Genomic DNA, 230686 nt, shown 5'->3' with positions numbered 1-230686 from the left:
GGGAGACAAACCCAGGGCAACGCCGGAGAGGAAGATAAACAGCGGGAAGATAAGATCGTAGAAGGTAAAACCATGCCAACTGCTGTGGTGCATCTGGCCATCGAACCAACGCCAGCCACTCCAAGTAGTCAGCAGCAAGAGGGCGGCAAACAGCGCTTCACCGCCTAGGATCCAGAACATGTCAAAGCCCCGTAGCGCATCGAGCGACATCAGCCTGGGCTTGTTGGCGGTCTCAGTTGCCGCCGCTATCTTTTCAGTCATAGGGCTTCCCTGTTGTTATTATCTTTATCCGGGTAAAAGCTGCACAGCTTATGTGAAGAGGGTTAATCGCGTTCTTGGCGCAACGGCTTATTTCAGCGCACTCTTTCCTCGGCGGCGTAAACCAATTGACCGCCGATATAGGTGCTTTGCACCTTGAGTTCATTATCGAGCACCAGAAAATCGGCACGTTTGCCCGCAGCCAAGTGGCCTTGCTGCTCGAGTCCAAGAAATGCCGCCGGATACTCGCTCGCCATCCGCATGGATTCTTCAACACTGAGCCCCAGCAGAGAGACAGCGTTTCGCACCGCGGTATTCATATCCAGCACACATCCGGCCAGCTCTCCTGTGATGGCGTTGAGTCTGTCGCCCTGGCGCAGCACCTGCTGGCCAAAGAGCTCAAAACTGGCATCTTGATCCAACCCCACGGGTGGCATGGCGTCCGTCACCAAGAGCATCTTGCCTTTGGCCTTGGCGCGGATGGCCACCTTGGCTGCAGCCGGATGCACATGGTGACCATCGACGATAAGGCCACACCAACTGGCCTCGTCCTCTATGGCGGCGCCCACCATACCCGGTGCTCTGGAGCCCAAGGGCGACATGGCGTTATAGAGGTGAGTAAAACCACTGGCACCGGCCGCCAGGGCCAAACGCACGGTATCATAATCGGCATTGGAGTGACCAAGACAAACACGGACACCGGCCTCGACCAAGGCACTGATAACCTCTGGCGCCACATTTTCCGGTGCCAGCGTCACCAAGCGAACTCCCAAGTCCTGACGGCTGAACAGTGCCAGCTCGGCATCGGAAATTCGGCGGATATACTGCTGTGGATGCACGCCTTTCTTCGGCACAGACAAGTGCGGCCCCTCAAAATGTATCCCCAACACCCCTGTGCTTTGCCTGGCTATCGCCTCGGCCACCGCATCGGCCGCGCGGTTCATCACCTCGATTCTGTCGCTGATCAGGGTCGGCAAAAAGCCTGTGGTGCCGAACCTAGCGTGGGCCCGGCCTATGGTTGCGATACACTCGAGTGTAGGCTCGCCGTTAAACAGCGCGCCGCCACCGCCATTGACCTGCACATCGATAAACCCGGGTACAACCAAGCCTTGCAGGCGGATAGCATCTGAACCTGCCGCAGAGCCCAAGGCCTGCAGATGGCCGTTCTCCACGGCAAAGCTCAGATTGTGATGATATTGCCTGCCATCGAACAAGCGCTCGGCGATAAAGGTTTGCGTCATTCTCTGCTCTCCACTGCGTTGTCCCGTTTAGGCACGTCGGCCACTTTAATCAAAGGGTTTGGGTGACTTTCTTAAGCCCGGCCGGTTGATCCGGATCTATGCCTCTGGCTATGGCCACAGCGGCCACATCGATATAAAAACGCTGCAGCAATGCCAGAGGCGCGACTCTGGGATGAACCTCATTGGCGGTTTGCTTGAGGTGAACCAACTCAGCGCCGCGGCGCCCGACTTCGGCTATCTGCTCAAGATGGCTGGCATAGGATTCATCGGCCACACAGACATCGACTATTTTGAGGTGGTTCTCCACCAGGGTCACAGGGCCATGGAGAAATTCGGCGCTGGAGAAGGCCTCGGCATGGATAGAACAGACTTCCTTGAGTTTGAGCGCTATCTCTTTACTAATGGCATAACCCAATCCTCGTCCCAGCACTACCAGATTGTTGCTGTGCTGCAAAGATTCGGCAGTCAGTTGAGGCTCTGCATCCACAGCCGCCTGCAGCGCCTGGGGCAATTCATCTATGGCGCGGGCCAACTCAGGGCTCTGGGTCCAGGCAGCGGCCAGTTGCAGCAGCGCCGACAGGGTAGCCAAATAGCTCTTGGTGGCGGCCACCGCCTGCTCCTCTCCGGCGCGAAGTGGCAATACAAGATCGACTATGTCCTTAATGGGGGCGGTTTCATCATTGACCAGCGCCACGCAAAAGGCACCGGCTTCGCGGGCCATCTTGGCCTGGGCCAGAATATCCGGGCTGCGTCCCGACTGAGAGATGACTATCACCAGACCACCGGCCAACTGCAAGCGCTTGCCATAAACACTGGCCACCGAAGGCGCGGCGGCAAAAGTAGGCACACCGGCCTCTATTTCAAACAGATACTTGGCAAATACCCCGGCGTGATCAGAAGAACCGCGCCCCACAATCATCACAAACTTGGGAGCAAACTCGCGCAGCCGCTGCCCCAGTTCTCGGGCTAACTGGTCATTGGCCTGCAACTGGTTGGCAATCTTCTCGGGAGCACTGCGAGCCTCGCGCTCCATTATGGTATGGGTCATGGTTTCACCTTTGCTAAGTCGTATGCGCCGGCATCGGCCGGACGGGCTGAAAATTGCGAGTGTTGGTGTTGGTGCATGGCAAAGTGCACGGCACCGATTTCCGGTGGCGCCAACACGGGGGCGATTCGTTCAACCACATCGTCGGCCAGCCAGGGCCTGAGCGGCTCGGCCAGGCCGCCTATCATGGCAAATCGCGGCGGATTGAGTTCAAACAGGCGCCGTGCCAACCGGCTGATATAGTCGGCACCTTCGCTGACTATAGCGGTAGCGGTATCATCGCCCTCGGCCGCACAGGACAGCACTATTCTCGCCAGAGCGGCATAACAACTGGAGGAGCATCCGGCGAGGTTTTCCACTATCCCCAGGGCACCTGTCACCCCGAAATGGGCCAGCAGTTTGGCGCCAAGGGCTGTTTGCGGCGCAAAACCATCGAGCGACAACAACACCTGCTCCGCGGCTTTCAAGCCCATCCAGGCACCGCTGCCCTTATCGCCCAGAGCAAAACCATGTCCACCGAGAGACAATTGCCGTTCACCCACATGGGCATAACCACAGGATCCTGTGCCTGTGATGATGACGGCACCATCTTCCCCCTGGTGGGCGCCAATGCAGGCAGTATGCAGATCTGTGGTCAGGTACATGGCGGCAAAGGGATGCCTCCAATCGAGGATCTCCTGATAAAGCCTGGGAATATTGACACCGGCAAGCCCGAGACCGGCCACCATATTGGCGCAATCGGCTTGCCGCAGACCGGCATCGGCCAGGGCCAAACCTGTAGCACTTATGATGGAGTCGAAAGTTTGGCTCAGACCGTGTAAAGGATTGGCCCGACCGGCAACTCCGGTTCCCAGCACACCCTTTTGCCGGCAGTAGACGGTTGCCCGGCACTTACTGCCGCCGCCGTCTATCCCTATATACACTTGTGCATCCGGTGTCGGGTTTTCCCCCATGGCAGACCTCTTTCTGTTTCTTTTATGGTCACGGCGCAATCTGGCGCGGCGGAACACTGACAAATCGCTGCAGTAAGGCGCCTTTCAGGATTAACCCGGTGACATTCCACTGAGCGGACTCAAGTTAAAGCTATCGTTAACCATGTGGTTAAACTAATGTTACACCACAGATGACAGCGTTGTCATTTATTTTTAATCAGCAGAAATAAATCGACTCATGGCTGGGACTGTTCCTTGGTTAATATATTGAAAATTAACCAATAAATACTCAGCAAGCCACTATCTTTGAGCGACTCAGACTTCCTTAACCACTCTCAAACCTCACTCTTCTAAACGCCACTCAAGCATTAAAAACCAGGCATTAAAAACCAGGGATTAAAAATAAGTCAGGCAATAAGCTAAGACGTGGCTGGCGTTATCTGTTAACGCCAGCCCACATCCGTACCTGCTTAAAGACTAATTCAGTGGCTGAACCCGGCTATAGCGGCGGCCATCGGGCGAGACACTGCGAAGCTCAAGCGGCGCTGCAATTGCCACAGGGCCGCGATACTCCTGCCATTCAGCCCCTGGTCGGCGATATTGGATCTTGAGCCCGGGAAAGATGATATTGGCCTCAAGCTTGCCATCCTTGATTCTACCGCCCGGCAGCGGCAAACGGTAATGCACCCCGGCCTTATCCAGTTTGGCCAGCTCCTTATGCCCCAGGATGTTGGCCAGTCGATGCCAATCCTCTGCCTGCGCCTTTCGCTGCTCGGCACCGAAATAACCGGAATCCTGGCTGTAACTTGCCCCCTGATGCCGGTAAGCCAGCTCCCAGTCCGGCTTATGCCAGGCCTTTTCCGCCAAAACCAAGAGGCGAGGGAAAATCATATAGGCTGCGGTAGTGTCGCTGCGAATCGTCTCGCTCCAGAGTTGTCCCTGCAGGCCAATAAAGCCCCTGCCCGGCGCCATTGGGCCGCTGAGACGCTTTCCTTGTGGGCTGAGTTGCTCTGTGTCATCGGCGACAAAAGGCCTGGCCTCAATATCGCCCCACTGCTCGGCATTGGCCGGCAGGTTATCCGGCATAAAGCTGTGTAACTTGCGACTGTTGCTGCTGCGGCTGGCCCAGTAATAGCCTGGCTCTTTCGGATCGGCCGCCGGCGGCATATCGAAATAGAGTACTTCCGGGTTGGACAGCACAGTATCCCAGCCGAGATTGGCCTGGGCATGCGCCCGTTTGAAGCCGCCGTGGGCGACTATGTCCCAGATATTGCTTTGCACCGGGCTCGGCATATTGGCCGGGTTGACGTGACTCATGCCATCGCTCCAACCTGCCGCCTCTATGCCGCGCTCGGCCAGCATCTGCGATACCCGCTCAATAAAGTAGGCGCCGAGGGCCGATTTGTCGGCCACCCGCTGCGAATTGGCCGCAATAAAGCGTTCACAGGCCGGCGAGTCGAGCCAGGCACCGGCGGTCTCATCGGCACCTATGTGGTAGCGCTTAAGCGGTACTCCGGCGGCCTGATGCAGCTGGGCAATTTCATCTATCACCTTAGCGACAAAGGTGTAACTGGACTCCATACAGACATTGAGCGTGTTGTCGTTGTAATACTGAATAGAGCTGTAGACAGTGGCATCCTCGGGATCCGCCAGCAGATATTGGCTGGCGGCCTGACTGTCGCCCTGAGCCAATAGCTTGCGGCTACGGGCCTGCATCGATTTGATAGCGGCGCGGGAGTGCCCCGGCATATCCATCGACGGGATCACCTGGATCTGTCTTGCGGCGGCAAACTTGAGAATATCTATATAGTCCTGGGTCGTGTAGTACCCGTTGACCTGAGTCTCAGGATTGGGGCCACTGCCCAGTTGCGGCAGCAAACAGCGGTTTTCATCGAGATCGTGGCAGCGTTTGCTGCCAATCTCGGTCAGCTCCGGCAGACTGGGGATCTGCAGGCGCCAGCCTTCGTCGTCGGCCATGTGCAGATGCAATACGTTGAGTTTATAGGCCGCCATCTGCTCCAGCAGGTTCAGCACAAACGCCTTGGAATGGAAGTTGCGGCCAACATCCAGATGCATACCGCGAAACGGGTATCTGGGGCCATCTTGAATGCGCAGCTGTGGCAGTGCTATTGATTGGGTATCATCGGCAGGCAACTGCAGCAAGGCGGCAAGACTCGCCAAGCCATAGGAATAACCCGCGGCGTCTGCGGCGGCCAGGTTAATTCCGCCGGCCTCAATCTCGAGTCGATAGTGCTCGCTTTGCCCGCCCTTGAGCGGCAGCAAGTTCAGCGCCAATCCTTGCTCACTCTGGCTGACACCCAGCCTTTGTAGGCGCAAGAGCGCCGCCTCAAGTGATTGCAACTCGACTCCGTTAGCTATGTGGCTCGGGTTAAGCTTAATCCCGGCATTGAGGGTGACAGGTGTTTGTTCAAGCCAAGTCACTGAATCCGGCTTAGGAATAAGGCTTGCCACCGCAAGGCCGGCATCATTGGGAGTATCGGCATTTTGGCCGAAGACGACACTGGCGGTATCCCAGGGCAGCTTATCCAGTGAGCTGCGGCGATATTGTTTCTCGGCATCCGTGTAAGGCTGCACATAGGGAAGCAACTCAAGCCCGGTATCCGGGTCTTGCTTAACTTCAGTGCTGGCGATGACCTCCGGCTTGAAACCCTCAACCACCATGTAATAGTTGGGCATGGCATCAATTTCCGACAGCTGCCACAGCTCACCGCGAAAATTGATGATTTCGCTGACACCCTTTTTGAAACCGCCGAAAGCGGCGGTTGGCGTCAGACGATGCAGATCGCCCTGAATATGCTCTATATGAAACTCAGGCGAGGCAACCGAGAGTACCGGACGCATCTGGCTAAAATAGATGGCCCAGTCAGAAGCGCTGAGATCTTCGCTCGGAGTCAGGCGGATTTGCGCCTGGAAACAGCGGCCTTCGGCACGGCTCGGGTCGCAGTTGTCATCCGGCACATTGGACAGCACGGCATATTTCAACTGCAAACTCTGGGCAAAGCTATGCAGCTTATTCTGAGTCAGATCTTCGTTCGAGGCTTTTGACGAAGAACCGGCTTGGCTCTGCCCTGGTTCAGTCCCGGTTGCCGGCGGCTTGTCAGAACAAGCCGTCAGCCCCAAGCTCAAGGCAATGGCTAACGCCGCGATAGTTAACTTCATTCCGTTACTCTCCTGTCCTTATTATTGTTTTCACCATGATGCCATATTCCCTGTCGACTCAAGCAGTGGCTGTCACCTCAACAAGCTATGTTGAGTGACAACCGGGATAAAAAAATGGCCAGGTACTGAAATCAGCACCCAGCCCACTCTAGTTTCCGGGGAGAGACTACAGTATTGAAAACACAGTTGCGCAGCCGCCCGACAGATACTCAACTGTGGAAGGCATGTAAAGGAGACCTCATCCTCGACATGCAGACCTTACAAGACAACATGGCCATAGACACAATAGTCACACAAGCAATGACAACGCTGTCATTTATAAACATACACAAGTACAAACCTTATTTCTACATTTTTTTGACAATTTTTATTTTCCCAAGCCCTCTTGAAAACAGCGCTTGCAAACATATTTTTAACAATGACATCCAGTTTGACCACTGTTAACATCCGCAGCATGCTTGGGGTCACAAGCCAATAAGTCTCAAGCTGAACTTTTTACTGGTTTGCGGTACTAATACAACCGAAGAAGCGGTTCTGGCGCCGATATTTCAGTGACGATTTATTTTCCGGTGCGTCAGTTGATTGGCTGACGGAACCTCAAATAACAACAAGGATAAAAAGACAATGACAGCACAATACGTCCCGCTCAACAACGGCGCACACAAGGCTCTGAAAGTCACTCCAGGCATAGATTTCAGCGAATTTGAGAAGCACCATATGTTGCCTTTGCTGGTGCAGGAATTTTTGCCTGCCGCCACCAGTTTCCCGATCATTTTCGCCAAGAACAGCCAAAGTGGAGAATTCCAGCCGGTTGCCATCACCTCTCTGAAACCTGAGAGCAACTGCTTTATCAAGGATAACACCTGGACCCGACGTTACCTGCCTATGCAGTGCCGGATGCAACCTTTTGCCGCCGGTGACTCCAGCCAGGAAAATGTACTTATCGGTATCGATGTCAACAGCAAGCATGTCAGCGAAGACAAGGGCGAAGCCCTGTTTACCGAAACCGGTGAGCAGACCGAATTCCTGAAAAACCGCATCGAATTTATCGGCAACCTGATTGAGTACCGTGAAATCACCAAGCAGTTCGTCAAGACCCTGACCAGCCATGAATTACTGCAACCCAAGACTCTGACAGTAACCAACAAACAAGGTGAAAAGAGCAATATAGATGGCCTCTATATCGTCGATGAACAAAAGCTCAACGCCCTGAGCGATGAGGTTAAACTGGAATTTGCCAAGCGCGGCGTCTACTCACCGGTTTATGCTCACCTGTGTTCACTGAACCAAATCGACTTGCTGCTGGATTAATCCCAATACAGAGATCAGAAGGCTGCCTTGGCAGCCTTTTTATTGGCTCACTGTCTTACCTGTGCAAGGGGCCGCACTAGAAAGGGGAGTAGGTACAATTCTTCCCAAACAGAGTCATTGGAAGCTACAGATATACACATATATTTCTGGCACAGACGGAACTGTGACAGTCGAAAACAGGGACGTATTCACGCCGAGTCACAGGATCGCCTGTGCGAGAGCACACCGCAGGTGATGGGCTACATCATGGTAGGAAGTCCGGCAAGCGCTAATGGGCGATTTTAAGTTGAAAGCCAAGCCGCTGTGCCAGCGGCCTAACGTCGTGGAGTTTCACCCCACACCCGAGGAAAGGGGGCTGTATCGACTCGCCCCCTTTCCAAACCCCCAGCGACCCGCGACGCAGCGGAAAACCCCTTGTGCTTATGATGCCAATTCGCTATCGCGCCAGACGCTCATCCCTGATTCGACTGGCGCTGCTTCGGCATCCATGCCTCGCTACGCGATTGTCATCAACGCCCTGCGGCCGCTTCGAGCGGGAATCGGTGCATTCTGTGAGAATGGAGTAGCTTGAAATATCTGGAGAGTTTACAGACATACGCCTATTTTCCAGGCACAGGCGGAGCTGTGACCGTCGAAAACAGGGATGTTTTCGTCGAGGCTACAGGGACGTATTCACGCCGTGTCACAGTATCGCCTGTGCATAAGCCTGCGGCAGGCAATGAGAAACATCCATCGCCGGAGACCCAACCAATGCTATTTGGCTATTTTGAGCTGAAAGCTATGCTAGCCGCTGTACCAGCGGCCTAACATCGTGGAGCTGGTGCAATTCTGCAAGAATCACGTTACTTGAAGTTTCTGAAATGTCAGCGAACATACACTTAATTCCCTGGCACTGGCGAAACTGTGACTTGCCGAGGAAGATTTTTATAAAGATACAGGAAAGCGCTCAGGGAGCTGATGCAAAAAGCCGACCCTGGGGCCGGCTTTGGTATCGAAGATAAAGACCTGTACTTAGAAGCGCAGGGCTACACCTACTTTATATCTGGCTTCGCCTTCAAAGCTCCACACTGGGTAATCGGCCTTGAACTCGCTGATCACATCCTCTGCACTAATTGGGGAAACACCCGTCTGTATGCTGTCTTCTTCGGTGATGTTGACCGCTTCAAAAGTGATATCCAAATAGTCGGTTACCGAGTAGCTGGCACTGAGGTCCAAGGTCCCGTAAGACTCGTGCTGACGGTTACCGTAGAAACCAGGCAGCTCGCGCATCATATACTCGGAGCGCCAGTTATAGGCCAGACGAGCGCTAAAGTCGTCCATCTCATAGTAACCTACCAGGTTGACGGTATGCTTGGATGAGTCAGAGAACACGCCCACACGGTCCGGATAGTTTTCTGCCGGAGAGGATGCATCGGCAAAAGTATAGTTCACCGAGTAACCTAAACCATTGTCGAAGGAGTCCTGCAGCTGCAGCTCGATACCATCTATGCTGCCGCCGTCGGCATTGTACTTCTCGCTCACAGTCCAGCAGTCATAGATACCTACGCCACAAGAACTTTCACCTTCGGTTACCAGGTTGGGATCTTCAATCCCTATCTGCTGATTCAGCTTCTGTTTGGTGGTGATAAAGGAGCTGACATCCTTGATAAAGTAAGTGGCGGCAAACAGGCCAGAATCACTGAAGTACCACTCCAGACTCAAGTCGGCCTGGGTCGCCTTGAATGGTTCCAGCGCCACACTGCCACGCACCAGTTTTTCATTAAAAGGTGTACCGTCGTTGTAACCCGGCAGGGTCGAGGTAGCAAACAGCTCGGCGTAGTTGGGGCGAGAGATCACCTGAGCGGCTGATGCGCGCAGTATCACATCCTCGCTCAAGTCGAAGGCGATGTTAACGCTCGGCAGTACATCGTTATAGCTGGACTTGTCTGTGCTCAGATCATCGGCGAACTGGCCCTGATCGTTCAGCGCGTAATAGTCAGACTCAATGTCGGTAGAGATGTAACGGAAACCGAAGTTACCGCGGAATCCTTCCCCGGCAAAAGTAGCCATGGCGTACAGAGCCAGGTTCTCTTCCTGGATAGTGCCGTAACCAGACTTGTCAACGGTAAAGCCATCGATGGCGGCATAGGCGTCGGCAATCATGGCATCAAATATCGGCTCAGGCAGAGTGAAACCGGCGCCGGATGACATGGTGCCATTGTAGTAGGCAGAAGCGTCCTTGGTCAGTACCTTGGCGTCATTGACTATCGCCGCATCTGTCATCTGGGTGACTTCATGATCGGCATAGCTCACACCTGTCTTGATGGCACTGATAGCGCCCCAGGCTACCGGGAAGTTGAAGTCCAACTGAGCGAAGGTTTCTTCATCCGTGTTGGGCTGCTTCTTCAGCGCCCAGCCGGCAGTGGCCAATGGGTCGTTAAAGTCACTGGCCTCAAAATACTTGTTGTCGATGTCGATGTTGATCTTGTCGCCGGTGGCATCATAAATACCGGCAAAGTCAGCCGGGACACCGATTGAGTTGCCATAGTTGGCAGTCAAGTCGGTACCGCCCTCTGCTTCGGTGCGGCCTATACGGCCTTCAACGGTGAAGTTATCCGCTTCATAGTTAAAGTTGAAATCCACTGTATCCGAGCTCATGCTCGCCTTACGGGCCCAGGTTTGTGCCCAGGCAAAACCGCCCTGATCGCTGTGATTTATCTTGGTACAAACGCCGGCGGCATTGACCTGTTCACAGGTGTAGTCGCCTCGCTGAGTGGGAAACAGGAAGATGGAGGTGTTGGCGTTGTTGGCGTCCAGCTCCAGATTCATGTAGTTGAGCCCCAATTCCAGTCTGTCGGTGGGACGATACTGCAACACCAGATTGATTGCAGTGCGCTCACGATCCTGTTGGAAGGTGGTTGGCACTATCTCACCCCAGCCAAGCAGGGTTTCGATGCCATTGCGTTGGTAGTCCGTCTGGCTCCAGGAACCTGCCAGCAATACACCGAAGTTTTCATCTTCGTTTTTCCAGCTGTAGAGACCGGAGGCTTCAGGATCTATCTCTTCCGAGACGCTACCATAGTCCCCTTTGGCGCTCAGGAAAACCGAGTTGGCATCCAAATCCAGCGGTTTGCGGGTGTTGATGATGACAGTGCCGCCTATGCCCCCTTCGGCAATATCGGCCTGGGAAGATTTGTAGACTTCAATCGAGCCCACCATCTCTGGCGGCAGCAAGGTGTAGTTGAAACTGCGGTCGATGGCCTGCTGATCGAACCAACCGGTAGAAGCTACCGAGTGGCCATTAAGCTGGGTACTGGTCAGCTGCGCCGAGGCGCCGCGGATAGAGACCTGTTGCCCCTGACCGAACTGGCGGTTAACGGCAACCCCTGGAATACGTCCCAGAGACTCCCCCACATCACTGTCGGGGAATTTACCTATATCTTCTGAAGTTACCGCATCGACCACGGCATCTGAAAAACGCTTGGTATTGACCGAAGCCTTCATCGAGGCACGCATACCGCGGACTTCAATTTTTTCAATATTGGCAGTTTCGTTGCTGTTGTTATCTGCTGCCTCGGCAGCCAGCGCGCCAACAGATACCGCTCCCCCAAGGAGGATAGCGATATTTGCAGCGAGGGCAGTTTTCTTAAAGGTAGATGTTCGCATCTCGTTTCCCTTCCATCACTTTATTATCTTTTTTGTTGCCATAACCATTCCCTTCAAGAGAATGACAACGCTGTCATGTCTGAGGATAAACATTACACAATAATTAACAGTCTTGCCACAACAAAATAACGCCAGAGTGAATAAAAACTGTCATATTGCTGTGTTAATGGGAGAAAACAGATTTTTATTCTGGTTAAAAACTGTCCAAGCAGAAGTTTGTGTAACCAAGGGCGTTAACAATAGCGGGAAACGAATTTATATAATGGCCTAATCACTAAGGAAGTCGGATAACGCCGAAAGCTAATTGCTGTGTAAGCCACTCTCTGCAAAAGAGAAGGCCATGAGGACTTATTCGCACCTTCCCTAAATTCTGCGTTGCCAAACTGGCTAAAAGTCAGCAGTATAAGATGCTCGACAAGCGGCTATGCCGCTTCCGGCCCCCGCTGGCTGTGAGTATTCGCCTGACATCTCGGACTAAGTTGAATGAAAGTAACCATCAATGACGTGGCTAAATATGCCGGCGTTTCCATCAAGACAGTATCCCGGGTCACCAATAATGAGCCTTCGGTTAAACAGGCCACTATCGACAAGGTCAATGCTGCAATCAAAGCTTTGAATTACCAGCCGAATTTAGCTGCCCGCAACCTGGCTGCCACCAGTTCTTATGTCATAGGCTTCGTCTATGACAACCCCAATGCCTACTACATTATCGATATGCAGAACGGTATTCTCTCCGCTTGTCGGGACAAGGGCTATGAGCTGCTGATCCACCCCTGTGATGCCAAGGCCGAGGGTATTTGTGAACAACTGACCACTATGGTGAAACATGCCCGCCTGGCCGGACTGGTACTAACGCCGCCGCTGTCGGAAGATCCCAAGGTACTCTCCGCCCTGGATGCCATAGGCGCCAACTATGTTCGCATCATGGCAGGTGACAGAGTAAAGGCCGATACCGGGCTGGCGGTATTGGTTAACGACAGATCCGGCGCCGTGGCCATTACCCAACATCTTATCGATCTCGGGCATCGGCAGATCGCTTTTCTCAGCGGCGACTATCATCACCAATCCACCAAGGAGCGTCTCGAAGGTTATCGTCAGGCCTTGAGGGATAACGGCCTGGACGAGTCTCCCGAACTGATTGTCGAAGGTGAATACTCGTTTGAATCCGGAGTTGAAGGTGCCAAGAAGCTGCTCAAAGGGGCTAACCGGCCCAGCGCCATAGTGGCCTGTAACGACGAAATCGCCGCCGGAGCCCTGTTTGCCGCCAGGCTGGAAGGGGTGGATATTCCCACCGAGCTCTCGATTGTCGGCTTTGAGGACAGCCCCTTCTCACGCCAAACCTGGCCCAAGTTGACCACAGTGCATCAGCCCAACGGCAAGATTGCCCAGATAGCTACCGAGCTGTTGATCGCCAATCGCCGTGAGCAGAGCGCTCGCAGCGAGATCTTCACCCCAGAGCCGGTTATCAGAGACTCGAGCGCCAGGGTGCAAGCAAGCTGAAATTCCAGCCACTAAAAAGGCGCTCTACTGAGCGCCTTTGCGATAAGATTCAAAATCACTTTATCAATGCAGCTTGAGTTTGGGCCTGTGCCACTTCAGCAGCCGCTGCGCCAGACGATACACCAACGCCGAAAACCAACCGTACAAACTAGCCAGATGGCGTTGATACAAGGACATGTACATCATCCGCGCCACGTAACCCTCAATAAACAGGGAGCCGGATCTCAGGTTGCCCATCAGATTACCCACCGCCGAGAAACGGCTCAGTGACACCAATGAACCATAGTCGCGGTAGACAAAAGGATTTTCTGCCTTGCCCTTCAAGCGGTTGAGAATATTCTTATACAGGGTTTCCGCCATCTGCGATGCGGCTTGTGCCCGGGGAGGCACAGGCTTGCCGTTGTCCTGCACCAAAAAGGCGCAGTCGCCCAAGGCGTAGATATCCTTATGGCCCTTGACCCGCATACAGGCATCGACCTCGATAAGGTTACGGTTATTGACCGGCAACTTATCAAACTGCTGCAGTACATCCGGCCCCTTGACGCCAGCGGCCCAAACCTTAAGCCCGGCAGGGATCAGCACATCTTCCTGGGTAATAAAGCCCTGCTTGGTCACCTCTTTGACCTGCACTCCTATGTGCAAGCGTACCCCGATATGATCCAGTACAGACTGGGCTCTGGAGCTCACCTTGTCCGGCAGAGCCGGCAATATCTTGGGCGCCGCCTCAATCAGGTGGATTTCCAGATGATGCTTGTCGACATTGAGGTAACCGTATTCTTTGACCGAGTCCAGCACATGATGCAACTCGGCGGCCAGCTCAACCCCGGTCGCGCCGGCGCCCACTATGCCGATACTGAGCTTTTCGCTGGTTTCATCCAGCAGTAACAGGTTGTCCAGCAACTTGTGGTGAAATTGATTGGCGCTGTCGAGGCTGTCGAGGAAGATACAGTGCTCTTTGGCACCCGGAGTGTTAAAGCTGTTGGCCACCCCGCCGATGGCGACCACCAGATAGTCGTAGGGCAACTCACGCTCGGCGATAATCTGCTCGCCGTCATCATTGCTGACCCCGGCCAGGGTGATGGTCTTGGCCTCGGGATCGCATTGCAGCATTTCACCGCGCAGGAAGCGATAGCCATTTTTCAGGCCATGGTCGCGATACAGCAAGCCTTCTACCGATTGATCTATCACCCCAACGGCCACTTCGTGCAGTTTGGGCTTCCAGATATGTACCGGACTCTTGTCTATCAGGGTTATTTCAGCCTCTTCCTTCAGGCCCAATTTGCGTCCCAGCTTGGAAGCCAGCGCCAATCCTCCGGCGCCGCCGCCCACAATTAAAATCCGCTTACCGGTCACAAATTCCCCCAAGAGTATGAACTAATGCAAGATAGCCTTTTATAACATGATCCTGCTCAAAAATAACCTGAGTTCTAAATTAATATTTCTTTATATATCACTGATGCAGGTGAATATTTGCCATCATTTCCTGTCGCTCAAGGCTGGTGTAATGCCACCTTGGTGCGCTTCAAACTGTAGAACATCCACAGACACAATAGGCTGCTGCAGGATGCCAAGGAGATCCACACGCCCGGCACCCCAAAGGCCCAGGCAAACACCCAGAGGAACAGGCCTATCAGCAACAACTTGCTGCCCGTGAGTATCGAGGCCTCGGCCGGACGATTGATGGCCTGGAAGAAACTGGCTCCCACCAAAATCAAGCCTTCCATCGGCAAGCCCCAGAAATAGAGATACATGCCCTCAATGGCAACCGGGGCCAGGGTCGGGTTGTCACCGGCAAACAGATACACCATCCATTCCGGGCGGCTGTAGATAAGCACCAAGCCCAGCAAGGCGCAGATTAAGGTGACGGAAAACGCCATTTTGGCGGTCTGCTTGACCCTGTCATATCGACCGGCACCGGCATTGAAGCTGAGAATGGGTTGGGTGCCGAGGGCGATGCCTTCAAACACAAAGTAAAACAGGGCTTCGGTATAACTCACCACGCCATAGGCGGCCACATGCAGCGAAGTGCCGGTCCAGAGCAGAGCCATGTTATGCATGGTCAATACAATCGACAGGTAGAGATTCATCAGGAAACTGGGCATCCCCAGCTTGACGATTTCCCAAACCAGCTCCAGGCTCAGCTTCATCTGCTGCCAGTCGATATTGAGCCGGGTGCGCTTGCCAATGAAATGTTGCAGACACAGGCCGCCGGTGACCGCCTGGGACAACATGGTAGCAATGGCGGCGCCGGCAAGACCGAATGGAAAGACCACAATAAACAGCCAATCCAGCAGGGTGTTAAGCACGCCCCCAAATACCAGGATCCAGGTGACGAAACTGGGGCGACCGTCGTTACGTAAAAGCGCCGAGAAGGCCATGGAAATGATGGGGAAAATGCCCAAGGCAAAGTACCAGAACAGGTATTGGTAGGCGCCTTCATAGACCTCACCTTCGGCTTTCAGCCAGCGCAGAATGTCGTCGGTCAGCATGGTACCGGCAAGCGACACCACCAACGCACTCAACAGACAAAGACTGAAGGTATTGCCGAGAATTTTTCTGGCCCTGGCGACATCACCGCGGCCAAGATTGATGGAGATAAGCGCGGCGCCGCCCATGCCCAAAAGCGCACCGAGCGCATAGAGAATGGCGCCCACAGGGTAAGCCAGCATAATACCCGCAAGACCCGTTTCCCCCAGGTAGTGGCCGATAAACATCCCGTCTATGGTGACGTAAATTCCGGTCACCAACATGGACATCACAGTGGGGACAGTGTAACGCCAAAAGAGTTTACTGACAGGTTGCTGCAGTAAGGCGAGATCCTGCTCAGTCTGTGGGCTGTTTGGGGTCATGACGCTTTCTCAACATCAAAGGTGTTAAACCATAAGTTCGATATCAGAGGCCATATTAGGAGACGACAGCTCGGCCTCCATTCAAATTGGCACTCCGAAATCAATCACCTCGGAAAAAGTGGATGGCGGATTGTACCCGAGTTATCAGCCTGGATGCCACAGCCTTGAATAGGCCGTTATTCGGCGACTTTCATGGCGAGCAGTTGCTGCTCCAAAGATTCAGGCTGCAAAGGGGCGCGACTGATGATTTCCAGCCTGGAGTCCATGGCATCATCGAGCTCTTCAACGCTCAATTCACCGTCGAGCATATTGAGCGCCGCTATGCCGTCTTTGGTGATCATCACAGCTTTTAGCCGCACCACATCGAGTGCCTTGGCCCAGCGATAGAGGCGCTCGAGATCGAACAGCCAATCCGGAGCAAAAATCCAGCCATAGCTGTAACAGCCCTCGCCTTTATTACTCTTGAACACTATGCCGCGAGCGTCCCACTCGGGTGCTTCCGAGCTCTGCGGCTCGACGCCGAGTGGCTTGATGGCAAACACACCGGCATTTTGCCGCAGCAGCCCGGCGCCTAAGGAAGTGGCTTTAGTGTTCAGATTGGCCTTTGCCGGCCGAGCCAGCGCCCGCAACAATTCATCATTGAGCTTCTGCTCTTTGGACCAGTAAAACAGCTCCCCTTCCAGTTGCTGAGCGGCAATAAAGGCGGCTATTTGTTCCCTCAAGTGTGCAGCTAGCTGCACACTCTCCTGATCACTTTCCGGCTCATTCCCTTGCTCACTTTGCGGCTCCCCCTCAGACAGAACCATTGGCTCTTGCTGTTGCCAAAGGTCCTGCTTGCCGGCCAGCAGGATATCGGCTATCTGCAGCTGGGAGAGAAAGTTCTCATGTTCGGTATAGCGCTTGTCACTGAGTTTGCGCGGGTCAAACAGACAGATACAGGCCTTGAGGCTGAGCACTTCGGCAAACTGTTTCGAGCTTAGGGTTTTCAAAATCTCTTTGGGATGACCAAGGCCGGTGGGCTCTATCAGCAATCTGTCGGGTTTGGCCCGGGCCAGCAGCTGAGTCACCGCCACTTGAGTCGGCACCCCGGCAGCGCAGCACAAACAGCCGCCGGGCACTTCTCGTATGACAACGCCAGAGTCGCTCTGGCCCATCAGGCCGGCATCTATTCCAATTTCACCGAACTCATTGACCAATACCGCCCAGGTCTCGCCCGCGGGCTTATTGGCCAGCAGCGCTTTAATAAAGGTGGTTTTGCCTGAGCCGAGAAAGCCGGTTATCAGATTGGTGGCGACGGGTTTGAGGATCATCTGTGACTCCATTCCTTACAGCATTGAGGCAGCAGAGTGTAACCCAAGCAGGGAAAGAGTTAGCTCGAAATTGTAAACAGATGCAAAATGGGCGCGGATAGCGCCCATTTCTGTATACCTTCCCTAAGGCTTGAGTTCGTGATCCACTATCGGTGTCAGCCCCTTGGCACGATTTTTCATGGCATCCTCCAAGTCAAAGCCGCTGGCACGCCAGCCTTTGGCCTCAGCCGCAGAGAAGCTCTGCAAGTGCCACTCTTTGGCATCTTGGAGTTTAAAGCCTGCATCCTGCCAGGCGCCTGCGCTTGAGGCATCGAAACCGGCAACATGCCACTGCTGGGCGCTTCGGGAGTCAAAACCTGCCTCTTTCCAGGAGGCTATCTCGGTTGAACTCATACCGGACCAGTCTTTGGGAATGGAACTGCAAGCCACAAGCATACTCAACCACAGCAAGATCACTAATTTTCGCAACATACTCATCTCCTGATACCTTTACTATTCCTTAAGCTAAGGGGGCTGCGCTGCCGACGGCTTATTGAGGCAACGCATTGAGTATAGCAGGGCAGATTGCATTATCTGCGTCTTGGGCCTTTGGGAGCCTGGCCCTTGCGACCGGGTTTATGGCCCCTGTGAGTCTTGGCATGTCGGGGTTTCTCTATTGGCTGTAAATAGCGCTCCGGCAGCGGCGCGCCCTTCTCGTAACCCGGCAGTACTTCTCTTGGCAGCTTGTAACCGAGCAGGGCTTCTATTTCAGCCAGTTTTTGCTCTTCGGCCGGGCTCACCAAAGAGATGGCTTCACCGCTGCGCCCGGCTCTGCCGGTACGGCCGATGCGATGAATATAGTCATCAGCCTGGGATGGCAGCTCGAGATTGATAACCCTTGGCAAGGCCGGAATATCCAGGCCTCGAGCCGCGACATCGGTTGCCACCAATACCCTAACTTCTCCATCGATGAACTGCGCCAGAGCGCGGCTGCGGGCGCCTTGAGTCTTGTCACCGTGAAAACAGGCACTCTTGATGCCGTCGAGTTTCAGCTCTTGCTGCAACTGCTCGGCACTCTCCTTGGTACTGACAAAGGCCAACACCTGTTGCCAGTTGTTGCGACCAATAAGCTCGGCAAGCAACTCGGCTTTACGACGATAATCCACCGGATACACCTTTTGCTGGATCTGCGCCTGAGTGCGGCTCTCTTTATCCACTTCAAACCATTCTGGCTTATCGAGCAGCTTGTGCCCGAGGCGCTTGACCGTCTCGGGGAAGGTCGCCGAAAACAGCATGGTCTGATGCCCATCTGGCAGATAGCGCCCCAGACGCTCAATATCCGGCAAGAATCCCAGGTCCAACATGCGGTCGGCCTCATCCAGCACCAGGGCCTTAACCTTATCCAGCCTGAGATGATCTTGGCTCAGGTGATCGAACAGCCGCCCCGGCGTCGCCACCAGCACCTCAATACCGGCCGCTATCGCCTTGCGTTGAGGGTTGAAGTTGGCGCCGCCGAAAATGGCCAAAATGCGAAATGGAGTATGGGCGGCGTATTTGCCCAGTTGAGTCGCCACTTGTTGCGCCAGCTCGCGGGTTGGTGTCAGGATAAGCACTCTGGGCGCGGCGCCATATTCTGGCTCAGCGAGCCCCTGTTGCTGCCACTCGTCAATCAAGGCGGCCAACAGCGGCAAGCCAAAGGCCGCGGTTTTACCTGTGCCTGTCTGGGCCGAAGCCATAATATCCCGTCCGGCCAATGCCGCCGGCAATACCTGCTGCTGCACCGCCGTCAACTCACGATAGCCGCACAGGGCAACGGCTTCGAGCAGCGCTCCCGGCAGCTGGGTTTCAGAAAACTGCATCTTCAACACCTGAAACATAAAAAGGTCGGCGAGTATACCGCAAACACAAGTTATCAGTTGGCATTTCCACCACCTATGACCTAATGCTTGCCAAGATACTTTTGCTCAAAGCCTTCGATATCCAACGCCTGGGAGTAGAGGTAACCCTGGGCATAGTCGCAGCCTATGCGGGTCAAGATCTCGGCCTGACCGGCTGTCTCCACCCCTTCGGCTATCACCTTCATCCCCAACTTGTGTGCCATGACTATGATGGCTTCACAGAGGGTCAAGTCACTCTCATCCGTTTCCAAATTACGGGTAAAGGATTGATCTATCTTGAGATAGTCGATATCAAACCGCTTCAGATAAGCCAGGGAGGAATAGCCGGTGCCAAAGTCATCCAGAGACACCTGAATGCCGGCATCCCTATAGGCCAACAGCTTTTCGGTCACTCCCATATTGGCATCCAGCAACAGGCCTTCAGTTATCTCTATACAGATCCCCGAGCCAGAGACACCCAGACTTGTCAGCAGCTCAAGCCACTCGGCAAAGCGGTTGCCTTCGTCGCGAAACTGGATTGGCGACTTGTTGATACTGATCTGCACCTCGCTCCCATAAGCCTCGCGCCAGGCGGCACTCTGACGCGCCGCCTGCTCAAACACCCAGTTACCGATTTCAAAGATAAGCCCAGTGTCTTCTGCCACCGGAATAAACTCAGCCGGCGAGACACTGCCGCGCTCACTGTGATTCCAGCGCAGCAAGGCTTCGGCCTTGAACACCTTACCGCTGCCCAGCTCGACTATGGGTTGGAACCTGAGTTCGAATTCGTGCCGCTCCAATGCCTGACGCAAATCCTGAATAAGCCGCATCCTGTATCTGGCGTATTCCTGCATAGAGGCGGTGAAATAGTTGAAACGGTTGCGGCCCTGATCTTTGGCGGCATACATGGCCTGATCCGCATGTTTAAGCAACAACTCCACTGTCTGGCCATCATCGGGATACAGGGTAATGCCGATACTGGCGCTGATAAAGGCAGTTTCATCGCCCAACTTGAAGGGCTCGGCCAGACTGCTGAGAATATGGTTGGCAACCCGCTCGACCCCGTTATGATCCTGCACATCCGAGAGCAGCAAGGTGAACTCATCGCCGCCGAGTCTGGCCACCACGTCGGACTCACGCACACAGGCCTGCAGCCGCTCCGAAGTTTCCACCAGCAGTAAGTCACCCATGTCATGGCCGAGGGTATCATTGACCTCTTTGAAGAAATCCAGATCCAGAAACAGCAGCGCAAAACCATGGCCATGGCGCTTGGCCTTACGGATTTCATTGCCAAGATGCTCGGTGAACATGCGCCGGTTCGGCAAACCTGTCAGGGCATCATAGTTGGCCTGACGCCAGATAAGACGTTCATTCTGCTTCTTGTCGGTGATATCGGAAAACAACGCCACCCTTCTCAGTGGGGTATCATCCGTGCTGTGAATGGTATTGATGCTGAGCCAAATCATTATCTTGCGGCCATCACTGCAGCGCAGCCACATCTCTCCCTGCCAGCGCCCCTTGTGGCTGAGATCATGATTCAGCTCACGGTAAAACCTCTCATCGTGGTCGTCGCACTTGAGCATATCTATGTTACTGCCCAGCACATCTTGTGGCTGATACCCTGTGATGGCGCTGAACGCCGAATTGACCGTCATTATGGTGCCGACATCATCCAGCACGCTCATCGCCTCGCTGGAGTTTTCATAGACGGAAGCCGCCATCTTGAGTGAGGCTTCCAGCTGTTTTTGCTCGGTAATATCCACATGCACGCCGCAAACCCTGAGCGGCCTGCCCTTCTCGTCACGACTGACCACCTTGCCGGTATCCTGCACCCAGCGCAGTTCGCCGTCCGGACGGATCAGCCGGTACTGCACCTTGTGTTGCTCGGTTTTGCCCGCCAGATGCTCATCCAAAGAGCGCAGTACCCAGGCCCTGTCCTTGGGATGAATACCATCTAACCACAGGCGTTTGTTGTCGTTGAGATTGTTAAGGGAACAGCCAAGAATTTCGGCGCTGCGTTTGTTGCGCACTACGGTATCCTTGACTGGGTCCCAGTCCCAGAAGCCGAGTTGACCGCTTTGCAGCACCAGCTCCAACTGATCGCGACTGGCGGCAATCGCCTGCTCGGCCAACTTGGCCGAGGTAATATCGATATAGCCGGCTATCACCAACTGTACCTGCTGATGATGGCGCTGACAGGCCACTGTCATATGGGTATAGACATACTGCCCCTGCTTGGAGACGAAGCGTTTTTCCATCTCATATTCGTCGATTTCACCATCCAGCATCCGCCTGAATTGCGCCATATCGGCGGGCAGATCATCCGGGTGGGTCAGCTCAGACCAGGTCAGTTGCGACAACTCCTGCTCTGTATAACCCAACATTTGGCACATGTGGGGGTTTATCTTGAGCCAGCGTTGATCCGGCGAGGTGATGGAAATCCCTATGTTGCCCACATGGAACTGGGAGCGAAACAGAAAGTCATCCTGCAGCCGAATGCGGTTGTCGCGCTCAAATTCCAGCCGCCTCGACAGCAAGCGCCCCAGCAACACATTGGTGAGTGGGAACAAGGTCAGCACAGGCAAACTGATACTGGCAAGCACCCCTTTGGCGGTTTCCCAGGGCAGCAGTAACATCCAGACCAGCATCACCAGATGTACCAACAGGGAAAAGCCGGCCAGCTCCGGGTAGCCTATATCGGCGAGGGATTGCTTGCGCCGTTTGCGCCACAACAGGCCTATCAAGCCGCTGGAGAAGATCACTCCGACACCGACCCAAACAGCACCGCCACCGAGATAGATGCGAAAAGCGGCGGTAATCACGCAGGCGATTATGGTCGGCAGTCCGCCGAAAAACAGGCCTGAGATACTTAAAAGTACGGAGCGACTATCGAAGAAGATCCCCGGCTCATAGCTCCAGGGGGTAAGCATCACCGCAATACAGATGCCACCGATAATGACGCCAATCAACAAACGCCACAGCAGAAAGTACTCCCGCTGCTGCTGTCTGGGAATAGCATCATAAATAAACACCAATGCCAGCAAAAATGCGGCATTTTGTGCCAAAGGAAGGAAAATGCTCTGCTCCATCTGCCCCCAAGCCTGTGAATAACAAAGAAGAAATCTACAGGTCTAGTGTAGCAGAGCACCTTCGGAAACCTGACTAATTTATGGCGCTTTCCACTGGGCGCCGCTCATCCTTGCTGTAACTTTCCACCTGGTAGAGTTGCGTCAGATAAAGCCTTGCGCTGTCTTGCCAAGAAAAGCGGCTGGCGGAGGCTCTTTTTCTAAGGGCATTCCAGTTGGCTGTGGAATAGAGCTCCAAGGCCCGGGACAGAGCGTCGAGCAGCGCCTTGGCCTGTTCATCCAGCCCGCCCCCCGAGAATACCAAGCCATTGTCACCGTCGCTGATGGTATCGGCCAGTCCGCCTGTGGCATGCACCAAGCAGGGTTGGCCTGCTCTCAAAGCCAGCATCTGGCTGATACCGCAAGGCTCGAAGGAGCTTGGCATCACAAACAGATCGCCGCATTGATAGAGGGCATCGGCCTGCTCCTGATGATAACCATTGATAAAGCGAAAATTGCTGTTGCTCGCGGCGATGCGGCCAAAGAGTGCCGCTATCTGCTCATCGCCGCTGCCGAGCAGCCAAAAACAGGCGCTGTCGCTGAACTGCGCCAGCCTTAGCAACAGCTCTTCCAGCACTGTCTTGCCCTGCCAGGGATGACACAGCAAGAGTAACTTCTGCTCAGTGAGCCTGCCAACCGAGGTCAGCAGCATTCCCGGTGACTCCGATATCTGGCCCAAGCGGATTTGGGCAATCATATCTGCCGGCGTCACTGCATCGCTGCGCCCGAGTTTACTCAATAATGCCTCTGTGGCTATCTTGGGCAGTTGCAACTTGAGTTGCCGCCGCTTGCAGGCAGTGAGCGGTAGTCCTTTTTGATAGTCACAGCCGTTGAGAATGCCGAACACCTGGCCAAGCTTGGCTTTGACCTGCAGGTCAGCCTCCAATCCCTCGCCGCCAAAGAAACCCAGCTCTGGCTGTGACGGACGCAGCACTTCCTTGGCATAAGTCGCCGAGACCAGATGGATAACATCACTGAATTGAATCGCCGCCCGCAGCGGATTGATGCACCCGGGGTAGCGGGTATCCAGCGCCAGTTGCAGTTTGGAGTTTACCCCTTCGGCCAACAGCCAGGGATACCAGGCCGCCAGGGAAGATGCCTCGCCGGCAAGCGGCCGCACACCCTGCATCGCCAGATTGTGGATACTGAGAACACAGGGCACTTTTGATAGGCCACGATAGGCGGGATCCAGTGCTCTTAACATGGCAAAACCGCCGCAGTGCCAGTCGTGCAGGTGAAACCTGTCCGGCAGCGGCAGTAATCCCTGTTTCAGCGCCGCCGCCACTGCAGCGCCGAAGAGGGCAAACTTGCCTGCATCTGTGGCAAAGGGGCGCTCAGGGCCATCAAGGCTGTAGACTTCACGCTTAACGCCGCAAAAACCTTCATGAGCCAGAAGATAGATCCACACCCCCTGGGAGCCTGGCTGAACCGCCGGATTGGCGATACGATACAGCCGCGCCCGGGTGGTGCCTGCGCCGAAAGCAAATTCAAACTCGCACAGAAAATCAGCCCCCTGCTCCTTGGCCAAAAAGCCATAGTCCGGCATTATGATATGCGCCGCCACGCCTTGGCTTTGCAGCGCCGGAGGCAACTCTGCCAGCACATCTGCCATACCGCCGACTTTGGCACCGGCCAGGGCAGCGTTTTCCGCTGCCAACATCAACACCTGCAGTTTTGCTTTCGCCGCCATTATTCGTACCCCACAGGCAGTCCCAACATGTCGCGGGTTACCAGCACTACGCCGTTTTCCGAGACCCGAAAACCCTTGGCCCTGTCGTGGTCATGGTTAAAGCCTATCTCCATCCCCTCGGGGATAATGCAGCCCCGATCTATGATAGCCTTGCGAATGCGGCAATGACGCAACACCACCACATCGGGCAGGATCACCGAGTCTTCCACCTCTGAGTAAGAACAAACCCTGACCTCATTGAAGAGGACACAGTGGCGCACAGTGGCACCTGAGATAATGCAACCGCTGGAAACCACAGAGTCCAGCGCCATACCGCGCCTGTCATCATCGTCAAATACAAACTTGGCCGGCGGCAGTTGTTCCTGATAGGTCCAGATGGGCCATTTGGCATCATAGAGATTGAGCGCCGGCGTCGGCGACAGCAGTTCCATATTGGCTTGCCAGAAAGAATCCAGAGTTCCCACATCGCGCCAGTAGGCCTGCTCGTTGGGAAAGGCGCTGCGAAACGGATAGGCATAGACCCGGTGCTTTTCTATGATGGCCGGGATAATGTCCTTACCGAAATCCCGGTTGGAATCGGCATTCTGGGCATCTTTTTTCAGCTGTTCAAACAGAAACTCTGTGTTGAACACATAGTTGCCCATGGATGCCAGGCAGGATTCTGGGTTATCCGGCAAGGGCTTGGGTTCGACCGGTTTCTCTTCAAACCCCAGAATACGGTTGCTGCTGTCCACCTCCATCACCCCAAAGGCGTTGGCCGCTTCGGCCACCGGCACCTCCATACAGGAAACCGTCATATCGGCGCCGGACTCGGCATGAGCGGCCAGCAGACCGGCGTAATCCATGCGGTAGATATGATCGCCCGAAAGCACCATCACATAGCGCGGCAGCTCGTGACGTATGATGTCTATGTTCTGAAACACAGCATCGGCCGTGCCCTGATACCAGTTGTCCGAATAACGTTGGGACGCCGGCAATATCTCCACCGACTCCCCCAACTCCTTTTTGAAATGCCCCCAGCCGCGGGTCACGTGGCGGATAAGCGAATGGGACTTGTACTGGGTCACCACCCCTACCCGGCGGATCCCCGAGTTGATGCAGTTGGACAGCGGAAAGTCGATGATCCTGAACTTGCCGCCAAAATAGAGCGCCGGCTTGGCCCGCCAATCGGTCAGCTCATGGAGGCGGGAACCCCGGCCTCCGGCCAGGATCAGGGCATAGGTTTCACGGGTAAGGTTACTGATATAACGCGGACTCGGATTCGGCATAAAAGCGTGCTCCCAATTAACAGAAAAAGGCGCTCACTGCGCGCCCCAGATATGGTCGCGATAACCGGCTATGGTGACATCGCTGGAGAAGCGGCCACTGACCGCGGTGTTGCGAATACTCATGGCGGTCCAGCGCTGAGGGTCCTGATAAGCCTTGGCGGCTTGCAGCTGGGCCAGACGGTAGGTTTCAAAGTCGGCCGCCAGCATCCAGGGATCTTGGGGCGACTCAATGGCGGCTATGATGGGGTCGAAGATCCCCGGTTCCTGCAGATTAAAGTGACCACTTTTGAGCAGCGTCATTACGCCGCCGAGCGCCGCTGAGGACGCTATATATTGCGCCGGGCAGTAGTGCGCCTTGAGTTCCTCCACCGCCAGGGCATTGAGGCCAAACAGAAAGAAGTTGTCTTCACCTACCTCTTCGAGCATCTCGATATTGGCACCATCCAGAGTGCCTATGGTCAGGGCGCCATTCATCATGAACTTCATATTGCCTGTGCCCGAGGCTTCCTTGCCGGCGGTGGATATCTGCTCTGACAAATCCGTACCCGGACAGATCACCTCCATGGCGCTGACATTATAGTCGGGCAAAAAGGCAAACCTTAACCAGGGACTGACTCTGGGATCCTCATTGACCATATGAGCCACATTGTTGGCCAGTTTGATCACCAGTTTCGCCATGGCATAACCGGGCGCCGCCTTGCCGCCAATCAAGACGCAGCGTGGCTGCATCCCCTGGGTATCGCCACTGACAATCCGCTGATAGAGATGGATCACATGCATGATATTCAGCAGTTGCCGCTTATATTCGTGGATCCTCTTAACCTGCACATCAAACATCATGGAGGGGTCGAAGTTCACCTGGCAGCGCTGCGCCACCAGCTCGGCCAATGCCTGTTTATTGGCCTGCTTCACCTCGCGCCAGGCGGCAATAAATGGCTTGTCCGAGGTAAAGGCGTTGAGGGCAGTCAGGCATCTTAGGTCGCTCAGCCAATCCTGCCCCAGGCGGCTGCTGATGAGCGCAGCCAAACGGGGGTTACAGTGAGCCAGCCAGCGCCTGGGAGTCACGCCATTGGTACGGTTGTTGAACTTATGCGGCCAGAGCTCGTAAAAGTCCCGAAACAGCCCTGTGGTCAACAGCCTTGAGTGCAGCGCCGCCACGCCATTGACCGAAAAGCTGGCCACTATTGCCAGATAAGCCATACGGATATGGGGCTCATCCCCCTCTTCTATGATAGACATCTGCCGCAGACGTGACACATCGCCGGGCCAGTGATGCGCCACCAACTCCAGGTATCTGGCGTTGATTTCATAGATGATCTCCAGAATACGTGGCAGCATCTGGGCGAACATGCGCACCGGCCAGCGCTCCAGCGCCTCCGGCAACAAGGTATGGTTGGTGTAGGCCATGCAGTGGCTGACTATGTCCCAGGCGGCTTGCCACTCCAGCTGATATTCATCGATAAGCAGGCGCATCAACTCGGGAACCGCAATCGCCGGATGGGTATCATTGAGCTGCAGCACATGAAACTTGGCAAACTCACTGAAGTCCCGGCCTTTGTTGGCAACCCAGGTCGTCAACAGATCCTGCAAACTGGCAGAGGACAGGAAATACTGCTGCCGCAGCCGCAACTCTTTGCCGTTTTCACTGCTGTCATTGGGGTACAACACCATGGTTATCTGCTCGGCCAGATTCTTCGCCGCCACGGCTTCGGTGTAATCACCCTGGTTGAACTCGGCAAGGTCAAACTCATCCGTGGCCTCGGCCTTCCAAAGCCTCAGGGTGTTGACCCGGCCGTTGCGATAACCCGGCACCGGCATATCATAGGCAACCGCCAGTACATCCTGGGTATCCATCCAGGCCCTGTGCCGGCGGCCATCGCGGTCGACATGGCTCTGCACATGACCGAAGAAAGGCACGGTCACATTGTGCTGTGAGGCCCGCACTTCCCAGGGATTGCCATCCCTGAGCCAGCGGTCCGGCTGCTCCTGCTGGTAACCATCGACTATCTGCTGGGCAAACATGCCGTACTCATAACGAATGCCATAGCCAGTGACCGCCAGTCCGAGACTGGCGCAGCTGTCCATAAAGCAAGCCGCCAGCCGCCCGAGACCGCCATTTCCCAGACCGGCGTCATGCTCTTGCTGTTGCAGGGTTTCAAGCGCTACCGCATAGCCTTGCAGCATCTCCCGGCATTCGTCGGTCAGGTCCAGATTGAGCAAGGCGTTGCCCAGGCTTCGGCCCATCAAAAACTCCAGCGACAGATAAGCCACCTGTTTGCGCTGGTACAAAGCGTCCTGGCTGCGACTGGCGCACCAATCGTCCAACAGCTGCTCTTTGACGCTCAGGGCCAACGCCTGATAGAGCTCCTGTGGCCTGCGCTCATTGCGGTTAAGATCGTATCTCAGCTGTCTGGCAAAGGCCGCCGGCAGTGAATCACAGGGCTCGCAGTATTGGTGCGCCAGATGGCCTGGGGCTTGTTGAGTAGCGGGCGCTATTGGCGATGCGGCTTTTGATGCTGTTGTCGATTGGCTCTTACTGCGGCTCTTGACTCTATTCCTTGAAGTATCAGTCATGGCTGGCTCCTTTGGCTGAGGACGACAGATAACGGCCACCTGCAGCCAGCAGCTGAAAGCTGAAGGCGGCAACGGCGAAAGATGAAGCTGTGGGATAGCAGGATTGCAGTTCATCCCGTCCGGCTTCGCTGGAAAGCAGCAGCTGCCACTGCTCACCGGCTCCGGGCGGCGGAGCTGGCAGACAAAAATGGCTGTTGCTGTCACCGGCATGCAGCAGGATCAGCAGGGCTTCGGTCTGAAGTTTGTTTTCTCCTTGAGGGCTAATATCTAACTGACGGCTCTTATTGAGCTGATGGCTCTCGCTCAGCTGAAGGCTCTCTGCCCGCTGAAGGCTCCTATTGAGCTGACGGCTCTGCATCAACTGCAAGCTGCGGCACTGGACTTCGCCCCAATGGCCGGGGGTCATGGCCTCGCCGGAGGCGGCAAACCAAGCCAGGGCTCTGGGAGCCTGGAGGACATCGGTGTGAACATAGTCATCGCTGTCATAAAAACCGCAATCCCGGCGGATATGGATAAGCCGGCGAACAAAGGCGCCAAGCGCAGTATCGTCCCTGTGCCAATCGAGCCAGCCCAATGGGTTGTCCTGACAATAGGCGTTGTTGTTGCCGCTCTGGGAGTTGCCGAACTCATCGCCGGCCAGCAACATAGGCGTGCCCTGGGAGAGCAGTAAACTCGCCAGCAGATTGCGGCTCTGGCGCGCCCTCAAGGCCTTTATGGCGGCATCTTTGCTCTCGCCTTCCACGCCATGGTTGGCACTGAAGTTTTCATGGTGACCGTCGCGGTTATTTTCGCCGTTGGCCTGATTGTGCCGCTCGCGATAACTCACCAGGTCCCTCAGGGTGAAACCATCATGGCTGCAGATAAAGTTGATTGAACTTTGTGGGCCGCGCCCCGAGTGTTCAAACAGATCGCCGGAGCCGGAAAGGCGCCTGGCAAGCTCGGGCAAGAGCCCGGCATCACCGCGCCAGAAACGCCGCAGGGTATCGCGATATCTGTCGTTCCATTCGGCAAAGCGATTGGGGAACTGCCCCAACTGATAACCGCCCGGGCCTATGTCCCAGGGCTCGGCTATCAGCACACATTGCTGCAGTTCAGGGTCTTGCAGCAAGGCATCAAACAATCCGGCGCGATTGCTGAACCCCTGCATCTCACGGCCAAGGCTGGTGGCCAGATCGAAACGAAAGCCATCCACCCCCATGATATCGACCCAGTAACGCAGCGAGTCCATCAGCAGCTGTACGACTCTTGGATGACTGATATCCAGGCAGTTGCCACAGCCAGAGTCATTGATATAAAAACGCTTATCTGCCGGATGCAAACGGTAGTAGCTGAGATTGTCCAAGCCGCGAAAACTGACGGTCGGCCCCTGGCGGTTACCCTCGGCGCTGTGGTTGAAGACCACATCCAGCACGAGTTTGATACCGGCATCATGCAGGGCAGAGACCATCTGCTTGAATTCGCCAATGGCATCGTCAGAGGCCGAATATGCACCATGAGGAGCAAAGAAACCTATGCTGTTATAACCCCAGTAGTTACTGCGACCGCTCTCCAGCAGGAAAGGCTCGGACAGAAAGGCGTGCACCGGCAGCAGTTCGACACAGGTGATCCCGAGCGACTTGAGATAAGCTATCGCCACCGGGTGCGCCAAACCGGCAAAGGTGCCGCGAAGCTCAGGGGGGATCCCTGCCATGGCGGCGGTGAAGCCCTTGAGGTGCATCTCGTAGATCACTTCATTACGCCATTGGCCGCCCGGTAAGCGCTTGCCGGTAAAGCGGGTATCGGCTACCACTAGGCATTTGGGCATGGCCCAGGCGTTGTCACAGGGATTGGCCCATAAGTCATCACCTATTCCGGCACTGCCGGACTCCCGCTCCGGGGACCCTGGTACTGGGGATTCAGCATCCCCCGGATGGCAAACAGCGGCCAATGGCCGGCCCTGCTCATCGACTCTGGCATAGCCAAGTTGCCAGGGCCCATACTGCCAGCGACCACAAAAGGCTCTGGCGTAAGGGTCCAGCAGCAGCTTGGCCGGATTGAATCTGTGCCCTTCCTGAGGCTGATAAGGGCCATGCACCCGATAGCCATAGCAGAGTCCTTCACCGGCCCCCTGCAGCAAACCATGGAACACCTGTTGCGAGGACGGCATAAGCTCGAAACGGCCCGACTCCTGCCATTGGCCATTTTTGAATTCAAACAGGCACAGCTCTACCCGGGTTGCATGAGCCGAAAACAGCGCAAAATTCACCCCTTCCGGATCGCCATTGGCTGCATGCACCAGAGTCGAGCCCAGAGGCCAGGGTTTGCCTGCAAGCATCTGCATCAGCCACGCTCCAAGGCGAAATAGACGCTCGCCAGTGGCGGCACCCGGATCAGCGCGCTATATGGCATGCCCTGCCAGGGGATCTCCTCGGCTTCCATGCCTCCGGCGTTGCCTTGATTACTGCCGCCGTAGAATGCGCTGTCGCTGTTGAGCAGCTCGCGGTAACGTCCGGGCTCTGGCAATCCCAGTCGATAGCCTTCCCTGACACAAGGGGTAAAGTTACAGATAACCAGCACCATGTTGCCGTCGGAATCGATACGCGTAAACGCCAGCAGGCTGTGCTGACAGTCGTTGCAGTCGAGCCAGCGAAACCCTTGCGGCTCGCCGTCACACTGCCACAATGACGGCTGCCGGCGGTAACAGAGGTTAAGGTCCCGCACCCAATCGCTGAGCCCCTGATGAGACGGATACTGCAGCAGGTGCCAGTCGAGGCTGAAGTCATGTTGCCATTCGCGCCGCTGGCCAAACTCGCCGCCCATAAACAGCAGCTTTTTCCCCGGATGAGCCCACATAAAACCGTAAAATGCCCGCAGCGTGGCAAACTTCTGCCAGTCATCGCCGGGGATCTTCTCCAACAAGGCGCGCTTGCCATGCACCACTTCGTCGTGACTCAGCGACAAAATAAACTGCTCGGTATAGGCATAGATGAGGGAAAAAGTCAGTTGCCCGTGGTGATAGCTGCGATGTACCGGCTCCTTGGTGAGATAATCCAAGGTGTCGTGCATCCAGCCCATATTCCATTTGAAGCCGAATCCCAGGCCGCCGGCAGCGACATCCCGGCTGACGCCATCCCAGGCAGTGGACTCTTCGGCTATCATGATGATCCCCGGGTACTCATGGTAGAGACGCGTATTGAGCTGCTGCAAAAAGGCTATCGCTTCCAAATTCTCACGGCCGCCATATTCGTTGGCCTGCCACTGGCCCTCTTCGCGGCTGTAATCCAGATAGAGCATGGAGGACACGGCATCGAGGCGCAGGCCATCGAAGTGAAACTCCTCCAGCCAATAGCAGGCATTGCTGAGCAGAAAACTCTGCACCTCTTTGCGGCCATAGTTGTAGATCAAGGTGTCCCAGTCGGGATGACGGCCACGGCGGGGATCTTCATGTTCATACAGGCAAGTGCCATCAAAATACGCCAGGCCGTGGGGGTCGGAAGGAAAGTGTGCCGCCACCCAGTCGAGCAGCACACCGATACCCGCCCTGTGGCAGGCATCCACCAGCAGTTTAAGCCCCTCGGGATCGCCAAACCTATGACTGGGAGCATACAGCCCCACGGGTTGATAGCCCCAGGAACCGTCGAAGGGGTATTCACTCAGCGGCATAAATTCCACATGGGTAAAACCGTGAGATTGCAGGTAAGGCACCAAGAGTTCGGCCACCTCTGCGTAGCTGAGAAAACCGCCTTCGCCGTTACGCCGCCAGGATCCCAGATGCAGCTCATAGATACTGACCGCCTGTCGGTGCCAGGCGCTTTGCGCCCTGGCGGCCATCCAATCACTGTCCTGCCATTGCCAATCACTGTCTGCCATCGGCACTATCGAGGCGTTGTGGGGCGCACCTTGCATCTGTCTGGCGCAGGGGTCGGCCTTTTCCAGCCAGCTGCCATCCTGGGTTTGCAGCAAAAATTTATAGTGCTCACCGCCCTGGACTTGCGGCAAAAACAGCTCCCAAAGACCTGAGGCCGGGTGGCGGCGCATACTGTGGCGACGTCTGTCCCAATGATTAAAATCCCCCAGCAAAGACACACTTTTGGCATTGGGAGCCCAAACACAAAAACGTACACCTTTTACGCCCTGGCACTCGAGCCAATTGGCACCAAGCAACTGCCAGCCTTTCAGCAGACTGCCTTCATTGAAGAGAAAGCATGCCTGTTCATCGAGCGAAGCATCAAAGCGGTAAGGGTCGTCCAGCACCAGCTCCGCCTGGGGATAGCTGATGCGGAGCCTATATTCGAAGGGTTTGACCCTGCGCCCCATAAAGCCACAGAACAGGGGCTCGGCGCCAACGACAGGGGTAAGCTCGGCCACCTTACGGCCGGTTTTCGCATCCAGCACCTCGACGGCGGCGGCGCCGGGCAGCACGGCGCGCAGTAGCAAGCGGCTGCGGCCATTTTGCTCGACCAGATGCATTCCGAGCCAGGCGAAGGGATCGCCATGGCGCCCTTCGGCCAAAGCGCAGGCAGCGGCAAAGTCCAGTTCAGGGACCAGGCTTTCCTGCATTGGCTCACTAAAGTGCGGCGCGGGTTCATTGGCGACGATTTGCTGTTTCATCTGCATCTCCTGTTGATTGAGCTCGAAGCCGCTCCGGCTCAGCGCTGCATCTTTGCTCGCGCACCCGGCGGATATCCCTGAGCAGGTTTTGCAGCAGCTCGGAATCATTGAGCCTTTCCACGGCCAACGAATAACGTCGGCGCCAGTTGGGATACTCAGTGCTGGTGCCCGGGATATTGACCGCCACCTTATCGCCGAGCAGATCTGTCAGCGGCAGGCTGAAAAGCGCACTGCACCCCGAGGCGACTGTGACGGCGAGGTTATGGATCAAGTTTTGGGTATAGGTGACAGAGTCCGGCGCAAGTGCAGCTTTTATCTTGTTATCAAAGGGATAAAATTGCGACAGCCAAACTTCAAGAGCCTGAATATCCCTGCGGCGGTCATCGCTTTCCCTTGCGTATTGTTCAGCATCCAGCAGGCCAAGTTCCCGCCTGAGCCTGAGATCTTCATCTTCCAGCCAGGCTTTTAGTGGCGGTACATCATGGTTGCTCAGCATCATGATGGCGTTTGGCTTGTAGTCATTTGGCGGCCGAAATCCACCAAAGTCAGGGAAATCCTGCTGCTCACGGCAAAAATAGAACAGCTCATTGGAGTACAGCCCGCCAAGCTTAAGCGGCGCTACGATTTGCGGCGGCACCAGCCCAAGGTCTTCGCCAATCACCAGGCAGCGGGCACGCTGGCTCTCCAGCAATAAAATCGCCAGCAGGGTATCGAAGGGGTAATAGACATAGGCGCCTTCAGGCTCGCCAGACTCAGTTTCGACTGCAGTTTCAATCTGGTTTTCGGCCTCGGCCGGCCACCACCAGAGACGAAACAGCGACATCACGTGATCTATCCGAATGGCACCACAGTGACGCATGTTGGTGCGCAGCAACTCAATAAAGTGGCTAAAATCCGCCTGCTTGAGACCGACGGGGTCCAGAGGCGTCAGCCCCCAGTTCTGCCCCTGGGGCGCAAAGGCATCCGGCGGCGCCCCTATGCTGGCACCTTGGCAAAACTGACTCTGATGCTGACTCACCTCAGTGCCGCAGCCAACTGTGCCGACAGCCAGATCCCGGATAAGGCCGATACTCATGCCGGCTTCTATGGCGCGGGATTGACACAAGGCCAACTGCTCTTCGGCAACATACTGCAGATAGAGATAAAAGCCGGCATCTGCGGGCCAGTCTCCGGTGGCGAAACTTGCCTGCTCCCGGGCATAGTGCTGCAGCGCCAGTCCCTCCCGGCGCACAAAGCCTTGGTAGCCCTGGCGCCTGGGAGCATCCTTGGGCAAAGCGTTGAAACGCTGCCACATTGCTTTGAGGCGGGCACACTTATCACGGCTGACAGCGGCATAGTCCAGCCAGGGGCTGAAGGCCGTTTGCTCGGCAAAAGATTCAGCATCACAGTTTTTTGCCATCCCTTCGGCGCAGAGCGGCGGCGAGATATACAATGGGTGCAGACGGCGTCTGTCTATTGGGCTGTAGGGACTTGGGGAGGCATCCTCAGTGAGCGCCAGCGCATGCAGGGGGTTGAGCAGGATAAAGTCCAGCCCCTTGGGGGCCAGTTGGGTTATCAGCTTCAGCAGGGCTCCAAAGTCGCCCATTGCCTCAGGGCCGGGAGTATCCTCCTGCCAGAGCGAAAACAGCTGCACGCTGACGCCCCAGGGCCTGCGATGAGGCTCGTTTTGCCGCGCCGTATTTTTTTGCAGTACGCCTTGGAAGGCCTGCCTTGGCGCCACCATCAAGGTGCCCATAGCAAGCAGCCTCTCATCGCCCTCACGCTCAATGATAGATAAAGACACCCTGTGGTAGCCAAGTCCGGGGGCGATGCCACAGTTGCCGGAAACCTCGTCCAGTTTAAGCTCGTGCTCAAGATAGCAGCGCTCACCGATACGATAATCGCCGCGCACCGGGCAGTCTGCCGCTGAAAAGCTGACAACAAACTCCTCACCCAGTTCACTCGTCAGCGTCAGCTGCAGCGCCTTGGATGGCAAAGACTGCGCCTCGAGTCTGAACCTCAGACCGAGACTGTCGAGATAGCACCACTGAAATGAAGGCAACAGCTGCTGCCAGGGTTCGGCATCGAGCTGATAGACCCGCCGCTCAATCCAGAGCTCGCTCGCCTCTTCGGGTATAGGGCCACACATGGCGCTGAGGATCTGTTTGCGTGTGCCGGCAGATGTAGGACAAAAACGCCCATAGCTGTCGCTGAAGCCGTCCCCTATCCCTTGCAGATACAGCAACTTCTCCAGTCCCATCTCAGCACTCCACGCCAATCACCTTAAGTTCCCTGTGAGCAGATAGCATGCCAGGGCAAAATAACAGCAATAAGACAGAGGTGTGTCAGCCAAGTGACAAGTATTTAATATTTTAATTCAGTAGCTTGTGAAAATTCGCCCTGATGTTGGGCGAGCGTCTCGCAAAAGGCACCAAAAGTAAATGAGTTGCCCCAATGACTCAAGACTGTGCAATCTTTCACCAATTGAGTGCAAGACATCGCCGACAAAAGCCGGGATTGGCAACCAGGGGTTGAAAACGGGGTTCAGACAGAAATCAATCTTGGGGTCGCTGACGGCGACCCGCTTGTAAAGAGGAAAACTCAGCTCTTGGTTTGCTTTGGAGTCACAGCTTCCGGCTCATCGCTCGGCTGAATTTGTCCCACCAACAGCATGGGGGCGGCATCCAGTTCTTCGGCATCCATCATGGTGGCAATCCGCTCCACGGCCGACAAGAGCTGGCTCTGCTCCCAGGCCTCCAGCGCCTGATAGCGCTTAATAAAGTGCTCCTGCAAGGGTTTGGGCGCCTGTGCCAGCAAGGCAGCACCGGACTCGCTCAGCAACAGGTGTACCTTGCGCTTATCGGTTTGGCTGCGCTGGCGTATAACCAAGCCCTTGGCTTCCAGACGGTCGATGATGGTGGTTACTGTGGCAGGACTCAGATTGATCTCGGTCGCCACCTGTTTGGCGAGCGGCGATCCCATGGAAGCGATTTTCTGCATCACCATAAGCTGCGGTCCGGTGAGGCCCGAGTGCTTACTGAGCTGCCTGGAATGCAGGTCGATGGCGCGGATCACTTTGCGCAGCGAGATTAATAACTGCTCATACTTTTCCATGAATACTTCCCACTCACACTGGTTCGAAAAGGGCTACTGAAATCACCAATAGCCGAAAGGCGCCAGCTTATCAGAAAAGCTCTGCAAACTCATAGCCCATCGACTCAATAGCGGAATTTTCAAAAATACCACCGCCGACAAATGCAACTTCAGATCAACAAATTGCTCATCTTTTGTTGATACAAAAACCTCATAGTGCAATCATTAGATAACTAACGATTAGAGCTCAAATTAATTATTGAGTGTTAATTATCAGAAAAGGACTATCCCCATGTCGGCCACCAGCCTGAAGTACAAGAGCGAAGAAAATCCTATTCCACTGAAAGTCATCACAGAGAAGCGGCCATTTTCCAGCCATCAGGCGCTGATGCAGTTTGATGTTGCCAATCACTCCTGGCGGGAAACCTTGTCACTGAGCTTTAAGAATGACAAGCAACTATCCCAGGTATTCAACAATATTCGCGCGGTCGATGATCAAGTTTATGAAGTGATTGCCGCCAGGATCACCCCCTATATAGCCCAGCTGATGGACAAAGATGATCCCAACTGCCCGATTCGGTTGCAGTATGTTCCTGAGCAGGATGAGTTGGAGGTCGCCCCCCATGAAATGGGCGATCAATTGGCGGAAGATGACATGATGCCAGAAGGCACCTCGATAGTGCACAGGTATCCCAACCGGGTGTTGTTCCTGGTGCATAACATCTGTGGCTCCTATTGCCGTCACTGCACCCGCAAACGCATGGTGTCCGATCCGCTCAACGTGATCTCCATGGACAGGATCCGTCGCTCGGTGGAGTATCTGCGCCAACATACAGAGGTGCAGGACGTGCTCCTGTCGGGCGGCGATCCTTTGCTGCTCACTGATGACAAGCTGGATGAAATTCTGTCGATGATCCGAGAGGCCAGACCGGATCTGAAAATACTGCGTATCGGCAGCCGTTTATTGGCGCAGCTTCCCACCCGGGTCACGCCCGAGTTGTGCCGGGTATTGAAGCGTAACCGAGTCACACTGATCAACACTCAAGTGAACCACCCCAAAGAAATCACCCCCTTATTCAGCAAACATATCGCCATGCTCAGGGAAACCGGCATCATGCTCGGCAACCAGAGCGTACTGATCAAAGGCGTCAACGACAGCATAGACACTATGCAGGAGCTGGTGATGGAGTTGGTATCCATAGGCATACGTCCCTATTACGTCTATGCCATGGATCCGGCGCCGGGCAACAGCAAGTTTCAGGTCAGTTATCAGCGAATGCTGAAAATCTATCATGGCATCCGCGGCTGGGTATCCGGCCCGGCAATTCCCACCTTTATCGTCGATGGCGTCGGCGGTCTGGGTAAAATGCCGGTGCAGCCGGAATATGTCAGCAGGCAAACAGGCCCGGAAGGCGAGCGTCTGATAGCCACCAACTTTGAGGGGCGCAGCGCCGACGTATCATTCCTGCTACAGGAGTGATCCATGCACCCTTTGGATTATGGGATTTTCCTGGCGTACCTCGTAGGTTTACTGGGGTTTGGTTACTTCCACTTCAAACGCCACAGTGACGGCGATGACTACTATCTCGGTGGCCGCAATATCAAAGCCAGGCACGTAGGCTTTTCCATTGCCGCCACGGATGTGGGCGGCGGATTTTCCATAGGTCTTGCCGGTCTCGGCTTCAGTATGGGGCTGGCGGGCAGTTGGCTGCTGTTTACCGGTTTGCTGGGGGCCTGGTTATCTGCTGTGTTTGTTATTCCCAGGGTCAAACGTCTGGAGCAGGGCGAGCGCTTTTATACCTATCCGGATCTGCTCAAGCACAGATTCGGGGCCAGAGTCGCCATGTTGGCCGCCTTGATCTCCTGTATCGGGTATCTGGGGTTTACCGGCGCGCAGATCCTCGCCGGTGCCAAACTGGCGGCCGCGACCCTGCTGCCCAAGGGCTTCGATGCCTTGCCGCCGCTGCAGTTGGCACTCTGGGTGATAGGCGGAACCACCATACTTTACACTGTATTTGGGGGGCTCAAAGCGGTTATCTATACCGACAGCGTCCAGTGGCTCATTTTATTGCTGGGCTTGATTGGCTTTACCCTGCCCTACGCCCTGGTCGAGGTCGGTGGCTGGCAGGGGTTGAGCCGCAATCTGCCGCCGTCCCATATGTCACTGACCTCTATAGATCCCATCACGGCCATCAATTGGCTACTCACCATCACACCCGTGTGGCTGATTGCCATGACTCTCTATCAGCGAATGTTTGCCTGTAAAGATAGCGCCACCGCCAAGCGCGCCTGGTATCTGGCCGGGGTGCTTGAATATCCCCTGATGGCGATATCCGGCGTTTTATTGGGGATGTGCGCCAGAGTCATGTTGCCACATATGGACAGTGAAATGGCGGTGCCGGCGATGATCCGCGATCTCTTGCCAATGGGCTTTACCGGGCTGATTATCGCGGCATACTTTTCCGCCATCATGTCCACCGCCGACAGTTGCCTGATGGCGGCATCCGGCAACCTGACCCAAGATCTGCTCGGGCTGGATCCCAGAGGGAACAACACCCTGAGACTGTCGATGATTGCCACTCTATTGCTGGGGCTGGTAGCCATCTATCTCGCCAGTCAGGCCAGGCAGGTATTGGATGCCATTCTCTATGCTTATGCCTTTATGGTTTCCGGACTGTTTGTCCCGACTCTGGCGGCGCTGTTTTGGCCCAGAGTCAGCTCCACAGCGGCACTTTGCGCCATGCTGGGAGGTGGCCTCACTGCGCTGGCGCTACTGACAGAGTTGCTCAAGCTGCCGGATGGCTTGGCTAAACTCGGTCTGGATCCCAGTATCTATGGCATTTTGGTCTCCGCCGGTCTATTGGTGCTGGTCAACATCATTCACCAACCAGCTCCCAAGCCCCGGCTCACCTCGCATCAGGACAGTTCAGACTCATGACCCAAGCTCAATTTGATCAGCAACTCAACTTACTCGGCGCCCACATTCAGCATGGCCCGGCCAATGATCGCATCTATCTGATCTCCCTTGGTAATGCCGAACCCGGGCCTTTACTGGATGCACTGAGAGCCCTGGCGCTGCAACATGGCTACGGCAAAATCATCGCCAAGCTACCTGAGCACAAGGCCGGTCTGTTTTTGGCATATGGTTTCAGCGAAGAAGCCAGGATCCCCAATTTTTATCAAGGCCAGGACGCCGTATTTCTCGCCCGCTACCAGGACAAAACCAGGCAGTTTCGCACCATGCCGGAGTTGGATACCCTGCTGGAGCGCGCCAGGGCGGATATCAAGCCTGAATTCCATTCAGCGGCCGAGGTCAGTCGCTGCCGCGAAGAGGATCTGCCGCAGATGGCCAGGCTCTATAGCGAGGTGTTTCCCAGCTACCCCTTCCCCATTGAAGATCCGGAATTTTTACGGCAGAACATGGCCAGTGATGTCGACTACTTTGGGATCCGCCAACAAGGGCGACTGATAGCCCTGGCTTCTGCCGAAAAGGATCCCAAGAGTCTCAGTGCAGAGATGACAGACTTCGCCACTCTGCCACAGGCCCGCGGACAAGGCTGCGCCAGAACCTTGCTGGCACATATGGAACAAGCAATATTCCACCAGGGCTACCGAACCGCCTATACCATAGCCAGAGCCGTTTCTGTTGGTATGAACCGCACCTTTGCCGCGGCAGATTACCGCTATGGCGGCCGTCTGCATCTCAATACCCAAATAGGCGGTCAGATAGAGAGCATGAACCTCTGGCATAAATCAATCGCTTAAATTTTGTTCAACCCAAAATGTAAACCTGACTTCCCAATATCCCGATATTACTGGCAAGCATAAGGTGCAATTCCCCGCCCCATCCGCGAGAATTCCATGCTTTCGGCTAATGGCCCTACAAGTATTAAGGGGTAATATGGTGGCCGTGGGAGCCGCTGCCATCATGGAAAGAAAGGCGTTATCTGCATCTGTGTCATAAAAACAGCTTTTATGTCACTTAGTTTCAACTTTCTCTTAATTTTCCTTCTTTTCGGCGCAGTTCTTGGCGCTGCCTCACACTTTTTGGTCGGATGAGTTGGTAATTTGACACCAAGAGAGAGATACAGATTTCATTTTCAACAGCATATATAGGTGAACTTATGGCTGCTAAATTCTTTATCCCTTCAGTAAACGTCCTGGGTCAGGGCGCTGTAGACGATGCTATCGGTGATATCCAAACTCTGGGATTCAAACGGGCATTGATAGTGACAGACAAACCTCTGGTCAGCATAGGTCTGGTGGGACAGATCGCCGAAAAGCTGGGTCAGGCAGGCATTACCGCCACTGTATTCGATGGCGTTCAACCGAACCCAACCGTTGGTAACGTGGAAGCAGGCCTTGAGTTGTTGCGCGCCAACGACTGTGACTTCGTGATCTCCCTGGGCGGCGGTTCACCACACGATTGCGCCAAGGGTATTGCCCTGGTTGCAGCCAATGGTGGCTCCATCAAAGATTACGAAGGCCTGGATCAGTCCACCAAGCCGCAGTTGCCGCTGGTGGCTATCAACACAACCGCCGGTACCGCCAGTGAAATGACACGCTTCTGCATCATCACAGATGAAAGCCGTCATATAAAGATGGCCATTGTCGACAAGCACACAACCCCCATCATCTCGGTCAACGACCCTGAGCTGATGCTGAAAAAACCTGCCAGCCTGACAGCGGCAACCGGTATGGATGCCCTGACTCACGCGGTAGAAGCCTATGTTTCCATCGCCGCCAATCCAATCACTGATGCCTGCGCCATCAAGGCTATTGAGCTTATTCATGCCAACCTGATCAATGCGGTAGAGCATGGTGACAATATCCAGGCCCGTGAACAGATGGCATACGCCCAGTTCCTCGCCGGTATGGCATTCAACAACGCCAGCCTGGGTTACGTACATGCCATGGCGCACCAGTTGGGTGGTTTCTACGATCTGCCCCATGGCGTTTGTAACGCACTCTTGCTGCCTTATGTGCAGGAATACAATGCTCAGGTCGCGGCTCCAAGACTGAAAGATGTTGCCAAAGCCATGGGTGTTGATGTCAGTGCCATGAGCGATGAACAGGGTGCTGCGGCAGCTATCAAGGCGATTAAAGAATTGGCTACGGCAGTAAAAATCCCTGAAAACCTGACAAAAATTGGAGTAAAAGCCGAAGATATTCCTGTGCTTGCAGAGAATGCTCTGAAAGACGCCTGCGGCTTTACCAACCCCAAACAGGCGACTCACGAGGAAATTTGCCAAATTTTCACTAACGCACTTTGATACATGTGTAATATAATTTCACAGTCTGCTTTTTCCCTGCAATGAGAAAGCTGTACAAGAGGCCCGCTCACCGAGCGGGCCTCTTCTCTTTCAGTTACCACTCGCTTCAAGCTTCCAAGCCCATCAGCTCAGCATTTCAACGGTTATTCGGCAACAGCTAAATTTTGAGATCTGTCCCCGGTTTATTTCTGTCGAATACAGGCTAAATGAGATTAAGAGCAACAAGCAATAAGGAGTACACCCCGCGTTTGTAACCCTTGTCACAGTGGCCGATTGTTAGTTCAGCCCCTATGATAAATTCAGGAATCAACCAGGCAGGATACCTTATGACAGCCATTACCCAGATAATCAATTACACAGTTCGTTGCCCCCATTATCAGGATCAGAGCGCCGAAGCGACATGGCGCAATCACATCGAAATCAATCACTCGGCAGAAATCGCCCTCGACCGACTCAGTAAGTGGCATGCTCACTCTGGTAACAGGGTATTTTGTTTTCAGAACATAGTGGTGCGTAAGGCTGAAAAGGAGGAGGCTTACTTCGCCATGATCAGCGAGAGATTAAAACCCAGCGGCCATGCCCTGGTCACGCTCAAAGTTTTTATGGACAAGTGCACCAAAGACACCTCTGTCGAAGAGATAGTGGAGCACATATATCAAGACTGTCAGGCTCGCCTGGAAAGCCTTGGTTGAACCGCCCTGGAGCCGATTACACCTGAGTCAATCAAGCTTCCATAGGCAATGCTCTCAACTGGCCGTATCCTTGTCATCTACTGGTAAAGATACGGCCAAACAAGCGCCAGTTCACAGATTTACTACAGACAACGGCGATAGATCACAGTTATTCAATTCATTCCGGCACAAATCCGATAGATAATATCATTTCTGAGAAAATTATTTCCTTATTTTTCAAAAGCTAATAAAAGAAAACTCAAACTTACCCCAAATATAATCCATTTTTAGGCCAATTGTTGGCAAACCCTGCCACTGCTAGACTTTCCACCGCGGGCCAAAGTCTAAAGATCTCAATCATTCAGGCCTTGCGGGGTTGATGCAAATCAGGGCGACCGAGTTCGCCCGCCGGAATAACAGAATTTGTTTTTAAATCTGCAACAGGAAAGCCATTAAATGCACGAGTTAGCCAATATCGTCATCGTCGGCGGCGGCGCCGGTGGTATGGAGATCGCCACCAAACTGGGCCATAAACTGGGCCGCAAAGCCAAGGCCAGAGTCACGCTTATCGATGTCGCCGACAGCCATGTCTGGAAACCCCTACTCCATGAGGTCGCCACAGGCGCATTGGATGTCGGGGTTGATGCCATCAGTTACCGCAGTCACGCAGCCGCTCACGGCTATCACTTTCAGCAAGGCGCCATGACGGACATAGACCGCAAAGCCAAGCAAGTGATACTGGCGCCCATTTGTGATGACAGAGGTGAAGAACTGTTGCCATCAAGGCGCATCGACTATGACTATCTGGTGGTTGCCATCGGCAGTATCGCCAACGACTTCAATATTCCCGGGGTGCGGGAACACTGCGTCTTCCTCGACAACACAGAACAGGCCATGGCCATCCGCCAGCGCTTGTTGAACAAGTTTATGCGTTATGCCAGCCATCAACAGTTGGATGAGAAGATCAAAATCGCCGTCGTCGGCGCCGGTGCCACCGGGGTGGAGATGTCGGCCGAAATGCATCACGCAGTGGATCAGCTCAAGGGCTTTGGCTACAAGATAGATACCAGCCTGTTGGAAGTCACCCTGATTGAGGCCGACAAACGAATACTGCCCAAGGTGGAAAAGGAAGAGATCTCAGCGGCAGTCGCCAGAGAACTGAGCACTCTGGGAGTCCGGGTGATGACCAATACCCGTATCACCCAGGTGACGGCCAAGGCGTTGACTACCAGTGAAGGCGAAGAGATCCCGAGCGATATGGTGATCTGGTCCACCGGGGTCAAGGCGCCTGAGTTTCTCCACGGCATTGGCGGCCTGGAAAGCAATCATATCCATCAACTGCTGGTCAAACCCAATGCCCAAACCACGCTGGATGAGCATATCTTTGCCATTGGGGACTGTGCCGCTTGTCCGCAGCCGGACGGCAGCTGGGTGCCGCCAAGGGGCCAAGCCGCCAGGCAGATGGCCTTGATGACAGCGGATAACATCATAGCCATGCTCGGCGGCAAGACTCCCTCGAAAGAGTACCTTTACAAGGATCTCGGTTCACTGGTGAACCTGTCACGCTTCCACACGGTCGGCAACCTGATGTCTTTCATTGGCGGAGGCGTCATGGTCGAAGGCAAGATAGCCAGATTTGTTTATACCTCTCTCTATCGCCGCCATTTGATAGAGCTGCACGGCGTGGTCAAGGGCACCCTGCTGATGTTTGCCAAGGGGATAACCCGGATAATCCATCCCCACCTCAAGCTGCATTGATAAAGGGGGCGCCAGGCGCCCCTCTTTTATTTGCCACGCCGGCAAGGCTATAATCGCTGCAGACTTATTTACCCGTAACAGACGAATTCAGATACTGCCTATGACAGCTCAATCCGCCGACTTTTCCAATATCAACCAAAGCAGCGCCCAGTCCTTCAAGGCGCAGAAGAATCTGATCAAACAACTGCTGGCCGGTAAAAAAGTGCCCTGCCCTAAATGCCAACAAGCCTTGAGTGCCACCCTGCCACCGGCAAAATCCACCTCAGAGCTTGCCAGCATCCGCTGCCCCAAGGGCTGCACTGATATTGAGCTGGAAACCGAACTGCCGGGCAAGTGAGTAAGCCCAATAAAAAAGGACCGCAACAGACGGTGGAAATCATCTGCTGCGGCTGCAAGGCAAAACTGTTCAAATATCGAAAGGGCGGCAAAGGCGCCTTGGTTAAATGTTTTGTCGAACGGATCCTGACAGATCATACGCAAACGCCCTGTACCTGCCCCGGCTGTGGCCAGGTCTTCGCCCGTCAGGCACTGATCCGCGGCGTGCCTGCATTCAAGATTATCGGTGGCAAGGCGCGCATGAATTAGCCCCCTTGTACGGGCGCCGAGCCTTTGCGGCGCAGATAGAAACGGTAGTATCCCAACAGATTGCTGCCGATAAACACAGACTCCATCAATACCGCCATCGGCGAACCCAACAGGATGTTATTCAGCAGCCAGCAACCGCTGCCGAAAAACATCAGCTCCCTTAATCGTTTGTCATCACGGCAAAAGGCCGCCCTGGTCTGCAACAAACTGCCGGCCAGACTCAAAAGATCGAGCCATTGATTGAAACTCAGGGCCACGGCCGTGACCGAAGCGGCCATAAACAGCCACATCAGACGTCTGTCGACGGTGAAGATACTGACAAAGAATCTGACACTGGCAACCAACATTAAAATGGCCGGGCTCCAGTGGTTGAGCAAGATAAAATGCGCCGCGATCAGCAGGCCCGACACCACCAGACAAGCGAGCACGGCGCGCCTGTGCCTGAACTGGAATGACAAAAGATCGCTAAACAGCGCCAGAGTGACCAACAGCTGTGAAATAACAAAAATGGACAACACAGTATCCCGGAAGATTGAAACCGGCCGCTATTGTGCTGTGCCATTGAGGCGATGGCATTAACTTAGGTTAAGACGCCGGCGAATGCGGCTGAGGCTCTCTGGGGTGATACCGATATAGTTGGCCAACTGCACCTGGCTCAGGGCGCTTATCCAGTGTGGCCAATGATTTTTTAACCACAGGTAGCGCTGCTCTGGCGACTTGAGTAATAGAAAAGCTTCTTTCTGCTCCTTGTAGCGCAGCTGGGCACGCAGCAATGAAAGCTCGGCGCGCTGAAACCCGCCAAGCTCAAACAGGCTCAGGGGCACGACCACCAGAGTGCTGTTTTCCAGTGCCTCAAGTTGATAACGGGCAGGCTCAGCACTGAGAAAACTGCTGTAAAGCAGACAAAATTCGCCAGGGAAATAGAACTCTTTGCAGCGCTGCTGACCATCACTCAGATAGTGGCAGGCCCGCAGCAGACCATTGAGCAATAAAAAGCCAGACTGCTGTTTGCCACCTTGTGCCAGCAGCACCTCACCTGCCTGACAACTTTTCAGCTGAGACTTATCCAAGAGTGGCGCCAAAGCACTGGGTTCAAGCCCCAACTCAAGGAAAAAGTCTGTCAGCACCCGGAAAGCGGCCTGATGAGACATAGATTCATGGCTCATTCAGTCGGGCGCCTATTGGGAAGAAGACGGCAGAATCGAGGTAAGCGTCACAAAGAAAGTGCGTTCCACATACTCGCCCGGCGCTTCGGCCATGGATTGCTCCTGGGTGCGTGTCTTCAGCGCCAAAGTCACGCTGTAAGGCGGGTCGAACGGCTCTTTGGGGGTAATGGCTTCAATCTCAATTCGGTCGCCGAGAAACTGGCTGGCCAGATGCGCAATGGCGCCGGTTTGATAGTCAAATCTAAACATGCCCAAATACCAGAACACACCTGAGCCCTGGGTTGTCACCGCGAAGGGAACAACAAACTGCATGGATTCGGCATTGCCGGGCAAGTTTAAAGGGGTCAGCTTACGGTAATCGAGCAACACCTCCCCACGAACCACTTCATCCTGATATTCGCCAAACGCCAGATGCTGCTCTTCCTTAAAGCCGGTAAGAGTGACTGACTTATTGCTGTCCGGCAAACGGATCCTGAACTGTTCACGGGTATCCAGACTGAACAGCCGCTTCATCACCCCCTTGGCCCCGCCATCGAATTCAGCCAGTGGACGCACCATATCGTTTTCCCTGACATAGAGGTCATCCTCGGTGAAGTTGAACCTGTAGATCCCAAGAGCGATCACCGCCAGAAACACCAGCCCCAACACTACAGCCACACGAATAAACAGCTTCATAATCCATCCCGTTAACACACAAACCCGGCCATATCGGCACACAGACTTACCTTAACCCCAAAGCCTAATGGCCGCAGCCGGGATCTGAATTCCTGTCAGCCCGGGTTCAGTCAAAACCGCCTTTTTTCAAAAAATTTTTGAAACTAAAGCCAACGGCTGCCTGCTTATCCCAGGAAAGCTTTTCTCTATGATAACGCCAATCAACCAAATTCACGTTAATTTAAAGGATATTACACCATGAAATACGGTATCGGATACCTTTTGGGGCTTGGTGCTCTGGCATTACAACCCTTGGCCCATGGCGCAGATTTACAACTGAAAAGCTCATTAACGGCCAATCGAGTCATACCGGCAGACTACTACTGGAACCAATTCGGTTGCAGCGGTGCCAACCTGGCGCCCAGGCTGGACTGGCAAAATGCGCCGGCAGGAACCAAGAGTTTTGCCATCACCTTTTACGATCAGGATGCTCCCACAGGTTCAGGCTTCTGGCACAGAGTGGTATATGACATTCCCGCCAATGTCCACAGCCTGCCGGGCGGCAAAGATGGCGGCCCCTTACCGGAAGGCGCCATTGAGTCAAACACAGATCTGGGAAAACCCGGTTTCTTCGGCCCTTGCCCACCCGAGGGGCGTCAGCACAGATACAAGTGGACAGTCCATGCACTGGATGTGGCCAAACTGCCGGTAAAACCCGACTATTCAGCGGCGCTGACCGGCTTCTTCCTCTGGCAACACACCCTGGCCAAGAGTGAACTCGTGCTGCTGGCCGGCCCAAGAAAGGAGTCAACCCGATGAAACTCCTGACTCTGTCTACCCTGCTGGCCGGCACAATGGTCTCCTTTGGTATCTCAGCCGCCGAGGCATCCGCTTCGCAATTCTCTGAAAGCCAAGTTCAGGTCTACCGCACTACAGAGCAGGCTGTCGGTGGTATCAGCTTCACGCCTAGCGGGCGTATGTTGGTGAGTTTTCACCCCTTTTACGAGCCTGAAACCAAGGTGGCGGAAATCCTCGCCGATGGCAGCAGCAAACCATTTCCAAACCGCGACTGGCAAGGCTGTGTTCGCGCCGACGGCAGCCAGAAAGATCCCGATACCTGCCTCAACTGGGTTCTTGGTCTGCGTACCGATGCCAACGGCATTGTCTGGTTGCTGGACTCGGGCCAGGCCAGCCCCAGAGTCACCCCTAAACTGGTGGCCTGGAACAGCAATACCGACAAGCTGGAGCGGATTATCCACTTGCCTTCGCCGGTATCCTTGCCGGAGTCGCAGCACAATGACTTACTGATATCCCCCAAGCATCAGTTGATTGTTATCGCCGATGAAGGCATTGCCACCGGGCCTTTGGGCGACAAGGCTGCTCTGGTGGTGGTAGATCTCAAAACAGGCCAGAGCCGCCGGGTACTGCAGGGCCACCCGAGCGTGATGCCCGACACCAAGCGCCCGATAGTGATAGATGCCGGCACAGCCGGGCAGAAATCGATTCCCGTTTATGTGGGCGTCGATGGTATTGCCATGGATAAAGATGAAGAGTGGCTCTACTTTGCCCCGCTCAACAAGGGGGAGCTGTACCGGATCCCCATGTTGGCGTTGGCCAATCCTTCCCTGCCGGCAAGCGTGCTGGCCAATCAGGTGCAGTTTTGGGCCCGCAAACCCAATAACGGCGGCCTGAGCATAGATGTCGACGGCAATCTCTATCTCACCGAAGTCGGCGAGCGCCGTATCGGCATTATTCCGGCAAGCAGTCGTGAGTATCGCCCCTTTGCCGCAGATCCGAGAATGATCTGGCCAGACGGTGTCAGCCTGGGTGCCGATGGCTTCCTCTACAGCGCCGCCGCACAGCTGCCGCTGTCTGCGCCGCTGAACGATGGCAAGGCCGAAAACCAACCCCCTTACTACATCTTCCGCTTCAAACCTTTGAGCGCCGGTGTAGCAGGAAACTGAAACCAAGGAGTCCATCATGAATATTCAGGGATTGGATCACTACACGCTGCGCAGCAGTAAGCTGCAGCAGACCCGTGATTTCTACTGCCGGGTTGTCGGCTTGAGCGAGGGCTACCGCCCGGCGTTCGCCTTTCCGGGCCATTGGTTGTATGCCGCAGACAAACCTGTGCTGCATCTGGTGGTCGCCGAGCAAAACCCGGCACTCGAGGCCTACCTGGGACAAAGGCGCAGCACCAATGGCTCCGGCGTCGTGGATCATCTGGCCTTTCGCGGCGCAGACCTAAGTGCCATGCAGCACAAACTGCTTGAACTTAAGCTGCATTTTCGCGAGCGGCAGGTCCCTGAAATTCTTGAACATCAACTGTTTCTGGAAGACCCCAACGGCATTACCGTCGAGATGATTTTTCCCTTCTCACCGGACAATAAGGTCCTGGGAGAAGCCATGCCCAAGCTGAGATTTCGCTGATCCTAACGGCCATACCATTGACAGGAGAAACCCCATGCCAAACCCGATACCAAACCAAGCAGTCACTTCAGCATCACGGGAAACGCCGCTGCGGCTGGGAGTCACCAATCTCAGCTTTCACCGGGCCACTGCCGCCATTGTTGTCCATGTGCTGGATATCATGGGTAAATCGGTGCAATTGAGTTTTGCCGATCATCAGGCCAACTTCGACGCACTTGGCCGGGGCGAGCTTGATCTGCTCTGCTCCGCCTGGTTACCCCACAGCCACGGCATCTATCTGGATAAGGTCAGGCAAAATCTAGAGGTGCGGGAACTGGGGCTGCATTATGAACCCTATGCCCTCTGGGGCGTGCCAGAATATGTGCCGCAAGAGCAAGTGGATTCGGTGACGGATCTACTGCGCCCAGACGTGTTGGAGAAAATGCGCCGCCACATTCAAGGCATTGGCCCGGGTGCCGGCATCAGCCGTTTCTCAAAACAGATGATGCAGGATTATGGTCTGCAACAGGCCGGCTATGAGTTCCATACCGGCACTGAGCAGCAATGTTTCGACGCCTTTGAGGATGCACTGCAACACAAGGCCTGGGCCGTGGTGCCCCTGTGGCAACCCCAGTTTTTGCATCATAAATACAAGATACGGGAACTCAAGGATCCCAAAGGCCTGCTGGGTGGCAAAGATCGCGCCGTACTCTTGCTGGCAGAAAATGCCGCCGGTCACTTTACTCAGGCTCAGCTGCGGGTGCTGGATAATATTCGGATGCTCAATAGGGACATTGCCGAGCTGGACTATGCCATCAACCGCGAAGGCCTTAGCGCAGAAGAAGCTGCCGGACGTTGGCTGAGTGCTCATCCGGTTATCCTGTCCCAATGGCTGTCTCCCCTTTGGCGTCGTCAAACCTGTGAGGAATCGAATCATGATGCATGACACACCTGAGCAGCGGCTCAACGCCCTGGGAATGAGTCTGCCCCGGGTCGCTTCGGCGCTCGGCAACTACGAGCCTGTAGTGATCAGCGGCCATCAACTACTGACCTCAGGCCAGTTTCCCTTTGAAGAGGGCAAGATAAAGTATCAGGGTCGGCTAGGGGTAGATCTGGAATTGTCGGATGGCTATGCCGCCTGTCAGTTGGCGGCGCTCAACGCCATAGCCCAATTGCAACAGGCGTTGGGAAACCTCTCACGGATAAAACAGATTATCCGCCTCGAGGGAGTGCTCAATGTCGCCGACGGCTTTTTCGACCACCCCAGAGCCTTGGATGGCGCTTCAGATCTGCTGCTGGCGGTATTCGGTGAAGCCGGACGCCACACCCGGATGATCTGGAGTAACCCTGTAATGCCACTGAACAGCTTGTGTTTGGTCTATCTGGTGGCGGATCTGCACCCTCTGGAGGATTGAAGTCACTTAAAGGCCAGCTTGCTTTTAATCCCCGGCTTGCCGGGGCGGATCATCGCGGTCGTCTGCACCGGAAGCTCATCAGGCTCAGGACTCAAGTTCAGCCAGCCAGCCCTTGAGCAGCGCAGCCAGTTTTTGCCTGTCTTTGACCGAGATCCCTTTAAGCAACTGCTGCTGAGCCGCCATATGGGCCGGCAGTGCGGCCTCCACCTTGGCCTTGCCTTCGGCAGTAAGCTGTACATTCACCGCCCGACGGTCTTCGGTACAGTGACTGCGGCAGATGAGCCCTTTCTGCTCCAGCTTATCCAAACGGCTAGTCATGGCGCCTGAGGTCAGCATCATGCTCTGGTGCAATTGCCCCGGGGTCAGAGTGTAAGGCTCACCGCTGCGACGCAAGGTTGCCAGCACATCAAACTCCCCCTGACGCAGACCGAACTCGCCATGGCAGCGAAGGATTTCGGTTTCTATATGCTTATGTATTCTGGCCAGGCGACCAAAGACTTCCATAGGTTGCAGATCATCAGTAACACCGGCGGCCAGCCACTGACTGACTATGGTGTCTACGCCATCCTTGATATCTTTGGCTTGTGGCTTGTGGGTTTGTGTTTTCAGCTCTTCCTGCGACATAATTATCTCGATAACAAGATTCTTAACAAGGAATCATATTCCAGCGTGCGACAAATCCCAAGCCCTGAAATGAAAAACGCCGCGGAAATCGATTTCTGCGGCGTTTTTTAACTGCATTAATCAGCGAAGAGGCGAACAGCTCCGCTTAAGATTTCTTCACATAGCAGCTCAGGATAACGATGCGGGTACCATTGACCCGGCCTTCGATATGCTCAGGGTTGTTGGTCAGAGCTATGTTACGCACGGCGGTGCCGCGCTTGGCCACAAAGCTGGTGCCCTTCACGTTGAGATCTTTAATAATCACTACGGTATCACCGGCGGCCAACTGAGTGCCATTGCTGTCCAGTGTCGGCGCCGAATCATCGCTGTCGGCCGCCAGAGACTCGGCATCGCCCCAGGCTTTGAGATCCTCTTCCAGATAAAGCATATCCAGCAGATCCTGAGCCCAACCTTCGCCACTGAGGCGCTTGAGCATGCGGTAAGCCATTACCTGTACGGCAGGAACCTGACTCCACATACTGTCGTTCAGGCAACGCCAGTGGTTAACATCCATGGTGTCCGGAGCGGCAATCTGACCTTCACAGGTAGCGCAGATCATGATGTCACCGTCGGTGCGATCACCCGAGTGAGGCAGATCGTAGACAGACAGAGCGCCTTCGGCTCCACAGAGTTCACATTTCCCGCCACAGCGGCTTTGCAGTTCAGTTTCTGAAGTCATTACTAATATTCTTCGGTCAGGCAAAACGCACATTATGCCGCAAAATCAGAGCTTGATCAGGTTTGCAGCTCACAAAAGCACAAAATAACTGGGGTTTTATCAGAACTGGTACGCCAGACTGAGGCGAATATCCCGTCCCTGAGCCGCAATGCCATCGGCCAGATGCGGACTGTAATACTGGTTGGTCAGGTTACGCAGTGCCAGCCTCAGCTCAAGCCCCTGCAACATATCTTCCGGCTGGAAGGCAAGATACAAGTCTTGCAGAAAATAGGCCTGGCTCGGTCTGTCGCTGACAAACAGGCCCTCATCCGGCACCTTCTGCTGCGCATCATACCAACTACCACGCCAGGAGAGCGACAGCTCGGGAGTCAGGTAGTACCCCAGGTGCAGACGCATATTGAGCGGAGGAATGTCTGCCAGGTTTTCATCCCTGCCACTGCTGTCACGCAGGCTGCCGCTGTGCTTGCCTCGGGTATAGGAAGCCGTATAGTCGGCAAACCAATCGTGCCAACGGTATTGAGCCTCGAAGTCGCCACCGTAGATATGGTAGCCGTCGAGATTCACATAGCCGCTCTCAAATGGTTGACTCTTGTCGACCCAGAGCCCTTTGCGCTGGGCGATATCCTGTTTTCCCTGATTCCAATACAGAGTCAGTTGGGTCGAGAGCCTGTCATCGCCGGCGAAGACCCCATCAAAGGCGCTGCTCAGCCCAAGCTTGTAGGCGTGCAGTCGCTCGACATCTATCCCGCGACTGGTCGCCTGATCACTACTGGCCTTGGCATATTGCACCGCATAAATCTCATCCACCACAGGTGCCTGCAGGCTGTAGGCATAGTCCAGGGTCAGGAAGCTGACATCACCGAGACGGTATTCCAGCCCTAGTCTTGGCGACCAACCGCTGTGGCGGGTAGAGGAAAAATCATGGCCGACACTGGGGTCGTTGTAATCCGGCGCCAGATTGCCATGGCCTATGCTGTAAATACTGTCGAACCGCAGCGATGGTTTTAGAATGAGGTTATCCGTCAGGGCAATGCTGTCGCTGATATAAAAGGCGTAGGTATCCTGGCGACCTCCAGGCTGGTAGTAAGGCGTGTACAGGCCGAAGTTTTTCTCCGCCTTGTTCTGATAACTCTTGTTGAATACCAGTGAGCGGCGATCGAGCGAGCGGTACTGCAGCCCCACAATCAACAAGTGGTCACCCAACTGGCTGGTGTTGTTGATATCGATAAAGTCCCTGTCGTATTCGAGCCAGGACTCGTGGCCAAAGTTACCCACAGAAACAAACATCTTATCGAAGGCTATCTGGGGCCTTACCCAGTGTCTGTCGTTACTGCTGCTGGACAGCGCCAATTGCAGATCCCACAGCGGACTGGCCGGTGTATAACGGTAGTTGAGTGAAACTGTGCGGTCTTTGTAACTGTTGAGGGCGGTATTGGCGTATTCTGCCGCCTCAAAAGAGCCGTACTTTTTGATATTGAACTCAGATACAGTGGGCATTTCGCCGCGGCGGTTGGCCCAGGGTTTACGGCCTTCATCATCGTAGGAGGTATAGCTCAAAGACAACTTGTGCGCCCCCAGCTCATAATCCAGCTTGGCCAGGAGGTTGTTTTGCCGATAGCCAGAGAAACGAAACACCTGGCCGTTGCCCAGCTCAAGATCGCCGGCATCTTTATAGCTGTAGTTAACAAGTGCCGACAGCCCTGAGTTCAAGCGGCCATAAAGCGTACCTGTGTAAGTCTCCAAGCCGTTGTTATCGGCATAGCTGGCCTTGACTCTGGCGCCCAAGGTTTTGCCGTAATCCAGAAAATCATCGGCACTCTTGGTCACCACATACATGGAGCCACCGAAACCACCATTGCCGGAGCGGGGATCGTGGGCGCCCTTGATCACCTCAATTCGCTTGACCATATCCGGGTCGATAAAGAAAGAGCCGTAGCGATACTGTTCAAACCCGACCGGGGCGTTGTCGACATAGACATTGAGATCTTCTGTCTCACCAAAGCCCCAAACATTGATTTTCTCACCGCCGCTACGGGGGCCGCCATCAAGAGTGATGCCGGGCACAGTGTCCAGCACTTCGGCAAAGTTTCCCGCCTGTTGCTCCTCTATGTCCTCCAATGTCACCAAGGCTTCGCCCGGACGGGTCAGCGTCAGTTCCCGACGAAAAGGCTGGCCACGCACCTCTATGATCTCTATCGCTTCCACCTTAGGTTCACCCAGCACGCTGGTACCACTCTTGGGCGGCTGAGAGGTGGCGGCCAGCAAGGGCCAGGGCGCCAAGGCACACAGCAGTAATGGCAGCTTGCCGCTCGGCGCCATTCGCCGGGATTGTTCGCTTGTCATCTATCATCTCCCCTTAAAAATAAGGCGGCATTATAAGAATCAAGCCGACAAATGAGAATTATTCTCACAGATATTTACACAGGATCCAATTTGGTTATCTTTGTTTTAAAAATGTAAAACCACTTGACTCACAACAGGCTTTCACCTGAGATATCGCCGTGAAGAAAATGGAGAACAAAAATGAGCTTCAGCGAACAAGGTTTTGCCTTTCTGACCCGGCTGGAAAACAACAACGACAGGGCCTGGTTCAAGCAACATCAGGATGAGTATGAAACCCTGCTCAGAGGGCCGGCACTGACATTTATTGAACAGATGCAGCAGCCTATTCAGGCCTTGTCTCCCAGATTGACGGCGGTCGCCAAGAAGGTCGGAGGCAGTTTGATGCGGCCACAACGGGACACTCGCTTTGGTCACGACAAGTCGCCCTACAAGCTCAATGTCGGGATCCAGTTTCGCCATTTTCAGGGTAAGGATGTCCACGCTCCCGGGTTGTATCTGCATCTGGCCAACGATGGCTGCTTTATCGCTGCCGGGATCTGGCGCCCCGAATCCAAGGTGCTCGGCGCCATCAGGCAATGTATCGACGACAACCCACGCGCCTACAGTAAGGCGTTGGAGGAATTACTGCGCCATGGGTTTACGATGGACGGTGACAGCCTGGTGCGGCCACCCAAGGGATTCGATAAAAGCCACCCATTGATAAACGAGTTGAAACGCAAAGACTATGTGGCGCTTAAGATGCTGACAAAAGAGCAGGTTTGTCGCAGCGATTTTGTCGACTTCTGTGCCAGTGAGTTCCAACACACCCAGGCGTTGATGCGCTATCTGTGCTTTGCCCTGGACTTGGATTATTGATGTCTGTTCCTGGATTATTGATTGCCGCACCCGGGCTTAAACCGCCCAGGTACAATCTGGCTCAACGTCCAAGCTGAGCGCGCATCACACTCAGCGCCTGCTGCAACTCCTGATGCAAACCGGCCTTGCCGAGCACCCGAATTCCCTGCAGTTGCAGCAGTAACCAGGCCGCGAGCGCCTCGGTATTGTCGCTGTTAAGCTCGCCGCGCTCTCTGGCGTGGGTCAACGCCTTGGCAAACGCCTCCTTGATGGAGTCAAACAAGTGCCGACTCTCTTGCTGTACGACAGTATCCTCCAGGCTCATCTCCAGCAGCGCATTTTGCAGGAAACAGCCGTATTTTTGCTCTCGCTGCAGGGCCACAAACTGCTCAAGATAATCAATTACCTGTTGTAACCCTGCGCCTTCGGCGCGCAGGCTGTCGAGCGCTGGCAACGAATTTTGCTGCAGATACAGACGCAGCGCCTCCCGGTACAGATTCAGCTTGTCGCCATAGGTGTTATAGAGACTGAATCTGTTGATCCCCAGATGCTCGACCAGATCCGCCACTGAGGTGGCGGCATAACCCTTTTGCCAAAAGAGCTCCATTGCCAATTTCAGCTTATCTTCCCGGTCAAAATTGCAACTTCTTGCCATACTGCTCCCAAGCGTTTCCAGCGAATGACGTGCTGTATATTTAGCCAAATTAATTCTTGACTGATCGTTCTGATATCCCCTAAAGTCTAACCTAAACGATCGTTCCGAAAAAGATTTGAATAGATTTTCCTGACAGCCAAGCCAGGGAAAATAACTAAACAGCCCAAGACAGGGAAAATAACTAAACAGCCCAAGACAGATGGAGAAAGATAGATGAAGCTGTATGAACTCGGACCTACCCCAAGTGCCCGCAGAGTCAGTATTTTCATGGCGGAAAAAAGCATAGATATCGAGCGGGTAAACGTCGATCTTCGCGGCGGAGAAAATCTCTCGGCCGAATTCAAGGCCAAGAGTCTCAATGGCCGCATTCCGCTGCTGGAGCTGGATGATGGCAGTTATCTGTGCGAGTCTGTGGCCATCTGCCGTTATCTCGACGAGTTGTTCCCTACCGAGCTTAAGCTCTTTGGTAGCACGCCGCTGGAGCGAGCAAAGGTGGAGATGTGGCAGCGCATCGTTGAACTGCAGGGGGTGTTACCTGCCTTTCAGGCATTTCGCAATATCAGCGGCATCTACAGCGACCGGGAAACCTGCATTCAAGCCTGGGGCGAAGAATCCCGCAAGCGCCTGGAATCTTTCCTGCCTCTGCTGGAGCAGCGCCTGAGTGAATCCCCTTATCTGGCCGGTGACAACTACTCCATTGCCGATATTACCGCCTATATCTTATTGGGATTCATCAAAAATCTGCAGATTTCACTGCAACCTTTCCCTGTGCTGCAGAGCTGGTATGAGCAAACCGGACAACGCCCGGCAATGAGCCAGCCAAAACAAGGATAAAAGCAAGGTTAAAATCAAGGAGACACACATGATTGAACTCTATACCGCCGCCACCCCCAACGGCTTTAAAATCAGTATAGCCCTGGAAGAGATGGGCTTGCCCTACCGGGTACACCATCTGGATCTCAGTGCCAATGAACAGAAACAACCCGAGTTTTTAGCCATCAATCCCAACGGCCGGATCCCGGCCATCATAGACAGGGACAACGATGATTTCGTGGTGTTTGAATCCGGTGCCATCCTGCTTTACTTGGCTGAAAAAACGGGGAAATTCTTACCTGTTGATGCCAAGAAGCGCTCCAAGGTCATCCAATGGCTGATGTTCCAGATGGGCGGCGTAGGCCCCATGATGGGACAAGCCAATGTGTTCTATCGCTATTTTCCGGAGAAGATCCCGGCCGCGATAGAACGTTATCAAAAAGAGGGCCGGCGCCTGTTTGAGGTGATGGATAATCAGTTGGCCAAACATGCCTATCTGGCCGGTGATGAGTACAGCATAGCCGATATGGCCACCTGGCCCTGGGTGCGGATTTACGACTGGAGCGGCATAGATATTCAAGGTCTGCCTCATCTGCAACGTTGGCTCGATACGCTGGCTCTGCGCCCGGCCTGTCAAAAAGGCATAGTCACCCCAGAGTCCAGGGAGCAGTTAAGCGATGAAGACAGGGCCAAACAGATAGCGCAAATGGTTACCCGCTAAGTCTGAGCAGTGTGGTAAGCATTAGTAAACAGTAGCAACCATTAGCAAACACGGTGCCGGAGCAAACACGGTGCCGGAGCAAACAAGGTGCCGGGGACAGGCCGCGGCACTTCTGTTAATATTGGCGCCATTGCTATCCCCACTTGATGCAGAGAAACCTTTGACCGCGCCAAGCCCTTCACTGACTCAGGCCCAAAAACGTGCCGCCAGTTATGCCAACACCATCAACACACTGTTTACTGAAATACTCGACAGTCGCCAGAGTGCCGATCGGGTGCTGGCGAACTATTTCCGCAGCAACAAGAAACACGGCTCCAAAGACAGAAAGGTCATTCGGGAAACCCTGTTTGCCCTGTTTCGTTGGTGGGGTTGGTTGCAACAACTTGAAGCTACCGATGAGCAAAGCCTGTGGTTTTTGCGCCTGACATTGGCGGCGGCGATAGAAGCCCACCCTTGGACGGACATTGTTTGTGCCTGGCAGCAACAAGCGGGCAAGTCATTCGCCCTGCCTGAGCAGGCTCTGGCCCCCAAAGCCGCCGCCGAATTGGTATCCAAGGTCTCTGGCCGACATGTCTTGGCAAAAGACCTGGCACCGGACTGGTTCTGGCAGGCCGTGGCGCCGCTGCCAGAGGCCCGGGAAGAGCTGCTGATAGACGCGCTTTGCAGCCGCCCACCTATCTGGGCCAGGGTGCAAAATATGTCGCAGTCCAAGGCCCTGGCCGAACTCAGAAGCGCCGGAGTCGATGCCAGCGCCGCTCCCGTCTTCAATGACGCCATCAGCCTTGGCAGCAAGAGTATCAATCTCAATGAAATCAGACTCTATAAAGAAGGTTTTATTGAAGTGCAGGATCTGGCCTCCCAGGTCATAGGCCAGGTTTGCGCGCCAAGGGCCGACGAAAACTGGTGGGACGCCTGCTCCGGCGCCGGTGGCAAGAGCCTGCAACTCAGCTCGCTGATGCAGCAAGATAGCGCCGCCAAAGGTGTTTTGGGCACTATTACCGCCTCAGATATCCGCCCGGCTGCGCTCAATGAACTGGAAAAACGCGCCAAACGCGCCGGTTTCGACATCAAGGTTGCGCCTTGGCGCAGCGATGCCCTGCCGGTTGCCAGAGAAGCCTTTGACGGCGTGCTGGTCGATGCCCCCTGCAGCTGCACCGGCACCTGGCGCCGAAATCCGGACATGCGCTGGCTGGATGACAGCCAGGCCATCAGCGATAAACCCGCGCTGCAGCTCGACATACTCAGCCGTGCCTGCGATGCGGTCAAGCCTGGTGGCACTTTGGTTTACGCCACCTGCTCACTGGCGGACAGCGAAAACCGCCAGGTGGTCGATGCCTTCCTGACCAAGCGGCCCGAGTTTACTCTGGAAACGCTCAGTCACCCATTCAGCGGTGAACAGACACAGTATTTGACGATTTGGCCCTTTGAAGCCAATGCCGATGGGATGTTTGTTGTTCGTTTTCGTAAACAAGGCTAGCAAGAGTCAGGTTAATGCCTGAAGGAAACCGGGGACAGACATGCAATAATTTTTACCTTGAGACGCTAAATTTCTCACTTTAGCTTGACCGGCGCTTTAGGTAAAAAGGAGCGGTGCAACCTATATGCACTGTGTTATTGGAAATGGATCATGTCAAACCACTATGATTTCGACGACAACGATGCTCCATGGGGAGATCATGTCAGGGGTAAGCAAAAGAACAAACGGGTAAAACAGCGTCGCCGGGACAGCAAGAGACGTTATCCGGACGAATATATGGAGCCTGAGTTCCTCAGAGATAAATGGAAATAATCTTGGCTTAATCTCAAGAAAACCAATCAAAAACAAAGGGGCTGAAGGTGCGAATAAGGAAGCTGCGAATAAGCCCCATTTGTGCACTGCGTCAACTCACCTGTCTAGGCTACGCCACTTTGCAACAACGCCAGCGGCGGCTCCGAAGGGGGTATTGGTGCAATTCTGTTAGCACTGGGTAACTTGAAACATCTGAAGTGTCCGCAGACATACACCTCATTTCCAGGCACAGGCGGAACTGTGACCTTCCGAGGCATAGATGCCGAGGCAGAGCTTACAGGGACGTACTCACAGCGAGTCACAGGAGCGCCTGTGCGAAAGGCGCACCGCAGGTGATTGGCTACACCGTGGCCGGAAGCTCGGCCAGTACTAGTTTAGGAACTTTTAGCTGGAAGCTATGATAGCCGCTGTGCCAGCGGCCTAAAGTCGTGGTGTTCCACACCACACCGGGCAAGGGGCTTTGCTTGTCCAAAGCCCCTTGCATCCCCAAGGACACCCCGACGTAGCCGAAATCCCCGCTGGCTTATGAAACAAATTGGCTACACTCAGGACTCGCATCCGTGCTCGACCTTCGAGCCTCGACATCCCTGTCTCGGCTACGCCAATTTGCAACAACGCCAGCGGCGGCTCCGAAGGGGGAATTGGTGCAATTCTGTTAGTACCGAGTAGCTTGAAACCTCTGAAGTGTCCGCAGACATACACCTCATTTCCAGGCACAGGCGGAACTGTGACCTTCCGAGGCATGGATGCCGAGGCAGAGCTTACAAGGATGTACTCGCAGCGAGTCACAGGATCGCCTGTGCAAAAGGCGCACCGCAGGTGATTGGCTACACCGTGGCCGGAAGCTCGGCCAGTACTAGGTGGGACTGTGACCGTCGAAAACAGGGAAGAATGCAAACACTCAGTCAATTCTGCTTCAAAAACAAACTAAATCAGGGTTTTGTTGCCTTTGTCAAAAACTTGACCTTTGGCTAATTGTTTTCAAATTCAGTACTGGGTATTGTATAACTAATTAAAACACTTAGATTTAGCACTTCCTTAAGCTTAAGGCCGAAAGCAGCAGCGCTTTTCCGTATTAAGCGGAATTCAGGGACAAACGGAGTTTGGATCCGTGCGGTAGCCATGGCTTTATTAAACGTTTTTTGTTGAGCCTGGGTTGTACGACTTGAAGCGCTTATGACAAGCACCTCAGAACTGATTTCTATACAGCATTATTGACGTTCCATACAAAATGCCGGAAATTTATAGGTAAGTTTGCGCGTTATTTCCGTAACACTCCAAGAAATGCTATTAAATTCAAAATGTTAAAAAATACAGCGGGTAGATAATAGGTTTGGAAAACGCGCATGCGCGCTATACAGCAGTTATGAGTCAAGGAGCTAGACCATGGATTCCAATGAGAGTATTGAAGTCATCGCCCAGGCAATAACCATGCTTAATGATGAACTTCGCGCCACACAGTTGGCGCAGCAACTGATAGCTATTCAATTGCATCAGCTCACCCCAGAGCATGCCGAAGCACTGGCGGGCACAATGGAGAATATTGCCGAGGCAGATGAATTTGAAGCATCAGATATTGTACGAGAGCACCTAGCTCATTTAAGTCGATCTCTTAAAGGCGATCTCGACACTCCGCTCATCGGTCTACAAAAGCCTGAGCCAAAAGAAGATGATCCTTTGCATTGGCTACGGGGCGTTATTGACGGTGGTAAAAAGTAAAACTCATAACCAGTCATTCCAGTTCGCTACGGCCCTGACGGGCCTCCACCGGACGGCCTTTTCTCCGCTTCGCTACGCAAAGGCCGCCGCTGAATATTGGCGTTAAGTGCCACTACTGCAGGAGTGTAGATGTCGGATGGTAGTTAAAAATGCAATTTAGAATATTTTCAGCCTTTTTGATTTTTATTGGCTCGTATCTACCTCTGGCTTTAATACTGGCCGTGCAAGACATACCAATGTCGTGGTGGGAACGGCCATTTTGTGATTTTTCAAACATGAGCGAATGTTACTTTAATCCATTCGCCAACCCCTACCTGTCTGTAGTATTTCTTCTTCTAACTATTCTTTCGGTTGTTTTGTCAAATATATCTCTTAAAAAAATATCTTTTCCGTTCAAAGCCAAGGTCAAAAAGGCAAAGCCAATACCAAACGATATTATCAATTATGTGTTTCCGTATGTTGTATCGTTTATGGGAATTAGCTATGAGAATCCCGAAAAGCTCTTGGGTTTTGCCGTTTTCCTATTTTGGATGTTCGCAATAACCTATAAGTCAGGCCAAATAATAATGAACCCGCTTTTGCTCATGTTTGGCTGGAAACTATACGAAGCAGAGGCGGAAATAAATGGCAACGAGCGAAGTGTAAGGGTTTTATTTAAAGGAAATCTGACCCCAGGCGAATATGACGCACAAACAATACAAGATTTCTATATTGCAAGAGGTGGCTAATGTCTGTTGACTTTCAATCTTTGAAAAATTTTGACTTTGATAACTCAAATCCGCTTCTTTGGATTTTTAAAGATAGTACTACGACTTCAAGGTTTCGCACATTTTACGTTCAAACTGAAAGCGAATTAAATACAAAGCTGAAAGAGTTTGTCAAAAATGAGATTGATAGGATAACGGAGCACAGCCCATACACTTACATATCGCAAAATAACGAAAATAGCTGCCTTACGTTAGACCCATCTTCAACAGATTTTAATAATCTAAAAGTTCTAGTGGATCGCCTTGAAAGCGAACATAGGATATCAGACTCAAAGGACTTAAAAGGAGCTAAAGGATATGTGGTTAAATTTACATTAAACGGACAAACGGTTTATGCCGTAAAGCGTTCTACGTCATCATGGAAAACCTCGTACCCTAAGAAGTATATAAACATGATATTTTCTAATGGCGAGCTTTCAGCCGTTGAGAATAATAGTTTTTCTATTGAGAAAAGCTTTGACTTTTATGTTTTTGGCAATACAGCGTTTATTGCGAATAAACGAGGTTTTGAGTCTGCAATGAAATATCGTGAGGAGTATGTTAGTGCTTTTTCACAGCTTCAGCAGTCGCCCTCATTTAGCGGACTATTTTCTGATTTATCGCCAATAGTAAAATATGTTGGTAGCAATTCTATACAGTTGAGGAGAATGGCTGTCATTGAAGAGAAAGGGATTTATAACCGACCAAATTTTATCCAAAATTTACAAAGAGTTAATAACAGTAGAGGGTGGGGCATAAATTTTGATAATTCCAACAACACAATAGTTCCGTGCTCCCAGACTGTGAAGGTTATTATGCAGGTGTTACTAGATCATCGGCTGATGAGCGAAATTACAGATAATATCTATGATGTTCCAGATGCTACGGAGATATAAGCTCACACTTAACGGGAGAATATGCGAACAAAAATGAACAAAAATGGACACCCAGCGTGGAAGAAAATATGGACACCCAACGTTAATGGCGCGGTAGTTAGCCTCCGACTATGCTTTGTTTACACAGACAACAAAGACACCCATTATTAGCTGAGTGAAGACTCTAATTGCCTGGTTCACAGAAAAACTGATGTTTTCACTGGGAGAAAATCATCTTTCAAGCCTTTTGAGGGCCATTCGGTTATTGAAATGAGCGAAAAGTCGAATTTAAGACACGATGGAGGTCGAACAAAGTTCGATTGGAGAGAAATATCTTGGAGCTTCGGGGATTCAGCTAAACAGCTTCTGACAATTAGCGGCTCCTTGTCTTCGTCGTCGTAGGTGAATACAGTAGTCGGTAAGAGATTCCAGTGTACCAACCGGCCCTTTGAACAAGCGACAACAACGACACCCATTATTAGCTGAGTGAAGACTCTAGTTGCCTGGATTACAGAGACAACAAAGACACCCATTATTAGCTGAGTGAAGACTCTAGTTGCCTGGATCACAGAAACACTGATGTTTTCACTGGGAGAAAATCATCTTTCAAGCCTTTTGAGGGCCATTCAGTTATTGAAATGAGCGCAAAAGTCGAATTTCAGACACGGTGGAGGTCGGACAAAGTTCGATTGGAGAGAAATATCTTGGAGCCTCGGGAATTCAGCTAAACAACTTCTGACAATTAGCGGCCCCTTGCCTTCGTCGTCGTTGTAGGTGAGTACAGTAGTCTGTAAGAGATTCCAGTGTCCCAACCGGCCCCTTGAATAGACGGCTAAAATCAGTCGTTAACTTGAGCCAGTTGTCGATGGGGATGTTTAAACGATTCAAAATGGTTGTTGTGCCGGCAGTAATCTGGCCGCGCTTGTCGTGGCGGATAATGCGCCCGGTATCATCGACCAGTTGCAGATAATCTTTGGCTTCAAAGTGCAATCCTTGTGGCATGTTCAGCCGTTCATTGCCGACAAAGGGGAACAGCTCAGGTGTGTTTTCGCCCTGCATCGCGGCCCGTATCCGCCGTTGAATGCTGGTATAGTCTGAGTTCTCCGGGGTTTTGGCTATTCCCGCGCGGATTGGGTTCAAGTCAACATAAGCCATGCAGGCCAATACGGCTGCATCATCCAATAGCGCCTGGGATTTGAAGCGGCCTTCCCAGAAGCGACCGCTGCATCCGTCTTCCCGATTGGCTTGTCTGGCAATAGGTTCATTGAGCGCCCGCATAAACCAACTGATATCCATCAAACGTTGGCGATAGACTTCAGCGGTTTGTTGCAGGGTGAGATATTCAATATCAGAAAGTGTTTCACCGCGCAGAAAACGCTGGGATAACAGGGTTCCACTGTAAAGCAGGTGCCAACGCTGTAAAACCTGCTCCAATGTCCATTCAGTGGCGGTTTTCAAGTCGACTCTGAGTACCAAATGCAGATGATTGGACATGACTGCATAGGCACACAAGTCAATGGCGAACACTGCCGCCAGTTCCAATAAGCGCGACTCAACCCAATCACGACGATGTTCATAACTCTTGCCGGAATAATCATCAACGCCACATAGAAAGGCGCGACGTACACAGCGGGAGATGCAGTGATAGAAGGGGGTGTCCTCAAGACTGACTTGAGCATATCTTGGCCTCGGCATGGCATCCTTTCCTTTTCAAAGGCTCCATTCAAGCCTAGACAAGGAGCCAACAATCTGCCAAGAATTATGGGTGTCTTCATTTTGATGGTGTCTTCATTTTGATGAGAGAAACCTGCCAAGAATTATGGGTGTCTTCATTTTGTCTCCGGGTGCTCAAATCCACTACTGGTGCTTGAACGCAGACAGAAAGAAGATTAAGTTATTGTTTTACAGTGGGTGGCTTGATTTTTATATGTGGATTTGAATCTGCCAACAAGTTAAGGAGATGTAGTGTAAATGAGTGATGATTTATATGAGGTTATATATTTCGACCAACATTTGATTCTTAAAAAAAGCTTATATGAACAAGTGCCTCATAGTGGATTAAATGTGGCTTTTAGTTCTAATGAAGGTGTTATTCTTACACCTCATATATATTTTCGCCCTATCAATATGACTGATACTTTTACTCTGAATTAATATTTGAATGTTACGAAGGAATGGCCAATGTTGTTTCTCAATTAGTTGAAGAGAACGATGAGGAAGTCCACGTAATTACGCGTTATTTTATGAGGCACGACGATGAGAATGGTCGTTTATTGGGGGATAAATTCATATACAAAACGGAATATTACACTTTTGAATATCAAATTGAAAACTCTCTAGTACCTATCAAAAGTGCCTGTACTCCTTTGAATCCATTAGGTTTATCCTGTGAAGGTACGCTGGAGTGTTGGGTAGCAGAGATCACCTTGGATAAATATTTTTCTTTACTACGATAATCGTGGTTTTACACATAAAAAACTGCTAAAACGGACGCAGGAACATTCGGTGGTTTTGGTTCTGAGTGTGATTGGCTTGTAGTGGCCAATTAACTTGACCACTACACTGTCAGTACAAGTCTGAGCTAGTGCAGGTAATATTCGACAACGACAACGGTTGGAGTGGGTCATTGTTTTTATTTGGCAACTAAACAATAACTCTCCAACCGTTTTCATTTCCAGTCCACGCTAACCTGCAATGAACCTCATTTTTTACGTTCGTTTTTATACCGCCTCTTCGTTTTCTTCACCGGTACGGATACGAATAATACGTTCGATATCGGTCACAAAGATCTTGCCATCGCCGATTTTACCGGTACGGGCGGTTTCAACAATCACATCCAGTGCCTGTTCCAGCAGATCATCCTGAATAACCAGCTCTATCTTCACCTTGGGCAGAAAGTCGACCATATACTCGGCACCACGGTACAACTCTGTATGTCCCTTCTGGCGGCCAAAACCTTTGACTTCCAGAACCGTCATACCGGTTATTCCTATCTCAGCCAACGCCTCACGGACATCGTCCAGTTTAAACGGCTTGATTATGGCTTCCACTTTCTTCATCAGGCACTCCTTTAGGGCTTGGAATTCTTTTGCGACTCATGACCATTCCCTCGGCAATTTGACCGGAGAAATAGCTCGCTACCAGCTTGTTCAAATACAATTCCGATAGCTTATCACGACATCCAGCAGGCAAGAAGTGATTGTCCGCTCAGATGAAAAAACCAGGCCTATTCCTTCGCAGTAGCCATGATCAACTCGGTGTACTTATTCATCCCTTAGGTAAGCAAGTGCAATATTTAGTGCAAACTCATCTAAAAGGAAACCAGAACCAAGCCACTGCCTGGACTAAACTAACACTCAGGTTCGCCGGATGCGGGCCGCCCACCACTCAAGGATGAGATTATGCGTCATTTACGGCTTGGTTTTTCGCTGCTGGAGGTCATGGTCGCCATGGCTCTGCTGGCGGTACTGGCCTCAGTCGGAGCCCCCTCACTCAAGTCACTCTACGAAGGTTATCGCGCTCAAACCGGCATCAAACAAGTACAACAACTGCTGCAATTTGCCCGCAATCAGGCCATTAGTTATGGTGTCAGAGTCAGTGTCTGCGCTCTCAAGGATGGCCGCTGTGAAGCCGATGCCTGGCAACAAGGAGTAACGGTTTTCAGCGATCGCAACGGTAATCTGGCCCTGGATGATGACGACAAGCTGCTGTTTCAAAGCGGCGCTTTTGATAGCCAAGACATACTCAAGTACAACCGGGATGCAATACGCTTTCTGCCGGACGGATTGGCAACAGGCACCAATGGCACCTTCAAATATTGCCCGGGTCAGGCCAACAGTCCCCATTCCGAGGCCTTGGTCATCAATCAGGCGGGGCGAATCCGTCACTCTCAGGATGAAAACATCAATTGCCAGGATGGCGATGGCGGCTGAATTGACGACCACTGCACAGGATTTGCAAAGACAGCTGTAATTAACAACTCATTCACTTATACTTAAGCCTATCTATTCGTGTGAAGAGTTGACTATGGCTGTACCACATTTTTCCAGTTCCATAATCCGCGGCTTTACTCTGGTCGAACTCATGGTCACCATTGCTGTAGCCGCCATACTGCTGTCTGTGGGGGTTCCCTCTCTCACCTCCTTGTATGAAGGCTACCGTAGTCAGTCGGAAATAAGCCGGATTGAGCAAGCCCTGTCCTTCGCCCGCAACCAAGCCATCAGCTATGGCATGACAGTAGAAGTTTGTGGCTATCAGAGTGCTGTCGGCTGCGCCGCCAATTTCAACAATGGCCTCAAGGTCTATACCACTGCCAGTGGCAGTGAAAAAGTGCTGCGGGTAGTGGAAGGCATCGACAGTAAAGACGCCATCAAAGGCAGCAATGTGGGCTTTCGTCCCGATGGGCTCAGCAACACCACAGGTGAAGTGACCTTTATCTATTGCCCGGCCAAACAGGCCAGCGGCTCAAGAAGTGTGACGGTTTCCAGCTCAGGGATGATCAAATACGGCGCCGACGGGCTTGCCTGTAGCTAGCAGGCAGTATCGGCCAGGTCATCGAGGATGCCTTAGCCATTATCCTCAAAGTATGCCCCAGGAGTGCAAGACTCTGCGCTCACAACAAAGACCCCAGCCTAGGCTGGGGTCTTTGTTTAAGTCGATTAAGCTTACTCTAACGGGGGATAGTTTCCGCCACCAGCCATAAGGGTCTAAGGGCCTAAGGGTTAAATGGCCCAGCCGCCCATATAGAACACCACCAGGCCTATGGTGATAACCAACACACCTGGCTTGAGCTTACGCCACTCACCGCTGCAGATACGGCCGATAACCAGAGTTGCAAACCCCAGCATAATGCCTGTGACTATGTTGCAGGAGAGTATGATGAAGACGGCGCAGGTCAGTCCCGCCATGGCATCCACCTTGTCATCGAAGTCCAACTTGGTGACATTGGACAACATCAGAAGTCCCACATACATGAGCGCAGGCGCCGTGGCGTAGGCAGGTACCAAATAAGACAGGGGTGCCAGGAAGATCATCAGCAGGAACAACACACCCACCACAGTGGCGGTCAGGCCTGTTTTTCCGCCTGCGGCAGTACCGGCCGCCGATTCAATGTAAACAGCGGCAGGCGCGCCGCCCACCAGACCGGCGAAGATAGAGCTGACAGAATCCGAGGTCAGCGCCTTGCCGCCCCCTATGATGTTGTCATTCTTGTCCAGCAAATTGGCTTGTCCGGCTACGGCTCTTATGGTGCCAGTGGCATCGAAGATGGCGGTCATCACCAGCGCCAGCACTATCGGCAGCACCACAGGGTTAAGGGCACCCATGATATCCAACTGGCCAATCAAAGAGCCTTCTGCGCCCAAGTCGGGTACCGCAAACACGCCTTTGAACTCCACATTGGGGTCAAACAGCAAACCAAACACTGACAGAGCGATGATCACCAACAGAATACCGCCAGGTACCCGGCGACGCTCGAGTCCGATAGTGGCAGCCAACCCCACGACAGTGGCAATCACCGGCAGGCTGTGGATATCGCCCAGCTTGACCGGTAAACCGGCATCATTGGCCACAATCAGTTGCACACTGTTAGTGGCAATCAGCAGCAGAAACAGGCCGATACCTATCCCTGTGCCATGGGCAATCCCCTTGGGCAGGTTAGCAAGCACCCACTGGCGAATGCCGGTAACACTCACCAGGGTAAAGACGATACCCATAAGGAAAATCGCCCCAAGGGTGACAGGCAGGCTCATGCCCTGCCCCAGAACCAAGCTGAAGGCGGTAAATGCAGTCAGTGAGATGGCGCAGCCTATTGCCATCGGCAGATTGGCCCACAGGCCCATCAGCAGTGAGCCGAAGGCGGCAATCAGACAGGTGGCAATAAACACAGAGCCGGGATCAAACCCGGCCTTTCCCAGCATGGAGGGGACAACGATAACTGAGTAAACCATGGCAAGAAACGTGGTCAAACCGGCGATCACTTCCTGGCGGACAGTGCTGCCACGATCGCTGATATTGAAGAAGCGTTCCAGCCATGATGATGTAGTAGGTACAGCGGTATTTGTCTTTGAAGACATCATAATTATTCTACCTTTTTGATCTCTTTGTTCGGGTCAGATGACGCCGGCTACGGCAGGTGAGAGCCCCGCTGGGCGGGTGAGAGATCCACAATAAAACGTGACCTGCAGGTGGTGGGCACCAAGGAATATCGTCAACCGATGTCCAACGCAGCCTTTGTTGGTCGCGGATAATACTGCAAATTGGCGCGCCCGGCTAAAAAGATTTCGGGATCTGTGGCTCATCCTGAATATGCAGTTGTTCATAACTTTTCATATTTACTCAAATCCCATTCATTGGCAGCGCAATCGCCATTCACATCCTTTCCCTATAGTGGCCCCATCAAGCAAACCCTGCTGCGTTGGAGCAATCACTATGTCTGAGTCCACATCAAGCAAAAAACAGGAACTTATGGCCCACGGCCTGATTATTTTCATGCTGTTTCCGGCCCTGACCATCACAGGTATCAGCCTCTATGGCCTGATCATCTGGATCATGCTGGCCCTCGGCGGCGTCGCCAGTCACTGATACAAGAGAGGATTGAATAGATGAAACGGTTAATAGCAATCTGGCGTACTCTCAACCGCCCAACCAAGTACCTGAGCCTGGGCGCCATCAGCCTGTCGGCCTTTATCATGGGCATTATTTTCTGGGGCGGCTTCAATACGGCGCTGGAAGCCACCAACACTGAGGCCTTCTGTATCAGCTGTCACTCGATGGAGAGCAATCCCTATCAAGAGCTGCAGCAAACTGTGCATTGGTCGAATCACTCCGGCGTGCGGGCAACCTGCCCTGATTGCCACGTACCCCACGACTGGAGCCGCAAGATAGCCCGTAAGATGGAAGCATCTCACGATGTCTGGGGCTGGCTGTTCCAAACGGTCAACACTCCGGAAAAATTTGAAGCCAAGCGTCTGGAAATGGCCAGCCGTGAGTGGAAACGTTTTGCCCGTGACAACTCCCAGGCCTGTAAAAACTGCCATGACTACAAGTCAATGAAATGGGACGAGATGTCAGCACTGGCGCAAAAACAGATGAAACAAGCGGCCGAGAAAGATCAGTCCTGCATCGATTGCCACAAGGGCATAGCTCACAAGCTGCCTGATATGGGCACAGCCAGAGCTCCTGAACTGATTGCCGAAGTGGGTTCGGGTGAAACCTCACTGCAACAGGGCGGCAAATATTTCAGCGCCTTGACCAAGCCTCTGTATCTGGATGACAAGAGCGCGGAAGAAGCCGGTACTCTGAACGTGGCCACCGAAATCAAGGTGTTGGAGCTCAAGGGCAAGCGGGTCAAAATCGCCATCGATGGCTGGCGTAAGAAGATAGGTGCCGGCCGGGTGATCTACATGGACTTCGGTATCAATATCCTCTCGGCTCAGCTGACCAAGGCTGCCGCCGAAACCGACGGGGTGATCAAGACCTTTGAAGAGAAAGAAGATCCCATGACTGGCCTCAAGTGGCAGCGTGTGGAAGCCGAGATCTGGACCGACAGCGATTATCTGCTGACCGAACTGGCACCACTCTGGGGCTATGCCCGCAGCACTTATGCCTCTAGCTGCAGTGTCTGCCACACCCAGCCCGATGAGCATCACTTCGATGCCAACACCTGGCCGGGCATGTTCCAGGGGATGTTGGCCTTCGTCAACATGGATCAGGACACCCAGGCACTGGTGCAGAAATACCTGCAACAACATTCTTCCACCTTCAGCAAAGAAGAGCACTAAGAGGTTGGCGTTATGAACAGAAGAGACTTTTTAAAAGGCCTGGCCTCCACTTCCGTTGTGGTTGCCGGAAGCAGTTCGGTACTCGCTCCCCTGTCGGCGCTGGCCAAGGGGATGGATGACAGTGACGCCTGGCTGACCACAGGCTCCCACTTCGGTGCGTTTCGTATCAAACGCCGCAACGGGGTTATTGCCGAAGTCAAACCACTGGAATACGACAAGTATCCCACCGACATGATCCGCGGCATCCGTGGCCTGGTCTATAACCCATCGCGGATCCGTTATCCCATGGTGCGGCTCGACTTCCTGCTCAAGGGACACAAGAGCAATACCCATGAACGCGGCGACTTCCGTTTCGTTCGTGTCACCTGGGACAAGGCCTTGACTCTGTTCAAAGAGTCGCTGGATATCATTCAAACCCAGTACGGACCATCTGGCCTGCACGCCGGACAAACCGGTTGGCGTGCCACCGGACAGCTACACTCAAGCACCAGCCATATGCAGCGCGCCATCGCCATGCACGGCAACTTCGTCAAGAAAGTGGGCGACTACTCCACTGGCGCCGGGCAAACGATTATGCCTTATGTGCTGGGCTCTACCGAAGTGTACGCTCAAGGCACCTCCTGGCCGCTGATCCTCGAGCACAGCGATACCATAGTGCTCTGGTCCAACGATCCTTACAAAAACCTGCAGGTGGGCTGGAACGCCGAAACCCACGAGTCCTTCGCCTATCTGGCGCAGCTCAAGGAAAAGGTCAAAGCCGGTAAGATCCGGGTGATCAGCATAGATCCGGTCGAAACCAAGACCCAGGCCTATCTGGGTTGTGAGCAGCTGTATGTCAACCCACAAACAGACGTGGCCTTGATGTTGGGTATCGCCCATGAGATGTACACAGCCAAGCTGCATGATGCCAAGTTTATCGAAGGCTATAGCCTGGGCTTTGAAGAGTTCCTGCCCTACCTCCTGGGGGACAAAGACGGCATCGCCAAGACTCCGGAATGGGCCGAAGCCATCTGTGGCGTCAAGGCTGAAGTCATCCGCGATCTGGCCCGTACCCTGACCAAGGGCCGTACCCAGATCATGATGGGCTGGTGTATTCAGCGTCAGCAACACGGTGAGCAGCCTTACTGGATGGCGGCGGTACTGGCCACCATGATAGGCCAGATAGGCCTGCCTGGCGGTGGTATCAGCTATGGCCACCACTACTCAGGTATCGGTGTGCCCGCCACAGGTGCCGCTGCGCCGGGCGCCTTCCCGCGCAACCTGGACGAAGGTCAAAAGCCATTGTTTGACAACAAGGACTTCAAGGGCGCCAGCAGCACTATTCCTGTCGCCCGCTGGATAGATGCCATTCTGGAACCCGGCAAGACTATTGATGCCAACGGCAGCAAGGTCACCTATCCGGATATCCGCATGATGGTGTTCTCGGGCAACAACCCCTGGAACCACCATCAGGACAGAAACCGTATGAAGCAGGCGTTCCGCAAGCTGGAATGCGTGGTCTCCATAGATGTGAACTGGACTGCCACCTGCCGCTTCTCAGATATAGTCTTGCCCGCCTGTACCACCATGGAGCGCAACGATATTGATGTCTACGGTGCCTACGCCGGCCGCGGTATTCTGGCGATGCACAAGATGGTTGAGCCGCTGTTTGAAAGTCTGTCTGACTTTGAGATATTCACCCGCTTTGCCAAAATACTCGGCAAGGAGAAGGAATACACCCGCGGGCTAACCGAAATGGAATGGCTGGAAAAACTCTACAACGAGTGTAAGGCCGCCAACCAGGGCAAGTTTGCCATGCCGGACTTCAACGAGTTCTGGAAGCAGGGTTATGTGCACTTCGGTGAAGGGCAAAACTGGGTCAGACACGCCGACTTCCGTGAGGATCCTGAGATTAACCCCTTGGGTACTCCTTCGGGCCTGATTGAAATCTTCAGCCGTAAGATTGCCCAGTTCGGTTATGATGACTGCCCGGGCCACCCAGTGTGGATGGAAAAATCCGAGCGCAGCCATGGCGGTCCAGGCAGCGATAAGTACCCGGTTTGGCTGCAGTCCTGCCACCCGGACAAGCGCCTGCACTCACAGATGTGTGAGTCCAAGGAATATCGCGAAACCTACACGGTGCAAGGGCGTGAGCCGGTTTACATTAACCCTGAAGATGCCAGGGCTCGCGGTATCAAAGACGGCGATCTGGTGCGGGTGTTCAACGGCCGCGGCCAACTGCTGGCCGGAGCCGTCGTCTCGGGCCGTTTCCCCAAAGGGGTTATCCGGATCCATGAAGGCGCCTGGTATGGCCCGGTAGGTAAGGATGGCAGCGTCGAAGGCGGCGCCGAAATCGGTGCCCTGTGCAGCTATGGTGACCCCAATACCCTGACTCAGGATATAGGTACCTCCAAGCTGGCGCAGGCCTGCTCGGCCTACACTTGCCAGGTGGAATTTGAAAAGTTCACCGGCAAGGCGCCCAAGGTATCCTCCTTCGATGGGCCGATTGAGATAAAAATCTAAGGGAAGGTGCGAACAAGTCCCACGAGGACTTATTCGCACCATCACTAATCGCAGATAACTGAGGTAAGCCAATGGAACAGTTAAATCAAGGCAGAGCCATGCTGTACAACTTCCTCTCGGGCCTGTTCGCCCGCGAGTTGAATGCCGAGCGCCTGAGTCAACTGACGGCGCCGGAAAGCAAGGCCTTTTGGCAACAGCTGAGCAGCGATCCCTCCCTCAAGCAAGAAGCCAAGCTGATGGAGCAAAAACTGCAATCCATTGCCTGGATGCAGGACAGAGACAAGGCGTTGCTGGAGCTGGCGGCAGACTTCTGTGGGCTGTTTTTGGTGAGTAGTAAACAGAGCGCTTCGCCCTATGCCGGCCTCTATCTGCAAGCGGATGAGGATGTCACCCTGTTCGGTGAGCAGCATCAACAGATGCTGGCCTTTTTGCAGCGAAGTCAGCTGCAGCTGAGCGGTGACTTCCCCGAGCCCGCAGACCACCTGGCGGTGATTCTTGCCTATCAGGCTCATCTGTGTCTGAACGCCTCGGCATCAACGCAGCAGGAGTATCTGCAAGAGTGCCTGCTCAGTTGGCTGGAGCCATTTTGTCAGCGGGTGGCCGAATGCGATCGCGGCGGTTTTTATGCCGCACTCGCGCGCCTGACCCTGGCCTTTGTTCAAAGTGATGCCGAATGGCTGAAAAGCGCCGCAGCGCATTGAGTGAGGCGATTTAGACAAGAGCAAACAAGTACTTGCCTGAATCAAACGTAACACAGCCCCCCCCTAATCAAAGGGTCAAAGGGTCAAAGGGTCAAAGGGCGCCAACTCGAGTATCGAGCGGCGCCCTTTCTATATATTCAGCAGCCGGTAAATGCTGCGCTTCCTGTCTTCAGTGCTTAAACCCCAGGTAAGAAAGCGCCTTAGTCTGATTGCTGCTCAAGCCAGTTATCGAGCGCCTGCAATGATGCCGCTACGCAATCTGTCAGCTCGGTGAGTACCTCGTCGCGCAAAGGTTTGCCAGCCTTGATGGCCTGCTCCAGCGCGGCGCAGCGCAAGTGCAGCGCTTCAAGCCCCATGTTGCCACTGCTGCCCTTGAGTGCATGCAGCTTGGCAGCCATGATATCCCGTTGCCCATCTGCCGCCTGTAAAGCTTGCAGCTGCGCGTCACAGCTGTCCACAAACTGCTGCCGCATCTCCAGCAAAGTAGCCTTGCCGAGCACCTGCAAATCCTGCTCAAGTTGCTCCAGCGCCAGCCATTGGGTGTTGGCCGTATTCCGGGGTGATACCTTATTGCCAGGCGCTTGGATATCCTCTTCCTTATGGCGCTCATCACTCTGATTCGAGCCGGAGACAACCCCTAGCCAGTTGGCCAGAGCCTGCAATCCCAAGGGCTTACCCAGGACTATATCAAAGCCCATGGCCTGGTAATCGGCCATATCCTGAGTCTGCAACTGGGCGGTAAAGGCGGCAATCGGCACCTTGGGGCCCAGCTGTTGCCTGAGCTCAGGTAACAGCTCACTGCCGGAGCCGTCACTCAGCTGTAAATCCAGCATCACGGCATCGAATGGGCCTGACGTGTTATCAAGTAACACATTCCGTGCCTCGGCCAAACTGACACACAAGAGTGACTCATGCCCAAGATGCGCCAAAAAGCCCTGAGCCACCAAGGCATTAACCCTGTTATCTTCCACCAGCAGCACCCGCTTGGCGATTTCACTCTGCGGCAGGCTACTCGATTGTTGCTCCCCCTGCTCACAGGGCTGAAGCGGCACACTGAAACTGAAACGGCTGCCCTGCCCCGGCGTACTGATGACGTCTATGGCGGGAGCATCCCCGCTCTCACTGCCATTCATCAACTGCACCAGGTCACGGCTGATACTCAGCCCAAGCCCGGTTCCCCTGGCACTGGCATGGGTTGCCTCTGTGGCATAGGGAGTAAACAGATGTACCATGGCCTCGGGGCGGATGCCGATACCTGTGTCGGTCACGCTGAAGCACAGGCGCGCATCTTCAATACTGACCTCCAGGGTCACACTACCCTTGGCGGTAAACTTAATCGCATTGCCCAGAAGGTTAAACAGCACCTGTCTGAGCTTGGGTCCATCGAGCCAGACCCATTCGGGCAATTCCGGCTTTAACAGCCTGAGTTCGAGCCCGGCAAGATTGGCCCCGGCCAACATGATGGCGGTCACTTCGTTGAGCAGCGCCGGCAACTCCACGGCCCTTGGCTCATTGAGCAGCCTGCCCTGCTCCAGACGTGAGAAGTCGAGAATGTCATTGAGCACGGTTTGCAGTTGAGTACCACTGTACTGGGACAGCGCCAGCATCTGCCGCGCCTTGGCGGGTAACTCCGCCTGCCCCAGCAGACTCAGAGTGCCGAGCAGGCCGTTAAGCGGCGTGCGTATTTCGTGGCTCATGGTGGCCAAAAACAACGACTTGGCCTGACTGGCCTCTTCCAGCTGGGCGTTGGTCTGGGCGAGTTCTCGGGTTCGCTCGGCCACCTTCAGCTCCAGCGCCAGCTTATGCTCGGTCAACTCGGCCGCGGTGCGCTGCAGATCCTGCTGCAACTTTTGATTGTGGGCCGTTTTCTGTTTGAAGGCTTCCAGCGCCGAGGCCATGGCGGTAAGTTCATCATCGCCGTAAGAGCGTATGCTGACGTTGGTATCGCCAAGACTCAGGCGACTCAGCGCCTGGGTGGCATCGCTCAAGCGCCGGGCGATACCCTTATAGATAACCTGCCAACTGACAAACAGGATCAGCAGCAACATCAAGGCGCCCGTCCCCCAGAGCCCGGCGCTGGCCCAATTGAGCTGCCCCAGATAGTCGCGTCGGGCCAAATTCAGCTGTTGCTGTTGGCCCTCAAGCGCAGCATCCACGGTTTGCTCCATCGACTTGAGGTTGTCCGAAATCACCAGTTGCCTTTGCTCCAGTTGCTGCTGCAACTGCCATATTGCTTCGGCCAATTGTTGGCCGGCAGTCACCTGATCAAGACGAGCAAATTCGGCCTCGAGCGCCTCGGCCCTACCGGGATCCCGAACCAAATCAGCCACAGGAATACGTTTGAGTAAGCCTGGGGACAGGGCATCATCGGTCAACGGTGAATGGTTAATGGCACCGACCAAGTCTTGCGGCGCATCGGCCGCTGCAAATATCTGCCCGAGCAAGGCTATTTTGTGGGTCAGTTTCAGGGCGCGGTTGAGCTGCTCGGCGCTGCTGAGATCCAGCTCTATAATGTCATCCACTGCCGCCGCCCCCGGGATCTGGCTTAGCTTGGCAATAATGACTGAGTCCAGCACCGCCAACTCTGAGCGCAGCAGATTATCGGCCTGCTTGGAGGCCTGTACCAGTAAAAGCCCTTTCTGTTTCAGCGCTTGGGTACGCTCAAGTCGCTCCCCCGTCTGTTCGCCGAGTAAGGTCAGCTCGGCGATAATAGTGGCCGCGGCCTGTTTCAGATTGGCCGAATCCGGCACCGCCAACTGCTCCAGGGTCGCAATCGCCGCCAACATGCGATTGCTCTCAAGAGACAGGCGGCGCCCCAAATATTGACGCTGCTTTTCATCGGCAACTGTGCCCAGGCGCTGGGCATTCTCCGCCAGCGAGGTGGCCGATTGCGATAGCTGCCGCGCGGCTTCTGATGCGGGTAAGGCCTTCTCGTAAAGAAAGCTGTCTGCGCCCTTGACCCAGTAAAGGCTCAAGTTGCCCAGAGTCACCAGTAATAACAGCAGCAGCGCCAGCAAACAGAACGCCAGCATCAGACGGCCGGTCAGGCTGCTCAGCCATGAAGATAAAGGTCTCACTTGTTATCCTTGTTGATACCGGTCCGCATAGGCATTGACCCACTCAAACATTCAGCAGGAATGCTATGGTAGAATACTGGCATCATATATCAGGACCTTCCCCATGAGCCAATTTGCCGCCAAGTTCGAGTCTTTGTTGCCTGCACTTAAAAGACCTCTGCTGCTGTGGTTATTGGCTCTGCTGATGTTTACCCCTGCCGCGCTGGCCAATGAAACCTGGGAGCTTGAGCAGCGTAGTCCTTACAACGAAGCAATCCAGCAGGCCAGCCCTCTAACCCACACTCCGCTCACCAAGGCCAACAAGCCCTGGAAGCTGTGCGCTTTGGTGCCGCATCTTAAAGACGCCTATTGGATAGGAATTGATTATGGCTTGGCCAAACAGAGCCAAGCCTTGGGGCTTGGACTGGAACTCCATGAAGCCGGCGGCTATGGCAACAACCAGACCCAGTTGGCGCAACTCAAATCCTGCCTCGATGGCGATGCCGATGCGATTTTGCTTGGCGCCGTCAGCCCACACCTGCTCGAGGGCCAGGCGCTGGAACTGACCAAGCCTGTGTTGGCGCTGGTGAACCAGTTGGCAGACAACCGGGTACAAACCCATATAGGAGTCAACTGGTATCAGATGGGTTATCTGACCGGTGAGTTTCTCGCATCTACCCCGCACAAACGCCTGGCGATGCTGGCGGGACCCGAAGGCCGTGGCGGAACCGACCTGGTGGAAAAAGGTGTCAGACAAGCACTGCAAGACAGCCAGGTGGAGATAGTGGCCGTGATGCATGCCGACAACAACCGTAATCTCTACCGGGATCAGCTCAATCTGTTGCTCAATCAAAATGAGCAGCCGCTGCCGCAAGCCTTGCTCGGCAGTGCCGTCGCCATTGAAGCCGCCATGGGCACTCTCAGGCAGAGAAACCTGACCAACAAAATGGCGCTGGTGAGCAGCTATCTATCACCGGATGTACTGCGCGCCCTCAAGCGCAACAAGGTTGCTTATGCCAATGATGACAGAGTGGTACTGCAGGGGCGGCTGGCGGTCGATCTCGCCGTCAGGCTGTTGCAGGGGGAAAAGGCGTTTGGTGATATAGGTCCGGCAATTTTGCAGTTGCGCCCGGATAACCTCAAAAGCATGCAACTGGATGACAGTTTGGCCCCGGCGGATTTCTATCCGGTATACAGAGTGGAAGCCAAGGGCTCAAAACTCAGTCGCTGACATCGGCGGCAAACAGATAACCTTCACCATGCACAGTGACAAACAGCTCTGGACTCAGCTTGCTGCGCAAGCGCCGAATAATCACATCTATGGTGCGGTCGTTGACATCCTGATCCCTGTGGCTGGTTTGCTGCATCAAGCGCTCTCTCGAGAGTACCTGCTGCGGATGCAGGGCAAAGGCCACCAAGAGTTCAAACTCGGCCTTGGTCAACTTGATAGCCTGCCCATCCAAGCTCAAACGGCGACTATTGAGCTGCAGATGATAGCCCTCGAAATAGAGATTATCGTCCGAGCGCGACAATTGTTCGGCCGTTTGCTGCTGGGCCTTTTTCACCAGAGAGATGCGCCAGAGCAGGTTTTTGACCCTGACCCTGAGCTCGCGAAACTCAAACGGCTTGGTGACATAATCATCGGCGCCCATCTCCAGGCCCACTATCTTATCTATCGCCTCATCCCGGCCGGTTACCAGAATAATGCCCACATCTGAGCGGCTGCGCAGCTCACGGGTCAGCATCAGGCCATCATCCCCCGGCATATTGATATCCAGCATCACCAGATCCACATGCTGTTGCTGCAGTTGCTGCCACATCTGCTCACCGTCGGCGACTTCCATCACCTGGTAACCATCTTTTTCAAAATAGCCTTTCAAACGAGTCCGAATGATAGCCTCATCGTCCACTATCAATATGCGGTATGCCATGCTTGTATTCCAACCGGCTGGGGTAGACGCCATTATTCACAATTTTTCATATTTTGTCTGTAGCGGATAGATATTTGACCTGAGTTCGGTGCCAAGCGCTTCTTATGTGGCTACAATAAGGACAGACCAAGAATTAAAGGACTGAATATGGACGAAAAGCGCAAGTTTTCACGGATCCTGTTTACCATAGATGCCCAGTTGAGCTGCGGTGACAAGATATGGGGCACCCACTTGTTGGATCTCTGTCTCAACGGCGCCATGGTAGAAGAACCTGCCGATTTCGCTCCCGAAGGCGTGCTGGAGCTGAGTTTTCGCCTGCCCCAGTCCGAGGTGCAACTCTGTATGGAGGCCGAAGTTGTGCATCGCCGCAACGGTCTCCTGGGTCTCAAGTGTGCTCTCATCGATGTCGAGAGCATCAGTCACTTAAGAAGGCTGCTGGAGTTGAATCTTGGCGATGCCTCACTGCTGCACCGGGAGTTGGAGCAGTTTATCGCCGAACATGAACAGAGCCGCTGAGGCGGCTCCTGCTTCGCAGTATACAGGGCCGCAATAGCCCTGTTTGCCTGGCTATTACTCACAAGCAATCACAAAGCCCCGAGCGCCTCGCTGAGTTTGCTCACCCCTATCACCTGCATCCCCTGAGGCGGTTTTTTCGGCATATTGGCCTTGGGCACTATTGCCCGGGTAAAGCCGTGCTTGGCAGCTTCCACCAAACGCTCCTGGCCATTGGGCACGGGACGTATCTCGCCGGAAAGGCCCACTTCGCCGAACACCACCAGATCCCTGGGCAGAATATCACCGCGGAAACTGGAAACCATGGCCAGCAGCAGAGTCAAATCGGCGCTGGTTTCTGTCACCTTGACACCGCCGACCACGTTGACAAACACGTCCTGATCCGACATCTGTAAGCCGCCATGACGATGCATTACCGCCAGCAACATAGCCAAACGGTTGGCATCAATCCCCACTGCGACCCGCCGCGGATGCGACAGTGCCGAGCTGTCTACCAACACCTGCAGTTCCACCAACAGCGGCCGGGTGCCCTCCCAAACCACCATCACCAACGAGCCGGAGGCAGCTTCATCGGCGCGAGACAGAAATATCGCCGACGGATTGGCCACTTCCTTAAGCCCCCGCTCCGTCATGGCGAATACCCCCAGTTCATTGATCGCGCCGAAGCGGTTCTTGTGCGAGCGCAGGGTACGGTAGCGGCTATCGCTGTCCCCTTCAAACATCACAGAGCAATCTATGCAGTGCTCCAACACCTTGGGGCCGGCCAGAGATCCGTCTTTGGTAACATGGCCGACCATGATGATGGCGATACCGTTTTGCTTGGCAAAACGGGTCAGAAAGGCGGCCGACTCACGAACCTGGGCCACACTGCCGGGGGAGGACTGCACATCGCTGATATGCATCACCTGAATCGAATCTATCACTATGACCTTGGGCTTCTCCCGCAGTGCCACAGTGCAGATGGTCTCGACACTGGTTTCGGACAACATCTTCAAGCGCCCTGTGGGCAGGCCCAAACGATGGGCACGCATCGCCACTTGTTGCAAAGATTCCTCGCCGGTCACATAGAGAGCCGGCATGGTCTCGGCCAACTGACATAAAGTCTGCAGCAGCAAGGTACTCTTGCCTGCGCCCGGATGCCCGCCAATCAGGATGGCACTGCCGGCGACTATGCCGCCACCGAGCACTCGGTCAAATTCGATAAAGCTGCTGGGGATCCTTGGCACTTCGTTGAGATCTATCTGATCCAGCGTCTGGATCTCACTGGCACCGGCACCGGCATAACCGCTGAACTGACCGCCCCGGGATGGCGTGGCCGCCCCCAGCCGGACTTCGGTAATGGTATTCCATTCATGACAGGCACTGCACTGCCCCTGCCAGCGGGGAAAGTCCTGGCCACATTCGTTGCACACGTATGCTGTTTTATTCTTCGCCATCTGGGTTCAAACTTGTGTAAAATCTGTAATAGTTAATTAAAATAATTGCACTTTCAAAGTGATACTTTCAGCGTGATAATCCCGAATTGGGTTCAAGCTTCCCAAAGCTGGGCCGACATAAGACTAACAGTCAGCACAAGAATAAGCACCCTTTAAAGAGCGAGTCCATGAGCCCAGATCACCACAGCGCCCTGATTGAACAACTCAAGCCCCTGATGATGGAGCCGGACTTCAGTGAGATCTTCTTGCAGCTCACCGCCGAAGAGTCCAACTCGACCCGCTTTCTGTTAAAGATGGAAATCCAGCGCCTGGCTTCCCCCTGTCTGAGGATCATTGACCTCAGAGACAAGTCGGAACTGCCCTGCCAGGAGTATCGCTTCGCCGACCAACGCCACTTCCTTGATGACCCGGCCAAAGAGGCCTTTGATGCCGCACTGGCACTGTACCGCAACCAGTACACCATGGGAGTGTACGAGCAGGTGATGGAGGCTCATCGCCAGCGTCGCCAAAAGCTGCAGCAAACGCCTCGCAATCAGGAAGGACAGGGGAATCCCTATCTGGTACCCGGGATTGTGCTGGGGCGCTACTTCAACCGCAGTGAAGAGCGGATGAACTACAGCATCAAGATAGCTGTTTCCCAACCCGGCAGAGAGGAGGTGCGCGGCAATACCGCGGATCTCTCCGTCGGTGGCGCCAGAGTGCGCCTGCCCGCCAGACACAACTTCGATCTCAACCGGCCGCTGCGGGTCAAGCTGCTGGATCTCAGCGATGAATACTATTACCGGGATCTGCAACTCGGGGTCGACTACCAGATAGTCGATGCCCAGACTGAGCAGGACACCTGCTGGATGCGGCTCAAGCGCATCGGCGGCAGCGAACAGTTGGCCGAAATGCTCGCCAGCCTCATTCGCGGCTATAAGTTCCGCTATAAGGTGGATGTCAACGATGTGCTGGTAACCGCCACGGGGATGGGTTTCGAGCGCCACTACTTAGCCCATCTGCCGCACCTGCCGCTGTTTATCGAACAGGACAGCCAAGGCAAGCCTGCTATTGGTGCTCTGCTGCTTAGCCGGGACAATCAGGCACTGCTGCACGATTTCCTTGATGAAGCCGATATCAACCAATTGCCGGGACTGCTGAGCAAGCAGAGACTGACGGCCATGCTCGCCGAGCCGGACAACGCCGACCACAGATTACTGTTCAGCTTTACCTATAATGCCCGTGGTCAACTCTACTTCTACTCTGCCAGCCTCAGCGAACTGAAAAAAAGCCGCCTGCAACCTCTGTTTCTCGGCTTTGGTGCCACCAAGGGCAGTTGGAAGGTTATCCAGGTGAGCCTGGATGCCATAGACCACCAGGGTTCCTACAAGGCCTCCATGCTCCCGGGCGATGACAGCAACTACTCGGCACTGACTGAACAGCAGCTGAGTAAATACAGCCACATATTACAGTTGATGGATGTGACCGACGAACAGGCCGCCGAAGAGTATCGTCGTTGGCCATTCAAGATGGACGCCAATGAGCTCAAGCGTTTCGGCCAAGCCAAAATCACCGCCAACAGTATCCGATTGGTGTCCATGTATTTCAGCGAGCGGCGCCAGGAAGCCAGGTTCTCCTTCAAGACCCTGGTCAACATCAGTCAGGGTAAACAGCAATACACAGGGATCACCCATGATATTTCCAGTCGTGGCCTGCAGCTGAACCTGGATGAGAACGCGACTCTCAACCCCAAGGAGCCGCTGCTGCTGAGCTTTCCCAAACTGCAGGAGCTGGCGCCCAAGGCAAAACTTCAGGCGCTGCCCTATCGATTGGTGCGCAGCCGTAAAAACGGTGTCACCCTGCATCTGGCGGCAGTGATGGGCCACACGCCTCATCCGGGCGTGGAGTTTTTACACCGCCTGATAGAGCAAAACCGCGAGAAATTGCAGCAACTGACAGAGGATAACTCTGAGGTCAAAGAACTGGCCGAAGCGATGAAAAACCTCTTGATGCGCAAACTGCATTCAGTGCCTTTCCTTGTGGAAAAAACCGTTAAGTCTTTCCGTTTGTCGGCGCTGGGGGTCGGCGTAGAACCGGATGCCGTCAGCGACTTGTTCGCCAACAGCAGCGCTGAGCAATTGCAGTTCAATCTCGAACCTTTACTGCAAGACGGCCGGCTGAAGCGCGACTTTATCGGCCCGATACGGGCGATGAAGCCGCAGATGACCATGGACAGCTTCGAAGTCTTTGTGCAGTTGGTGCGCCAATCCAGCGGCCAGTTGCGGCTGCGCTGCACCGCCCGCCATGAACTGGCGGAGCGTCAGGCCCAAGTGGATTTTATCCGTCAGGCGCAATCGCTCGGCAGCTTTATGGCCTTGAAAGTCTATCGCGGCGCCGCCGGTAAACCGGATCTGGGCTATATCCGCCGCGAACTGGAATATATAGGTGTTCATGCCAAGCACAAGGCCAAGAAGCTCGAAGAGATGCTGTGGCGGGTAGTGGGCGTTGGCGAGTTTTTGGAAATCACCAGCGAGGTCTTGCTGCGCTACCCGGAATTAAATCCAGAAGCTCAGTCACTGACGCTGGAAAGCTCAAAACCCTGATACCAGGCGAGCACCTTGTTGAAATGATCGTTTGGTGCATCCACATGGGTCAGCATATCCGCATGACCATAGTCGTGGCGATTGCCGTTTTCCCGTGACAGTAAGGTAAAGCGGCTATTTTGCAAGCCGCATTCGGCCATCATATCCAGCACATCTTCCGGGTTGCCGAGCACAGTGTCATTCTGTCCGGCGATAAACCAACTCTTGGGCCAAGTGGCTTTGGCGGCAGCCCGGCCATAGTCGAAACCATCGTCATGATCTATCCAATCACCGCGTACCCAATCTATGCTCTGCTGTAGCGAAGCCCGGCTCTCGTTATCCATGCCCATGCGCCACTTGTCGGCCGCGAGATAGCCGTGACCGGCGGCAATGCCGGGAGCCAGGCGGTTCCAAACGAGATCCACCATCAGCCACTTTTTCAATGACCTGACTCTTATGGTGCGCTTGCTGCCAAAGGTAAGCAGTGATGCCACCGAGGCTTGCAGTTCAGAAAATCGGGCCAAGGCGCTGGCCATCAGCACCCCGCCCCAGGAATGGGCACACCAATGCAGTTTGTCCAGGGATTCGGCCTCAAGCAGATACTGCTGCACCTGGGGCAGTTGTTCACGGATGACCTCGCCTTGTCCAAGCTCAAACCCTCGCGCTAACTTAGGCGTGCTGAGACCGCGACCTGCACTGTCCATTACATAGACGGTAAAGCCCGCCTGGGCCAGAAACGGTGCCAGACCTCGACCTCTGCTGCTGTAAAACACCCGGCCGTTGGACATGGCGCCATGCAACATCAAAATCGGGATCTGATGCCGAAAACCGGCGGCGGGAGAAATTTTCCGAAGATGCAGTTCGCCATCTCGATAAGGCAGAAAGATTGATTGCTGTACAGTTTCCATGGAGTGTGTCGTCACCGGGTTCTATAGCAAAAGCTAATGAATCCCGGTCACAAAAACAAGAGCAATCACTCTAATTCTAACTGTTAACGCTTCAGCGCCCTTGCAGCAAGAAAGGTAATACCTGCAGGCCCAGCTTATTGATCCTGGCCGCAGCCGCCGCAGCCAGCTTAGGTTTGGCATGATAGGCAATACCAAAATCGGCCGCCTGCACCATGGGGATATCGTTGGCGCCATCGCCTATGGCCAGCCTTTGCCCGGCAGCTATCTGCCACTGCTCGGCGCATTTTTTCACCACATCAGCCTTGAAGGCGGCATCCACTACCTGACCGCTAACCTCGCCGAGCAACTTGCCATCGCTTATTACCAGTTCATTGGCAAAAGCGGCATCCAACCCAAGCAACTGCTGCAGATGGCCAACAAAGGGGGTAAAACCACCTGAGGCCACCACAGTGCGCCAGCCATAGGACTTGAGCTCGGCTATCATGCTCTCAAGCCCGGGGCTCAAGGGCAAGCGGGCACAGAGGTCATCAATAATACTTTGATTTGCGCCCTTGAGCTTGGCCACCCTCTGGCGCAGGCTCTGTTCGAAGTCCAGCTCCCCCTGCATCGCCCGCTCGGTCACTTGTGCCACCTCGGCGCCCACGCCGGCAGCGGCCGCCAATTCATCGATACACTCAATGGTAATGGCGGTCGAGTCCATATCCATCACCAACAGGCCTGGAGTCGAAAGCTGCGGTAAACTCGTTGTCGCCGCAATGGGCAGGTAGTCCAGCTCGCAAATTGACTCAAGACGATTCTGCATGGATTGACAGATACCCGCCTCGAGCAGCAACTCGAGCCCATACAAGGATTGCTCGCGCTGTAAAATCGCCACCGCCCTAGGTGCCAACTCGGGAAGCAAATCGGCAACAGCAGCCGCGGCTTTTTCACTGAAGATCAGCCGTAATCGCTCACCTTGAGCATGTTGCCCTTCCTTGAATGCCGGCCAAGTATGCTGCTGCAGACTCAAGACATAGACACCATCCTGACGTTGACTGGCCAACAGGGGAAAAGGTAAGACTGACTCCATGGTCACTGCTCTCCGGCTATCGGGCATACCCATAATCCATTATGATTAGGGAAACACCGAATTTGATTAAGGGACAAAGTATTGTTGTTCAAGGGCCTTAAAAAAAGCCAGAAGATCAGCAGACTGCTGCAGATCGCCATAGCCGTCACTCTGCTGGTCGGCCTGGTCCAGCTGTGGCAGACAAGCCTACTACAAGGGCAGCGGCTTCTGAAGACCCAAACCCAAAAGATGGCCAGATTATTGGTGCAACAAACAGCCTATGGTGCCGCACCGGCGTTGCAACTGCAAAATGATGAGCAGTTGCAGTGGCTGGCCAGCGCCCTGGTGGAAGATCCCAAGGTGATGGCGGCGACTATCTACAGCGAGGATGGCCAGCGGCTATCCTTTGCCCAGGATGTCAGCCCAGAGTTGCTGGAGCCGGACTCCCCGGAGCTGGATGATCTGCTGGCGCCCTATCCCCCTTATGTCGAGCCGGTGATCCAGCAAGGTAAAAACCTGGGCTTCGTCGAAGTCAGGCTGGATCCCAAGCTGTTTTTCAATGAGATCAAAGAAGCCCACGAGCTGAATATGGAGCAGCAGCAACTGATGCTGATAGTCGCGGGCTTTATCGGCCTGTTGCTGTCGCGGGCCTTGTCGTTCAAACGCGCCGACTTTGACCGCCGCCGCACCCGGGTCAAGCGCAGGCGTAAAAAGCTTAAACAGCAGGAAAAAGCAACCGCCAAGGAAGCCTCGGATACTGAACCTACTGCCACCGAAAGCCAAGATTCAGCCCCGGATACCGGCGGTTCCCAGACCGAGCTTGAAGCTGAATCCAACACCAATATATCTCCCAAACAGGCAGAAAAGCCGGCCAAAGCCTCGGCCACAAAGGCTGCCAGGCCAGAGCACTCAGAGGTAAACACTGAACCTGGGATTGACAATAAAGCAGGGGAAAAGGTCCAAACAGAAACAGGCGCTGAAACTTCAGCGCCCCCAATTGACCCAAGTAACCAAAGAGACCAAAGCGAAGCCAAGCAAGCCAACGATAGCCTGATCCCGGATCCTGTCGATGCGGACGATCCCCGCGGTAAAAGTCCCTGGCCGGGAGTTGTCCCCAAACGGGAGCCTCAAACTGCAGAAGCAAACAAAAAGAACGAATAGCCCAAGAGCCAGCTTCAGCTGCAGAGCCGCGCTCCAGGAATAAGTGAAAAGGCTTAGAAACAATAAGGGCTCCCGAGGGAGCCCTTATGATGTCAGTTGGTTACCGGATTACAGGGTAATCGCAGCATCCAGCGTCATGACGATCATATCGTTGAAAGTGGTTTGACGCTCATCAGAGCTGGTCTTCTCACCGGTACGGATATGGTCGGAAACAGTTACCACGCAAAGAGCGCGGGCACCGAATTCATGGGCAACACCGTAGAGACCGGCAGCTTCCATTTCCACACCCAGTACTCCCATCTTTTCCATCACGTCGAACATTTCAGGATCCGGAGTGTAGAAGAGATCGGCAGAGAACACATTACCTACACGAATTTTGGTACCGTGAGTCTTGGCTGAGTCGACTACAGCACTCATCAGCTCATAGTTGGCGATGGCAGCAAAGTCCTGACCTTTGAAACGCAGACGGTTCACCTGAGAATCGGTGCAGGCGCCCATGCCGATGATCACATCGCGCACTTTAACGTCTGTACTGATTGCACCACAGGTGCCTACGCGGATCAGGTTCTTGACACCATAGTCCTTGATAAGCTCAGTGGCATAAATGGAGCAGGAAGGGATACCCATGCCTGAACCCATCACAGAGATACGCTTGCCTTTGTAGGTACCTGTGAAACCGAGCATGTTACGTACGTCGGTAACCTGTTCTACGTTTTCCAGGAAGGTTTCGGCAATGTACTTGGCCCGCAATGGATCGCCAGGGAAAAGTACGGTTTCAGCGAATGCGCCGTCAACTGCATTGATATGTGGTGTTGCCATCGAAATAACCCCGTTAGTTTTATAAAGACTCAAGTCTGTTTATTAAAGACGGCTCCGGCGAGGGAGCCATATCTTGTCAGCGAATAAATGATTCGCCGTATTCCATTGGTTCCAGCTTGAAGTAGCTGGCAATGGATTGGCCGATATCGGCAAAGCTCTTGCGACGCCCCAATGAGCCGGCACTCAAACCTGCGCCATAGGCCAGAACCGGCACATGTTCGCGGGTATGATCTGTGCCTTCCCAAGTAGGGTCGCAACCATGGTCTGCAGTCAGGATAAGCAAGTCATCCTTATTCAGCAGTGCCAGGATTTCAGGCAATCTTGCATCGAAGTATTCCAATCCCCGGGCATAACCTGCCACATCTCGGCGGTGGCCATAGTGGGAATCGAAATCCACGAAGTTGGTGAAGACTATGGTGTTGTCACCGGCAGCCTTGACCTGCTCCAGTGTAGCATCGAATAGAGCCTCCAGGCCCGAGGCCTTAACCTTGCTGGTGATACCGCAGTGGGCATAAATATCGGAAATTTTACCGACACTGACCACTTGGCCGCCGGCGGCTTTCAGCTTATCCAGCACAGTTTTCGCCGGTGGCTCTACCGCGTAGTCACGGCGATTGCCGGTGCGGGCAAAATCGGCGGCGCCGCTGCCAACAAAGGGTCGCGCTATGACTCGGCCGATATTATATGGCTCAAGCTCTTCACGGGCGATTTCACACAAACGGTAGAGGTTTTCCAGGCCGAAGCTTTCTTCATGGCAGGCAATCTGGAACACGGAGTCGGCCGAAGTGTAGAAGATAGGCAGGCCGGAACGCATATGTTCTTCACCCAATTCTTCCAGAATCGCAGTACCGGATGCGTGACAATTGCCAAGGAAACCGCTGAGGCCGGCGCGTGCCAGGATCTTATCGGTCAACTCTTTGGGGAAAGAGTTTTGCTTGTCGCTGAAATAGCCCCAATCAAACAGCACTGGAACGCCGGCCATTTCCCAGTGACCACTGGGGGTATCCTTGCCTGAGCTCAGCTCTTCGGCATGACCATAAGCGCCTATCAACTCGACATCGGCGTCAAACCCGGGGGCAAACTGACCAGTGCTTTCCATGGCGGCATGTGCCAGCCCCAGACGGCTAAGGTTGGGTAACTTCAGCGGCCCTTCACGGCCATCATTGGCACGCCCTTCGGCACACTCCTTGGCGATATGACCAAAGGTATCTGAACCCAGGTCACCAAACTTGGCCGCATCACCTGCTGCGCCGACGCCGAAGGAATCCAGCATTAAAATAATGGTACGTTTCATACTACTTCTCCTGGAGATCGGCAGCGCGGATGGCGCGATAGATCTCCGGTGTTTTCTCAGGGGCGCTGTCGCCAATGACTATGGCTCTGCGCACCGCGGCAGCGGCTTCTTCGAAGGCGCTTTCTGACTGGGCATGCACCATTGCCAGCGGTTTGTCGGCATTGATTTCATGTCCCAGGGCACAAACCTGTGTCAGGCCGACGCTGTAATCCAGGGCATCACCTGGCTTACGACGACCACCACCCAGAGTGACCACAGCCAAGCCGAGTTCACGGGTATCCATGCTGTAAGCAAAGCCGGAACGCTCGGCATATACAGGACGAATAATCTTGGCTTGGGGCAAGTATTTTTCAGGATGTTCGACAAAATCGGCCGGGCCACCCAGTCCGGAAACCATACGGGCGAAGATCTCGGCGGCCTTGCCATTATCCAGTACGGCGTTGAGCTTACTGCGGGCCTCGGCCTCATTGGCGGCAAGACCACCGAGCAGCAACATCTCACTGCAAAGTCCCATAGTGACTTCGTAGAGGCGCGGATTACGATATTTGCCGGTAAGGAAGTTCACCGCCTCGAGCACTTCGACCGCGTTCCCGGCGCAGGAGGCCAACACCTGGTTCATATCTGTCAGCAGAGCCGTGGTCTTGGTACCTGCACCATTGGCAACCGCAACAATAGAACGAGCCAGTTCCTCGGATGCCTGATAAGTCGGCATAAAGGCACCGCTGCCCACTTTGACATCCATCGCCAGCGCATCCAGGCTACAAGCCAGCTTCTTCGACAGAATAGAGGCGGTGATAAGCGGAATGGATTCGACAGTGGCCGTGTTGTCACGAATGGAATAGAAACGCTTGTCGGCAGGGACCAGATCGCCGGTTTGACCGATAATGGCCACACCGACCTCTTTAACCACCTTACGGAATAGTTCGCTGTCGGGCTCAGTCTGATAGCCGGGGATGGCGTCAAACTTATCCAGAGTGCCACCTGTGTGGCCCAGCCCACGACCGGAAATCATGGGAACATAACCGCCGCAGGCTGCCGCCATGGGGCCAAGCATCAGGCTGATAACATCACCCACGCCGCCTGTACTGTGTTTGTCTATGACAGGGCCGTCGAGCTGCAGGCTATCCCAATTGAGCACAGTGCCGGAATCACGCATAGCCGTAGTCAGTGCGATGCGCTCATCCATGCTCATGTCGTTAAAATACACCGCCATCCCGAATGCAGCTATCTGACCTTCAGACACGCTGTTATCGGTAATGCCTTTGACAAAGAACTGGATCTCCTCCTTGGAAAGCGCCATTTTTTCGCGTTTTTTACGAATTATCTCTTGTGCCAGAAACATAATACTGCCTCCTTTCTACTGCAACCTTGTCTATAAAAGCCGTTACAGTATTGGGGTTGGACGCCAAATATGTAGTAACTTTATTACAGATACTAGCCAAGTTTTGACGTCACCAAATAGACTTGGATCACAATCAGCGGGGATTAGTAACCTTGAGTCGGTGCTGGAGCGTCAGCCAATTCCAGCGTGTGCAGCAGACTGGCCAGCAGGCTGGATGCACCGAAACGGAAAGTACGGGGTGAAACCCAGTCATTGCCCAGAATACGCTCGGCTGTACCGAGGAATTCAGCGGCTTGGGCGGCATCACGTACACCACCGGCAGGCTTGAACCCTACTGCGGGGTTCTTTTCACTGATAACGGTCAGCATGATTTCAGCCGCTTCAAGAGTGGCATTGACAGGTACCTTACCGGTAGAGGTCTTGATAAAGTCAGCGCCGGCATCGATAGACAACTCGGAAGCCTTGCGAATAAGCGCCGGGTCTTTCAGTTCACCGGATTCGATGATCACTTTCAAAAGCACATTGTCACCACAGGCTTCTTTACAGGCTTTGACCAGCTCAAAACCAACAGTTTCGTTGCCTTCCATCAATGCACGATAAGGGAATACCACATCCACTTCGTCGGCACCGTAAGCCACTGCTGCACGGGTTTCCAGCACGGCGATAGCGATGTCATCATTGCCGTGAGGGAAGTTGGTGACTGTGGCAATACGGATATCATCGGCGCCCATGGCATCCAAAGTCTTGCGCGCGATAGGAATAAAGCGTGGATAGATACAGATAGCAGCAGTATGACCGGCCGGAGTGTTGGCCTTATGACACAGTTCGATCACCTTCTGATCGGTATCATCATCATTCAGGGTAGTCAGATCCATCAGTTGGATGGCGCGCTGTGCTGCTTGTTTTAAATCGCTCATAATTGCTCTCCGAGACATAAAATCAAAGGATTAAAAATCTGTCTTGGCAGCGCCAGAGGGGCTTTTTGTGGTTATTGTTATGGCCGGGCCTTCGGGCGACGCCTGCATTTGACTGCAAATCATCTTTGTAGGGTATTCAACCTTGATAACGAGTATCACGACTTGAATCCTTGAAGACCGGGAAGGGGGAACTCGAGTTCCTTGCCTTGCCGCGAAAAATCCCTTTTAACGCGAGAAATCTGTCAACCTTTACATAAACAAGCTGAACCAGCTTCCGGCTAATATTGCGGGTTCATTGAACCCAACTCACTATAGCTCAGGCTTAGGTAAAGATTAAGTCAGAGCAAAATAAAAACGGGGGTCACCCTAGAGGATAACCCCCATCTACCATTAGAACTTGTAGGTAGCGCTCAGGTAGTGAGACCAACCTGTAGATTCCAGAGCCAGGGCACCGGCACCGTCTTCAAGCAGGTATACGTCTTTAAAGCCTTTCAGGCCATAGCCCAGAGCGTAACGATCTGAGTGCCAGTACAGGCCGAAGAAGATGTTACCACCGTTAGAAGTCTTAGGAACAAAAGCTGTCTTGTCTTCGTCAGCACCGAACTGGTAGTCGATGTAACCCTGGAACGACAGGAAGCTCTTGTTGTCGAAGAAGTAGAAAGGCTTGAACCAGTTCATGGAGAACTGATAACCGTTCCACTCTTTCTCATTCAGGTCGTAGAAAGCGTACAGGTTCATGCCGGTTTTACCCAGCCATGGCACCATCACGTCAGCACCCACACCCCAGAATGAGCTGTTAACGCCGTCACCATTCAGGCCGTCCCAGTTGAACAGAGTAGAGAAGTAAACTTCTTGAACTGGGCCGAAAGACAGGTCTTTATTGAATACTGCATCCATGGAGATACGTGGTGCAAACTTCATGAATATCTTGCTGGTGCCTGAACCTGGGTTCTTGTCACCGTCAGTGGTGTACTGGTTACCCAGGTTGAACACATCAACATAACCGTACAGATCGAAGATACCTGAACGACCACCGAATTCCATTTCCAGGTAGTTGTGCTGATCACCTGAAGCTGGGTTATCTGGCTTCTCACCGATAGAGTACATCAGGTTGAACTGCATCCATTTGTAGTCACTGGCGTGCAGGTCAGAACGATCAGCGGCGTAGGCATTGCCTGACATGGCAGCGACCGCTGTAGCGGCTAAAGCTAAAGTTTTAACGTTTTTCATCATCAACCCCATTCATCTTTGGTTCTCGCTACCCTCTTGGAGCAGCATTCTTTTAATTGGCGCCCGCATTCTACCTTCTCCATCCAAAACTACAAGAAAGACAAAATAAAATACGAACACTAAATTTTATATTTGAACAAAAGTACCCATTTCACTCACTAGTCAGAAATATCTGCACTCTTGTTCTGCTCATGTTGCCTACCTAAGTGGGCACAGGAGCCAAGCAAAGCTAATTTGGAAATCGATTGGGTTAACAAGAGGCCTGCGAATTCAGGCCTCTGTTCACTACCGTCTTACAGTGCCAGGAACAAACCGGCCAGAGTCGCACTCATCAGGTTAGCCAGAGAACCGGCAACCACAGCGCGCAGACCCAGTTTAGCCAGATCGTGACGACGATTTGGTGCCATGGCACCCAAGCCGCCCAGCAGAATTGCGATGGAAGACAAGTTAGCGAAGCCACACAGAGCGAAAGAGATAATCGCCTGAGTACGGACTGTCATTGGCGCCTGAGTTTCGGCCACACACATAGGCAACTCTTTAGTGACCTCAGCGGCAACAGCAGTACAGCTCATGGCAGCATCATGGATGTAGGGTGCGAAGTTCATGTAAGCCACAAACTCGTTGACCACTATCTTCTGACCGATGAAAGAACCGGCAACCATGGCTTCATTCCAAGGCACACCGATGAGGTAAGCCAGAGGCATAAAGATATAGCCAAGGATCAGTTCCAGAGTCAGGTTTTCCATGCCGAACCAACCGCCGATACCACCTATGATGCCGTTGATCATGGCAATCAAACCGATGAAGGCCAGCAGCATAGCACCAACGTTCAGTGCTAGGTGCATACCGGAAGAAGCACCGGCAGCGGCAGCATCAAGTACGTTGGCAGGCTTGTCTGGATCTTCAGGCAGCTCATCCATGTCGTTCTTGGCAGTTTCAGTTTCAGGATGCATCAGCTTGGCCATCAACAGACCCGCAGGTGCCGCCATGAAAGAAGCCGCAACCAGATACTGGATAGGTACACCCATCTGTGCATAACCGGCCAGAACAGAACCTGCGATAGATGCAAGACCACCCACCATAATGGCGAACAGCTCAGATTGAGTCATGGTTGGAATAAAGGGACGAACCACCAGAGGCGCTTCGGTCTGACCCACGAAGATGTTGGCTGTGGCAGACATGGACTCGGTACGGCTGGTGCCCAGGGCCTTCTGCAGCGCCCCACCCAAAATACGAATGATCCACTGCATGATGCCCAGATAGTAGAGCACAGCGATCAGAGAGGAGAAGAACACGATAACCGGCAGCACGTTCACTGCGAAGATAAAGCCGACTTTGAAGTTAGCCAAATCACCAAACAGGAAGCTGATACCATTTTGTGCATAACCGATAACACTGGAAACAGCATCGGATACGTTCTTGAGAACGTCCTTACCGAACGGCACGTACAAGACAAAACCGCCCAATGCAGCCTGAATTGCCAGTGCACCACCGACAGTTCTAAGATTGATTGCCTTCTTGTTGTTGGACAACAAGAAACCAATCGCGAGTAGGGTGACCACCCCTACCAAGCTCATAAGTATATTCATTAACCATCACCCTATTGTTAACGCTTTTTAATTATGTTGTTAACCAACCTTTTTCCGAGCAAGATTATACCCGATCTCCGGGGCAAAATCGTCGTTTTGATCAAATTTTTGAAGTTAATTTTCAAAAGTTTAGTCACATCACAGAATGCGAGTTACACCTGTTTAATTAAAAGAAACTAAAGCTCAAACAGTTGCATCAAGTTCTGTTGGAGGTGTTCTGATATTAGAACATTGGTTTTTTTCTGCAAATCCGCCAATTCGGCTATTATTTGTACCAATGTCAGGGGGGTATTGCGTTTTTCCGGCAGGAAACCCGGCGTCATTGAGGGCGAATCAGTCTCCACCAACAAAGCATCGAGCGGTAATTTGCCAACTGCATCACGCAGCTTTTTTGCATTTTTATTCAGCAACAAGCCGCCAATCCCCAACTTGAAGCCAAGCTCCAAATAAGCGATCGCCGTCTCATAAGAGCCATTAAAGGCATGAACCACTCCGCCCCGCGGCAGTGAATGCTGTTTCAACATGCCCAAGAGTTCATTATGGGTCTTCACCGAATGCAGTATCAGCGGCAGCTTCAACTCCGCCGCCAAGGCCAACTGCCCTTCAAGCACCCTGTATTGCAGGTTCCAGGGGACATGCGCCGGGTTATCTTGCGCCAGCTCAGCCTTGGGTTTGTCCAAACCACACTCGCCGATTCCTACCATCAGAGGGTCATTTACAGAAGTGAGTTCACTTTTGAGCGCTGCCAGCGCCAGGTCACTCTCGGCAATTGATTTAGGGCAATACCAAGGATGTATCCCTAAGGTGAAAGGCAGTTGCAGCTGGTGAGCAATCGCTTTCTGCTTTGACCAATGCCGAGGACTGACACCGGGAATGATAGCACCGCCAATACCGGCGGCTTTCATCGCGGCCATGAGGGCTAGTCTGTCATGATCAAAGTCGCTGAAATCCAGATGAGCGTGAGAATCAAAGATCATGCTGTTCTCCTTCTTTTTGCCTGTCTTTAGCGTCGGCCTCTTGCCCACCTTTTTGCAAAGGAGGATCGCTGAGTCTTGGCATACAGCAGCGCCGATTTTCTTCGGTTAACCCCATGCGATCACAAAAACGGATGTAACTTTGCCAGCACTTTTGAATAAAAAACATCAGAAGATCTCTCAACAACATCCCAATAAAAAAGGTGGAGCAAGCTCCACCTTTATGATTTAGTGTTCCCGGGTCTTGGCAAACTCAATGTCCGGATAGCGCTCCATGGACAAATTGAGGTTAACCATGGTCGGGGCAATATAAGTCAGGTTGTCGCCGCCATCCAGCGCCAGGTTGGTGGAGCACTTGCGCCTGAACTCCTCCAACTTGCGGGCATCGTCACAGTAGACCCAACGCGCGGTTGCCACGTTGATGGCCTCATAGATGGCTTCCACGTTATATTCCGACTTGAGTCTGGCGACTACCACCTCAAACTGCAGCACCCCAACAGCGCCAACGATAAGGTCATTGGTGTCCAGAGGGCGGAAAACCTGTACAGCCCCCTCTTCCGAGAGCTGCACCAGGCCTTTAAGCAGCTGTTTCTGCTTCAATGGATCTTTAAGGCGAATACGGCGGAACATTTCCGGCGCAAAGTTGGGGATCCCGGAGAACTTCAACTCTTCCCCTTGGGTAAAGGTATCACCTATCTGAATGGTGCCATGGTTGTGCAGGCCTATGATATCACCGGCATAGGCTTCGGCGGCACGCTCACGGTCACCGGCCATAAAGGTTACCGCATCGGAAATACTGACGGTTTTCCCTATACGGACATGCTTCATCTTCATGCCTTGGGTGTATTTGCCGGAAACGATACGCATAAAGGCGATACGGTCTCTGTGCTTGGGATCCATGTTCGCCTGGATCTTGAAAACGAAACCGGAAAACTTGTCTTCACCGGCTTCGACCAAACGCTCAGTGGTCTGTCTTGGCATTGGCTTGGGGGCCCAGGCAGTCAGGCCATCCAGCATATGGTCAACCCCAAAGTTCCCCAGGGCGGTACCGAAGAACACAGGTGTCAGCTCACCACTTAAGAACAGCTCGAGATCAAATTCATTGGAGGCGCCGGTTACCAACTCCATCTCTTCACGCAGCTGCGCTGCCAGATCGCTGCCAACAGCTTGGTCCAACTCAGGGTTATCCAATCCTTTGAGTATCTTCACTTCCTGAATGGTGTGACCGTGACCGGTTTGATACAGGATGGTTTCATCGCGGTGGATATGGTAAACGCCTTTGAAAGACTTACCACAGCCTATAGGCCAACTGACCGGAGCACAGAGAATATCGAGCTCGTTTTCCACTTCATCGAGCAATTCCATCGGATCGCGGATATCCCGGTCGAGCTTGTTCATGAAGGTGACGATAGGGGTATCACGCAGCCGCGTCACTTCCATCAGCTTACGGGTTCTATCCTCAACCCCTTTGGCAGCATCGATAACCATAAGGCAGGAGTCCACCGCTGTCAGGGTACGGTAGGTATCCTCAGAGAAGTCTTCGTGGCCTGGGGTATCCAGCAGGTTAACCAGGCAGTCGTTGTAGGGGAACTGCATCACAGAAGTCGTGACCGAGATCCCCCGCTCCTTTTCCATCTCCATCCAGTCAGATTTTGCATGCTGAGACGAGCCACGGCCTTTCACTGTACCGGCAGATTGAATGGCGCGGCCATGGAGCAAGACTTTCTCTGTAATGGTGGTTTTACCCGCATCCGGGTGAGAGATGATAGCAAAGGTCCTTCGCTTATTGATTTCATTAAGAAAATCTTGGTTTGCCATGTATAAATTCTTTTAGTTTGTACACGGATTTGTACACACTTTTGGAAGTACTCTCTTTTCAGTTCTTCGCTTGTCAAATCCGTCGTGTTAATCGTAATTGGCCGCTATTTTCGCTGATCTTGACTTTATAAACAATCAATGGTTATCTAATCGGTTACCATTTACTCTCAGCGTGCACCAATGCTCAGTTGTAGCTGTTTGCAATCGTTGCTTCTTCAGCTAATGAACAACTGTGGCTAAACCACAAATTCCTTCGCTACCAGAAATCGATGATAGCTTGTCGTACTACACCGATGATGGTGCAGTTGCCGTTGATCGGTATTGCAGGGTATTGCGGGTTCAAAGGTTTTAGATACTTCTGTTCACCATCAATAACCAACTGCTTAAAGGTTGCTTCTTTCGAATCATCCAAACGCGCAACAACCAATGAACCTGAAGAGTAAGGTAACTCAGGATCAACAACGATCACTGCCCCCTCAGGTATGGATTTTTTTCCGCTTGGATTTTCCATACTGTCGCCTTTTACGCGAAGTGCGAAACAACCCTCATGTGCTTTCCCAGTGACTTCACGCCACTCCTCAGCATCTTCATGGGCAAATCCCTCCGCTATTTCAGTCCAATCACCGGCCTGAACCCAGTTAATGAGAGGAATTCTTCCCTTAATGTCAGGCCCAACTTCTACATTACCGACCCCCAAGCCAATCTCGCCATCACCTGTGGCGAGCCAATGAGCATTCACGCGAAGCGCCTCCGCGATCTGCATGGTGTAACGAGACCTAGCCGATTTACCAGAGCAAATCTGGCTGATCGACTGCTGTTTGATACCAATGCGACGAGCCAACTCAGACTGAGTTACCCCAGTAAGCTGCAAGGCATGGTTTAGTCGTTCGGATAAAGTTTTCATAAGCCCGCATTCTACAAATAAAACTGTAGTCTTTCAACAATTTTAACTGTTGACTTATCTACAGTTTAAACTGTAACATTCAATCTTGTAACAGTTATTATTGTAACAGGAGACGGTATGGAAGTGTTCAAAACGACACAAAAACATCTCCGCCGTGCCATTGACTTGGTCGGCGGGCAATCAGCATTAGCAAGAGCCATCAACTCAAAACAGCAAAACGTCTGGTTTTGGTTGAATAAATCAGGGCGTGTTCCCGCTGAATTCGTTTTACCCATCGAACAAGCTACGCAAGGACAGGTAACCCGATCTCAGTTAAGACCGGACATCTACCCCGAATGCCAAAGCGAGCTGAAAGCCAGTAACCAGTAGGATTAAGGGCAAGTAATGGTCAGCATTTTACGTAAATACAAAAGCGAGTACCTCCATGCGTGATTATGGCAAGGTCTATACCCGCTTTTGGCTAAAGCAAAACGTTTTGTCCTGGAGTGACTCAGCGAAGTTGCTAGGACTGTATTTGCTTACATGCCCACATTGTAATTTGCTTGGCTGCTTTCGATTGCCGATTGGTTACGTTGCTTCTGACTTGAACTGGGATGAGCAACAGGTTGCCAAGGCTCTAAATGAGTTAGAACAAGATCAGTTCCTCATTCGTTGCGAGGAATCCGGTTGGACTTTGATTCGGAGCTTTCTGAAGCACAACCCAATCGAAAACCCAAACCAAGGTAAAGCAGCCTTTCGGTTGCTTAAAGATGTACCTGCCGACTTCATTGGTATGGTATCACTTTTGAAATCTCTTGCCGCTTTTCAAGCTCGGCTACCAGAAGAATTTTCATCATTGTTTATGCCTGATGGCAACCCGGTAAGGGACTCTCAACGGTCGGATGACTCTGAGGGAAGCAATAAACCAACAGTTAAAACTGTTGACCACATACAGTTTGAAGACTTCTGGGATGTACAAATACGCAAAGAAAAAAAAGCGAAAGCCAAAGAAGAATGGCTTCGCATGGGCCTCAATGAAGACCATGAACTCGCCTTGGAAGTCCTAACACGCTGGAAAGAGCAACGAGACAACCGATTGCAGTATCAAGATCGGACTAAGACCCCTATGCCACATAACTGGCTTTTAAACCGGCAATGGGAAGACGAGTACGTTCGCATTGATGAAGTACAGCAATCATCGACGAGCCTAAAGGTCAGCAATCACCAATTGAATATTGAAGAAAGCAATCGCCGCATTGCTGAAAGCTGGGCCGGACCAGGTATTCGGGAGGTTCGTTCAAGTGCAGGAGGTTGATAAACGCGAGTTTGCTGATGTTTGGGGAGCAGCTTGGGCCATGTATGGCAAAAGCGTATCACCACAATTGCTATCCATCGCATTTGAAGCCCTTCGTGCTTATAGCATTGAAGAAGTGCGAATCGGTCTGACTCGGCATATTCAATCACCGGATACTGGGCAATTTTTTCCAAAGCCCGCTGACGTCATCAAGCATATCGATGGCAACTCGGGTTCAAGAGCCATGGTTGCTTGGAACAAAGTTGACAAGGCTGTTCGTCAGGTTGGCGCTTGGACATCCGTGATGTTTGACGATGCGCTTATTCACCGCGTGATTTCAGACATGGGGGGATGGGTTGAACTCTGCAAGGTTGACGACAGGGAATACCCCTTTAAGCAAAAAGAGTTTTTAACACGCTACCAGGCTTACTTACTGCGGGACGAAGTGAGTGAATACCCAAGGCTATTACAGGGTATTGCAGACCATCAGAACCAGCAAAAAGGATTTGATATGCAAGCGCCGGTTGCCGTGGGCGACTGGTCAAAAGCAGCACAAGTTTATACAAGAGGCATCGCTGACTTTAGCGCAGTGCCTTTGAAAAGAATAAGCCCGAAAGCCATTCAGGCGCTTCTCGGAAATCAATTAGAGGATAAAAATGAAAACGATTAAAGCAAAAACCATTGCCCTAGTGATAGCCATGTCCGCAAGCACTTCAGTCTATGCGTTTCCGGGCTATCAGTGGGAAAAAGCAGCACAAAGCGTTGGTATTGATCCAGTCATGCTCTTCGCCGTTGCCTTGGCTGAGTCGGCCTCACATCGTGGTCTTAACATGACCAGTCCATGGCCATACGCAATTCGCAATGGTTCAAATGCAACCTACGCCAAATCTAAGACAGAAGCTGAGCAACTGTTAAACCAGGCACTTCAAAAGAGTGAAAAATACCAGCTCGATATTGGCCTAATGCAAATCAATTTGCATTGGCATGGGCATCGGGTGAGCTCAGCGGCGGAACTGCTAGACCCCATCACCAACCTTACCGTCGGCTCAAGTATTTTGGCCGAAGCAATCAAGTCTTCACCAAACGATTTAGAGCTTGGCATAGGCCGCTATCACAGTTGGAACGAAGAGCGTGCACGCTGGTATGGGCAAAGAGTGCTTTCTATCTATCGCAATATTTTACATGAACTGGAGGTCCGTCAATGACAACCAATCAACAAGACTTCTATCAATTAAATTTGGCGTACCTGCACGCAGCACGGGAATTGGCGCGCATTGATCCGCAAGAGGCTGTCTTGCGCTTTGGACTTACACGCGATGTGGTTGATGCTCTGATTAATGCTGGTGTTGACGACCTGCAACGAGTGGCGACCTCATCATTCATGCTGTTTCAACCAAGGGGTAACCAAAGCCAACTGATTGAGATGGTGAAGAGCAAAGGCACCGGTATTCCAAGAATCGCTTATTTATTATCAACCCTAAACAACAAGGGGGATACATGATTGATAACCTGTCCAAAAGTGAGCTGTTTACCCGAGCCTCGCTACTTATTAAATATGGATTTCGAACAACCATTATCGCGCTCGATACTGGTTTGCCAATCCACATTATCAGAAGGCTTCACAAAGAAGTGACTGGCAAGTCACCTTGTCCTGGTCAATTGCCAGAATCTGATGCCATTGTTAAAAGCAGAAGAGCCTTAGTTGAAGGCTCCCTGCTGATGGCGCTTTATATCAATATTGGTGGTGACAATGTCTACAAGCAATTAAATATTGATGCTTTGATGAAGGCTTACGATGCGTACTTGGTTGCAAGAGAAGAAGCAGATCTTCCAGCTGAGATCCCCTGGAAAAAACTGACCATCAATGAAGGTTGGGTTCTAGCTCGTGATTTAAGATCACAGCTTGCATCCTTACACCGGTGTCGATGCGGTAGTCTGTATTTGACGGTATCTCAACAGCGCATTCAGCTTAAATGTCCTGTGTGTGAGATTATGGCCGAGCAAACCACTAGAGCACTTTTTGAGAACTAACATGCTGATGCATGATTTGATTGTGCACCGCCCGTGCACTTTGAGAGTACTAAGAAGATGACAAACTTACTTAAATCTTTACCAGCACGCTGCTGGGTTATATCACTGGGGCTTTTTCTGGCGACTTTGGCTGCGGCTCACTTTTTTCCATCAGAAATATTAACAGCATCAGCCAAGTTAGCGGCTTTACCATTTCTGTTCTGCACCGTCGTTTTTTTCGGCTACTTGGGATTCAAAGCGACCTGTAACCCCATCGGCCTAATAGCCATCATCACGATGCTTTTAGCAATCGCATATTGGCAAGCGAGTTGGACAATTGTTGGTTTGGGACTCTTTTTCATAGCTATTTGTACTGGAATTAGATTCTTGAGCAGCCAAGTTAAGGAAGGTGCGAATAAGTCCGAGATATGAGATCATCGTGTTGTAACCTGAACCCTGAATGAGTAACCGGATGAGCCAGCAACTGACTTTTGCCGACAGTGAGTTTTCCAGTAAACGCCGCCAGACCCGCAAAGAAATCTTCCTTGGCAGAATGGATAACTTGCTTCCCTGGGACAAATTACTTGGCGTTATCGAGCCTGTGTATCCCAAGGCCGGTAATGGTCGCAGGCCCTATCCGCTGGAAACCATGCTGCGTATTCACTGCATGCAGCAATGGTACAACCTGAGCGATGAGGCCATGGAAGATGCCCTCTATGAAATCGCCTCCATGCGCCAATTTGCTCGCCTGTCACTGGATAAAGCCATTCCAGACCGCACTACCATCATGAATTTCCGGCATTTGCTGGAGCAGCATGAACTGGCCCGCAAAATCTTCAGTACCGTTAATCACTGGCTAGCAGAGTGTGGCGTTCTAATGACCCAGGGCACCTTGGTGGATGCCACCATCATTCAAGCCCCCAGCTCTACCAAAAACAAACACAATAGCCGTGATGAAGACATGCACCAGACCAAGAAAGGTAACCAGTGGTACTTCGGCATGAAAGCGCACATTGGCGTGGACGCCAAAAGTGGCCTGACCCACAGTCTGGTGACCACGGCGGCTAACGAGCACGACCTCAATCAGGTTGGCAAGTTACTGCATGGCGATGAAGAATTTATCTCAGCCGATGCTGGTTATCAGGGGGCCGAAAAGCGCGATGAGCTCAGCGATGTCAGCGCAGACTGGCTTATCGCCAAGCGTCCCGGCAAAGTGAATGCATTGAAGCAACACCCGCGCAAGAACAAGCTGGCCATCCGTTACGAATACCTGAAAGCGAGTATCCGAGCGAAGGTTGAGCATCCATTTCGGATAGTAAAATGTCAGTTTGGTTTCGTCAAAGCCAGGTACAAGGGGCTGGCTAAAAATGACAGTCAACTGGCGATGTTATTCACCCTGGCGAACCTGGTTCGAGTTGACCAATTGATACGGGCACAGGCGAGATCTACCTGAAATGAGGAAATTGGCCTGAAACAGGGCCAAAATCAGCCACGAAGAGACGATTTTGGGCTGAAAATTGGAAAATTGAGCCACAGGACGTCGATAAAGGACGGTTTGGGGCGTCATATTGGGAGCTGCGAACCACTTAATCGCAGCTTCCCTAGAGTTATTTGTTGTTGAACTTCTTACTACCCACTGAGTTATTAGCGTTATACCGAAATAGTACTGATTAAGTAAAATGAATGTCTTTGGTTAGGAGTAATGATACTCCTGATTTAATTCATAAAAGAGGATAATGGAAAAGGTATCATTGAGTTGTACCAGGTTGCTGAGGTCTGCTATCGGCACCTAAGTAAGTATCGCCAATACACATTAGCTCACTTTACTTCGAAAACCGTAACCAACGTTTTAATTGAGCCACCAGGAATCATAACAAAGTACATATTGCTCCCCACATGCTGCCAGACCTCGGCCTCTTGTGCATATTTTTTTGCTTTTTGGATAGCGACGTTTTCTGGCAACTGAGTTTTAGTTAGCCCCGAACATAGCAGCTTTGAGCACAAAGACTTCCAAGGATGCTTAGGTACGCCGTCTGAAAGCCGTTCCACGAATCTTTCAAGCGCGTGACGAGTCACCACGACAGGTCCAATTTTCGGAACGTTGATGACCTCATCGATGTCTCTCACTGTAGCATTATCGACGCTGTATTCTTCGAAGGAATGTGAGAGCCAATCGTCCTGCTTCTCTACCGAGATCTGTGCTTCCTGGTATCGAGTTAGCAAAAACCTAGTCAGGCTGTAAAGTGAATGCTGAGTTGAGCGTTGTTTCTGTAACTTTTTGATAGCTCCTTTACTGACCCGGATTTGAAGCCCATGACCGCTTCGGTTACTTCCCATCACCTCTTTCACTGACAGTAGGTGATGAATAGCATAAAGCTCAGCTGCAATTGGCTTTTGCTGCTCAGGTAGCTTGTCGTATTGCTCACCTAAATCGACCTTTAGCTCACCACCTCTTCGAAGGCCGGTCTTCCAGTAAACCGTAAATTCACCATCAATCTGCTTTGTTAACAGGGTTAATACCATCATGTTTGTTTCTCCTATTGGTTCTCTATTTTTCATTCTCCATGTTTTTTCAAATATGCAAGGCGTAAAAAAAGGGGCCGAAGCCCCTTGGATCAGATATGAACTTTCGGAAAGCCCATGGCACCGTAAACATTCAGCACATCATTCCAATCCCAACTTTTCACGCCAAGTGACGTTGGTATCGGAGGGATCAAGACTTGTGTCAGAATGCCTTTCTGCCAGGCTTTTTTCTTGAGTTCATTCGCTGCATTCAGGCCGGTCTCAGAGAGATCATGATCTGCCCAGATGTACAGCATTTTCACATTACTTGGTGGTTCAAACCTAGCCAGTAGGGTTGCATTCACAACCGACCAACATGTTTGTCCCGTTGCTCTGGTAACCGCTAAAGCCGTTTCGATACCTTCAGAAACACCTAGTACCTCACCAGGCTCACCAATCGGAATGGCACCACCTGTGATTGTTCTGTCACTTGGTATCGGCATCATCTTTTTAGGCCTTTCAACCGGCGCTTTGAATCCATCTTCACTTAGGTAGATCCGATGAAACGTGGCCGAACGCCCTTGCTGAGTAACGATTTTACCTAGCAGCGCTGGGTAGCTATCGATAAACAAGCCATCTTCATCATGGTAAGGCAAGTTTGGATGATACCTCAGCACCGAATCCCATTCAGGACGAAGCCGGGTAACAATGCCACGACGATGCATGTAGTTCCAAACTGGTTGCGCACGAGTATCTGCAAGAGAAAACGTTTCTCCCCAGGTTTGATTCAAGCGATGGATAATCGCTTTGTCCTCGTCCTGCTTTCTAGCCTTCCAATCAACTGCGTTACTCGGTATTGGCCGAATAGGCGCTTGTATTTGTCCGGGTTGAATACCAAGAACCTGGCCGATTGCTTCAATAGACTGAGCAAAGTTCCATCCATTAATCCAAGACAACAGTTCAAAACCATCATGAAAGATACCGCAGGTGTTACAAACGCCACCTCCGGTATATTCAGCATCTTTGAATAGCCTAAAGCCATCACGACCGCCATGAACAGGACAAGCCACATGACGGCCCTTTCGAGCAATGGCGGCATCAAGTTCTGGCACCAATACCGCTAATACTTGAAGCCATTGGCCATTAAGATATGGCCTTACTGTTTCAATTTGTAAAGGTAACGCCATATAACCTCCTTAAGTAAAAAGCCGACTCCTACCACAAGTGAGAAAAGTCAGCTCTGGGCCTGCATTGAGCCGTTTGGTTAATGCAGGAACGTTAGTCAAGCTGGATACCATGTCGTCTTAATAGCCACATGATGGAGTCACGAAGCACATCAGGATCGACAACCGCAGCCATTGCGCAAACACGAAAGCAAAATGGCGTTAATTCGTCATTTTGAATCCACGACAACACATCCTTTCGCAATCGAGTACTGACACGACCGTCTAGCAATACACGGATCGCATCCAATAGAATGCCTTCGCGTAACTGCCAGATTTCCGTGTCAGACCAAGTGACTGGGGCATCATCAAACTCAAATAGAAATTCGAGCTGTGATGACGTGTGTTGATAGGACTGCTTTTGTGATGAAGGAGAATGGGCAATGCGCCCATTCATTAAAGATAACCGCGTTCGGCAAGCGAAACGCAGCCCTCGGATGCGACCACGACATGGTCAAGCGTTCGAATATCAACAAGTGACAAGGCGTCACGGAGTCGATGAGTGATGCGTTTATCAGCTTCACTGGGTTCAGGATCACCCGATGGATGGTTATGAACCAGTATCACTGCTGCCGCATTAAGTTCTAGCGCTCGTTTTGTTACTTCCCTTGGATAAACGCTCGCTGCATCTAAAGTGCCTTTGAACAGCTCTTCAAATCGAATAACGCGATGCTTTGTATCAAGAAACAGTACGCCAAAGACTTCGTGCTCATACTCGTGCATCAGTGTTTGCAGGTATGAGAACGCCGACGATGGCTGTTCAATTTTTCGACCTTTACTCAATCGACCACGGGCAAGCTTGAGCGCCATATCTAAGATATCCGCTTCAGTCACTTGCTCAGGAACGATGTAAGTACCGGCTTCTTCGCCAGCTAAGAACTTTCTGTTTTTCATAGGAGTCTCCAAAAAAAACGGAGACGAACCCATGCCCAGACGGGGACGGAATCGTCCCCGCAGGGTGGTAAAATTGATGTGGTTACTGAATTAACAGTTGTTGTGTTACTTCGAATAACTCACGCTTTAGATCTTTGACGTCATTAATCACAATGCTTTGAGGAAAGAATTTCTCAACACTGCGTGTTTGAATCCCGATCCCCAGCAGCTCAAAGCCACTGCGTCTGCACCGGTCAACAATGTCATGCGTGGCAGCCCAATCATCTGGGTCACCATCCGTTAGCACTATCATTAGCTTTCGCTTCTGTTTTTGTGCCAACAAACTGTTTGCCGCAAACCACATAGCTTGTGCCATAGGCGTACAACCTCTTGGTTTTTGGTCAAAACAGGCGGCCCGATGTCGAACCGATTGCTTGGGCAATAACGCGATAGAAACTTCCTGATGAATACCAGGAAAATAACTGACCGCAGGTACAACACCCGGTATACCTTCCAATGCCATGGCTAAAGCCAAAGCGGCTTCATTGGCAACATGAAAGTACTTTCGATTACCTTCGCCAATGGGTTTACCCATTGAACCCGATATATCGACCAGCAAGTGCACAGCAGCATTAGGCGCAATGCGGGGCTGCCTTTGAATAAACAATCTCGACTCACCTGCTTGTGAAGCGGCAAGACGATGAGTTGCCACTCGAAGACCGTACCGTTTGGCATGATTCCGATTGTCCTGACTGGACTGAACCATGCCCCTAAGTCGGGCTCGAATTTGAGCCGACTCAGACGCCGATAAGGTCAAGATAGCCTCATCACCCAACATAGCTTGCTCTGCTTGGGGCAAACTGAGTGGAGTGACGCCCTGATGTCCTTCTGCTTGTTCCGACAACACTTCTGCCACTTGTGCAAAGGTATCGGGTTCAAAGTGAGCGGCACTGGCCTCTAAGGCTTGTCGCAAATTGTCAGCTTGATCAGAGTTATCTGAATCACTCGTTTCAGCAGCATCCCCTGTTGCAGACGAACTTGTTTCCGGGGTTTGACTGTCACTACTGCTATTGCTGTCATTACTCGCATCTTGTCCAATGTCATCACCGCCATCAGCATCAGACTCATCCTGTGGTGGACGAGATTCTTCTTCCAACATGGCAACGATGGCATCGACAAGTTTCAGCACTTCACCTGTAGATGCCAGGCTAGGCACTGCTGTCAGCATGGCGCTTAACCGGCTCATCGCTGCGGCAGGAAAGAGTTGTCTCACTCTTTCATCAATCGCTTGATACAAAGGCGTCAGCGCTTTCTGGCCCAGAAAATGGCATCTCAAGCGAAACAACAACCAGGCTTGCAAGTTAGATGCAGGCTCAAGCTGTTCAGGTATACTCATTTGCTGAGTGTCCACCATGTACTCAATCACTTGCGAAATACTGCGCCGGGTTCCGGGATAATCCTTCGCCAATTCGTTTTCAATGCGAACGTCCTCAATGATATTGAGAAGTGCCTTACGGATCGGCTTGGACGACGCCTTCTGCACCATGTCAAAATTGGTATGCCGAATATGCGCCGCTTCATGAGCCAGATAACCCCAAGCTATCTGTTGATAGTGTGGGTTGTCTGGGTTTGCTGTTGGGATCACAATCCGCTCACCATCGGTAAACGCATCTTGTCCTTGAATAAGCACCTTCACACCAAACTTTTCGCCATAAGCGGCGGCAACGATTGGCAGTGCGTTTTTTAATGGATGATTCATGGGAGTCTCCTAACCATTAGGGGGAATACTCCCTCAGCGGGAGCGTTTCCCTGCTGGGAATGTAAGTGTTTAAACCTGTGCTTTTAGCTTATCCAGATCGTATTTTTGACCTAACCAAGCCACCAATTGAGCTGGACTCTCGTGCTGCTCAAATGACGTTTTAAGCTGGTCTAAACTCAGGATGTCATCCAATGTCAGACCGTACTGGTCTTGTAACTGAGTAGACACCTCGTGTTGATATTGCAGCCAGGCCCGCTCATGAGCGGTTTGCTGCAATGCCATGTTTGGAACAAACACCATGGCCGTTACCCAAACACCTTGTGCGTCCGCATCTGCGATCAGCACAGGGTTCTTGGGGATCAAGACACTATGTGTTGAGTACGACCGTTGTACTAACGTTCGACAACACGCCACTTCAGGTATTGATTCACTTTCAACAGCATCAGTCACACCACGAAAATGCGGTTCAAACTGGTTCAGTTGGCTGGGGTTATGGATGGTTGATTGCATAATTTCCTCTTACATAGTTCAGAGGACATGCGCCCTTCAGGGCAACATGCCCTCAAGGACGTTAAAAATAAAATGAGTTTGGTACAGTCGAACCAAGGTTTGGTCTGACGGTTGGTTGTGGTATTGCACGTAAGTTATCTGCCTGAGCAGATACTGGCTGTGCGGGTTTGGGTTCAGGTTTGGGCATCAGTTGTCTGATATCCAATTGACCTTCACCGTGCATTCTCATCTTGTCTGGATCAGACAAAATTAAAATGGTCGCCATCAGTTCGTGATAGAGATTGTCTGTCACAGAGCCGGTCTTCGGCAGACGAACAAATAAATTGTCCATCGCTTCAACCATCGGCTGAACTCGATGATCCAGGAAGGACAAACCATCCAACTTGTCTCTTAATCGCTTGAGCGGATTAAGGGCTCGCTGACTGATTTGATTCTTTCCTGCAACGGAACGCTCAAACAGTTCATTGGCATCACGAGCCACCTCCCTAAAGAGGGTGTGTCCCATACCATTGACCTTGTCATCTAAGCCTCCAGCTTGTTCAGCCGGTTGCATTCGATAGATGGCATAATCGAACTGAAGCCGTTGTTCCACGTCTTCGATGGGTGATAATGCACGTCGGATTGCATCTGCAAATTCCGGGTGTTTCGCAACCCAGTCAAACGTCACCTGATCATAGTTGTCCAAGAACAACTGCTTACACTGCGCAAACTCCTGACCGATCCGGTCAAGCTCTGGAACAATCTGATCAATTCGGTCTTCAGGGACGGCATAGCCACCTAAAAACCGCACACCGACTTGCTCACACAAGCGCTGCGCTTCTTTCTTAAGCCTTTCAAAGTTCGCCAATGCCTCAGGGTCGCAAATTTTTTTACTCCCTAAGCTGGCAACATCCTTCGGTGGAAGTTGGCTGCCATTGGCTAGTCTGAAATCTTCAGGCCTTAGTTTTTTTCTACCGCTCCAGATGGAACAGTCGATGTGACAAATCAAAAGTTTGTCGAGGGTTTGAATACTCATAGTGCATCCTCATGCGAGATGGGGACGCACCACTCCCAGCAGGAGCAATGGCCCCCGTTTGGGTGGTAGTAGTTGACGCGCTAATGGCAACATCACTATCAGAAATAGTAATTTTGCGAATCAGGCGACGATTGGTTGAGATCGATTTTCACAGGCATTAAGTCCAGTGCTTCAGCAATCGGGCGAACCCGCTCTAAATCACTGCCTAGCAACCGCAATACATCTTTTTCCAACTTCAGTTGGTCGGATACTTCTATCCCTTCAGGACTCGCTACTGTGAGCGAACACAGAGGTGGTAATTGACGCTTAAAGGCCAGTAACAGCAACAATGGCCACGGGCCATCATCAGTGTTAACAATGCCAGCGCCTTCACCTGACACCATGCTAATTTGATTGGTACTAGGTGATCCGCTTTTGCAAAACCCTAATGACCATTCTCCAATCCTGACCTGGTTATCATCAATAACAGCCAAGCCATAGGCTTCAAGCAGCTTTGCCATATCGAACAACGCTTTTTGCGCCAGCGATATTTGGCCATTGACGTCCTTGCGAGTACGAAACTCCCAACTGACGTTATTGGCGCACGCGACGCTATCAAGCGCATTTGAAAGTTCAAATGGCCGCCCTTGATGATCAATGCCGACGTGTCCAACCAATCGATAACCCTTGTTGATTTTCTCATTGATTCGTCGGTCTGCTTCTGCGTTAGGATCAGTCGAGTCAATCAATCGCTGCTGCGACAATTGACCAGCTTTTCCAAACCGAACTTCAATCTCCTGGGTATCAGATCCAACGTAAATGGCCCATTCTTTGGCTGTCCCATCAGAATGACTGTAACGGTAAAGAGCAAAGCACTTTTCCATCATCAATCCTCCCAGTGGTCACCGAAGACATCAGCGGCAATACGGTGAATGGCTTCACGTTGCTCCAACTCAGCACGAGCCGTCAAAGACCGAACCAGTGCATACTCCACTGCGTTAGGAGCGCCTTTAAAAGCAAGTGTTAACTTTGCCCAGCGCACCAAGGTCCGAGTGGACATGGTGATACTAAGCTCTGCACCGCCATCCGCGCCCCCAATAAAGAGACGACGAATGTCACCAGCCACTTTCACCATTTTTTGGCGAAAGACTTCTGGCAAGCCTGGCGCAACGTTCTCCAGAATGGCTTCCTCTACAGAAGGCTCTGCATAGGTCGCTTCGATGATTCTAAAGCGATCAAGAAAAGCCAAATTTTGTTGAAGCACACCTTGATACAAGCCCGTCTGGTCACCGCTGCCCGCACTGTTGCCGGTAGCGATAAAACGAAACTTGTTATGTGGAATGATGATCTCTCCGCCATTTTGTGCGATGACCAACGGGGCACCTTCCAAAATGTCATTGAGTCCAGCCAATTCAGCAGGCTCAGCAAGATCCATTTCATTAATGATCAGCAAATGGCCATGCTTTACAGCCAGTGCTAGCGGTCCATACACAAAGGTCATGTTGCCATTAACCAGCGTGTGGTGACCGATAAGATCGGACAACTCCAATCGACCATGCGCAGTAATTTGCTGAACAGGCCAATTCAATCGAGAAGCAACTTGGCAAATTAGCGAGGTCTTACCGCATCCCGTGGGGCCTGTAATATACAAACCGTCACCGTCTGGGTGAGACAAGAACGCCAATACGTCACGTAAGTCTTCTTTTCTAAAAACATACTCGTCCTTGCGAACGGGAATGTTTGGATGGGTAGTGTCGGCACCATATCCTTCCAGAACGAAAGTATCAGGAGCGGGGACATTAAACGCTTGATTCACTTGAACCAAAAATGGGGATTGTTCAGTCATGGTAAACCTCATCTGTTTTGACGAGGCCCCATGCCCCAACAGGGAATGGAGTCCCCGTCGGGTGGTGTGTTGATTGTGGTATGGCTGTGTATGTAAGAGTTCAGCTCGCTCTATCATTCGTACCCAGCATTGGCTACGAGTGAAATTGCTTTCTGATGCACTCGATGTAAGCGCATGAGAAAGGAGCCGAAATCGGCTCCAAGTGAACGTTAAAAATAAAATGAGCTCGGCGAGTCACCTGGCAGAACCAAGTTCTCTTGCTCAAGACTGATTTTGATTGGTGTTTCAACGGGCTGCTCTGGCTTATTGGTGCTGATGCGCAACCGCTCTTGTGGCGCTTTTCGGTAAGCGGCTAAAACCTGTTCATCCAGCTCGCCTAACTTATCGGTGGCCAATTGCTTATAGTCCACCGTGCCCGCCATCATGTAGCGGCTGAGTTTGACCCCAGCATAGTCGGCATGAGCGTAGTTACCCATCATGGCGACCAATTTTGACTGAGCGTCTCGCATTTCCTCTTTCAAAGATTTAATGTGATTTTCCAGTCGGACAACTTCGGAATGTGCTGAGCAATACTGCCGAGACAGCGATGTCCAGCGGTATTGGGCTTCACCCTTGGGAACAAAACAATCTTGTTCAGGGCATTTTGACGGTTCTTTTTTGGTCTGTACTAACTCCCAAAACTGAAGCGCTGTTTCTTGCAACTCAATTAAGAACGCCGAGTCTCGTTGTATTTCAAACTCAATCAGTTGATCCTCAAAATAGAAAACCAACCAACCACGCGTGCTATTGGCGACCAGTATTTGATGCTGTACTTGCACCCAATACAACTGGTACGCCTCGCTTTGTTCTCTGTGAGCTTGCACATCCTCAAAAACTGACTGGCAAGGACATTTCAATTCAACGGGTTCACCCGCATCGTTGATGCCATCAAAGCTGGCTCGAAAGATTGCGTTATGATCGGCTTCTGCACATAACGGCAGAAGAAAGTCATTATGCGCATTCTCAAATGCTCGCCTTGCTTGAGGCTCCAACCGAATACCGCGAAGCACATTAGGATTATTCGACAGGTCTTCCGGTAATACGAATCCGGTTTTTTCTGCCCATAATCGCCAAGGTGTTTTGTAGGGTGAACGCCCCATAATAATTGGGGCTTCAGATGCCGTAACCCCTGCAATGCGCCACTGGTGCCATGCAGGAGTACGCTGTGATAGGTCGATAACCTTCATATTGCCTCCTTTGAGGGGAGACTCCCCCGAAGGAGAGAACTCCCCTTCAGGGTTAAGTGGTTACTTTGCAGCTTGTGCTAACGCTGTTTGGTGCTGAACAACACTTGCTTGAACCGAATCAATTGCCGCTTTACCGGCTTGAATCGAACCTACGACAAGGGCAACAACCAATACCAAGCGAAAAAGTGAGGCTGATTTAGTCATGGAAGATCTCCAAAAAAAGACGAGACCTTCCCCCTGACGGGAGAATAATCCCGCCAGGGTTCGTAAAATGAATGCGTGGCGCTAAGAAGCTAAAGGCTGTGTGAGCGCTTTGGCTGCCTGTTGCTGTGCATTAAATATTTCTTGTTTCGCAAACGTCAGTTCAACACCCTGAAAATGTTCATTGGCATATTCCAATGCACTATTCCAAGCGTTTGAAGCTTCCGCCCGCTCGATAAGCTTGCAAACAAGCCCTCGGGTTCGATCATCAACTTGCTCGGGTGGAATCACAGATGGCTCAACAACGTGTGTTGCTTGGCCTTCGATAATTCGCTCCGCTTCGTCTTGATCGAAAATTCCCACAAAGCCAAACGCAATGCGGGAACACTGGATCATGGATTTATGTCTTAGCATTCGCTTAGTGTGCGTCTGCCATGGACCATCTACACGGTAAGGGCCATTTTTGCCGTTACCCTCAAAAGGCGGTCGATAGACTTCATCCAGATACTCAGTGATTTTGACTGGGTGCGAACGGTCGCGCCGATAGATGATGCATTCCATCCATTCAGGGCATTCTTTCGCGCCATCTAGGGAGACTTTGTTTTCTGAAGTCTTAAACTCCATGCCATCAAACTGGTCGTGTTGATTGATGATGCGAGACCATCCATCGACACCTACCACTGGAATAATTCCAGCTTGTTTATCAGGGAACGCAAAAATCTCTTTGGTGAAAGGGTTCAAGCCGTACTGATCTGCAACCACCAAGAGCGCCATCATCTGCTCATTGGTCGGTGCACTACCGTCACGTTGCTTGAATGCTGTTGCTTTTAGGGTATCGAACAACTTGTTTGGATCGACACTAAAGCGCTCAGCAAAGCGTTGGATTAGCTTTGGTTTTTCCATTATGGACTCCGACAATCAAAGTGGGAGTCTGCCCCTGACGGGAAAGTACTCCCGGCTGGGTTAAAGCGTTTTTGCTCGGTTAAAAATCTGGTTCAGGATAAGTTTGTGCCCAATTAGTTTGGGAGCCCGCATCATCCGCCAGTGATGGCTCAGATGCTTTGTTCACACTATCAAGAAGCAGAAACTCGTCCGCGTCCACTTCGGTCAATCGATGCTTAATGCCATCTTTCTCCCATGAGCGCGTGCGCTGAGGCCCTTGAACAAAAAGCTTCGCTCCTTTTTGGATTAAATCTTTTGCCCTTAGCCCTAACTTAAATCCACCACGATCTCGAAAAACGACCCGATGCCATTCCGTATGCTCTTTGAGCTCATTGGATTGACGGTCGCGCCATTTCTCAGAAGTGGCCAGCGAAATGCTGGTCACCAAATCGCCTGATGGATAGGCTCGCGTCTCTGGCTCAGAGCCAACGTAGCCTATGAGTGTTACTTGGTTTTTCATGATGTTCTCCTCGTCTTAGTTGAATTCTGTGCACACAGTTGCTTCTACCCGGCTGGGCAACGAAGACTGACGGCGCAGATAGGTTGGTATTTCGAGTAAAGCCATGTCGTACTGATGTGGCTCTTTGTAAAACGCAGATGTCAAACGGGGCATACCAGGAGCTTTAGGCACTGCCATTGGACGACGTTTTGGTGTTGGTGTGAGCAATCGCTTGATTTGAGTAAGTAAAAATTGAAACGGGCGCACGCTTTGATGAGCAAGCAATCGCAAAAGCGACCGGCTCAGTTTTGCAAGCAACATGATGCCTGCGATTTGGATAATAAATCCGAAGATATATTCCATTGGTGACTCCTTAAGTTGGTTTTGAAGGAGTCACCCCCAACTGGGGAAAACTCCCCCAGCTGGGTGGTGAAAAGGCGAACCGTAAGGAACGCATGGTTGAGCATGTAAAAACATGCAGGCTATTTGTTTAAGGAGGCTAGCTACCTCTTAGTACCACTGAGAAAACTCAGCGGCGGGCTTCCTTTGAGCTCATGCTCTCAGGCGCAGATATCACTGAAACAGATCAGCAATATTTGATAGTCAGTGTAACCGTCTTATCCAGACAGGATAGTTAGAAAGATGCTCAATTCTTCCACCTAGCTGAAAGGCCATTACCTCACAGAGGATTAGGCTAGGGACTGATTATTGTCATATCAGGAGCAAACTTATGGCCCAAGCAAAACCCAATTACTCAAAACCCATCTTTGAACAATCATTCACAATTAATAGCTTACAAGCGCAACGTGTCGTTGACCGTGTTTTTAGACGGACGGTAAGTGCGCTTTACGGAATCGATGTCATCCTGCGCATCATTGGCGATGAGAACGAAATTGATGAAGTGGAACAGATCATAAGCCAGTTGCTCGAGGATTGCGCTAAAGCGGTAGACAACGAACAAGCTCGTTTGGACAAACTGATGGAGTCCAACGGCATCGATGAAGTACCTGACTACACCGACCCGATTACCTTCAACGCCAAAATCAGCTCGCCTCAGGTTGGCCAGTTTGTCGGCTTAGTTCGCAAACTCGATGCGTTGATGATCTCAATGGACACACTCTGGTTGTCTAGCGTGCTTAGCAACAAACAACGTGTTGATGGCAACTACGCATGGCAACAGCGAATTATCAAACTTGCACGACGCATTATTGATATCGAAATTCGAGCACGAAAATCAGCTCAAGCCAAGGGTAAAGAAGCAGAAGTTGAGCAAGCGGTACCTTCAACCGATGACGATATCACTGAAGAGGAAACAGATACTCCCGCCAACTAGCGAACGGCTCCCATCACACAGCCCCTCTTGAAGGTAACACCTATCACTTAAGGTGTTTAGAGCGAACAGGGTAGCGAGTTTTATTGATACGAACGGTCCTTGCTTTGGGCCGTTTTCTTTTTTGGGGCAGTATGTAGCGTTTAACTCTCTCCCGCATGGCCCTTAGCTTTCTCGGGATGGAGCCGGGGGAGGCTATCGCACACCACATCAGCTCATCCTGAATATCTCTCAATGCCATCATAAAACTTATACCTGAATCCGTGAATTAATCCGCCAACACCGCGCAGCCGCACCCAAATCGGCGAACGCTCTTTAATAATATGATCTCATCTGTATTCTGACGGCTACTGCGGGTCTGTCGCCGCGATTTTTGCTCTTGACCAGCCTGATCGCTGGTTGTTTTTTGATCATTTTTATCCCCAAGACCATAGTACCCCCTGAGCCTCTTGGCTCCGCGGCGTTTTCTCGGCGGGTTTCTCGGCGGGTGCGGTCAGACCGATCCGTACACGCTACCAAACGCCTTGAAACCCGGGCAGTGTCGGCCAAAGCGCAGGGTCAGTCGGCGGCCGCTGCTGACCAGGCGACAGGCCATGTAGATCAGTTCCTGCATCACGGTTTTGATGCGGCGGCGTTTGGCCTTATGGCGCACCGGTGCATCCGGTCCCAGCAGTGCCCGCTGCCCCATCCAGCGCAGGATGTTGTAGCCCAGCACTGCAAAGGCCATCACCAGATCATTGGTGTCGAACTTGCCAGAAGGCAGGCGCTCAAGATCCAAATCGCTCTTGAATTCGCTGTGGAACTGCTCGCAGGTGGCATGATCGCGGTAGAGGTCGATCACCGTCGCATTGTCCGCGACCTCGGGCTTGAGTGAGGTGGTCCAGCCTTCCAGACTGATCTCGGGTTCCAGAAACAGTTGCCCCTTGGCATCGCTATGGCGCACGGTGACCTTGACGATCAGGCGGTCGGCGGTGCCATCCAGCGGCTCACTCACCAGCGTTTCCATTTTTCCCGGTCGGGTGTAGCACCAGAGTGATCCGGCCGCATTGGCCTTGTCGACCCAGTCCAGTCCATCCTGCTTGCGGGGGTTCCACTTGATCAGATAATCGACGCCGTGCGATCGGAAGTACGCGCGGTTCTCGGCGGCATCATGGGCGCTGTCGAGACGCACCAGCAGCGGCGCATCGGTCATGCGACGGGCCCGCGGCAGCACGCGGTCGAGGGTGTGGATAAACTCATTGTTGGCGTGCTGGTTCCCCGGTCGCAGCTCACAACCCAGGCACCAGCCATCCGTGCCCAGGTAGGCCGCGATGGGAGCGTAACCGTCATGCCCCTTGTAGGTATAGGCCACGCCCTCTTTTTTACTGTTGCTGTTGTCCATGGGGAAGACGTCTATATCCAGAGGTACATGACCGGTGGCGAGGCTGCCGATGGACACCGAAGCGTTACACAGAAATTCGACGCTGGCCTCATCCAGCAACGGGATCAGCGCACGGGCATCCTCGTCAAAACGCTGCCGCAACCGGGCCGATGAGGGTGACTGCTTGATCCCCATGGCCGCTTTGAAAAAGGGATCATGGCGTGCGTGCTCGACCGCTTCGAAGTCGCTCTTACCAAGGCAGATCAGCCCCAGATAGGTGCGGATGAGATCAATGTTGGCGATGCCGTGACGCTTGACGATGGAACGGGAAGTTTTGGCCAGGGAGGTCATCCTGTTCAGGCTGTGCCCAACCAGCGCCAGACCGCCATGCGGTGTGATAATCTCGGTGTTGGACTGTTCGAGCTGGAAGGTGCGCATAGCCATGGTAAAAAGTCACTGCCTGGGTGAATGCAAAACAACGCCCATTCTACCGCCGCAGGCTCCGTAGTTATAGGCTTTCGGGGGAATTGGCGGGATTTGAAGTCACGGAATCAGGACATATTTAACGTACCACACTCAGCTTAAGCTTCCCTTAAGAGGATTATTAATTTTTTCCTTAAGCGCAAACGGAATTTTTTTGTGCTAGATTAACGTGAACTATGAGATTTGGATAAGAGTCTCAGTTAACTAGCAAATTGACGGAATCATCGATCTTTAACGTTCACCTGTTGAATAAAATGTTAATGTCTTTGAACTAGCTCAATACTCTCGAAATTAAAATTAACCCTAGAAAACTAAAGCGCTAGACTAGCTTCATAAATTTTAATCAGTTAAGGAATCGCTATGGACCATCAACATGTATATGACGCTCAGGGAAAGCAGCTTTGCTGTACGCAAGAGGAGAAAATTAATATGGCTGCGGACAATCTAATTAAACACAAACATGCTAACAACAGCTGTTGCTCTACGGATAGCCATAATGATCATAGTGATGACGATGGACATAACCATGATGCCGATAGCGATAGCAATGTGAAGTTGTTTTTACCACCAGCGATCAGTCTGATAGCTTTATTGATTGCTATTGCCCTCGATAATTATATTCCACAATCCTGGTTTACTGGTTGGGTTCGAATCGGTTGGTACATAGCTGCTTACCTACCAGTAGGCGTGCCGGTAATCAAAGAAGCAATCCAAAGCATTATGAAGGGAGAGATTTTCTCCGAATTCTTTCTTATGAGTATTGCGACCATCGGAGCTTTCATTATCGGTGAATACCCTGAAGGTGTTGCAGTAATGCTTTTTTACTCTGTTGGGGAAGTATTCCAGACCTTGGCAGTAAAGAGAGCAAAAACTAATATTAAAGCGTTACTAGATCAGCGCCCAGATGAAGTGACTGTGATAGACGGGAATAGAACTACAGTGCGTAAAGCAGCAACTGTAAATATTGGAGAAATTATTCAGCTCAAAGCAGGTGAAAAACTTGGATTAGATGGTGAACTTCTGTCCGATAAAGCCTCATTTAACACGGCAGCTCTTACTGGTGAAAGCAAACCGGATAGTAAGAGCAAAGGTGAAAGTGTTCTCGCAGGTATGATTAACCTCAACACGGTGTCACAAGTAAAGGTTACTACTGCATACACAGACAGCAAGCTTTCACGAATTTTGGAACTCGTTCAAAATGCCACTGCGCAGAAAGCTCCAACAGAATTATTCATACGCAAATTCGCCAAAATCTACACCCCAATCGTTGTAGCGCTTGCGATTTTAATTTGCGTAGTACCGTACTTCGTTGTAGATGCCTATGACTTTAATCAGTGGCTTTATCGAGCATTGATATTCCTCGTGATCTCCTGTCCGTGTGCATTGGTCATCAGTATTCCGCTAGGCTATTTTGGAGGAATAGGTGCGGCAAGTAAAAACGGCATTTTATTCAAAGGAAGCCATTTCCTCGATTCAATTTCAACAATACAAAATGTAGTAATGGATAAAACAGGAACCATGACTGAAGGTGTATTTAAGGTACAGGATGTACTGATTCAGGATGGTTTTGATCGTGAAGAAATTTTGCGAATGGTAAATGTATTGGAGAACCAAAGCACTCATCCGGTCGCCACAGCTATACACGAATACGTAGGAGAGGTTGATAGCTCAATTACACTTTCCAATGTTGAGGAAATCTCCGGGCATGGATTGAAAGCGGAGATTAATGGCAAAGAATTACTAGTGGGCAATTTCAAGTTATTGAATAAATTCAATGTCTCCTACGATGTAGACCCGGCCAAAATTGTTTATACCGTCATTGCGTTTGCTTACGATAATAAGTTTGCTGGTTACCTCACCATCGCTGACAACATAAAAGAAGATGCCCAATTAACCGTAGATACACTAAAGGAACTAGGTATCAATATTACTATGCTTAGTGGCGATAAAAATACCGTTGTACAGTTCGTAGCGCAGAAACTGGGAATCCCAAATGCATTTGGTGATCTTCTCCCCGAGGATAAAGTCGACAAGGTAAAAGAGTTAAAGGGAAAAAATGAAACAGTTGCATTTGTGGGGGACGGCGTTAACGATGCGCCTGTGGTCGCGCTAAGTGATGTTGGAATTGCAATGGGCGGGCTTGGGAGTGACGCAACTATCGAAACAGCAGATGTGGTAATTCAAGATGACAAACCCAGCAAAATTCCTACAGCTATTGCAATTGGTAAACAAACCAAACGTATAGTTTGGCAAAACATATCTTTGGCATTTACTGTAAAAATAATCGTATTAGCCCTTGGTGCTGGCGGAATGGCCACCATGTGGGAAGCAGTATTTGCAGATGTGGGCGTTGCTCTACTCGCAATTGTCAACGCGGTACGAATTCAGAAAATGCAATTTCATCTAGAATCGAAATCATAAAATTAAAAAAACCCACTTCGGCGAACGAAGCGGGTTTAATTTATTAGCCTGTAGTTATTAGGGCTTGTTGACGTTTCGAGATTAAATTTTGTTCGCTCTGGCGGCGTTGCCGGATTATGGCATCAACCTGGCCAATGGTTAGCGTTCATTTTCAAGCCCGTGCCATACCCGCAGAATAATAATGGTGTTGCTATGTAATGAATAACGCACAACGTAGTGGCCAAAGATGATGTCACGAATGACATCCGGCACAGGCGCCAGCGCAACCGGAGTGCCGAGCTTAGGAAAGGCTGGCAACAGCTGAATTTTACTTATTAACTCTGCAGCTACTCTATTGGCGGCGGTTGGATTATGCACGGCGATAAACTGCCGTAAACGCTTTAAATCGCCGATAGCCTCATCGGTATAAACTAATTTCACTTAACCGATCCCGGTGCAGCCTGTTCATGTTCCGTTCCCCAGCTGCTTAACCAGTTGTGCACTTCACCGGCGTCCACCACTTTTCCCTGCGCTGCAGATTCCATAGCATCCAGGGTTTGTTGCCAGCGAGCTAGCTCCAACTGCTGCTTATCTATGTATTCCGCTAAGGCCTGATTAATCACCCAGCCTTTACTGCGATTAAGCCTGTTAGCGATAGCATCCAACTGCTGCTCAACCTCGGCTTGTAAGCGAACTGTCGTCACGCTCATGCTTTTCACCTTTAGCAAAACAATGTAATACATTGTAGTCAGCTTAGATCAGATACGCAATTTAACGGTGAAGCGGCACGGGGTCTCAGTTATTTAATTTTTGTCTGACTCCACTTATTTCGCCCGTTAAGCATATCAATGCAATTGTTGCAGTGAGAACAACAGCTGGATCTGACCCCGAATGTCCAACCAGATAATCCGATGAGATGCCGGTTTGCCTCACTCTCATGCAAAGGTAAGATCAACCATTTAATCCCCTTACCCGAAAAACCGAAGAAAAATGGCGAGTAGAGACTCGCCATTTTCCGCTACCCCCTCGACGTATCCAGCTTAAACGGAACCACGAAGCCGCAGCGAGTTGAATACAACGGACGCTGAACTCAGACTCATCGCCAGGGCTGCAAACATGGGTGATAGAAGCAACCCGGCAAACGGGTACAGGACGCCAGCAGCCAGTGGAACGCCTAACGCATTATAAATGAACGCAAAACCAAGGTTCTGCTTCATATTGAGAACAGTCTTGTTTGACAGGTCCCGGGCAATCGAGATACCCCGCAGGTCTCCTTTTACCAAGGTGATTTGCGCACTGTTCATCGCTACGTCCGTCCCGGTTCCCATAGCGATACCGACATTCGCCTTGGCCAGTGCCGGGGCATCGTTGATGCCGTCGCCCGCCATCGCAACGATGCAACCTTCTGATTGAAGCTTATCAACCAGATTCAGCTTGTCGGCCGGTTTCACTTCGCCATGAACTTCGTCTATGCCTAGTTGTTCGGCGACCGCTTTTGCCGTTGAAATACCGTCACCAGTAGCCATGATGACCCTGATTCCCGCGGCCTTGAGCGCCTGTACCGCTTCAGGGGTGCTCTGTTTGATGGGGTCGGAAACGGCGAGTAGGCCGACCAGTGTGCCGTCAACCGCCAGGTACATCACACTCGCACCCTTTATCCTCCATCCCTCAGCGGTGGCAGCCAGGCCATCAACATTGACGTTATCCTGCTGCATGAACGCAGTGTTGCCCAACAGCATTATTTTGCCTTCAACCTTGCCCCGTACGCCTATGCCGCTACCCGAGTCAAAGTCGTCCACTGGGCTGAGCACCAAATTACGTTCGCGCGCAGCGCTGACAATAGCGTCAGCCAAAGGATGCTCGCTGCCTTGATCGAGGCTGGCAGCCAGGCGCAAGATTTCATCGGCGTCCAACTCGCCAGCGGAAACAGCCTGATCGAATGCGGGTCGGCCTTCTGTCAAGGTGCCGGTCTTGTCTACGATGAGCGTATCGACTTTGCGCAGATTTTCTATTGCTGCTGCATCACGAAACAGAACACCCTGGGTTGCGCCTCGTCCGGTAGCAACCATGACTGACATGGGCGTTGCGAGCCCCAACGCACAAGGGCAAGCGATGATCAGAACAGCGACCGCATTGATCAGGCCATAGACCCAGCTTGGCTGCGGGCCGAACATGCCCCACACGACCAAGGTGAGGATGGCGATGGCTACCACCGCCATGACAAAGTAACCCGCCACCAAATCAGCCATCCGTTGCATCGGCGCCCGAGAGCGTTGGGCCTGAGCCACCAACTGGACAATTTGTGACAACACAGTGGCCGAGCCGACTTTCTCCGCCCGGATCACAAGTGCACCAGAGGTGTTCATCGTTGCCCCTATGACCTTGTCACCCGGGCGCTTGCTGATGGGTAACGATTCACCAGTCAACATGGATTCATCGAGAGAACTTGCACCCTCTTCAACAATGCCATCGACAGGAACTTTCTCACCGGGACGTACGCGTAAACGATCACCTTCATGCACATGCGTCAGCGGTACATCTTCTTCTGTTCCGTCTGCATTGATACGGCGGGCCGTCTTGGGCGCCAGACCGAGCAATGACCGGACGGCAGCGGATGTCTGGGAACGCGCGCGAAGCTCCAGCACCTGACCAAACAGCGTAAGGGAAATGATCACCACTGCGGCTTCGAAATAAACCGCCACACGCCCCATGGACATGAATGTTTCCGGAAATATACCGGGAGCTACGGTTGCCAGCGAGCTGTAGACGAAGGCGGCACCGGTACCCAAGCCGATGAGCGTCCACATGTTGGGACTGCGGTTGACCACTGATTGCCAACCCCGTACGAAGAACGGCTGTCCGGCCCACAGCACCACGGGAAGCGACAGTACAAGCTCTATCCACGTTTGCGTCGCCATCTCGAACCAGCCAAGCTGTGGCCCAAACATGGCAAGCACCGTGACAATGACGGTAAAAGGCAATGTCCACCAGAATCGCCTGGAAAAATCGTCCAGCTCGGGATTGTCATCTTCCAGACTGGGCATCAGGGGTTCAAGTGCCATGCCGCATTTAGGGCAGGTTCCGGGGTTGTCCTGACGTATTTCCGGATGCATCGGGCACGTATAAATTGTGCCTTTGACCGCTTCCGAGGGAGGTGGCGGGGTTGGTGAAAGAAACTTCTCAGGGTCATGCTGGAATCTATTCATGCATTTGGTGCTGCAGAAGTAGTAAGTTTTACCCGCATGCTCAACATGCTGGGCAGAGTCTGCCGTTACACCCATGCCGCAGACCGGGTCTGTAAGCCCTGAGCCCGTGTGGGAGGGTGTATGGTGATGACAATGAGACTCAGAATTATCGTGACCCATGGATAAGCACCTTTTCAAATAAGCAGGCAGTTTGCGCCGCGTTTTTTGCGGCTTCTTAAAGGAGGAGATTACATGAATCATGATACCATAAACTTATTAGTTAAAGATGACCAGGCTGCTCCCGCAAGCATTACATTTTAGTCATGTTATGCGAACAACGCTTTTCTCACCGATATAACCTAGCTTCCGGCCACCAACATTACATATTTGTCATTTTCTGGTCATGTTGTGGGCAGATTTCAGACTATAAAATTGATATTGACGACAATGAAATGGACTGGCTTCCTTGGCCTGAACTGTAGAGCGGAGTGGAACGATGAAGATTCTCATCGTAGAAGATGAAGTAAAAACTGGGGATTATATCCGGCAGGGCTTCATGGAATCCGGCTTTGTGGTAGATCTCGCCCGGACCGGGCTCGATGGTCACCACCTGGCGATTACCGGCTCGTATAACTTGATTGTCCTTGATGTAATGCTGCCTGATGTGGATGGCTGGCGAATTATGCAGTCATTGAGAGAGGCCAGATCCATCACGCCTGTGTTATTTCTCATCGCAAGGGACAGTGTAGAAGACCGGGTCAAGGGTCTGGAATTGGGAGCGGACGACTATCTGGTCAAGCCTTGGCAATCTATGGGTACAAATATTTTTGCTTTGTGCCTGAGGGTAGTTAACCTGCAAATTCGACTTAACTTTAAATGCTCCAAAGTTCGTCTCGCTTAACTCGTGCCGAATGTCCGCTTTCAGTGAAAAGCTCCGATTTAATCGAATCTCAGTGAATTTCTGCTATTGGCACATAAGTAATATTCATAAAGTGCGAATACTACATTAGCTCACTTAACTGCAAAAACCGTAACCAAAGTTTTAATTGAGCCACTTGGAACCATAACAAAGTACATCTTGCTCCCCATGTATTGCCAGAACTCGGCCTCTTGTGCATATTTTTTTGCTTTTTGGATAGTGACGCTTTCTGGTAACTGGGCTTTAGTTAGCGCAGAACATAGCAGCTTTGAGCACAAAGCCTTCCAAGGATGCTTAGGTACACCGTCTGAAAGCCGTTCCACAAACCGTTCCTGTGCATGACGAGTCACCACGACAGGCCCAATACTTGGCACATTGATGACCTCATCGATTTCTCTCACGGTAGCATTATCGACGCAGTATTCTTCGAAGGAATGGGAGAGCCATTCTTCCCGTTTTTCTACCGATATCTGTGCTTCTTGGTAGCGGGTGAGCAAGAACCTAGTCAGGCTGTAAAGTGAATGCTGAGTTGAGCGTTGTTTCTGTAACTTTTTGATGGCTCCTTTACTGACCCGGATTTGAAGCCCATTACCGCTTCGGTTACTCCCCATCACCTCTTTCACTGACAGTAGGTGATGAATAGCATAAAGCTCAGCTGCAATTGGCTTTTGCTGCTCAGGTAGCTTGTCGTATTGCTCACCTAAATCGACCTTTAGCTCACCACCTCTTCGAAGGCCGGTCTTCCAGTAAACCGTAAATTCACCATCAATCTGCTTTGTTAACAGGGTTAATACCATCATGTTTGTTTCTCCTATTGGTTCTCTATTTTTCATTCTCCATGTTTTTTCAAATATGCAAGGCGTAAAAAAAGGGGCCGAAGCCCCTTGGATCAGATATGAACTTTCGGAAAGCCCATGGCACCGTAAACATTCAGCACATCATTCCAATCCCAACTTTTCACGCCAAGTGACGTTGGTATCGGAGGGATCAAGACTTGTGTCAGAATGCCTTTCTGCCAGGCTTTTTTCTTGAGTTCATTCGCTGCATTCAGGCCGGTCTCAGAGAGATCATGATCTGCCCAGATGTACAGCATTTTCACATTACTTGGTGGTTCAAACCTAGCCAGTAGGGTTGCATTCACAACCGACCAACATGTTTGTCCCGTTGCTCTGGTAACCGCTAAAGCCGTTTCGATACCTTCAGAAACACCTAGTACCTCACCAGGCTCACCAATCGGAATGGCACCACCTGTGATTGTTCTGTCACTTGGTATCGGCATCATCTTTTTAGGCCTTTCAACCGGCGCTTTGAATCCATCTTCACTTAGGTAGATCCGATGAAACGTGGCCGAACGCCCTTGCTGAGTAACGATTTTACCTAGCAGCGCTGGGTAGCTATCGATAAACAAGCCATCTTCATCATGGTAAGGCAAGTTTGGATGATACCTCAGCACCGAATCCCATTCAGGACGAAGCCGGGTAACAATGCCACGACGATGCATGTAGTTCCAAACTGGTTGCGCACGAGTATCTGCAAGAGAAAACGTTTCTCCCCAGGTTTGATTCAAGCGATGGATAATCGCTTTGTCCTCGTCCTGCTTTCTAGCCTTCCAATCAACTGCGTTACTCGGTATTGGCCGAATAGGCGCTTGTATTTGTCCGGGTTGAATACCAAGAACCTGGCCGATTGCTTCAATAGACTGAGCAAAGTTCCATCCATTAATCCAAGACAACAGTTCAAAACCATCATGAAAGATACCGCAGGTGTTACAAACGCCACCTCCGGTATATTCAGCATCTTTGAATAGCCTAAAGCCATCACGACCGCCATGAACAGGACAAGCCACATGACGGCCCTTTCGAGCAATGGCGGCATCAAGTTCTGGCACCAATACCGCTAATACTTGAAGCCATTGGCCATTAAGATATGGCCTTACTGTTTCAATTTGTAAAGGTAACGCCATATAACCTCCTTAAGTAAAAAGCCGACTCCTACCACAAGTGAGAAAAGTCAGCTCTGGGCCTGCATTGAGCCGTTTGGTTAATGCAGGAACGTTAGTCAAGCTGGATACCATGTCGTCTTAATAGCCACATGATGGAGTCACGAAGCACATCAGGATCGACAACCGCAGCCATTGCGCAAACACGAAAGCAAAATGGCGTTAATTCGTCATTTTGAATCCACGACAACACATCCTTTCGCAATCGAGTACTGACACGACCGTCTAGCAATACACGGATCGCATCCAATAGAATGCCTTCGCGTAACTGCCAGATTTCCGTGTCAGACCAAGTGATAGGGGCATCATCAAACTCAAATAGAAATTCGAGCTGTGCTGATGTGTGCTGATGGGAATGCTTTTGTGATGTAGGAGAATGGGCAATGCGCCCATTCATTAAAGATAACCGCGTTCGGCAAGCGAAACGCAGCCCTCGGATGCGACCACAACATGGTCAAGCGTTCGAATATCAACAAGTGACAAGGCGTCACGGAGTCGATGAGTAATGCGTTTATCAGCTTCACTGGGTTCAGGATCACCCGATGGATGGTTATGAACCAATATCACTGCTGCCGCATTAAGTTCTAGCGCTCGTTTTGTTACTTCCCTTGGATACACGCTCGCCGCATCTAAAGTGCCTTTGAACAGCTCTTCAAATCGAATGACGCGATGCTTTGTATCAAGAAACAGCACACCAAAAACCTCGTGCTCATACTCGTGCATCAGTGTTTGCAGGTATGAGAACGCCGACGATGGCTGTTCAATTTTGCGACCTTTACTCAATCGACCACGGGCAAGCTTGAGCGCCATATCTAAGATATCCGCTTCAGTCACTTGCTCAGGAACGATGTAAGTACCGGCTTCTTCGCCAGCTAAGAACTTTTTGTTTTTCATAGGAGTCTCCCCAAAAAAAAAGCGGAGACGAACCCATGCCCTGAAGGGGACGGAATCGTCCCCGCAGGGTGGTAAAATTGATGTGGTTACTGAATTAACAGTTGTTGTGTTACTTCGAATAACTCACGCTTCAGATCTTTGAGGTCATTAATCACAATGCTTTGAGGAAAGAATTTCTCAACACTGCGTGTTTGAATCCCGATCCCCAGTAGCTCAAAGCCACTGCGTCTGCACCGGTCAACAATGTCATGCGTGGCAGCCCAATCATCTGGGTCACCATCCGTTAGCACTATCATTAGCTTTCGCTTCTGTTTTTGCGCTAACAAACTGTTTGCCGCAAACCACATCGCTTGTGCCATAGGCGTACAACCTCGTGGTTTTTGGTCAAACCAGGCGGCCCGATGTCGAACCGATTGCTTGGGCAATAACGCGATAGAAACTTCCTGATGAATACCAGGAAAATAACTGACCGCAGGCACAACACCCGGTATGCCTTCCAGTGCCATGGCTAAAGCCAAAGCTGCTTCATTGGCAACATGAAAGTACTTTCGATTACCTTCGCCAATGGGTTTACCCATTGAACCCGATATATCGACCAGCAAGTGCACAGCAGCATTAGGCGCAATGCGAGGTTGCCTTTGAATAAACAATCTCGACTCACCTGCTTGTGAAGCGGCAAGACGATGGGTTGCAACTCGAAGACCGTGCCTTTTGGCATGATTCCGATTGTCCTGACTGGACTGAACCATGCCCCTAAGTCGGGCTCGAATTTGAGCGGACTCAGACGCCGATAAGGTCAAGATGGCCTCATCACCCAACATAGCTTGCTCTGCTTGGGGCAAACTGAGTGGAGTGACACCCTGATGTCCTTCAGCTTGTTCCGACAACACTTCTGCCACTTGGGCAAAGGTATCGGGTTCAAACTGAGCGGCACTGGCCTCTAAGGCTTGTCGCAAATTGTCAGCTTGATCAGAGTTATCTGAATCCCCCGTTTCAGCAGCATCCCCCATTGCAGACGAGTCTGCTTCCGGGGTTTGACTGTCACTACTGTTATTGCTGTCATTACTCGCATCTTGTCCAATGTCATTACCGCTATCAGCATCCGACTCATCCTGTGGTGGACGAGATTCTTCTTCCAACATGGCAACGATGGCATCGACAAGTTTTAGCACTTCACCTGTAGACGCTAGGCTAGGCACTGCTGTCAGCATGGCGCTTAACCGGCTCATCGCTGCGGCAGGAAAGAGTTGTCTCACTCTTTCATCGACTGCTTGATACAAAGGCGTCAGCGCTTTCTGGCCCAGAAAATGGCATCTCAAGCGGAACAACAACCATGCTTGCAAGTTAGATGCAGGCTCAAGCTGTTCAGGTACACACATTTGCTGTGTGTCCACCATGTACTCAATCACTTGCGAAATACTGCGCCGGGTTCCGGGGTAATCCTTTGCCAATTCGTTTTCAATGCGAACATCCTCAATGATATTGAGAAGTGCCTTACGGATCGGCTTGGACGACGCCTTCTGCACCATGTCAAAATTGGTATGCCGAATATGCGCCGCTTCATGAGCCAGATAACCCCAAGCTATCTGTTGATAGTGTGGGTCGTCTGGGTTTGCTGTTGGGATCACAATCCGCTCACCATCGGTAAACGCATCTTGTCCTTGAATAAGCACCTTCACACCAAACTTTTCGCCATAAGCGGCGGCAACGATTGGCAGTGCGTTTTTTAATGGATGATTCATGGGAGTCTCCTAATCATTAGGGGGAATACTCCCTCAGCGGGAGCGTTTCCCCGCTGGGAATGTAAGTGTTTAAACCTGTGCTTTTAGCTTATCCAGATCGTATTTTTGACCTAACCAAGCCACCAATTGAGCTGGACTCTCGTGCTGCTCAAATGACGTTTTAAGCTGGTCTAAACTCAGGATGTCATCCAATGTCAGACCGTACTGGTCTTGTAACTGAGTAGACACCTCGTGTTGATATTGCAGCCAGGCCCGCTCAAAAGCGGTTTGCTGCAATGCCATGTTTGGAACAAATACCATGGCCGTTACCCAAGCTCCTTGTGCGTCCGCATCTGCGATCAAAACAGGGTTCTTGGGGATCACGACACTATGTGTTGAGTACGACCGTTGTACTAACGTTCGACAACACGCCACTTCTGGTATCGATTCACTTTCAACAGCATCAGTCACACCACGAAAATGTGCTTCAAACTGGTTCAGTTGGCTGGGGTTATGGATGGTTGATTGCATAATTTCCTCTTACATAGTTCAGAGGACATGCGCCCTTCAGGGCAACATGCCCTCAAGGACGTTAGAAATAAAATGAGTTTGGTACAGTCGAACCAAGGTTTGGTCTGACGGTTGGTTGTGGTATTGCACGTAAGTTATCTGCCTGAGCAGATACTGGCTGTGCGGGTTTAGGTTCAGGTTTGGGCATCAGTTGTCTGATATCCAATTGACCTTCACCGTGCATTCTCATCTTGTCTGGATCAGACAAAATTAAAATGGTCGCCATTAGTTCGTGATAGAGATTGTCTGTCACAGGGCCGGTCTTCGGCAGACGAACAAATAAATTGTCCATCGCTTCGACCATCGGCTGGACTCGATGATCCAGGAATGACAAACCATCCAACTTGTCTCTTAACCGCTTCAGAGGATTAAGGGCTCGCTGGCTGATTTGATTCTTACCTGCAACGGAACGCTCAAACAGTTCATTGGCATCACGAGCCACCTCCCTAAAGAGGGTGTGTCCCATGCCATTGACCTTGTCATCTAAGCCACCAGCTTGTTCAGCCGGTTGCATTCGATAGATGGCATAATCGAACTGAAGCCGTTGTTCCACGTCTTCGATGGGTGACAGCGCACGCCGGATTGCATCTGCAAATTCCGGGTGTTTTGCAACCCAGTCAAACGTCACCTGATCATAGTTGTCCAAGAACAACTGCTTGCACTGCGCAAACTCCTGACCGATCCGGTCAAGCTCTGGAACAATCTGATCAATTCGGTCTTCAGGGACGGCATAGCCACCTAAAAACCGCACACCGACTTGCTCACACAAGCGCTGCGCTTCTTTCTTAAGCCTTTCAAAGTTCGCCAATGCCTCAGGGTCGCAAATTTTTTTACTCCCTAAGCTGGCAACATCCTTCGGTGGAAGTTGGCTGCCATTGGCTAGTCTGAAATCTTCAGGCCTTAGTTTTTTTCTACCGCTCCAGATGGAACAGTCGATGTGACAAATCAAAAGTTTGTCGAGGGTTTGAATACTCATAGTGCATCCTCATGCGAGATGGGGACGCACCACTCCCAACAGGAGCAATGGCCCCCGTTTGGGTGGTAGTAGTTGACGCGCTAATGGCAATACCACTATCAGAAATAGTAATTTTGCGAATCAGGCGACGATTGGTTGAGATCGATTTTCACAGGCATTAAGTCCAGTGCTTCAGCTATCGAGCGAACCCGCTCTAAATCACTGCCTAATAACCTCAATACATCTTTTTCCAACTTCAGTTGGTCGGATACTTCTATCCCTTCAGGACTCGCTACTGTGAGCGAACACAGAGGTGGTAATTGACGCTTAAAGGCCAGTAACAGCAACAATGGCCACGGGCCATCATCCGTGTTAACAATGCCAGCGCCTTCACCTGACACAATGCTGATTTGATTGGTACTAGGTAATCCGCTTTTGCAAAACCCTAATGACCATTCCCCAATCCTGACCTGGTTATCATCAATAACAGCCAAGCCATAGGCTTCAAGCAGCTTTGCCATATCGAACAACGCTTTTTGCGCCAGCGAGATTTGGCCATTGACGTCCTTGCGAGTACGAAACTCCCAACTGACGTTATTGGCGCACGCGACGCTATCAAGCGCATTTGAGAGTTCAAATGGCCGCCCTTGATGATCAATGCCGACTTGTCCAACAAATCGATAACCCTTGTTGATTTTCTCATTGATTCGTCGGTCTGCTTCAGCGTTAGGATCAGTCGAGTCAATCAATCGCTGCTGCGACAATTGACCTGCTTTTCCAAACCGAACTTCAATCTCCAGGGTATCTGATCCAACGTAAATGGCCCATTCTTTGGCTGTCCCATCAGAATGACTGTAACGGTAAAGAGCAAAGCACTTTTCCATCATCAATCCTCCCAGTGGTCACCGAAGACATCAGCGGCAATACGGTGAATGGCTTCTCGTTGCTCCAACTCAGCACGAGCCGTCAAAGACCGAATCAGTGCATATTCCACTGCGTTAGGAGCGCCTTTAAAAGCAAGTGTTAACTTTGCCCAGCGCACCAAGGTCCTAGTGGACATGGTGATACTAAGCTCAGCACCGCCATCCGCGCCCCCAATAAAGAGACGACGAATGTCACCAGCCACTTTCACCATTTTCTGGCGAAAGACTTCTGGCAAGCCCGGCGCAACGTTCTCCAGAATGGCTTCCTCTACAGAAGGCTCTGCATAGGTCGCTTCGATGATTCTAAAGCGATCAAGAAAAGCCAAATTCTGTTGAAGCACGCCTTGATACAAGCCCGTTTGGTCACCGCTGCCCGCACTGTTGCCGGTTGCGATAAAACGAAACTTGGCATGTGGCATGATGATCTCACCGCCATTTTGTGCGATGACCAACGGAGCACCTTCCAAAATGTCATTGAGCCCAGCCAGTTCAGCAGGCTCAGCAAGATCCATTTCATTAATGATCAGCAAATGGCCATGCTTGACAGCCAGTGCCAGCGGTCCATACACAAAGGTCATGTTGCCATTAACCAGTGTGTGGTGACCGATAAGATCGGACAATTCCAATCGACCGTGCGCAGTAATTTGCTGAACAGGCCAATTCAATCGAGAAGCAACTTGGCAAATTAGCGAGGTCTTCCCGCATCCCGTGGGGCCTGTAATATACAAACCGTCACCGTCTGGGTGAGACAAGAACGCCAATACGTCACGTAAGTCTTCTTTTCTAAAAACATACTCGTCCTTGCGAACGGGAATGTTTGGATGGGTAGTGTCGGCACCATATCCTTCCAGAACGAAAGTATCAGGAGCCGGGACATTAAACGCTTGATTCACTTGAACCAAAAATGGGGATTGTTCAGTCATGGTAAACCTCATCAGTTTTGACGAGGCCCCATGCCCCAGCAGGGAATGAAGTCCCCGTCGGGTGGTATGTTGATTGTGGTATGGCTGTGTATGTAAGAGTTCAGCTCGCTCTATCATTCGTACCCAGCATGGGCTACGAGTGAAACTGCTTTCTGATGCACTCGATATAAGCGCATGAGAAAGGAGCCGAAATCGGCTCCAAGTAAACGTTAAAAGTAAAATGAGCTCGGCGAGTCACCTGGCAGAACCAAGTTTTCTTGCTCAAGGCTGATTTTGATTGGTGTTTCAACGGGCTGCTCTGGCTTATTGGTGCTGATACGCAACCGCTCTTGTGGCGCTTTTCGATAAGCGGCTAAAACCTGTTCGTCCAGTTCGCCTAATTTATCGGTGGCCAATTGCTTATAGTCCACCGTGCCCGCCATCATGTAGCGGCTGAGTTTGACCCCAGCATAATCCGCATGAGCGTAATTACCCATCATAGCGACCAATTTTGACTGAGCGTCTCGCATTTCCTCTTTCAAAGATTTAATGTGATTTTCCAGTCGGACCACTTCGGCATGTGCTGAGCAATATTGCCGAGACAGCGATGTCCAGCGGTATTGGGCTTCACCCTTGGGAACAAAGCAATCTTGTTCAGGGCATTTTGACGGTTCTTTTTTAGTTTGAACTAACTCCCAAAACTGAAGCGCCGTTTCTTGCAATTCAGTTAAGAACGCCGCGTCTCGTTGTATTTCAAACTCAATCAGTTGATCCTCAAAATAGAATACCAACCAACCACGCGTGCTATTGGCGACCAGTATTTGATGCTGAACTTGCACCCAATACAACTGGTACGCCTCGCTTTGTTCTCGGTGAGCTTGCACATCCTCAAAAACTGACTGGCAAGGACATTTCAGTTCAACGGGTTCGCCCGCATCGTTGATGCCATCAAAGCTAGCTCGAAAGATTGCGTTATGATCGGCTTCTGCACATAACGGCAGAAGAAAGTCATTATGCGCATTCTCAAATGCTCGCCTTGCTTGAGGCTCCAACCGAATACCGCGAAGCACATTAGGATTATTCGACAGGTCTTCCGGTAATACGAATCCAGTTTTTTCTGCCCATAATCGCCAAGGTGTTTTGTAGGGTGAGCGCCCCATAATTATTGGGGCTTCAGATGCCGTAACCCCTGCAATGCGCCACTGGTGCCATGCAGGAGTACGTTGTGATAGGTCGATAACCTTCATATTGTCTCCTTTGAGGGGAGACTCCCCCGAAGGAGAGAATTCCCCTTCAGGGTTAAGTGGTTACTTTGCAGCTTGTACTAACGCTGTTTGGTGCTGAACAACACTCGCGTGAACCGAATCAATTGCCGCTATACCGGCTTGAATCGAACCTACGACAAGGGCAACAACCAATACCAAGCGAAAAAATGAGGCTGATTTAGTCATGGAAGATCTCCAAAAAAAAGACGAGACCTTCCCCCTGACGGGAGAAAAATCCCGCCAGGGTTAGTAAAATGAATGCGTGGCGCTAAGAAGCTAAAGGCTGTGTGAGCGCTTTGGCTGCCTGTTGCTGTGCATTAAATATTTCTTGTTTCGCAAACGTCAGTTCAACACCCTGAAAATGTTCATTGGCATATTCCAATGCACTATTCCAAGCGTTTGAAGCTTCCGCCCGCTCGATAAGCTTGCAAACAAGCCCTCGGGTTCGATCATCAACTTGCTCGGGTGGAATCACAGATGGCTCAACAACGTGTGTTGCTTGGCCTTCGATAATTCGCTCCGCTTCGTCTTGATCGAAAATTCCCACAAAGCCAAACGCAATGCGGGAACACTGGATCATGGATTTATGTCTTAGCATTCGCTTAGTGTGCGTCTGCCATGGACCATCTACACGGTAAGGGCCATTTTTGCCGTTACCCTCAAAAGGCGGTCGATAGACTTCATCCAGATACTCAGTGATTTTGACTGGGTGCGAACGGTCGCGCCGATAGATGATGCATTCCATCCATTCAGGGCATTCTTTCGCGCCATCTAGGGAGACTTTGTTTTCTGAAGTCTTAAACTCCATGCCATCAAACTGGTCGTGTTGATTGATGATGCGAGACCATCCATCGACACCTACCACTGGAATAATTCCAGCTTGTTTATCAGGGAACGCAAAAATCTCTTTGGTGAAAGGGTTCAAGCCGTACTGATCTGCAACCACCAAGAGCGCCATCATCTGCTCATTGGTCGGTGCACTACCGTCACGTTGCTTGAATGCTGTTGCTTTTAGGGTATCGAACAACTTGTTTGGATCGACACTAAAGCGCTCAGCAAAGCGTTGGATTAGCTTTGGTTTTTCCATTATGGACTCCGACAATCAAAGTGGGAGTCTGCCCCTGACGGGAAAGTACTCCCGGCTGGGTTAAAGCGTTTTTGCTCGGTTAAAAATCTGGTTCAGGATAAGTTTGTGCCCAATTAGTTTGGGAGCCCGCATCATCCGCCAGTGATGGCTCAGATGCTTTGTTCACACTATCAAGAAGCAGAAACTCGTCCGCGTCCACTTCGGTCAATCGATGCTTAATGCCATCTTTCTCCCATGAGCGCGTGCGCTGAGGCCCTTGAACAAAAAGCTTCGCTCCTTTTTGGATTAAATCTTTTGCCCTTAGCCCTAACTTAAATCCACCACGATCTCGAAAAACGACCCGATGCCATTCCGTATGCTCTTTGAGCTCATTGGATTGACGGTCGCGCCATTTCTCAGAAGTGGCCAGCGAAATGCTGGTCACCAAATCGCCTGATGGATAGGCTCGCGTCTCTGGCTCAGAGCCAACGTAGCCTATGAGTGTTACTTGGTTTTTCATGATGTTCTCCTCGTCTTAGTTGAATTCTGTGCACACAGTTGCTTCTACCCGGCTGGGCAACGAAGACTGACGGCGCAGATAGGTTGGTATTTCGAGTAAAGCCATGTCGTACTGATGTGGCTCTTTGTAAAACGCAGATGTCAAACGGGGCATACCAGGAGCTTTAGGCACTGCCATTGGACGACGTTTTGGTGTTGGTGTGAGCAATCGCTTGATTTGAGTAAGTAAAAATTGAAACGGGCGCACGCTTTGATGAGCAAGCAATCGCAAAAGCGACCGGCTCAGTTTTGCAAGCAACATGATGCCTGCGATTTGGATAATAAATCCGAAGATATATTCCATTGGTGACTCCTTAAGTTGGTTTTGAAGGAGTCACCCCCAACTGGGGAAAACTCCCCCAGCTGGGTGGTGAAAAGGCGAACCGTAAGGAACGCATGGTTGAGCATGTAAAAACATGCAGGCTATTTGTTTAAGGAGGCTAGCTACCTCTTAGTACCACTGAGAAAACTCAGCGGCGGGCTTCCTTTGAGCTCATGCTCTCAGGCGCAGATATCACTGAAACAGATCAGCAATATTTGATAGTCAGTGTAACCGTCTTATCCAGACAGGATAGTTAGAAAGATGCTCAATTCTTCCACCTAGCTGAAAGGCCATTACCTCACAGAGGATTAGGCTAGGGACTGATTATTGTCATATCAGGAGCAAACTTATGGCCCAAGCAAAACCCAATTACTCAAAACCCATCTTTGAACAATCATTCACAATTAATAGCTTACAAGCGCAACGTGTCGTTGACCGTGTTTTTAGACGGACGGTAAGTGCGCTTTACGGAATCGATGTCATCCTGCGCATCATTGGCGATGAGAACGAAATTGATGAAGTGGAACAGATCATAAGCCAGTTGATCGAAGATTGCGCTAAGGCGGTAGACAGCGAACAAGCTCGTTTGGACAAACTGATGGAGTCCAACGGCATCGATGAAGTACCTGACTACACCGACCCAATTACCTTCAACGCCAAAATAAGCTCGCCCCAAGTTGGCCAGTTTGTTGGCTTAGTGCGCAAACTCGATGCGTTGATGATCTCAATGGACACACTCTGGTTGTCTAGCGTGCTTAGCAACAAGCAACGTGTTGATGGTAACTACGCATGGCAACAGCGCATCATCAAACTGGCTCGACGCATTATTGATATCGAAATTCGAGCTCGAAAATCAGCCCAAGCGAAGGGTAAAGAAGCAGAGGTTGAACAAGCGGTGCCGTCAACCGATCACGATATCACTGAAGAGGAAACAGATACCCCCGCCAACTAGCCAACGGCTCCCATCACACGGCCCCTCTCGAAGGGGCTCTTCATCTTGCTGTATTTTCTATCAAAATCATTAAAATGAATTTAACTGTCATTTTGGCCAAGCTACATGAATAGAACTAATTTTTTCGTTACCTTCTTAATAGCACTGTTCGCTATCCCTGCATTTGCAGAACACGCAACATCGTTCAGCCAGGCAAAACGATTTGCCCGAGAAATTTACCAATACAACCAGAGTACGTTTTACTGTGGATGTAGCTATAACAATGATGGTGCGATTGATGCTACATCTTGCGGATATGAACCAAGGAAGCAACCGAAACGAGGAGAACGCTTAGAGTGGGAGCACGTTGTCTCAGCTTGGGAAATTGGCCATCAACGCCAATGCTGGCAAAATGGTGGTCGTCGGAACTGTGAAAAGAATGATCCTGAGTTTTCTAAAATGGTGTCGGATCTCCATAACCTTGTACCATCAGTAGGAGAGCTCAATGGGGATAGATCAAATTTTCGATTTGGCATGATTCCGAATGAACCAAGAGCCTACGGTCAATGTGATTTCGAAGTTGATTTTAAAGACCGCCGAGCAGAACCACCAGCTAACCGTCAGGGTGATATTGCTAGAATTTATTTCTACATGCGTGATCAATACGGCCTAAGACTAAGCAGGCAACAAACTCAACTATTTGAAGCTTGGTCAAGAATGGACACTGTTGATGAATGGGAAATTACACGAGACAATCGAATTAAAGCCTTACAAGGCAATAAAAACCACCATATAAAATAGATAATAATAGGGGCAGTATGCCCCTATTTTAGATTTCCACTATTTTTACTGTATTTATCTTGAAATCTCACTTTGCAACTTAGCTACGAATGGATCTATGGATCTATCGTATTCATTGTAGTGATCAATGCCCGCCATTGAACCATATTCATCGTCAGCTTTTTTGGCAACATTGTTGACCTCCGAGTTTAAATCTGTGAAAACCAACAACGAACCATCAATTTCCCCAAAACTCTCACTATAAGTAGGATTTAACAACCTTACAGTGCTAGACAAATTACCTAAAGCCGCATTAAAACCGGAAACGTCTAAGATCGCATCGGCTTTACTTGAGCCATCCAACTTAACAAGTTCAGACTCTCTATCACTAAAAGCCTTTGATATTAGCGACTTCCTATTCTCAAGTATTGCTTCTCGTATGAGTTTTTTCCTTAACTTTGTACGAGTAGACTTCGCAGAAGATAGTGTACTACTTGAACTTGAGCTATATGATGGCTCATCATCTTCAGTAACAGCATCATATATTTTTTTTGCCCCCCATATAACAAGAGGAGCAGCGAACCACCAAGCCATAAATACCTCCCATCAAGAGTTAGTCGCTAGACTTAAGAATTAATAACGTGTCATCGATAAGTGAGACACATACATCAACTTCATCAATATCATATTCAACTTTCGCATCAGCCTTTAAATTTTCAATATACTCATCAGTTTTGATAATTAGCTCATCCAAACCAGCTTTGATTGCCTTAGATGTACTATTCCAATACTCAGTTACAGCTCTCTCTATGTCATCAAACACCGACTCTTTACGAATTGCTTCTGCGGCTTTTTTTGCGAGTGATTTTTGCCAACTACCACCAGCTAGTCGATATATTATGTAACCAATTGCCGCAGCAAGAGCAATACCTATGGTAATAGGGCCACCGATGGCTGCAACGAATGAAGTTACTGTAGTAACACTTCCAACCAACCCTAAAGACACCAATACTCCAGCTGCCTTTCCAACTAAAATATATGCACCTAAATTACTTGCTATAGTCGATACATATAATGCCATAGCTCCAAGACTTCCTAATCCCGCAAGACCTCCAACAAAAGCCGCTCTCGAGTTAAATGCACTAAACTCTGCACCCAATCCAGATATTTGGGTATCAATTCCTGTAGTTGAGATGGTGGGGGCAGCTTCCTGCCATCTCAGCAACAAAGAATCTAATTCCGTCGATACGGCTTTACCACTAGTCTTTAATGTGCTTTCTAATTTTGTAGTCAAAAGCTGACCAATATAATTGCCTAACTCAGATTGAGCCTCTTTCTTGTCCGAATAGGTGTCATTGATAAGCTCTTCGAGACCTTCAACAGAAGTATTGTATTTGTAATAGGTACTCATAACATCCAAGTCGTGTTTTTTGTGGCTATTACATGATTCAATGAGGGAGTTAAAATCTTTTATCAACTGAGTAGACAACTCACGAAATCGCGCATCCTTCTCGTTGACCTCCTTAATTCTTTCGAAAGTCTCCGATTTCTTGTTCTTTAGATTATCAATCTCACTCAATAGCATATTTTCGATATTCTTTAGAATATTAGAAATATACTTATCTACTATTGATTCTTGGTTCAAAGTTAGAGACGAAGCCATTTCGGTGATTTTTCGCAATGTATCACTACGATAGTCATTATTTTCACGCCAAAATGGTTGAACTCGTGCTGTTAGTTCTGAACTTTCTGGTAATTGCGTAATAAATCCATCTTCCATCCATGATGAAAATATTAAATTATCTAGTTGCTTTTTAATTCTCTTGAAGGTTACACGACCTACAGCTTCCACATCATCCCTGCTTATTTCAGAGTGACAATGAGACTGAATGAACATTAAATGATCAAGTGGTTTCTCCTTATCCACTGGTGGTCTCTGCCTGATGATATTTGATGCAAACCCTAAATCACTATCTTTGAAAAACCCGGTATGATTTGAAACAAAAACAACACCATCAGCAAGTTCTACACCACCGAGAGCCTTCTCAGTATCAGACTCATCTGAACCGTTAAGATCCCCTGGGGTATCCAACAACCAAACCGAACGAAGTATCTCGGAATCTGAAAAAACAATTGCGATATAAGCCTCATTTAATACATCATCTTCATGATTGTGCACTCCTAATCTATCCAATATTTCTGAACCACCTTGTTCAATTAAATATTTTTCGACATCAACTGGTGAATGAACCATATGCGGCTTAAAGCCCTTCTTAAACACAGCCACATTTCCTGAAATTGTTTCAGGCTTATCTGATTCGTGCATAAGAAGATTAACAACACATGTTGCTGGTTGATATTTGGTCGGGAGCAATGACTGATTGATAACAGTATTAATCAGTGTTGACTTACCTGCATCAAAATGGCCAAAACATCCAATTACAGGCTTTCTATTAAGTCCATCTACTACAGCCTCAAGCTGTTCAACCTTACTTTTAAGCCCTATTGAATCGATATATTCATGATTGTAGCAATCGATACTATCTTTCACTGATGAAATAAGCGACTTCGCTGCCTCTACCTTAATTTTGATAGTTTGCTCACCAACTTCTGACATAATATAATCATCCTCTTTATAAGTGTATTCCGTTAAAATTTCATAATACTTGCTTGGCTGAATCCCAACAGCTGATAGATACCCAGCAATCTTAATTGCATCAGCATTCATTGGTTGACTTTCAATTCTTGAAACAGCCCGTTGATCCAGTGTTCTTCCAATTCCAAAAACTTCAGATCTTGCAGCAACATCACTTTGGGACAAACCCGCATTTTCTCGGCTTGAAATTAAGAAAGTTCTTAAACGCTCATTTAGTTCATCGTGTTTCATTTTTCAGACCTATGATTTCAGCCACTTGTATATACCGTAAGTTCCAGCACCAATCGCCAATGGAGCTGCCGCAGTAATTGCAAGTCCGGCAACCATTCCACCACCAACTACACCACCTATGGCGGCAAGACCGGAAGTGACACCAGCAGCGCTTAAACCTGCAACGGAACCTGCCGCTGATACGGCACCAATTGAACCACCTACACCGCCGAGGCCACCAACAGCACCAGCGACTTTCGCTTTATCTTCCATTTCCATACCAACCTCTAGACAAATATGACTAACACACCATCAATTTAGACAATTAAGTCTAACGTGTCAACAATTCAGACTTATTTGTCTAAGTTTTTTACGTTAAATGTAAATTGAGAACTGTACAGCTCAGCACGCAAGGAATACAAATTCCAAGGTTGGGTAATGTTTTTTCAGAAGTTCAATGGTTATTTCATATCGATATAGAAGGCCTTGCATCGCAAAGCCTTCTGTTCTAAGAGTGCGCTCAATTATTCCCCGAAATTTCTTCCGTCGCCTCCTGACGCAGTTTCTGGGCATCCATTCCGTTTAGCCGTTCAATGGCTCTGTCTGCGGCACTTTGACGGTTTCCATCCACGTTTAGCGTACTTCCTGAGCCAGTGAGTCTTTCCAGATCCAGTGACGGTACTTCGGGTAGGTTGCCCGTGATCGACAAAATACCTATCCATTCATCCAGATTGACTTGGCTCCAATCTACCTGGTTTAACTGACTCGCGGTCAAACCTTCGCAGTTTGGTGACTTTGCACTGCCCCAGCCAAGGCCCAACTGCGGACGAACTTGTTCTTGAATGATCCGTGAAAGCGGCGAAGTAAAGCAGCAATATGACTGCCGTTTCTCAACACAGGCACCTAAGAACTTAGACTTGCAGTAAGAGCCTACATAATGGCAACTCTTCAATACCCGCTTAGCGTTCATTTCAAACTCACTCTGCTCACATTTCCAGATAAGTTGAATGAGGATCATGGTGACTGAATAAATCATGTAGGCCGTCATAACCGTACTCAGAACCGCGCCCGCAGCGCCCCCCAGGGCAAAGTTACCGCCCGAAACAACACCATCGGCTCCAACCGCGCCACCAACGTTACTAAACAGTGCCGATTGCGCCCCCGAACCAAAGGTCGTACCTACCCATTCAGCCGTTTTGTTGGTCAACACCTGCATAAAGCCAGTCGCAGCTTGCTCCGCTCCCGCGCCAGCAGCCGTTGATGGTCCAGCCCCCATTAGAGAGTCCCATGCAGACACAAAGGGCTCTTTGACCGCACTCCAAGTGCTCGTGACTGGCTCTCTGAGCGTATTCCATGAACCATAGATTGCCGAAGACGGATTCATGGCCATGACTGCCGTATCAAGCTTGTTAACCGCCACTATCATCGTGATGTAATCCGATAACGACACGCCACTTGGCTTTTCACAGCAATCCACTATGCCGCCAACGGCTTTCTTGCACTGGCCAGCATTACCTTTGAAGACAGTACACTCGACGTTGTCTTGGCCATCAGCGCCCGTACATGACATATCATTGGTCATAAACTGCGCCGCATTAAGCATCGCTGCGGCTTCTGCAAAGTTAGCCTGCTTGATTGACTCTGGCTCTAAACAATCTGTGCCCATACAGCGAACTGGCCCCTCACAGTTGTATTGAGTTTCCATTCGAGCGTTTTGCACTTCAACGCTTTGTCCGCAGTCATACACCAAACTTTGGATATAGCAGAATCCTTCATGACCAGCCCCGCCTTCAGTGCATTCGGTTCTGACATACTGGCAGGCCGGGTTTTGCTCCAGCGCGGCACACGTATTGGTGGTCGTGTTTTGTCCGTTATTGACGATGGTTTGTGTATTACCATTGGCATCTACCCAGCTATCTGAGCTGCCCATGTTGAACTCTGGATGAGCAGTCGAAGCATTGTAGGTCGCTCTTGCCCTCCAGCATGAGAGCCCCAGTCCATCAGAGCTGCCACGACTGGTTAAATGAGCAGGAGACGAAACAACCGCCGGATAAAGGCTTCCAAGATTGGACAACTCGCCACTACCAACTGTTAACCCGTCGATTCGTTTTGTGCCCGTATCCAAACACTGCCACTGCACCGCAGTAAACTGATCCGTTTGCATCAAGCATTGGTCTATGCCCGGATCACTTGATTGATGAACAATGTCTTGCTCTAAGTATTTGCCAGAGAAGGTCAATGAAGCGCTCAGTTTCGCAGGAGCCAAACACTTCTGAACTTCTCGGCTGCAAGTATCGAAATCGACTTTATTCCAGCCGGATTCACATCTGGAACGAGTGACTTCCTGAGGTTCATGCCACGAAATAATCGACCCATTAACGACCTTACACAATGAACCAACCAAGGTTCCTTTTGGACAGGTCATTTCAGGGTACTTAATGGACGGTTTCGTCTCAGTCACCGTTTCCTTATTGCCCGTCAGAGAGAGTGTCGTTTTCCAACCATTTGCCTTAGATGGCGACTCGGTGATTTTTATCTCAGTATTTTGATTATCAAACGCTCTCAGCGTCGCGTTTCCAGTTTGCATAGTGCTGCTGTGCTGTGGAACAAAGCTGAGCGTTTCAGAGCTAAAGCAACCGCGCTCAATGGACCAGCTTTGTTGATGGGTTTCAGCCGATACACGTCGCTCTAACTGACACTGAGTAAGCGTGCTGATCTTCTCGCACACCTGGTAATCCGGTACATGCTTGGTTTCAGTAAATGGCGTAATCGTCTGAGTAGGCTCACAGGCCTCAAAACTACTCGGCATAAGATTGGATACCACACACTTTGGATCGCTGGTTTGCAATCCACAGTCATAGGTATCGGTAAAACGAATGCATTCACCTTTATCATTGGTCTCGGCACATTCTGACGACATGAAGCCACAGGAAGGATTCGCTTCAAGCACTTGGCAGGCCTGATTTTCAATCCCCTTATAGCTTTCGTCATCCACACTGACTTGTACACGCCGACACAAAGGCGATATGCCAGTCACAGGGCTTGGGGCAAAGTAGGATTCACAAACTGAAACACCATTGACCACCGTACATCCGTTGGTTGAAGAAGGCTGATCCGTGCATTGAATGCTGTAGTCTGAAAACTTTGTCGGAATATCCGCTGCTTGTTCGATACAGGATTGTGGTGACCAACTATCATTCATCACCACCTTGGTTGGATCAAAGCGCACCTTGATGCGTGCATAGCCCTCACCACTACCCGTAACCGATACGCGAATTTTTACCGGCACTTCTAAACCTGGTTCTACCGCTTTTAGCTTAGCAGTTAAGTCAGTATTAGGATTGCGCTCCCAACTGGTACTAAGCTCGCAGCGACCTGCCGTTTCTGGTGGAAAGTTATTGTTCGGCCCAGACCAGACTTTCTGATCGCCAAGCCACACTTGCATGTAGTCATCCCATTTGGCGTACTCAAGAACGGCTGAGGTAATCGCATCGGGGTTCACGACTTTGAGTGTGATGGCCTGTTCAAACACTTTACAACGGCCACTCCAGTAGTTGTCGCCAATTCGCCCTATCCAAACTTCAAGACATCCCTCACCACAAGAGCGAAGGTTCATTGGTCCTGAAACATGCTCAATAATGCCTGCCGTGTAATCGTGACTAATAGTGCAGCTGTTAACCGCTGTATTGAGCCTGTCACATTGCTGGTAATTTGGGCTGCCTTCACCTTGAGACTCACAGCCGGGGAAGCTTTGGGTTAATAGGTTGGGGTCAGTTTGAACCGCATCAGTTAATGCCCAAAGCGGATCATTGACCATATCTGGCCGAGACCTGTCTTTGATTTGCTGGAGCGAGCGAAACGCCTCACCCGTAGCGCCACTTTCGGATGCCATGCTCTCTTGGCGCTGCGTCCCCAATTGATTCATGCTGGCATCAGAACCATAAACGCCCGTTAAGACATCCAATGAACCCTGATCCATACCAGGGAAAAGCTCTTGCAAGTTAATCGTCTCATTTCCACTGCCATTCGGTACCGACAATGTATTGCCATTGAGTGCGGGCATCGTCCAGTTTTGCAGCAATTGCTTACCTTCTTGTTGTCCGCTTAAGCCGGATTGGCGCTGCACATCAGCGGCCACACCATGTAAGGGCAAGCACGCCATAGTGATAGATAAAATACCCGCTAACACTCGGGTAAAAAGTGTTGGTTTCATAGTTAACCTCCCGAGTTACAGCAGTCTTGCCAGCGCCACAAAATATAGAGCGCATCTTCACCGGCACCTGGGATTGTTCGCCACTCTCCCCATTTCATGGTGCTTTCACCGATGACATGCGCACTTTCAGTTTCTGGTACAGGGAAGAACATACTCATCTTGTATTGGGATTTCGGCAGCATGGGTTCGATAACAGGTCGGCATAGCGCACTGTTCCCCATTGTTCGCCTTGCAAGACCACGCCTGTGTTGAGCCGCGATTGCACGCGCCGCTAAATGGCTGGTGTTTTCTGCTAATGAGCCGAAGGCTAAGGTGTGGCCAGATAAGGGATAGAGATGGCCCCAACTGCCAGCACACCAAAACAACTGGTCGATGGGTTTACCAAGCGTTGATGAAGCAGCGTCAGCGGTACAAGCAGATATAGCCAATGGATTGGCAACGGCAGCCGCTTCAGGCTGAGTAAAAAAGGCCAGTTCATCGTTCAGCCACGTTGGGTCCAATTCCGACAAATACATCAAGTCAAAGTCCATGTAACCATCGGCATTGCAATTGCCATCCATGAACAAATCGAGCATGACCAAAAGCGGAAAGGCGTAATAATGGTAATGGTAGAAAGCGAGATCACCGGTGTCGTATTCACCCTCGCCATGACCACCTTGCAGTCGTCTATCACCTAACGGTAAACGAATCCCTCCCAGGGAAGGCGAACAACCCGGCGTTCTGACCAGTTCAATCAGACGCGCTGGCTCCCACATGCTGGTAACAATACCTGGCCTTGGCACACCTAAGTTGTCTTCACATAAGCAAAATGACTTGTTTGATGCGCCGCTTGGGACACTGCCAGAGCCAAGTGGAAGACCTGCAACCCGGATAGGAAAAATGCATGACCAGCAAACATCCGTCAGCAACTTGCCGGACAATAACCCCGCGTCTGGGCAGGTCAATTCGGCTTTTGCAGGAATAGATGCGCCCAGGACAAGCATGACAACGAGAGTCCGTATCAGACTATACGTATTATTGAGCTTTTTCATGAACAAGCTCCTTTACTGGAATTTCTTCTATTTCAAACGCGAGCCCCTTTGCTTGAACAAACGATGGGGTGACTTGCAAATCAAAGCGCTGCTTTAGCGAGGCATTGAGAAGATAAACCGGACTGTCCAATGTCTTTTCGAGCGCATTGAGGCGATTCCAGCCTTGTGCACGGTCGAGCTGCGTAATGATAAGCGTAATGCGGCGCTGCGTCCTATCTTGCGTCTCAAGCCAGTGCGCAACTGCGTCCACTTCTTCAGCGTCCGACGCATTAAACACCACGAGCTGCTGAGTAAATGGCAAGGCTTTGAGCGGGTTAATACGCGTTCCTGCTGGGATCAATGTTCGGCCATTGGCATCCAATAGTGGCCGCTGCATGACGATGGTTGGATCAACCGTTCTTATCCGATACTGCGTGGCTTTGGCTAAGTCAGTAAATGTTTGGCGAGACCAGAAGCGCTCAATGGCTTTTTTCTTTAACGCGCCCAGGTCAAGCGACTGTAAACGCTGCATCGCCACTTGCATCAAATCCGGTTCTAAAATCGAATGAATTGGACCGCGTTGACCCAATGAACCGGTATTGCCTGTTTCAATTTGACGCTGCAACCAGTCCTTGCTGTAAACCCCTAGTGCACTTGCAGTCACCTTGTCATCTTCTATGCGGAAAATGGCAGGCACGCTAGTCACCCGCCAGTGCACAAAGGCTTTCGGATCAATTCGAACCTGAGGAACAGGATCAAGCCCCGTCATCAGCATATGCCAATCACGGATAGCCGCCCCCAAGGTCTTTCCTTCAGGAATTCCCTGAAACAACACAATAGCGCCGGTCGCACTGGCCTCTTTAAATAGCTGCTTCAGTGAGGAATCCCCCAGTGAGGACGACGCAAATATCAACCATTCATCGCTGTGTTTGAGCGACACAGGTTGTTCAATCGGTGCAAAAGGCTCAATAAATTCAGATGAGCCATGCACAGCACTTTGTAAAATGCTGCGGCTCATTTCGACGATCTTTTTGTCTTCGTCAGACAACAGAAAAGGCTCTTGTGCCCAGGACACTTGAACCCAAGACAATGGAGCAACCAACAAGAATAAGAGACATAGTCTTGTCATCATCCACCTCCTACCAAAGCGGCCAAGCGCGACCAACAATCTGCTCGCGCTTAACGGCATTCCAATAGCGGGAGTCGAAACTCGTTGCAGCCTCGCCGGAAAACCAATATTCGTTTTCTTGCAGCGTCAATGAGCGGCTAAATTGTGATTCCGCTACACCAAGACGCTGGGCTAATGCCATGCCGGTAGAGACTTCAGCACCGTTCACCAGCACATGCTCAGGCGTCACCTTGACTTCATCCCCAGGCATCCCTGTTAGGCGTTTCAGCATCCGAGTACCGTCGTTATATAACGGAGCGAGTCCTTTTGAGTGGAAGGCATACAAACCATCCTTAACGGGCTCTTTATTCCATAGGTCAATCAGATACACCTTGGTATCAGGCAGGCAGCGCTCTTGCTGGGTATCAATACCTATTCGGTAGCGCATCATGGCGTAGGTGCCTACCAAGGCCATGATTAACGCAAGAACAGTCAACCGGATGAGGTATGGCCGCCAAGGCATTCTTTTACGGAGTATCTGCATGAGACACCTCCTTTGAGCCTACTGGCACAAATACGGAATCATCAGCACCCACCACCGCTTGGGCATCCAGCACGATAAAACCGGCTTTTTTTAACTTTTCAATTTGCTGATTGGTCTGAAGCAACCTGGACTCGATGTCTTGTTCGCTGGCATTGGGGCCCAGTGACAACACCGCCTCCCCAAAATCCACGACTGCAATGGGCGTACTTAACGCCAACTGGCTGTGGATGGGTTCGAGTGTTTTCATTAAAAGCCAGCTGGTCATTAAACCGCTACCAGCAATAGACAAAGTAATAGAGGCCATAAATGGCCAAAGCGTGGTCTTATTCATCAAAGCCTCGCTCCTTCAACAACTGAGAGATGGCATCAGCAACAGAAAGGCCTTTGCGCGTTAACTGTTTAATCGCGTTTACATCTTCTGCACGGGACGAGTACAACAGCTTGTGAAACGGATCGACGATGAGGCGGCCAATCCCGGTGCCCATCTCGGTAATAAAGAAAATTTCGGAATAGACACCCGTGACGGTATGAACCGTTTTCAGGTATTCATAACCGCCTTCACCTAGTGGCAAGCGGCCTTCTTTTTTGAGCGCGTTGATGGTTTCAGCTTTTTGGCCTAGCAGGTACATATTGGCTGAGTTTTCAGCGATGGCTTTACCTGTAGGGCTATCATACAAATCGTTGACCGATTGCGTTACCGTTACAGCACTGCCACCATATTTTCGAAATCGCCGGTAACCCGTCTCAATAAACTTACCGACATCACCTTGAGTCAGCAGATCCCAAGCTTCGTCAATGAACACAATCTTGCGACGATCCCGCTCACCTAAGTACATCTCTTGTTGGATTTGGTAGATAAGCTGAAGCAACACTACTTGTTGTAGATGCTTACGCCCCTTAAGCTCTTCTAACTCCAGAACGGTGAAACGGTTTTTGAAGCGAATATTGTTGTGGCCATTAAAGAATCGGCCATATTCGCCCTGTGTCGTAAACGGATAGAGCTGCTCACCCACGTCTTGCACACGTCGGTCTTCGTGATTTTTCAAGGCCTCTGCCACATCATCAACTAACATGGCACGACCTTTTTTCTCCCACAGTTCACGGGTCTGACGCTTTAGGTTGGCCATCTGAAAATCGGTTAATGACTGCGTGGGTGCGGCCATTGCGGCCAATAACCCAACCAACACATCCGCTTCTTCGTCATAGTCCTCAACGATTTCAAACGGATTTAAGCAAATGCCGCTGTCCCGCCCGAACTGTAAGAACTCACCGTCATAGACTTCACACAGCTTTTCATAAGAGCGGCCAACATCAATCACCCAGCATTGGCCGCCTTCTGATAAGTAGGAGGAGATAATTTCGTTCACCAGGAAAGACTTACCCGACCCTGATTGCGCCGCGATGCAACAGTTGTAATTACTGCCAGAGTCATAAAGGGACACGCTCATGATCTGGCCATTGCGGGAAACAAAGTTAATCACTGGCGTGCCCGTGCCTTTCCAATCCGCAAACAAAGGCAACAGAGGGATCACATGCCGTGTCGCCATGGTCTTGAATCGAAACAAGTCGTTCATCGCCTGGCGGTCAGCACCAAATGGCAGGGCATTCAGAAAAATGGGCAAACAGAAGTACTTGTCTTCCATCAGCTCAAATCCGAGTTCTTTGAAATAGGTTCGAGCATTTGAAACAGAGCTGATGGACGCCTCTTCCGTTGGTGAAAACAGCGTTAAGGTCATATTTGCCCGAATAGGACGATCACCTTCTTGCAAGGCTTCAAAAAGAACATCAAATCCCTTTTTCTTGGCTGCAAGCACCGGCACAAACTTGAGCATCGGGCCATAGGCCTGATTGACCGCCCATTGACGCTTCGTCTCTAAACGAGATCGCATCGCCTCAGCTGAGGGAAAGTGAATGGTGACATTTAGCAAAAAGCTGCCGCGTAAACCGCGACTGCCTGTCATCATATCGCCCGCAAAACTTGCGGCATGACCAAACCAGATCCGCTCAGGCAAGCGTTTAAACGATAAGGTTTTAACTCGGTAGTCGCCCAGCATCAGACCTTGGCTATCCACCTTGATAGCTCGGTCATAATCCAACACTTGCTCCCGAAGTGGTTTATCTGCCTCACTGCGGATTGGTGATGGATTACGCCAGGAAGCATCTTTTCCCCAGTTAAGCTGAGCACTTATTGCCGCGAGCCAGTTTCGGTCAGTCATCTCAGTAACGCGAAAACCAACCGTTGCCAGCGCTTGAGAGAAAGAAGCCCGAAGCGCGGATGCTCGACTCAACTCACGCTCCGTCGGTATAGGGCTTTCCAAAGGCAATTTGCAGGTGACGATCAGTTGAAAGTTGCGTACCTGAGTCTGGGTCGATTCTTCTATCGGTTGAACCGTGCCCCCATCGAGAAAATCCGCACGTTTGCGTATCGACGCCCTGAGTAATGGATCGGATTGACGATGCCGTAAGCCCATCATGCGCTGAAGGTCGGTTTGAATATCAGGGGATGCGTATAGGCCAAATTGCAGCAAAGTGTCTTTTGGCCAGTCGTTGTTGAGAAGAACATTAACCCTGTCTGCAACAGACTCATCACCACCCGGCAATGGGTCACATAGAAAACCAAAGCCAACACTCTGGTCTTCCATGAAAAACAGTTGCTCATCGTCTGAATAGGCCAATACTGGCAATAGCTCAGAAGCGCGTTGCCCTGAATACAGAGAGGCTTTCATTAACGCCCCTCCAACCAAGCAGAAAGATCATAAGGACGGCCTCGGCTGATGCGACCATCATTGGCGACGATGAAAGGCACACCTTGAATTCCCAGAATTTGAGCGGTCACCAAGGTACGCTGCATTGGCTCTAAGTTGCAGGCATCATCCTGTTCTAGGTTACCAATCCGGCCATTCAGCAATGCATCGGTGGCCGCTTTTTTGTCACGCGCACAGCCAAGCTGGCGAACCTGACGCTCTGAATCAGGACCAAGCACTGGCACAGGGAGAATTTGGAAGGTGTATTCTTTGGTTAACGGTAAGGCTTGTTTCAAAAGCTCATGGCAATGCGGGCATCGTGGATCAACAAAGACCACCACTTTCTTTTTGCCTTCACCCAGCGTCAGTGGATTCAAATCATCCATTTTTAAGCCAAGACGACTTAAGTCCAGCGTGTTCCCCGCTTCACGAATTTCTTCAAGGCTGGTAAGCGGCTTTTTGGACCAGGCATCATAGAGCGTGCCATCAATGACGAACCGGCCGCTGTCTGACATGAAAACAATACGGCCATTGCTTTCGACCGCTTTCATACCCGTGACAGGTAAAGAAACCATGCCGTCAATTTTGCCAACGGGCGACACTTCAGACACAGGTTCAGCTTGAACCAAAGGAGACAGCGCAAGCGCCAGAATAATTGGAGATAGTTTTCGCATGAGGAGTCCTCGTTAATGTAAATCGAGGCTCCAGTCTATGCAGTTGTCCTATGTGGACTCGGTTAGATAGATTGAAGAAATCAGCATCTAGCTGAGGGTAGTTTCGCTTGAAAATCAGTGAGACAAGGTGGAAATTAGATTACAATTTAACCATTAAATCTGATGGGTATTGACACAGATTATGCACCGCTGAATTTGTGGTACTTACAGTATGATTTATTGCCGATAAAACTGGCTCATTTCATGCTAATGAGAACCAAAGATAAGAGAATCAGGACAAAAAATTGGCTACGGATAATTTACTTAACATCGACGATGTTCCCATACCTTGCGGTCTGATCCGCGATGGTATTGTTTTCAAGAACAGTTTATTTGATAGCTTCCCTAAAGAAGCTCAAAGTCATTTCGAAGAATTGGCAAGTAATTTTCTTAAAAACAGCAAAATGCTCAGTAAGAATGTCGATTTCAAGAAAACAAATCTGCAAGGAAAAATCTATTTTAAGCGAATAAAAGATTCCTCTGATAGCAATACAGTCTTATTTTGTATTCATATTTTTGATACTCCTCAAGATGCCCCAATCGATAACATTGTCTTCGACCACAGTGGTGAAGCTATGGTACTGACGGATAAAGATGACGATATTGTCAAAGTCAACAGGGCGTTCAAAACTGTTTTTGGCTATGATGAGCCTGATATTTTAATGAAAAATCCATCTTTCCTTCGCGATGGTTTAAATCAGGTAGAGCTAATCAAAAAAGCTTTTTCTGAAATCGAAAGAAGTGGTCACTGGAGTGGCGAAATTGCTGTTCGAAAAGCATCCGGTGAGATTATTCATACTTGGCAATCAACATCTTCAATTGTAAAAAATGGCAAAATACAGGGCTTTATCACTATATTTTCTGACATTACCACTCATGTCAATGAAATTGAAAAGGTGCGCTTTCTAGCTTAGAACGACTATTTAACGGCATTACCGAATAGAATGCTTTTGGAAGATAGGTTTGAGCAATTAAAACGACACTTAAATCGCAACAAATCAAATCAAGAAAGTACTTTTAATATAGTTTTTATTGATTTAAATAACTTTAAGATTATAAACGATACTCATGGTCATGCTTTTGGTGATAAATCTCTGATATCGTTCGCTAAAGCATTGCATGAATCAATAAGGGAAGAAGATACCGCCTCCAGAATTAGTGGGGATGAATTTGTTTTACTACTGGAACAACAAGATCACCCTCTTGACGTTAGTTTGTTTTTTGAACGTTTAGATAAGAATGTGGCGCGTCAACTTAAGGAAAATAATTGTCCAATCAAACTAGAGTACAGTTTTGGATTAGCAACATACCCAACTGATGGCGAATCACTAAAATCTCTCTTACACGTAGCAGACAATCGTATGTATGATATGAAAAAGCAGCCGAAACAATAAGCTCGGCTGCTTGGCTTGGTTACTTAGCGTAAAATAATTAAAGGTAATGCCGTTTGCTCAATCATCTTGAGCGTATTACTACCCAAAAATACACTCGCTAATTTAGAGTGGGAAAAAGCGCCCATCACGAGCATATCAACACCACTGTTTTCTTTGTAATTCATTAAAGCGTCAAAGATCCGCCCTTCTAACAAACTAGCTTTCACTTCAAAGCCTTTATTCGTCAACAAATCTTTGGTTCGCTTGAATTTTTCCTCAACGTTCGGCGTGCTATTTTTTACAGTAACTAGATGACAGGTCAAACCATGTAGCAGACCACCGTCAATAATACGCTGCACGGCTTTATCTGCTGTTTCTCTACCATCATAGGCAAGCATAAAGCTTTTAGGCGTTTTAAATGTCCGATTAGCAATCAGTACTGGTGTGTGAACTTGGCGAATGATCTGCTCAATATGGGAGCCTAGTGTTTTGAAATCCCCATTATGTTGCTGACCAGACTTACCAATCACAATAAGTCTTGCATCATTTTCAAGATCACAAATAGCCTCAACAATACCACTGTGACGTTGCGTTTTTTCAATATCATTGCAACCGTTGTCAATCAACAATGCCTTGGAGTGAGCCAACATTTCCTTACCTAGCGATAAAGCAACCTTGCTGCGCTGTTCATCTAAGGCGGCCATTTCATTGAGAAGTGAAGAACGAGCCCCAAGGCCAATTGCTCCACTTAAATCCTCATTTGCTGTTGAGTGACTTTTTTCAATGGCATGTAGTAACAATATAGGTTTATTCAATTGCTTAGCTGACCAACACGCCGCAGAGCAGACGTTATCTGAAAGCGCTGAGCCATCAACACAAGTTATTATCTTATTCATTTATTTTCTCCTTAGTGGCCAGCCATCAATTTTTCAACTTCTTTTGGATCATTATGGACGCCAAATTTATCAACAATAGTTTCTGTCGCTTCGCTCATCCCAACAATGTCAACTGTTGCACCTTCCCGCCTAAACTTAATAACAACTTTGTCTAATGACGACACGGCGGTAATATCCCAAAAATGCGCATGAGTTAAGTCAATGGTTACCTTATCAACCGCTTCTTTAAAATCAAAAGAATCAATAAACTGTTCAGATGAGGCAAAGAAAACCTGACCAACTACACGATAAGTGCGTGAAGCCTCATCAGTTTGCGTCGCTTTGACGACCATAAAGCGACCAATTTTGTTCGCAAAGAACAACGTTGCCAATAACACACCAACGAAGACACCAATCGCTAAGTTATGTGTTGCTACTACAACAATCACGGTCGCGATCATAACGATATTGGTTGATAGTGGATGCTTTTTTAAATCTTTAATTGATGACCATGAGAAAGTCCCGATTGAAACCATAATCATCACAGCCACAAGTGCTGCCATAGGGATCTGCTTTAACCATTCGTCTAGGAATACAACCATGACAAGTAAGAATAGACCTGCGCTAAAAGTAGATAGTCGCCCACGACCACCAGATTTTACGTTAATAATGGACTGCCCTATCATGGCACAACCAGCCATCCCCCCTAGTAAACCAGAACCAATATTGGCAATACCTTGTCCTTTACATTCGCGGTTTCGATCACTTTTAGTGTCAGTTAAATCATCAACAATCGTGGCCGTCATCATTGACTCTAACAAACCTACAACGGCAAGCCCTAAAGAGTAAGGAAGGATAATCATCAACGTGTCGAAATTTAATGGTACATCAGGCCATAGAAAAATTGGGAGTGTGTCCGGTAATTCGCCCATGTCACCCACGGTACGAATATCCAGACCAATCATCATTGCAAATGCAGTGAGAGCAACGATACATACTAAAGGTGAAGGGAGGGCTTTGCCGATAACCGGGATATATGGGAATAAATAGATGACGCCTAAGCCTGCTGCTGTCATAGCATACACATGCCATGTGACATTGGTAAGCTCAGGCAATTGAGCCATAAATATCAAAATAGCAAGCGCATTCACAAACCCTGTCACGACAGATCTGGAAACAAAACGCATCAAACTCCCTAGTTTTAGATAGCCTGCGACTATTTGAATAACACCTGTGAGTAATGTTGCGGCAAGCAGATACTCAAGGCCATGCTCTTTCACTAACGTAACCATGAGTAATGCCATTGCGCCCGTTGCAGCGGAGATCATGCCAGGACGCCCCCCTACAAATGCTATAACAACGGCAATACAGAATGAGGCATACAGACCAACTTTAGGGTCCACTCCTGCAATAATCGAAAATGCAATCGCCTCAGGTATGAGCGCTAACGCAACAACAATACCGGCTAATAGGTCTCCTCTGATATTGGAGAACCATTCAAGTTTCATTTTTTCAAGCATAGATAACCTTATTGATAAATCAGCGACAACATAGGCATGCAAAATCAGGTCGCTCTATCGACTGAATTTACTATGATAATTGTCAGATTTTGAGTTTAAATTTTATTTTCGGCACGAGGCCTACCGACGAACGGCATAGGGAGTGTCACGTTGAGAGATGTGACTTTAAGGAGGAGTGAGCGCCTAAGGTGGCGTAATACGCAAAGTGTTTACCTTTATAACGGATAGAACTAAAGGTTGTAATTTTGACATAGTTTACTTATATTCTCAAGTTACTATAACCACTCTGTTGCCAGTACATGAGTACTGAGAGACAGGACTGTAAAAGTAAAGCGGCACTTTCATCAATCACCTAATAAGTGCTAGCAAACACAAGTAAGATTACAAAGACAACACTTTCAACACCTGTAAGCGCAGACAGCGCCACAGCTAGCCAACCGGTTTAGCCGAACCCAGTTTTTCACACTCTAAGTGTTAAAATTTATCACGCCGTAAACTAACCAGAGCCTTTTAATCGCTCACCTAGAAACCAAGTCAACAAATTTGACACTTTTTTAAGTCATTCTTGTAAACTTGTACAGAGACTTAAAACGAGTTGGCCGAAATACACATTTAGTTAACGATGATACTTTGCATAATGGTTGAACAACTACTTTTGGGGCCTCTGCCAAGCAATATACATCCAAGCTACGGTCATAATCCAATCAACTACAACTACTTTTCCCTATCACAGACCCCAAAAGATAACGTGTATCTGTTGACTATACACAAAAACTGTTTAAACTGTGTATTAATTAGATATACATAGGATGACCTCATGGCTACAAAGACAGCGCCAATCAACATGCGAGTACTGCCATCGGTAAGAGACATCATCGATGCCGCAGCAAGTTTAAAAAAAGTTGATAGAACCGTATTCATTCAGCAAGCCGCGCTCAATGAAGCGCATAACGTACTGGCCGAACAGCGGGATTTTGTTCTTGAAGCAAAGGCTTTTGAAGCGTTTGATAACGAACTTCGTGCTGAGCCTCAGACTCTTGAGGGCATGAAAGATCTGTTTAAAAGGAAAGCGCCTTGGGAATAAGTGCACCAACCCTACTCACTGATGAGCACGAGATTAACGCCTTTCAATGTGGCATCGAAGAACTCGATTCTTGGTTAAGAAAACAGGCGTTAAAGAGTCAAAAACGGGGAACCGCGAGAGTGTATGTGGTCAATGACACTGACGCCCATCAAGTGGCTGGGTACTATGCCATTGCCATGGGATCAGTTTCCAGAGAGCAAGCTTTCAGTTCATTAAGAAGAAATAGCCCAGATCCCATTCCCATGGTGATTCTAGCCAGGCTTGGTGTGGATAACGCCTATCAAGGTCAAGGCATTGCGGCAGGTCTTTTAAAAGATTGCATCATTCGCTCAGTACAAGCAATGAACGCTGTCGGTGGAGCAGGCATCTTAGTCCACGCGATTGATAGCAGTGCGCAAACGTTTTACAAGAAATTTGGCTTTAAAGAATCGACGTTTGATCCTTTAGTACTCATGGCAAGGATCTGCGATATCGAAAAATCATTGTCGATAGACTGAGATGACGGTTCCCCTTTCGCAAGAGAAGCCGTCAATATTATCAGGTGCCCAGTAAAACGGCGCTGATTGCTGGAACAGTTGTGCCAATGACTTCTTGAGTGCTAGCAACAACAGGTAAGGTTGCAGACATAACACTTTCAACGACGGTTGGCGTATTGTAGAGACCCATACCGCCACCAATGCCCAAGGCAAAAGCCATCAAGCTTTGGCGAGCGATACCGCCCACAATACCCACCAGAACCATGGCTCCCGCTACGATCCGTCCCAAAGTACCTTGGGTCCAATCTTTTAGGGTATCCCACACATCAGTGAAAGCATCACCACCGGTGCCCGCAAATGAGGGCTCCGAAATCATTAACGCCATTAAACCAAGCGCACCAATGGTCATGAGGCGCTGAGTTTGAATGGTGCGAACTGCATTTGTCATTCGTTAGTTTCTCCGTAGATACTCAAGTTATCGCGCTTACCATCTGCTCCCGCTGAGGCTGAATCGCTTTGAGTCTGAAGTGGACGTAGCACTGGCGAAACCGTTCGAGGTGCTGACACCCCAATATCCCACCGGCGCGGTTCAATTTCGGTAAACACGTAGCTGGATAAATTCAGATCTCCACGGTCATCCTCCCAAGGCGCAATCCAAATCCGCATCACCCTTGAAGGAATGCGAATAGGTGCAGATTGCTGCGTCTCAGGTAATGCTGGATGGCTCAGCAGCCCTGTCTCTAAATCAGATTGTGAATACCCAGAGGGAGAACCAATTCGAGTCGCCACAGCATCAATCGTCTTGGGTGCAGCCCCATTACTGGTAAGCTCATAGACTTCACGAGCGGATAAACAGCGCACACCGTCAGGCATACCTGGGCATCCATATTCACTACTCCCAAGACCCAATGAACTACAGCCAGACAATAAGGTTGAGCCGACTGCCAATAAAAGTAATCCAGCTTTAGACCACTGTTTTGACTGGTGCTTTGGGTTGTTCTGCATTGATGTCGTCATGGTTAACTCTCCTCTGGATACACATCTTATTGTCTGAAACGGACTTCGATCGGTTAGCAACATGCAGGATTTTTTCATCTTCTTGCACCTCCCCCTTGCGAAGCGGCCAACGACAACGAGGCACCACGAGTGACTATGACTTCAATTTTCCTTGCAGCGTCTACCTCTATGACTGGGAACATATTTTCAGCCATGTCCAAATAGAACTTGGCCACTCGATCCAATGCTTTACCTGTGCCTTTAATCGCAGCGCCTTGTAATGCTTCTTGGCTCATGACTTGCTGGAACAGCTGAGTATCACCGGCATTACCTGTCTGAATCGTTGGTACAGGATTCACATCAAATGCGCCAGCCAAGCCCTGAAGGAATCCGGCCATCATCGATTTGGCCACCAGCTGGCCTTGTTTCGACACTAATCGGCCACGAATACCGGCTTTGCCATCTTCACCCACGGCATAAGAATCCAGTCGTGTTTCAATTACGCCACCATCTTCTCTCACACATGAAATGGTCTCGCCTCGCAAATAAGCACGCTCAGAGCTCAAATCACCGTAACCTGCGGCGATCAAGAAACACTCTTTGATATCCGCTCTAAATCGGTTGGGTAAAATGGCTTCCTTTTGAATCCTCAGCAATGCTGGAAAAGGTTCGCGTCTTGCGGACTCATGAGTAGGAGCATCCAAACCTGTGATCAAAGTACCTGAGATGATGCTGCCCGCCGGTAGGTACAAAGGCGGCGCTTCTTGCACAACAACCTCTGGTTCAGTAACCACTTCAGGCTCAATCATACGAATCGTGATTGGCAGCAATGGAACATCCCGAGCTCGTGTACATTGGCTATTGGCTGGCTGCTGATAGAGCGGAGCAGGCAGCGGCGCATTGGCAAAATAGTCGTCTGGGTTAGACGGCAGTGGCTTTTCGTCTTTAGGCAATTCCATGGCAGATAAAGGCACTTCAAAACGGCTATTTGTGCCTTCAACTGCTGCATCACCTCCTGCGCGAACATCATCAAGTTCCGCTCTAAGGCGGGCCAGCTCCGCATTGACCTCACTTGGTATAGAAGGTGAACCTGGGCTTAGCCGTCCTGAATCGACGTCACGACGCAAGCGCTCAACTTCACGACGTAACTGTTCATTGCGCTCACTAAGTAGTTTTACGTTCGCAGCCAAACTATCGATCCCAACATCACGAGTATTGGTATCCGTAAGAATGTGCCGGATCGTTTCCTGCCGGTTCCGACTGCTTGAGCCATCGTCAGGATTAGGTGAAAACACCATCACCATAAGGATGAGACCACCAGCAATACCAGCAACCGATAGACCCCGCTTCATGTTCGGGCTCATTTGTTCCCATTGTGCTTTCATCGTTACTTACCTCCCACAAGAAGCGAAGGTCGCTGACTTTCCACCGGTTCTTCACGATGATTGCGAACAACCACATACAACTCAGTCTTTTCACCCGGCAACAAGATATTGCGAGGCCAGTAGGCGCTTGCCACTATATCTGGTGCATGACAGGCTATTTCACTGGCTTCTATCGGCTCATCGGCAAAGCTTTCAACCAGTCCTACATAGACTGTGAAGTAATGTCCCGTCACAATTTGCCCCTGCTTAAAGCCAAACTTTAAGCCCGGCTGAAAACATTTCGGGCTTGTGTCAGTTTGGCCAGCTAAACGGATGTCATAGCCTTGTGGTAACTCATTTAGTGCAAGGCGTCTGAGTAAATCACGTAAGCTATCGACGTATGGCTGAGCCGTTTCCCAAGTGGCGGCTTTTCGGTTCACGACGCCCTTAATAGGCCACTGCTGACCATCAATAGCTAAGGTGATTTCACGCGGTGGAATACGACGAGGTACTAAGGTGACAGATAACGCGGGCGCTTCCTGACCAGGCGGAGTGATGTAAAGTGAAACCGGTGATTCTTTGTCCGTGGCCACATATACAACATTCCCCTTGATTTGCGTCTGAGCATCACTGGTTGTTCTCACCTGAGGCGATTCAAACGGCGTCACAATTCGATTCAGATGGCCAAGTGCTACAGGGATCAGTTCATTAATCCCCGGCGTCATCAGCAGCGTTGTTGGCACATCCGTTGAAGCCGTATTGGTTTGAGTCGGTGGATTTGCAGTAGCAGACTGCTTCATTACACTGGCTGGCACAATCGGCAATTCCACGTCTGCATACGACGCTTGAGATAATAGGACGCCACTTAAGCTCATTACGATTAAGCTTGGTGTTATCCATCGACTAATTTTGGTTCGCATCATTCACCCTCCGGTTTTGCTCTTGAGTCAACTTTTCACGAACGCGCTTCGTTCTAGCTTGCCCCTCATACGTATCCATCCAACTGAGCTTTGGACGGTATTGCTCAATATCGATGTCAAACTCATAGGTGCGAGTTTGGCGCTGTTCATCTCCAGATGGCCCAGAAACCAAGGAATAACCGGTCACAAAGACATGGCCGGTTTCATACTCATACTCCACTTGTCTGGGTTGGAATTTGAGCGTGACTCGGTCTTCACGGATCTGTCTTGCCTGAATCTCCAGTGCATCGACCACTTGCTGGTACACCGCTGGAGAAAGTAGCGGCTCAATGGCAACCCGGATGAAAGACACATTACCCGGCGTCACGTTGCCCATAAGCTCAGCCAGGTAGAGTCCCCAGGATTCAAGGTAAGGTTGAGTGGCTTGGTTTCGTGACACTTCAGCCGTTTCAGACAAGGTTGGTGGTTGAATAGCTACCACGGTATTGCGAGAAAATGCCGCTATCGCAAGCAGCAAGTTAGATAGCACCAGCACCGCAATCAGGAACCGCTGCCATCGGTTCTCTAATTGCGTGCCTTGCCATGATTTTAAAAACACGTCGAACTTCACGGCAGATAGCTCCTGATAAATGGGTTAGGGATCGTCTTGGCTTTGGTTGGCAACAGCCCAGCCCAGTAGATGGCGTGAAGAATAAAACCATCTGGGCGACCATCACGAAAACGCCGATAGAGCTTGGTTGTCACCAACCCCAACAGGCATAAAACCAAGGCATTACCGGTAAAAATGCCGATCACTAGCCCCAACAGAATGGGAGCCATTTCATCGGCACTCCAAAGCAGGAAGTGCGGCGGGTCATCGATATAGGACGGAATACTCACAGGTTCCATAGTCACTCCTCGTTGTTTGTATTGAGAAGTGAAGGATGCCTTGAGATTGACAGGTTCAGTGGTCAGCTAGATGCCGAATTCTTGAAGGTTTTGAGGTGGCTTAGTGATTCTGTACTTACAATCAGATTGATATCGCAACCTTAAGGGTTACAATTAGTGCACGATAATTGGCTCTCAATCTTCGTGTTTTTAACACAAGTGCGCGAGCTTATAACGAGTACTCCTCCCCCCGGCTTCACTTTTTACCAAGCAACCAAGCTCGACCAAAGCCGCTAAATGACGAGAAGCGGTTGGCTTACTCACTTTCGCCACTTTATGATATTGCGACGTATTAATGCCTTGGTCAAAATCTCCATCAAGCATTCGATTGAGCACTTTTACTTGTTCCGAGGACAGTCGCGTTTGATCGACATTTCGCCAGAAGTTTGTTTTAAAAACCGTTTGGTCGATTTCTTCAAGCACATTGGTGAATGTTTCACCTAAGGTGTTTAAAAACCACATAAGCCAAGCGGTAATATCAAGTTCACCTTTCTGGGATTGCTCTAATATTTCGTAGTAGCTTTTACGGTTGGCTAAAATCGCCACTGACATTGCATAGAAACGGACAGATTGACGCTCAGCCTGGGCCAGCGCCAAATCAGTGAGTAAGCGGGTGATCCTGCCATTGCCGTCATCCAAAGGGTGGAGCGTCACGAACCAAAAGTGCGTTATCGCAGCCCTAAGCAAAGGGTCTAAAGCGGGGTCCTCACGAGAGTCATTAAACCAGCGGATAAACACGTCTAGTTCTGACTCAAGCACATCTCGGCTCGGTGCTTCAAAATGCACCTTGGGTTTATCTATTCTTCCCGACACAACCTGCATTGGCTCGTCCCCGCGCAACTGCCCTCCTATAACAGGATTGAACAAGGTGTAACCCTCAGGAAACAGTCGTTTATGCCACTGCAATATTCTTTCAAGTGAGAGCAGCGAGTCTAAATTCTCCACCGCATCTAACATTATTTCTGCTAAGCCATCAGTGCGTTCAGTAGTTGGAAATGGTTTTTCTTCAGAAAGACCAAGCTTATTGGCCAAGGACGAGCGAACAGAAAAAGCATTGAGCTTCTCACCTTCAATGGCACTCGAATGAATAATGTTCGCCAATAGCGTGTCTAACATACTTTGCCTTTGGTCTTTAGGTTGGCTCGACATCTTGCCCAACAACATTCCTTGGTGAAAGCGAATGTCGCGTAACTTGGGTTCAATGACTTTTTCATCCCAGATAAAGTTCGGCCAGTCAGCTTGTTGCCAGATCCACATCTTGTCGCCTTTTTGATTTAAACAACAGTCTATTCAAATCATAGCATGATTCGAATCAAACCCACAATCGAATCAAATGATGATAGGAATAAGCCAGATATTCATATCATCCTGTCTTGGTGGCCATTAACCGAGGCCTCAAATCTTCTTCTGCAAGTGACTTAACGCCAACCCCGCCATCAATGCCAAGCCGATGATCAGCGACGGTAACACCACCGGTGGAATAGCCAGCGGGGCGAACAATCCCATAAACAGCAAAATAACGCCTGAGCCCAGGATAATCATGCTGTAGCGGTGAATGATAGGGCTCGAAAAATCAAAGGTTGTCTTCTTAATCTTCCAGGTCATCAATCCGTCCCACAGCGCCGGTAACATGAGAATAAGCGCAAAGGGCAACCAGACCATCAGCAAAGCAAATCGAGTGAACACTTGGTACAACACATCAAAAAATGCCTGAATACGGTCTTCTACCCAGACAAACCAAAAGCCTCCCATGTTCTCCATCCCTTTAGAGCGCAGTCGCTGCTCTTCAGTGGGGATTAGAAAATCACGCACAGATTGCTCCATCTGCGTATCCACAACCCATGATTGATACCAGCGATGGCTAGTTTGACCAATCCAATAGCTTGTTTGTGCGCCCAATTGGTTTTGGATCATCAGCTTCTCTTTACTGATGACCCGGCCAGTCCAATCACCGGGCACTAACACGCCAATAGCAATAATCTCCAGCATCAGTGCCAGACACAGTAGCCAAACCGACTTATGCTTGCTCATGCCAAACATCCTCTTCAACTCGCGCCAGCATGGCTGCAACGGTTGGCGTCATAATCCGGGCTTTAATCACTTGTTGAAGCCGCTTTGTCGTCGTATGACCGCTGACATAACGCACATCGATGCGTCCTTCAGCCAAATACGCCATCCGATTTGGACGATTACGAATCCAGGAGTAGAAATACACACCATCTACGGCAGCCCACTCGAAATGGTCAGGATCACGCAGGCGAATCCCCGTTAAAGCACTGGCGGCAGTCCAGGTAAGTGCCTCAATGAAATGCCACAGTCGTACACTGTCATCATCACAACTGACTTCTTCATAACTACCCAAGCCATTGCACAGACACAAATCAAAGATGGAATGGCCATCTAAAGTGAGCGCATCCGTTAAATAGTCCGCCAAACAGTGCACTGAAGCCAAAGCATGAGGCCAGTCGGTTTCAAGCAGTCTTAAGGCTTCCTTGAATTGAGGGTTATGTTGCTGCCACTGAGCGAGCATTTCTTTACTGGTAAGTGTTGTCATTTTCAGACAGACAGAATGATGCATACAGACTCCTTATGCTGCCTGTGTAGAGCTGGTTAAAATAGGAATGCGGCCTTTGATCACGCGGCCACCTGAAAGCTTGGCGATGTACTCCAGGTTGGGAAGCTGGCCTAATAACTGCGGTGGAAACATATCGCCTTCTTCCTCCATCAAGCGTTCGCCATGATTGCCGGTAAACAACGCGGGGCTGTCCGAGTTGGACGACATACCTTGAGTTTGCATGATGTACTGCAACCGAGTCTTAGGCAGATTGTCAGTAATATACTGCTGCGTTTCGGCGTCCATCACCCGAAGGGCTATCAAGTTGTTGATGTTACCTAACACCTGGCGAGCCTTAGCTTCACTGCCTGTTCGAGCTGCAAAGTCAGCAAAGGTCTGAGTAGCAATCACACAACGCATTTTTGCGCCACGACCTTTGTTGAGCAGTTGAATGAAGGGATCGTTGACGACTTCAGCAGCCTCATCGATGAAAATATTTACGGGACGATTTTCAACACCATAGTTATAGCGGTCACCGGCCACGGCGGTGAGATCGGATAAAAGCAACGAACCAATGGCGCTGCCAACCATGGCGTCGGTCAATGAATCCAACCCGATATAGGCCACTTGGGCATTGTTGATAATACGGCCAGAATCCGTAATTAGCCGGCTGTCATCCACATCGTTTGCAAGCGGTGATAGCAATGGACCTAGTTCACTTGATGTGAGCATATTGAGCACCGGCATCAATGAGGCCACCATCTTGGAATAGTGGGTTCTGTCATGTTCAAACATGCTCAAAAGGCCCTCTAAATCAGTATTGGCGGCAACGGGCTGAATGCGTTCGTAGTAAAATAGCAGCATCGCCATAGCTTGTTTAGCCAAGGTATTGGCCTTTTCGGTAAAGCGCTTAATCTCCACACTAAAGTTCGGATACACCTGCTCCCCCCAGGCCGTAACGGCTTTTACTACCAAGCCTTCTGGGCCACCTTCCAAGAATCGCCTCAACGTTTTCAGATCAGGACGTTGTGACGTAAGCAACAAACCTTGCACTATGTTATTCAGTGCCATTTGGCCAAAGGCTTTAAATGGATCAGCACCGGTTTCAGAGGGGATTAATGCCGCAATTCGGCTGGCAATTTCAGTACCCCGGTTAAAGTTCCTCAGGGGATTTAGACGTACTGAATGCTCTGGAAAACCCGGATGAAAATACACAAAGCGCTCAGGACTACCGGCGGCAATACAGGCTCGCTGTGCATTATCCTTAAGTTCCTTGTCTCCCTTAGGGTCAATAATAATCACGGCTTCATTACGCAAAATGGCCTGAGTGATCATCGCATCAAAGCATCGGGTTTTCCCGGCACCGGTCGTGCCGACAATTAAGGTGTGCCCCTCAGTGTGACCAACTGGCTGGTACACATCTTCTTCTTTGGGCTCAACACCATGAATCCAGGTCGAACCCATTTGTTTGCCGTGACCTTGGTTAAGCAAGGTTTGCTTATCCCGCTTTAATATTTCATAAGCGCGTTGCGCATGACGTTGGTCCCACTCAAAGCCATAGCCTAACCACAATTCATCAGGATGTTTTGCCATTACCTTTTGTAAATGCGACAGCTCCATAAAAGCCAAAGGTTTGCCTTTTAGCCCCTTCTGCAACTTATAAAGACGGTAAGCCTCAGGCAGGCGATACAACGCCATGCCCGAGGAAATCCCTGTCATCCACCAAAATGGCTCAGGTGGTAACTCAGTAAGTATTTCTGCTGCAATTGCCCCAGTTGCCCCAACTAGCCAACCTGCTGCTGCCATGGCTTCATAGTTCGTGCGCCAGGGCATCTCGTATGCGTTTTCTTTCATTCATGCTCCCCAAAATAACCGTTTGCAATCGCTTAATTTCAAAAGGATTAACGTTTAGCGTGAGCGGTAAACAGAACCGTTTCCCCCTCATCAAACTGGCATTGGTCACTGGCCGAGATCCCCCGAAGCAATTGCCCGGCTGGAATACCATGCTCATTGGCGACTTGGCGTAAGGTTTGAATCGTGACGCGAATACCATCGGCACTATGATCCACGTCTGGGTAATCGCCATCGGTCAGTAAGATGGGCAAATCTTTCACAAAACTAACCATCTGTTGCCGCTGCACGTGTTTGGGGTCTGTACTTGAGTTCGCATTGGCCACAATCGGCTTTTGCTTACGCTCCGCTCTTGTGGCAGGTTCTTTTGCTTGGGCATTGGTTGTCTTAGTTCGACTCGGTCGCGGTGAAGCCTCTTCGTTCTGAATTGCTGTCACTGATTCTGCGTCTTGTTTGGGAAGGTCAATCAGTGCAGTAAGCCCTTTAGAAATAGATACTTTCAGCAGCAACCCTTGCTCCTGAACGCCATCATTCGTAGTAATAGTTCTGGCCTTACGTGTCGGGTTTGCGGGATCTAATTCAAGCCAATCTAATCGACTGAGTTCAGCAAGCAGTTTTCGGGGAGCACACCAATGTCTTACGGCATCGGGATAGCGGATCAGTATCTGTTCATCAACCATAACCAACGCACCGCGAATTCAACTCCGAAGTGCACCACTCGCTAAATTAGGCTGCCTTGCGTAATTCATTGAATACCGCAATAGGTTGCCTGAAGCCGAGGCACTTTCTCGGTCTGGCATTTAATGCCCGTTCAATCTCACTAATTTGCTTATCTGTTACCGTCCGCAAATCGGTGCCTTTCCGTATGTATTGCCGCAGCAAACCGTTGAAGTTTTCATTCAGTCCGCGTTCCCAGGACGAATAAGGGTTAGCGAAGTAGACATCCGTTTTAAGCTTTTCTGCGACCTGTTCGTGGTCACAGAACTCGCTGCCGTTGTCCGCAGTGATAGTTCGAACATAACCTCGATATTTCCACAGCATACCAACCATGGCCCGGGCCACATCGGCTGCGCTTTTCGCTGGCACTTTGCGTATCAGGTACAGCTTACTTTTTCGCTCAACCAGGCTAACAATCGCGCCCGTACCTTGCTTGCCCAGAACCGTGTCAGCTTCCCAGTCTCCGAACCGCTTTTTCTTGTTCACGATAGCGGGACGATGCTCTATGCCTACGCGATTCGGGATAATCACACGCTTCGCACGGTTACCTTTACGGTATCTTCGGTGACTCTGGCGTAGCTGTTTGTACAACTTGCCGCCGCATAATTTATCACGCTGGACATAGCCATAAATCCACTCGTGACTGACGTTATATCCGATGATTTTACCGACACCGGCTATTTGTTCCGGACTCCACTTCTCATTGAGACCGAACTCAACAAAGGTGATGGTCAGTCCAGATATTCTAGACTTCGCGGACTGACAACGGCGTTTTAGTGCCTTCGCCTGAGCGACTTCCGGCAAGTAATGGTTATCCCGAATTCGATTGCGATTTACTTCCCGGCTGATTGTGCTGTGACTGACTTTCAGACGTTTTCCTATCTCCCGATAACTGAAACCCTCGCGTAAATAGGCCTCAATCTGGTATCGTTGTCCCTCGATCAACTGCTTGTAATTCATGGTAACTACTCATGTTTGTTTGGCGACTACAGAGTATCACCAACAGGCAGTTGATCTCTCCTCACCGTTTAACCATGAGTGGTGCACTTATTATCTGAATTCGGGACTACTAGCCTCTGGGAGCCATGCCAAAGATTCAGGCAGATTCAATGCTTCTGCATCGTGCTGGTTTACGTTATTTGAGATAGCGCCATCATATGAATTGTTAGGCTTTTCACATCCATCACCCGGAACGTTTTCAGTTGCCTGAAGGTGATTAACATCACTGGCATGACGAAGTTCATCATCTTGTTCGTACGGTTTTGACGATGGGGACTCAGCCGAATTACTGAGTTCGATTGATGATGACGCTTCAGGCAAGTCTGAATGCTCACTGGAGCGACTCTGTGGCTCTTCTTGTGTTTTCTGTGTTGCTTCCCACTCAGATTTGTTAAACAGTGTCACACCACATGGTACATTCGAGCTGAACAATAAATCGGCCTCAGATATATGCAGCATGGGTAGCCAGATTGGCTTGCCGTCTTTGAGCAGCACTTCAGGGGCAAGGCTTTCGTATCGCTCATTTGAGGCGGATTTAGTGGCCAATCCTCGCTCAATGAGGATGTCCGCAAGGGTATCGGGATCTCTTGGGATGCCAGGTATCTTGTCTTTGGCCAATAGATCAATGATGTCCTTAGCCGCACTTTTCCAGACCAGGTAAAGATTGGTTGATTGATTCAATTTTCGCACCCAAACTCTGGCATCTCGCTGATTGACCAACCACTGGGAACTGGCAAGCAATCGCCTCATGGCATCAAGTAGATAGCGTTCGACTGGGACACCAAGGGCATTGTCGTCAACGGAAATGCGTTGAGCTTTCAGGTCTCGCTGGACACTGGTTTGGTCAGCTTCAATGACCAGTTTAGACAGGACATGCTCGGGATCGGTATTGCCAATTGCTTCCAGCATGGCTTGCAAAATTTCAGGGCCCGGCTGGGTTAACCAGGCGAGCAACTCAGGTGTCATCACCCGGTTTAATACCAAAATTGAAAATTGCTCGTGCCGCTTGCACCGTCCATCGCGCCAGCGAATGAAGTAGCGTTCAATGCTATTATTAGTGGTCCACTGGGATAAGGTTTCTAAAAAAGGGTTCCACTGATAGCGTCCATCTTCGTCTGTAATAGACAAGTCTGAAACAGGCTTACCAATATCATGGAACAAACCGCCAAGAGCCGCCGCAACACGCCACCTTGGCTCTAGCTCTTTTTTCTCAACTGGAGTGCCACTGGCAACAAAGATGATCCTTTCAGCTGCTTGTGCCGCCCAGAAAGCAACTTCCAATGAATGACGTAATAAACCGCCAGCACCACTGTGATGATGATGCTCAGAAGCTGGCAACAAATGAACATAAGCAGCAAGATGGTCAATGCAGGGCTGAATCAGACGTTGAAAATCACGCTGGTTAAAGCCAAGTACCTGGCGCAGTTTGGCAATTAGCTCGTCTTGTGTGGACTGCAAATCTTCAGGTGATGCAGCTGGCAACCCCTTCAGGAATGGCGGGTAGCGTGGGATTTCTGCATCGAGTTGAGATGACAGCTCTGGTAGTGCTTTGGTTTGAAAAAATAGGTTTTTGAACATGATGAACCTCCGACACGATAGTGTGAAGGTTCTTTAGCAACTGAAGATGTTAGATAGCCGAAAGAAATATGCATTTATCTGTAGTTGTTTTAGCTCTAGTGAGAGAATCGACAGTTACATTACAGCGTAGGGTAAGACAGCTTTTCATTATAGGACTGGGCATCATCTTCCCAAACTAGCCGAACAACATGCTTTCGTTTCGTTTGCATATGAACAGCGGCTATTAGCTCAACGGCTTGATACTTTTCGAGGCTTTCCATCGGAAATTTGTCAGTCACTTCTGATTCAATAACTAAATCGTTACCTTCGGGGAACTCAATTCTGACGTTTCTTGCAGTAGCAGCACCTTTATTCCAAACCTTAAGCCGATACTTACTGCTGCCAAGTTTTATAATTGATGCACCAAGGTCAGCTTGCTTTCCTTTCAGAGCATCTTCATTTTCTTTTTCCAAGAGAATGGTGTTTAGCTTTTCCTGGCTTTCGACAAGTGACTTCTGCCTTTTATTAAAGCTAACCGTCTGCCATGTTGCGTAGCCAGATAAAAGGAAAGCTAATCCAGCTATCACATCACCTGCATCAATAGTTACCGGCATTACCTGATCCTTATATTCTTGCTACCAGAAAAAGCCTTTTTCAAAGATTTACGTAGTTCGTCTTGAACGTCTTTTAAAACTTCTTCCTTGATTTCAGAAAGGTGCTCATCAATATTTTCGCTATTCTCTTGAATAAGCTCATCTTTATTGAACTCTCGGCCACAAGATGCACAAGTCATTACTTGTATTGTTTCATCGCAACCATCTTCGTACGAAAAGTCTGAACAGCCACAAGTCGGGCAAAGCAAGCTTATACTTCTATTGTATTTTTCAGGATTCATTCTAACTTCCCGTTATGTTAGTGGCCGTATTTAATCGCATATATTCAAGAACTTGAAAATTCATTTTGGAGTTCTCTTGGTGCTTATTAACAGTTAAAGGCCTAAAAACCAGCTAGGATCAACTGTTACTTTTTCAACCAACTCTGTTTTAACGCCTAAACTAAGTTCCTTAAGTTTATCGGCTAACTGATCACCATCGACCAAGTCAATCGGAGCAACGCCATCACGGTTGGCTTCTTCAATGGCAGCTTTTGTAAAGCTACCTGTAGTGATAAACATCCCACGATCAGCTCTACCAACGGTTGCGCCCCTAAAATCACGGATCTCGGGAGCCCCAACGGAACCTTTGTACTTTTTACACTGAAAAGCGATATGAAAGCTCATCAAACCGTTGATTCGGGCAATTCCTTTGCCATCGATACCACCATCACCCGTGCGGCCAGTCACTTCAACATGGATAAAACCTGATTCTCTCAATAATCTCTGTGTTAGTCGCTCAAACGCATCCGGGCTCATTTCTTCAATTAGCACATGATGCAGTTTTTCACGCCAAAGCATAGCCTCTTCTGGGGAGTCATCGGACGACAGTTCTGGAGTAGATGTCGTAGCATTAGTCTGTTCAGGCTTGCGGTCCAGAGCTCTAACAAAGTTGACAATTTCTCTGCTATCAATTTCCGGTTCCTGTCTAGCTTTATCTGTAAGTGCCCACACGCCACGAGATGAGTTTTCAAGGTATCCAGCTTTCTTCAGATAGGTTCTAGCCCAAGCTAATCGATATCCAACCTCTGTTTGGCTACTTTTTTCGGGGTTGTGCAGAACAGCCAAAGTACCCTCATCAAACTTCTCAAGCTCGACAACTTCTTCGTATATCTCGTCGATACTGCCTGAGCCGCCAAGGTTAACTAATGCCTTTATTAGCGGGAGCATAAGTTGATCAAATGTGACCATTATTTTCCTCCTGGAAACTTTTTCGTAAAAACAGCGACCACTCTCTCACTGAGATAGCAGAATCAACCAAGTTAACAGTGCAAAGAGAATGAGATTGGCTACTCATGACTCTTCCATTACTCCATCAAGCATATCTACTACATCATTCAAGAGATCATCTGCTTGAGCAAAAATAAACTGCTTTAAAAACTGATCGATGCGAATATTGAGCTTAAAGGGCGGAATGCTTAGGCCATCTAATTTTTCAAAATAAACTTTGGCTTTTGCCTTATCAACAGTGTCTTTAAGCGCGTCAAAGCGACCGAAATTATTAAGGTTTTTCTCATTGACACTATCGTTTAATAAGCTAATAAGCTGGCTTTTATCTAAACCTAACGCATTAACAATGGCATTAATCTGGGCATTTTCAGCATTGTCTTTGTAGGTGTTGATGTAATCTCTGAAAGTATGGCCTTCTATTAACTTTGCATCGCCACGCTGTAAATCATGTAAGAAAAGCTTGGCGTATTTTTGTTCAGCTTGCGTCAGTGAAGAAAATGACTTGTGCAGTTCGTTAAGCGTAAGTTCAATGCTGGCTTGATCATTATGCTGATTTAGCTCTTTTAAATATTTATCGAAGCGACTATTCATATAGTCGGCATCAATCTTTCCTGTGTCGATTTCCGTCAAATAGCCACTAATATCAAAAGGCACATCTCCGCCACCCGCACCACCACCATCACCTTTTGATGCGAGCTCTTTATAACGCAGCGCAAGGCTCAGGTAGGTTTGTTCATTAATGGCGAGAGTAACCTCATGTTCAGTGCCATTTTCGCCTGTTGAAGCGTCCGTCGTGAATGTATAAACCGACTGCTCCCAATGTAAACCTTGTACCTTCGCGGCTTCTAGATGCTGGTTAAATACTTTAAATAGTTCAGCAAACTTTGCGCACGCCTCAACATCTTCTGGCAGCTTTTCAAAATTCGCCACACCGGCACTAATGAACAACTCGGTAATATCACCGAATAGTTCATTCATTGCTTCTAAGTTACTTTCTAGCCTATCAACAAATAACCCAATGGGTCTGTCGCCAGAGTATAGTTTTACCGCATCGTTAATATGTTGCTCCATCGTATGCGGGTAGCGATAGTATCGGATAACACCATGAGGCTTATCGGGGCCAAACAATCGATTGGTGCGAGAGAAGGCTTGGATGATGTTTTGGTATTTAATTACCTTATCTAAATACAATACATTCAGCCACTTGGAGTCAAAACCGGTGAGCATTTGGTCTACAACAATCAATAAATCCAACTGTTTTGTAGGATCGGTATGAATACGCTCATAAGGTTTTTTGTGAGCAAGGCGTGCGGCTAGATCTTTCTTAAATGCTGCATGGCGGGCAAAATCAAAATCGTGGCCATAACGCGCATTATAGTCACGCATAATCTCATCCAAGCCATCACCTTTAAACGTTGGCCCACGGTCGCCACTGCCGTCATTATCAATGTTAGGATCAAACAGTGCTGATACTTTTAAATCAGGCTTAGCAGCCTTTAACAGACGGTAATAATCAATGGCTTCAGCAATACTGTTAGTCGCCAAAATCGCATGAAACTTATTGCCTTGGCTGAGCACATCCCATTTGTGCAGAATATCTTCTACCACTTTGGCTTGGTGTTCGTCACTTAAATACTGACTTTTAGGTACGTAATCTTCAATGCCTTTGTGGTATTTACCTTTGGCGTCTTTGTAGCCAGCCATAGGCACTTCATTGATAAAATAATTAAATTTTTTCTTTTTGGCAGGATTATCCATAGCCTCCGCTACAGATCCCGCCTTGGCTTGTTCAAGGGCGACGGCTTGTTTTAAATCACTATCTCTAAACGTAGGCACTTTATAGGGATCAAAGCCGAGTACGTTACCATCGCGAATACCATCGGCTATGCTGTAGCGGTGCAGCTCGTTGCCGAATACGGTACTGGTGGTATTACCGTTTTTTTCATTTTCTTCTTGGATCGGAGTGCCAGTAAAACCAAAAAACAAGGCGCGGGGAAAGGTGCGTTTAATAACAATCAGCATATCGCCAAAGGTAGAACGGTGCGCTTCATCAATAATAAATACCAATCGTTTAGCGCGGATTTTTTCTATATCTGCGCTATTTGTTGCTATGAGCGTTGCTGTGCCTTCATCCTGCTCTGTATCGCTAGAGACGTCTTCAAAAATATTACTCATTTTTTGAATAGAGCTAACAATTAGGGTATCGGCTGGGGACGTGCTTTTTAGCTTAGTTACCAATACATGGGTATTTTCGGTCGCTTGTACATCTTCACCATCGCCCGCGAAATTACGGTATTCCGCCAGCGACTGAGTACCTAGTTCAATTCGGTCCATCAAAAAAATGACTTTATCGGCATCTTTTGATTGAGCAATCAGCTGTGCCGATTTAAAGCTGGTCATGGTTTTGCCAGAACCTGTGGTATGCCACACATAGCCGCCCAAGCGGTCTGGGTTATTAGCCGCGCTACCCAGTTGTTGCCAATTGGTTTTAGCCACCTTATCCGATATCGCATTGGCGGCATAATACTGATAACTACGCATCACCTTCAGCACGCCGTCGGTATCATCGGCCACGGTATAAAAACCAATCAACTGGTGCGCCATCGGGATCGATAACAGTGTCGAGGCAATGTCTTTCCAATGGTTCATGGGCTCGTTATTAAAATCGGCCCAATTGAATTGGTAATCTGGGTTAAATTTGCCATCTAGCCCTGGGTTAGCAAAGTATTTGGCCTCATTAGGCTCCATAGCGACAAACACTTGGATCAGTGAAAATAAGCCGCTAAAAATACCTTCTTTGGAATACTTCTCAATTTGGTTAACCGCTTGGCTTACTGGCACGCCACTGCGTTTAAGCTCCACATGAATAACCGGCATGCCGTTAATCAGTAACAGTACATCACCACGTCTGTCATTGCGAAGTGGGCTGCCGCGTTCAAATTTCGGCTGCTGGACGATTTGGTAACGGCTTTGGCCTGCCGCAATTTCTTGGCGATCATAGATTTTTAGGCTGACTTCTTTGCCAAGATGCAAGGCATCGGCGGGGTTATCGCGCTTAATGGCCACGGTTTTGCCGTTGATTAAGCCATTCAGCTTAAGCGGTGTTTTCAGCTCTTTAATCTGCTCAATAATCTGCTGCATTTCCGTTGCCGTCAGCGGCACATCATTTAAGCGGTCTTGCTGGCGATTGTTCTCAAATAAAATGTTCGCCCAGTTTTGCAGTAAATCCGCTTCGGTCTTGTTTTTAAGTATCTCGCTTTCCCAACCCTTATGGGTAAGCACCTCGATAAAGGCCTGCTCAAATTGGGCTTCAGTTTTAAAGGTGGTCATGGTTGTGCTCCCTGCTAAACAAACATTTTGCTCAAGCAGGCCTGCTTGATGTTATTAAGTTTGGTGATTTGTTGTTGGTGTTGATTGATCAGCGCATCAAGTTTTTGGAAGTAGCTGCCAATGGCGGTTTGCTCTTCTTCCGAATCAGGGTAGCTTATAGACTTTCCTAACAACTCATCCTTTGTGATTCCTTTTATCGAGGTTCCTTGAACTTGTTCTTTTTCAATTTGCAATTGTTTCCATATAACGTAAACGGCGTATTGTGAATTAATTTTTAAATCGCTTAGTGATAAAAAGTCTTGGCTTGTTGCATACTCGCCTTGCATCAAAGAAAGTTTACCTACGCCAACTCGCGTAACAATTGCTATGGAATTGCCAGAGATCAACTTAGTCGCAGACTTGTTTACAGCCGATTTTGTAATGTATTTCTTTGCAGTAACGGAGCTAACAATCCCATCTTTTAGGTCAGAGGATTGAATCCAAGGAATTTCACCTTGCCAGAAATCTTTATCGTTAGTCGATGGAGTACCACCACCAAAGGTTGCGCCACAAATTTCGCCAATTGAGCTTTCCTCCCACTCCCCACTAAATCCTTTAAAACGGATTTCTGGGATGGTTTCGCCTTGTTTGGGGAACATCTTTTCCAGCATAGCTTTTTTAAGGCTGCTGAGCTTGTCATGCTTTTGTTGGTGTTGGTTGATTAAGTTGTCGAGCTTTTGGAAATAGTTGCCGATTTGAGTTTGTTCTGGTTCGCAGGGTGTAAATACTACCTGATTCTTAACAATATCAGAGTTTAGATTTACCTGACTGCCCGGCTGGCCATATTGTTGCCATTCTAGTTCAAATGATTTAAGCCATTGATACATGAATTCAAGCTCAAATCGTGGTTTTTTGAAAATCAAAAAACCATCGTGAACCCCTGTTTCAACGTAATTAATAACTGGCTTGCCAACACTTGCAGCGATACTTAAAAGCAAGTTCTGATCAAATAAAACACGAGTTTTTTCTTGGCCAAGCTTTGAAATCCTCTGTTCTAAATAATGAATCCTGCCATCTTGCTCGGTCACATCCCTGATTCGTAACCAGCCAACATTTGAGCTTTTATCAAACCATTTAGGGTCTTCAATTGGTCGAGGACTTGCTCCACGCACAATCTCTGCTAATCCACCTAGATTATTTTCATCCCACTCCCCACTAAACCCCTTAAACCGAATCTCAGGCATATTTTTTTCAACACTCATCTTATGCGCCCTTCAATAAGTTAGTGAGCTCACTCAAGCCTTGCATATCAAACTCATTACCGGTGAGAACACTCATCATTTCGGCCAGCTCGATCTCGGTAGTTTTTATCTCATTCGCTACTTGCGAATAGGTCACCGCATATTTTTCGGCAAGGGCTTGTACTTGGCTGGTCAACTGTGAAATCACGGCATTTGGCATGGCGGCGAGTTCAAGACTTAATGGCGCTATCCATTTTAAGTGCAGCAATTCGTTCACTTGCTGGTCGGTTAAGCCTTCGATGGTGGTTTTCGTTTTTAAGTGCAGGGCGATTTGGGCTTCTTTGACCGCTTTTTTCAGGGCTTTTTCTTCATCAATGAGTTTATTGGCCGCAATTATCTTGGCTTCGTAGCTTTCCTTTTCAAATTTAACTTTGCTGTCTTTCTGTTCTTTCAAGAAGGCTTTGGCCGCCTTGGCCACTTCGGCATTGGCAAAGCCGTCTTTGCTTTCTTTTACTGTGTCTTGCTCTTTGTCTTCTTCGCTTAGTGATTCGAGTATTTCCTCAAGTAGGCTTCCGATTTCGACAAGGCGGTTTTCTTGTTTTGCCAGTGCCGCTAGGTCATCGCTCAAGTAGGTTTGTTGTACTAAATCAAAGGGCAGAATGTGGCCTTTGTAGCCATCTTGTACTTCGGTGTCTTTGCCCTTAACTTTTTTAATCACAATGTTTGGGTCAACTTGTTTGGTGGCGGCGAAGCCTTCGGTTTGCATCACTTCCAAGTCGGTACTGATAACTTGCCATTGGTTGTTCAAATATTGATAGGCCTGGTATTTGTCGATAAGGGCAATGGGTGCTAAGCGATTAAATAATTCGTTGCTTAATTCAGACTCTTGCTGGTTACGGTTAACATCTTGCCAGCCTTGAATAAGCGTATTGTTTAAATAATCATCAAAACCAGCAAAAGCTTGGTTATAAGCACTGATAAACTCGATGACTTGTGAGTGCTGGCTAATGGTGGCGTTCACCGCGTTTTTTTCTATCGCTAATTCACTGTAAGCGGCAGACTTGGCCACAAACAGCGCATCATGCAATTGCGGGAATGCTTGCCAATATTGGTGCAGTTCAGCAATTTCGCTATTGGGGATGCCACCGAGCATAGTGGCGTGTAAATCCCAGCTTTGTGCGGCTGGTGACGAATCTACATAACGGGGTATGTTTAAGTTGTAGCCATTGTCGCGCAGGGCTTGCTTACTCACCACTTGCGAGAATTTTTCGATGCTGTCGCGGTTAATGACCGCATCAACAATGCGCTTGATGTCACTGGCTTGCAGTTTATTGTTTTTGCCTTCTTTAACAAAGTGCTTGGAGGCATCCACAATTAATACATCATTATTTTTACGTTTTTGCTTGAGCACCAAAATAACGGTAGGAATACCAGTACCAAAAAAGATATTAGAAGGTAAGCCGATAATGGCATCAATGTGGTTTTGCTCGATCAATTGCTTACGAATTTCGCCTTCTTCACCACCACGGAACAACACACCATGGGGCAAGACAATGGTCATAATGCCATCGGGTTTTAGGTGGTAGAGGTCGTGTAGCAAAAAGGCAAAATCGGCTTTGGTTTTAGGCGCAAGACCAAAACGCGAGTAACGTGGGTCGCTGTCTTTAAAGCTTGGGTCCCACGCTTGTGAGTAAGGCGGGTTAGAGACGACCGCATCCACATATAGGGCATGATAAGTACCTTGCGGATCGTTTTCATCAAAGTAGGGCCAATCGTCTTCTAAAGTATCACCGTTACGGGTTTTGATATTGCTGGCTTTAATGCCGCGCATAATCAGGTTCATACGGGTGAGGTTATAGGTATTGGCTTTTAACTCTTGGGCATAATAGGTAATGCTGTCTTTGCTTTTTGCGTATTTTTCGACCGCTTCACCAATATTAATCAGTAACGAACCCGAGCCTGAGGTTGGGTCGTAAATCTCTATGGTGTCTTTGTGTTTTAATTCGTGGGCGATGATGTGCGACATCAGCACCGAGACTTCATGGGGCGTGTAGAACTCACCGGCTTTTTTACCGGCATTGGCGGCAAATTTTTCAATCAGGTATTCATAGATGTAACCCAATACGTCATAGCCTTGCTTACCGTTCATTGGGATACTTTTGATTAAATGCAGTAGATCACTAATGGCTTTTGTACGCTTACCCGCACTTTCACCAAGTTTGCTAAGACCCGTTTCGAGTGTGGTGAAAATACCTTCAAACAATTTTTTGTAGGTAGGCGAAATCAAACGACTGAAAGCAGAAAGCGCATCGCGCACGTTGGACTCGTCAAAATCGAACGCAGGATCAACCCAAGTAGCAAACAAATTATCGTATGCGATGAAATAACCTAGATTGTCTTGAATGTATTTGACCGTGTCCGCGTCTTCTTCGTTTAGGGCTTTAATGTCTTCAGGTGTCATGCCTTCTTTGGTGACAAACTGAACTAATTGGTCACTGAGGTATTTATAGAAGATGAAGCCGAGTATGTAATCTTTGTATTCGTTTGCTTCGATTTTTGAACGCATCTGGTTGGCTGATTCCCAGATTTTTGCGGCTAATTGTTGCTTGTTCATGTTATTTCCTATTCTGTGACCATATCGAAACCAGGCGCAATCGCAAGGTTACCGACACCGTATAAAGTTTGATAATTTTTTAGCCATAAATGGAATTCGGGTGTTTTTAACTGAGCCTCTTTGGAGCAATCGACGTTCCAAAGCCGAAGCATGTACCCCGCAGTTGCTGCTCTAATTTCAACCTTCATCACGCCACCCGTCATGCCATAATCCAGTTCAATCGCTTCGCTGTGCTCAATACGAGGATGCGGCACTAACTCCAATTCAACAAAGCGGTTCCATTGCCGGTCTTGGGTTTCGAGCTCCGTTTCAGACAAAGTAGAATCTTCAAGCACAACCGCTGCTTTAATGCGGGTAAGTACAAAGTCACGGAACCCATTTGGCGCTCCGCTTGGGCCATGCTTGCGGTCAAAGCCACGAACATGCCAACGCAGGCCATTGTCCACCAGCGTATGCGGCACAATTTCACGCGTTGTTTCACCACTCGATAACGACACATAGGTGATACGCAAGGCTTTGCCTTTGTGTATGGCCTCGGTGACTTTTGCCACTATAGATAAACTCGGCTTATTAAGGTGATAAGGCGCTTCACAAGCAAGGGGTGGTTTTACCTTTCCAGTAAAGCCATCACCGTACCCTTGGCTAATCGTCGCCAGTGTTCTCACAACGTCGTAGTCGAACAAGGATTCAAATGCTTCACCACGCTTATGCAACTTGAGCTTTTGGTCATACTCAATGTTGCCTGGTGCAAGCTCTCGGTATAGGGTGAAGTCTTTCGTTGCTTGTGCGGCGGCAATGCTGAAGCGATCGACTAAGTCTGCCCGTACCGCTTCTCCCTTAAACAACAAGGTGAAATCGATGTGGGCAATGCGATCCCTGGTTGCTTGTGGCAACTGCGCTATCTGCGAAAGCCTATCTGGCTTCGCCACTACTGTTTGTTTCAGACCATCATTTGTCATGCGTCTTGTTTATCCAATTCAACCTGATTCTTAAAACCCTGTTTATAAAGTAAGGACCGACATCGCGTAATCACATTGAACGGCATGGCACATGGCTGCTCTTCATCCGCAATGACTAATCAATCTCTACTGGTTGAAGCTGAACAGATGGCCATAAAACACTGAATAGGCTTCAACCTAATTAATTTTATTAGGTATCATCCTATCACAAATTGTTTTGTAGGGAAGACTGAGCGGCAACTTTTGATCTAGATTGCAATTGCCGCTCAGGTATGGGCGTGAAGACATTGTTTCATGCCATTGCTGATAGCCGCTATCAATGCGCTACCCGAACCAATGGCACCACGATGTTGCCACGATGAGATACCCCTTTGTCCGACTCTGTAGACATCTGGGCTCGTTGCTCACTTTCCCGAATGCGCCTAGCAACTTCCGCCTGGGATGGTAGCAATGGCAACATCCCTTCAGCAATCGCGTCTGGGGCAGACTCTTGGCCACAGGACATCAAATGCTTCCATGGATCTTTAAGAAAGCGCTCGAACGTGATGCCAAATTCAATGATGCGGGCAGAGATGAAGATTTCGCCCCAGTATTCAATGTAGGTGTCTTGGTACATGGAAAGATTCCTCTTGTTGGTTAAACCATGAGTTCACTTTCCATTTTCCAGAGGTTTTCAAATATGCAAGGCTTACCTTATAGAGAGCTACAAAGCTTTAAATCGATTGCGGGCATCTTTGTAGTCATAGTGGGCATGTTCTGAGCCACGATGATACAAATCATCCAGGTAAGTTTGTTCCTGCGACAACTCGTCTTCGCTGATTTCGCGCCACCAATGTTTGTTGGCACCTTTAACACCGTCATGCCAGCGGTAACCACGCTCTTTTAAATAGTCCTTTACGTCAAACGGCGCACCAAACGCACGAACTAACACAGTTCGCCTGTCTGCTTCAGACAACAAGTTTGCAACGGACTCGGGCAACAAATGGAACAACCAGGCCATCGCCAAACAATCGGTCGCAGCTCGGTGTCCTTCATAAAACCAACCTAAGCGAAGCAGCAGGTACTCAAGCTTTCGACTTTCAAAACCCAGCGCCTTCCAATCTATGCCACTGGCTGAACAGGCCCAAGATAGATGGCCTAATGCAGCAAACCGCTTTTCAAAGAAAGGACGATCAAACTGTGCATTGTGTGCAACCACCAGCGGATCATCGGATAACCAACTCGCAACCATTGCATCATCAATGTGCTGGCCTTGCACCATGTCATCGGTAATACCGGTTAACTCGGTAATCAGCTCGGGGATTGGCTTGCCGGGATCTTCATACAAGCTGATCACATCAACAATCGACACAATCCGCTTAGCTGATGGGCTGTAAAGCACTTTAACCATACCAAGCTCAATAATGGACTCATCATCAGCAGATAGTCCAGTTGTCTCTGTATCGAGCAGCACCATTGGCTGTTCATCACCGACCACAGGAGAAAGTTCAAGTGGCCAGGACTGCGGCTCACGCGTTAATGGAATACGCTCCAGCAATCTAAAATCTTCTGGTCTTTCTGGGATATCCGCCAGGCGCTCTAGCGGAAATGGCGCAGGGGCTCTTGTCATTGATGGTTCCTCTTCACTTCTATTGTTTGCTTTAGGTGATTTCACTGTGCCACAGGTTTTTCTAAATGCACCTTGGATACCTAAGCGTTTTTTTAATCTTTCTACTGGGTGAACCCATGTATGAAGGCTTTGGCTAAGTCTTTCAGAAAGCCTTAGCTAAACCCTTTTGGTAACCCTTACCGATACCCTTTACGTATGGCTTAGCCAACCCCTTTTGAAACGGTTGAACAAGGCTTTAACTGCGTTCGACTGAGCATTTTAATGATGCTCCTGACTTCGCTTTAAACCAGTAAATTCAATACGAAGCAGAATTTTACTAACTGTTTTCAAACCCTTTGCAAAGGGTTCAACAAGCCTTGTTTGACGGTTACTTGACCCATGCGTTAACCAGTAGCAGTAACAGGATCAGTAACAGAAACAAGAGCAGTAGGCAGAAGCAGTAATGTCCAAGCCTTGCAGGCTTTGACGAGGGCGAGCGATCCCCCCACATCTAGTTGTTCAACACAAAAAAGAAATCACCGACAACACAGCGTCTTACTCGAACAACTACAGTTTTACCTACAATTTTACTTGTAGAAATCAGCATAGCATTAGATACTGTATAAACAAACAGTATTAATTATGATTTTTCGAGGTTCGTCATGAGTGTCTCGCTGATAGGCCGTAGCGGCGCACTTGCCTTCATCAAAGCCAAGCGCCTTCGTATTCCATTGTTCATGGAACGTGTTTCTGCTGGTTTTCCCTCCCCAGCGCAGGATTATGTTGAGCAAACGCTCGACCTCAACGAGCTGTGCGTCAAGCGACCAGCTGCAACGTTCTTTGTGCGTGTTGAAGGTGATTCAATGATTGATGCCGGGATTCACCCAGATGATATTTTGGTGGTTGATCGCTCTGTCCAAGCAGAACACGGTGACATTGTCATCGCTGGTATCCATGGTGAACTCACGGTAAAGGAGCTTCAACTAAGGCCGTGCGTCATGCTGATCCCAAGAAACCAGGTGTATGAGCCCATTCATATTCCTGAAGGGACAGAGTTAGAGATATTTGGTGTGGTCACCAATGTGGTGCGAAACATGCGCCGTAAGTCGTGACTATCCCATGCCAGTATTTGCCTTGGTGGACTGCAACAACTTTTACGCCAGTTGTGAGAAGCTGTTTCGTCCTGATTTAAAAGATACGCCGATTGTGGTGCTGTCCAACAATCACCCATACACTTTTACTTCCACTCTCTAACTATACACGTTTGACAATGTGAGAATGTCCACTATTGTGTTTACAGACTGAATGAATTGGATATCACCACATGGCAATCGTATACGAGATCAAAACAACAGAAATAAAACCATTCACGTATAGAACCCCTCTAATTACGCCTGATGAAAATGGTGAACTATCTATTAAATACTCTCGACAACAACCTAAGCATATTAAAAAGGTTGTTTTGTTGAATTTGGTTGGTAGAAACACTAATGGCGATATAGTCTCATACGAACCAATGGAACAAGTTAATCGCTTTTTACTAGCACACCACCTAAATGACAATAAGCAAGAGTCAGAACAATACAGTAAAGGCTTAGTTCACTACTTTTCATTCTTATTAGAATTACAGCGCTTGTGGGACTCTGAATACGACGAAGACCTTTACGAAGAATTTATTGATCTGCCTAGACCTAGCTGGGATAAATTCCCATTTAGAAAAAGTGATAAAGCTACGTACCAATACCGAGAGGCTCTAATAAAGGCTGTACTTGAGCCTGACACCCCAAACCATACGATAGCCAGAACTACAGCAATTGCATATATGGGTGCTGTAGTTAAGTTTTACTCTTTCCACATCAGAAATGGCTACAAGTTTAACAATCCTCCCTTTGAGCACGAGGTTGTTTCTATACAATATCAGGGAGGCAGTACAAGCATCGGTGCCTACTTGAGTAAAGATATACACACAACAGATCTGCGGTTGAATTTAGGAAAATCTAAACGTAATGACGGTGGCGCACTATCATCAGCTAGACGAGATTTAAAACCCCTAACAAATAAAGAATGGCTTGCCGTAGAGGATATTCTCACCAATACACGTCGAGTTATCAAAAAAGTTGCTGGTGAAACAACTACTTCCAACTTATCAATTGAATATTGCCTGTTCTTTCTTGTCGCACGATACACAGGGCTTAGAAAGGAAGAAGTGGCTAGCCTTCACAAAGGTCAAGTGGCAAAGCCTGGTGAAGATAAGAAAGCAATGAAGCTTGGTGTTGGCGGTCAATACGGCTCATTAACAAAAACCGCTGGATCAGGTAATAAATCTAGGCAAACAATCATCCCCACCCGAATTATGCACCTTTTGTACGAATACACTAGAAGTGATAGATATAAGAAGCGTATCTCGAAATTCAAAGAACATTGTGAACTTAAGCGTCAAAAAGGCGAACTAGGATACTTTGATGGGGAGGATGGAGTAGATGATACAAAAGAGTATTTATTCATTAGCCAAACTGGTGTCCCACTTTTCACTAAACTTCCCGAGGCCAACGCCAGATGGAATGAAATTAGAGCCACTGTAAATATATTGTCTGGGTTTAACCTAACAGCAACTATACACAATCTTAGAGCTACATTTGCGGTATCACTTTTTAGGCTCCTTTTGAGGCGTGTAACTCCTGACAAAGCACTTGCTTTAGTGAGTGAGTGCCTTGGGCACGGTGAAGAGTCCGTAACGTTAATATACCTTAAAATCGCTCAAGACGAACCTACAGGCGATGAAATTTATGAAGATATCCTTGAATTTATAGGTGCATTTGAAGATGCTGATATAAGTGGTATGGAGAGCCAATAATGCCAAAACATAATACCAGAAAGAGAAAATATCTACTTCCAGGTAAAAACTTAATAAAAGGCAAGGCCGAAGTTAAAACCTTACATTTAGCCGATATGGTTATATGTGTAAACGGCAGTATTCTTCGTTTTGAAAGGTTTGCTTTTAAATCCTGTCCAGTATTGTTTCGAGGTTTCAGAAAGGTTGAAACTAGTCAGTTCACTGACATGAAACGAAGCAGTTTTGTGCGTCAAATATACTCTTTGCTAAGTGAGAACGCCACCTCTACCACAGCCTCTAGATATGAAACGCTAATAAAATACGTTAGGTGGGTGGATGATAGTAACGACACTGAATTAATCGATAAAGACATGTTTCACTGGGAACTAATTGATGGATTCATGACATGGTGTGGGAGGCAAAACAGTAAGGGATTACTTTCTCGACCTGTCTGGGGGAGGCACAGAACAAATATTTCATGGCTTTTAAAGCAATTAAATAGGACGCAGGATACCAAAAGACTTCCTAAAATATCAAATGTTTCAGGACACACGACACCCCACAAAAGTCTTGATATTGAGAGAGAATTAAAACCGATCACAAAAAGGTTGTTTAACTCGTACTTTAAGCTTTTAGAACACTATAATGCTGGCACAATGCCTGAAAAACATCCGCTTTATGATAAAGAATTGCTAGAACTAATAGCCCAAAAAAAAGGGATAAAAGGCAGTGACAGAGTTGCCCATTTTGCTGCGTTTTCAAGAGCAGTACAACCCAGCTCAGGGCATAAAAACAACCCCATCACAAAAATAGCAATGATGCTGTGCTATTTGTTTACGGGAATGAATACAACGCCTTTAGCTAAGATGAAAATTTCAGACGTTAATTTCAAAGAGGTGCAGGGTGGAAAGTACATTCTGGATTCCGTGAAAGGTAGAGCTCAACACCAAGAGCAAGATAACGCACTTGGTTTCAGTAAACACGCAAAGGACTTCATTGAAAGCTGGTTAAATGTAGCTAAAAGCATGGCAAATGGTGATAGCAACAGCCCTCTCTTCCCCTACTATAGTAAAGATGGTCAGATAAAGCTTTACTCTGAAATAGGTAGTTCCCCCCATGCAAGCATCAACAAACTATTGACCAGACTGGACTTCCCTAAAATAACCCCTTCAATACTCAGAAAAACCAAAATGGACACTCTGTTTCAAGCAACAGAGTCTGTTTATCTTGTTGCAATGTCGGCAAACAACAGCATTAAAGTTGTTTCATCACAGTATTTACATGGGACATCTGGAGAGCACGAAAAAAAATTAAATGCGGCAATGGATGCTAAATTTTCCAACGCTAAAGGCGTTGATATCAACACCGCAGTTGAAGAGGCTAAATACAAACATTCAAACATTCTTGATCATTATGAGTATGAAGCACTGAGAGAGGGCTCTAACAGGTCTCATGAAGCAAGAACCCCTACAGGGATACGTTGTAATGATAATAAACAAGGTGCTGTAAAAACCATAAATAAAATGCTAGAGCGTATCGGAGTTGAAATGAACTCTGATGAAGAAGCTTGCACCAGCTTTCTTGATTGCTTTGAGTGTGAGCACCATTCATTGGTCTCTGATGTAACAGATATATGGCTAATGATGTCATTCAAGGAAACATTACAAGAGCTTGAAGTAACACCTGCAATTAACTCAATGCCACCTAAGAAAATGAATACACTATTAAACACCATTGAAACTATTCTAGGAGGATTTAGAGATAAATCTCCAGAAAATTATAAGCAAGCCTATGAGCTACAAAAACAAACATCACACCCCTTGTATTCGAATATCTACAGTCTAAATGATCTGCATGAGGTGTTTTCATGATCTCAGTATTAAAACATAATTTAGCTTCAGTACCAGATTATGACGAAAACATACCAGTAAGTAGTTACAGTGATGGCAGTGTTGAAAGCTACATTTTTGATAAAAAGTGGAAGTTTAGCGGCGCTATTCAAGTAGGCGTTGGTGGTCTAACAGGTATCTCTTTTTCACGGATTGACATGAAATACCGCAAGTACATTCAGTCCACACTCGCATACATCATGGATGAATATAAACAAAAGAACAAAACGCATCCAACTATCGGACAACTTCAACACTGGAAGAATGGGCTGAAATATATTGTTCAAAGCCTTGGCGAGTGTAACTGGAACCTTCTATCAGACGACAGAATATTCAAGCAATTCAAGAAATCTTTCAGTGAGCTAGCAATTAAAAGGAGCCTTTCTCAAACACTAATCAACAATGTAGTAACCACTTTTGGTCTGCTAAATAGCCTGAACCTGTGCCATAGGATTGTAACGATAAAAAGCTTAAACATACAAAGTATAAAGCCAACCAAGCAATACATTGCAATTCCAACGAATATCTACCAACAAATACTTAATGATGCTATCTCAACAGTAGAGTCACTGCACCCCCATCGCCATGAAATATCGGCTCTTATGAACCGAATTCAGACTATATACGACGAAGAAAAAAATCGAAAAGACAGATCGTCTTCTCTAGGCCAGATAAACGACAGGACTCGTAATAGAATTCGGAAGATAGGTCATAACATTCCTGATTTTAAGCTTACTCGTGACGGCACAAACATTTCTAATATTCTGACTCCCTGTGCGATAGTTTTACTGGCATTTAGCGGTGTAAGAGTTGGAGAGTTAAATAGCTTTACTAAAGATAGTTACGAAGAAAGGGAAGGAGAACACGGCGATAACATATGCTTTTTGAAAGGTGAAACTACTAAAACAGTCAATGGTATTCCTAAAAAAGAAGTATGGCAAACACACCGCATATCTAAAGATGCACTTGAGTTAGCCTATGACTGCACAGCATATCTTCGCACAACCTACATAGATGATGTGAACAAGCAATACACTGAACAAAAGATCAATTTAGATGAGTACAAAAAAACCTTACGGGTGCTAGAGTCTGTATTTCTGCCAGTAACACTAGGAGGCTCTAAAAAGACCAACTACAGCTCAACGGCTGCACGCTCAAAAAACCTCAAGTCTTATTTGGAACAACTAAATATTAAAGCAACAAAAGAAGATGTTGATTCATTCAATACCCTTAACCCTTCATGGCACGGAGAACTCAAAGAAGGTCAATTCTTACCTAAGATCAGTGCTCATGACTTTAGACGAACATTCGCAGTATTCTTTAAGCGTTATGGATTTGGAACAACGTCAACAATCAAGTTTCAATATAAACACAGAAATATAAACATGTCCGAATATTACGGCAAAAACGCCCAACTTCAGTACTTCGAAGATGTCTTGTTAGACTCTGACTTAATCCAACTATTGCATGAAGAAGGGGTTAACATTGCAGTCGATATGTTTGATGAAATATACAACGCTTCAGAAACGCTAAGTGGGCTAGGTGGAGAACGAATAGCCAAGGATAAGTTTGAAAAACTACGCTCTGGAGACAAGGTATATATGACGCGGACTGAAATTGAGTCCCTAGTTCGCAATGGCACGCTTTCTATTGTCAAGCTACCTACAGGCGGATACTGCACTAATTCGTCTTGCAGTAGAGTGTGTGGTATTGGCGAGTTCTCCGCTGAAATTAAACCATGCGAACATCAGATAATCACAGACAAGGAGGCCAAAAGAACTCAACGTCAAAATAAGCGGCTAATAAATACATTTCGAGATTTGAATAATGGCGACCCTATGATGAAAAGTATACTTATCGGAGTTAAGCAAAAGATAAAAATAAATGAGTCATTGATTATCAACCATGGAATTAAAGTCACAGCCTTTGAGGATAATATCAAAGGCATAATCGCAACCAGTAGAGGTTAATATGAGAAAATCAGGAAAAGCATTAGCGAGATTGCGAGCAGCTTTAGAACGCCTAATTTCGGGCAAGCCACAAAATGTTTCACCTTCAGGTAAATTAACCCTTAATAAAATAAATAACGAAGCTGGACTTGGTAACAGTTACATACACAAATTTAAAGATTTTATTGAAAATGAAGCAAACCCAGCCATTGAGTCGTTTAACGCTAATTACGATCCCGTCAAAGCGAAACTATTACAAAACAAGCAGAATCTAACTGAGAAAGAAAAGCATAAAGCCAGAATGAAGAAAGAAGTCAAACTTAAAGAGCAATACCGCCAAGAGCGAGATGATCTAAAAACTATAAACAAAGAATTAGAAACACAAATTAGTTCTTTGATGTTCAGGCTGTATGAATTACAAGAACAACTTAATGTACAAAATGTTGTGAAGATCTCTCAATAACTATTGCCTTAATGTCGGTGGACAATAAGATCGTGACTCTGACACCAATGTCTGAAACTTTTACATTAAAGATTAAAACTTTTCGGGGTTCATTTGGCTGGTTCTTTTGTGTTTGGACTGCCATTTTATAAAACACGTTTCTGGACAGAAGTTCGTTAGAGTTTCTACTTAATTTAGCAAAATACGGATTAAGTCAGGTATGGGAACCTGATGTTAGTTGTTAGTTATTGCAGAATGAACTCTGTTCGTCTTTTGATGTGCAGGATATCTTCTCACCTAAAAATTCTGATACTTCAGAAGTAATCGTTAGGTTTGTATACGTATAACCATACATTAAAAGTGACGTGGCAAAATGGTCAAGTTAACCAGCTAATTATCAATGTAGCATTTGATAATTAGCTGGTTAAACGCTTCATGCGAAAGCAATTTAGAGTTCAAAAACATTCCGTCATCGTCATACATAACAAGAGAAAAACGGCTAAACTATTTTGTGTACCCTGCAAGCAGCCACTCAGCCAGTATGTTTGATTGCAGATCTTTGTACGAACCCAACTCTATTTTATAGTTATCCATCGTGTTAAAGATTACCTTTAACTCCCAATCATCCATCACTAACTTGCCTTACTGAGTTACACTGCTTACTTAGATGCTTGTAATACTTTTTCGAGCTCTTTATTTTCGATAACGTACAGCCTCTGTCCACGGAAAGGGGTCGTGTATATCGCGTTTTCTTCTAGCGCTTTCGATTCATGACGTTGAATCCAGACAGTATAACCAGGCTCTGTTCTCAAAAATGCATCACGCTCTGCTTGGTTGGATGGTACTAGATGTAGCGGTATCTCCAATTTTCCCGCGTATCCAAAAGTATTGTGGTATTTCCCTATAAATGAGACTTGATTCCCTTCAGATTGCAGTTGATGGATACGTTGACCTGGCTCAGTTACGTCGTAAACATTCTTGAGTACAGGAGACAAACTGGCTAATAGCGCAGATAAACTTAATAGTAGAGCTCCAATGTTCAATGCCAAACGATCGATAGGAAGTGTTTTTTTCCACAAAAGTAAACCGATAAGTAGTAGAGGAAGAATTCCCCAACTTTGATACAAATCAGTAATCTCTGCGCTTCGAAACGCTTTTGAAACCCAAAATTGTGAACCAAAAATTAAAACAACAATCAGGATGAGAATACCGACTACAGCGAACTCTGTTTTGAATTTTCTTAAATCAACTTGCTTAGCAATCCAAACAGCGACAAAAGGAAAAGTGGGGAATAAGTAATGGATCTGTTTACCGCTAAAACAGCTAAAAATTACAAGTATAATCGCGAATAAGGCAAGACATAAGGTATCACCGCGTTCAGTGACCACCCATGGTCGGCTACGCCAGAAACCACTTAAGAACAACCATGGAAATAAAAGAGCAGGAAGTAGAAGCACGTACCAATAGAATGGTCTTGCATGAGCAAAAGAATTTTGCATTCGATCAACAGATTGCCCCCAAAATATTGCTCTAGCGTATTCTTCACCTCCGGATATGGCGGCAGGGATTGCCCACATTAAGATAATAGCGACAGAGATAAGAACAGCCCAAAGTACTGCTTTGAAAAAGGCTTTATTAATATTGGACGGCGAAGGGTGCCAAATACGAACTAACATTACAAATGGCAAAAAATGCACAAAAATAACAGGACCTTTAGTAAGCAGCGCAAACCCGATTGCAGTTCCGGTGAACCAAATCCATACTGGTCGGTTCGACTCCGAGTATTTCCACAGACTCAATATTGCCAGCAAATAGAATACCGTGAGTATTAAATCAAACATTATCATGCCCGAATACAAAAACCACCCTAAGAAGCTAAACAATATGAGTGGGGACAAGACTTGTGCCTGTTTTGAATCGGGGTAAACTTTCCGAGCCAGTAGATTAACGAGAAAAAGATTTAACAAAGAAAAAACTGGCACCACCAAACGCGACACTGTTTCTGAAGTTCCGAATACAGACCAAACGATGTTAAACAACCAGAACATAAATGGCGGTTTATGGTCATAGGGACTTCCGTTTATGTGTGGTACTAACCAGTTTTTATCTAGCCACATTTCCCACGCGACAGATATATAACGGGTTTCATCTATAGGTAAGATAGGCCTAAAACTAACATTTACCGCTATAAAGACCAGCGCAGTGATAAATGTTAGCAGCCAATATTGCTTACTAGAGACACTAATAGGGTTAGGGTTAGGGTTAGGGTTATTTGTTAACATAGAATTGTTACTCCCGAATTCAGATAATAAGTGCACCACTCATGGTTAAACGGTGAGGAGAGATCAACTGCCTGTTGGTGATACTCTGTAGTCGCCAAACAAACATGAGTAGTTACCATGAATTACAAGCAGTTGATCGAGGGACAACGATACCAGATTGAGGCCTATTTACGCGAGGGTTTCAGTTATCGGGAGATAGGAAAACGTCTGAAAGTCAGTCACAGCACAATCAGCCGGGAAGTAAATCGCAATCGAATTCGGGATAACCATTACTTGCCGGAAGTCGCTCAGGCGAAGGCACTAAAACGCCGTTGTCAGTCCGCGAAGTCTAGAATATCTGGACTGACCATCACCTTTGTTGAGTTCGGTCTCAATGAGAAGTGGAGTCCGGAACAAATAGCCGGTGTCGGTAAAATCATCGGATATAACGTCAGTCACGAGTGGATTTATGGCTATGTCCAGCGTGATAAATTATGCGGCGGCAAGTTGTACAAACAGCTACGCCAGAGTCACCGAAGATACCGTAAAGGTAACCGTGCGAAGCGTGTGATTATCCCGAATCGCGTAGGCATAGAGCATCGTCCCGCTATCGTGAACAAGAAAAAGCGGTTCGGAGACTGGGAAGCTGACACGGTTCTGGGCAAGCAAGGTACGGGCGCGATTGTTAGCCTGGTTGAGCGAAAAAGTAAGCTGTACCTGATACGCAAAGTGCCAGCGAAAAGCGCAGCCGATGTGGCCCGGGCCATGGTTGGTATGCTGTGGAAATATCGAGGTTATGTTCGAACTATCACTGCGGACAACGGCAGCGAGTTCTGTGACCACGAACAGGTCGCAGAAAAGCTTAAAACGGATGTCTACTTCGCTAACCCTTATTCGTCCTGGGAACGCGGACTGAATGAAAACTTCAACGGTTTGCTGCGGCAATACATACGGAAAGGCACCGATTTGCGGACGGTAACAGATAAGCAAATTAGTGAGATTGAACGGGCATTAAATGCCAGACCGAGAAAGTGCCTCGGCTTCAGGCAACCTATTGCGGTATTCAATGAATTACGCAAGGCAGCCTAATTTAGCGAGTGGTGCACTTCGGAGTTGAATTCGCGCTCACATCATAATAAAGATAATAAATCCATTTAATTTCTTATTTGATAGTCTTACTGGGATTAAAGAATTAGCCCATCGTCCCGTGTCTTCGCAGATCCACGCTTTCTAGTTCTGACCTAGCAAGTATCTGAACAAGCTAACCTAGACTTTGTGAAAACGGGTATCATAATTCCTCTTCCATTTTTAATAGTTCAACACGGCTCTTAATATGATCTCTGTAAAGAAACCCTGTGAGGATAGCGCTCATGACACCAAAGAAAATGCTAAGGTATATCATTGTGTTACTTGAAGACTGAATTCCTGCCCCCACAAGTGCAAAGATAATAATTTGCGGGAGATAACCGAGTATACTTGCAGTAAGAAATGCGAAAAAAGGTACTCGGACACTACCTGATAAGACGTTAGTCACAACGTTGTTCCCAATAGGAAATAGCCGTAACAGCAATATTTTGTAAAACGGCTTACGACTGGCAAAGGAATTGAACTTAATCATTTTGTTCGGGAAGCGTCGATATAACCAGTTTGCGAATATAAACCGAGCGCAGTAATAATTTAGTGCCGCTGCAAAAATACAAGCGAACAATGTTAATGTAACGCCTAAGTTGATACTGAATAAATACCCAAACACCAATGCAATTGCTTGCTTTGGCCCGCTAAAAGATAAAAAGATGACACTGAAAAGGAATACCACCATTTTCCCTGTCGTACCATTTTGTTGGATGTAACCGACAAGCCAGTTCTTATCTGTCAAATGAACCATAACAGGATTATCAAGCTGATTGGCAATCAGTACCCCAACAACAATGAGAAATAAAAGCTTAATCCACTTCATTATTTGCTATTCACACTACTTACAGCTTTGACCATTGGATTTTTAGTACGTCGTTGTAACCAAATGACACCAAGTAAATCTACGATGCCGACCCAAGCCCTGTTCCAAGCGTTGTAATTTGAAGTGCCGGCTTCTCTGTCTCTATGTGCCACTTGATGAACCACAATTTCACCATCTAAGGATTTGATCAACGCGGGTAAAAAACGGTGCATATGGTCAAAGAATGGCAATCGAAGATAGGTAGCTTTAGGAATGACTTTTAAGCCACAACCGGAGTCTGGTACGCCATCACCTAACAGAGCATGTCGTATTGTATTGGCGACTTTAGATTGGAAACGAACCCAAGCAGTATCTAAGCGTTTAGCCCTGTAGCCTGCAATACAGAAATGTGGTTTTTTCACTTGAGCGGCGAGCTCTAACATACTTGGCATGTCTGACGGATCATTCTGACCATCGGCATCTGATGTAATGATCCACTCACCTTTCGCATGTTTAACTGCGGTTAAAACAGCGGTACTTTGTCCGCAACTTTTCTCATGACTCACAATCTGCAAGTCGCAACCACACTCTTGTGCAGCATCAAGCGCTTCCTGCACGGTATTATCGGTACTGCCATCATCAGTGATGACAATTTCAAATTGAGGATAAACCTTCAAGCTGTCATGAATTTCTTTAACTAACTTCCCTATATTCCCTTGTTCATTTTTAGCTGGAATAACGACTGATATACTCGGCAACATGAGCTCTAACCTTGTTTAAGCTATCTGTAAATAAAAACCTACAGAAAATCATTTTTCTTATTTGTTATAAAATTCTCGGTACCATGACACAAACTCAGCGATACCTTCTTGTATAGATACCTTTGGCTTGTACCCGGTTACCTGTAAAAGATCTTCAGTATCGGCGTATGTACGGTAGACATCGCCCGGTTGCATCTCTCTGAAGTTCTTTTTCGCCTCAATACCTAGTTGGTTTTCTATCCCCTTTATAAAATCCATAAGATTTATAGGAGAACCATGTCCGATATTGTAAACCGCAAAAGGAGCAGAGCTACTCGCGGGTGAGCCGTCCTCAACCTTCCAATGCTTATTTGGGCTAGGAATGACATCTGCAATCCGTACGATACCCTCAACAATGTCGTTAATATGTGTAAAGTCCCTCCACATATCCCCATTGTTGTTAATATCGATGGTATCTCCTTCTAGTATCTTCTTAGTAAAGAGAAAAGGCGCCATATCGGGACGTCCCCATGAGCCATAAACGGTAAAGAAGCGTAGTCCAGTGGTAGGAATTTGATAGAGATGCGAATAGCAATGCGCCATTAACTCATTAGATTTTTTTGTCGCTGCATAAAGGGAAACAGGATGATCAACGCGATCTGACGTAGAGAACGGGACTTTACTATTTAGCCCATAAACGGAACTGGAAGAAGCATAAACTAAGTGTTGAATTCTATTCTGGCGGCAAGCTTCTAATATATTTAAATAACCGGTCAAATTAGATTCAACGTAACAATGGGGGTTATCTATTGAGTATCGTACACCTGCTTGCGCAGCAAGATGAATAACCCGCTCAAACTTCTCTTTCTTAAACAACGTATCAATTGCTTCTTTACTCGAAATATCAAAAGGATAAAATCGAAATAATGGGTGTGCGGAGAAATGCAATCTTGCATGTTTGAGCGCTACATCGTAGTAATCGTTAAGATTATCCACACCAACCACTTCATGTCCCTGAGCATTGAGCTTTCTAACCGTTGCACTTCCTATAAAACCAGCAGCTCCAGTCACTAAGTACTTCATAATTAATCACTAAAATTTTTCTCATATAATATGTATTTTTGTTAAAAATGTAAACCTCATTAACATGATTTCATGAAGTTGACAGCGATTAAAAAAGGTTGATTTTTTACCAAAAAATGGGCTTACCACCCAGTTAGATACAAATTTTCATTACAGCTTTTGATAGACTCATTAAGGAGAGTCCGGAAAACCGCTTTTGAAGCACTCCTACTTTAAGCTGACACTTGCTGAGTTTTAATCTGACCACTTTTCTTAAGGAAGCTGCGATTAAGTGGTTCGCAGCTCCCAATATGACGCCCCAAACCGTCCTTTATCGACGTCCTGTGGCTCAATTTTCCAATTTTCAGCCCAAAATCGTCTCTTCGTGGCTGATTTTGGCCCTGTTTCAGGCCAATTTCCTCATTTCAGGTAGATCTCGCCTGTGCCCGTATCAATTGGTCAACTCGAACCAGGTTCGCCAGGGTGAATAACATCGCCAGTTGACTGTCATTTTTAGCCAGCCCCTTGTACCTGGCTTTGACGAAACCAAACTGACATTTTACTATCCGAAATGGATGCTCAACCTTCGCTCGGATACTCGCTTTCAGGTATTCGTAACGGATGGCCAGCTTGTTCTTGCGCGGGTGTTGCTTCAATGCATTCACTTTGCCGGGACGCTTGGCGATAAGCCAGTCTGCGCTGACATCGCTGAGCTCATCGCGCTTTTCGGCCCCCTGATAACCAGCATCGGCTGAGATAAATTCTTCATCGCCATGCAGTAACTTGCCAACCTGATTGAGGTCGTGCTCGTTAGCCGCCGTGGTCACCAGACTGTGGGTCAGGCCACTTTTGGCGTCCACGCCAATGTGCGCTTTCATGCCGAAGTACCACTGGTTACCTTTCTTGGTCTGGTGCATGTCTTCATCACGGCTATTGTGTTTGTTTTTGGTAGAGCTGGGGGCTTGAATGATGGTGGCATCCACCAAGGTGCCCTGGGTCATTAGAACGCCACACTCTGCTAGCCAGTGATTAACGGTACTGAAGATTTTGCGGGCCAGTTCATGCTGCTCCAGCAAATGCCGGAAATTCATGATGGTAGTGCGGTCTGGAATGGCTTTATCCAGTGACAGGCGAGCAAATTGGCGCATGGAGGCGATTTCATAGAGGGCATCTTCCATGGCCTCATCGCTCAGGTTGTACCATTGCTGCATGCAGTGAATACGCAGCATGGTTTCCAGCGGATAGGGCCTGCGACCATTACCGGCCTTGGGATACACAGGCTCGATAACGCCAAGTAATTTGTCCCAGGGAAGCAAGTTATCCATTCTGCCAAGGAAGATTTCTTTGCGGGTCTGGCGGCGTTTACTGGAAAACTCACTGTCGGCAAAAGTCAGTTGCTGGCTCATCCGGTTACTCATTCAGGGTTCAGGTTACAACACGATGATCTCATATCTCGGACTTATTCGCACCTTCCCTAATGTTTGGTAAGCCAGTTTAGTTTCGAAATAGGTTTTCTTAAGGTATTTTGCGCCATTGTAGATGTGCGCAGGATTAATCATTTTGTTTAAGTAACTATTATTTCGGCCTACTGAGGCGTAATCTTTGTAACAAGTCTCCGCAATAAGACCAATACCAACAACAGCGACAAGAACAAGACCAACTCTGGAGAGAAGAGCATATTTCCAATTTTGAAACGGTGTTATACGAACGGCGGCTATGAAGCCACAAGGTACGACACCAAAAGCGAATAAATAAAAGACTGTCGTATAATTGAGGTAGAAAAAGGCTTCAGATGAGTTAGTTTCAAACACACTTTCCATCATAGTGGAATCAAACATGGTCTGAAAATTTACCGCCGCGTACAATGCCCCAGCAGAGGTCAGTACCACAAAAAACATAAACGGCTTAAAAATATAAGACCAAGCAAATGCTGAGAAAATAATAATAAATGCACAGGTCAGTAACACCGGCGCGGTATAAGGGAAGACAGGATTGGAAACGTCTGAACTCAGATTAAAAATAGTTTTCAGTACGGGATAATTCATCACAGTACCAAAATATACAGCACACAATATAACGAGTGTTGTCATATGCATCGGTATACGATACGTAGGCAATTTTTTTATTAACATCATCAATGATAAACCTGGTGATATTTCTTATGGACATAGGAATTTAGTTATTTCAGAACTAGTGAATAAAATGGAATAGACTTTCACAATTCTGAGGTAGGGTTAGTATTGCAATTGATGTGTAAAAAAATTGTCGACAACGGTATTTCTGGTACACCAGCTTTCTTCTCACTGCCTGATTATATTGAAACTCAAGCCTGCATCGCATCACTGGTATTTTTTGCTATTAGCGACTTCGAATGTCTTGTCGAGATATTAAGTACCTGTGCATTCAGACAAGTTCTAGCCAACTCAATTAATGGGATATTGAAGTTAAAAAATCCCAAGAGTTATGGTTCAATTCAAGAGTCCTGACACTAATCAGTAAAACAAATCTAGTAAGAAGAACCCAACGGGTTTCACTTTCAAGAAGGCCCAAACTATCATCGCTTAGATTAGAAAAACTAGGTCTATACAACGCCAGAAAGAAGCGCCCTCATTCTTTGGCTGACAAACAATGGGGCAAAAGTGTGTTTCAAACTTTGTTGGCACACTTATCTAAGATAGCCATGTTGATAAAGCATAAGTTTCGATCTTTATTGTCACAATCACCACTCGACGACTACGAACCAATCTGGCATGCGAGACTGAGAAGTTTTAGACATTAATGTTATGCCACACTTAATTGTTGAGAATTAATGAGCCCCATATTAAAAAATTCTCAACTTATTGCTTCATATCGATGAGAATTACACAAATCAGGCTACAGGCTTTGTTCAGAAAGGTTTTTCATAACATTTTAGGGTGTAAAACGTGTAACGGTGAATAATGACGGCTGCGTGGTTGCACGGTCGCGTGAAGCTAAGTTACTCGGTATAAAAATGGGCGTACCCGTCTTTCAGATCAAAGCTGAAATGCAGCGTCATGGCATTTTGCCATTCTCGTCCAACTATGCGCTGTATGCAGATTTAAGCAATCGAGTGATGCGCACTTTGGAGGAGATGGCACCACGAGTAGAGGTTTACTCCATTGACGAAGCGTTTTTGGACTTAACCGGTATTGAGTCTGCCATATCCCTTTTCGAGTTCGGACAACAAGTGCGAGAGCGTATAGGCCACTGGATTGGGATCACCGTCTGTGTAGGCATTGCACCGACTAAAACACTCGCCAAGCTGGCTAACCATGCCGCCAAAAAGTATCCCGCCACTCAGGGCGTTGTAGACCTGACCAATCCAGATCGGCAACGTCGATTGCTCGCATTAGTCCCAGTTGATGATGTTTGGGGCGTTGGTAGACGGCTTACTAAGCGTTTAAATGCGTTGGGTATCACCACAGCCTTAGATCTCGCCAATGCCTCTCCTAGAGCCATCAGAGACCAGTTTTCAGTGGTTTTAGAGAGAACCGTCAGAGAGCTCAATGGTGAGTCGTGCATTGAACTTGAAGAGATCCCGCCAACTAAGAAACAAATCGTCTGTAGCCGTTCATTTGGCGTAAAAGTGACGCACTTTGAATTGTTACGTGAAGCCGTATGCGAATACGCAACCCGCGCCACTGAGAAGCTTCGCAAAGAGCAGCAGCAAGCCAAAGTGCTAACCGTGTTTATTCGTACCAGCCCCTTTAAGGACAACGAGCCGCAGTACAGCAACTCTGCATCGGGTGAGTTGCTGCTCCCCAGTTGCGATACGCGGGATTTTATCGAGCTGGCCAATCACTTACTCAAGCGAATTTGGAAGGATGGTTTTCGTTATGCCAAAGCGGGCGTCATGCTGTCTGACTTTTACGATCCAGGCATGTTTCAACCAGGACTATTCGATGACGTATCGACCCGCTCTAATAGCCAGCAGTTAATGTCTGTATTGGACACCATTAACCAAAGCGGTGCCGGAAAGGTTTTCTTTGCTGGACAAGGACTCAAGAAAGATTGGTCGATGAAGCGAGAGCATTTGTCTCCCGCTTATACAACACGCTGGGACCAGTTACCGCGAGTGAAGTAGCGCAGTTGACTCAATACGCATTCACTCTGCGACGCAGCATGTTGAGCTTATCAACCTGGCGTCGAATATCACTGAAGAATTCCTCTTTCTCCATGGCCAGCGCTAGCTCCCATTCTTTGGCCAAACCTTGGCAGTCTAAAAATGCGTATCTCAGCTTCGTCTTTGAGATACGCAGCCCCTTGCTAAAGACCACGCGTTTGCCTCGTTGACCGTGAAAACTGTTGATATACCACTCTATGCCAAAGCCATACTTAAAGTCTCTGATACGGACACCAAGCAGACCCCAGTCTTTAAAGGGCTCATTCTCTCGAACCTTGTAATGGGTAACCCAAAAGTCATCAACTTCAGCTCGTGCCAGCGCTTTTAGCCTGTCCGTTTCTTGCTGAAGTAAATCTGATACATCTGCTTTCCATTGTTCATTGACGATTTCTACCAAACCAATTTCCCCATCCAATTAACCCTAAAAGCCAAAACCACTATCCGTTTGGCTTTTGGATCGAAACGCCAAACGTAAAACTGCCGTCACAATCACTGTTTGGCGTCTCGATATAAATCGACTCGCTCAATCCCATACCCGACAAGGGATACAGGCTGATTTCACATAAAAATGCCTGAAAAGACGTATCGTCATGAAGATACAAACCGTTTGGCGAGTTCAGGCCAGAATGCAAACGACGTTTGGCGTCTCGATTTTTTTGACTAGGTCATCCGCCGCCAAACAGCGCCTATTCTCATACTTTTGCGAAAATGCAATAGGCAGATAGATGAAAGGATTTGTCACCTTTCTGCCCACCGCCAGTACACCGAATCCTGATAATGACATTTGAGTGAACCGCCAGAGCACTTGGACATGCCCAAGCGTGACCTGAGCGGTTAGTTGAAAACCGTTAGAGCACTTTGAGTGCACAGGAGATAAGTATGTTTGTACTAGGCGTAGATATCGGTTACTCGAACCTGAAGCTGGCTATTGGCCAATCAGGCAGTGAACCGAAAACCATTATTCTGCCTGCGGGGGCCGGTCCTGCGGATCGTATGCCTGAGCGTATCGGTGGAGGCGATGATGAAACTTGTTTGTATGTGTCAGTCGATAATGAGCGTTGGGCCGCTGGTGTTCCTGCTGGACGCCTTCAAGGCTGGGAACGAGAGCTTCACCCCGAATATCCCACCACAAAAACCTATAAGGCGCTTTTTCATGCCGCCTTGTTAATGGCTGAAACGGAATCCATCGATTTGGTTGTCACTGGATTACCGGTTTCCCAGTTTCATGAACCACAACGTAAATCTGACCTTGTGCAGCGTTTAAAAGGTGTCCATCAAGTGACGCCTAAGCGCAGCATCACCGTTCATGACGTCAAAGTGCTGCCGCAGCCTGCCGGTGCCTACATGGATCTGGTTCAAACAGGTGGTGATCTGGGCTTGATTGAAGAAGGTCGTGTCGTCGTCATCGATCCCGGCTTCTTTTCTGTTGACTGGGTTGCACTTGAGGCCGGAGAAATTCGCTACAGCTCATCAGGAACCAGCCTTCAGGCAATGTCCGTGCTACTGGAAACCATTGATAAGCTAATTTCAGAAGATCACGGTGCCAAAGTAGGTATGGATCGACTTGAAAAAGCCATGAGAACCGGCGACTTGCAGGTGCTGCTATTTGGAGAAAAAGTCGATATTTCACCCTATCTGAATGCTGCCATGAAAAAGGTAGCGCCTGTTGCTCTTACAGCCATGCGCCAATCCATGCGTGACGAAAGCATCAATGCGGACTTGGTATTGATCGCCGGAGGTGGAGCCATGGCTTATAAGGAAGCGGCCAAGGAGATTTTTTCACGAAGCAAGATCATCGTGCCGGAACAGTCTGTTTTGGCGAACGTCCGAGGCTTCTGGTTTTATGGGGCCTGATTATGAGAGTTGTCGTCAACATTCCCCCAGGGAGCCACCCTGAACTGCTCAAAGAATTAGAAAAGACGCCGCCACGGGAACGCGCTGAGCGTCTGCGGATGCTGGCCACCTTTGGGTTAATTCACATGAGCCAACCCAATCCATCCACTACATCTGTACCGGTGGATGGCCTTGCACCAGATGGTGAAGTTACTTCTATGAGTACAGCGCCAGAACCCAAAGCAGAATCACGTAAACAATCATTAAAATCAAAACTAGGGCTGGGCTTATAACATGGCGTTATCAGTTAGCTGGCTCGATGCCAGGTTAAATAAAGAAGCAAAAGAAACCGTAGTAAAAGCCGACCGAGATGGGCTAAGTGCTCGGGTATCGCCCAAGGGCAAAATTGTTTTTCAGTTTCGTTATCGTTTCGATGGCAAGCAACAGCGGGTAGACATTGGTACTTACCCACTTATGAAGCTTGCTGAAGCTAGGAATGAGCTGGATAGGTTAAGGGCGGTACTCGACCAGGGCAGAAACCCCAAGCTCTACCTACAGCAGGAACGGGCCAAGTATTCTGCCAATCAAAGCTTCGAATCGATTTTTCGAGACTGGATAGACTCTGCCGGTAAGCAAGGGCTAAAGGAGAAAACGTGGCACTACCAAAAACGCAGCAGTGAAATATATTTGCTGCCCCGACTTGGCAAGTACCCATTAACTGACATCAATGAATTGTCCTTGCGAAACTGTCTTCGTGAGGTTTCGGAGTCGTCCCCTTCAAACACAGAACGTCTGGTGTCTGTGCTGCACAAGTTTTATGACTGGCTGATTGATGAACAAATTTTGGAAATTAACGCTGCCGCTGGGATCACAGCAAAAAAGGTTGGCGGTAAGAAAGGCAAACGAACTCGGGTGCTAAATGACAACGAGATCAGGATACTTTGGCGCTATTTGCATGAGTCAAAAATCACTGAGAAGAATCGCATCTACATAAAACTGCTTCTCTTATTGGGAGGGCGCAAGGGCGAACTCATTCAAGCTGAAAAGCATCACTTTGACTTGCAATCTGCAATGTGGACAGTGCCCATAGAGATCCGCAAACAAGGTGAGAAAATTGGAGCGCCGATCATGCGGCCATTGATTAAGCCAGCTATTGAGCTGATTGAACTGGCGATGCAGATGAGCAAATCAACCTACTTGTTTCCCGCGAACGGACAAGAAGAGCTTGCCACAAATGGCTTTGATACCACTATTCCTAATAATGTGAAAATCTGGGCTCGCAGATCGCTTGGTGTTGAGATGGAACATTGGTCTATGCATGATCTTCGCAGAACGATGCGAACGCGAATGTCTGCCATCACGACGCAAGAAGTTGCCGAGTTGATGATTGGCCACAGCAAAAAAGGGTTGGATGCTATCTACAACCAATATCAGTACCTGGATGAAATGCGTCATGCTTACGACGTTTGGTATCAACAGCTAGAGACCATCATCGAGCCGACAGGCTTTCCATTCAACTGGCGTTTCGGACAATAAAATAAAAGAAAGAGGCTCAGTCCTCTTTCTTCTCATACTCCTCCAAATCTTCAATGTGCCACAGCTTGTTTCGCGTATTTCGGTTGATACGAGGTTGCGGCAAGCTGCCATCTTTTATTCTTCGCCAGAGCGTCGTATAGCTAATGTGGTAACGAGCCATCACTTCGTAAGACGTTAGAAAAGGGGTTACCTGGTGCGCTACTGCTGTCATCTGCATTCTCCTGAAAATCAATGTAAAGCTATCATCGCCTGATTCATCACTAGTTGATGGTCAGAAAGATGCATGATTTGTTCAGAAGATCAGCCTTATCAAAACACCGGTATCATTGTGCAGTTTACAAAATTTCTAGTTTACGGCGCTAAGCGCCGTAAAATCGCGTGAAGTTAAACCATCTTTATCGATATGCACGCTCTAGCAACTAGGTGTTCAGCGTAGCGGTATGCTTCGTAAGTGCGTTTCGATGGCTTCAATCACTGATTTAGTAAGTGGTAAATGCGCTTTTTCTTTCGCCCATACCTCATGGAAGCCTGCTACGGTTTGCTTTGCGGTATCTAACACCAATTTTTCTGGCAACATGGCTTTGGCCGCTAAGTGTGATAGCTCATCCAGCGCGAAATCGCTGAATTTCTTGCTACGGCTCACCTTCAGCGACGCACTATCATCTGGGATATAAGGAATGGTTGAAACAAAGTCATAAGCAGGTGCAATAGACGCTGTGCGCTTATCTTTGTAGATCAAAGACCAATTCTTCAAATGCATATCGGCATTACCAATCAGGGTATTGAACACCAATCTGCGCGTAAACTCTGCGATGTCTTCGTCTTGGCCTTCGATGCCGATAACCTGAGCAATATTGCGCATACTGGCTTTTTTGTATTTATCTTGAGGATAAACGCCAAACACTTGCGCAAAGTCCTCAATGTGCACAGTTTGACCATCTGCACGGTCAAAACGTTTGATCACAAACGCACTGTCACCAAATTTGCCAATGCCATTTGGGATATTAGCAATCCGATTAATAGGCAGTAGCTGCGTTTCTGGCACGTCCATTCCCAACATCCGAGCCAGTTCCATCATTGAATATTCATTTTCTGGCACAGCTTCAAATCGAGACGACGGTAATTTTACAATCCAAGAGCCACCTTGACCGGTTGCTGGGATCGTTAAACCGCCATTTGCTTGCTGCACAGCTGAAAACTTCAATTGCACTCCCGCCAATGAAAAACGCATTGGTCCATCTGTCTTCGTTTCATCTTCTATGTCTTGATGCACATTAGGTGGTAAGGCTTCACCATTCGCAGGCTCAACCGTGATTGCGCCAGCCAAATCCTGTCCAAGTACCCACAATAGAAAAAACTCCCGCGCTGGATTAACACCGGCACGCTCAGCCAGGTAATGACGCATGGTTTCTTCTGGCAAAAGGTTAGAGAAAAACGGAGTTAACTTGGTTTGGGTCGGTTTGAAGTGAGTCAGCAGGCCACCTAGCGAATCTTTAAAGCCAAGTCCTAACACAGGACGCGATTCGTCATGAATGTACGAATCCATAAAGGCAAAAAGCGTTCTGTCATTGCCCACGTTGGTGATCGTTGCAATGGGTTCACCGTAAAGCAAAACGTTGAGCGTAGAGACATGGTTAGTCATTGTCGTCTTCCTCTAACTGATATGCGGGCGACATTGGCTCACCCTCGTCGCTGATGCCGTTAACACCTTGGCCACTTCGAATGATCGACTTGATGGCAGGTACAGATTTTTTTGGCGCAACAAATAACTCTAGGTCCAGTACACGGGCAAGTGCAATCAAACTGGATATTCTTAAATCAACACTGCCAGACTCGATTTTCGAAATATGGCTTTGAGGCACACCCGAACGAGCACTTAACTCTCTCTGGCTAAACCCCTTTCGTACCCGAGCTTCTCGAAGACTTTCTAGTATCTGCTCTGTTACATAGCTCATTTCGATACGCCTTAATGCATCACTTAAGAATAATTATATACAAAAACATATCACAGCAACTCAAATAACACAAATTTGATTAGCCATTACATATCAAAAGCCATGACCTGATACATAATTACATATAAGTAGAAGGAGATTTTTGTCATCGACAAAAGAGCGATACTCTCCCTGATAATCGCGAACTGACGCATCAAACTCCCTAAGTACTTTTGTCGCTCAGCCCTTATACAGCAAGGGCTACAGAAGAACTCGCGTCAAATCGCCAGAAGATAAGTGCAACAAAGAGGAAGTTTGTACACAGTTACAGGAAATTTTGTACACACAAGTCGAAAAACAAGTGCAAAATGATGGTGTAAACAGCAACTAAATTTGAAGGTAAGTCTGATATCTCAATTAGAAATAACCGTATTGGTTCGCTTCAAGCATCTTCAAAAACAAACACTAAAGCAAAAATTACACCAACAATAAACTCCCTCATTAAATTTTGTAATTTGGTACAGAAGAAAACATTTACCAAAAAAGAGACTCTTTTTAACGGTAGTACTTTTTACGTCAAACCCAGTAACCACAAGGCCTACAGACAGGTTTGTGTCATGGAATTTTCGCCAAAGGCCTCTAAAACGGAATTTGTACTCAAGTTTGTACACACTTTCTGAGGTTACGCTTGAACATCATTGAAAAGCAAATAAACGAGAAAAAGACAAAAAGCCTTTAAATTCAGTACGTAGAGATGTGATTGTGGTGTGCAATGAAAGGTGATTTTAAGCGTTGAAAGGCTGGGCGGCATCAGGGTGAGAAATGATGGCGAAGGTGCGGCGCTTGTCCACTTCGACTTTAATACCTGACATGTTCTTCCGTACACTTATGACGCTTGAAAAAGGCGCAAATTATAGCGCCTCACTCAGGCCTTGGCTAGGCAAGGCCTTTGATTGTCAGATAAAGGCAGATCAGTTAGCTGTCTGTTGTACAGGTTGCGGCGTTTGCTCCAGCAATGCCAGTTCCATTCTGGCATATCTGTGCTCGACAAAATCATAGATATTGGTAGCCAGCGCCAGGCGCAGATAATCGGCGGCCTTATCCTTATGGCCTTGCTCGGTCGCCACCTTGGCCAAATAGAAATAGGCTTCACACAAGCGCTCGGCATATTCTTTGGGGTGAGTCAGGCCACTCTTGGCCATGGCAAACACCTGGGAGTCATCAACCGCGCCCAGATAATAGTCGACCAGCACAGTCGCCCAGGCATTGTCATCCAGACGGGTGCGGTTGAACTGCAGCCTTGCCAGCGCTTCCTGGGGTGAGAGTTCATATTCGGTCAGATATAGCCACAGCGCCCGGTAACCATCGCTTTCATCCTTGAGGTAAAAGCTTTCCATGTCTTTGGCAGCAAGCTCTTTGCGATCGCCATAGTAAAGGGCAATTCCGCGATTGAGAAAGGCATAATCATATTCAGGCGATAACTCAAGAACCGCATCAAACGCCTCGTAGGCACTTTCAAACTCACCTTCCTGAGTGTAATAGATACCGAGGAAGTTATAGGCATCGGCCAAATCCGGTTGCAATTTCAGCGCCTGATGGAAATCGATACGTCCGAGGATCCTCAAACCTACGCTGTCATATATAACGCCGCGATCATAATGAAAACGGGCGCGCTGCTCTGTGGTCAGCTCTGCTCTGGCCAGGATTTCGTTGAGTTTTGCCAGAGTAACTTCCAACTTATAGTCCGGCAAGACGGGGGCGACCAACAATTCACTGTTGGCTTCAGACGCCGGCAGGGAAGCGCATCCCGAAGTCAGCAAACTGGCTCCGGCCAGTACAGAAAACACAGCGGCGCGCAGATTAAAACTCATCCAATCCTTCCTTTGTCATATCCCAATGCAGGCTCAATCATAGCAATACAGCAGTGCCTACGCTATCAAGCCGCAGTGGCAAATCCAAGATAATTTAAGTGATGGCAATAAAAAAGGAGACCCCAAGGTCTCCTTTTCTCATGCTATGAAAGCTTACTCGGCAGCTTCTGGAGCAGCTTGTTGTGCTTCCTTGATAGACAGACGCACACGGCCCTGACGATCCACTTCCATTACCTTAACGGTAACTTCCTGGTTCAGTTGCAGGTAGTCGGATACATTGGCCACACGCTCTTCAGCGATTTGAGAGATGTGTACCAGGCCATCTTTACCAGGCAATATGTTAACGAAGGCACCGAAGTCAACAATGCGGATAACTTTACCCTTGTAGATGCGACCCACTTCCACTTCAGAGGTGATCTCTTCGATGCGGCGGATAGCTTCCTTGGTGGCATCGGCATTGTTTGAAGCAATCTTCACAGTGCCGTCGTCTTCCAACTCGATAGTGGTACCTGTCTCTTCAGTCAGTGCACGGATAGTTGCACCGCCCTTACCTATCACTTCACGGATCTTCTCAGGGTTGATCTTGATGGTAGTGATACGTGGAGCATGGTCGGAGATATCGTCACGGGCAGAGCCAATGGCCTGATCCATTACATTGAGGATATGCACACGGGCACCATAGGCTTGCTGCAGCGCAATTTCCATGATCTCCTTGGTGATACCTTCAATCTTGATATCCATCTGCAGTGCGGTTACACCATCACGGGTACCGGCCACTTTAAAGTCCATATCACCCAGGTGATCTTCATCGCCCAGAATGTCAGACAGTACAACGAAGTCATCACCTTCTTTCACCAGACCCATGGCGATACCGGCAACAGAAGTCTTGATAGGTACACCGGCATCCATCAGCGCCAGAGAAGTACCACACACAGATGCCATAGAGCTGGAGCCGTTGGATTCAGTGATTTCAGATACTACGCGCACGCTGTATGGGAATTCTTCGGCAGAAGGCATTACTGCGTTGATACCACGCCATGCCAGCTTACCGTGACCGATTTCACGACGCTTTGGTGAACCCACCATGCCGGTTTCACCGACAGAGTATGGAGGGAAGTTATAGTGCAGCATGAAGCGGTTGGTACGCTCGCCCATGATAGAGTCAATCTTCTGCGCATCACGCTCGGTACCCAGAGTACAGGTCACCAGAGCCTGAGTTTCACCACGGGTAAACAGGGCGCTACCGTGAGTACGTGGCAGCACGCCGGCCATCACAGACAGGGCTCGCACCATATCAGGCTCACGACCATCGATACGAGGCATACCTTTGATGATGCGGCTACGAACTACTTTCTTCTCCAGGCTACCCAGCAGGCCGTCCAGCTCTCGCTGATCCAGCTCAGGGTTTTCCTCGAGCAGCTTTTCGATAGCGGCTTTCTTGACTTCAACTACCGCATCGCGGCGCTCATGCTTGGCGATGATCTGGTAAGCGGCGGTAAGACCTTCTTCGGCCAGCGCCTTAACCTTGGCAACCAGCTCCTCGTTGGCAACAGGAGCGGTCCAGTCCCAAGCCGGCTTACCGGCTTCGGCCTTGAGTTCATTGATGGCATTAACCACCACCTGCTGCTGTTCGTGACCGTATACCACGGCGCCCAGCATCACTTCTTCAGGCAGGGCCTTGGCTTCAGATTCCACCATGAGCACGGCGCTCTGAGTACCGGCAACAACCAGATCCAGCTGGCTGTTTTCACGCAGCTCTGCACCAGGATTCAGCACGTACTCGCCATTGATGTAACCGACACGTGCCGCACCCAGAGGACCATTGAATGGAATACCGGAGATAGCCAAAGCAGCAGAGGTACCTATCATGGCCACAATGTCTGGCTCGATCTGTGGATCAACAGAAACCACAGTGATGATCACTTGGACTTCGTTGGTGAAGCCGTCAGGGAACAGTGGACGGATAGGACGGTCAATCAGGCGGGCGATCAGTGTTTCATCTTCGGATGGTCGACCTTCACGCTTGAAGAAACCACCAGGGATCTTACCGGCTGCGTAAGTCTTTTCCTGATAGTTAACAGTCAGCGGGAAGAAGTCACGGCTTGGGTCTGCTTCTTTCTTGCCAACCACAGTCACCAGAACTGTAGTATCGCCCATGCTGGCCAGAACGGCTGCATCGGCTTGGCGTGCAATAACCCCTGTTTCCAGAGTGACTGTGTGTTGACCATACTCAAAACTTTTTACAATAGGATTCACTTGACCCATTCCTTAATTTAATAACCTTGAATTTCGCGCGTAAGTATACTGCAAACATCTTGAATAGATAAAGAGTGCCAGATGATGACAAAGGCGCTTCTTTTTTCTAAAGTGGACTATATCAACCACAAGTTGCTGCATTGCTACCAATTTGGACTAGCCTTGAATATAGAATTCGACTACAAAGCAGGAAGAGGCAGATGAATACTGCCAGGTTCAAATCACTCACTTGGAAGCAGACCAATCTGGTGGTTTTCACTGCGCTATTCTTTGCCGTTGCCATTTTTATCATCGAAATTTTGATTGTGGTGACTACAGAAAGGCAGTCCTTGATCAGCAGCCAGCAGGAGTTGCTCGATTCTGTGGAGCAGCCTGCCGCCAATGCTGTCTGGGCGCTGGATGATAATCTGGCCCGGCAAACCCTTGAAGGGGTGATGAAGGTAGACCATGTCGGTTCGGCCAAGATCACTCTGGACGACAACTCTCTATTCGTGAATCTCGGCAGCAGCCGCCCGGAGCCCTCAGATACTTTCGGGGATATCAGTCTCAAACTGTTTGGCGATCTCAAGCAGATATCAAGGCCACTGCAACGGCCCTTTTATTTTGAAGGTGCGCAAAAAGAGCAACTGATAGGCACACTCACTATCAATTATGATACCCGAGAGCTGACCCAAAGCCTTATCAGCCAGTTGCAGTTCAGTTTTGCCGCCACCCTGGCCAGGGCGTTGTTTCTGACTCTGGTGCTGTCCATAGTATTCCACCGCTTCTTGACCCAACCCATCGCCCGTATCAGCGAGGCGATAGACAAAATTGACCCGGAATCACCGGATGAAAACATGCTGCCGGTATCGGCCAACCACAAAGATGACGAATTGGGGCTGGTTACCTCCAAGTTCAACCAAATCCTCAAACAGTTCAGCCAGACCCAAAGCAAGCTGCGTAAAATGGCGACCCGGGATCCACTCACCGGCCTGCCCAACCGTACCTTGCTACTTGAAACCATAGCCGTCACCATTCAACGCGCCAGGGTGCACAGACGTAACTTCAGCCTACTGTTTATCGACCTCGATAGGTTCAAAAACGTCAACGATTCCCTGGGTCATGCGGTGGGCGATCAGTTTCTGGCAAGAATCGCCCGTATTTTGGAGCGGGTGGTCGGTGACAAGGGCACAGTGGCCCGTCTCGGCGGCGATGAGTTTGTGATCCTGGCCGATGAAATCCAATCACCGACCCAGGCCGCCGACTTTGTCGACAAGTTGCTGGTCCAGCTCAATACTCCGGTGCAGCTCAACGAACATGCCATTCACCCGGCCGCTTCCATAGGTATCTCCATCTACCCCGAAGATGGTCTGAGCGCCGAAGACCTTATTCGTCATGCCGATATCGCCATGTACAGTGCCAAGGCTGCCGGTTCCAACCAATGGGCTTTCTTCAAGCAACAGATGACAGAGCGAGCGGCGGTGAGACTGCGCACCGAAGCCTCCCTGCACGATGCCATCCGTAACAACGAATTCCTGTTGCACTTTCAGCCTAAGGTCAATATAGAGACCGGCGAGTTGATGGGATGTGAGGCGCTGATCCGCTGGCAAAAAGACGGCCGCCTGATAAGCCCCATGTCGTTTATTCCCGTGGCGGAAGAAACCGGGATCATCATCCCTATCGGCCGCTGGGTCATAGAACAAAGCTGCCGGGTGCTGCGCCGCTGGCAAAAACGCTATAACTTCAGCACCCCTATCGCCGTCAACGTTGCCTCACAGCAGTTTGCTGACGCCAGCCTGGTACCGGATATCAAACAGATGGCGCTGCGCTATCAGATAAAGCCTGAATTGCTGGAAGTGGAGATCACCGAGACCTCGCTAATGAATGATATTGAGTTGGCAATCAGCAAGCTGGAGCAACTTAAATCCGCAGGGTTCGGTATTGCCGTCGATGACTTCGGTACAGGTTACTCATCCCTTTCCTATCTGAGACACTTGCCAATCACCACCATGAAGATTGACCGCTGTTTCGTGACCGACCTGCCCCATGAGAGCGCAATAGCTTCCACTATTTTGATGTTGGGACGGCAACTGGATCTGAAAATTGTCGCCGAAGGCATAGAGAACGAGCAGCAACTTGAGTGGCTGAAGCAAAATCACTGCGCCATAGGTCAAGGCTTCTATTTCAGTCAGCCGCTGTCACTGGAAGAGTTTGAGGCCAAGTACATCATCCCGAATAACGCCAGGATCCTGGAGCTGGATGGCCAACTAAGCTGAGCTTGAGCCGATAAGCTTCGCTGCATTCACTCACTCTGAAAAGCCCGTGCTCAAAGAGAATGACTGGTCAGAATTTTTAAAGACAGGTTAGGACGAAAGCGCACAGAAAAGGGCATGATTTCAATAAGCTTGCCCCAAATTGCAGATACAAAAAAAGGAGGCCTGGGCCTCCTCTTCTTTTGGTACAGTTCGCGATTAGCGACGCAGACCCAGCTTCTGGATCAGAGCGGTATAACGAGCAACGTCGGTACGCTTCAGGTAAGCCAGCAGCTTACGACGAGAGCTAACCATACGCAGCAGACCACGACGTGAGTGGTGATCGTGAGTGTGCTCTTTGAAGTGGTCTTGCAGGTGGTTGATCTGAGCAGTCAACAGTGCAACCTGAACTTCTGTAGAACCAGTGTCGTTTTCGCCACGGCCGAATTCAGCCAGGATTTTAGCTTTCGCTTCAGTACTTAGTGACATGTGTCTCTCCAAAATAGTCTTGATAGTTTCCCCAGCCGATCACTAACTCAGCCAAGGCGCGACATAATAACCTCAAGGGCCGTAGATCGCAAGTCAAGCTCAGCTTTTTGCCTCAGGCAACACTACCAAACGCTTGGGAGCCAACAAACCATCGTCATTCATCATACCAACACCGATAAAGCGCTTGCTTTCACCCAGGGTGATCCGCACCAGGGTATCGGCTTCCAGCTTGGCGACCCGCACCGGGTTACCGTTGAGCAGATATCCGGCCATGGCATCGGGAACATTGCACTCGGGAAGGTCGGCAACCGCAGTGTCCATGGGAAGCAGCAAAGGATCCAACAGCTCGGAAGGCACCTGCTCTTCGGTCATGGCCTGTTCCAGCAAGGCTTCAAGCTGTGCCAGACTAACCATGCGCTCATAGGGATAACCCGCCACCTGAGTGCGACGCAACATGATCACATGGGCACCGCAGCCAAGCATTTCGCCCAAGTCGTCTACGATAGTGCGAATGTACGTGCCCTTGGAGCAGTGAATATCCAGCGTCAGCTCGTCATTCTCCAAAGAGATGAACTTGAGATCATAGACATGAATAGGCCTGGCTTCGCGAGGCACTTCCTTGCCTTCCCGGGCGTACTTGTACAAGGGCTGCCCCTGATACTTGAGCGCCGAGTACATGGAAGGCACCTGCATGCTATCGCCGCGAAAATGCTCCAGCGCCTCTTCCAGTTGAGTCACGGAAAACTCAACCGGCCGGGTTTGTACCACTTCACCGTCAGAATCGCTGGTATCAGTGCGCTCTCCAAGCTTGGCTGTCACCAGATAGCGTTTATCGGCATCCAACAAATGCTGGGAAAACTTGGTGGCTTCGCCAAGACAGATGGGCAGCATACCTGTCGCCAGAGGATCCAACGCGCCGGTATGGCCGGCCTTGGCGGCGTTGTAGATCCGCTTAACCCTTTGCAGGGCAAAGTTGGAACTCATACCAGTGTCTTTATCCAACAGGACGATACCATCGACCAAACGGCCTTTGGGACGACGCGCCATCAGTTGTTTTCCTCATCCTTGTCTTGAGACTCGGTGCCAAAGGTCTGCTGTTTGGCCTTGTCCTGATTGATGACCTCGGTCACCAGGTTGGACATTCTCATCCCCTCGACCAGAGACTTGTCATAGACAAATCTCAGCTCAGGCATCACCCTGAGTTTCATTCTGCCGGCAACCAAGGTGCGGGCATAAGGCGCTGCCTTGTTGAGTGCAGCCAGCTTTTCGTCGACCTTGACAGGGTCTTCTTCAAAGAAGGTGACAAACACCTTTGCATAACTCAGATCCCGTGAGACTTCCACGTCATTGACAGTGACCATGCCTACACGAGGATCTTTCATATCACGCTGCAGTACCTGCGCCAGCTCCTGTTGCAGTTGCTGTGCGATACGCCGGGTACGACTAAATTCTTTTGCCATAGTATTCTTCCCCAAAATCAACAAGGGCGGCCTCAGCCGCCCTTTTCGATGTTGTCGTTACAGGGTACGGGCAACCTCGACGGTTTCGAACACCTCAATCTGGTCGCCTACGCGAACATCATTGTAGTTCTTCACGCCGATACCACATTCCATGCCATTGCGAACTTCGCTAACGTCATCTTTAAAGCGACGCAGAGACTCAAGCTCACCTTCATAGATAACCACGTTCTCACGCAGAACCCGGATAGGTGCACTGCGCTTAACGATACCTTCGGTCACCATACAACCGGCGATTGCACCCAGTTTAGGCGACTTGAACACATCGCGCACTTCAGCCAGACCAATGATCTCCTGCTTGAATTCAGGAGAAAGCATACCGCTCATGGCCGACTTGACTTCGTCGATGAGGTCATAGATTACGCTGTAGTAGCGCAAATCCACACTCTCACTTTCGATGGTCTTACGGGCCTGAGCGTCAGCACGGACGTTGAAGCCCACCATGATGGCGTTGGACGCCGCTGCCAGAGTCGCATCTGTCTCGGTCAGTGCACCTACGCCACTGGCTATGATGTTAACTTTCACTTCTTCGGTAGACAGACGGGTCAGCGAGTCGACGATGGCTTCCAAAGAACCCTGTACGTCGGACTTGAGCACGATATTCAGCTCTTTCACTTCGCCTTCGGTCATGTTGGCAAACATGTTTTCCAGCTTGGACTTCTGCTGACGCGCCAGCTTGATGTCGCGGAACTTACCCTGACGATACAGGGCGACTTCACGGGCCTTACGCTCGTCACGAACAACAGTCGCTTCGTCACCGGCAGAAGGCACCCCGGACAGACCCAGGATCTCAACCGGAATCGACGGACCGGCTTCAGTGATGCTCTTACCGTTTTCATCCTTCATGGCACGGATCTTACCGTACTCCAGACCACACAGAACGATATCGCCCTGACGCAGAGTACCTTCCTGAACCAGGACGGTAGCAACAGGACCACGGCCCTTATCCAGCTGAGACTCAACAACCACACCGGCGGCCATGCCGTCACGTACGGCTTTGAGCTCGAGGATCTCGGCTTGCAGCAAGATACCTTCCAGCAGCTCGTCCACGCCCATACCTGTCTTGGCAGATACGAACACAAACATGTTGTCACCGCCCCACTCTTCCGACATCACGCCGTGCTGGGACAGTTCGCTCTTGACGCGGTCGATATCGGCTTCGGGCTTATCCATCTTGTTCACTGCCACGATCAGCGGTACACCACCGGCCTTGGCATGCTGGATAGCTTCAATGGTCTGAGGCATTACGCCGTCATCGGCAGCCACAACCAGAACCACGATATCAGTGGCCTTGGCACCACGGGCACGCATAGCGGTAAACGCGGCGTGGCCTGGAGTATCCAGGAAGGTGATCATGCCGTTGTCGGTTTCTACATGGTAGGCACCGATATGCTGGGTAATACCACCGGCCTCACCGGCCGCAACCTTGGTGCGACGGATATAGTCAAGCAGCGAGGTCTTACCGTGGTCAACGTGACCCATGATGGTCACAACCGGCGCACGTGGCTCCAGTTTGACATCTTCACCGTCACGGTCGGCCAGAACTTGATGCTCCAGCTCGTTTTCACGGATAAGCACAACCTTATGGCCCATCTCCTCGGCAACCAGTTGGGCAGTTTCCTGATCCAGTACCTGGTTGATGGTCACCATAGAGCCCATCTTCATCATGGTCTTGATGATTTCAGTGGCTTTGATGGCCATCTTCTGGGCCAGCTCGGCCACAGTAATGGTTTCACCTATGCGTACATCGCGGTTTACCGCGGCAACCGGCTTGTTGAAGCCATGGTTCATGGATTGAGGCGCACGGTTACGGATGTTGCGCTCGCGACCGTCACGGGAGTCCTTGGTACGTTTCTTACCGGCACTCTTGTGACGTGAACGACGACCACGCTTCTCCTCATCCATATCGCTGGTATCTTCGGCGGCGCGGGCCACTTTAGAGGTGGTGATATGGTGATCGCTGCGCTTCTCGGCTTCAAGACGCTGACGCTCTTCTTCGGCCCAGCGCTTTTCATTCTCTTCAGCCAGGCGACGGGCTTCAGCTGCCGCACGGGCGGCTTCTTCATCGGCCTTGCGCTTAACAGCTTCAGCCTGAGCCGCTTTCAAACGCTCGGCTTCAACACGGGCAGCTTCCTGCTCGGCGCTGGTCTTGGGATCGGCCTTAACCTCTTCCTTGGCTTTGCCGGCATCCTGAGCCGCTTTAGCCTTTGCTTTGGCTTCGGCTTCCGCCTTGGCTTTCGCTTCGGCTTCTACCTTGGCCTTGGCTTCAGCTTCGGCCTTGGCTTTCGCTTCGGCTTCCGCCTGAGCTTTGGCTTCGGCTTCTGCGCGGGCCTGCTCTTCCGCCTGACGGGCCAATTCGGCCGGGTCACGCTTCACAAAGGTGCGCTTCTTGCGAACTTCGACTTTGACGTCTTTGGACTGGCCGCCGCTGCCGGCGACACTCAGAGTCGATACGGTTTTACGCTGTAATGTCATCTTGGTGGGCGCACTGTCCGCACCATGTTGCTTTTTCAGGTAGTCCAGCAGTTGCTGTTTCTCGGCCTCGGTGACACTGTCATTCTTGCCTTTCTTGATACCGGCCTTGGAAAACTGCTCGATCAATCGCTCTACGCTTTTTCCCACTTCAGTGGACAGTTTCTCTACTGTTGTCTCTGCCATCAGTTAAATCCCCCTGTTGATCGACTATGCTTCTTCGCCAAACCAACAGATGTTGCGGGCTGCCATGATGAGCTCACCTGCTTTTTCTTCTGTCAATTCTTCAATTTCGATCAAATCGTCAATGCCTTGCTCGGCTAAATCTTCCAGAGTTATCACACCCATGCTTGCCAGAACGTAGGCCAGGTGGCGCTCCATTCCAGGCATGGACAACAACTCTTCACTCGGTTCGGCACCATCCAGTGCTTCTTCGGATGCCAGTGCACGGGTAGACAAGGCAGCCTTGGCGCGCTCACGCAATGCGGCAACTATGTCTTCATCAAATCCTTCGATGGCCAACAGCTCGGAAACAGGAACATAAGCCACCTCTTCCAGAGAGGTGAATCCTTCGTCGGCCAGCACCTGGGCGAAATCTTCGTCCACATCCAACGCACCCATGAACAGCTCCATCACTTTGGCGCTTTCGGCCTGATGTTTCTTGTTCATGTCTTCCACTGTCATCACGTTCAGTACCCAGCCGGTCAGCTGTGTCGCCAAACGAACGTTTTGACCATTGCGGCCGATAGCTTGTGCCAGACTATCGGCTTCGACGGCGATATCCATTGAGTGGTTATCTTCGTCAACAATAATTGAGGCCACATCGGCCGGTGCCATGGCGTTGATAACAAATTGTGCCGGGTTATCGTCCCAAAGCACTATGTCAACACGCTCACCACCGAGCTCATTGGATACGGCCTGTACCCGGGCTCCACGCATACCTACGCAGGCACCGATAGGGTCGATACGACGATCGTTTGATTTCACGGCGATCTTGGCCCGTGAACCTGGGTCACGGGCGGCGCCCATCACTTCGATCATCTCATCGGCAATTTCCGGTACTTCAACACGGAACAGTTCGATCAGCATCTCTGGCTTGGTGCGAGTCAGGAACAACTGAGCACCACGGGCCTCGGGACGCACTGCATACAACAGAGAACGTACACGGTCACCCGGACGGAAAGTCTCACGGGAGATCAGATCTTCTTTGAACAGCACGCCATCGGCGTTGTTGCCGAGATCAACCACTACGCTGTCGCGGTTGCTCTTTTTGACCACACCGGTAACCAAATCACCTTCTTTGTCGATAAACTGCTCGACGATTTGGGCACGCTCGGCTTCACGGACTTTCTGTACTATCACCTGCTTGGCGGTTTGAGTGGTGATACGGTCAAATTGTACCGAATCAATTTCATCCTCAATGAACTCACCAGGCTGGATCTCAGGGTTCTCATAACGAGCCGCTTCCAGAGTGATTTCACGGTAAGGGTTTTCCAACGCTTCACCGTTATCATCAACCACCAACCAGCGGCGAAAAGTCTCGTAGTCGCCGGTTTTGCGATCTATGGCAACACGAACATCGATATCGCCTTCATACTTTTTCTTGGTTGCGGTAGCCAGCGCAATTTCGAGCGCCTCGAAAATCTTTTCGCGCGGTACAGCCTTTTCGTTGGAAACCGCTTCAGCGACCAGCAAAATATCTTTATTCATCGTCTTGCCTCGTTCACCTTGAAACCATCAAAACTTAGCGATCAGGTTGCCTTTACGGATGTTATCCAAGGCAATAATCAAGTCTTTTCCATCCACTGTCAGGGTGAGCATCTGCCCGTCCACCTTAGTGATGGTACCTTTTAAGTTACGACTACCCGCTACCGGCATAGTCAGTTGAATCTTTGCTTCCTCTCCAAGGTACATACCATATTGCTCAGAGGTGAACAGCGGCCTGTCGAGACCGGGAGAGGAGACTTCCAGAGTGTATTCGGAAGTGATAGGGTCCTCGACATCCAGAATGGCGCTCGCCTGACGACTGGCATTGGCACAGTCTTCAATATTAATGCCGTTCTCACTGTCAATAAATAGCCGCAAGGTTGAATGCTTGCCGGCCTTAACAAATTCAATACCCCAGAGCTGGTAGCCTAAGCCTTCCACTGCTGGAGTAAGCATTTCTGTGAGTCTGGATTCTAATGTTGCCAAGGTAACCCCCGAAAAACAAAAAAGGGCTATTAATAGCCCCAGTATTGAGCTGCCGTAAAAGGCAGCAAATTTAAAAGTCCCAGATAACAAAAAACCCCGTAATCACGAGGTCATTATGTTCAAGAACCTGTAAACAGGATGAATTGTAGAGTAGCGCAATTCATCACTGGGAGCTGGTTGCGGGGGCCGGATTTGAACCGACGACCTTCGGGTTATGAGCCCGACGAGCTACCAAGCTGCTCCACCCCGCGTCAACTGCTGCAAGTTTACTGATTTCAGCTTTTACTTGCAATAACTGAGGAAAATTTCACATCCATTTCTCAGTTAAAGATTGGTGCCGAGAGCGGGACTTGAACCCGCACGACCGTTAGGTCACAGCCACCTCAAGGCTGCGCGTCTACCAATTTCACCACCTCGGCATATTCGGTATTAGTCTGGAATTTTGGTCTCAGACTGTTGGGTCTGTTCTACGTCAGGCCCCATAATGTTGGTTTCCTGCTTCACGTGATGTGCACTCATGTTGCCGATAACCAGGCTGAGAGTGAAAAACGCGATAGCGAGAATCGCCGTTGTACGGGTCAGAAAGTTACCTGAACCTGCTGAACCGAACAGGGTTCCTGAAGCACCGGCACCAAAAGATGCGCCCATGTCAGCCCCTTTGCCTTGCTGGATAAGGATGAGTCCAACCAGACCCAAAGCTACCAACAAGTAAATAACCATCAGTACTTCTTTCATATTAAGCGCTCATTGCTATCGTACATAAACTCAAGAATTCGGTAGAGTTTAAGCTAGCACCGCCTATCAGTCCACCATCCACATCAGGTTGGGCGAATAAATCTGCAGCATTACTCGGTGTGACACTGCCGCCGTACAAAATCCTGATGTTTTCCCCGATATAAGGGGACACTTCAGAGAGGCGATTGCGTATAAACGCGTGAACTTCTTGTGCCTGCTCCGGTGTTGCGCTCTTTCCTGTCCCTACAGCCCAAAGGGGTTCATAGGCGATGATCGCATTATCAAAAGCCATGGTACCGTTTTTTTCGATTACCACATCCAACTCCTCGGCAAGCACCTCGAAGGTACGTCTTGCTTCACGAGCCGGGCCCGATTCACCGACACAAAGTATCGGGGTCAAACCGTGCTTTTGAGCTGCGGCAAATTTCTCTGCCACTATATTACTCGTCTCACCGTACATACGGCGGCGTTCCGAGTGACCGATTATCACATAACGACAGCCGGCATCTTTCAGCATCCGCCCTGAGGTTTCACCTGTATAGGCACCAAAATCGTGCTGACTCAGGTTTTGAGCCCCCATTCTAACCAGAGAACCGTTCAGGGTTTCCCTGTTAGTTTCGAGCAGTTGCCTTACGCTTTCCAGGTAAATTGCTGGTGGGCATAAAACCACTTCAACAGAATCATTATGTAGCTTGGTGGCAAACTTCTTGAACAACTCTTGCGCCAACTGCGCGCTGCCATTCATTTTCCAGTTGCCTGCTACCATTGGACGTCTGAGTGCCATCACCATCTCCTCTGAAAGCGGCGTGAATAATAGCGAACCACTTATTAACTTACAATACCTGATTACGGAATTTTTGCGATTTACTGTGTGTTCGGCTACTTTTTGCGCTCGCACTCAGTAAATCGCTCACAATTCCAGCTTAAGTCATTAATTTTACTTTGATTAAGCTAAAAAAGGCCAGTTTAGACCGCTTGTTTGACTGCGGTGGCTATGGTTTCGGCATGGGCGCGCACCTGGGCTTCATCGTCCCCTTCCACCATCACCCGGATCAAAGGCTCAGTACCGGATTTACGCAGCAGTACCCGGCCGCGCTCACCCAGTTGCGACTCAACCTGAGCCTGGGCGTCTTTCACCAGTTGTGATGCCAGCGGATCTGAGTTGCCTTCAAAGCGAACATTAATAAGGACCTGAGGCAACATCTTCATAGATTCAGTCAACTCTTCCAGCGAGGCGTTGTGACGGCGCATTGCCGCCAGCACCAGAATACCTGCCACTATACCATCACCCGTAGTGCCATGATCCAGATTGAGGATATGGCCTGAGTTCTCCCCCCCTATACGCCAATCTTTCTCTTTCAGCAGTTCTATTACATAGCGGTCGCCGACTTTGGAACGGGCAAAGGGGATATTGAGCTGTTTGAGCGCCAATTCGAGTCCAAGATTGGACATCAAGGTACCGACAACCCCGCCTTTGAGAATGCCGCGCTTTTGGGCGTCGCAGGCAAGAATATAGAGGATCTGATCGCCGTCTATCACTTCACCTTGTCGATTGACCATCATGATACGGTCGCCGTCGCCATCGAGCGCGATACCCAGATCGGCGCCTTCGCTGACCACGGTCTCACAAATCTTGGCCATGGAGGTCGCACCAACCTGATCATTGATGTTGATGCCATTGGGCTTATCCCCTATGGTCACTACCTCGGCGCCCAGTTCGCGGAACACATTGGGGGCGATGTGATAGGTAGCGCCATGAGCACAATCCACCACTATCTTGAGCCCGGCGAGGGTTTGATCCGCCGGGAAGTTACCTTTGCAATATTCGATATAACGACCGGCGGCATCATCGATACGGGAGACTTTCCCCAGCAGGTGCGACTCGACACAAACCAGAGGTTTTTCCAGCTCGGCTTCTATCTCCAGTTCCAGTTCGTCATCCAGCTTGCTGCCATCTGTGGAGAAAAACTTAATACCGTTGTCATAGTAGGGATTGTGAGATGCACTGATAACGACCCCCGCCTCGGCGCGGAATGTTCGGGTCAGGTAGGCGACGGCCGGCGTCGGCATGGGCCCCATTAACATCACATTGAGTCCGGCGGCAGACAAGCCGGCTTCCAACGCCGACTCGAACAGATAACCTGAGATCCGGGTATCTTTGCCTATAATCACTTTACGGGTACCACTGCGGGACAAGACCCTACCGGCAGCCCAGCCAAGCTTAAGTGCCAGCTCCGGAGTCATCTTGCCCGCTCCAACCTTGCCGCGGATCCCGTCCGTACCAAAAAACTTTCTCACGCTCACTCCTACTGAGAACCATCTTTGAATGGTTATTCTATATACTGTAAACCTAATACCGGCTGACCCACCGGCCTGAAACCTATGAAGTCACGGCGCTGTCTTTATCCAAACTGCTTGGTTGCTGCCATGACTTTGAGTACATCGCTGGTCTCTGCGACATCATGTACCCGAATAATATGTGCGCCCCGCTGAGCTGCCAACATGGCGCCTGCCAAGCTACCTGCCAATCTGTTGTCGACACTGCGCTCAAGCAGATTTCCTATCATACTCTTTCGCGACAGTCCGATAAGTAAAGGCAGATCAAATTTTGCCAGCTCCTGCAAATGGGCCAGCAGATGATAATTGTGTTCCAGCGTCTTGCCAAATCCAAAACCCGGATCCAGCAATATTGCCTCTCTGGCGATCCCCGCTTCAATACAGGCCTCAATGCGCTTGGCAAAGAAGTCATTCACCTCGGCAAGCAGATCCTCATAGTGGGGCGCATTCTGCATGGTTCTGGGTTGCCCCTGCATATGCATCAGGCACACAGGCACCTGCAGTTCAGCAGCGGCTTGTAGAGCGCCGGGCTCCTGCAAGGCCCGCACATCATTGATAAGGTGAGCGCCGGCATTGATACCGGCGCGCATCACTTCGGCTTTACTGGTATCCAAAGAGATCCAGATCTGGGGATACTTGGCGACAATATACTCCACCAAGGGAACAACCCGGGAAAGCTCCTCATCGACGCTGACATCGGCAGCCCCGGGCCGGGTGGACTCGCCGCCGATATCGATAAACACGGCGCCATCGGCCACCATTTGGTCGGCGTGGCGGCAGGCCAGTTCAAAGGAAGAAAAACGGCCGCCATCGGAAAACGAATCCGGGGTTACATTGAGGATCCCCATTACCTTGGGCTCATCGAGTAATAGTTGGTGAGCACCGGACTTTAGTTCAAACACTCTTTACTCCCTTACGCGTCAAGCGCGAGAACATCTTTATTGGATTTATTATTGTGACTTCAGGCAGAAACAAGAAAACCCCTTGCGGGGTTTTCTTTTACCTCAGAGTAGGCTTATTTCAGCGGGCTCTCACCGGGTTTGCCCAAATCTGCAGCAGTATCACTCGGCTCATGCTCTTCAACTTCAGTCTCTTCAGGCTTGGCACCTTTACTGCCATTATTGCCGTTGGAAGAGCCATTGTCGTCCAGCTGCCAATCGACCGGAGGACGCACTTCGCGGCGCTCCATCAGGTCCTCTATCTGGCGCGAGTCTATGGTCTCATACTTCATCAACGCATCTTTCATCGCGTGCAGTACGTCCATATTCTCATCCAGCAGTTGTTTGGCACGCTGGTAGTTGCGGTCAATGATGGCCTTGATTTCAGAGTCTATGATGGCCGCAGTCTCATCAGACATATGCTTGGACTTGGCCATGGAGCGGCCCAGGAATACTTCGCCCTCTTCCTCTGCATACAGCAGCGGACCGAGTTTCTCGGAGAAGCCCCACTGGGTCACCATGTTACGGGCAATGGCCGTAGCATATTTAATGTCTTGAGATGCACCGGTAGAGACTTTTTCAGTGCCAAAGATAATCTCTTCGGCCAGTCGACCACCGTAGGCCACAGAGATCTTACTCTCCAGCTTCTGGCGGCTCTCACTGATGGCATCGGCTTCCGGCAGGAAGAAGGTCACACCCAAGGCCCGGCCTCGAGGGATAATGGTTACCTTATGCACAGGGTCGTGCTCAGGCACCAGATAGCCCACAATCGCGTGACCGGCTTCGTGGTAAGCCGTCATCTCTTTCTCGGACTCAGACATCACCATGGAGCGGCGTTCGGCGCCCATCATGATCTTGTCTTTGGCACTCTCAAACTCTTCCATGGTCACCACACGGCGATTACCGCGAGCGGCAAACAGTGCAGCCTCGTTAACCAAGTTGGCGAGATCCGCACCTGAGAACCCAGGCGTACCACGGGCAATCACACTGGCTTTAACATCATCACCCAAAGGCACTTTACGCATGTGCACTTTAAGAATTTGCTCACGACCGCGAACATCCGGCAGCCCCACAACAACCTGGCGGTCGAAACGGCCTGGACGCAGCAGCGCGGCATCCAACACGTCTGGACGGTTGGTTGCGGCGATAACGATAATACCTTCATTACCTTCAAAGCCATCCATTTCCACCAGCATCTGGTTTAATGTTTGCTCACGCTCGTCGTGACCACCACCGAGTCCTGCACCACGCTGACGGCCCACGGCATCGATTTCATCGATAAAGATGATGCATGGAGCCGACTTTTTGGCCTGCTCGAACATGTCACGTACCCGGGAGGCACCGACACCGACAAACATTTCCACAAAGTCAGAACCTGAGATGGTAAAGAAAGGCACCTTGGCTTCACCGGCAATCGCCTTGGCAAGCAAGGTTTTACCTGTACCTGGAGGGCCAACCATCAAGACACCGGTAGGAATACGGCCACCGAGTTTCTGGAATTTGGTGGGATCACGCAGATAATCCACCATCTCCTTCACCTCTTCCTTGGCCTCGTCACAACCGGCCACATCGGCAAAGGTGGTCTTAATCTGATCTTCGCTCATCAGCTTGGCTTTACTCTTGCCAAAGGACATGGCGCCTTTACCGCCACCGCCCTGCATCTGTCGCATAAAGAAGATCCACACCCCGATAAGCAGCAACATGGGGAACCAGGAGATAAAGATCTGTGTCAGGAAACCTGACTCTTCGGCTTCCTGCCCTTTCATGCGGATGCCTTTACGGTCCAGGTCATTGATCAGATCCTGGTCATACAAGGGCATAATGGTGGTGAACTTTTCACCGGACTTTTTGACGCCTTCAATCGTACGTTGGTCGCTTTTCACTTCAACGTTACTGACTTGGCCGCTACGAACATCGTCCAGGAAAGTCGAATAATCCATCTTCTGCGCTGACGAAGAAGAGGGGGAGTAACCCTGGAACACGGACATCAGCACCACGGCGATGACCACCCAGAGAATCAAATTTTTTGCCATGTCACTCAATTACTGAACCTCACAAAGTCTTGAGATTTACTTCAATCAGGGTACTACAACTTGTACCCTGTCGCTACCAGATAGACCTCGCGAGAACGTGGCCTGGAGGAATCCGGCTTACGGGTTTTTACAGTCTTGAACGCTTGTCTGACTGCTTTCATATACTCGTCAAAGCCCTCCCCCTGAAAGACTTTAACAGCAAAACTACCATTGGCTGCCAACACCTGATGACACATATCCAGCGCCAACTCCACTAAATACATGGCTCTGGGCTGATCCACACCATCTGAACCACTCATATTGGGCGCCATATCCGAGAGCACCAAGTCAACCTTATCTTCCCCTACCCGGGTCAGCAAGGCCTCAAGGACTTTTTCCTCACGGAAGTCTCCTTGAAGGAAATCGACGCCAACGATTGGGTCCATCGGTAAAATATCACAGGCAACCACTTTACCTTTTTCACCGACCAACTTGGCCGCCACCTGAGACCAACCTCCAGGAGCCGCCCCCAGGTCGACCACTGTCATCCCGGGTTTAATCAGCTGATCTTTTTGTTGCAGCTCCTCTAACTTGAACGCGGCCCGCGAACGCAGCCCCCGTTTTTGTGCCAATTTGACATAGTGATCATCAAAGTGTTCCTGCATCCAACGGGTGGAACTGGCCGTACGTTTCTTACCTGACATTCAAAATCCGCAACAAATGAGAGTTACACAAGGGCTATATGAGGGTAGAATAGCGGCTTTTCAACAGTAACTCAGCAAAAGTTGGTAGAAATGAACTTAACAACCAAACAGAAACAGCATCTCAAGGGCCTGGCACACAGCCTTAAGCCGGTAGTGCTGCTTGGTGCCAATGGCCTGACTGAAGGGGTACTGGCTGAAATTGATAATGCGCTCTCTCACCATGAGCTGATTAAAGTTAAAGTCGCCTCTGAAGACAGAGAACTGAAAGCCGCTATCGTTGATGCCATTGTCCGTGAAACCCAGGCAACCAAGGTGCAGCTGATCGGCCATGTTTTGGTGCTCTTCCGTCAATCCGAAGAGATGAAAATCGCTCTGCCCAAGGCCAGATAAGCCCTTTCCCCACAAAAAAGCCACCTTAACCGGTGGCTTTTTTGTTGCCATAATCCCATCGGCGCACACATTGTGGCGCCGGCGGATTAAATCAGTATTAATTGATAGGTTTCAATCAGGGTGTCTGGGTCACAGGCGTCACCCGATAGTGCTCACTGGACAGTCCCAGCCATTCCGGCAGTGAAGTACCAACCGATATCGATGAGAAAGTACCGGTCAACACCCCGATAAACATGGCGATGGAAAATCCTTCCAAGGGGCCTCCGCCCATGATCCACAGTGCTGAAATAGTCATCAGGGTAGTACCGGATGTCACCATGGTTCGGGCAAAAGTGGCCGCAATCGCTTGGTTATTGATGTCTTTTACCGCCAGCTTGGGTTTGGCAGCCAGCAATTCGCGGATCCTGTCGGCAATAATGATGGAATCGTTGAGCGAATATCCCAAAATGGCCAACACAGCCGCCAGCACCGTCAGGTTGAACTCCATCTGAGTGGCGGCGAAAAAAGCCAGCACAAAGATAACATCATGTACCAGAGCAAATACCGCACCGGACGCCAGACGCCACTCAAAGCGGTAAGAGAGATACCCCAGAATACACAGCATTGCCACCAGCAAAGCCAAGCCGCCCTGCTCGGCCAACTCCTGGCCGACCTGAGGCCCGACTATGCTGGTATTGAGCACTTCAACATGAGTGTTCATACCCGCCAGTACCTCCGGCAGTTCGGGCATGGTTTGCCCGGCACTTGGCGCTGCATAACGCAGCACCCAGCGTCCCGGCTCACCGGCAGCAATCAGGCTGACTTCCTGGCCATAGGCCTGCTGCAACACAGGTTGCAGCGATTTGGAGCTGATTGAGCTGTCGATACGGATTTCACTGACCACGCCGCCGGTAAAATCCAGCCCCCAGTTGAGCCCCTTGACGGCAATCACACTGATGGACACTATCATCAAAATCACGGAAACCGCGCTGCTGAAATAACGCCACTTGGTTGCATTTTTCATATTAATCATAATATTAAACCCTCACTTCGCGGCTGAAGTTCTTGCCATAGACCAGGTTAATAATCGCCCTTGAGGCAAAAATCCCGGTGAACATACTGGTCAACAACCCCAGCCCCAGCGTCAGCGCAAACCCCTGAATAGGACCATTACCTATGGCGTAGAGCACTACAGCAGTGATCATAGTGGTGAAGTTGGCATCGAAAATGGTGGAGAAGGCGCTGTCAAAGCCCTTATCAATGGCGTGAGCCAATGCTCGCCCTTCACGAAGCTTGTCGCGGATCCGCTCGAAAATCAGTACATTGGTATCCACCGCCATCCCCACTGTCAGCACCAAACCGGCAATCCCGGGGAGAGTCAGTACCGCGCCGGGGATCAAGGCCAGCAAGCCAAACAGCAACACCATGTTAGCCAGCAATGCCAGGTTGGCGACCCAGCCAAGCCTGCGATACCAAAGCGCCATAAATACCAGGGTGATCCCCATGCCGAGCGCCAGGGCGGCAAAGCCGTTGTGAATATTCTCTGCACCCAGCGTTGGGCCTATGGTGCGCTCTTCAACTATGGTGACAGGCGCAGTCATAGAACCGGCCCGCAGCAAAAGAGCCAGTTGCTGCGCATCCTGATAACTACCGGCGCCGGTTATCCGAAAACGCTCCGGCAGCACAGACTGAATGGTGGCGACACTGATAATTTCATTGCTTTGTACTGCCTTGCCGTTGGCATCGCGGCTGTACTCACTGTATGCCGTGGCCATAGGCTTGCCGATATGGCCTCGGGAGAAGTCGGTCATACGGCGGCCGCCTTCACTGTCCAGGGTAATATTGACCTCGGCAGTGCCCATTTCACCTATTCCGGCACGGGCATCGACAATATGCTCGCCGGTCAGCACAGGTTTGCGCGCCACGGGCACAGAATTGCCGGACTTGTCCTTAATCAACATGGCGCCGGTGGCACTGTCCTTGACTTCATAGAAGGCCAGAGTCGCAGTCGCCCCTATCACACTCTTGGCGGCAGCCGGGTCTTGAACACCTGGCAGCTCAATACGGATGCGGCTCTCGCCCTGACGCTGCACCAGCGCTTCGGTGATCCCCAACTCTTCGATACGGGTACGCATGATCTGCAGGTTTTGCTGCACTGTCAGGTTACGCAAATTGATTTTCTCAGCCTCAGTCAGCGCCAACTTGAGCTGACTGTTATTGCTGCTCACCTGCCAGAGCGGGTATTGCCTGGCCATAAACTGCCGCACCTCGGCGCGAGCCGCCTCTGGCATAACCACTGTCAGTTGCTCTTCAGCGCCCTGACGCACACTCAAGCCTCGGATCCCCTGCTCTCTGGCAAAGGCACGCAGGGCATCGGCCAGTGAACTTCCCTGGGTTTGATACACAGGGGTGATATCCACATCCAACAAGAATTGCACCCCGCCACGAAGATCCAGCCCCAACTTAATGGGTTCAAACCCCATGCCGAGCAACCACTCGGGCGCTGCCGGGCTCAAAGCCAGAGTGAGTTCAGCGGGATCTTTGGCACGACCGGCCAGCAAGGATTTGGCCAAAGTCTGTTGGCCTTCGTCATTGAGAATAATCAGGGTTTGCTGATCTTTGCTGTCCAGGCGCTTGACTTGAATATCGGCCTTGGCCAGTTCAGAAACTATCTGGGTCGGAGATAAGTCCAGTCCAGCCTTGGGGGATATTTGCACCGCGGCATCTTCACCATACCAAGTCGGCAAGGCGCTCAGCGCCATCACCACCAGGGTGACTACCAGTACCAGATATTTCCAGGCGCTGTAGTGATTAAGCAGTTTTTTAGGCTGGCGCCCTCGGCCATTACTCTTTAATAATGAGTCAGTTATCATATTTATGCTCTCTTTTCGACTCGTGGCTTAAGCCACATATCACAGTCGCAGCCATCCAATGAGGGAGTGACTGACAACAGATGAAGTGAAACCCGGACAGAAAAGCCCGGTAGAGAGCGTCAGGCGGCTTGCTGACTGAAGCGATAGCGGAGGTTGGCGTCTTTCCAGCCCCCAAGGCGCAGACCGGCTCCTGGGTGCTTTAAGGTCCAATACTGCTCAATAGGCAATTGCTCGGCAAAACCTATGCTGAGCACAGGCGCCGGTAGCATAGCGATTTCAAACGCCAATTCATAGGGTGGCTCGGCCACATCATGCGGAGCGGCCGTGCTGAGGCAGCGCTGGCTGGCTCCGGGCGCCGAATAGAGTTGGTCGCCCTGCTCGGAGCGCAGCAACTTGGATAAGTGAGACAGGGAAACCTTGCCATCCATCTTTTCTCTGTCGGCAGCATCATGCTTGCCAAGCTTATGATGCAGGGACTCCTGGGATTGGGGTTCTTGAGCAAGAGACGCTGACAACACTGCAGAAGACGGCTCTTTGTCAGCATCTTGTTGCTGACTGAGCTCGGGTAAGGCTTGCTCAAACGCCTTCCAGGTTGCATCAGAGGCAATCCCGGAATACACATTGCCCAGCAGACCTATGGCGATCAGCAGGGTAAAGAGGCGCATGATTCTCAGCAAGGTGTTATCCATAAACAGGGTTATTTGGGCGGATGCTAGTCTTTCAAGCCCTGACGGGCAAATTAAACTTTGTCCATCTTGCACAAAAAAGCCGCCCGGAGGCGGCTTGATAACGCAATCAGATATATTCGACGGCGACCACTTCATATTCTGCCAGGCCACCGGGAGTTTGGATGTTGACTTCATCCCCCAGATTTTTGCCGATAAGGCCACGGGCAATGGGTGAGTTCACCGAGATCAGGTTCTCTTTGATATTAGCCTCATCGTCACCGACAATGCGGTAAGTCACTTCGGCATCTGTGTCCAGATTCAGTATGGTCACAGTGGCGCCAAAGATGATCCGGCCATTGTTGGGCATCTTGGTCACATCAATAATCTGGGCATTGGACAGTTTGCCTTCGATATCGCGGATACGGGCTTCGCAAATGCCCTGCTCTTCACGGGCTGCATGGTATTCCGCGTTTTCTTTCAAATCCCCCAGTTCACGCGCCGCGGCAATTGCCTCGGTGATCTTGGGACGGCGATCAAACTTGAGTATATCCAGTTCTTTGCGCAACTGTTCTGCCCCAACCAGGGTCATGGGAACCTTGTTCATAATCTCTTTCGTCTCCTGTCAAACAAAAGCAGCCTCCGTCGGCCTAAGGCCAACAGAGACTCATTTTCCGGGTGAATGGGCGCCATTTTGTCAGCGGCGCCAGGGATGCATAGCGGAATACCGGGGAATACACCGGCTAAAACTCAATTCATCTTGGCTACAAGCTTACCTAAGCCATGGCTGGCTTGCCAGCCATGGCGACAAAAATCTCTGTTTCTGTGGCACCGACGATGAGAAATTCATCTCAGTTAAGACTCGAAAGCACAGAGGGATAGCCCCAACCATTGTCTCCTGTCTCGACCTGCTCACCGGTAAGGTACTGATACAAGGTCGGTGCCAGTGAGCCGTTATCCAGCGGCCCCAATCTCTGGCCGGGTTTGACCGTCTCGCCCCAGAAACCTATGAAGGCATCTTTTTCCAGATAATGCTCGCCCGCATGACGACCCGGTACCAGAGTGTTGTAGCCAAAGCCCTCTTTGGGGAAGAGATTGATGGTGCCGGCCCTGTCTTCATCATAGAGATGTGCCAGCTGCACCACAGCATCGGGTCTGGGACTCATGGCCGCCAGGCTGCGCCACTGCTCGGCGCTGCAACCTTTGGTACTCCCCAGGCATAGTTCGAGCAGTTGTTGCTTGGCGGACAGCTGAACATCAGACAGCGGCGTCAGATAAGGGTTGCTCTGAGCCAGTGCCAGCAGCTCAGGCGCGCCTTTAGCATCCAGCGCCTGATAACGGATAACGCCCGACTCGCGACTGATCATTTCATCGCGGCGCTGCCCGTTTCTGTATCCCACCAAACGCACAGAGCAGCTATCAAGCGTACAATCGCTTTGGCGCACCACAAGATAATCCAGCGATTCCTGCAACTCATCGGCAAGTAGGCTGACCATATCCAGCGCCTTGCCTTCTCTGACCTTAAAACGGGTCAACTCTTGATACAGGGGTTGCACCTGCCAACCTCGGTCCGAGTTAAAGAAGTCCAGCATATAGTTGCCACCGGCAGTGGAGGCTATCACCAAATCTACCCCATGCAGTGAAGGCGGATTGAGGTTGTTGGTTATCTTGGGGCCTTCCCCTTCATCAGAGGAGATTTTGCTTATCTTGAGCTCGACCCCGCGTTGCTTGAGCGCATCTTGCAGCACCAGTTCGGGGTTAAGGGTGTGATACACAGGTGCCAAACCATGATCGCCGGCCATGCCCCACAGCGTCTGCGGATAGATACCCGCGTCCCGATACACCTTGTCCAGACGGCCGAGCCAGTAATCGAGCCGGTTAAGCTCACCGGTCGGCGCTATGATTTCATCGCTGAACGGCCCCTTGAAATGGGCGAAGTGATCCGGCCAGGGGTTATAAATAAGCAGATAGTCCGGCATTGCCTGCTCACTCAGCAAGGCCAGCTCATTGAGCTGTTCATTGAGCTTGGCCCGCAAGCTCATGCGGGAAAACAGCCGCCAGGCGCCCATCTTGTCGTAGGCCTCGAGTTGCTCTCGAACCGCCGCAACTCTATGTTGCAAGCCCTTTTCGGCTTCGGCGCGCAGCGACAACTCATTGAGACAGCGCTGCTCGCCAAAATCACGGATCGCTTCCCCCAGTCCCAGATTGACCAGGGCATCAAAGCTGGTCTGGGCGTTCCAGTCATATTGGGCGTTGCAGTTTAAGGTCTTGAGATAGTTCAGTCGGTCGAACATGGTGCGCATGCCGCGGCTCTCCGCCAGATTTTCGAGCTGCAGGGCATCATTGCCGAAGAAGTAATAGGCCCGATCACGGGTGCGATCGACAAAGTGAAAATTGGGGATCCCTGTGCCGCCCTGGCCGGACACTGCGGCGCCTGTCTTGATAATCGGCAGATTGCGCACACTGATGGTAGGCGTGGAAGAGATACCACCTGTGGCTATGCCATTTTCACTCCGGCGATAGAGTGCCTTGAAAAACGGCAGATAGTACTGGTCGGTGGCGCCATGTTTCACCAACTGACGCAAAAAGTCCTGCTTGGGAGTATGCTGCGGCCGCCCCATGGCTGACGCGGGCGAGAGTTGCGACAAAGCCGCATCCCTGGCAAGTACTTCTTTGAGATAAGGGCCGGAATTGGGCGCGACCAACGCCTGCATCAGTCCCTGGCTCAAGCCATCTACTGTTATCTGCACCGCTCTTGGGCGTTGACTCCAACTTGCCAGAAAGTCACTCAGCCCCTTGGGATCTTCCTTGAGACTGGCCTGCATCCAGGCAGAAAAGGCCTTGGCCCGCTGCGCCGGTAATGCATATTGGCGATAGGCCTTGAGCACATTGAGACGGACAAAGTCGATAAGGGTAACAGTTATCGCCTGCGCCTTGTTGTTTACCTTGGCGGCATTTTCCGCCTTGCCATCTTCAATAATCAGCTCGAGGGCGCTGCGCATATCCCCCTCGGGCAGACTGCCGACATACTTGCCAATCTCAGTGATGATCAGCGGCTGAATGTCGGCAATCAGCGCCAGATCTTCAGGGCTATCGCCAAGATAGCGGTAATGTTCCGGCAGTTTCTTGCCAAGGGCCCAGTCATCATTGTTGAACAGACGATCATAGACAGTCACCAACATGGCAACCAACTGGCGATTGAGCGTCATGCCCTCGCGTCTGTCATTGGCTTCGGCGGTCGGTTCGGTGTTGTCTTTGACCTGCTCCTCCAGGCTGAACAGCGAATGCTGCCAGGGCGCGATTTGCTCCTTGCCGTATTGGCTCAGCAGATAATCCCGGAACTGATCCCGGTTTTCGGCGCGGCTGTATCTGTCGTAAAAAAGGTAGAGAAAATGCCCAAGGGGGATGCTGTAGAAAGGATCCGACAGCCGGGCTATGACCCTGGTCTTGGTCGGCGCATCGAGCGGCAGCGTTAAAATGTAGGCATCCAGGCTCATACCGGCAACGGAAAATATCGCCAGATCGCGCCCTGTGGTGACACTGAGCTCCAACCCTTTAAACAGCTGCTTTTGCAGCAGATCGCCGCCGTGATACAAAGGCGCCACCAAAGGCACAGTGTTGATATCGGCCCGCACACCGTTGCTGCCGAGGCTCAAAGCCAGGCCAAAACTCAAGGCAAGAGCCTGTGCTTTGCTCCGCCGGTTGAACAGCCCTTTGACGCGCCCCGCAACGCTTTCCCGGCCCTTGGGCTCCTTTGAGACAGACTCGAGTATCATCACTTCCTTTCCCTGAAACATCTTGATTGCAACGCCTCGATTGAAGCGCCTTGATAGTGGGCGAGTTTAGCAAGAGCTGCCAAGATCCCAAAGCCAGGGGAAGGTGCAAATAAGTCCTCGCGGCGTTCTTTTTTGTAGAGAGTGGCTTACACAGCAATTGGCGTTCAAGGCATCTGACTGAAGGCATGCCGGGGCCTGTCAAAGTCGGATAACGCAGAGCACGCATGGGACCTGTTCGCACCTTCCCAATGACCCAAATCATCCGGCCTACAAAAAAACAGGCCACCCTAATGGGTGGCCTGGTCACTTTCAGTTACTGACTGACAGCGTTTACTTGTTGACTCTCGCGTGCAGTTCCTGCACCGAGGCAACATTGCTTCTGTCGTCAGCATCATGGGCCATACAGGTTGCAAAAGCCGCATTCATGGTGGTGGTGTAGTTCACCTTGTGCTGCAGCGCGCCGCGGCGCAGCTGTCTGGAATCCTCGATGGCCTGACGACCCTCCGTGGTATTCACTATGTAGGTGTATTCACCGTTCTTGATCCGGTCAAGAATGTGTGGACGACCTTCATGCACCTTGTTCACCAGGCGGGGATTGATACCCGCTTCACCCAGCACCACAGCCGTACCGTGGGTGGCATCCAGCTCATAGCCGAGCTCAATCAGCTTGGCCGCCAGATCCGAAACCCGCTTCTTGTCGCTGTGACGAACAGACAACAGGGCGCGACCTGACTTGGGCACATCTTTCACTGAGCCCAGTTGCGCCTTGGCGTAGGCTTCGGCGAAGGTATCACCCACACCCATCACCTCACCGGTAGAGCGCATTTCAGGGCCGAGCAGAGGGTCAACACCCGGGAACTTGTTGAACGGCAGAACCACTTCTTTCACTGAGTAGTAAGGCGGGATCACTTCCTGAGTATGTTGCTGTTCGGCCAGTGAAGTGCCGGCCATTACCCGGGCGGCAATCTTGGCCAGAGGCACACCTGTGGCCTTGGAAACGAAAGGCACTGTGCGGGCGGCGCGCGGATTTACCTCAATCAGGTAAATCACGTCGCTCTTGACCGCAAACTGCACATTCATCAGACCGACAACGCCCAGCTCCAGCGCCAGCTTGCGTACCTGCTCGCGCATCTCGTCCTGAATCGCCTTGGAGAGAGTGTAAGGAGGCAGTGAACAACCTGAGTCACCTGAGTGAACACCGGCCTGCTCAATATGCTCCATGATGCCGCCGATAACCACGTCCTTGCCATCGCAAACGGCATCCACGTCTACTTCGGTGGCGTCATCCAGGAAGCGATCCAGCAGTACCGGCGACTCGTTGGATACACTGACGGCTTCGTTGAAGTAACGGCGCAGATCCTGCTCGTCGTAGACGATTTCCATCGCCCGGCCACCCAGAACATAGGAGGGACGAACCACCAGAGGGTAACCTATACGCTCGGCATCCAGTACCGCCTGCTCCAGGTTGGTCACTGTGCTGTTTTCAGGCTGTTTCAGCCCCAAACGCTCAACCGCCTGCTGGAAGCGCTCACGGTCTTCGGCGCGGTCGATGGCATCCGGGCTAGTCCCTATGATGGGCACACCTGCGGCTTCCAGGGCACGAGCCAGTTTCAGTGGCGTTTGGCCACCATACTGCACGATAACCCCTTTGGGCTGCTCAACCCGCACGATTTCCAGTACGTCTTCCAGGGTAACAGGTTCAAAGTAGAGTCTGTCAGAGGTGTCATAGTCGGTGGAAACGGTTTCAGGGTTACAGTTAACCATGATGGTTTCATAGCCGTCTTCACGCATCGCCAGCGCTGCGTGCACACAGCAGTAGTCGAACTCGATACCTTGACCGATACGGTTGGGGCCGCCACCTATCACCATGATCTTGTCTTTATCGGACGGATTGGCCTCACACTCTTCCTCGTAGGTGGAGTACATGTAGGCGGTATCCGTGGCGAACTCGGCGGCGCAGGTATCTACCCGCTTGTAGACAGGGAAAAGCTCATACTTGTGACGCAGTTTGCGCACTTCACTTTCAGAAACCCCCAGCAGTGACGCCAGGCGCGCATCGGAGAAACCTTTGCGCTTCAGCTTGCGCAGGAACTCTTTGGAAAGACCGCTCCAGCCACCTTCCTTGACCTTCTCTTCCTGCAGCACCAGATCTTCAATCTGCACCAGGAACCAAGGGTCTATGTTGGTGATGCGGCGAATACCTTCCATGGACATACCGGCGCGGAAAGCATCGGCGATATACCAAGGACGCTCAGGGCCCACATCCTGCAACTCGTAACGTATCTTGGCCAGGGCTTCAGGCTCGTTGATATCCACGATAGGGTCGAAACCTGTCATCCCGGTTTCCAGGCCGCGCAGAGCTTTTTGCATCGACTCCTGGAAAGTACGGCCGATGGCCATTACTTCACCGACAGACTTCATCTGAGTGGTCAGGCGGTCGTTGGAACCGGCAAACTTCTCGAAGTTGAAACGAGGGATTTTGGTAACCACATAGTCGATAGAGGGCTCGAACGAAGCCGGGGTCAGACCGCCGGTAATGTCGTTCATCAGCTCATCCAGAGTAAAGCCCACCGCCAGCTTGGCCGCAACCTTGGCAATCGGGAAACCGGTCGCCTTGGAGGCCAGCGCAGATGAGCGCGATACCCTTGGGTTCATCTCGATGATCACCATGCGACCATCTTTGGGGTTAATACCAAACTGCACGTTGGAGCCACCGGTTTCAACGCCGATTTCCCGAAGCACCGCCATGGAGGCGTTACGCATCAGTTGATATTCTTTGTCGGTCAGGGTCTGGGCCGGTGCCACTGTAATGGAGTCACCTGTGTGCACGCCCATGGGGTCAAAGTTTTCGATGGCGCAGACTATGATGCAGTTGTCGTTGCGATCGCGCACCACTTCCATCTCATACTCTTTCCAGCCAATCAGCGACTCGTCAATCAGCAGCTCATTGGTCGGCGACAAATCCAGACCCCGGGTACAGATCTCTTCAAACTCTTCGACGTTGTAAGCGATACCGCCGCCGCTGCCACCCATGGTGAAAGAGGGGCGAATGATGCAGGGAAAGCCCACTTGATCCAGCACCTTGTGTGCATCTTCCATGCTGTGGGCAATACCGGCACGGGGACACTCGAGGCCGATACTCTTCATCGCCTTGTCAAAACGGGCACGATCTTCGGCCTTGTCGATGGCATCGGCAGTGGCACCGATCATCTCGACGTCAAACTCTTTCAATACGCCTTTGGCTTCCAGTTCCAGGGCACAGTTCAGTGCCGTCTGGCCGCCCATGGTTGGCAGAATCGCATCGGGGCGTTCTTTGGCGATAATGTTGCGCACCACTTCCCAGTGGATAGGCTCGATGTATGTGGCATCGGCCATTTCCGGGTCTGTCATGATGGTTGCAGGGTTGGAGTTCACCAGAATGACCCGGTAACCCTCTTCTCTCAGCGCCTTACAGGCCTGGGCTCCCGAATAGTCAAACTCACAGGCCTGACCGATAACGATTGGGCCGGCACCCAGGATAAGAATACTTTGGATATCAGTACGTTTTGGCATTTTCTTCTATCTTCTCCCGGCGATTACAGCTTGACTTGGTGACGGTATTGCTCAATCAGTTCGATAAAATGATCGAACAGTGGCGCACAATCGTGCGGCCCTGGACTCGCTTCAGGGTGCCCCTGGAAGCTGAAGGCCGGCTTGTCTGTCAGGTGGATCCCCTGCAGTGAGCCATCAAACAACGACTTGTGAGTCACCTTGATGTTGGCAGGCAGTGTGGCTTCGTCGGCAGCAAAACCATGGTTCTGACTGGTGATCATCACAGTGCCTTTGTCAATATCGCTTACCGGGTGGTTGGCACCGTGGTGGCCAAACTTCATCTTCAGCGTCTTGGCACCATTGGCCAGCGCCAGCAGTTGGTGGCCAAGGCAGATGCCGAATACCGGGATATCGGTTTCGAGAATTTGCTGAATCGCCTTGATGGCGTAGTCACATGGCTCCGGGTCACCGGGGCCGTTGGAGAGGAATACCCCATCCGGTGCCATCGCCAGCACTTCACTGGCAGGCGTTTGTGCAGGAACCACAGTCACATCACAGCCTCTGTCTACCAGCATTCGCAGTATGTTCTGCTTCACGCCATAGTCATAAGCCACTACCTTGTACTTGAGTTCTGACTCGGGAGTATCGACCGGCAGGCCGCTCTCCAAACGCCAGGTTCCCTTGCGCCAGGTGTAAGACTTGTCGGTCGTCACTTTCTTGGCCAAGTCCATGCCTTTCAGCCCAGGGAAGGCCTTGGCGGCGGCCAGCGCCTTGTCTACGTCCTGTTCACCCACCAGAATGCAACCGGCCTGAGCGCCCTTCTCCCGTAGAATACGGGTCAGCTTACGGGTATCGATATCGGCGATACCGACTACCTTGTTGGCTTTGAGGTAATCACTGAGGGATTGTTGGTTACGGAAGTTACTGGCGAGGAGGGGAAGATCACGAATAATAAGACCACAGGCATGAACTGCATCGGATTCTGTGTCTTCATCGTTGGTACCGGTATTACCGATATGTGGGTAGGTTAGAGTTACTATCTGGCGAGAATAAGATGGATCGGTGAGGATTTCTTGATATCCGGTCATCGAAGT

197 protein-coding genes, 2 tRNA genes and 9 pseudogenes (2 of these 208 only partly in view) are annotated in these 230686 nt (G+C 50.2%); 64 read left to right on the top strand and 144 right to left on the bottom strand.

Going from position 1 to position 230686, the window contains the following annotated elements; genetic code table 11:
• From nagX to ACWAU4_RS06720, 5 genes are all read right to left on the bottom strand, one after another.
• On the bottom strand, positions 1-261 hold the 5' end (the start) of the coding sequence (nagX, locus tag ACWAU4_RS06740; RefSeq protein ID WP_144221490.1) for a transmembrane glucosamine N-acetyltransferase NagX. Its footprint begins 885 nt before the window's first position; the window shows 261 of its 1146 coding nt (coding positions 1-261); the start codon lies at positions 259-261; its stop codon lies off the left edge, out of view.
• Positions 262-353: 92 nt separating this feature from the next.
• The gene (gene nagA / locus ACWAU4_RS06735) at positions 354-1499 is read right to left on the bottom strand and encodes an N-acetylglucosamine-6-phosphate deacetylase (RefSeq protein WP_144221492.1); all 1146 of its coding nucleotides are present in this window, start codon (positions 1497-1499) and stop codon (positions 354-356) included.
• Between the two features lie 49 nt (positions 1500-1548).
• Positions 1549-2547 carry a glucosamine-6-phosphate deaminase NagB-II gene (nagB-II, locus tag ACWAU4_RS06730; RefSeq protein WP_025009484.1) on the bottom strand — a complete coding sequence of 333 codons (999 nt, stop codon included), beginning with the start codon at positions 2545-2547 and terminating at the stop codon, positions 1549-1551.
• Positions 2544-3497, bottom strand: coding sequence for an N-acetylglucosamine kinase (nagK, locus tag ACWAU4_RS06725; RefSeq protein ID WP_454290511.1), 954 nt, complete (start codon positions 3495-3497; stop codon positions 2544-2546). Before nagK ends, nagB-II begins: the two co-directional genes overlap by 4 nt.
• A 456-nt stretch (positions 3498-3953) precedes the next feature.
• Complete coding sequence (locus ACWAU4_RS06720) at positions 3954-6656, bottom strand: family 20 glycosylhydrolase (protein ID WP_454290510.1); 2703 nt, start codon at positions 6654-6656, stop codon at positions 3954-3956.
• A 624-nt stretch (positions 6657-7280) separates the two neighbouring features.
• Here ACWAU4_RS06720 and ACWAU4_RS06715 point away from each other — a divergent pair.
• The gene (locus tag ACWAU4_RS06715; RefSeq protein WP_025009486.1) at positions 7281-7967 is read left to right on the top strand and encodes a SapC family protein; all 687 of its coding nucleotides are present in this window, start codon (positions 7281-7283) and stop codon (positions 7965-7967) included.
• Positions 7968-8978: 1011 nt separating this feature from the next.
• Here the strand turns inward: ACWAU4_RS06715 and ACWAU4_RS06710 are convergent.
• On the bottom strand, positions 8979-11612 hold the full coding sequence (locus ACWAU4_RS06710) for a TonB-dependent receptor (protein WP_454290509.1): 2634 nt from the start codon (positions 11610-11612) through the stop codon (positions 8979-8981).
• Positions 11613-12095: 483 nt separating this feature from the next.
• Here ACWAU4_RS06710 and ACWAU4_RS06705 point away from each other — a divergent pair, with 483 nt between their 5' ends.
• Complete coding sequence (locus tag ACWAU4_RS06705; RefSeq protein WP_208194040.1) at positions 12096-13112, top strand: LacI family DNA-binding transcriptional regulator; 1017 nt, start codon at positions 12096-12098, stop codon at positions 13110-13112.
• Positions 13113-13175: 63 nt separating this feature from the next.
• Here ACWAU4_RS06705 and ACWAU4_RS06700 read toward each other — a convergent pair whose 3' ends face one another.
• The 13 genes from ACWAU4_RS06700 to ACWAU4_RS06640 all read right to left on the bottom strand — a co-directional run bounded on the left by ACWAU4_RS06700 (position 13176) and on the right by ACWAU4_RS06640 (position 35467).
• Complete coding sequence (locus ACWAU4_RS06700; RefSeq protein WP_028779000.1) at positions 13176-14465, bottom strand: NAD(P)/FAD-dependent oxidoreductase; 1290 nt, start codon at positions 14463-14465, stop codon at positions 13176-13178.
• A gap of 137 nt (positions 14466-14602) precedes the next feature.
• On the bottom strand, positions 14603-15961 hold the full coding sequence (locus tag ACWAU4_RS06695) for an MATE family efflux transporter (protein ID WP_208194039.1): 1359 nt from the start codon (positions 15959-15961) through the stop codon (positions 14603-14605).
• 176 nt (positions 15962-16137) lie between these two features.
• On the bottom strand, positions 16138-17271 hold the full coding sequence (locus ACWAU4_RS06690; RefSeq protein WP_208194038.1) for a CobW family GTP-binding protein: 1134 nt from the start codon (positions 17269-17271) through the stop codon (positions 16138-16140).
• A gap of 123 nt (positions 17272-17394) precedes the next feature.
• On the bottom strand, positions 17395-17742 hold the full coding sequence (locus ACWAU4_RS06685) for a hypothetical protein (protein ID WP_234505548.1): 348 nt from the start codon (positions 17740-17742) through the stop codon (positions 17395-17397).
• A gap of 98 nt (positions 17743-17840) precedes the next feature.
• Positions 17841-19109 (bottom strand): DEAD/DEAH box helicase, encoded by a 1269-nt coding sequence (locus ACWAU4_RS06680; protein WP_345868267.1) that lies wholly within the window; start codon positions 19107-19109, stop codon positions 17841-17843.
• 80 nt (positions 19110-19189) lie between these two features.
• Positions 19190-22216: an EAL domain-containing protein gene (locus ACWAU4_RS06675; RefSeq protein ID WP_454290508.1), complete on the bottom strand. Its 3027-nt coding sequence runs from the start codon at positions 22214-22216 to the stop codon at positions 19190-19192.
• Positions 22217-22289: 73 nt separating this feature from the next.
• Complete coding sequence (locus tag ACWAU4_RS06670; RefSeq protein ID WP_243890833.1) at positions 22290-23942, bottom strand: glycogen synthase; 1653 nt, start codon at positions 23940-23942, stop codon at positions 22290-22292.
• Positions 23942-25210, bottom strand: a complete 1269-nt coding sequence (gene glgC / locus ACWAU4_RS06665) for a glucose-1-phosphate adenylyltransferase (protein ID WP_025011424.1) — start codon at positions 25208-25210, stop codon at positions 23942-23944. The genes ACWAU4_RS06670 and glgC overlap by 1 nt, the downstream gene beginning before the upstream one ends.
• 33 nt (positions 25211-25243) lie before the next feature.
• Positions 25244-27784, bottom strand: coding sequence for a glycogen/starch/alpha-glucan phosphorylase (locus ACWAU4_RS06660; protein ID WP_454290507.1), 2541 nt, complete (start codon positions 27782-27784; stop codon positions 25244-25246).
• On the bottom strand, positions 27777-30104 hold the full coding sequence (gene glgX / locus ACWAU4_RS06655) for a glycogen debranching protein GlgX (RefSeq protein WP_208125639.1): 2328 nt from the start codon (positions 30102-30104) through the stop codon (positions 27777-27779). Before glgX ends, ACWAU4_RS06660 begins: the two co-directional genes overlap by 8 nt.
• The gene (glgB, locus tag ACWAU4_RS06650) at positions 30104-32323 is read right to left on the bottom strand and encodes a 1,4-alpha-glucan branching protein GlgB (RefSeq protein ID WP_208126121.1); all 2220 of its coding nucleotides are present in this window, start codon (positions 32321-32323) and stop codon (positions 30104-30106) included. Before glgB ends, glgX begins: the two co-directional genes overlap by 1 nt.
• Positions 32324-32348: 25 nt before the next feature.
• The gene (gene malQ / locus ACWAU4_RS06645; protein WP_208125638.1) at positions 32349-34613 is read right to left on the bottom strand and encodes a 4-alpha-glucanotransferase; all 2265 of its coding nucleotides are present in this window, start codon (positions 34611-34613) and stop codon (positions 32349-32351) included.
• A gap of 341 nt (positions 34614-34954) precedes the next feature.
• The gene (locus ACWAU4_RS06640) at positions 34955-35467 is read right to left on the bottom strand and encodes a MarR family winged helix-turn-helix transcriptional regulator (RefSeq protein ID WP_025011422.1); all 513 of its coding nucleotides are present in this window, start codon (positions 35465-35467) and stop codon (positions 34955-34957) included.
• A 271-nt stretch (positions 35468-35738) separates the two neighbouring features.
• On the opposite strand from ACWAU4_RS06640, the gene ACWAU4_RS06635 reads away from it, so the two are divergent.
• From ACWAU4_RS06635 to ACWAU4_RS06600, 8 genes are all read left to right on the top strand, one after another.
• Positions 35739-36926 carry a KamA family radical SAM protein gene (locus ACWAU4_RS06635; protein ID WP_144132381.1) on the top strand — a complete coding sequence of 396 codons (1188 nt, stop codon included), beginning with the start codon at positions 35739-35741 and terminating at the stop codon, positions 36924-36926.
• Positions 36927-36929: 3 nt separating this feature from the next.
• Entirely contained in the window at positions 36930-38384 is a 1455-nt protein-coding gene (locus ACWAU4_RS06630; protein WP_208125637.1) for a sodium:solute symporter family protein, read from the top strand.
• Complete coding sequence (gene ablB, locus ACWAU4_RS06625) at positions 38381-39211, top strand: putative beta-lysine N-acetyltransferase (protein WP_028778991.1); 831 nt, start codon at positions 38381-38383, stop codon at positions 39209-39211. The genes ACWAU4_RS06630 and ablB overlap by 4 nt, the downstream gene beginning before the upstream one ends.
• Positions 39212-39570: 359 nt before the next feature.
• On the top strand, positions 39571-40719 hold the full coding sequence (yiaY, locus tag ACWAU4_RS06620) for an L-threonine dehydrogenase (protein WP_028778990.1): 1149 nt from the start codon (positions 39571-39573) through the stop codon (positions 40717-40719).
• Between the two features lie 326 nt (positions 40720-41045).
• Positions 41046-41411, top strand: coding sequence for a hypothetical protein (locus ACWAU4_RS06615; RefSeq protein ID WP_025011417.1), 366 nt, complete (start codon positions 41046-41048; stop codon positions 41409-41411).
• 435 nt (positions 41412-41846) lie between these two features.
• The gene (locus tag ACWAU4_RS06610; RefSeq protein ID WP_208162041.1) at positions 41847-43148 is read left to right on the top strand and encodes an NAD(P)/FAD-dependent oxidoreductase; all 1302 of its coding nucleotides are present in this window, start codon (positions 41847-41849) and stop codon (positions 43146-43148) included.
• 100 nt (positions 43149-43248) lie between these two features.
• Positions 43249-43485, top strand: a complete 237-nt coding sequence (locus tag ACWAU4_RS06605) for a hypothetical protein (protein WP_025011415.1) — start codon at positions 43249-43251, stop codon at positions 43483-43485.
• Positions 43482-43733, top strand: coding sequence for a hypothetical protein (locus ACWAU4_RS06600; protein WP_028778989.1), 252 nt, complete (start codon positions 43482-43484; stop codon positions 43731-43733). The genes ACWAU4_RS06605 and ACWAU4_RS06600 overlap by 4 nt, the downstream gene beginning before the upstream one ends.
• On the opposite strand, the gene ACWAU4_RS06595 is transcribed toward ACWAU4_RS06600, so the two are convergent.
• The 3 genes from ACWAU4_RS06595 to ACWAU4_RS06585 are packed head-to-tail and all read right to left on the bottom strand — an operon-like array spanning position 43730 to position 45574.
• Positions 43730-44248, bottom strand: a complete 519-nt coding sequence (locus ACWAU4_RS06595; protein ID WP_208194033.1) for a YgjV family protein — start codon at positions 44246-44248, stop codon at positions 43730-43732. The genes ACWAU4_RS06600 and ACWAU4_RS06595 overlap by 4 nt on opposite strands.
• A gap of 60 nt (positions 44249-44308) precedes the next feature.
• On the bottom strand, positions 44309-44899 hold the full coding sequence (locus ACWAU4_RS06590) for a Crp/Fnr family transcriptional regulator (protein ID WP_208194032.1): 591 nt from the start codon (positions 44897-44899) through the stop codon (positions 44309-44311).
• 12 nt (positions 44900-44911) lie between these two features.
• A complete protein-coding gene (locus ACWAU4_RS06585; RefSeq protein ID WP_109248559.1) occupies positions 44912-45574 on the bottom strand; it encodes a hypothetical protein in 663 nt (220 codons plus the stop codon).
• Positions 45575-45811: 237 nt separating this feature from the next.
• On the opposite strand from ACWAU4_RS06585, the gene ACWAU4_RS06580 reads away from it, so the two are divergent.
• The 5 genes from ACWAU4_RS06580 to ACWAU4_RS06560 are packed head-to-tail and all read left to right on the top strand — an operon-like array spanning position 45812 to position 49377.
• Complete coding sequence (locus ACWAU4_RS06580) at positions 45812-46372, top strand: YbhB/YbcL family Raf kinase inhibitor-like protein (protein ID WP_208136712.1); 561 nt, start codon at positions 45812-45814, stop codon at positions 46370-46372.
• Complete coding sequence (locus ACWAU4_RS06575) at positions 46369-47517, top strand: L-dopachrome tautomerase-related protein (protein ID WP_208194031.1); 1149 nt, start codon at positions 46369-46371, stop codon at positions 47515-47517. The genes ACWAU4_RS06580 and ACWAU4_RS06575 overlap by 4 nt, the downstream gene beginning before the upstream one ends.
• Positions 47518-47533: 16 nt before the next feature.
• On the top strand, positions 47534-47983 hold the full coding sequence (locus tag ACWAU4_RS06570) for a VOC family protein (protein WP_208194030.1): 450 nt from the start codon (positions 47534-47536) through the stop codon (positions 47981-47983).
• Positions 47984-48017: 34 nt separating this feature from the next.
• Positions 48018-48908 (top strand): glycine betaine ABC transporter substrate-binding protein, encoded by an 891-nt coding sequence (locus tag ACWAU4_RS06565; protein WP_025011408.1) that lies wholly within the window; start codon positions 48018-48020, stop codon positions 48906-48908.
• A complete protein-coding gene (locus tag ACWAU4_RS06560) occupies positions 48898-49377 on the top strand; it encodes an Atu1372/SO_1960 family protein (protein ID WP_243882045.1) in 480 nt (159 codons plus the stop codon). The genes ACWAU4_RS06565 and ACWAU4_RS06560 overlap by 11 nt, the downstream gene beginning before the upstream one ends.
• Before the next feature lie 84 nt (positions 49378-49461).
• Here the strand turns inward: ACWAU4_RS06560 and ACWAU4_RS06555 are convergent, their stop codons facing one another.
• The 3 genes from ACWAU4_RS06555 to ACWAU4_RS06545 form a co-directional block, all read right to left on the bottom strand.
• A complete protein-coding gene (locus tag ACWAU4_RS06555; protein ID WP_107110979.1) occupies positions 49462-50001 on the bottom strand; it encodes a MarR family winged helix-turn-helix transcriptional regulator in 540 nt (179 codons plus the stop codon).
• A 145-nt stretch (positions 50002-50146) separates the two neighbouring features.
• A complete protein-coding gene (locus ACWAU4_RS06550) occupies positions 50147-50719 on the bottom strand; it encodes a PhnA domain-containing protein (RefSeq protein ID WP_025890059.1) in 573 nt (190 codons plus the stop codon).
• 99 nt (positions 50720-50818) lie between these two features.
• Complete coding sequence (locus ACWAU4_RS06545; RefSeq protein WP_243890830.1) at positions 50819-53062, bottom strand: TonB-dependent receptor domain-containing protein; 2244 nt, start codon at positions 53060-53062, stop codon at positions 50819-50821.
• 180 nt (positions 53063-53242) lie between these two features.
• On the opposite strand from ACWAU4_RS06545, the gene ACWAU4_RS06540 reads away from it, so the two are divergent.
• On the top strand, positions 53243-53917 hold the full coding sequence (locus ACWAU4_RS06540) for a DUF2461 domain-containing protein (RefSeq protein WP_208194029.1): 675 nt from the start codon (positions 53243-53245) through the stop codon (positions 53915-53917).
• A gap of 61 nt (positions 53918-53978) precedes the next feature.
• Here ACWAU4_RS06540 and ACWAU4_RS06535 read toward each other — a convergent pair whose 3' ends face one another.
• Entirely contained in the window at positions 53979-54551 is a 573-nt protein-coding gene (locus ACWAU4_RS06535) for a TetR/AcrR family transcriptional regulator (RefSeq protein ID WP_208125632.1), read from the bottom strand.
• A gap of 213 nt (positions 54552-54764) precedes the next feature.
• Here ACWAU4_RS06535 and ACWAU4_RS06530 point away from each other — a divergent pair, with 213 nt between their 5' ends.
• From ACWAU4_RS06530 to ACWAU4_RS06500, 7 genes are all read left to right on the top strand, one after another.
• Positions 54765-55385, top strand: coding sequence for a glutathione S-transferase family protein (locus tag ACWAU4_RS06530; RefSeq protein ID WP_208125631.1), 621 nt, complete (start codon positions 54765-54767; stop codon positions 55383-55385).
• 28 nt (positions 55386-55413) lie between these two features.
• Entirely contained in the window at positions 55414-56085 is a 672-nt protein-coding gene (locus tag ACWAU4_RS06525) for a glutathione S-transferase family protein (protein WP_208125630.1), read from the top strand.
• Positions 56086-56245: 160 nt separating this feature from the next.
• Positions 56246-57562, top strand: a complete 1317-nt coding sequence (locus ACWAU4_RS06520; RefSeq protein ID WP_243756831.1) for an RsmB/NOP family class I SAM-dependent RNA methyltransferase — start codon at positions 56246-56248, stop codon at positions 57560-57562.
• A gap of 150 nt (positions 57563-57712) precedes the next feature.
• Positions 57713-57874 carry a hypothetical protein gene (locus ACWAU4_RS06515; RefSeq protein WP_037437387.1) on the top strand — a complete coding sequence of 54 codons (162 nt, stop codon included), beginning with the start codon at positions 57713-57715 and terminating at the stop codon, positions 57872-57874.
• A 1386-nt stretch (positions 57875-59260) separates the two neighbouring features.
• Entirely contained in the window at positions 59261-59593 is a 333-nt protein-coding gene (locus tag ACWAU4_RS06510) for a hypothetical protein (RefSeq protein ID WP_208125629.1), read from the top strand.
• A gap of 149 nt (positions 59594-59742) precedes the next feature.
• Positions 59743-60321 carry a hypothetical protein gene (locus ACWAU4_RS06505; protein ID WP_208125628.1) on the top strand — a complete coding sequence of 193 codons (579 nt, stop codon included), beginning with the start codon at positions 59743-59745 and terminating at the stop codon, positions 60319-60321.
• Entirely contained in the window at positions 60321-61235 is a 915-nt protein-coding gene (locus ACWAU4_RS06500; protein ID WP_208125627.1) for a DUF4868 domain-containing protein, read from the top strand. The genes ACWAU4_RS06505 and ACWAU4_RS06500 overlap by 1 nt, the downstream gene beginning before the upstream one ends.
• A gap of 330 nt (positions 61236-61565) precedes the next feature.
• Here ACWAU4_RS06500 and ACWAU4_RS06495 read toward each other — a convergent pair.
• Together ACWAU4_RS06495 and ACWAU4_RS06490 are read right to left on the bottom strand one after the other, a co-directional pair.
• Positions 61566-61673: pseudogene (locus ACWAU4_RS06495) on the bottom strand (transposase); the annotation flags it as partial.
• 261 nt (positions 61674-61934) lie between these two features.
• Positions 61935-62909, bottom strand: a complete 975-nt coding sequence (locus tag ACWAU4_RS06490) for a transposase (RefSeq protein WP_208125626.1) — start codon at positions 62907-62909, stop codon at positions 61935-61937.
• 276 nt (positions 62910-63185) lie between these two features.
• On the opposite strand from ACWAU4_RS06490, the gene ACWAU4_RS06485 reads away from it, so the two are divergent.
• The gene (locus ACWAU4_RS06485; RefSeq protein WP_208194028.1) at positions 63186-63368 is read left to right on the top strand and encodes a hypothetical protein; all 183 of its coding nucleotides are present in this window, start codon (positions 63186-63188) and stop codon (positions 63366-63368) included.
• A 566-nt stretch (positions 63369-63934) separates the two neighbouring features.
• Here the strand turns inward: ACWAU4_RS06485 and glnB are convergent.
• Positions 63935-64273 (bottom strand): nitrogen regulatory protein P-II, encoded by a 339-nt coding sequence (gene glnB, locus ACWAU4_RS06480; protein ID WP_025009956.1) that lies wholly within the window; start codon positions 64271-64273, stop codon positions 63935-63937.
• Positions 64274-64615: 342 nt separating this feature from the next.
• Here glnB and ACWAU4_RS06475 point away from each other — a divergent pair, with 342 nt between their 5' ends.
• Together ACWAU4_RS06475 and ACWAU4_RS06470 are read left to right on the top strand one after the other, a co-directional pair.
• A complete protein-coding gene (locus ACWAU4_RS06475) occupies positions 64616-65146 on the top strand; it encodes a GspH/FimT family pseudopilin (RefSeq protein WP_144227608.1) in 531 nt (176 codons plus the stop codon).
• A gap of 94 nt (positions 65147-65240) precedes the next feature.
• On the top strand, positions 65241-65747 hold the full coding sequence (locus ACWAU4_RS06470; protein WP_093982453.1) for a GspH/FimT family pseudopilin: 507 nt from the start codon (positions 65241-65243) through the stop codon (positions 65745-65747).
• Positions 65748-65935: 188 nt separating this feature from the next.
• Here the strand turns inward: ACWAU4_RS06470 and ACWAU4_RS06465 are convergent, their stop codons facing one another.
• On the bottom strand, positions 65936-67291 hold the full coding sequence (locus tag ACWAU4_RS06465) for an NCS2 family permease (protein WP_129979482.1): 1356 nt from the start codon (positions 67289-67291) through the stop codon (positions 65936-65938).
• Between the two features lie 352 nt (positions 67292-67643).
• Here ACWAU4_RS06465 and ACWAU4_RS06460 point away from each other — a divergent pair, with 352 nt between their 5' ends.
• The 4 genes from ACWAU4_RS06460 (at position 67644) to torD (ending at position 72198) form a co-directional block, all read left to right on the top strand.
• Entirely contained in the window at positions 67644-67796 is a 153-nt protein-coding gene (locus tag ACWAU4_RS06460; RefSeq protein WP_025009952.1) for a nitrate reductase, read from the top strand.
• A gap of 20 nt (positions 67797-67816) precedes the next feature.
• A complete protein-coding gene (gene torC / locus ACWAU4_RS06455) occupies positions 67817-68995 on the top strand; it encodes a pentaheme c-type cytochrome TorC (protein ID WP_025009951.1) in 1179 nt (392 codons plus the stop codon).
• Positions 68996-69007: 12 nt separating this feature from the next.
• Entirely contained in the window at positions 69008-71497 is a 2490-nt protein-coding gene (torA, locus tag ACWAU4_RS06450; RefSeq protein ID WP_208192921.1) for a trimethylamine-N-oxide reductase TorA, read from the top strand.
• 71 nt (positions 71498-71568) lie between these two features.
• Entirely contained in the window at positions 71569-72198 is a 630-nt protein-coding gene (gene torD / locus ACWAU4_RS06445) for a molecular chaperone TorD (RefSeq protein WP_208194027.1), read from the top strand.
• Positions 72199-72398: 200 nt separating this feature from the next.
• On the opposite strand, the gene torS is transcribed toward torD, so the two are convergent.
• Positions 72399-75275, bottom strand: a complete 2877-nt coding sequence (torS, locus tag ACWAU4_RS06440) for a TMAO reductase system sensor histidine kinase/response regulator TorS (RefSeq protein WP_208194026.1) — start codon at positions 75273-75275, stop codon at positions 72399-72401.
• A 184-nt stretch (positions 75276-75459) separates the two neighbouring features.
• Here torS and torT point away from each other — a divergent pair, with 184 nt between their 5' ends.
• Complete coding sequence (torT, locus tag ACWAU4_RS06435; protein ID WP_208157482.1) at positions 75460-76485, top strand: TMAO reductase system periplasmic protein TorT; 1026 nt, start codon at positions 75460-75462, stop codon at positions 76483-76485.
• Here torT and torR read toward each other — a convergent pair.
• Positions 76475-77185 (bottom strand): two-component system response regulator TorR, encoded by a 711-nt coding sequence (torR, locus tag ACWAU4_RS06430; RefSeq protein ID WP_208194025.1) that lies wholly within the window; start codon positions 77183-77185, stop codon positions 76475-76477. The genes torT and torR overlap by 11 nt on opposite strands.
• A gap of 147 nt (positions 77186-77332) precedes the next feature.
• On the opposite strand from torR, the gene ACWAU4_RS06425 reads away from it, so the two are divergent.
• Positions 77333-77701 carry a PilZ domain-containing protein gene (locus ACWAU4_RS06425; protein WP_025009948.1) on the top strand — a complete coding sequence of 123 codons (369 nt, stop codon included), beginning with the start codon at positions 77333-77335 and terminating at the stop codon, positions 77699-77701.
• A gap of 68 nt (positions 77702-77769) precedes the next feature.
• Here ACWAU4_RS06425 and radA read toward each other — a convergent pair whose 3' ends face one another.
• On the bottom strand, positions 77770-79134 hold the full coding sequence (gene radA, locus ACWAU4_RS06420) for a DNA repair protein RadA (protein WP_454290506.1): 1365 nt from the start codon (positions 79132-79134) through the stop codon (positions 77770-77772).
• Between the two features lie 167 nt (positions 79135-79301).
• On the opposite strand from radA, the gene ACWAU4_RS06415 reads away from it, so the two are divergent.
• Positions 79302-81716: a PilZ domain-containing protein gene (locus ACWAU4_RS06415; RefSeq protein ID WP_144165379.1), complete on the top strand. Its 2415-nt coding sequence runs from the start codon at positions 79302-79304 to the stop codon at positions 81714-81716.
• Here ACWAU4_RS06415 and ACWAU4_RS06410 read toward each other — a convergent pair.
• Positions 81683-82603 (bottom strand): alpha/beta fold hydrolase, encoded by a 921-nt coding sequence (locus ACWAU4_RS06410; RefSeq protein ID WP_208194023.1) that lies wholly within the window; start codon positions 82601-82603, stop codon positions 81683-81685. The two genes, ACWAU4_RS06415 and ACWAU4_RS06410, sit on opposite strands and share 34 nt — an antisense overlap.
• Before the next feature lie 91 nt (positions 82604-82694).
• Complete coding sequence (gene serB / locus ACWAU4_RS06405; RefSeq protein ID WP_208125621.1) at positions 82695-83672, bottom strand: phosphoserine phosphatase SerB; 978 nt, start codon at positions 83670-83672, stop codon at positions 82695-82697.
• Positions 83673-83753: 81 nt separating this feature from the next.
• Between serB and ACWAU4_RS06400 the strand changes: the two genes are divergently transcribed.
• On the top strand, positions 83754-84812 hold the full coding sequence (locus tag ACWAU4_RS06400; protein WP_208125620.1) for a YtjB family periplasmic protein: 1059 nt from the start codon (positions 83754-83756) through the stop codon (positions 84810-84812).
• A gap of 108 nt (positions 84813-84920) precedes the next feature.
• On the opposite strand, the gene deoD is transcribed toward ACWAU4_RS06400, so the two are convergent.
• The 10 genes from deoD to ACWAU4_RS06350 all read right to left on the bottom strand — a co-directional run bounded on the left by deoD (position 84921) and on the right by ACWAU4_RS06350 (position 95699).
• Positions 84921-85631 carry a purine-nucleoside phosphorylase gene (gene deoD, locus ACWAU4_RS06395; RefSeq protein ID WP_025009945.1) on the bottom strand — a complete coding sequence of 237 codons (711 nt, stop codon included), beginning with the start codon at positions 85629-85631 and terminating at the stop codon, positions 84921-84923.
• A gap of 76 nt (positions 85632-85707) precedes the next feature.
• Entirely contained in the window at positions 85708-86925 is a 1218-nt protein-coding gene (locus ACWAU4_RS06390) for a phosphopentomutase (protein ID WP_025009944.1), read from the bottom strand.
• Position 86926: 1 nt separating this feature from the next.
• Positions 86927-88267 carry a thymidine phosphorylase gene (gene deoA, locus ACWAU4_RS06385; protein ID WP_208124316.1) on the bottom strand — a complete coding sequence of 447 codons (1341 nt, stop codon included), beginning with the start codon at positions 88265-88267 and terminating at the stop codon, positions 86927-86929.
• 143 nt (positions 88268-88410) lie between these two features.
• Positions 88411-89184, bottom strand: a complete 774-nt coding sequence (gene deoC / locus ACWAU4_RS06380) for a deoxyribose-phosphate aldolase (RefSeq protein WP_025887927.1) — start codon at positions 89182-89184, stop codon at positions 88411-88413.
• 390 nt (positions 89185-89574) lie between these two features.
• Positions 89575-90414 (bottom strand): nucleoside-specific channel-forming Tsx family protein, encoded by an 840-nt coding sequence (locus tag ACWAU4_RS06375; RefSeq protein ID WP_025887926.1) that lies wholly within the window; start codon positions 90412-90414, stop codon positions 89575-89577.
• 293 nt (positions 90415-90707) lie between these two features.
• Complete coding sequence (locus tag ACWAU4_RS06370; RefSeq protein ID WP_025009940.1) at positions 90708-92003, bottom strand: NupC/NupG family nucleoside CNT transporter; 1296 nt, start codon at positions 92001-92003, stop codon at positions 90708-90710.
• 176 nt (positions 92004-92179) lie between these two features.
• Positions 92180-92977 carry a TatD family hydrolase gene (locus tag ACWAU4_RS06365; RefSeq protein WP_170946712.1) on the bottom strand — a complete coding sequence of 266 codons (798 nt, stop codon included), beginning with the start codon at positions 92975-92977 and terminating at the stop codon, positions 92180-92182.
• The gene (locus ACWAU4_RS06360) at positions 92970-93146 is read right to left on the bottom strand and encodes a hypothetical protein (RefSeq protein ID WP_170946691.1); all 177 of its coding nucleotides are present in this window, start codon (positions 93144-93146) and stop codon (positions 92970-92972) included. Before ACWAU4_RS06360 ends, ACWAU4_RS06365 begins: the two co-directional genes overlap by 8 nt.
• Positions 93147-93205: 59 nt before the next feature.
• Positions 93206-94795, bottom strand: a complete 1590-nt coding sequence (gene prfC / locus ACWAU4_RS06355) for a peptide chain release factor 3 (RefSeq protein WP_109247962.1) — start codon at positions 94793-94795, stop codon at positions 93206-93208.
• A 256-nt stretch (positions 94796-95051) separates the two neighbouring features.
• Positions 95052-95699 (bottom strand): LexA family protein, encoded by a 648-nt coding sequence (locus tag ACWAU4_RS06350; protein WP_000854920.1) that lies wholly within the window; start codon positions 95697-95699, stop codon positions 95052-95054.
• A 117-nt stretch (positions 95700-95816) separates the two neighbouring features.
• Between ACWAU4_RS06350 and ACWAU4_RS06345 the strand changes: the two genes are divergently transcribed.
• The 8 genes and pseudogenes from ACWAU4_RS06345 (at position 95817) to ACWAU4_RS06310 (ending at position 100435) form a co-directional block, all read left to right on the top strand.
• Positions 95817-96068: a helix-turn-helix domain-containing protein gene (locus ACWAU4_RS06345; RefSeq protein ID WP_022609764.1), complete on the top strand. Its 252-nt coding sequence runs from the start codon at positions 95817-95819 to the stop codon at positions 96066-96068.
• 55 nt (positions 96069-96123) lie between these two features.
• Positions 96124-96993 carry a hypothetical protein gene (locus ACWAU4_RS06340; protein ID WP_454290505.1) on the top strand — a complete coding sequence of 290 codons (870 nt, stop codon included), beginning with the start codon at positions 96124-96126 and terminating at the stop codon, positions 96991-96993.
• Entirely contained in the window at positions 96980-97642 is a 663-nt protein-coding gene (locus ACWAU4_RS06335) for a DUF6475 domain-containing protein (protein WP_015066600.1), read from the top strand. Before ACWAU4_RS06340 ends, ACWAU4_RS06335 begins: the two co-directional genes overlap by 14 nt.
• The gene (locus ACWAU4_RS06330) at positions 97629-98177 is read left to right on the top strand and encodes a lytic transglycosylase domain-containing protein (RefSeq protein WP_015066599.1); all 549 of its coding nucleotides are present in this window, start codon (positions 97629-97631) and stop codon (positions 98175-98177) included. Before ACWAU4_RS06335 ends, ACWAU4_RS06330 begins: the two co-directional genes overlap by 14 nt.
• Complete coding sequence (locus ACWAU4_RS06325) at positions 98174-98473, top strand: flagellar transcriptional regulator FlhD (protein WP_015066598.1); 300 nt, start codon at positions 98174-98176, stop codon at positions 98471-98473. The genes ACWAU4_RS06330 and ACWAU4_RS06325 overlap by 4 nt, the downstream gene beginning before the upstream one ends.
• Positions 98470-99003: a FlhC family transcriptional regulator gene (locus tag ACWAU4_RS06320; RefSeq protein ID WP_015066597.1), complete on the top strand. Its 534-nt coding sequence runs from the start codon at positions 98470-98472 to the stop codon at positions 99001-99003. The genes ACWAU4_RS06325 and ACWAU4_RS06320 overlap by 4 nt, the downstream gene beginning before the upstream one ends.
• Before the next feature lie 57 nt (positions 99004-99060).
• A pseudogene (gene eex, locus ACWAU4_RS06315) lies at positions 99061-99411 on the top strand (EexR/EexS family entry exclusion protein); the annotation flags it as partial.
• Positions 99412-99454: 43 nt separating this feature from the next.
• A complete protein-coding gene (locus ACWAU4_RS06310) occupies positions 99455-100435 on the top strand; it encodes an IS5-like element ISEc68 family transposase (protein ID WP_151532535.1) in 981 nt (326 codons plus the stop codon).
• A 365-nt stretch (positions 100436-100800) separates the two neighbouring features.
• On the opposite strand, the gene ACWAU4_RS06305 is transcribed toward ACWAU4_RS06310, so the two are convergent.
• The 14 genes from ACWAU4_RS06305 to ACWAU4_RS06240 all read right to left on the bottom strand — a co-directional run bounded on the left by ACWAU4_RS06305 (position 100801) and on the right by ACWAU4_RS06240 (position 111860).
• Positions 100801-101508, bottom strand: coding sequence for a hypothetical protein (locus ACWAU4_RS06305; RefSeq protein WP_015066590.1), 708 nt, complete (start codon positions 101506-101508; stop codon positions 100801-100803).
• 89 nt (positions 101509-101597) lie between these two features.
• A complete protein-coding gene (locus ACWAU4_RS06300) occupies positions 101598-102671 on the bottom strand; it encodes a DUF7146 domain-containing protein (protein ID WP_454290498.1) in 1074 nt (357 codons plus the stop codon).
• 91 nt (positions 102672-102762) lie between these two features.
• Positions 102763-103104: a hypothetical protein gene (locus ACWAU4_RS06295; protein ID WP_001959197.1), complete on the bottom strand. Its 342-nt coding sequence runs from the start codon at positions 103102-103104 to the stop codon at positions 102763-102765.
• On the bottom strand, positions 103104-103601 hold the full coding sequence (radC, locus tag ACWAU4_RS06290) for a RadC family protein (RefSeq protein WP_000797298.1): 498 nt from the start codon (positions 103599-103601) through the stop codon (positions 103104-103106). Before radC (ACWAU4_RS06290) ends, ACWAU4_RS06295 begins: the two co-directional genes overlap by 1 nt.
• Positions 103602-103683: 82 nt before the next feature.
• Positions 103684-105339: a VWA domain-containing protein gene (locus tag ACWAU4_RS06285; RefSeq protein WP_454290504.1), complete on the bottom strand. Its 1656-nt coding sequence runs from the start codon at positions 105337-105339 to the stop codon at positions 103684-103686.
• Positions 105340-105408: 69 nt separating this feature from the next.
• Positions 105409-105849, bottom strand: coding sequence for a hypothetical protein (locus tag ACWAU4_RS06280; protein WP_318081436.1), 441 nt, complete (start codon positions 105847-105849; stop codon positions 105409-105411).
• Positions 105850-105910: 61 nt separating this feature from the next.
• Positions 105911-106864, bottom strand: a complete 954-nt coding sequence (locus ACWAU4_RS06275; protein ID WP_454290503.1) for a DUF3150 domain-containing protein — start codon at positions 106862-106864, stop codon at positions 105911-105913.
• A 98-nt stretch (positions 106865-106962) separates the two neighbouring features.
• Positions 106963-107727 (bottom strand): hypothetical protein, encoded by a 765-nt coding sequence (locus ACWAU4_RS06270; protein WP_454290568.1) that lies wholly within the window; start codon positions 107725-107727, stop codon positions 106963-106965.
• A gap of 2 nt (positions 107728-107729) precedes the next feature.
• The gene (locus ACWAU4_RS06265) at positions 107730-108689 is read right to left on the bottom strand and encodes an AAA family ATPase (RefSeq protein WP_454290502.1); all 960 of its coding nucleotides are present in this window, start codon (positions 108687-108689) and stop codon (positions 107730-107732) included.
• A gap of 209 nt (positions 108690-108898) precedes the next feature.
• On the bottom strand, positions 108899-109915 hold the full coding sequence (locus tag ACWAU4_RS06260) for a YqaJ viral recombinase family nuclease (RefSeq protein ID WP_454290501.1): 1017 nt from the start codon (positions 109913-109915) through the stop codon (positions 108899-108901).
• Between the two features lie 60 nt (positions 109916-109975).
• Positions 109976-110119: a hypothetical protein gene (locus tag ACWAU4_RS06255; protein ID WP_000167275.1), complete on the bottom strand. Its 144-nt coding sequence runs from the start codon at positions 110117-110119 to the stop codon at positions 109976-109978.
• Between the two features lie 81 nt (positions 110120-110200).
• Positions 110201-111019, bottom strand: coding sequence for a phage recombination protein Bet (gene bet, locus ACWAU4_RS06250; RefSeq protein WP_011788511.1), 819 nt, complete (start codon positions 111017-111019; stop codon positions 110201-110203).
• A 79-nt stretch (positions 111020-111098) separates the two neighbouring features.
• Positions 111099-111518 carry a single-stranded DNA-binding protein gene (locus tag ACWAU4_RS06245; protein WP_149519280.1) on the bottom strand — a complete coding sequence of 140 codons (420 nt, stop codon included), beginning with the start codon at positions 111516-111518 and terminating at the stop codon, positions 111099-111101.
• A gap of 15 nt (positions 111519-111533) precedes the next feature.
• Positions 111534-111860 carry a hypothetical protein gene (locus ACWAU4_RS06240; protein ID WP_454290496.1) on the bottom strand — a complete coding sequence of 109 codons (327 nt, stop codon included), beginning with the start codon at positions 111858-111860 and terminating at the stop codon, positions 111534-111536.
• Positions 111861-112227: 367 nt separating this feature from the next.
• Between ACWAU4_RS06240 and ACWAU4_RS06235 the strand changes: the two genes are divergently transcribed.
• Positions 112228-112830 (top strand): hypothetical protein, encoded by a 603-nt coding sequence (locus ACWAU4_RS06235; protein WP_454290500.1) that lies wholly within the window; start codon positions 112228-112230, stop codon positions 112828-112830.
• 43 nt (positions 112831-112873) lie between these two features.
• Here the strand turns inward: ACWAU4_RS06235 and ACWAU4_RS06230 are convergent.
• A pseudogene (locus ACWAU4_RS06230) lies at positions 112874-113080 on the bottom strand (IS4 family transposase); the annotation flags it as partial.
• Positions 113081-113320: 240 nt separating this feature from the next.
• Positions 113321-114625 (bottom strand): IS1380 family transposase, encoded by a 1305-nt coding sequence (locus ACWAU4_RS06225; protein WP_454290565.1) that lies wholly within the window; start codon positions 114623-114625, stop codon positions 113321-113323.
• Between the two features lie 405 nt (positions 114626-115030).
• Between ACWAU4_RS06225 and ACWAU4_RS06220 the strand changes: the two genes are divergently transcribed.
• A complete protein-coding gene (locus tag ACWAU4_RS06220) occupies positions 115031-117091 on the top strand; it encodes a heavy metal translocating P-type ATPase (RefSeq protein WP_188740514.1) in 2061 nt (686 codons plus the stop codon).
• A gap of 138 nt (positions 117092-117229) precedes the next feature.
• Here ACWAU4_RS06220 and ACWAU4_RS06215 read toward each other — a convergent pair whose 3' ends face one another.
• The 3 genes from ACWAU4_RS06215 to ACWAU4_RS06205 all read right to left on the bottom strand — a co-directional run bounded on the left by ACWAU4_RS06215 (position 117230) and on the right by ACWAU4_RS06205 (position 120435).
• Positions 117230-117511, bottom strand: coding sequence for a type II toxin-antitoxin system RelE/ParE family toxin (locus tag ACWAU4_RS06215; RefSeq protein WP_019677809.1), 282 nt, complete (start codon positions 117509-117511; stop codon positions 117230-117232).
• Complete coding sequence (locus ACWAU4_RS06210) at positions 117508-117780, bottom strand: CopG family ribbon-helix-helix protein (protein WP_019677808.1); 273 nt, start codon at positions 117778-117780, stop codon at positions 117508-117510. Before ACWAU4_RS06210 ends, ACWAU4_RS06215 begins: the two co-directional genes overlap by 4 nt.
• A gap of 330 nt (positions 117781-118110) precedes the next feature.
• Positions 118111-120435 carry a heavy metal translocating P-type ATPase gene (locus ACWAU4_RS06205; RefSeq protein ID WP_188740515.1) on the bottom strand — a complete coding sequence of 775 codons (2325 nt, stop codon included), beginning with the start codon at positions 120433-120435 and terminating at the stop codon, positions 118111-118113.
• Positions 120436-120751: 316 nt separating this feature from the next.
• Here ACWAU4_RS06205 and ACWAU4_RS06200 point away from each other — a divergent pair.
• Positions 120752-121060 (top strand): annotated as a pseudogene (locus tag ACWAU4_RS06200) (response regulator); the annotation flags it as partial.
• A 206-nt stretch (positions 121061-121266) separates the two neighbouring features.
• Here the strand turns inward: ACWAU4_RS06200 and ACWAU4_RS06195 are convergent.
• The 13 genes from ACWAU4_RS06195 to ACWAU4_RS06135 form a co-directional block, all read right to left on the bottom strand.
• Positions 121267-121974, bottom strand: coding sequence for a hypothetical protein (locus ACWAU4_RS06195; protein WP_454290499.1), 708 nt, complete (start codon positions 121972-121974; stop codon positions 121267-121269).
• An 89-nt stretch (positions 121975-122063) separates the two neighbouring features.
• Positions 122064-123137 (bottom strand): DUF7146 domain-containing protein, encoded by a 1074-nt coding sequence (locus ACWAU4_RS06190; protein WP_454290498.1) that lies wholly within the window; start codon positions 123135-123137, stop codon positions 122064-122066.
• A gap of 91 nt (positions 123138-123228) precedes the next feature.
• Entirely contained in the window at positions 123229-123570 is a 342-nt protein-coding gene (locus ACWAU4_RS06185; RefSeq protein ID WP_001014426.1) for a hypothetical protein, read from the bottom strand.
• Complete coding sequence (radC, locus tag ACWAU4_RS06180) at positions 123570-124067, bottom strand: RadC family protein (RefSeq protein WP_000791199.1); 498 nt, start codon at positions 124065-124067, stop codon at positions 123570-123572. Before radC (ACWAU4_RS06180) ends, ACWAU4_RS06185 begins: the two co-directional genes overlap by 1 nt.
• Before the next feature lie 86 nt (positions 124068-124153).
• Positions 124154-125809 (bottom strand): VWA domain-containing protein, encoded by a 1656-nt coding sequence (locus ACWAU4_RS06175; protein WP_454290497.1) that lies wholly within the window; start codon positions 125807-125809, stop codon positions 124154-124156.
• 69 nt (positions 125810-125878) lie between these two features.
• The gene (locus tag ACWAU4_RS06170) at positions 125879-126319 is read right to left on the bottom strand and encodes a hypothetical protein (RefSeq protein ID WP_024015929.1); all 441 of its coding nucleotides are present in this window, start codon (positions 126317-126319) and stop codon (positions 125879-125881) included.
• A gap of 61 nt (positions 126320-126380) precedes the next feature.
• Positions 126381-127334, bottom strand: a complete 954-nt coding sequence (locus tag ACWAU4_RS06165) for a DUF3150 domain-containing protein (protein ID WP_000027441.1) — start codon at positions 127332-127334, stop codon at positions 126381-126383.
• Positions 127335-127432: 98 nt separating this feature from the next.
• Positions 127433-128197 (bottom strand): hypothetical protein, encoded by a 765-nt coding sequence (locus ACWAU4_RS06160; protein ID WP_454290567.1) that lies wholly within the window; start codon positions 128195-128197, stop codon positions 127433-127435.
• Between the two features lie 2 nt (positions 128198-128199).
• Entirely contained in the window at positions 128200-129159 is a 960-nt protein-coding gene (locus ACWAU4_RS06155; RefSeq protein WP_054104226.1) for an AAA family ATPase, read from the bottom strand.
• Positions 129160-129368: 209 nt separating this feature from the next.
• The gene (locus ACWAU4_RS06150; RefSeq protein WP_000862954.1) at positions 129369-130385 is read right to left on the bottom strand and encodes a YqaJ viral recombinase family nuclease; all 1017 of its coding nucleotides are present in this window, start codon (positions 130383-130385) and stop codon (positions 129369-129371) included.
• Between the two features lie 286 nt (positions 130386-130671).
• Positions 130672-131490: a phage recombination protein Bet gene (gene bet / locus ACWAU4_RS06145; protein WP_011788511.1), complete on the bottom strand. Its 819-nt coding sequence runs from the start codon at positions 131488-131490 to the stop codon at positions 130672-130674.
• Between the two features lie 79 nt (positions 131491-131569).
• Positions 131570-131989: a single-stranded DNA-binding protein gene (locus ACWAU4_RS06140; RefSeq protein WP_149519280.1), complete on the bottom strand. Its 420-nt coding sequence runs from the start codon at positions 131987-131989 to the stop codon at positions 131570-131572.
• Positions 131990-132004: 15 nt separating this feature from the next.
• On the bottom strand, positions 132005-132331 hold the full coding sequence (locus ACWAU4_RS06135; RefSeq protein ID WP_454290496.1) for a hypothetical protein: 327 nt from the start codon (positions 132329-132331) through the stop codon (positions 132005-132007).
• A 367-nt stretch (positions 132332-132698) separates the two neighbouring features.
• On the opposite strand from ACWAU4_RS06135, the gene ACWAU4_RS06130 reads away from it, so the two are divergent.
• Both ACWAU4_RS06130 and ACWAU4_RS06125 read left to right on the top strand, forming a co-directional pair.
• Positions 132699-133301, top strand: a complete 603-nt coding sequence (locus ACWAU4_RS06130) for a hypothetical protein (protein ID WP_191786210.1) — start codon at positions 132699-132701, stop codon at positions 133299-133301.
• A gap of 105 nt (positions 133302-133406) precedes the next feature.
• Positions 133407-134081, top strand: coding sequence for an endonuclease (locus ACWAU4_RS06125; protein ID WP_454290495.1), 675 nt, complete (start codon positions 133407-133409; stop codon positions 134079-134081).
• Between the two features lie 54 nt (positions 134082-134135).
• Here ACWAU4_RS06125 and ACWAU4_RS06120 read toward each other — a convergent pair whose 3' ends face one another.
• From ACWAU4_RS06120 to ACWAU4_RS06075, 10 genes are all read right to left on the bottom strand, one after another.
• Entirely contained in the window at positions 134136-134654 is a 519-nt protein-coding gene (locus ACWAU4_RS06120; protein WP_342177935.1) for a hypothetical protein, read from the bottom strand.
• Between the two features lie 19 nt (positions 134655-134673).
• Positions 134674-136947, bottom strand: coding sequence for a dynamin family protein (locus ACWAU4_RS06115; protein WP_342177934.1), 2274 nt, complete (start codon positions 136945-136947; stop codon positions 134674-134676).
• A 9-nt stretch (positions 136948-136956) separates the two neighbouring features.
• A complete protein-coding gene (locus tag ACWAU4_RS06110) occupies positions 136957-137205 on the bottom strand; it encodes a hypothetical protein (protein ID WP_011788505.1) in 249 nt (82 codons plus the stop codon).
• Positions 137206-137446: 241 nt separating this feature from the next.
• Positions 137447-141139, bottom strand: coding sequence for a conjugal transfer protein TraN (traN, locus tag ACWAU4_RS06105; RefSeq protein ID WP_454290494.1), 3693 nt, complete (start codon positions 141137-141139; stop codon positions 137447-137449).
• Positions 141140-141141: 2 nt separating this feature from the next.
• Complete coding sequence (locus ACWAU4_RS06100; RefSeq protein WP_161545421.1) at positions 141142-142170, bottom strand: TraU family protein; 1029 nt, start codon at positions 142168-142170, stop codon at positions 141142-141144.
• Positions 142154-143281, bottom strand: a complete 1128-nt coding sequence (locus ACWAU4_RS06095) for a TrbC family F-type conjugative pilus assembly protein (RefSeq protein ID WP_454290493.1) — start codon at positions 143279-143281, stop codon at positions 142154-142156. The genes ACWAU4_RS06100 and ACWAU4_RS06095 overlap by 17 nt, the downstream gene beginning before the upstream one ends.
• Positions 143282-143288: 7 nt before the next feature.
• A complete protein-coding gene (locus tag ACWAU4_RS06090) occupies positions 143289-143801 on the bottom strand; it encodes a S26 family signal peptidase (RefSeq protein ID WP_318081429.1) in 513 nt (170 codons plus the stop codon).
• On the bottom strand, positions 143785-144132 hold the full coding sequence (locus ACWAU4_RS06085) for a plasmid-related protein (protein ID WP_071701358.1): 348 nt from the start codon (positions 144130-144132) through the stop codon (positions 143785-143787). Before ACWAU4_RS06085 ends, ACWAU4_RS06090 begins: the two co-directional genes overlap by 17 nt.
• Entirely contained in the window at positions 144125-146527 is a 2403-nt protein-coding gene (traC, locus tag ACWAU4_RS06080; RefSeq protein WP_222768750.1) for a type IV secretion system protein TraC, read from the bottom strand. Before traC ends, ACWAU4_RS06085 begins: the two co-directional genes overlap by 8 nt.
• Complete coding sequence (locus ACWAU4_RS06075; protein WP_001228924.1) at positions 146527-147219, bottom strand: DsbC family protein; 693 nt, start codon at positions 147217-147219, stop codon at positions 146527-146529. Before ACWAU4_RS06075 ends, traC begins: the two co-directional genes overlap by 1 nt.
• 284 nt (positions 147220-147503) lie before the next feature.
• Here ACWAU4_RS06075 and ACWAU4_RS06070 point away from each other — a divergent pair, with 284 nt between their 5' ends.
• Both ACWAU4_RS06070 and ACWAU4_RS06065 read left to right on the top strand, forming a co-directional pair.
• On the top strand, positions 147504-148172 hold the full coding sequence (locus ACWAU4_RS06070) for a PAS domain-containing protein (RefSeq protein ID WP_111804994.1): 669 nt from the start codon (positions 147504-147506) through the stop codon (positions 148170-148172).
• Between the two features lie 15 nt (positions 148173-148187).
• Positions 148188-148652 (top strand): annotated as a pseudogene (locus tag ACWAU4_RS06065) (GGDEF domain-containing protein); the annotation flags it as partial.
• Between the two features lie 23 nt (positions 148653-148675).
• Here ACWAU4_RS06065 and ACWAU4_RS06060 read toward each other — a convergent pair.
• Together ACWAU4_RS06060 and ACWAU4_RS06055 are read right to left on the bottom strand one after the other, a co-directional pair.
• Positions 148676-149527 (bottom strand): universal stress protein, encoded by an 852-nt coding sequence (locus ACWAU4_RS06060; RefSeq protein WP_454290492.1) that lies wholly within the window; start codon positions 149525-149527, stop codon positions 148676-148678.
• A gap of 11 nt (positions 149528-149538) precedes the next feature.
• Positions 149539-151026: a SulP family inorganic anion transporter gene (locus tag ACWAU4_RS06055; RefSeq protein ID WP_454290491.1), complete on the bottom strand. Its 1488-nt coding sequence runs from the start codon at positions 151024-151026 to the stop codon at positions 149539-149541.
• Between the two features lie 817 nt (positions 151027-151843).
• On the opposite strand from ACWAU4_RS06055, the gene ACWAU4_RS06050 reads away from it, so the two are divergent.
• The gene (locus ACWAU4_RS06050) at positions 151844-152110 is read left to right on the top strand and encodes a type II toxin-antitoxin system TacA family antitoxin (protein ID WP_001963895.1); all 267 of its coding nucleotides are present in this window, start codon (positions 151844-151846) and stop codon (positions 152108-152110) included.
• Positions 152101-152607 (top strand): GNAT family N-acetyltransferase, encoded by a 507-nt coding sequence (locus tag ACWAU4_RS06045; RefSeq protein WP_454290490.1) that lies wholly within the window; start codon positions 152101-152103, stop codon positions 152605-152607. The genes ACWAU4_RS06050 and ACWAU4_RS06045 overlap by 10 nt, the downstream gene beginning before the upstream one ends.
• A gap of 40 nt (positions 152608-152647) precedes the next feature.
• Here ACWAU4_RS06045 and traA read toward each other — a convergent pair whose 3' ends face one another.
• The 22 genes and pseudogenes from traA to ACWAU4_RS05935 all read right to left on the bottom strand — a co-directional run bounded on the left by traA (position 152648) and on the right by ACWAU4_RS05935 (position 176085).
• The gene (traA, locus tag ACWAU4_RS06040) at positions 152648-153034 is read right to left on the bottom strand and encodes a TraA family conjugative transfer protein (protein WP_000180225.1); all 387 of its coding nucleotides are present in this window, start codon (positions 153032-153034) and stop codon (positions 152648-152650) included.
• Positions 153031-153603 (bottom strand): type IV conjugative transfer system lipoprotein TraV, encoded by a 573-nt coding sequence (traV, locus tag ACWAU4_RS06035; RefSeq protein ID WP_001944091.1) that lies wholly within the window; start codon positions 153601-153603, stop codon positions 153031-153033. Before traV ends, traA begins: the two co-directional genes overlap by 4 nt.
• Positions 153604-153677: 74 nt before the next feature.
• The gene (locus ACWAU4_RS06030) at positions 153678-154967 is read right to left on the bottom strand and encodes a TraB/VirB10 family protein (RefSeq protein WP_454290489.1); all 1290 of its coding nucleotides are present in this window, start codon (positions 154965-154967) and stop codon (positions 153678-153680) included.
• A 2-nt stretch (positions 154968-154969) separates the two neighbouring features.
• Entirely contained in the window at positions 154970-155866 is an 897-nt protein-coding gene (locus ACWAU4_RS06025; protein ID WP_032481087.1) for a TraK domain-containing protein, read from the bottom strand.
• Complete coding sequence (locus ACWAU4_RS06020; protein WP_025441422.1) at positions 155850-156476, bottom strand: TraE/TraK family type IV conjugative transfer system protein; 627 nt, start codon at positions 156474-156476, stop codon at positions 155850-155852. Before ACWAU4_RS06020 ends, ACWAU4_RS06025 begins: the two co-directional genes overlap by 17 nt.
• Positions 156473-156754 (bottom strand): type IV conjugative transfer system protein TraL, encoded by a 282-nt coding sequence (gene traL, locus ACWAU4_RS06015; RefSeq protein ID WP_000433891.1) that lies wholly within the window; start codon positions 156752-156754, stop codon positions 156473-156475. The genes ACWAU4_RS06020 and traL overlap by 4 nt, the downstream gene beginning before the upstream one ends.
• A gap of 189 nt (positions 156755-156943) precedes the next feature.
• The gene (locus tag ACWAU4_RS06010; protein ID WP_233926412.1) at positions 156944-158050 is read right to left on the bottom strand and encodes a Fic family protein; all 1107 of its coding nucleotides are present in this window, start codon (positions 158048-158050) and stop codon (positions 156944-156946) included.
• Positions 158051-158188: 138 nt separating this feature from the next.
• The gene (locus tag ACWAU4_RS06005; RefSeq protein ID WP_208150274.1) at positions 158189-158824 is read right to left on the bottom strand and encodes a DUF4400 domain-containing protein; all 636 of its coding nucleotides are present in this window, start codon (positions 158822-158824) and stop codon (positions 158189-158191) included.
• Positions 158811-159371: a conjugative transfer protein gene (locus ACWAU4_RS06000; protein WP_145573973.1), complete on the bottom strand. Its 561-nt coding sequence runs from the start codon at positions 159369-159371 to the stop codon at positions 158811-158813. Before ACWAU4_RS06000 ends, ACWAU4_RS06005 begins: the two co-directional genes overlap by 14 nt.
• A 9-nt stretch (positions 159372-159380) precedes the next feature.
• Positions 159381-161201 carry a conjugative transfer system coupling protein TraD gene (traD, locus tag ACWAU4_RS05995; protein WP_454290488.1) on the bottom strand — a complete coding sequence of 607 codons (1821 nt, stop codon included), beginning with the start codon at positions 161199-161201 and terminating at the stop codon, positions 159381-159383.
• 47 nt (positions 161202-161248) lie between these two features.
• Positions 161249-161887, bottom strand: a pseudogene (locus tag ACWAU4_RS05990) (MobH family relaxase); the annotation flags it as partial.
• Positions 161888-161924: 37 nt separating this feature from the next.
• Entirely contained in the window at positions 161925-162875 is a 951-nt protein-coding gene (locus ACWAU4_RS05985; RefSeq protein WP_115389073.1) for an IS30 family transposase, read from the bottom strand.
• A gap of 105 nt (positions 162876-162980) precedes the next feature.
• Positions 162981-164492, bottom strand: a pseudogene (mobH, locus tag ACWAU4_RS05980) (MobH family relaxase); the annotation flags it as partial.
• 119 nt (positions 164493-164611) lie between these two features.
• Entirely contained in the window at positions 164612-165085 is a 474-nt protein-coding gene (locus tag ACWAU4_RS05975; RefSeq protein WP_001145412.1) for a hypothetical protein, read from the bottom strand.
• Positions 165085-165366 carry an ECs_2282 family putative zinc-binding protein gene (locus tag ACWAU4_RS05970; protein ID WP_161729450.1) on the bottom strand — a complete coding sequence of 94 codons (282 nt, stop codon included), beginning with the start codon at positions 165364-165366 and terminating at the stop codon, positions 165085-165087. Before ACWAU4_RS05970 ends, ACWAU4_RS05975 begins: the two co-directional genes overlap by 1 nt.
• A 93-nt stretch (positions 165367-165459) precedes the next feature.
• Positions 165460-166314: a restriction endonuclease gene (locus tag ACWAU4_RS05965; RefSeq protein WP_025441415.1), complete on the bottom strand. Its 855-nt coding sequence runs from the start codon at positions 166312-166314 to the stop codon at positions 165460-165462.
• A 102-nt stretch (positions 166315-166416) separates the two neighbouring features.
• The gene (locus ACWAU4_RS05960) at positions 166417-169683 is read right to left on the bottom strand and encodes a type I restriction endonuclease subunit R (RefSeq protein WP_454290487.1); all 3267 of its coding nucleotides are present in this window, start codon (positions 169681-169683) and stop codon (positions 166417-166419) included.
• 14 nt (positions 169684-169697) lie between these two features.
• A complete protein-coding gene (locus ACWAU4_RS05955) occupies positions 169698-170924 on the bottom strand; it encodes a restriction endonuclease subunit S (protein WP_454290486.1) in 1227 nt (408 codons plus the stop codon).
• 1 nt (position 170925) lies between these two features.
• Positions 170926-173517: a type I restriction-modification system subunit M gene (locus ACWAU4_RS05950; protein WP_454290485.1), complete on the bottom strand. Its 2592-nt coding sequence runs from the start codon at positions 173515-173517 to the stop codon at positions 170926-170928.
• An 8-nt stretch (positions 173518-173525) separates the two neighbouring features.
• On the bottom strand, positions 173526-174476 hold the full coding sequence (locus ACWAU4_RS05945; protein WP_454290484.1) for a WYL domain-containing protein: 951 nt from the start codon (positions 174474-174476) through the stop codon (positions 173526-173528).
• Positions 174477-174792: 316 nt separating this feature from the next.
• Positions 174793-175092 (bottom strand): hypothetical protein, encoded by a 300-nt coding sequence (locus tag ACWAU4_RS05940; RefSeq protein ID WP_087504512.1) that lies wholly within the window; start codon positions 175090-175092, stop codon positions 174793-174795.
• Positions 175093-175179: 87 nt separating this feature from the next.
• On the bottom strand, positions 175180-176085 hold the full coding sequence (locus ACWAU4_RS05935; protein ID WP_208149039.1) for a 3'-5' exonuclease: 906 nt from the start codon (positions 176083-176085) through the stop codon (positions 175180-175182).
• 641 nt (positions 176086-176726) lie between these two features.
• On the opposite strand from ACWAU4_RS05935, the gene umuD reads away from it, so the two are divergent.
• The 6 genes and pseudogenes from umuD (at position 176727) to ACWAU4_RS05905 (ending at position 183198) form a co-directional block, all read left to right on the top strand.
• Positions 176727-177176, top strand: coding sequence for a translesion error-prone DNA polymerase V autoproteolytic subunit (umuD, locus tag ACWAU4_RS05930; RefSeq protein WP_032081073.1), 450 nt, complete (start codon positions 176727-176729; stop codon positions 177174-177176).
• A gap of 7 nt (positions 177177-177183) precedes the next feature.
• Positions 177184-177288: pseudogene (locus ACWAU4_RS05925) on the top strand (Y-family DNA polymerase); the annotation flags it as partial.
• Between the two features lie 100 nt (positions 177289-177388).
• Complete coding sequence (locus tag ACWAU4_RS05920; protein WP_099458586.1) at positions 177389-178918, top strand: tyrosine-type recombinase/integrase; 1530 nt, start codon at positions 177389-177391, stop codon at positions 178916-178918.
• The gene (locus tag ACWAU4_RS05915; RefSeq protein ID WP_099458585.1) at positions 178918-180768 is read left to right on the top strand and encodes a hypothetical protein; all 1851 of its coding nucleotides are present in this window, start codon (positions 178918-178920) and stop codon (positions 180766-180768) included. Before ACWAU4_RS05920 ends, ACWAU4_RS05915 begins: the two co-directional genes overlap by 1 nt.
• Entirely contained in the window at positions 180765-182756 is a 1992-nt protein-coding gene (locus ACWAU4_RS05910; RefSeq protein WP_281089249.1) for a hypothetical protein, read from the top strand. The genes ACWAU4_RS05915 and ACWAU4_RS05910 overlap by 4 nt, the downstream gene beginning before the upstream one ends.
• A 1-nt stretch (position 182757) precedes the next feature.
• Positions 182758-183198, top strand: a complete 441-nt coding sequence (locus ACWAU4_RS05905) for a hypothetical protein (RefSeq protein WP_011264070.1) — start codon at positions 182758-182760, stop codon at positions 183196-183198.
• Between the two features lie 638 nt (positions 183199-183836).
• On the opposite strand, the gene ACWAU4_RS05900 is transcribed toward ACWAU4_RS05905, so the two are convergent.
• Positions 183837-185459 carry an ArnT family glycosyltransferase gene (locus tag ACWAU4_RS05900; protein ID WP_353613394.1) on the bottom strand — a complete coding sequence of 541 codons (1623 nt, stop codon included), beginning with the start codon at positions 185457-185459 and terminating at the stop codon, positions 183837-183839.
• A 117-nt stretch (positions 185460-185576) separates the two neighbouring features.
• Here ACWAU4_RS05900 and ACWAU4_RS05895 point away from each other — a divergent pair, with 117 nt between their 5' ends.
• A complete protein-coding gene (locus ACWAU4_RS05895; RefSeq protein WP_115389073.1) occupies positions 185577-186527 on the top strand; it encodes an IS30 family transposase in 951 nt (316 codons plus the stop codon).
• 199 nt (positions 186528-186726) lie between these two features.
• On the opposite strand, the gene ACWAU4_RS05890 is transcribed toward ACWAU4_RS05895, so the two are convergent.
• From ACWAU4_RS05890 to ACWAU4_RS05870, 5 genes are all read right to left on the bottom strand, one after another.
• A complete protein-coding gene (locus tag ACWAU4_RS05890) occupies positions 186727-187395 on the bottom strand; it encodes a TVP38/TMEM64 family protein (RefSeq protein WP_188740965.1) in 669 nt (222 codons plus the stop codon).
• Positions 187395-188135 (bottom strand): glycosyltransferase family 2 protein, encoded by a 741-nt coding sequence (locus ACWAU4_RS05885; RefSeq protein ID WP_188740966.1) that lies wholly within the window; start codon positions 188133-188135, stop codon positions 187395-187397. The genes ACWAU4_RS05890 and ACWAU4_RS05885 overlap by 1 nt, the downstream gene beginning before the upstream one ends.
• Positions 188136-188192: 57 nt before the next feature.
• Positions 188193-189197, bottom strand: coding sequence for an NAD-dependent epimerase (locus ACWAU4_RS05880; RefSeq protein ID WP_188740967.1), 1005 nt, complete (start codon positions 189195-189197; stop codon positions 188193-188195).
• Positions 189198-189601: 404 nt separating this feature from the next.
• Complete coding sequence (locus tag ACWAU4_RS05875; RefSeq protein ID WP_151532535.1) at positions 189602-190582, bottom strand: IS5-like element ISEc68 family transposase; 981 nt, start codon at positions 190580-190582, stop codon at positions 189602-189604.
• Positions 190583-190606: 24 nt separating this feature from the next.
• A complete protein-coding gene (locus tag ACWAU4_RS05870) occupies positions 190607-191221 on the bottom strand; it encodes a phosphoethanolamine transferase domain-containing protein (protein WP_454290483.1) in 615 nt (204 codons plus the stop codon).
• An 881-nt stretch (positions 191222-192102) separates the two neighbouring features.
• Here ACWAU4_RS05870 and umuC point away from each other — a divergent pair.
• A pseudogene (gene umuC / locus ACWAU4_RS05865) lies at positions 192103-193281 on the top strand (translesion error-prone DNA polymerase V subunit UmuC); the annotation flags it as partial.
• 10 nt (positions 193282-193291) lie between these two features.
• Here umuC and mobI read toward each other — a convergent pair.
• Positions 193292-193717: a conjugative transfer protein MobI(A/C) gene (gene mobI, locus ACWAU4_RS05860; RefSeq protein ID WP_000229427.1), complete on the bottom strand. Its 426-nt coding sequence runs from the start codon at positions 193715-193717 to the stop codon at positions 193292-193294.
• Between the two features lie 482 nt (positions 193718-194199).
• Here mobI and ACWAU4_RS05855 point away from each other — a divergent pair, with 482 nt between their 5' ends.
• The 3 genes from ACWAU4_RS05855 to ACWAU4_RS05845 are packed head-to-tail and all read left to right on the top strand — an operon-like array spanning position 194200 to position 196689.
• Entirely contained in the window at positions 194200-195174 is a 975-nt protein-coding gene (locus ACWAU4_RS05855; protein WP_001963822.1) for a ParM/StbA family protein, read from the top strand.
• A 2-nt stretch (positions 195175-195176) separates the two neighbouring features.
• Positions 195177-195446, top strand: a complete 270-nt coding sequence (locus tag ACWAU4_RS05850; protein ID WP_088585986.1) for a hypothetical protein — start codon at positions 195177-195179, stop codon at positions 195444-195446.
• Position 195447: 1 nt separating this feature from the next.
• Complete coding sequence (locus ACWAU4_RS05845) at positions 195448-196689, top strand: tyrosine-type recombinase/integrase (protein ID WP_028870222.1); 1242 nt, start codon at positions 195448-195450, stop codon at positions 196687-196689.
• Positions 196690-196705: 16 nt separating this feature from the next.
• Here the strand turns inward: ACWAU4_RS05845 and ACWAU4_RS05840 are convergent, their stop codons facing one another.
• The 5 genes from ACWAU4_RS05840 to pnp all read right to left on the bottom strand — a co-directional run bounded on the left by ACWAU4_RS05840 (position 196706) and on the right by pnp (position 202750).
• Entirely contained in the window at positions 196706-196900 is a 195-nt protein-coding gene (locus ACWAU4_RS05840; RefSeq protein WP_000127614.1) for a helix-turn-helix transcriptional regulator, read from the bottom strand.
• Between the two features lie 216 nt (positions 196901-197116).
• On the bottom strand, positions 197117-198331 hold the full coding sequence (locus tag ACWAU4_RS05835; RefSeq protein ID WP_454290482.1) for a type II toxin-antitoxin system HipA family toxin: 1215 nt from the start codon (positions 198329-198331) through the stop codon (positions 197117-197119).
• Positions 198324-198644: a helix-turn-helix domain-containing protein gene (locus ACWAU4_RS05830; RefSeq protein WP_109248253.1), complete on the bottom strand. Its 321-nt coding sequence runs from the start codon at positions 198642-198644 to the stop codon at positions 198324-198326. The genes ACWAU4_RS05835 and ACWAU4_RS05830 overlap by 8 nt, the downstream gene beginning before the upstream one ends.
• A gap of 950 nt (positions 198645-199594) precedes the next feature.
• Positions 199595-200494, bottom strand: coding sequence for a lipoprotein NlpI (gene nlpI / locus ACWAU4_RS05825; RefSeq protein WP_144224186.1), 900 nt, complete (start codon positions 200492-200494; stop codon positions 199595-199597).
• A 153-nt stretch (positions 200495-200647) separates the two neighbouring features.
• Entirely contained in the window at positions 200648-202750 is a 2103-nt protein-coding gene (gene pnp / locus ACWAU4_RS05820) for a polyribonucleotide nucleotidyltransferase (RefSeq protein WP_025009937.1), read from the bottom strand.
• Positions 202751-202950: 200 nt separating this feature from the next.
• On the opposite strand from pnp, the gene ACWAU4_RS05815 reads away from it, so the two are divergent.
• The gene (locus ACWAU4_RS05815; protein ID WP_044733930.1) at positions 202951-205005 is read left to right on the top strand and encodes an EAL domain-containing protein; all 2055 of its coding nucleotides are present in this window, start codon (positions 202951-202953) and stop codon (positions 205003-205005) included.
• A gap of 195 nt (positions 205006-205200) precedes the next feature.
• Here the strand turns inward: ACWAU4_RS05815 and rpsO are convergent, their stop codons facing one another.
• From rpsO to rlmE, 14 genes are all read right to left on the bottom strand, one after another.
• Positions 205201-205470: a 30S ribosomal protein S15 gene (rpsO, locus tag ACWAU4_RS05810; RefSeq protein WP_025009936.1), complete on the bottom strand. Its 270-nt coding sequence runs from the start codon at positions 205468-205470 to the stop codon at positions 205201-205203.
• Positions 205471-205569: 99 nt separating this feature from the next.
• Positions 205570-206517 (bottom strand): tRNA pseudouridine(55) synthase TruB, encoded by a 948-nt coding sequence (gene truB, locus ACWAU4_RS05805; RefSeq protein WP_208125619.1) that lies wholly within the window; start codon positions 206515-206517, stop codon positions 205570-205572.
• Positions 206517-206930 carry a 30S ribosome-binding factor RbfA gene (rbfA, locus tag ACWAU4_RS05800; RefSeq protein WP_025009934.1) on the bottom strand — a complete coding sequence of 138 codons (414 nt, stop codon included), beginning with the start codon at positions 206928-206930 and terminating at the stop codon, positions 206517-206519. The genes truB and rbfA overlap by 1 nt, the downstream gene beginning before the upstream one ends.
• Positions 206931-206987: 57 nt before the next feature.
• Complete coding sequence (gene infB / locus ACWAU4_RS05795) at positions 206988-209645, bottom strand: translation initiation factor IF-2 (RefSeq protein ID WP_025887923.1); 2658 nt, start codon at positions 209643-209645, stop codon at positions 206988-206990.
• 24 nt (positions 209646-209669) lie between these two features.
• Entirely contained in the window at positions 209670-211169 is a 1500-nt protein-coding gene (gene nusA / locus ACWAU4_RS05790) for a transcription termination factor NusA (RefSeq protein WP_028780659.1), read from the bottom strand.
• 27 nt (positions 211170-211196) lie between these two features.
• Positions 211197-211652, bottom strand: coding sequence for a ribosome maturation factor RimP (gene rimP / locus ACWAU4_RS05785; protein ID WP_025009933.1), 456 nt, complete (start codon positions 211650-211652; stop codon positions 211197-211199).
• 174 nt (positions 211653-211826) lie between these two features.
• A tRNA-Met gene (locus ACWAU4_RS05780) sits at positions 211827-211903 on the bottom strand.
• An 81-nt stretch (positions 211904-211984) separates the two neighbouring features.
• Positions 211985-212071: transfer RNA gene (locus ACWAU4_RS05775), tRNA-Leu, on the bottom strand.
• A 10-nt stretch (positions 212072-212081) separates the two neighbouring features.
• Complete coding sequence (secG, locus tag ACWAU4_RS05770; RefSeq protein WP_025009932.1) at positions 212082-212387, bottom strand: preprotein translocase subunit SecG; 306 nt, start codon at positions 212385-212387, stop codon at positions 212082-212084.
• Position 212388: 1 nt separating this feature from the next.
• Positions 212389-213171 carry a triose-phosphate isomerase gene (tpiA, locus tag ACWAU4_RS05765; protein WP_025009931.1) on the bottom strand — a complete coding sequence of 261 codons (783 nt, stop codon included), beginning with the start codon at positions 213169-213171 and terminating at the stop codon, positions 212389-212391.
• Positions 213172-213353: 182 nt separating this feature from the next.
• Positions 213354-214691, bottom strand: a complete 1338-nt coding sequence (gene glmM / locus ACWAU4_RS05760) for a phosphoglucosamine mutase (protein WP_115389099.1) — start codon at positions 214689-214691, stop codon at positions 213354-213356.
• Positions 214692-214789: 98 nt separating this feature from the next.
• Positions 214790-215626, bottom strand: coding sequence for a dihydropteroate synthase (folP, locus tag ACWAU4_RS05755; protein WP_096141561.1), 837 nt, complete (start codon positions 215624-215626; stop codon positions 214790-214792).
• A gap of 113 nt (positions 215627-215739) precedes the next feature.
• On the bottom strand, positions 215740-217704 hold the full coding sequence (ftsH, locus tag ACWAU4_RS05750) for an ATP-dependent zinc metalloprotease FtsH (protein WP_025009928.1): 1965 nt from the start codon (positions 217702-217704) through the stop codon (positions 215740-215742).
• Positions 217705-217748: 44 nt separating this feature from the next.
• A complete protein-coding gene (gene rlmE, locus ACWAU4_RS05745) occupies positions 217749-218378 on the bottom strand; it encodes a 23S rRNA (uridine(2552)-2'-O)-methyltransferase RlmE (protein WP_025009927.1) in 630 nt (209 codons plus the stop codon).
• 90 nt (positions 218379-218468) lie between these two features.
• Between rlmE and yhbY the strand changes: the two genes are divergently transcribed.
• A complete protein-coding gene (gene yhbY / locus ACWAU4_RS05740; protein WP_025009926.1) occupies positions 218469-218768 on the top strand; it encodes a ribosome assembly RNA-binding protein YhbY in 300 nt (99 codons plus the stop codon).
• 115 nt (positions 218769-218883) lie between these two features.
• Here yhbY and secF read toward each other — a convergent pair whose 3' ends face one another.
• The 7 genes from secF to carA all read right to left on the bottom strand — a co-directional run.
• Entirely contained in the window at positions 218884-219780 is an 897-nt protein-coding gene (gene secF, locus ACWAU4_RS05735) for a protein translocase subunit SecF (protein ID WP_391564169.1), read from the bottom strand.
• A 4-nt stretch (positions 219781-219784) separates the two neighbouring features.
• Complete coding sequence (gene secD / locus ACWAU4_RS05730; protein WP_093982434.1) at positions 219785-221620, bottom strand: protein translocase subunit SecD; 1836 nt, start codon at positions 221618-221620, stop codon at positions 219785-219787.
• A gap of 119 nt (positions 221621-221739) precedes the next feature.
• On the bottom strand, positions 221740-222309 hold the full coding sequence (locus tag ACWAU4_RS05725; protein WP_454290481.1) for a hypothetical protein: 570 nt from the start codon (positions 222307-222309) through the stop codon (positions 221740-221742).
• Positions 222310-222415: 106 nt separating this feature from the next.
• Positions 222416-222892, bottom strand: a complete 477-nt coding sequence (greA, locus tag ACWAU4_RS05720) for a transcription elongation factor GreA (protein ID WP_025887902.1) — start codon at positions 222890-222892, stop codon at positions 222416-222418.
• Between the two features lie 244 nt (positions 222893-223136).
• The gene (locus ACWAU4_RS05715; protein ID WP_243756830.1) at positions 223137-226082 is read right to left on the bottom strand and encodes an alkaline phosphatase family protein; all 2946 of its coding nucleotides are present in this window, start codon (positions 226080-226082) and stop codon (positions 223137-223139) included.
• Between the two features lie 309 nt (positions 226083-226391).
• Positions 226392-229613, bottom strand: a complete 3222-nt coding sequence (gene carB / locus ACWAU4_RS05710) for a carbamoyl-phosphate synthase large subunit (RefSeq protein ID WP_028780664.1) — start codon at positions 229611-229613, stop codon at positions 226392-226394.
• Positions 229614-229636: 23 nt separating this feature from the next.
• Positions 229637-230686, bottom strand: the 3' portion of a protein-coding gene (carA, locus tag ACWAU4_RS05705; RefSeq protein ID WP_101059006.1) for a glutamine-hydrolyzing carbamoyl-phosphate synthase small subunit. Its footprint extends 99 nt past the window's final position; 1050 of the gene's 1149 nt are visible here — the last part of the coding sequence; its start codon lies off the right edge, out of view; its stop codon occupies positions 229637-229639.

It is taken from the genome of Shewanella sp. FeAMO (assembly GCF_053653955.1).
Note: the sequence above shows the minus strand (reverse complement) of the source record. Positions and strands in the feature narration are given on the sequence as shown.

What these genes read in the sequence shown, in the direction of transcription:
- secF (WP_391564169.1), bottom strand. Translation starts at nt 219,780, where the DNA reads ATGATTAATATGAAAAATGCAACCAAGTGGCGTTATTTCAGCAGCGCG.
- nlpI (WP_144224186.1), bottom strand. Translation starts at nt 200,494, where the DNA reads ATGAGTTTTAATCTGCGCGCCGCTGTGTTTTCTGTACTGGCCGGAGCC.
- ACWAU4_RS05830 (WP_109248253.1), bottom strand. Translation starts at nt 198,644, where the DNA reads ATGAGCTATGTAACAGAGCAGATACTAGAAAGTCTTCGAGAAGCTCGG.
- ACWAU4_RS05920 (WP_099458586.1), top strand. Translation starts at nt 177,389, where the DNA reads ATGGCAATCGTATACGAGATCAAAACAACAGAAATAAAACCATTCACG.
- ACWAU4_RS05915 (WP_099458585.1), top strand. Translation starts at nt 178,918, where the DNA reads ATGCCAAAACATAATACCAGAAAGAGAAAATATCTACTTCCAGGTAAA.
- yiaY (WP_028778990.1), top strand. Translation starts at nt 39,571, where the DNA reads ATGGCTGCTAAATTCTTTATCCCTTCAGTAAACGTCCTGGGTCAGGGC.
- ACWAU4_RS05900 (WP_353613394.1), bottom strand. Translation starts at nt 185,459, where the DNA reads ATGTTAACAAATAACCCTAACCCTAACCCTAACCCTATTAGTGTCTCT.
- ACWAU4_RS06630 (WP_208125637.1), top strand. Translation starts at nt 36,930, where the DNA reads ATGCACCCTTTGGATTATGGGATTTTCCTGGCGTACCTCGTAGGTTTA.
- ACWAU4_RS06305 (WP_015066590.1), bottom strand. Translation starts at nt 101,508, where the DNA reads ATGATGGTATTAACCCTGTTAACAAAGCAGATTGATGGTGAATTTACG.
- ACWAU4_RS05715 (WP_243756830.1), bottom strand. Translation starts at nt 226,082, where the DNA reads ATGTTTCAGGGAAAGGAAGTGATGATACTCGAGTCTGTCTCAAAGGAG.
- infB (WP_025887923.1), bottom strand. Translation starts at nt 209,645, where the DNA reads ATGGCAGAGACAACAGTAGAGAAACTGTCCACTGAAGTGGGAAAAAGC.
- nusA (WP_028780659.1), bottom strand. Translation starts at nt 211,169, where the DNA reads ATGAATAAAGATATTTTGCTGGTCGCTGAAGCGGTTTCCAACGAAAAG.
- torT (WP_208157482.1), top strand. Translation starts at nt 75,460, where the DNA reads ATGTTTACCCCTGCCGCGCTGGCCAATGAAACCTGGGAGCTTGAGCAG.
- ACWAU4_RS06260 (WP_454290501.1), bottom strand. Translation starts at nt 109,915, where the DNA reads ATGAAGGTTATCGACCTATCACAGCGTACTCCTGCATGGCACCAGTGG.
- ACWAU4_RS06575 (WP_208194031.1), top strand. Translation starts at nt 46,369, where the DNA reads ATGAAACTCCTGACTCTGTCTACCCTGCTGGCCGGCACAATGGTCTCC.
- ACWAU4_RS06470 (WP_093982453.1), top strand. Translation starts at nt 65,241, where the DNA reads ATGGCTGTACCACATTTTTCCAGTTCCATAATCCGCGGCTTTACTCTG.
- ACWAU4_RS06390 (WP_025009944.1), bottom strand. Translation starts at nt 86,925, where the DNA reads ATGAAACGTACCATTATTTTAATGCTGGATTCCTTCGGCGTCGGCGCA.
- ACWAU4_RS06100 (WP_161545421.1), bottom strand. Translation starts at nt 142,170, where the DNA reads ATGAAAAAGCTCAATAATACGTATAGTCTGATACGGACTCTCGTTGTC.
- ACWAU4_RS06130 (WP_191786210.1), top strand. Translation starts at nt 132,699, where the DNA reads ATGGCCCAAGCAAAACCCAATTACTCAAAACCCATCTTTGAACAATCA.
- ACWAU4_RS05845 (WP_028870222.1), top strand. Translation starts at nt 195,448, where the DNA reads ATGGCGTTATCAGTTAGCTGGCTCGATGCCAGGTTAAATAAAGAAGCA.
- ACWAU4_RS05835 (WP_454290482.1), bottom strand. Translation starts at nt 198,331, where the DNA reads ATGACTAACCATGTCTCTACGCTCAACGTTTTGCTTTACGGTGAACCC.
- ACWAU4_RS06525 (WP_208125630.1), top strand. Translation starts at nt 55,414, where the DNA reads ATGATTGAACTCTATACCGCCGCCACCCCCAACGGCTTTAAAATCAGT.
- rbfA (WP_025009934.1), bottom strand. Translation starts at nt 206,930, where the DNA reads ATGGCAAAAGAATTTAGTCGTACCCGGCGTATCGCACAGCAACTGCAA.
- ACWAU4_RS06715 (WP_025009486.1), top strand. Translation starts at nt 7,281, where the DNA reads ATGACAGCACAATACGTCCCGCTCAACAACGGCGCACACAAGGCTCTG.
- ACWAU4_RS06505 (WP_208125628.1), top strand. Translation starts at nt 59,743, where the DNA reads ATGCAATTTAGAATATTTTCAGCCTTTTTGATTTTTATTGGCTCGTAT.
- ACWAU4_RS05890 (WP_188740965.1), bottom strand. Translation starts at nt 187,395, where the DNA reads ATGAAGTGGATTAAGCTTTTATTTCTCATTGTTGTTGGGGTACTGATT.
- malQ (WP_208125638.1), bottom strand. Translation starts at nt 34,613, where the DNA reads ATGGGACTGGAGAAGTTGCTGTATCTGCAAGGGATAGGGGACGGCTTC.
- deoA (WP_208124316.1), bottom strand. Translation starts at nt 88,267, where the DNA reads ATGTTTCTGGCACAAGAGATAATTCGTAAAAAACGCGAAAAAATGGCG.
- tpiA (WP_025009931.1), bottom strand. Translation starts at nt 213,171, where the DNA reads ATGGCACTCAGACGTCCAATGGTAGCAGGCAACTGGAAAATGAATGGC.
- ACWAU4_RS06610 (WP_208162041.1), top strand. Translation starts at nt 41,847, where the DNA reads ATGCACGAGTTAGCCAATATCGTCATCGTCGGCGGCGGCGCCGGTGGT.
- glnB (WP_025009956.1), bottom strand. Translation starts at nt 64,273, where the DNA reads ATGAAGAAAGTGGAAGCCATAATCAAGCCGTTTAAACTGGACGATGTC.
- secG (WP_025009932.1), bottom strand. Translation starts at nt 212,387, where the DNA reads ATGAAAGAAGTACTGATGGTTATTTACTTGTTGGTAGCTTTGGGTCTG.
- torC (WP_025009951.1), top strand. Translation starts at nt 67,817, where the DNA reads ATGAAACGGTTAATAGCAATCTGGCGTACTCTCAACCGCCCAACCAAG.
- ACWAU4_RS06500 (WP_208125627.1), top strand. Translation starts at nt 60,321, where the DNA reads ATGTCTGTTGACTTTCAATCTTTGAAAAATTTTGACTTTGATAACTCA.
- ACWAU4_RS06530 (WP_208125631.1), top strand. Translation starts at nt 54,765, where the DNA reads ATGAAGCTGTATGAACTCGGACCTACCCCAAGTGCCCGCAGAGTCAGT.
- nagA (WP_144221492.1), bottom strand. Translation starts at nt 1,499, where the DNA reads ATGACGCAAACCTTTATCGCCGAGCGCTTGTTCGATGGCAGGCAATAT.
- ACWAU4_RS05725 (WP_454290481.1), bottom strand. Translation starts at nt 222,309, where the DNA reads ATGGATAACACCTTGCTGAGAATCATGCGCCTCTTTACCCTGCTGATC.
- ACWAU4_RS06465 (WP_129979482.1), bottom strand. Translation starts at nt 67,291, where the DNA reads ATGATGTCTTCAAAGACAAATACCGCTGTACCTACTACATCATCATGG.
- ACWAU4_RS06320 (WP_015066597.1), top strand. Translation starts at nt 98,470, where the DNA reads ATGATTGATAACCTGTCCAAAAGTGAGCTGTTTACCCGAGCCTCGCTA.
- ACWAU4_RS06030 (WP_454290489.1), bottom strand. Translation starts at nt 154,967, where the DNA reads ATGAAAGCACAATGGGAACAAATGAGCCCGAACATGAAGCGGGGTCTA.
- bet (WP_011788511.1), bottom strand. Translation starts at nt 131,490, where the DNA reads ATGGAAAAACCAAAGCTAATCCAACGCTTTGCTGAGCGCTTTAGTGTC.
- radC (WP_000797298.1), bottom strand. Translation starts at nt 103,601, where the DNA reads ATGAAAAACAGAAAGTTCTTAGCTGGCGAAGAAGCCGGTACTTACATC.
- glgB (WP_208126121.1), bottom strand. Translation starts at nt 32,323, where the DNA reads ATGCAGGAAAGCCTGGTCCCTGAACTGGACTTTGCCGCTGCCTGCGCT.
- ACWAU4_RS06170 (WP_024015929.1), bottom strand. Translation starts at nt 126,319, where the DNA reads ATGCAATCAACCATCCATAACCCCAGCCAACTGAACCAGTTTGAAGCA.
- ACWAU4_RS06010 (WP_233926412.1), bottom strand. Translation starts at nt 158,050, where the DNA reads ATGTGGATCTGGCAACAAGCTGACTGGCCGAACTTTATCTGGGATGAA.
- ACWAU4_RS05935 (WP_208149039.1), bottom strand. Translation starts at nt 176,085, where the DNA reads ATGACAAGAGCCCCTGCGCCATTTCCGCTAGAGCGCCTGGCGGATATC.
- ACWAU4_RS05975 (WP_001145412.1), bottom strand. Translation starts at nt 165,085, where the DNA reads ATGCCGGTAACTATTGATGCAGGTGATGTGATAGCTGGATTAGCTTTC.
- ACWAU4_RS05955 (WP_454290486.1), bottom strand. Translation starts at nt 170,924, where the DNA reads ATGAGTGTTGAAAAAAATATGCCTGAGATTCGGTTTAAGGGGTTTAGT.
- ACWAU4_RS06410 (WP_208194023.1), bottom strand. Translation starts at nt 82,603, where the DNA reads ATGGAAACTGTACAGCAATCAATCTTTCTGCCTTATCGAGATGGCGAA.
- ACWAU4_RS05960 (WP_454290487.1), bottom strand. Translation starts at nt 169,683, where the DNA reads ATGACCACCTTTAAAACTGAAGCCCAATTTGAGCAGGCCTTTATCGAG.
- ACWAU4_RS06165 (WP_000027441.1), bottom strand. Translation starts at nt 127,334, where the DNA reads ATGAGTATTCAAACCCTCGACAAACTTTTGATTTGTCACATCGACTGT.
- ACWAU4_RS06540 (WP_208194029.1), top strand. Translation starts at nt 53,243, where the DNA reads ATGAGCTTCAGCGAACAAGGTTTTGCCTTTCTGACCCGGCTGGAAAAC.
- ACWAU4_RS06075 (WP_001228924.1), bottom strand. Translation starts at nt 147,219, where the DNA reads ATGCGAAAACTATCTCCAATTATTCTGGCGCTTGCGCTGTCTCCTTTG.
- ACWAU4_RS06475 (WP_144227608.1), top strand. Translation starts at nt 64,616, where the DNA reads ATGCGTCATTTACGGCTTGGTTTTTCGCTGCTGGAGGTCATGGTCGCC.
- torA (WP_208192921.1), top strand. Translation starts at nt 69,008, where the DNA reads ATGAACAGAAGAGACTTTTTAAAAGGCCTGGCCTCCACTTCCGTTGTG.
- ACWAU4_RS06240 (WP_454290496.1), bottom strand. Translation starts at nt 111,860, where the DNA reads ATGGAATATATCTTCGGATTTATTATCCAAATCGCAGGCATCATGTTG.
- ACWAU4_RS06635 (WP_144132381.1), top strand. Translation starts at nt 35,739, where the DNA reads ATGTCGGCCACCAGCCTGAAGTACAAGAGCGAAGAAAATCCTATTCCA.
- ACWAU4_RS06325 (WP_015066598.1), top strand. Translation starts at nt 98,174, where the DNA reads ATGACAACCAATCAACAAGACTTCTATCAATTAAATTTGGCGTACCTG.
- ACWAU4_RS06340 (WP_454290505.1), top strand. Translation starts at nt 96,124, where the DNA reads ATGCGTGATTATGGCAAGGTCTATACCCGCTTTTGGCTAAAGCAAAAC.
- ACWAU4_RS06510 (WP_208125629.1), top strand. Translation starts at nt 59,261, where the DNA reads ATGGATTCCAATGAGAGTATTGAAGTCATCGCCCAGGCAATAACCATG.
- ACWAU4_RS05855 (WP_001963822.1), top strand. Translation starts at nt 194,200, where the DNA reads ATGTTTGTACTAGGCGTAGATATCGGTTACTCGAACCTGAAGCTGGCT.
- ACWAU4_RS06490 (WP_208125626.1), bottom strand. Translation starts at nt 62,909, where the DNA reads ATGCCGAGGCCAAGATATGCTCAAGTCAGTCTTGAGGACACCCCCTTC.
- traN (WP_454290494.1), bottom strand. Translation starts at nt 141,139, where the DNA reads ATGAAACCAACACTTTTTACCCGAGTGTTAGCGGGTATTTTATCTATC.
- ACWAU4_RS06690 (WP_208194038.1), bottom strand. Translation starts at nt 17,271, where the DNA reads ATGATCCTCAAACCCGTCGCCACCAATCTGATAACCGGCTTTCTCGGC.
- ACWAU4_RS06640 (WP_025011422.1), bottom strand. Translation starts at nt 35,467, where the DNA reads ATGGAAAAGTATGAGCAGTTATTAATCTCGCTGCGCAAAGTGATCCGC.
- nagK (WP_454290511.1), bottom strand. Translation starts at nt 3,497, where the DNA reads ATGGGGGAAAACCCGACACCGGATGCACAAGTGTATATAGGGATAGAC.
- ACWAU4_RS06310 (WP_151532535.1), top strand. Translation starts at nt 99,455, where the DNA reads ATGAGCCAGCAACTGACTTTTGCCGACAGTGAGTTTTCCAGTAAACGC.
- bet (WP_011788511.1), bottom strand. Translation starts at nt 111,019, where the DNA reads ATGGAAAAACCAAAGCTAATCCAACGCTTTGCTGAGCGCTTTAGTGTC.
- secD (WP_093982434.1), bottom strand. Translation starts at nt 221,620, where the DNA reads ATGATAACTGACTCATTATTAAAGAGTAATGGCCGAGGGCGCCAGCCT.
- ACWAU4_RS06175 (WP_454290497.1), bottom strand. Translation starts at nt 125,809, where the DNA reads ATGAATCATCCATTAAAAAACGCACTGCCAATCGTTGCCGCCGCTTAT.
- ACWAU4_RS06515 (WP_037437387.1), top strand. Translation starts at nt 57,713, where the DNA reads ATGTCAAACCACTATGATTTCGACGACAACGATGCTCCATGGGGAGAT.
- torR (WP_208194025.1), bottom strand. Translation starts at nt 77,185, where the DNA reads ATGGCATACCGCATATTGATAGTGGACGATGAGGCTATCATTCGGACT.
- ACWAU4_RS06190 (WP_454290498.1), bottom strand. Translation starts at nt 123,137, where the DNA reads ATGGCGTTACCTTTACAAATTGAAACAGTAAGGCCATATCTTAATGGC.
- traD (WP_454290488.1), bottom strand. Translation starts at nt 161,201, where the DNA reads ATGAAAGAAAACGCATACGAGATGCCCTGGCGCACGAACTATGAAGCC.
- ACWAU4_RS06670 (WP_243890833.1), bottom strand. Translation starts at nt 23,942, where the DNA reads ATGGCGGCGAAAGCAAAACTGCAGGTGTTGATGTTGGCAGCGGAAAAC.
- ACWAU4_RS06720 (WP_454290510.1), bottom strand. Translation starts at nt 6,656, where the DNA reads ATGAAGTTAACTATCGCGGCGTTAGCCATTGCCTTGAGCTTGGGGCTG.
- ACWAU4_RS06210 (WP_019677808.1), bottom strand. Translation starts at nt 117,780, where the DNA reads ATGAGCGTGACGACAGTTCGCTTACAAGCCGAGGTTGAGCAGCAGTTG.
- ACWAU4_RS06140 (WP_149519280.1), bottom strand. Translation starts at nt 131,989, where the DNA reads ATGAAAAACCAAGTAACACTCATAGGCTACGTTGGCTCTGAGCCAGAG.
- ACWAU4_RS06275 (WP_454290503.1), bottom strand. Translation starts at nt 106,864, where the DNA reads ATGAGTATTCAAACCCTCGACAAACTTTTGATTTGTCACATCGACTGT.
- ACWAU4_RS06185 (WP_001014426.1), bottom strand. Translation starts at nt 123,570, where the DNA reads ATGAATGGGCGCATTGCCCATTCTCCTACATCACAAAAGCATTCCCAT.
- ACWAU4_RS06680 (WP_345868267.1), bottom strand. Translation starts at nt 19,109, where the DNA reads ATGCAGTTTTCTGAAACCCAGCTGCCGGGAGCGCTGCTCGAAGCCGTT.
- ACWAU4_RS06005 (WP_208150274.1), bottom strand. Translation starts at nt 158,824, where the DNA reads ATGAGCAAGCATAAGTCGGTTTGGCTACTGTGTCTGGCACTGATGCTG.
- ACWAU4_RS06095 (WP_454290493.1), bottom strand. Translation starts at nt 143,281, where the DNA reads ATGATGACAAGACTATGTCTCTTATTCTTGTTGGTTGCTCCATTGTCT.
- ACWAU4_RS06050 (WP_001963895.1), top strand. Translation starts at nt 151,844, where the DNA reads ATGGCTACAAAGACAGCGCCAATCAACATGCGAGTACTGCCATCGGTA.
- rpsO (WP_025009936.1), bottom strand. Translation starts at nt 205,470, where the DNA reads ATGTCACTAAGTACTGAAGCGAAAGCTAAAATCCTGGCTGAATTCGGC.
- ACWAU4_RS06295 (WP_001959197.1), bottom strand. Translation starts at nt 103,104, where the DNA reads ATGAATGGGCGCATTGCCCATTCTCCTTCATCACAAAAGCAGTCCTAT.
- ACWAU4_RS06150 (WP_000862954.1), bottom strand. Translation starts at nt 130,385, where the DNA reads ATGAAGGTTATCGACCTATCACAACGTACTCCTGCATGGCACCAGTGG.
- ACWAU4_RS05875 (WP_151532535.1), bottom strand. Translation starts at nt 190,582, where the DNA reads ATGAGCCAGCAACTGACTTTTGCCGACAGTGAGTTTTCCAGTAAACGC.
- torD (WP_208194027.1), top strand. Translation starts at nt 71,569, where the DNA reads ATGGAACAGTTAAATCAAGGCAGAGCCATGCTGTACAACTTCCTCTCG.
- ACWAU4_RS06090 (WP_318081429.1), bottom strand. Translation starts at nt 143,801, where the DNA reads ATGCAGATACTCCGTAAAAGAATGCCTTGGCGGCCATACCTCATCCGG.
- ACWAU4_RS06485 (WP_208194028.1), top strand. Translation starts at nt 63,186, where the DNA reads ATGAGTGATGATTTATATGAGGTTATATATTTCGACCAACATTTGATT.
- radC (WP_000791199.1), bottom strand. Translation starts at nt 124,067, where the DNA reads ATGAAAAACAAAAAGTTCTTAGCTGGCGAAGAAGCCGGTACTTACATC.
- ACWAU4_RS06605 (WP_025011415.1), top strand. Translation starts at nt 43,249, where the DNA reads ATGACAGCTCAATCCGCCGACTTTTCCAATATCAACCAAAGCAGCGCC.
- ACWAU4_RS06370 (WP_025009940.1), bottom strand. Translation starts at nt 92,003, where the DNA reads ATGAATATACTTATGAGCTTGGTAGGGGTGGTCACCCTACTCGCGATT.
- serB (WP_208125621.1), bottom strand. Translation starts at nt 83,672, where the DNA reads ATGGAGTCAGTCTTACCTTTTCCCCTGTTGGCCAGTCAACGTCAGGAT.
- ACWAU4_RS06535 (WP_208125632.1), bottom strand. Translation starts at nt 54,551, where the DNA reads ATGGCAAGAAGTTGCAATTTTGACCGGGAAGATAAGCTGAAATTGGCA.
- ACWAU4_RS06055 (WP_454290491.1), bottom strand. Translation starts at nt 151,026, where the DNA reads ATGCTTGAAAAAATGAAACTTGAATGGTTCTCCAATATCAGAGGAGAC.
- ACWAU4_RS06360 (WP_170946691.1), bottom strand. Translation starts at nt 93,146, where the DNA reads ATGTTTTTTATTCAAAAGTGCTGGCAAAGTTACATCCGTTTTTGTGAT.
- ACWAU4_RS06615 (WP_025011417.1), top strand. Translation starts at nt 41,046, where the DNA reads ATGACAGCCATTACCCAGATAATCAATTACACAGTTCGTTGCCCCCAT.
- ACWAU4_RS06280 (WP_318081436.1), bottom strand. Translation starts at nt 105,849, where the DNA reads ATGCAATCAACCATCCATAACCCCAGCCAACTGAACCAGTTTGAACCG.
- traV (WP_001944091.1), bottom strand. Translation starts at nt 153,603, where the DNA reads ATGACGACATCAATGCAGAACAACCCAAAGCACCAGTCAAAACAGTGG.
- traC (WP_222768750.1), bottom strand. Translation starts at nt 146,527, where the DNA reads ATGAAAGCCTCTCTGTATTCAGGGCAACGCGCTTCTGAGCTATTGCCA.
- ACWAU4_RS05815 (WP_044733930.1), top strand. Translation starts at nt 202,951, where the DNA reads ATGAATACTGCCAGGTTCAAATCACTCACTTGGAAGCAGACCAATCTG.
- ACWAU4_RS05850 (WP_088585986.1), top strand. Translation starts at nt 195,177, where the DNA reads ATGAGAGTTGTCGTCAACATTCCCCCAGGGAGCCACCCTGAACTGCTC.
- glgC (WP_025011424.1), bottom strand. Translation starts at nt 25,210, where the DNA reads ATGCCGAATCCGAGTCCGCGTTATATCAGTAACCTTACCCGTGAAACC.
- ACWAU4_RS06125 (WP_454290495.1), top strand. Translation starts at nt 133,407, where the DNA reads ATGAATAGAACTAATTTTTTCGTTACCTTCTTAATAGCACTGTTCGCT.
- ACWAU4_RS06120 (WP_342177935.1), bottom strand. Translation starts at nt 134,654, where the DNA reads ATGGCTTGGTGGTTCGCTGCTCCTCTTGTTATATGGGGGGCAAAAAAA.
- ACWAU4_RS06255 (WP_000167275.1), bottom strand. Translation starts at nt 110,119, where the DNA reads ATGACTAAATCAGCCTCACTTTTTCGCTTGGTATTGGTTGTTGCCCTT.
- ACWAU4_RS05840 (WP_000127614.1), bottom strand. Translation starts at nt 196,900, where the DNA reads ATGACAGCAGTAGCGCACCAGGTAACCCCTTTTCTAACGTCTTACGAA.
- ACWAU4_RS05880 (WP_188740967.1), bottom strand. Translation starts at nt 189,197, where the DNA reads ATGAAGTACTTAGTGACTGGAGCTGCTGGTTTTATAGGAAGTGCAACG.
- ACWAU4_RS06710 (WP_454290509.1), bottom strand. Translation starts at nt 11,612, where the DNA reads ATGCGAACATCTACCTTTAAGAAAACTGCCCTCGCTGCAAATATCGCT.
- ACWAU4_RS06460 (WP_025009952.1), top strand. Translation starts at nt 67,644, where the DNA reads ATGTCTGAGTCCACATCAAGCAAAAAACAGGAACTTATGGCCCACGGC.
- ACWAU4_RS05870 (WP_454290483.1), bottom strand. Translation starts at nt 191,221, where the DNA reads ATGAATTATCCCGTACTGAAAACTATTTTTAATCTGAGTTCAGACGTT.
- ACWAU4_RS06675 (WP_454290508.1), bottom strand. Translation starts at nt 22,216, where the DNA reads ATGGAGCAGAGCATTTTCCTTCCTTTGGCACAAAATGCCGCATTTTTG.
- ACWAU4_RS06375 (WP_025887926.1), bottom strand. Translation starts at nt 90,414, where the DNA reads ATGAAAAACGTTAAAACTTTAGCTTTAGCCGCTACAGCGGTCGCTGCC.
- ACWAU4_RS06270 (WP_454290568.1), bottom strand. Translation starts at nt 107,727, where the DNA reads ATGGAAAAGTGCTTTGCTCTTTACCGTTACAGTCATTCTGATGGGACA.
- deoC (WP_025887927.1), bottom strand. Translation starts at nt 89,184, where the DNA reads ATGAGCGATTTAAAACAAGCAGCACAGCGCGCCATCCAACTGATGGAT.
- ACWAU4_RS06000 (WP_145573973.1), bottom strand. Translation starts at nt 159,371, where the DNA reads ATGCATCATTCTGTCTGTCTGAAAATGACAACACTTACCAGTAAAGAA.
- ACWAU4_RS06205 (WP_188740515.1), bottom strand. Translation starts at nt 120,435, where the DNA reads ATGGGTCACGATAATTCTGAGTCTCATTGTCATCACCATACACCCTCC.
- ACWAU4_RS06550 (WP_025890059.1), bottom strand. Translation starts at nt 50,719, where the DNA reads ATGACTTCAGAAACTGAACTGCAAAGCCGCTGTGGCGGGAAATGTGAA.
- ACWAU4_RS06345 (WP_022609764.1), top strand. Translation starts at nt 95,817, where the DNA reads ATGGAAGTGTTCAAAACGACACAAAAACATCTCCGCCGTGCCATTGAC.
- ACWAU4_RS06565 (WP_025011408.1), top strand. Translation starts at nt 48,018, where the DNA reads ATGCCAAACCCGATACCAAACCAAGCAGTCACTTCAGCATCACGGGAA.
- greA (WP_025887902.1), bottom strand. Translation starts at nt 222,892, where the DNA reads ATGAACAAGGTTCCCATGACCCTGGTTGGGGCAGAACAGTTGCGCAAA.
- ACWAU4_RS06555 (WP_107110979.1), bottom strand. Translation starts at nt 50,001, where the DNA reads ATGTCGCAGGAAGAGCTGAAAACACAAACCCACAAGCCACAAGCCAAA.
- nagB-II (WP_025009484.1), bottom strand. Translation starts at nt 2,547, where the DNA reads ATGACCCATACCATAATGGAGCGCGAGGCTCGCAGTGCTCCCGAGAAG.
- glgX (WP_208125639.1), bottom strand. Translation starts at nt 30,104, where the DNA reads ATGCAGATGCTTGCAGGCAAACCCTGGCCTCTGGGCTCGACTCTGGTG.
- ACWAU4_RS06300 (WP_454290498.1), bottom strand. Translation starts at nt 102,671, where the DNA reads ATGGCGTTACCTTTACAAATTGAAACAGTAAGGCCATATCTTAATGGC.
- ACWAU4_RS06580 (WP_208136712.1), top strand. Translation starts at nt 45,812, where the DNA reads ATGAAATACGGTATCGGATACCTTTTGGGGCTTGGTGCTCTGGCATTA.
- ACWAU4_RS05945 (WP_454290484.1), bottom strand. Translation starts at nt 174,476, where the DNA reads ATGACAAATGATGGTCTGAAACAAACAGTAGTGGCGAAGCCAGATAGG.
- ACWAU4_RS06660 (WP_454290507.1), bottom strand. Translation starts at nt 27,784, where the DNA reads ATGACTGATACTTCAAGGAATAGAGTCAAGAGCCGCAGTAAGAGCCAA.
- ACWAU4_RS06705 (WP_208194040.1), top strand. Translation starts at nt 12,096, where the DNA reads ATGAAAGTAACCATCAATGACGTGGCTAAATATGCCGGCGTTTCCATC.
- ACWAU4_RS05940 (WP_087504512.1), bottom strand. Translation starts at nt 175,092, where the DNA reads ATGTACCAAGACACCTACATTGAATACTGGGGCGAAATCTTCATCTCT.
- ACWAU4_RS06220 (WP_188740514.1), top strand. Translation starts at nt 115,031, where the DNA reads ATGGACCATCAACATGTATATGACGCTCAGGGAAAGCAGCTTTGCTGT.
- ACWAU4_RS06025 (WP_032481087.1), bottom strand. Translation starts at nt 155,866, where the DNA reads ATGCGAACCAAAATTAGTCGATGGATAACACCAAGCTTAATCGTAATG.
- ACWAU4_RS06085 (WP_071701358.1), bottom strand. Translation starts at nt 144,132, where the DNA reads ATGAATAAGACCACGCTTTGGCCATTTATGGCCTCTATTACTTTGTCT.
- ACWAU4_RS05910 (WP_281089249.1), top strand. Translation starts at nt 180,765, where the DNA reads ATGATCTCAGTATTAAAACATAATTTAGCTTCAGTACCAGATTATGAC.
- ACWAU4_RS06235 (WP_454290500.1), top strand. Translation starts at nt 112,228, where the DNA reads ATGGCCCAAGCAAAACCCAATTACTCAAAACCCATCTTTGAACAATCA.
- ACWAU4_RS06245 (WP_149519280.1), bottom strand. Translation starts at nt 111,518, where the DNA reads ATGAAAAACCAAGTAACACTCATAGGCTACGTTGGCTCTGAGCCAGAG.
- ACWAU4_RS05985 (WP_115389073.1), bottom strand. Translation starts at nt 162,875, where the DNA reads ATGAATTACAAGCAGTTGATCGAGGGACAACGATACCAGATTGAGGCC.
- deoD (WP_025009945.1), bottom strand. Translation starts at nt 85,631, where the DNA reads ATGGCAACACCACATATCAATGCAGTTGACGGCGCATTCGCTGAAACC.
- ACWAU4_RS06135 (WP_454290496.1), bottom strand. Translation starts at nt 132,331, where the DNA reads ATGGAATATATCTTCGGATTTATTATCCAAATCGCAGGCATCATGTTG.
- ACWAU4_RS06545 (WP_243890830.1), bottom strand. Translation starts at nt 53,062, where the DNA reads ATGACAAGCGAACAATCCCGGCGAATGGCGCCGAGCGGCAAGCTGCCA.
- traL (WP_000433891.1), bottom strand. Translation starts at nt 156,754, where the DNA reads ATGGAACCTGTGAGTATTCCGTCCTATATCGATGACCCGCCGCACTTC.
- ACWAU4_RS06685 (WP_234505548.1), bottom strand. Translation starts at nt 17,742, where the DNA reads ATGTTGCGAAAATTAGTGATCTTGCTGTGGTTGAGTATGCTTGTGGCT.
- ACWAU4_RS06285 (WP_454290504.1), bottom strand. Translation starts at nt 105,339, where the DNA reads ATGAATCATCCATTAAAAAACGCACTGCCAATCGTTGCCGCCGCTTAT.
- ACWAU4_RS06570 (WP_208194030.1), top strand. Translation starts at nt 47,534, where the DNA reads ATGAATATTCAGGGATTGGATCACTACACGCTGCGCAGCAGTAAGCTG.
- ACWAU4_RS06330 (WP_015066599.1), top strand. Translation starts at nt 97,629, where the DNA reads ATGAAAACGATTAAAGCAAAAACCATTGCCCTAGTGATAGCCATGTCC.
- umuD (WP_032081073.1), top strand. Translation starts at nt 176,727, where the DNA reads ATGAGTGTCTCGCTGATAGGCCGTAGCGGCGCACTTGCCTTCATCAAA.
- ACWAU4_RS06350 (WP_000854920.1), bottom strand. Translation starts at nt 95,699, where the DNA reads ATGAAAACTTTATCCGAACGACTAAACCATGCCTTGCAGCTTACTGGG.
- ACWAU4_RS06415 (WP_144165379.1), top strand. Translation starts at nt 79,302, where the DNA reads ATGAGCCCAGATCACCACAGCGCCCTGATTGAACAACTCAAGCCCCTG.
- ACWAU4_RS06195 (WP_454290499.1), bottom strand. Translation starts at nt 121,974, where the DNA reads ATGATGGTATTAACCCTGTTAACAAAGCAGATTGATGGTGAATTTACG.
- rlmE (WP_025009927.1), bottom strand. Translation starts at nt 218,378, where the DNA reads ATGTCAGGTAAGAAACGTACGGCCAGTTCCACCCGTTGGATGCAGGAA.
- ACWAU4_RS05970 (WP_161729450.1), bottom strand. Translation starts at nt 165,366, where the DNA reads ATGAATCCTGAAAAATACAATAGAAGTATAAGCTTGCTTTGCCCGACT.
- yhbY (WP_025009926.1), top strand. Translation starts at nt 218,469, where the DNA reads ATGAACTTAACAACCAAACAGAAACAGCATCTCAAGGGCCTGGCACAC.
- ACWAU4_RS05905 (WP_011264070.1), top strand. Translation starts at nt 182,758, where the DNA reads ATGAGAAAATCAGGAAAAGCATTAGCGAGATTGCGAGCAGCTTTAGAA.
- ACWAU4_RS06425 (WP_025009948.1), top strand. Translation starts at nt 77,333, where the DNA reads ATGGACGAAAAGCGCAAGTTTTCACGGATCCTGTTTACCATAGATGCC.
- ACWAU4_RS05885 (WP_188740966.1), bottom strand. Translation starts at nt 188,135, where the DNA reads ATGTTGCCGAGTATATCAGTCGTTATTCCAGCTAAAAATGAACAAGGG.
- ACWAU4_RS06695 (WP_208194039.1), bottom strand. Translation starts at nt 15,961, where the DNA reads ATGACCCCAAACAGCCCACAGACTGAGCAGGATCTCGCCTTACTGCAG.
- ACWAU4_RS06585 (WP_109248559.1), bottom strand. Translation starts at nt 45,574, where the DNA reads ATGAAGCTGTTTATTCGTGTGGCTGTAGTGTTGGGGCTGGTGTTTCTG.
- ACWAU4_RS05895 (WP_115389073.1), top strand. Translation starts at nt 185,577, where the DNA reads ATGAATTACAAGCAGTTGATCGAGGGACAACGATACCAGATTGAGGCC.
- ACWAU4_RS06110 (WP_011788505.1), bottom strand. Translation starts at nt 137,205, where the DNA reads ATGGAAATGGAAGATAAAGCGAAAGTCGCTGGTGCTGTTGGTGGCCTC.
- ACWAU4_RS06590 (WP_208194032.1), bottom strand. Translation starts at nt 44,899, where the DNA reads ATGAGCCATGAATCTATGTCTCATCAGGCCGCTTTCCGGGTGCTGACA.
- ACWAU4_RS05950 (WP_454290485.1), bottom strand. Translation starts at nt 173,517, where the DNA reads ATGAACAAGCAACAATTAGCCGCAAAAATCTGGGAATCAGCCAACCAG.
- ACWAU4_RS05965 (WP_025441415.1), bottom strand. Translation starts at nt 166,314, where the DNA reads ATGGTCACATTTGATCAACTTATGCTCCCGCTAATAAAGGCATTAGTT.
- ACWAU4_RS06060 (WP_454290492.1), bottom strand. Translation starts at nt 149,527, where the DNA reads ATGAATAAGATAATAACTTGTGTTGATGGCTCAGCGCTTTCAGATAAC.
- prfC (WP_109247962.1), bottom strand. Translation starts at nt 94,795, where the DNA reads ATGGCAAACCAAGATTTTCTTAATGAAATCAATAAGCGAAGGACCTTT.
- ablB (WP_028778991.1), top strand. Translation starts at nt 38,381, where the DNA reads ATGACCCAAGCTCAATTTGATCAGCAACTCAACTTACTCGGCGCCCAC.
- carB (WP_028780664.1), bottom strand. Translation starts at nt 229,613, where the DNA reads ATGCCAAAACGTACTGATATCCAAAGTATTCTTATCCTGGGTGCCGGC.
- ACWAU4_RS06265 (WP_454290502.1), bottom strand. Translation starts at nt 108,689, where the DNA reads ATGACTGAACAATCCCCATTTTTGGTTCAAGTGAATCAAGCGTTTAAT.
- ACWAU4_RS06160 (WP_454290567.1), bottom strand. Translation starts at nt 128,197, where the DNA reads ATGGAAAAGTGCTTTGCTCTTTACCGTTACAGTCATTCTGATGGGACA.
- ACWAU4_RS06225 (WP_454290565.1), bottom strand. Translation starts at nt 114,625, where the DNA reads ATGCGCACCTTCCAGCTCGAACAGTCCAACACCGAGATTATCACACCG.
- traA (WP_000180225.1), bottom strand. Translation starts at nt 153,034, where the DNA reads ATGACAAATGCAGTTCGCACCATTCAAACTCAGCGCCTCATGACCATT.
- radA (WP_454290506.1), bottom strand. Translation starts at nt 79,134, where the DNA reads ATGGCGAAGAATAAAACAGCATACGTGTGCAACGAATGTGGCCAGGAC.
- ACWAU4_RS06560 (WP_243882045.1), top strand. Translation starts at nt 48,898, where the DNA reads ATGATGCATGACACACCTGAGCAGCGGCTCAACGCCCTGGGAATGAGT.
- ACWAU4_RS06115 (WP_342177934.1), bottom strand. Translation starts at nt 136,947, where the DNA reads ATGAAACACGATGAACTAAATGAGCGTTTAAGAACTTTCTTAATTTCA.
- ACWAU4_RS06155 (WP_054104226.1), bottom strand. Translation starts at nt 129,159, where the DNA reads ATGACTGAACAATCCCCATTTTTGGTTCAAGTGAATCAAGCGTTTAAT.
- truB (WP_208125619.1), bottom strand. Translation starts at nt 206,517, where the DNA reads ATGGCGCGTCGTCCCAAAGGCCGTTTGGTCGATGGTATCGTCCTGTTG.